The following is a 230,092-nucleotide window of genomic DNA, read 5'->3' as shown; positions in this document are numbered from 1 at the left end:
GGTCTTTGGTCAACATGATTTCTTGATGCGAAAGATCAGGATAATCGCGAAAATAAGTCTTGGGTGTCGAACCAGCGCCCAAATCGGTATTTTTGAGTGTAGGGGGTTGATCGCGGAAGGAAACTTGTTTTTTCGCATAGCTTGCGACGCGTTTTCCTAGGATGATTAACTCCAGCCCGCGTGCGGGCGTGGCCCCGGTATTCTGGATTTCCACAATCAACCGGGTTCCGGTGCTGTCAGGTATAGGCATAGCGATTAGCTGCCTCACGGAAACGTAGGCGCGGGTTTGCGCCTCTCCGATCGTTTGCGTAACGCCCACCGCTTCGCGGGCAGATGCATTGGCGTCCTGAGCTGTACGAACGGCCTTCCTTGTTTCGATCAAGGTCCCGAGGATTCCGATGGTACCCAGCACCGCAGTCACCAACATCCCGGCCGATACAATCAGCATCCAGAGTGTCCATTTCGACATGTCTCTCTGGACAAGCAAATTCTCGAACGAGAAGTCGCGGTGTTGCGAGGCTCTCATTGCTGTGATGATGCAGGCATCCCGAGCTGTTCCCTCCAATTGATTGCAACGGGCCAATTCACGTTCATTGACCTGCGCGTAGGGCGTGTGGAAACCAACCTCTTCGCGGCCAATATCCACCCCGTTGGTTAGGCCGATACCGTAGATGACAACGGTCGCGAGGAGCAGCACGACAATCATGCCAAAGGCAGACCCGAGCGTAGGGGAACCATTCTGATCTGGTGTTCGCATTCATATTCGAATGCCGCTTCGAAATTTCATTGTAGAAAAATTTCGGCGGCACCCGTTCCAAATAGCTGTTTTCAATGCCGGCAAGTCTTGCACCCAATTCTTCGCAAGTCATCCCCTTTGCTGCCATCAATGCGAAAAGGGGGCCAATGGCCCCCTTCCTCTCTCCCCGAACACACCTGCATCCCCTCGCACAATACGGCGAAGGGGCAGCCCCTCCGCCGCTGGTGTCATTCGAACTCGATCAGCAGATCCTTGGCGTCGATCTGGGCGCCGGGGGTGACGTGCACCGCCTTGATCACCGCGTCGCGTTCGGCGTGCAGGCCGGTTTCCATCTTCATCGCCTCGATGGTCAGCAGCAGGTCGCCCTCGGTCACCTTCTGGCCTGCGCTGACCCCGATGGAGGCGACGACGCCGGGCATCGGCGCGGCCAGGTGGTCGGGGTTGGTCGGGTCGGCCTTTACCCGTGCGGCGGCGCCGCCGGTGGCCTTGCGGTCGGGCACACGGATCGTGCGCGGCTGGCCGTTCAGCTCGAAGAACACCCGAACCTCGCCGTCATCCTGGGTTTCGCCCACCGTGACCAGACGGATCTCCAGCGTCTTGCCGGGGTCGATCTCGGCGGTGATCTCCTCTTCCGGCTCCATCCCGTAGAAGAACGTGCGCGTCGGCAGGGTGCGCACCGGGCCGTAGACCTCGTGCCGCTGGGCGTATTCGGTGAAAACCTTGGGATACATGAGGTAGGAGTTCAGATCCTCGTCGTCGATTTCAGCCCCGTTCAGGGCGGCGCTGATCTCGGCGCGCTTGGCCTCCAGATCCACGGGCGGCAGATGCGCGCCGGGCCGGTCGGTGTTGGGCGCCTCTCCCTTCAGGATCTTCTTTACCAGCGCGGGGGGGAACCCGCCCGGCGGCTGACCCAGGTTGCCGCGCATCATGTCGATCACCGAGTCGGGAAAGCTGACGTCCTTGCCCGGATCCTCCACATCGGCCCGGGTCAGGCCCTGGCTGACCATCATCAGCGCCATGTCGCCCACCACCTTGGAAGAGGGCGTGACCTTCACGATATCGCCGAACATCTGGTTCACATCGGCATACATCTTGGCGACCTCGTGCCAACGTTCGTCCAGCCCCATCGACTTGGCCTGCGCCTTGAGGTTGGTGAACTGCCCGCCCGGCATCTCGTGCAGATAGACCTCCGAAGCAGGCGCCTGAAGACCGCTTTCGAAGGCGCTGTATTGCGCGCGCACGGCCTCCCAGTAATCCGACAGGCGGCGCACGGTGGCCACGTCCAGCCCGGTGTCGCGGTCGGTGCGCGCCAGTGCTTCGACGATGGAGCCCATGGTCGGTTGCGAGGTATTGCCCGACAGCGCATCCATGGCGCAATCGGCGGCATCCACCCCGGCCTCGGCCGCGGCCAGGATCGTTGCCCCCGCGATGCCTGATGTATCATGCGTGTGGAAGTGGATCGGCAGGCCGACCTCTTCCTTCAGCGCCTTGACCAATACGCGCGCCGCCGCCGGTTTCAGCAGGCCCGCCATGTCCTTCAGTCCCAGCACATGGGCGCCGGCGTCGCGCAGCTCCCTGGCCATGGCAACGTAGTATTTCAGGTCATATTTGGCGCGGTCCGGGTCCAGGATATTGCCGGTGTAACAGACGGTGCCTTCGCAGATCTTGCCGGCCTCCACCACCGCATCCATGGCGACGCGCATGTTCTCCACCCAGTTCAGGCTGTCGAAGACGCGGAAGACATCGACGCCCGTTTCGGCCGCCTGGCGGACAAAGGACTGCACCACGTTGTCGGGATAGTTGGTATAGCCCACCCCGTTGGAGCCGCGCAGCAGCATCTGGGTCAGGATATTGGGCATGCCCGCGCGGATGTCGCGCAGCCGTTGCCAGGGATCTTCCTGCAAGAAACGGAAGGCCACGTCGAAGGTCGCGCCCCCCCAGCATTCGACGGAGAAGAGTTCCGGCAGGTGGGCGGCATAGGCGGGCGCGGCGCGCACCATGTCCAGCGAGCGCATCCGCGTTGCCAGCAGAGATTGGTGACCGTCGCGCATCGTGGTGTCGGTGATCAGCAACCGGTCCTGCGCCAGCATCCAGTCGGCCACGGCCTGCGGCCCCTTTTCGTCCAACATGTTGCGGGTGCCGGCCGGCGGCGTTCCGCTGGAGGCCGGGGCCTTGGGCGTGCCGACGCTGGCAGGCAGGTGCGGTGTGCCGGCCGTCTCGGGATGGCCGTTGACGGTGATGTCGGCGATATAGGTCAGAACCTTGGTGCCCCGATCGCGGCGGGTCTTGAAGTCGAACAACTCTGGCGTCGTGTCGATGAATTTGGTCGTGTATTGGTTGGCCAGGAATGTCGGGTGTTTCAACAGGTTGATGACGAAGTCGATATTGGTGCTGACGCCCCGGATGCGGAACTCGCGCAGCGCCCGGTCCATGCGGCGGATCGCCTGTTCGGGGGTGGGCGCCTTGGCCGTCACCTTGACCAGAAGGCTGTCGTAGAACCGGGTGATCACCCCGCCGGCATAGGCGGTGCCGCCGTCCAGCCGGATGCCCATCCCGGTGGCCGAGCGGTAGGCGGTGATGCGACCGTAATCGGGGATGAAATTGTTGGTCGGGTCTTCGGTGGTAATCCGGGTCTGCAAGGCGTGGCCGGTCAGGCGGACGTCATATTGGCTGGCCTTGCCGGTGGCCTCCGCCAGGGATTTGCCCTCGGCGATCAGGATCTGCGCCTGAACGATGTCGATGCCGGTGACTTCCTCCGTCACGGTATGTTCGACCTGCACGCGAGGGTTCACCTCGATGAAGTAGAACTTGCCCGTCTCCATATCCATCAGGAATTCGACGGTGCCGGCGCATTCATAGTTCACATGGGCGCAGATCTTGCGGCCCAACTCGCAGATTTCCTCGCGTTGCGCTTCGGACAGGTAGGGCGCCGGCGCACGCTCCACCACCTTCTGGTTGCGCCGCTGGACTGAGCAGTCGCGCTCGTACAGGTGGTAGATGTTGCCCTGCGTGTCGCCCAGGATCTGCACCTCGACGTGTCGGGCGCGGGTGATCATCTTCTCCAGGTAGCCCTCGCCATTGCCGAATGCGGCTTCGGCCTCCCGCCGGCCTTCCAGCACCTTTTCCTTCAGTTCCTCCGGCCCGACGATGGGGCGCATCCCGCGTCCGCCGCCGCCCCAGCTGGCCTTCAACATCAGCGGGTAGCCGACCGTTTCGGCCTCGCGGGCGATGGCCTCCATGTCGTCGCCCAGAACCTCGGTGGCAGGGATGACGGGCACGCCGGCCGCGATGGCGACCTTGCGGGCGCTGGCCTTGTCGCCCAGGGCGCGCATCGTTTCGGCCTTCGGCCCGATGAAGGTGATGCCGGCGGCGTCGCAGGCGTCGACGAAATCGGGGTTTTCCGACAGCAGGCCATAGCCGGGATGGATCGCATCGGCGCCCGACATCTGTGCCACGCGGATGATTTCCTCGATGCTCAGATAGGCGGCGACGGGGCCCAGCCCCTCCCCGATGCGATAGGCTTCGTCGGCCTTGAACCTGTGCAGGCCCAGCTTGTCCTCCTCCGCATAGACGGCGACGGTCTTCTTCCCCATTTCATTCGCGGCGCGCATGATGCGGATGGCGATTTCGCCGCGATTGGCGACCAGGATCTTGCTGAACTCGGGCATGGGGCTCCCCTTCTCCATAAATTTCCGCAGAGCAAACGCGATGCCGCGCCGCAGCGCAAGGATGATTTTGCAAATTGCAAAGCGTGCTCTCTGCGAACTGCAAAGCTGGCAAAGCGCATTGGACCGGCCAAGTCCGAGGGTTTGCAGCCGCTTCGTCCGTCGCGAAACGCGCCGCCATTGACGGAGCCGCACGGCGCGTCGGGGCAGGCGCCGCGCCCCCCTTTGCGGCCCGCCAGGGCCCGTCCCGCGCTCACTCCCCCCAGAGCAGTTCGCGTACCTCTTCGGGGCGGGTGATGGCCATCTGAACCATCGCGCTTTTCATGTCTTCGGCCAGAATATGGGCGACGTGATCGGCACCACGTTCGCCCAGGGCACCGGTGCCCCACAGCCAGCCCCGGCCCAGCATCACCATATCCGCCCCCAGGGCGATGGCGCGCAGGACGTCCAGACCGGAAGCCACGGCGCCATCATAGATCACCGGTACATCGGGGCCCAGAGCGGCGCGGATCGCAGGCAGGGCGGTGGCCGATCCCGGCGCGGCGTCGAACTGGCGGCCGCCGTGGTTCGACACCCAGATCGCGTCGATCCCCTTGTCGCGCAGCATCAGCGCCTCGTCCGGCAGCAACACGCCCTTGGCCACCATCGGCCCATCCCAGGCATCGCGGATCCGGGCCAGGAAATCGGGATCGGGGGCGCGGTGACGGCCCAGGCCGATCTGGCCCGCGCGGGTGCCTTCGTTGTACCGCTCCAGCGCGCGCACCCGCGGCATGCCGCCGCGCAGCGTCGCCAGCGACCACGCCGGGCGCAGCGCGCATTGCGCCGCGATGCGCGGGGTCAGGCGGGGCGGGGTTTGCAATCCCGACCGGCGCGAGCGTTCGCGCCGCGAATTGCCCGGCACGTCGACGGTCAGGATCAGGGTGTGAAACCCGGCTGCCTTGGCCCGGCGCAGCAGATCGTAATTCTGCTCCATGTCCTCGGGCGGATAAAGCTGGAACCAGCCCTGATCGCCCATGTGGGGGGCGACGTCCTCGGGCGCGGCGGCCGCGACGGTGGAAAGGCCAAAGGGCAGGTTCCGCCGCGCCGCCATCCGCGCCAGCATCTGTTCCGAGCCGGGCCAGAACAGTCCCGTCATCCCCACCGGCGAGACGCCGAAGGGCGCGTCATAGCTGCGCCCCATCAGCGGGGTCGTCAGGTCCGGCACGACCGCGCCACGCAGGGTACGTGGTTTCAACATCACGGCGTCCAGTGCGGCGCGCGACCGGCGCACTGCGGTCTCGGCCCCGGTGCCGCTGTCCAGGTATTCCCAGGCGAAATGCGGCAGGCGGCGGCGCGCGCGGGCACGCAGGTCCGAAAGGGTCGGGTAGCGGAAGTCGATGTTCATACCCGCAGATGAGGGCAGAACGCGGCAAATGGCAAGGCGCCGCGCAGCCGGGTGGGGTGTGGGGGAATGGGGTGAACAGGAGGGGAACACCTCTCTTTCCCTTCGGGGCCGAAATGGATAGATTGCGCCCATGAGCAGTTATTCCGAAGACGACGCCTTCGAGGCGGCAGTCCCGCTGAGCCGCCGCGCCATGGCTGCGCGGCCCGCGCCCTATCTTGACGATCTGAACCCGGCGCAACGCCAGGCGGTCGAGGCCCTGGAAGGGCCGGTGCTGATGCTGGCCGGCGCCGGTACCGGCAAGACCAAGGCGTTGACCGCGCGGATCGTACATCTGCTGACCACCGGTTCGGCCCGCCCGAACGAAGTCCTGGCCGTGACCTTCACCAACAAGGCCGCGCGGGAGATGAAAAACCGGGTGGGCCGGATGCTGGGCGAAACGGTGGAGGGCATGCCCTGGCTGGGGACGTTCCATGCCATCTGCGTGAAGCTGCTGCGCCGCCACGCCGAACTCGTGGGGCTGAAATCCAACTTCACCATCCTTGACACGGATGACCAGATCCGCCTGCTCAAGCAGTTGATTTCGGCTAGCAATATAGACGACAAACGTTGGCCCGCACGGATGCTCTCGGGGATCATCGACCAGTGGAAGAACCGTGCCTGGACCCCGGAGAAGGTGCCAGCGGCGGAAGCCTCGGCCTACAACAACCGCGGGACCGAGCTGTACGATCAGTACCAGCGCCGCCTGCGGGAACTGAACGCCGTCGATTTCGGCGACCTGCTGCTGCATATGGTCACGATCTTCCAGACCCATCCCGACGTGTTGGACCAGTACCAACGCTGGTTCCGCTATATCCTGGTGGACGAATACCAGGATACCAACGTGGCGCAGTACCTGTGGCTGCGCCTGCTGGCGGGCGGGCACAAGAACATCTGCTGCGTGGGCGACGACGACCAGTCGATCTATGGCTGGCGCGGCGCGGAGGTGGGCAACATCCTGCGGTTCGAAAAGGATTTTCCCGGTGCGACGGTGGTCCGGCTGGAGCAGAATTACCGATCGACCGCGCATATCCTGGCCGCCGCCGGCGGCGTCATTCGCGGCAATGAGGGGCGCCTGGGCAAGGAACTCTGGACCGAGGCGCAGGACGGCGAGAAAGTCCGCCTGATCGGCCATTGGGACGGAGAGGAAGAAGCCCGCTGGATCGGCGAGGAGATCGAGGCGATGCAGCGCGGCACCCGTGGCGGCCGCCCCGTCTCTCTGGACGAGATGGCGATTCTGGTTCGGGCCTCGCACCAGATGCGCGCGTTCGAGGATCGGTTTCTGACCATCGGCCTGCCGTACCGCGTCATCGGCGGCCCGCGCTTCTACGAGCGGTTGGAAATTCGCGATGCCATGGCCTATTTCCGGCTGGTGGTCAGCCCCAGCGATGACCTGGCCTTCGAGCGGATCGTGAACACGCCCAAGCGCGGCCTGGGCGACAAGGCCCAGCAGAAGATCCAGATGTGCGCCCGCGAACACGGCACCTCCCTGTTGGACGGCGCGCGAATTCTTTTGCAGGACAAAGGGTTGACCGGAAAGGGCGCAGCCCGGCTGGCGGCCTTTGTGGAACAGATTGACCGCTGGCACCCGATCGCCACCGCCCAGGCCGCCGCCCCGCAGCCAATGGACGAGGATGCGCTGATCATGGACGATTCGGCGCCCGCACGGCCTGCCGTCTCCCATATGGAGCTGGCTGAGGTGATGCTGGACGAATCGGGCTACACCGCAATGTGGCAGGCCGACAAGACGCCGGAGGCCCCCGGCCGGTTGGAAAACCTGAAGGAGCTGATCAAGGCGCTGGAAAGTTTCGACAATCTTCAGGGCTTTCTTGAGCATGTCTCCCTGATCATGGACAACGAGAGTGAACAGGAGGGGGCCAAGGTCTCCATCATGACGCTGCACGCGGCCAAGGGGTTGGAATTCCCCGCCGTTTTCCTGCCGGGCTGGGAAGACGGGCTGTTCCCGTCGCAACGGTCGATGGACGAATCGGGTCTGAAGGGTCTGGAGGAGGAGCGGCGGCTGGCCTATGTCGGCATCACCCGGGCAGAGGAGCTGTGCACCATCTCATTTGCCGGGAATCGCCGTGTCTTCGGGCAATGGCAATCGGCGCTGCCCTCGCGTTTCATCGATGAATTGCCGGAAGACCATGTCGATGTGCTGACGCCGCCGGGCCTGTATGGCGGTGGATATGGCGCGGCTGCGGCGCCGCAATCCAACCTGCACGACCGCGCGGCAGAGGCGAATGTCTACAATTCGCCCGGTTGGCGCCGAATGCAGGCCCGCGCCGGCCAGCGCCCCATCGCGCAGCCCCGCGAAAGCCGCGCGCCGGTGATCGATCTGGATGCGGTCAGCGCCTACACCGTGGGAGACCGGGTGTTCCACCAGAAATTCGGCTACGGCGCCATCGCCGCGATCGAGGGGGACAAGCTTTCGGTGGATTTCGAAAAGGCCGGAGTGAAGAAAGTCGTGGCGAAATTCATCATGGGCGCCGACGACGTGCCGTTCTGATTCCAATCCGGTGGCGCTTCTGCTGGACCGGGTCATGCAAATTCCACGGAAAGAGAAAGGGGGCCGCTGTGCCCCCTTTTTGCTGTCGCGCCAGTTTCGGCTGGATCTGTTCAGGAAAGGGCCCGGAAAAGAGAAACGGCGGCGCCAGGGAGGAGGAGAGGCGCCGCCGTTCTGCTTACGGCCACCGAGGGAGGAGGAGAGGCAGCCGATCCGAATTTTATGCCGACAGCGCCAGGGAGGAGGAGAGGCGCTGCCGGCTGATATCGCCGACCCAGGGAGGAGGAGAGGGCCGACAATTCTTGAAACCTTGACCCCGGTTCCGGGGGATTAGGTGCGACGGCGCCAGGGAGGAGGAGAGGCGCCGCCGCTGATATCATCGACCCAGGGAGGAGGAGAGGGCCGACAATTCTTGAAACCTTGACCCCGGTTCCGGGGGATTAGGTGCGACGGCGCCAGGGAGGAGGAGAGGCGCCGCCGCTGATATCATCGACACAGGGAGGAGGAGAGGGCCGACAATTCTTGAAACCTTGACCCCGGTTCCGGGGGATTAGGTGCGACGGCGCCAGGGAGGAGGAGAGGCGCCGCCGCTGATATCATCGACCCAGGGAGGAGGAGAGGGCCGACAATTCTTGAAACCTTGACCCCGGTTCCGGGGGATAGGAGCGACGGTGTCAGGGAGGAGGAGAGACACCGCCGCCAGTTACAGACGACCCAGGGAGGAGGAGAGGGCCGGCTGATCCGAATTACTTGGCTCCGTAGGCCTCTTCGTAGGCGATGGAGCGGATCATGGAACGATGCAGGCCCAGGTCGGCCAGTTCGCGGTTGCTGAGCGACGCCAGCTCGTCCATGCATTTGTTGAACACGGCGCGGCGCGCCAGGCGGTCTGCGATCGCGGCATAGGCACGGGAGAACAGGCCAGCCTGCGGGGCTGCGGCGCTGTGGGTGTCGGTCATCATCGTCATCGTCGTCTTCCTTTCGGTGACGTCCGGGGCAGCGTTTGCTGTCGTCTCCGTCCGTCTTGTTGATCCCAATTTAACCTCATGCTGCATCTGCACAATGGCCGATGCTTCAATGCTGCCATGCAGCGAATGCATAAGAGAGGCTGACCTAACGTTCGCTGAAAACAAACGACTATTTCTTGGGCGCCGGGGGGCGTACTTGCAGCAGAATAAAAAAAGGCGCAGGTGTGGGGCAGTTGATTGAAGGATGCAGAACATGGCTGTGACCCGCGACACCATCCTTGAGGCGCTGACCCGGCTAAGCCTGCCCGACGGCGGCAACCCGGTGTCCCGCGACATGATCCGCGCACTATCGGTGGACGGCGGCACCGTCCGCTTTGTGATCGAGGCGCCAAGCCCGGAACTGGCCCAGCAGATGACCCCGCTGCGCGAGGCGGCGCAGCAATTGGTGGCGCAATTGCCGGGGGTGGAGAATGTCAGTGTCGTTCTGACCGCCCATGGTCCGACCGGCGGTCAAGGTCAGGGGCCTGCCCAGGGTCGCGCAGCGGCGGGCGCGGCCGGGCAGGGGGCGGCGCCGTCGCTGAAGATCGGCGGCCATCCGAAACCGCAGACCGAACCGTTGAAACCCGCCGGCGTGAAAAGCGTGATCGCCATCGCCTCGGGCAAGGGCGGGGTGGGGAAATCCACCGTGTCCTCCAATCTGGCGGTGGCGCTGGCGCGGGCCGGGCGACGGGTCGGGCTGCTGGATGCCGATATCTATGGTCCCTCACAGCCGCGCATGATGGGCAACGCCAAGCGGGCCGCCAGCCCGGACGGCAAGATTATCGAACCGCTGACCGCCCATGGCGTCACCTTCATGTCCATCGGGTCGATGATGGAGGAGGGCAAGGCCGTCGTCTGGCGTGGGCCGATGCTGATGGGGGCGATGCAGCAGCTGCTGGGGCAGGTTGCCTGGGGCGAGCTGGACATCCTGTTGATCGACCTGCCGCCCGGCACCGGTGACGTTCAGTTGACACTGGGTCAGCGGTCGGCCCTGTCGGGTGCCATCGTGGTGTCCACGCCGCAGGACGTGGCGCTGCTGGATGCGCGCAAGGCGATCGACATGTTCCACACCCTGAAGGTGCCGGTGATGGGGCTGATCGAGAACATGTCCAGTTTCATCTGTCCGCATTGCGGCGGCGAATCCCATCCCTTTGGCCATGGCGGCGTTGCGGCGGAAGCCGAGCGGCTGGGCGCGCCGCTGTTGGCCTCGCTACCTCTGGATCTGGACACGCGCCTGGGCGGCGATGCCGGGCAGCCGATTGCCTCGGGGGACAGTCCCGCGGCCGACGCCTATGCCCAGCTGGCCGACCGGATGATCCAGGGCGGGGTCGCTTGACCCATGCATCTGCGCCGCCCTCAGGTTCACGAGGCGGCGGCGCTGACTGCGCTGTGCCTGCGGTCCAAGGCGCATTGGGGATATGATGCCAGCATGATGGCGCGGTTCCGGGAGGAACTGCGCGTCACACCTGACGACCTGGCCCGATGGCCCGCCCGGCTGGCAGAGGCGCAGGGCGTCCTGCTTGGGTTCGCGCAGATCAGCCTGTCCGGCGATATGGCCGAGCTTGAGCGTTGCTTCGTCGATCCCGACGCTATGGGGCGCGGTGTGGGGCGGGCATTGTTCGACTGGGCCTGCGCCCATGTCCGGGCTGGCGGGGCGCGGCGGTTGATCATCGTGGCCGATCCTGGCGCGGCGGGGTTCTACCGTCGGATGGGGGCGATGCTGGCTGGCGAAGTACCATCGGCCAGCGTGCCGGACCGCGTTCTGCCGCGCCTGCACATGGAGTTCCGGCCCTGACGCGCCGGGCGGACCCGGCGGTCCCATGACCTCCCACCCGGTTTTCGCCGATTTTCCGGGTACCAGGCGCCGCCGGGCCGAGCCAGAACCTGCATTCCGTCGCAACCGTCAGTGCAGGCAGCCCAAAGCCTTGGTCCGGGAAAGCATGGGACGTTTGGGAAATGATGGGACGGGTGCCGGTTTTTGCCGCCGCGCCGCCGATCTGCCGTCCGCGACGGGGCCAAGATTCCGGTGATTTTACCTGACGCGGCTGGAAACGGGCGGAATCGGGTCGTGATCCGAATCACGGCTGCGTGATTCCAGGCTCTCAGCGACGATTGGCTGGCGGTTTGCCCTTGTTTCACGCGTGCTGTGCCGCGCTGGATCGGGTCGGGCCGGAAAAAACGCCGCTCTCTTTGGGAAAAACTGCCCCCGAAATGGTGCACCACATCTAGTGGTGCGCGAGGCCTTCTCCGCTAGGTTGTCCGTATTTTTCGCCCGTTTCACACAATCTGTAGGTTTCGCGCGGCGGCTGATCCCACATCTAGGCAGGCTTTCCCATGATTTGCGCTTGCTTCCCATCCAGTCCCGTGGCAATCATTAGGCACAGATGAGGACGGGACAAAACGAGGCGACAGACCTCAAGACACCTCCCAAGGCAGTGATCATACAGGCAACCGCTTTCATCTGAACCAAGAGATCCGGCGCGCGAGCGAGCAGTACATCCCCCCAGGTGGCGCGCGCAGTCGGACACCCCGGAAACGGGACGAGGACGGCGGGTAGGGCAAAGGCAGCATGCCCCTACCCGCCGTTTTCCGTTTCAGGGTTGCGCGTGAGGCGAATCACGTCAAGGGGGGAGGGACAGGGACCAGCGGAACCTTGCGTGTCAGGCGTTTCAGAGGTGAAGAAGAGCTTAAGGTGGACAGCAAAGGTCGCGTGTCCGTTCCCAGCTCCATTCGCCGCGTCCTGGAAGAGCAGGATCCCGATTGGGTCGAAGGTCGCAACCCCACCATGGTGGTGGTCTACGGCGATCACCTCAAGGACAACCTCGAAGGATATTCGGTCGAGACGATGGCCGAAAAAGAGGCCAAGATCGACCGGATGCCCGGATCGCACGCCAAGACGCGCGCGCTGAAACGGTTCTTCCTGGGACAGTCGCAGGAATTGTCCGTCGATGACACCGGCCGCATCGTCCTGCCGGCCAAGCTGCGCCGCAAGATCGGGGTGGAGCCGGGCGGCACGGCCTATTTCATCGGCAACGGCAAGACCTTCGAAATCTGGCACCCCGAAACCTACCGCGCCCATTCCGAACGTATCGCCGCGCAATGGCTGGACGAAGAAGGTGCGGATTTCGACCCCGAAACCCTGTTCGACGAGATCGACCTGGGTGACAGAGAAGCGGAGTAGAGCATGGCAGGCGGAGCCCCCGACGCGGATGCCCCGCATATCCCGGTCCTTCTGACGCCCCTGCTGGCCGCGGCGGCGCCCATTTCGGGTGTCTGGGTGGACGGGACACTGGGCGCGGGCAGCTATGCGCGCGGCCTGCTGCAGGCCGGAGCCGACCAGGTGGTCGGACTGGATCACGATCCGTTGGCAATTTCCATGGCCGCCGAATGGGGCGCGACCCTTGGGGACCGGCTGAAGGTTCACCAGATCAATTTCGCCGACATGGACGAGGTCGTCGCCGATGTGGACGGCGTGGTGCTGGACCTTGGCGTCTCTTCCATGCAGCTGGACCTGGCCGAACGCGGCTTCTCCTTTCTGCGCGACGGGCCGCTGGACATGCGCATGGCGCAGGAGGGGCCGACCGCCGCAGATATCGTGAATTCCGCCGAAGAGGGGGAACTGGCCGATATCCTCTTTCGCTACGGGGAGGAACGCGCCTCGCGCCGGATCGCGCGGGCCATATTGCGGGCACGCGCCGAGGCGCCGATCGAGACGACCGCCCGGCTGGCGGAAATCGTCGCCTCCTGCCTGCCGCGTCCGAAACCGGGGCAGGCGCATTCCGCCACCCGGTCCTTCCAGGCGCTGCGCATTGCCGTCAACGATGAATTCGCCGCCCTGGCCCAGGGGCTTCTGGCGGCCGAGCGGGTCCTGAAACCCGGTGGCGTTCTGGCGGTGGTGTCGTTCCACTCGATCGAGGATCGGATGGTCAAACGGTTCTTTCAGATGCGCAGCGGCGGCGGCGGGCGGGCCAATCGCTATGCCCCCGAGGTCGCGGAAGACGCGCCGCGCTTTACCCAGAAAACCCGCAAGGGGATCGGGCCGGACGCGGATGAACTGGCCCGTAATCCGCGCTCCCGCTCGGCGCGGTTGCGGATGGGACAGCGGACAGAGGCGCCGACCGGGCCGTTGGACCGGGCCGCGCTTGGCATGCCGGATATCAGGGGGCACCGGAGATGAGAGGGTTTTTCTTTGTCGTGATCGGCTGTGTCGTGATGGCACTGGCCGCCTGGGCCTACCGGGAGAATTACCAGACCCAGGCCGCGCTGGCCCAGGCAGAGGAGTTGCAGCGTGACATCGGCGCCGCACGCTCGCGGCTGGCTGTGTTGCGTGCGGAATGGGCCTACCTGAACCGGCCCGACAGGCTGCGCGAACTGGCCGAGCTGAATTTCGACCGGCTGGGCCTGCTGCCGCTGCGGCCCGACCAGTTCGGCAAGGCCGATCAGGTGGAATTCCCGCCCGCGCCCGAACCGCAGCTGAGCTTTGAGCAGATGTTCACCGTTTCCTCGCAGGGGCAGGTGCCCGCGACTGCGGCGGAGCAGCAACCATGAGCCGCCGCACCCCCCTGCGCCCGCTGGCCAGCATCCTTGACGCGCGGTCGCGGGGTGAAAACCCCGATGCGATCGAACGGGAGAATCTGCGGCTGCGCCACGAGGAGATGCGCGACACCGCCCGCTACCGCGCCGAAAGCCGTATCCTGGTGCTGCTGTTCGTCTTCGCCTTTGCCTTTGCGCTGGTGGGGCTGCGTATGGGGGCGCTGGCCAGTTCCGAACCGGCAGAGCCGCGCGCCAGTGCCAGCGGTGCGCAGATCGCCCTGCAACGCGCCGACATTCTGGATCGGCGCGGGCATATCCTGGCCACGAACCTGGAAACTCACGCGCTTTATGCCCATCCGCACGAGATGGTCGATCCGGCCCATGCGGCGCGCGAATTGGCGCAGATTTTCCCCGACCTGGACGCCGCGACGATGGAACGGCGGTTTACCGGGCGGTCCAAGTTCTTGTGGATCAAGACGAATATCAGCCCCGAACAGATGCAGGCCGTGCACGAAATCGGCGAGCCGGGCCTCTACTTCGGCCGTCGCGAGATGCGGCTCTATCCCAACGGACCGCTGGCCGCGCATGTGCTGGGCGGCGCGGGTTTCGGCCAGCAGGCCGTCGACTGGGCCGAGGTCAAGGGACGCGCCGGGATCGAACAGCGCTACGACACCTACCTGACCGATCCGGCGAACGGCGCCCGCCCGCTGGAATTGTCGCTGGACCTGACCATTCAAGCCGGGGTGGAGCAGGTGCTGTATGGCGGGATGAAGCTGATGAACGCCAAGGGTGCGGCGGCCGTCCTGATGGATGTGAAAACCGGAGAGCTGATCGCGATCGCGTCCCTTCCCGATTTCGATCCCAACGACCGGCCCGCGCTGCCGACCTCGGGCCATCCCGATGACAGTCCGCTGTTCAACCGCGCGGTGCAGGGGGTGTACGAACTTGGCTCCACCTTCAAGATCTTTGCGGCGGCGCAGGCCATGGACCTGGGCCTGGTCGGCCCCCAGACGGAGATCGACACCCGTGGCCCGATCCGCTGGGGCCGTCATCGGATCAATGATTTCCACTTCTATGGCAACGAGTTGACCGTCGAGAAGATCATCGTGGAAAGTTCCAACATCGGCACCGCTCGGCTGGCCCAGATGATCGGGATCGACCGGCAGAAGGCCTTCCTTGAAAACCTCGGCCTGTTCTCGCCGACCCCGCTGGAGATCGTGGAGGCCAAGGGCGCCGCGCCGCTGATCCAGCAGAACTGGTCCGAGCTGACGACCATGACCGTCTCCTACGGGCACGGCATTTCGGTCAGCCCGCTGCACCTGGCCTCGGCCTATGCGACGATCGCCAATGGCGGCACCCGCGTCTATCCCACGCTGCTGAAACAGACGACCCCGCAAAAAGGCCCGCGCGTCATGTCCCGCGAGGCCGCCGATGCCGCCCGCGACATGCTGCGTCTGGTGGTGACGGAGGGCACTGCGTCAATGGGTGAGGTCAAGGGCTACGCCGTGGCGGGCAAGACCGGCACCGCCGACAAGCCGCGCCCGCAGGGGGGGTATTACAAGGAAAAGGTGATCGCCACCTTCGCCACGTTGTTCCCGGCCAATGATCCGCGCTACGTGCTGGTGGTGACCCTGGATGAACCGGTGGAGACTTCGGGCCCGAAGCCGCGCCGCACCGCCGGCTGGACCGCCGTGCCCGTCACCGCCGAGGTCATCCGCCGCGTCGCGCCCCTGCTGGGATTGCGTCCGCAGATTGAACCCGCCCCGTTGCTTGATATAACGCTGTCAACGCAATAGTCCGAAAAGGCGGCGTCATGTCGGATGGCAGCGGGACCGGCCGCAACGGTCTTCAGGAAAAATCGCTGGCCCAGCTGGGTCTGACCGCGCGTGGCGGACGGGAGGCCCGGATCACCGGGCTGGCCGTCGATAGCCGCGAGGTGCGGGAGGGATATCTGTTCGGCGCCATGCCCGGCAGCCGTGTGCATGGTGGCGAGTTCATCAAATATGCCCTGCGGATGGGGGCCAGCGCGATCCTGACCGATGCGGAGGGCGCGCGCCTTGCCGCAGCGGAACTGGCGGACAGCCCGGCGGCGCTGATCGTCGCGGCGGATCCGCGCCAGGCGCTGGCCTTTGCCGCCGCTCTCTGGTTCGGGGCGCAGCCGCGCGTCATGGCCGCGGTGACCGGCACCAATGGCAAGACCTCGGTCGCCTCTTTCCTGCGCCAGATCTGGGCGGAGCTGGGCCATGCCGCCGTCAACCTGGGCACCACCGGGGTGGAGGGCGCGGTGGACCTGCCGCTGCATCATACCACCCCCGAACCGATCACCCTGCACCGCACCCTGGCCCGTGTCGCCGCCGAAGGGGTGACTCATGCCGCGATGGAGGCCTCCTCCCACGGGCTGGCGCAGCGACGGTTGGACGGCGTGGTGCTGAGCGTCGGGGGCTTTACCAACCTCACCCAGGATCATCTGGATTACCACGCTGATTTCACAGAATATTTCAATGCCAAGGCTGGTCTTTTCACCCGTGTTCTGCCGCCCGAGGGCCACGCGGTCATCAACCTGGACGGCGAACGTGGCCCGGACATGGTGGCTGAGGCCGAATCGAGAGGTTTGGATGCCATGACCGTCGGCTGCGGCGAGGAGGCGGAGATCCGCGTGCTCGCCCGCCGCTATGAGCCGGAGGGGCAGATCCTGCGGGTGGCCTTTGACGGGACCGAATACCAGGTGCCGCTGCACCTGATCGGGGACTTCCAGGCGGAGAACGTGCTGGTTGCCGCCGGCATGGCGATCCTGTCTGGCGAGGAGGCCGCCGATGTCTTTGCCGCGCTGACCCGGCTGGGCGGTGTGCGCGGGCGGATGCAGTTGGCGGCCCGGCGTGGCAATGGCGCGGCGGTTTTTGTCGATTACGCTCATACGCCCGATGCCATCGCCACCGCCCTCCGGGCGCTGCGGCCGCATGTGATGGGCCGTGTGATCGCGGTGATCGGCGCCGGGGGCGATCGCGACCGGACCAAGCGCCCGTTGATGGGGCAGGCGGCGGCAGAGAATGCCGACCTGGTCTTTGTCACCGATGACAACCCGCGCAGCGAAGACCCGGCGGAGATCCGGCAAGCCGTGATGATGGGCTGCCCCGGTGGGATCGAAGTCGCCGACCGGGCAGAGGCGATCCTGCGTGCCGTAGATGCGCTTGGCCCCGGAGACGCGTTGCTGATCGCAGGCAAGGGGCACGAGACCGGGCAGATCGTGGGCGATACGATCTTTCCCTTCGACGACGTGGAACAGGCCTCCGTCGCGGTGGCGGCGCTGGACGGGGGCGGGATTTGACCCTCTGGACCGGGGCGCAGGCCGCGCAGGCCACGGGCGGGCGGGCCATCGGCAACTGGTCGGCGGCGGGCGTGTCCATCGACACCCGTACCCTGGCGCGTGGTGACCTTTTCATCGCGTTGAAGGCGGCGCGGGACGGCCATGATTTCGTCGCCCAGGCGCTGGCCAAGGGGGCCGCCGCCGCGCTGGTCACCCATGTCCCCGACGGCGTGGCCCCGGATGCGCCGTTGCTGATCGTGGCGGACGTACAGCGCGCGCTGGAGGATCTGGGCCGGGCAGGGCGCGCCCGGATGCAGGGTCGCGTGGTGGCGGTGACGGGATCGGCCGGCAAGACCTCGACCAAGGAGATGCTGCGCGACGTGCTTGGCGCGCAGCGCCGCACCCACGTGGCAGAGGCAAGTTACAACAACCATTGGGGCGTGCCCCTGACCCTGGCGCGGATGCCGCGCGACGCCGAACTGGCGGTGATCGAGATCGGGATGAACCATCCCGGAGAGATCGCGCCGCTGGCCCGCCTGGCCCGCCCGCATGTCGCGATGATCACCACCATCGCCCCCGCCCACCTGGAAGCGTTCGAGAATATCGACGCCATCGCCCGCGAAAAGGCCAGCATCTTCGATGGGCTGGAGCCGGGCGGCGTTGCGGTGATCAACGGCGATCTGCCCACCACTCCGATCCTGGTCGACGCGGCCAAGGCGCAGCAGGCCCGCATCCTGCGATTCGGAGAGGCGCGGCGAAATCATCACCGCCTTCTGGATGTCCGCGTGACCGAGGATTGCCTGGTCTGTCACGCCCGCGCCTGGCGCGTGCCCGTCACCTACAAGGCCGCGGCGGCGGGTCGGCATTTCGCGGTCAACGCTTTGGGGGTCCTTGCCGTGGCGCATGTGCTGGGGTTGGACCGGGCACTGGCGCTGGCCGATCTGGGCCGCTGGACCCCACCTGCCGGGCGCGGGCTGCGACAACGGCTTATCCTTGACCCGCTGGAAAAATCACTGTCCTTCGAACTGATCGACGACGCGTTCAACGCCAACCCGACCTCCATGGCCGCCGCGCTGGACGTGCTGGCAGCGGCGCGGGTGCGCAACGATGTCGGGCGTTTTGCCCAGGGGCGCCGTATCGCGGTGCTGGGGGAGATGCTGGAGCTTGGCCCTGAGGGCGAGGACATGCACCGCGCGCTGGCGGCGCATCCGGCGATGGAAAAACTCGACCTTGTGCATTGTGTCGGCCCCCGGATGCGGGTGCTATATGATGCGCTGCCGCACCATCTGCGCGGCCGGATGGAAGTGACCGCCGATCCGCTGATCGCCCAGGCCGGGCGGCTGGTGGATGCGGGCGATGTCCTGCTGGTCAAGGGCTCCAAGGGCTCAAGGGTGAGCGGCGTTGTTGACGCCCTCAGGAAATTGAGCCATCCCGCTGACGATTGAGTGGCAGGTTCAGGAAAGGACCGAAGATGTTGTATTGGCTGACAGCGCTCTCCGATGGGGGGGACGTGTTCAACCTGTTCCGCTACATCACGTTCCGCGCCGGCGGTGCGTTGATGACGGCGCTGGTCTTCGGCTTCCTGTTCGGGCCGCCGCTGATCAACGTGCTGCGCCGCAGCCAGGGCAAGGGCCAGCCGATCCGCGATGATGGCCCGGAAACCCACCTGGCCAAGGCCGGGACGCCGACCATGGGCGGGTTGCTGATCGTCGGCGCGCTGGTGACTTCCACCCTGCTCTGGGCGCGGCTGGACAATCCCTATGTCTGGATCGTCCTGTTCGTCACCCTGTCCTTCGGGTTGATCGGGTTTGCCGACGATTACGCCAAGGTGTCCAAGCAGAACACCGCCGGCATCCCTGCCAAAATGCGGCTGCTCATCGGCTTTGGTATCGCCGGGATCGCCGCCTACTGGGCCTCGGCCGTGCATCCGACCGAGTTGCAGTTCCAGTTGGCGCTGCCGGTCTTCAAGGATGTGCTGATCAACATGGGCTGGCTGTTCCTGCCCTTCGCGATGTTTGTCATCGTGGGTTCGGCCAATGCCGTGAACCTGACCGACGGGCTGGACGGGCTGGCGATCATGCCGGTGATGATCGCAGCCTCGGCCCTGGGCGTGATCGCCTATACCGTGGGGCGGGTCGATTTCTCGGAATACCTGGACGTGCATTACGTGCCCGGCACTGGCGAGATCCTGATCTTTGTCGCCGGGCTGGTGGGCGGGGGGCTGGGTTTCCTGTGGTACAACGCGCCGCCTGCCGCCGTCTTCATGGGCGACACAGGATCGCTGGCCCTGGGCGGGGCGATCGGTGCCATCGCCGTGGCCGCCAAGCACGAGATCGTGCTGGGCATTGTCGGCGGGCTGTTCGTGGTCGAAGCGCTGAGCGTGATCATCCAGGTGCTATACTTCAAGCGAACGGGCAAACGGGTGTTCCTGATGGCTCCGATCCATCATCATTACGAGAAGAAGGGCTGGGCGGAGCCGCAGATCGTCATCCGGTTCTGGATCATCTCCCTGATCCTGGCGATGATCGGCCTTGCCACGCTGAAACTGCGCTGAGCCTGCGGCGGACCTCGGCCCCGGACCTTGGCCACAGGTCCAGTACCAGGGGCCGCATCACGGGCAGTGGTCGGTCGAACAATACAGGGAAACCATCCAGATGATTCCGGTTCAGGGCCACCAGGGTGAAACGATTGCGGTGCTGGGCCTGGGACGGTCCGGCCTGACCACGGCGCGGGCGCTGCGCGCAGGCGGGGCCAGGCCGCTGTGCTGGGACGACAATCCCGCCACCCGAGAGGGTGCCGCCGCCGAAGGTTTCGTCATCGCCGATCTGGCCCGCCCCGGCGCGCTGGAGGGGGTGGCGCGTCTGGTGGTCAGCCCCGGCATTCCGCATCTCTATCCGGCGCCCAACCCGGTGATCGACCTGGCACTGGCGCACGGAATTCCGGTGGACAACGACATCGGCCTGTTCTTCCAGTCGCTGGCCGGGCAGGGCTGGGCCAGCCATGACCAGCCGCCCCGCGTCATCGCCGTCACCGGGTCCAACGGCAAATCCACCACCGCCGCGCTGATCCACCATGTGCTGACCGCCTGTGGCCGCGACAGCCAGTTGGCGGGCAATATCGGGCGCGGCGTGCTGGACATCGACCCGCCGGGCGATGGCGGTATCGTGGTTCTTGAGCTGTCGTCCTACCAGACCGACCTGGCCCGTGCGCTGACCCCGGATATCGCCGTCTTTACCAATTTCTCGCCCGACCATCTGGACCGTCACGGCGGGATCGGCGGCTATTTCGCGGCCAAGCGGCGCCTCTTTGCCGAGGGCGGGCCCGACCGCGCCATCATCGGCGTGGATGAGGCGGAGGGCCGGTACCTGGCCGGACAGCTGGCGGAAGCGCCGGGGGATGACCGGGTGATCCGCGTGTCCTCGGGGACGAAACTGGCCGGGGCGGGATGGTATGTCTTTGCCCGCAAGGGGTTCTTGACGGAATGGCGCAAGGGGCGGCAGGTCGGATCCATCGACCTGCGCCGGATTGCGGGGCTGCCCGGCGCCCATAACCATCAAAACGCCTGCTGCGCCTATGCGGCGGTGCGCGGGTTGGGGCTGGGCCCGCGCCAGATCGAGCAGGCGTTCCACGATTTCCAGGGCTTGCCACACCGCAGCCAGGTGATCGGCGAGCGCGGTGGCGTGCGCTTTGTCAACGACAGCAAGGCCACGAACCTGGACGCGGCCACCAAGGCATTGGGCGCCTTTGACAGCATCCGCTGGATCTGCGGCGGGCTGGAAAAGGACGGCGGGCTGGAGGCCTTGCTGCCGGCCACCGGATCGGTGGTGAAGGCCTATGTCATCGGACGCGAGGCGGCGAATTTCGCCATGCAGCTCAAAGGGGTGGAGGCCGAGGTTTGCACCGACATGGCCACCGCCGTGGCCCGCGCCGCCGCCGAGGCGCAGCCGGGAGATACCGTGCTGCTGGCCCCCGCCGCCGCCAGTTTCGACCAATATGACAGTTTCGAGAAACGCGGAGAGGACTTCGCCGCCCATGTCGCCGCGCTGGATTGATCCGAATTGGTCTGACCGGTGAAAGGGGCCGCGCGCTATGCCGCCGCGATGGCCGTTGCCGCCGCCATGGCGGAGGACCAGGCCCATTGAAAATTGTACCCGCCCAGCCAGCCGGTCACGTCGACGCATTCCCCTATGAAATACAGGCCGGGCTGGCGGCGCGATTCCATCGTCTTGGACGAAATCTCCGCCGTGTCGATACCGCCCAGGGTGACCTCGGCGGTGCGGTAGCCCTCGCTTCCCGAAGGGGTCAGGCGCCAATGGGTCAGCCGGTCGGCCAGCGTCTGCAACGCGCGGTCCGACTGGTCCGCCAGGTTGCCGGTCAGGACCCATTCGGTGCCCAGGTGATCGGCCAGCCGCGCCGGTATCAGGCCCAACCCGTCCAGCGACCGCACAAGAGACCGGCGCCCGACCTTGGTCCGGGCGGCGCGTAGCACGGCATAGGCATCGGCGCCGGGGCACAGGTTCACCACGATCTCCGCACCTTCGCGCCAATAGGAAGACGCTTGCAGGATCGCCGGACCGGACAGCCCGCGATGGGTGAACAGCAGCGCCTCGTCGAACGGCGGACCATCGGCGGCAACGCGGGCGGGCAAGGCGGTGCCGGCCAGCGGGCGAAACCTGTCGGCAGAGAAGGTCAACGGCACCAGCGCGGGCCGTGTCTGCGTGACCGAATGGCCGAATTGCGCCGCGACATCGTAGGCAAAGCCTGTCGCGCCCATCTTGGGGATCGACTTGCCACCGGTGGCCAGCACCAGTCGCCGCGCCCGGACCTGCCGCCTGCCCTCCGGCCCCGACAGCGTCAGGCCATAGCCCGTCGCGTCGTCGGCGTTGCCACTCCTGGTCAGTGGGGTGATCGCCGTGGCCGTGGTCTCCAGCGTGATCTCGGCCCCCGCCCGGGCGCACATCCGCAACAACATGTCGATGATCGCGGCAGAGCGTCCGTCGCAGAACAGCTGGCCCAGCGTCTTCTCGTGCCAGGTGATGCCGTGGCGGGCCAGCAGGTCGATGAAATCCCATTGCGTATAGCGCGCCAGGGCAGAGCGGGCGAAATGCGGATTGGCGCTGATGAATTTCTCGGGCGTGACGTCGAGATTGGTGAAATTGCAGCGCCCCCCGCCGGAAATGCGGATTTTCTCCGCCGGTTTGCGGGCGTGATCCACCACCAGCACCCGGCCGCCGCAATGCGCCGCGCACATCAGGCCCGCCGCGCCGGCGCCCAGGATGATGGTATCGTATTCCATGCCCTGCCTTGCGGCAGGACGGCGCGGGATGCAAGTGGCGGGCTGCTTTCCGGCGCCCTGGTCAGCCAGCGGCGGGCCGCGCGATCGCCCCCTTTGTGGGGTCAAGGTCCAGCGCGCGGATCAGCGCCTCTGCCAGGTCGTCCAGCGGGGCGGCCTGGCGGGTCAGCAGGTCGCGGGCGGCGGCGGCCATCGCATCGCGGGCCGCAGGGTCGCCCATCAGTCGCGGGATGGCCTGGGAAAGTGCCCTGGCATCCGCCACGGGCAGGGCCGCGCCGGCGGCGTCGAAATCGGCATAGACCTGGGCGAAATTGGCGGTGCGCGGTCCATGCAGCACAGGGGCGCCCAGCTGGGCGGGCTCGAACGGGGTGTGCCCCTCCGCCGGACCGAAGGAACCGCCGACCAGCGCCAGATCCGCCAGCGCGTACCACAGCCCCGTCTCGCCCATCGTGTCAGCCAGATAGACCGACGCCCCGGCGGGATCCTCGCCGCGACTGCGTTGCGCCAGCGACAGCCCCCTGGCACGGACCAGCGCGGCGACCTCCGCCGCCCGGACGGGATGGCGGGGGACCAGGATCAGTTGCAGATCGGGCAGAACGGCACGCGCGCCGAGATGGGCGGCCAGCGCGATCTCCTCTTCTCCGGAATGGGTGGACACGGCGGTCCAGACCGGGCCGGGGAGGGCGGGCCGCAGCCGCGACAGCTCGGCCTGATCGACGGGCAGGGGGGGCACCATCGCCTTGAGGTTTGGCCCTTCTGCCAGCCGGTCTGGATCGGCCCCCAGCCGCAACAGCGCGTCATGGGTCGTGCGGTCCTGACTGCGGATCATGCGGTACCGCCGCAGCAGGTCCCGCGCCGCGCCGCCGGCCCGCGCCCAGTTGCGCGCACTGCCCGCCGACATCCGCGCATTGACCAGCGCCAGCGGGATGCCCGCCGCATCGGCGCGGGTCAGCAGGCGCGGCCAGATCTCGCTTTCGACAAAGATGCCGGCGTCGGGGCGCCAATGGGCCAGAAACCGCGTCACCGCGCCCGGCGTGTCGAGCGGCGCGAATTGGTGAACGCAGCGCCCCGGCAATCGCCGTGCCAGCACCTGCGCCGAGGCCGAAGTGCCGGAGGTGATCAAGCCTGTCGCGCCAGGCTGCCGCGCCAGCATCCGGTCCGCCAGCGCCAGCACCGAGACGCTTTCCCCGACAGAGGCGGCGTGAAACCACAGCACCGGGCCATCGGGCCGTGCCAGCGTCGCCCGGCCCAGTCGTTCTGCGGCACGCGCGGTGGTGACCCCCTCGGCCAGCAGCTTGGCCCGGACCCGGCGCCACGCCAGCGGCCCGGCCACCGCCGTCACCAGGCGGTAGAGGACAAGGGCGGCAGGCGCCCGCGACGGGCTGGTCATCAGCCGCCTGTATGGCTCATGTGGCGGGACACCTGGCCATCGGCCCGCTGCCGGGAATAGTCGAAATCGTGGCCCCTGGGTTTGGCCCCGATGGCGGCGCGGATCGCCTGTTCCAGCGGCGCGTCGTCCTGTGGGAAATTGCGCAGGGCCGGGCGCAGATCGGCGCGGTCCTCCTGGCCCAGGCACATGTACAATTCGCCGGTGCAGGTCATGCGCACGCGGTTGCAGCTTTCGCAGAAATTATGGCTGAGCGGCGTGATGAAGCCGATGCGTTGCCCGGTTTCTTCCAGCCGGACATAGCGCGCCGGCCCGCCGGTGCGGTCGGACAGTTCGGCCAGGGTGTAACGTTGCGCCAGTTGGGCGCGCAGATCGGTCAGGGACCAATATTGCCCGATGCGGTCCTCGTTGCCCAGATCGCCCATCGGCATCACCTCGATCCAGGTCAGGTCGATGCCTCGGTCGTGGCAGAATTCGGTCAGCGTGAACAGCTCGTCCTCGTTGAAATCCTTCAGGGCGACGGCGTTCAGCTTGACCGCCAGCCCAGCCGCCTGCGCCGCGTCCAACCCGCGCAGCACCTGCGGCAGGCGCCCCCAGCGGGTGACACGGGCGAACTTTTCCTCGTCCAGCGTATCCAGGGAGATATTGATCCGGCGCACCCCGGCGGCGGCCAGGTCGGCGGCGAACCGCTCAAGCTGGGAGCCATTGGTCGTCAGCGTCAGCTCTTCCAGTGCGCCGCTATCCAGATGCCGGGACATGGCGCGGAAGAAGGTCATGATATCGCGCCGCACCAGCGGCTCCCCCCCGGTGATCCTCAATTTCTTCACCCCCAGACCGACAAAGGCGGAGCACATGCGGTCCAGCTCCTCCAGCGTCAGAAGCTCCTTCTTCGGCAGGAAGGTCATGTTCTCCGCCATGCAATAGACGCAGCGGAAATCGCAACGGTCCGTAACCGAAACGCGCAGGTAGGTGATGGCGCGGGCGAAGGGGTCGATGAGGGGTGCTGTCATGACATCCAAGGTAGGATGGCGGCGCCTTGCCGACAAGTCATGTTTGCGCAGGCATCCCGGCATTGAAGCGGCGCGGGAAAAGGATAGGTTGGTGGCTATGAAATACCTTGTCGGCCTTGCCCTGATCCCGGCCCTGACCGCCTGCGCCAGTGTGCCCTTCCTGAACCGCGACCGCGCGTCGGACGCTTCTGTCTCTGCGCCCGCCACCACGGCGGAGGGGCAGACCCGCCCCCGTGCCCGCCCCGGCGCCGAGGCGGATGCCGGCGCCGTGTCCGCCGCGCCGCGCACCGGCAACCTGGGGCGTAGCACCGCCTCTCTGGGTTCGCCCACGGAGCCGGGAATGTGGCTGAAAACGCCGCTGGTCACCGCGCGCCAACCCGGCCGCGTCGTGCTGCCCGCAAGTGGCGCCCAGCTGGAGGTCGAGCTGATCCCGATCCCCGGTGCCGCCACCGCCGGTTCGCGCCTGTCGCTGCCTGCGATGCAGGCCTTGGGCGTGCCCCTGACCAGCCTGCCCGAGGTCGAGGTTTACGGCGGTTAGCGCCGGTTCTGCGGTCCGTGCGGAGATCGGCAGCGAGCGCCCCGGGCGCCCTCGTCACAGCCGAAACCTAGCGAAGGTACTTGCCGGCCTCCTTGCGGGCAAAGGCTTTCATCCGGTCGCCATGCGCATCCAGGAACGCGCGGGCGCGGGGTTGATCGTGTTTCGACAGATCCCGCACCCACCAGGCGACGGATTTCTGGATGAACCATTCCGGGTCCTCCACATATCCTGCGGCCCAGCCCAGCACCCGGTCGCGCGCCGTGGCCTCCGCCGCAGTGGGGTGGTTGCCACGGGTCAGGCCCAGGGTGATCACCATAGCCGCCCGCCGTGTCCACATGTGGGGAGAGGTGGTCCAGCCCTCCACCTGCGCGACGCGCGACAGGTCCGCCATGATGCGCCGCTGACCGGCCATGCAAACGTGGTCGGCGATGGCCCAGGCGTCGAAATCGGGCACCCAATCGCAGATCATGCGCCAGGCGGCGGTGTCATCGGGGCGAATGCGCGCCTGGGTCAGCAGCTTGGCGGCGGCGATGCGGGCCTCGTGAATGTCGCTGGCCCACAGCGCCTGCGCCAGGGACAGCCGCTCCTCCAGGGGCAGGGCGCGGCGCCATTGCGTTGCCAGATCGTTGATCGCGGGGTTCGGCGTGCCCAGGTAGGGGCGCTCTGCCTTGTGGTAGGTCGCCACCCCTGCGGCGCGTTCCGGTTCGGCCCGGTCGCGCAAAGCGTCCAGCGCCGCCTGGGGCGTCATTCCACCGTCACCGATTTCGCCAGATTGCGCGGCTGATCCACATCCGTGCCCTTTGCGATGGCGGTGTGATAGGCCAGCAGCTGCGCCGGCAGGGCATAGAGGATCGGCGTCAGCACCGGGTCCACATAGGGCAGTTCGATCCCTTTCCAGACGCCATCACCCGCCGCGTGCAGCCCCTCCCTGTCAGAGATCAGAAGGATCTTGCCGCCGCGCGCCATCACCTCCTCCATGTTGGAGATCGATTTGTCGAACAGCGCGTCGCGAGGGGCCATGACGACCACGGGGACGCGCTTGTCGATCAGCGCGATAGGGCCGTGCTTGAGTTCGCCTGATGCATAAGCTTCGGCGTGTATGTAGCTGATCTCTTTGAGTTTCAGGGCGCCTTCAAGAGCGAGAGGATACATCAGTCCGCGCCCGAGAAACAGGATGTCGCGGGCCTCCGCCAGTTGCTGGGACAGGGTGGCGGCGATGCCGTCGCTGTCCAGCGCGCGGTTCAGTACAGCGGGCAGGCCGCGCAGGGCGGCGGTCAGGCGCTCCCGCTCGGGCTCCGCCAGGGTGGCGCGGTCCTGCGCCGCCTTGAGCGCCAGCAGCAGAAGGACCGTCAACTGGCAGGAGAACGCCTTGGTCGAGGCGACGCCGATCTCTGTTCCGGCCAGGATCGGCAGGGCCAGATCGCTTTCCCGCGCGATGGAGCTTTCGGCCACATTGACCACGGACAGGATCATGTCGGCCTTGCCCTGGCAGTAGCGCAGGGCGGCCAGGGTGTCCGCCGTCTCCCCCGATTGGGACACGAACAGCGCCACGGTGCCCGGCGTTACCGGCGGTTCACGGTAGCGGAATTCAGAGGCGATATCGACCTCCACCGGGATCCGCGCCAGTGTTTCCAGCCAGTATTTCGCCGTCAGGCAGGCATAGTAGGCGGTGCCGCAGGCAACCAGAATCATCCGCTCCACGCGGGTGAAATCGACGCCTTCACCGGGCAGGCTGATGTTGGTTCCCGCCTCGCCCAGGTAATGTTTGATCGCGTTGCCGACGACCTGCGGCTGCTCCATGATTTCCTTTGCCATGAAGTGCTTGTGGCCGCCCTTGTCGACGCGGGCGGTGTCCAGGGTGACCTGTTTCATCTCCCGGTTGGCCAGCTGACCCTCGCGATCGCGAATTTCGATCGACTGGCGGGTGACGACGGCCATGTCCCCTTCTTCGAGGTAGGTGATACGGTCGGTCAGCGGCGCCAGGGCGATGGCGTCCGAGCCGACGAAATTCTCCCCATCGCCATGGCCGATGGCCAGCGGCGATCCCTTGCGCGCGGCGATCAGCAGGTCGTCCTCCCCGGCAAAGAGGAACAGCAGTGCAAAGGCGCCTTCCAGCCGGGGCAGAACACGTTCCACCGCCGCGCGAGGGCTGTCGCCCTGGGCCAGGTAGTGGTTGGTCAGCAGGGCAACGGTTTCGGTGTCGGTTTCCGTCTCGAAGCCAATGCCGGCGGCGGCCAGCTCGGCCCGGAGTTCGCGAAAATTCTCGACGATGCCGTTGTGCACCACGGCGACGCGACTGGCCTGGTGGGGGTGAGCGTTGGTTTCGGTGGGCCCGCCATGGGTGGCCCAGCGGGTATGCCCGATGCCCGACCGGCCGCGCAGCGGGGTGTGGACCAGCAGATCAGCGAGGTTCACCAGTTTGCCAACCGCGCGGCGGCGGTCCAGCGCGCCATCGTTCACGGTGGCGATCCCGGCGCTGTCATAGCCGCGATATTCCAGCCGTTTCAGCGCCTCCACCAGGAAGGGTGACGCTTCGTGAGATCCAAGGTACCCGATAATTCCACACATTTCAGGATCCTTTCCCCGGCGTTTTGGCGCGGGATTTTAACATTTCGAACAATTTACGTGCCAGGCCCGGTTTGTTGACCTGCTGCGCCCGGCCCAGGGCCAGCGCGCCGGGTTCAACGTCCCGCGTGATCACCGATCCGCTGCCGGTCATCGCGTCATCGCCGATGGATACGGGTGCCACCAACATGGTATCCGACCCGATGAACGCCCGTGCCCCGATCCGGGTGACATGTTTGGACACGCCGTCGTAGTTGCAGGTCACCGTGCCGGCGCCGATATTCGTATCCTCGCCGATTTCCGCGTCGCCGATATAGCTCAGGTGGTTGATCTTGGATCCACGATCGACGCGGCTGGCCTTGATCTCCACGAAATTGCCGATGCGCACGTCCTCCGCCAGTTCCGCGCCGGGACGCAGGCGGGCATAGGGGCCGATCACGCCGCCTCGGCTGACATGGCAACCCTCCAAGTGGGAGAAGGCCCGGATGCGACTGCCGGATTCCACTGTAACCTCCGGCCCGAAAACGACATTCGGCTCTACCACACTGTCGCGGCCGATCACGGTGTCATGGGCCAGGAACACGGTTTCCGGTGCCATCAGGGTGACGCCGTTGTCCAGCGCTTCCGCCCGGGCGCGGGCCTGGAATGCGGCTTCAGCCTCGGCCAGCTGAGCGCGGGAATTGATGCCCATCGTCTCGGCCTCGTCACAGGTGACGGCGCCGGCGGACAGACCCTGAGCGCGGGCCAGGCCGACGATGTCGGTCAGGTAGTATTCCCCCGCGGCATTGTCGTTATCCACGGCGGCGACCAGATCGAACAGAACCTTGCGATCGGCGCAGATCACGCCTGAATTGCAAAGTGTTATGCGGCGTTCTTCATCTGAAGCGTCCTTGAATTCAACGATCCGATCCAACCGTGCACCATCCATCACCAAACGGCCGTAGCGGCCGGGATCGGCAGCTTCGAACCCCAGAACGACGACGTCGTGATCGGCGCGGGCGCGCTGCATCGCGTCCAGCGTCTCGGGCCGGATGAACGGCGTATCGCCATAAAGTACCAGCACGTTGCCCTCGAAATCCGACAGCCCCTCGCGCGCCTGAGCGACGGCATGGGCCGTGCCGTTCTGCTCCTCTTGCAGGACGATCTCGGCAAAGGGGAACCGGTCGCGCGCGGCCTGGCCCACCGCCTCGGCGCCATGTCCGGCAACGACGGTGACGCGCGAGGGCTCCAGCCGCAAACCAGAGGCGATGGCATGTGCCAGCATCGGCGCCCCGGCGATTTCGTGTAGCACCTTGGGCAGGTCGGATTGCATCCGTGTCCCCATGCCCGCGGCGAGTATGACCAAGGCCGTGTTCATTTCAATCCTGCCCGATGATTTGCGCTGTTATTCCCGTGGCGCCCGTTTTAAGCCAGTGTCTGCATGGTGCAAGGGCAGAACCCCGCACCGATGATCACAGCGGGTTTCTGTTCGTTTCGAAGGCGGCGGAACCCCGCCGGAGCGAGGGTGCAAAGCGCATGAAGGCGGTCGTATTCGATCTTGACGGGACATTGGCGGACACCAGCGGCGATCTGCTGGCGGCGGCGAACCATTGCTTTGCCGACATGGGCGCGGGCGAGGTTCTTACCCCTGCGGATGCCGGCACTGCGTTGCGCGGGGGGCGGGCGATGCTGCGGTTGGGCCTGACGCGGCTGGGCCGGGCGGGAGAGGATGCGCTGATCGACCGGTATTACCCCGTCCTGCTGGAGGCCTACGGCGCCAATATCGCGACGCAGACGCTGTTGTATCCCGGCGCGATGGAGGCGGTGACATTGCTGAAATCCCAGGGCCGGCGGGTGGCCATCTGCACGAACAAGCCCGAGGCGTTGGCCATCCGCCTGATGGCGGAGCTGGGCGTGGGCGGCGAATTCGACGCGCTGGTCGGCGCGGACACCCTGCCGGTGCGCAAACCCGATCCTGCCCCCTTGCGCGAGGCGGCGCGGCGCGTTGGCGTGGCCCCGGACCGGTGCTGCCTGGTAGGGGACAGCGACACGGACCGCAACACCGCGCGGGCGGCGGGCGTGCCGTCGATCCTGGTGACCTTCGGTCCCTCGGGCGCGGACATGGCGGCGCTAAAGCCGGAGGCGATGATTGCGCATTTCGACGAATTGCCCGAGGCCGTGGCCCGGTTCGACCGCTGAGCGGGGGCACGCCGCACAGGGGCCACCGGGGCCGGCGCTCCGGGAACCCGTGCGTCCGGAACGGACACGCCCAAAACAGACAGGTGTTTTAATGACCGAAATGTTCGAAGGCAGTTTCACCCAGCAGGAGCCGATCCCGGAGGCCGGGATCGCGGCGGCGGAGCGGGTTTTGCGCTCGGGCCGGTTGCATCGGTACAACACCGCCCCCGGAGAGACTTCGGAAGCGGAGCTGCTGGAGGCGGAATTCGCCCGCGCCATCGGCCTGGACCACGCGCTGGCCGTGGCCTCGGGCGGGCAGGCGATGATCATCGCCTTGCGGGCGGTGGGGGTGCAGCCGGGGGACCGGGTGCTGACCAACGCCTTTACCCTGGCGCCGGTGCCGGGGGCGATCGCAGCCGTTGGCGCCACGCCGGTCTACCTGGGCGTGACCGAGGGGCTGGCGCTGGACCTGGACGACCTTGCGGCCAAGGCGGATCGCGGGTCGGTGCTGTTGTTGTCGCATATGCGCGGCCATCTATGCGACATGGACCGGCTGATGGCGATCTGCGCGGCGGCGGGGATCATGGTGGTGGAGGATTGTGCCCACACCATGGGCGCGGCCTGGAACGGACGGGCCAGCGGGACGTTTGGCGCGGTGGCGTGCTTTTCCACACAGACCTACAAACATCTCAATTCGGGAGAAGGCGGATTCATCGCCACCGACGATGCGGCGCTGGCGGCGCGGGCGATCCTGATGTCGGGCAGCTACATGTTCCACCAGCGCCATGGCCAGGCGCCTGCGGTCGAGGTTTTCGACGAATTGACCTATGTCACCCCCAATCAATCCGCCCGCATGGACAACCTGCGCGCCGCGATCCTGCGCCCGCAGCTGGCGAATCTGCCCCGACAATGCGCCCGCTGGACCGAACGCTATCGGGCCGTGGAAGCCGAGATCGCTGGCACGCCGGGGCTACAGGTGATCGACCGGCCGGCGGCGGAGGATTTCGTCGGATCTTCCATCCAGTTCCTGCTGCCCGGATGGGACGCGCAGAAGATCGAGGCGGTGCTGGCGCGCTGTGCCGCGCGGGGGGTGGAATTGAAATGGTTCGGCGGGGCGCAGCCCACGGGATTTACCTCCCGCTATGACGATTGGCGCTATGCCCAGGCAGAGCCGCTGCCCGATACCGATCGCATCCTGCGCGGCCTGCTGGACATGCGGTTGCCGCTGACCTTCAGCCTGGCGGATTGCGCGCTGATCGGGCGGATCATCCGGGCCGAAGTCGCGGCGGTGTATCAGCAGGGCTAGCCGGCGGCGGTGACGCAGGTGATCGGGGACCTGCGCGCCGCGTCTGCGGCGCCACGTCGCGCCTGCGCCCCGTGACGTCATTCCGTGGCGGCATTGGTGCCGTATAGCGGCACGGTGGAAATCGCCACCTTGGCCGATCCGTCCGTCAGCTCGGCCGCGTGGGCGACATAGATCAGCGTCTGGTTGGTCGCGTCGTAGATCCGTTTGACCCGCAGCGATTTCAGGACGATGGAGCGGGAGGTGCGGAATACGTCCTCTCCGTCCTCGTCGCGGTCGATGTCGCCCAGGGTGATCGGCCCGGTCTGGCGACAGGCGATGGAAGCATTGGAGGGGTCTTCGAACCAGTTGCCCTTGCTCAGCCGGTCGATCATCGACCGGTCGAAATAGGCGATATGGCAGGTCACGCCCGCGACGTCGGGGTCCTGGATCGCCTCGATGACGATATCGTTGCCGACCCAGTCGACCCCGACTTCGCCGACCTGCTCTGCCGCCAGGGGGCTGGCGAGGCAGAGACAGGCGACGGCAGACAGCAGCTTTTTCATCAGAACGTGATCACTCCGTGTTCGCCGGCATGGGCGGTGTCATCGGTGATGTTGGCACGTGCCACCTGGTAGAGAAAGCCCGCAGCCCCGTCGGTCAGCCAGATTTCGGCGCGGTCGGGGGTGAATTTCAGCAACCGCACACTGTCGTCCTCGCGTCCGTCCTTGAACCAGGCGGCGGAGACGGGGGACCAGATCTCGTCCAGTTTGGCGCGGTCGTCGGATTGGGTCAGCCGGCCCTGCACGCGGGCATACAGCCCGGCGCCGGATTCGGCGATGACGTAGTGCAGAGCCTTGCCCTGTGCCGCCGCCTCGTGGGCATCGGTGTCCTGCGCGGTGATGAACCACAGGACCCCGGCCCCGGAATCACCGTGATGGGCCATCGGCACCACGCGATCGGCATCCGTGTGCAGCATCCCGGCGGTGACCTTGGACAGGCGTTTCCAGAATTCGGTGGTCAGGGTGTCGGTGAAATCCTTCATGATTTCCTCCTTTTAAACGTTCGGCGGTCAACGCGGACCCGGGGCACCGGGTTCCGGCGCTTGACCGATGGGCGGACCCGTGCCATCAATATGAACACTTGTTCATTTACCGGGGGAGGAGGGGCGATGTTTCAGGCATCCATGACGTTCGATCTGGGCGAGGACGTGAATGCGTTGCGCGAGACGGTGCATCGCTGGGCACAGGAACGGCTGAAGCCGATTGCCGCCGAAGTCGACAGCAGCAATGAGTTTCCGAACGCGCTGTGGAAGGAAATGGGCGATCTGGGCCTGTTGGGCATCACCGTCGACGAGGAGTATGGCGGTGCCGGCATGGGCTACCTGGCCCATACCGTGGCGGTGGAGGAAATCGCCCGTGCCTCCGCCTCCATCGCGCTGAGCTATGGCGCGCATTCGAACCTGTGCGTCAACCAGATGCGGCTGAACGGCAGCCCGGAGCAGAAGGCGAAATACCTGCCCGGCCTGGTCGCCGGCACCCATGTCGGTGCCCTGGCGATGAGCGAGCCGGGCGCCGGGTCCGACGTCGTGTCGATGAAACTGCGGGCCGAACGCCGCAACGATCATTACCGGCTGAACGGCAACAAGTACTGGATCACCAACGGCCCCGATGCCGACACGCTGATCGTCTATGCCAAGACCGACCCGGATGCGGGGTCCAGGGGAATCACCGCCTTCATCATCGAGAAATCCATGAAAGGTTTCACCACCTCCCCGCATTTCGACAAGCTTGGGATGCGCGGGTCGAACACGGCCGAACTGATCTTCGAGGATGTGGAGGTGCCGTTCGAGAACGTGCTGGGCGAGGAAGGCCAGGGTGTGCGCGTCCTGATGTCGGGACTGGATTACGAACGTGTCATCCTGTCCGGGCTGGGCACGGGTATCATGGCGGCGTGCCTGGACGAGGTCATGCCCTACATGAAGGAGCGCAAGCAGTTCGGTCAGCCGATCGGGAATTTCCAGCTGATGCAGGGCAAGATCGCGGACATGTATACCAAGATGAACTCCGCCCGTGCCTACCTGTACGAGGTCGCGCGCACCTGCGACCGGGGCCAGGTCACGCGTCAGGATGCGGCGGCCTGCGTTCTCTATGCCTCCGAAGAGGCGATGGTCGTGGCGCATCAGGCGGTGCAGGCCCTGGGCGGGGCCGGGTTCCTGGCGGATGCGCCGGTGGCCCGGATCTTCCGCGATGCCAAGCTGATGGAGATCGGGGCCGGCACCTCGGAAATCCGGCGGATGCTGGTCGGGCGGGAACTGATGGCGTCGATGGGGTAGGGGACTGCCCCGGCGCCCAACCGAAAGGAACCGACATGACCCATGACGATCTTCGCGCGCTGTTCATCAACTGCTCTCTCAAGCGGGGTGCGGGGGACAGCCATACGCAAATTCTTCTGAACGCTTCTGCCGGGATCATGGCGGAGGCAGGGGCGCAGGTCGAACATCTCTACCTGCTGGATCACCAGGTGCCGCCCGGCGTGCAGCCGGACATGACGGAACACGGCTGGGACCGCGACGACTGGCCCGCCCTGTGGGACAAGGTCCGCGCCGCCGATATCCTGGTGATCGGCACGCCGCTCTGGCTGGGGGAGGAAAGCTCTGTCTGCCGGGTGCTGATCGAGCGGCTGTATGCCATGTCCGGAGAGCTGAACGACAAGGGCCAATCCGTCTATTACGGCAAGGTCGGCGGCTGCGTGATCACCGGCAACGAGGACGGGATCAAGCATACGGCGATGACCCTGGCCTTTGCGCTGAACCATCTGGGCTACACCATTCCGCCACAGGCCGATTGCGGCTGGATCGGAGAGGCGGGGCCGGGCCCGTCTTTCGGCGATCATGCTGAAGGGCGGCGGGCCGGGTTCGACAATGACTTCACCGCCCGCAACACCACGATCATGACGTGGAACCTGCTGCACATGGCCCGGATGCTGAAGGATGCGGGCGGGCTGCCCAATCGCGGCAATGACCGCAACGCATTGGCCGATGGCCAGCGCTTCGGCTTTGCCCTGCCGGAGGAATGATGCTGACGCGCCGCCCCTATCACACCCTGCGTACCGATTTCGAATGGGCGCTGCCCACGCGGCTGAACATGGCCACGCAGGTCTGCGACGATTGGGCCGCGCGCGCGCCGCAGCGGACAGCGATCATCGACCTGACGGCGGACCATCCAGGCGGCGGACGGCGCGACATCTCTTATGCCAGCCTGCGGGAGATGGCCGAACGGTTGGCCCTTGCGCTGGAAGCGCGCGGCGTGGCGCCCGGCGATCGGGTCGGTGTGCTGCGCGCGCAGGACGGCTGGTGCGCCGCCGCCCATATCGCGATCTGGAAGATGGGCGCTGTTTCGGTCCCGCTGTTCAAGTTGTTTCGCCACGACGCCCTGCGCTCGCGCATCGGGGATGCCGGCGCGCTGCATGTCATCACCGATGACGAGGGCGCAAAAATGCTGGCCGGCTTTGAGGTGACGCCGCTGGTGCCCGAGAAGACAGAGCTGCCCGACGGGCTGTTCGCCACCCGCGACACCGGGGCCGACGATCCGGCGGTGCTGATCTATACCTCCGGGACGACGGGCAAGCCCAAGGGGGCGTTGCATGGTCACCGCGTCTTGACCGGTCACATGCCAGGGGTTGAACTCAGCCATGATCTGCTGGGCCAGGAGGGCGATTGCCTGTGGACCCCGGCGGACTGGGCCTGGATCGGCGGGCTGTTCGACGTGCTGATGCCGGGGCTGGCCCTGGGCGTGCCGGTGGTGGCCGCGCGGATGCCGCGTTTCGACGTCGAGGGCTGCCGCGCCATCATCCGTCAGGGCACGGTGCGCAACGTCTTTTTCCCGCCCACCGCGCTCAGGATGCTGCGGGCGGCGGGGGCGCGGATCCCCGGCCTGCGCTCGGTCGCCAGTGGCGGGGAACCTCTGGGCGCCGAAATGCTGGACTGGGGACGCAGCGCCCTGGGGGTGACGATCAACGAATTCTACGGCCAGACCGAATGCAACATGGTCGTCAGTTCCTGCGCGACGCTGTTCGATCCACGCCCCGGTTGCGCGGGTCGGCCCGTGCCGGGCCACGAGGTTGCGGTGATCGGGCCGGAGGGGCTGCCCTGCCTGGGAGAAGGCGACGTGGCCGTGCGGCGTGGATCCCCGGCGATGATGCTGGAATATTGGCGGAATCCTGCGGCCACGGCGGCCAAATTCCGTGGTGACTGGATGCTGACCGGCGATCGCGGCGTGATGGAGCAGGGCCACCTGCGGCTGGTCGGGCGGGAGGATGACGTGATCACCTCGGCCGGGTACCGCATCGGCCCCTCCGAGATCGAGGATTGCCTGCTGACCCATCCGGCGGTGGCTACCGTCGGCGTGGTGGGCAAGCCCGACAGCCTGCGTACCGAGATCGTCAAGGCCTATGTGGTGCTGAAACCGGACGCGCAAGTGACGGCAGAGACGTTGCAAACTCATGTGAAGGACCGGCTGGCCAGCTATTCCTATCCACGGGAAATCGCCTTTGTCCCCGACTTGCCCATGACCGTCACCGGCAAGGTCATCCGCAAGGAACTGAAAGCCCGCGCAGCGGCGGAGGAAAGCTGACATGAGATTGCAATCACAGGTTCTGACCGGCGGGGCCGATTTCGCCGCCAACCGCGACAACCACCTTGCCGCGCTGGAGATCGTGCGGGAGGCCGCAGAAGCCGCCGCCGCAGGGGGCGGGCAGAAGGCGCGGGACCGGCATCTGGGCCGGGGCAAGATGCTGCCGCGCGACCGGGTGGCGGGGCTGCTGGATCCGGGAAGCCCCTTTCTGGAGGTCGGGGCGACCGCAGGCCATGGCATGTACGATGGTGCCGCACCGGGGGGCGGGGTGATCGCGGGGGTGGGCCAGGTCCATGGTCAGGAGGTCATGGTGGTCTGCAACGATGCCACCGTGAAGGGCGGCACCTATTACCCGATCACCGTCAAGAAGCACCTGCGCGCCCAGGAGATCGCGGCCGAAAACAACCTGCCTTGTGTTTACCTGGTGGATAGCGGCGGGGCCAACCTGCCCAATCAGGACGAGGTCTTTCCCGATCGCGACCATTTCGGGCGCATCTTCTACAATCAGGCGAACATGTCCGCGCAGGGCATCCCCCAGATCGCGGTGGTCATGGGATCGTGCACCGCCGGCGGCGCCTATGTGCCGGCGATGTCCGATGTCACGATCATCGTGAAGGATCAGGGCACCATCTTCCTGGCCGGTCCCCCGCTGGTCAAGGCCGCCACGGGGGAGGTCGTCTCCGCCGAGGATCTGGGCGGCGGCGATGTGCACACCCGACTGTCCGGAGTGGCCGATTACCTGGCCGAGGACGACGCCCATGCCCTGGCCCTGGCCCGGCGCGCGGTGGCCGGGCTGAACCGGGTCAGGCCCGAAGGCGTCGCCTGGGCCAGCCCCGAGAACCCCGCCTATGACCCCGAAGAGATCATCGGCGTCGTCCCCGCCGATCTGCGCACCCCCTATGACATCCGCGAAGTCATCGCCCGCATCGTGGACGGATCTCGGTTCGACGAGTTCAAGTCGCGGTTCGGGGAAACGCTGGTTTGCGGTTTCGCCCATGTGATGGGCTGTCCGGTGGGCATCATCGCCAACAACGGCGTGCTGTTCTCGGAAGCGGCGCAGAAGGGCGCGCATTTCGTCGAATTGTGCAGCCAGCGGAAGATCCCGCTGGTCTTCCTGCAGAACATCACCGGCTTCATGGTGGGTCGGAAATACGAGAACGAGGGCATCGCCCGCCATGGGGCCAAGCTGGTGACGGCGGTGGCCACGACGCAGGTGCCCAAGATCACCATGGTGGTCGGCGGCTCCTTCGGGGCGGGGAATTACGGCATGGCCGGACGGGCCTACAGCCCGCGGCTCATGTGGTCCTGGCCGAATTCGCGGATTTCGGTCATGGGCGGGGAGCAGGCGGCAGGCGTGCTGGCCACGGTGCGGCGCGATGGGATCGAACGCGCCGGTGGCAGCTGGTCGGCTGCGGAGGAGGCGGAGTTCAAGCGCCCCACCATCGAGATGTTCGAACGCCAGTCCCATCCGCTTTATGCCTCGGCGCGGCTGTGGGATGACGGCATCGTCGATCCCCGCCGCTCGCGGGAGGTTCTGGCGCTCAGCCTGCGGGCCTGCCTGAACCGGCAGATCGAGGATACGCGCTTTGGCGTGTTCCGGATGTAGGGGGCAGGCATGATTGCAACGCGACTGACACGCGCCCTGGGGATCGACCATCCCATCCTGTCCGCCCCCATGGCGGGCGTAGCGGGAGGCGCGCTGGCGGCGGCGGTCAGCCATGGCGGCGGGCTGGGCCTGATCGGCGGCGGCTACGGCGATCCCGACTGGCTGGCCACCCAGCTTGAGGCGGCGGGCAATGCGCCCGTGGGCATCGGCTTCATCACCTGGAAACTGGCGGAACGCCCCCAGGTTCTGGAAGTCGCACTGGCCCGCACCCCGCGCGCCGTTTTCCTGTCCTTTGGCGATCCGATGCCTTTTGCGTCCGCGATCGCAGCAGCGGGGGCAGAGCTGATCTGCCAGGTGCAGACGCTGGACCATGCCCGCCGCGCGCTGGCGGCCGGGGCGGGGATCATCGTCGCCCAGGGGGGAGAGGCCGGCGGCCACGGCGCCCGGCGCGCCACACTGACCCTGGTGCCGGAACTGGCCGATCTGCTGGCGCGGGAGGCCCCGGAGACCCTGCTGGTCGCTGCCGGCGGCATCGCCGACGGGCGCGGGCTGGCGGCGGCGTTGATGCTGGGCGCGGATGGGGTGCTGTGCGGCACCCGGTTCTGGGCTGCGGCCGAGGCGCTGCGCCCGCCCGGCCATCTGGAGCAGGCGCTGGCCGCCACCGGGGATGCCACGATCCAGACCTCCGCCGTGGATGCCGCGCGGGGGCTGGACTGGCCCGCACCCTATCGTATCCGCGTGCTGGCCAATGAATTCACCGATCGCTGGCACGATCGTGTCGATGTCCTGCGCGAGGACGCCGCCGCCCGCGCCGATTGGCAGGCCGCCCTGGCGGAGGGCCGCACGGACACCGCGTCGGCCATCGTCGGAGAGGGGATCGGCCTGGTCCATGACGCGCCGCCCGCCCGCGCCATCCTGGACCAGATGGTGGCCCAGGCGCGGACGTTGCTGGATGGCGGGTGGCAACGATGAAATCTGTTGCCCATCTTCGCCATGGCACTGCCAACCGCCCCGCCACGCCCAGGACATTCCGGGTCACGACCCTGCCGCACACCAGCCCCGCAGCGCCCGACGGCGCAGGAGGAGGACAGCCAGATGTTTGATACGATCCTGATCGCAAATCGCGGCGAAATCGCCTGTCGTGTGATCGAAACCGCCCGCGCCATGGGTCTGCGCACCGTGGCGGTGCATTCCGACGTCGATGCCGGCGCGCGCCACGTCGCACTGGCCGATCTGGCGGTGCCCATTGGCGGTGCCGCCCCCGCCGACAGCTACCTGAAGGGCGATGCGATCATCGCCGCCGCCCGCCAGACCGGAGCGCAGGCGATCCATCCCGGCTATGGCTTCCTGTCCGAAAACCCCGATTTCGTGGAGGCGGTGGAACAGGCCGGGCTGACCTTTATCGGGCCCTCCGCCCGCGCCATCCGCGCCATGGGCCTGAAGGATGCCGCCAAGAAACTGATGGAGGAGGCGGGCGTGCCGGTGGTGCCGGGCTATCACGGTGCCGATCAATCCTCCGACCTGCTGGCGGCGGAGGCGGACAGGATCGGCTACCCGGTCCTGATCAAGGCCGTCGCCGGGGGCGGTGGCAAGGGAATGCGGCTGGTGGATCGGAAGGCGGATTTCGCCGACGCCCTGACCTCGGCCCGGGGGGAGGCGCAGACCGCCTTCGGCAATGCCGATGTGCTGATCGAGAAATTCGTGCAGCATCCCCGCCATATCGAGGTGCAGGTATTCGGCGACGGCAGCCGCGCGGTGCATCTGTTCGAACGCGACTGCTCGCTTCAGCGGCGCCACCAGAAGGTGATCGAGGAAGCCCCGGCCCCCGGCATGACCGAAGAGATGCGCGCCGCCATGGGCCGGGCCGCCACCCGCGCGGCGGAGGCGATCGGCTACAGCGGGGCGGGCACGGTGGAATTCATCGTCGACGGCTCGGACGGGCTGCGCGCTGACCGGTTCTGGTTCATGGAGATGAACACCCGCCTTCAGGTCGAACATCCGGTGACAGAGGCGATCACCGGCGTGGACCTGGTTGAATGGCAGATCCGCGTCGCAGCAGGCGATCCGCTGCCTGTCCGGCAGGAGGATCTGACCATCACCGGCCACGCCTTCGAGGCGCGCCTTTACGCCGAAGACGTGCCCAAGGGGTTCCTGCCCGCCACCGGCACGCTGACACACCTGGCCTTTCCATCCGGCCTGCGCGCCGATACCGGGGTGCGCAGCGGCGATACGATCTCTCCGCATTACGACCCGATGATCGCCAAGGTGATCACCCATGGCCCGACCCGCGCCATCGCGCTGAACCGTCTGGCCCGCGCCTTGCGCGAAACGCGGGTGGCGGGCACTACGACCAACCTCGCCTTCCTGGGGGCGCTGGCCGAACATGCGGGTTTTGCCGCCGGGCAGGTCGATACCGGCCTGATCGGACGGGAGGTCGAGACGCTGGCCACCCCGCCCACCGCAACACCTGTCACCCTTGCCGCCGCTGTGCTGGCGGCGCTTGGGCTGGATGGCACGCCGGCGCCGATGGCGGGGTTCACCCTCTGGGCGCCGCTGCGCCGGCAGATCACCCTGATGGTCGAGGAAACCCCGGCAGAGTTCGCGGTGACCTCTCATCCCGACGGGCGCCACCAGATCGACCTTGGCGCAGGCGTGGTAGTGACGGCCCGGCATGGGCCGGGGGGCTGGCGTCTGGATGGCGCGCCGCTGCCGCCGCTCCACCGCGCGGGGGACCGAATCACCGTCTTTGACGGCTATGGCCAGCGCTTCGAACTGGTCGACCCGCTGCAACGCGCCGCCGCGGCGGGCGCGGGCGGGGACGTGATCGACGCGCCGATGCCCGGGCTGGTGAAATCCGTCCTTGCCAGCGAGGGCCAGGTGGTCACGGCCGGCGATCGGCTTGCCGTCCTTGAAGCGATGAAGATGGAGCACGCCCTGACCGCCCCACGCGATGGCATCATCGCCGAATTGATGGTCGCGGAGGGCAGTCAGGTGGAGGCCGGAACCCCCCTGATCCGCCTTGAATCCGAGACCGCAGACACGCCGGAGGACCCCGCGTCATGACCCCGATTTTGCACCATGTTCCCGGCTCCCGCTCCTTGCGCATCCTGTGGCTGCTGGAGGAGATGGGCATCACCCCGGAGGTCCGCCCTTACCAGATCGCCGACGGCTCTCTTCGGGCGGCGGAATATCTGGAGCGTTCGCCCGCCGGCCGGGTGCCGGCGCTGGAGATCGACGGGCGGGTGATCTACGAATCCGGCGCGATCACCGAATACCTGTGCGAAACCCGGCCTGACCACGGGCTGGGCCGCGCGCCCGGTGATGTCGACCGCGTCCCGTTTCTGGAGGCGATGCATTACGCCGAGACGATGGCCCACATCATTGCCGGGCTGAACCTGCAATGGGTCTTTCTGCGCGACCCGGCGCAACGCTCGGATGTCGTGGCCAAGATCGACGCCCGCCGACTGGCCGGCACCATGGCTCCGCTGGAGGCGACTTTCGCCCGCCAGGATCACGTCCTGGCCTCGGGTTTTTCCGCCGCCGACACGATGCTGGGGTTCAATTTCGACGCGGCGGGCCATTTTGTCCGGCTGGAGGCGTTTCCCCATATTCGCAGCTGGATGGCCCGGATGGAGGAGCGTCCGGCCCTGCGCCGCGCCCGCGCGCTGGACGGGCCGCAGAAATTCTACGACCGCGATTTCTACGCGCCCTGACCGGGGCGGAAATCGCGCCGGAAACAATGGGCGTGTTCGACCAAGGGTGAAGCCCCGCCGGCGTCACCTTCCCTCGAATCCGCCGGTGGCCCAGGGCCGGTTTCGTGGCCCGAGAAGGAGACGAGATGCCCCAGAACGTGGAGATCTTCGAGGTCGGACCCCGCGACGGCTTGCAGAACGAGGCGCGCGACATCCCGGTGGCGGAAAAGATCGCGCTGGTCGATTGCCTGTCGGGCGCCGGTTTCCGGCGGATCGAATGCGCCAGTTTCGTCAGTCCGAAATGGGTGCCGCAGATGGCCGGATCGGGCGCGGTGCTGGGCGGGATCCGGCGGGCGCCGGGCGTGTCCTATGCGGCGCTGACGCCCAATCTGCGCGGCTTTGACGATGCCCGCGCGGCCGGGGCGGACGAGGTGGCGATCTTTGCCTCCGCCTCCGAGGGATTCTCGCGCGCGAATATCAACGCCACGATCGCAGAAAGCCTTGAGCGTTTTGGCCCGGTGGCCGATGCCGCGCGGGCTGCGGGGCTGCCGCTGCGGGGCTATGTCTCCTGCGTCAGTGATTGCCCCTTCGATGGAGAGGTGGCGCCGGAGGCGGTGGCTCGCGTGGTCGCCGCGCTGCGCGACATGGGCTGCTACGAGGTGTCGTTGGGCGATACGCTGGGTCGCGCCACGCCGGAGCGGATCGCGGCAATGTTGCGTGCCGTGCTGGAGGAGCTGCCGGCGGACCGTCTGGCCGGGCATTACCACGACACCGCCGGCCGCGCGCTGGAAAATATCGAAGCCTCCCTTGCCGCCGGGCTGCGCGTTTTCGATGCCGCTGTGGGGGGCTTGGGCGGATGCCCTTATGCGCCGGGCGCGGCGGGCAATGTCGCGACGGAGGCGGTGCATGACCGGCTGGCCGGGCTGGGCTATGAGACCGGGTTGGACCGCGCGGTGCTGACCCGCGCCGCCGCTATGGCCCGCGCCATGCGGCAGGGCGCGGGCGCGGTGTGATCGCCGGGCCCGGCATAAGAGAGCGAAACAGGGAGGATGAGCGCATGAGTTACGAGACTGTCAGCCTGGACCGGGACGGGCGCGGGGTTGCGACCCTGTGGCTGGACAGGGCAGGGAAACACAACGCCATGAACGCCCGGATGCTGTCCGACATCCACGCCGCCGCACAGGAGCTGAACACCGATGCGTCGGTGCGCGTCGTGGTCCTGGCCGCGCGGGGCCGCACCTTCTGCGCCGGTGGGGATCTGGATTGGATGCGCCAACAATTCGACGCCGCCCCGGCCGAACGCGGCGCGCAGGCGCGTGTGCTGGCAGAGATGTTGCAGGCGCTGAACACGCTGGACAAGCCGCTGATCGGGCGGGTGCATGGCAATTGCTTCGGTGGCGGGGTCGGAATGGTCTCTGTCTGCGATGTGGCAATCGCGGCGGAGCCGGTGCAGATGGCCCTGACGGAAACCCGGCTGGGTCTGATACCGGCCACCATCGGCCCCTATGTCCTTGCCCGCATGGGCGAGGGCAAGGCGCGGCGGGTCTTCATGTCGGGCCGTCGCTTCGGCGCGGCGGAAGCGCGGGAGATGGACCTGGTCGCCCGAGTCGTGCCGCTGGGTGATCTGGACGCCGCAGTCGAGGCCGAGATCGCCCCTTACCTTGAGACGGCGCCGGGCGCGGTGGCCCGCGCCAAGCGGTTGGCGCGCTACCTTGGGCCCGCCATCACCCCGGAGGTGATCGAGACCTCCATCGCGGAGTTGGTCGCCTGTTGGGAGGGGGAGGAGGCCCCGGCCGGTATCGGCGCCTTCTTCGACAAGCGGCGGCCGCCCTGGCAGGAATGACGGCCCCACCGGCGGGGCGGGGCCGCGCCTGCGGGTGATAAAGCTTCTGCCTGCGGGCGCCGGGCCGGGGTCGGGGGGTGCGGCAGGCCACCGATCCCGCCGCCGCCCTTCCCCTTGCGCCACGACGTGCGGACCACGGCACTTGCCTCTGCCTTCGTGGTTGGCCTTCCTTGCCCGTGATGTCCCGCCCTTGTCCTCGGGCGGATGTCCCGCCCGCCGGTGCCCCGAACTGGCGCCGGGCCGCCGAACCCGGCGGGCGCGGGGCAGCTGTTGCCGGGGCGCCAGGCGGCAATGACCGACGATTCCCCTCGGTCTTGCGGATGCGCTGTCCGGGCCGGGCCAAAGCCCGTTGCGTAACCCCTTGGCGGGCCTGTCCCGGCCGTGGCGCCCCGATGGAATGCTGCACCGCGGGAATCTTGTCGGGCTTGGTTGACCCGGCCGGGGGGCGGGAGTAAGACCGGGACCAGCCTGCGGAGCCCCAACATGCAGGGGTCCGAGCCGCCACGAAAGGAGCCATCCCTTGGACGAGATGCTTCGGGAATATCTTCCCATCCTCGTGTTTCTGGCCGTCGCCATCGCCCTGGGAGCCGTGCTGATCCTGGCCGCCGTGATCGTCGCCGTCAGAAATCCCGATCCCGAGAAACTTTCCGCATATGAATGCGGGTTCAACGCCTTTGACGATGCGCGGATGAAATTCGACGTCCGGTTCTATCTGGTGTCGATCCTGTTCATCATTTTCGATCTGGAAATCGCGATGCTGTTTCCCTGGGCCGTCGCGTTCAAGGATGTCAGCATGGTGGGCTTCTGGTCCATGATGGTGTTCCTGGGCGTTCTGACCATCGGCTTTGCCTATGAGTGGAAAAAAGGAGCGCTGGAATGGGAATGAGCACATCCGCCAACACCGCCGGTGCCGACCGGGAGGTGGCCACCCAGGCCCTGAACCGGGAATTGCAGGACAAGGGCTTCCTGGTCACCACCTCCGAAGATCTGGTGAACTGGGCCCGGACCGGGTCACTGCACTGGATGACCTTCGGCCTGGCCTGCTGTGCCGTGGAGATGATGCACACCTCCATGCCGCGCTACGATGCCGAACGGTTCGGGGTGGCGCCGCGCGCCTCTCCGCGGCAATCGGACGTGATGATCGTGGCCGGGACGCTGACCAACAAGATGGCCCCCGCGCTGCGCAAGGTCTATGACCAGATGCCGGAGCCGCGCTACGTGATCTCCATGGGGTCCTGTGCCAATGGCGGCGGCTATTATCACTACAGCTATTCCGTGGTGCGCGGCTGCGACCGGATCGTGCCCGTGGACATCTACGTGCCCGGTTGCCCGCCGACGGCGGAGGCGCTGCTGTACGGCATCCTGCAATTGCAGCGGAAGATCCGCCGCACCGGCACGATCGCGAGGTAACGATGACCGAAGCGTTGAACGAACTGGGCGCCCATATCGAAGCCAAGCGCCCCGATTGCGTGGCCGGCTGGGACGTCACCCATGACGAGCTGAACATTGATGTGGCCCCGGCCAATATCCTGGGGTTCGTGGAATTCCTGAAGACCGACAGCACCTGCCGGTTCTCCACCCTGGTGGACATCACGGCGGTGGATTATCCCGACCGGGCGAAACGGTTCGACGTGGTCTACCACTTCCTGTCGATGTACCAGAACCAGCGGATCCGCCTGCGGGTGTCCCTGCGCGAAGAGGAAATGCTGGCGTCTGTCGTGTCGATCCACCCCTCGGCCAATTGGTTCGAGCGGGAGGTGTTCGACATGTTCGGCATCATCTTCAGCGGCCATCCCGATCTGCGGCGTCTGCTGACCGATTACGGCTTTCGCGGTCACCCGCTGCGCAAGGATTTCCCGACCACCGGCTATACCGAGGTCCGGTATGACGAGGTGCAGAAGCGCGTCGTCTACGAACCCGTCAGCCTGGTGCAGGAATATCGCCAATTCGACTTCATGTCACCGTGGGAGGGTGCGGAATACATCCTTCCGGGTGACGAGAAACAGGACGCGGGATGATGGGCGGCCTGGCCTATATCGTCGTCACCGCGCCGACGGTCATACCGCTGTGGCGGTTGATGCCGAATTTCCGCTTGCCGGAATGGGCAGCCCTGTTGGGGCTGATCTCGTTCGGTGTGCGCGTATTGCTCTGGGTCATGGCCTTCCGTGACCGGGTCCGCATTCCGGGAGTAGACAAATGATGGACGGCTCCAAAGGGTTCGACGACGCCCTGACCGGCGAACAGCAGATCCGCAACTTCAACATCAACTTCGGTCCGCAACACCCTGCGGCCCACGGCGTTCTGCGTCTGGTGCTGGAGTTGGACGGGGAGATCGTGGAACGCTGCGATCCGCATATCGGACTGCTGCATCGTGGCACCGAAAAGCTGATGGAAAGCCGGACCTACCTTCAGAACCTGCCCTATTTCGACCGGCTGGATTACGTGGCCCCGATGAACCAGGAACATGCCTGGTGTCTGGCCATCGAAAAGCTGACCGGGGTGGAGGTGCCGCGCCGCGCCTCTCTGATCCGGGTGCTGTTCTCGGAACTGGGCCGGATCATGAACCACCTGATGAACGTCTGCACCCAGGCCATGGATGTTGGCGCGCTGACGCCGCCGCTCTGGGGGTTCGAGCATCGTGAAAACATCATGATCTTCTGCGAACGCGCCTGCGGGGCGCGTCTGCACGCTGCCTATTTCCGCCCCGGCGGCGTTCATCAGGATCTGCCCGATGCGCTGATCGACGATATCGAGGAATGGGCGATCACCTTCCCCGAATTCCTGGATGACCTGAGCGAACTGCTGACCGAGAATCGGATCTTCAAGCAGCGGAACGTCGATATCGGTGTGGTTACCGAAGAGGAGATCCTTGAATGGGGTTTCTCCGGCGTGATGGTGCGCGGTTCGGGGCTTGCCTGGGATCTGCGGCGCTCGCAGCCCTATGAATGCTATGATGAATTCGACTTCAAGGTGCCGGTTGGCAAGAACGGCGATTGCTATGATCGCTACCTTTGCCGCATGGCGGAGATGCGCGAAAGTACGTCGATCATCCGTCAGGCCATCGCCAAGATCCGGGAATGCCCCGGTGATGTGCTGGCCCGTGGCAAGGTGACGCCGCCCAGCCGTGGCGACATGAAGACCTCCATGGAAGCGCTGATCCACCACTTCAAGCTGTATACCGAAGGGTTCCACGTCCCCGCCGGCGAAGTCTATGCCGCGGTGGAGGCCCCGAAGGGCGAGTTCGGCGTTTACCTGGTCGCCGATGGCACCAACAAGCCCTACCGCGCCAAGCTGCGTGCGCCCGGCTTCCTGCACTTGCAGGCGATGGATCACGTCGCGGGGGGGCACCAACTGGCCGATGTGGCGGCGATTATCGGGACGATGGATATCGTGTTCGGCGAGGTCGACCGCTGATGGGCAGCCTGACGATCGACATCTGGACGCTGATCGTCGGCGCGCTGGCCGGGCTGGTCGCCGTGATCGGCGCACGGGGCGGCAACAGGATCGTCATCGGCGCGCTGCTGGGGGCGGTCACCGCCCTTGTTCTGCAAATTCTGAGGGGGTTCCTGTGACCTTGCGCAAGATTTTCTCGCTGGCCTTTTCGCCGGCCCTCTTTCTGACCGCTGGCTGTGCGATGCCGCCGCAGGGCGCACCGGCCAATGCCTCGGCCAATTTCAACGATGCCGTCGCCTCGGTCGGGTGCAACTTGCGGACGGAGCGGGATTACCTGCCGGTCGAGTTGCAGACCGGGATGACCCGTGAACAGGTCATCCAGATGGCCCAGTTCAAGATGGGCAACGGAGAGGCCGTCGCGCTGGAAGACGGCGGGGTCAAACTGGTTACCGGAGCCTGTGCCTGATGCTGCGTCGTCTTCACCCTGAACAACCCGACGGTTTCGCCTTCTCGCCCGCCAACCAGGCCTGGGCGGAGGCGCAGATGACCAAGTTCCCCGAAGGCCGACAGGCCAGCGCGATCATCCCGCTGCTGTGGCGCGCCCAGGAACAGGAGGGGTGGCTGTCGCGCCCCGCCATCGAACATATCGCCGACATGCTGGGCATGGCCTATATTCGGGCGCTCGAAGTCGCGACCTTCTACTTCATGTTCCAGCTGACCCCCACCGGGTCGGTGGCGCATATCCAGGTCTGCGGCACGACCTCCTGCATGATCTGCGGCGCCGAGGATCTGATCGGCATCTGCCGCGAGAAGATCGCCGACAAGCCGCATACCCTGTCCGCCGATGGCAAGTTCACCTGGGAAGAGGTCGAATGCTTGGGCGCTTGCGCGAATGCGCCGATGGCCCAGATCGGCAAGGATTACTACGAGGATCTGACTGGCGCGCGGTTCACCGAGATGCTGGAGGAGCTGGCCGCCGGCCAGGTTCCGGTGCCCGGTCCGCAGAACGGGCGCTATGCGGCGGAACCGTTGTCCGGCCTGACCTCGCTGACGGAATATGAAAGCGGCCGCACGCAATACAACGCCTCCGTGCAGCGCGCTGTGGATCTGGGTGACACCGTGAAGCGCATCGATGGCACCGAAGTGCCCCTGCGCACCCCGTGGAAGGAAGAGCCCGCCGTCGCCACGCCCGACAGCGAAACCATGAAGCAGCAAGAGCCGCGGCCCGCCGCAGGCAAACCCGCCGACGCCACCGGCACGACGGAACAGGAGGCCCGGGCGACCGAAACCGGCCATCCGCAGGCCGATGCCACCGGCAATGACGCGAATGCGGAGACCGGCCCGGTGGCCCAGCGGAACGCGGATGCGACCACGGATGGAGACGGCACCGGCGATCTGCGCGACGATGCCGCCAGCGCCGCCAGCGCCGCCGAGCGCGCGGCCAACCTGCCGCCCGAGGAAAAGTCCGTCTCGGACGCCGATGTCGAAGCGGCGGGGGAGGGCACGCGCCCTGAAGGTCTGTCCGCCGCCCGCGAGGGTGGCCCCGACGATCTGAAGATGATCAAGGGCGTCGGTCCCAAGCTTGAAACGCTGCTGCATGACCTTGGCTTCTACCATTTCGACCAGATTTCCCGTTGGGGCGCGGCCGAAGTGGCTTGGGTCAATCAGAACCTTGCCGGGTTCAAGGGGCGGGTCAGCCGGGACAATTGGGTCGATCAGGCGCGGGTTCTGGCGTCGGGCGGAGCGACCGAATTTTCTTCGCGGGTGAAAAAAGGTGATGTCTATTGAAGGTGTGATGACGGGCTGAACCGACAGGAGATCAGAGATGACGACGACAAACGGAACGGACAGATGCCGGCTGATGTGCTGGCTGGTGGGGGCTGTGGTGGCCTTGCTCGCCTATCTTCTGATGCGGCCGGGTGTGGTCGTCTTGCTGGCTCTTGTCGTCGCGCTGATCCTGGGCGGGGTCGTCGCCTGGCTTTTGGCGCGGCTTGTCTGTACCGGTTCCGCTGCGGGCACCGGCCCGGTCGAGGCCTCTGCCGATCAGTCGCGGGATGCCGTGGCCGCCCCGATGGCGGCGCCGCTGGCGACGGGCGCCGCCGAAAGCAGGACCGCGAACACGGTCGCAGCCGAGGAGCTGCCCGGCGAGACCCCTGAGGAGCTTCGCCAGGATCGAACCATGACGGAGGACATCCGCCCGGAGGTTCAACCGGAGGCTGAATCTTCTGTCGAAGATACTGCCGAGGACATCGCCGCGGATCAGCCGCCGGTTCCGGTGACCGAACGTCCCGAGACGTTGGACGCGCCGGGTTCCCCCGGGATGATCGCGTCCGAAGCCGAAGCCGAAGCCGAAGCCGAAGCCGAAGCCGAAGAAGTGGTGGGCGCAGAAGACGAAGGCCCTGTCCCGCTGGCGGCGGATTCCGCTCCGGTGATGGACGATCCCGCTCCGGCACCGGTTGAGACGCCGCAAGCCGATCCTGCGGCCCCCACCCAGCCCGAGGCGGCGGAGGGGCCGGGCTCGGCCCCGCAGGGAATGGCGGCAGCCCGTGCGGGCGGTGCCGACAACCTGAAGGAAATCAAAGGCGTCGGCCCCAAGCTGGAGATCATGCTGAACGAGATGGGGATCTACCATTTCGACCAGATCGCCGCCTGGGGACCGCAGGAAATCGCCTGGGTCGATCAGAACCTCAAGGGTTTTCGCGGACGGGTCAGCCGGGATGGCTGGGTCGGTCAGGCCCGGACCCTCGCCCAGGGCGGGGAAACGGAATTTTCGCAGCGCGTCGGCAAGGGCGACGTGTACTGAACGGAGTGTGAATGAGCGCGACCGAAAAGGACAAGGCCCTGGCCCGCAAGGGGCGGATGGTGTCCCTGGTGATCGCCGGGACGATCCTGGTCTGGATGGCCGCGCAATGGTTGGGAGGACAGATCGGCTTGCCCTTGCGGTATGCCTTTCTGTTCGACTTCGCCGCCATCGCCGCCCTGGTTTGGGCGCTTGTGGTGTCGGCACAAATCTGGCGCGCGCGCCGGGATGACAAAGGGTAGCTCGATGCTGAAGGACCAGGACCGGATCTTTACCAACCTCTACGGCATGCATGACCGCACGCTGAAGGGCGCGCAGGCGCGTGGCCACTGGGACGGCACGGCCGACCTGATCGGCAAGGGGCGCGACTGGGTGATCGAGACGATGAAGGCCTCCGGCCTGCGCGGCCGCGGCGGCGCTGGCTTTCCCACCGGGCTGAAATGGTCCTTCATGCCCAAGGAAAGCGATGGCCGTCCTGCCTATCTGGTGGTGAATGCCGACGAATCCGAGCCCGGCACCTGCAAGGACCGGGAAATCATGCGCCACGATCCGCATACGCTGATCGAGGGGTGCCTGATCGCCTCCTTCGCGATGAATGCCAACGCCTGCTACATCTATCTTCGCGGCGAATACATCCGCGAGCGGGAGGCCCTGCAAGCCGCCGTGGACGAGGCCTATGACGCCGGCCTGCTGGGGCGCAACGCCGCCGGTTCGGGCTGGGATTTCGACCTCTACCTGCATCACGGGGCAGGCGCCTATATCTGCGGCGAGGAAACCGCCCTGCTGGAAAGCCTGGAAGGCAAGAAGGGGATGCCCCGGATGAAACCGCCCTTCCCGGCCGGTGCGGGGCTTTACGGCTGCCCGACCACGGTGAACAACGTGGAATCCATCGCGGTTGTGCCGACGATCCTGCGGCGCGGGGCGGAATGGTTCTCTTCCTTCGGGCGGCCGAACAATGCGGGGACCAAGCTGTTCGCCATTTCCGGCCATGTGAACAACCCCTGTGTGGTGGAAGAATCGATGTCGATCTCCTTCGAGGAACTGATCGACACCCATTGCGGCGGCATTCGCGGCGGCTGGGACAATCTGCTGGCGGTGATCCCCGGGGGGTCCTCCGTTCCCTGCGTGCGCGGCGAAAACATGCGCGATGCGATCATGGATTTCGACTATCTGCGCAACGATCTGCAATCGGGCCTGGGCACGGCGGCGGTGATCGTGATGGACAAGTCCACCGATATCATCAAGGCGATCTGGCGCCTGTCCAAGTTCTACAAGCATGAAAGCTGCGGACAATGCACCCCCTGCCGCGAAGGTACGGGCTGGATGATGCGGGTCATGGACCGGCTGGTCACCGGCGATGCCAGCGTCGAGGAGATCGACATGCTGCTGGACGTGACCAAGCAGGTCGAAGGCCACACCATCTGCGCCCTGGGCGACGCGGCCGCCTGGCCGATCCAGGGCCTGATCCGCAACTTCCGGGACGAGATCGAGGACCGGATCAAGCACAAACGGACCGGTCGTGGCGCCACCGTGATGGCGGCGGAATGAGGGGGGCCGGAATGATGCGCGCACCGAACCTGACTCGTCTTGCCCTGTTGGGCGCCTGTGCCGGCCTGTTGGCATTGCCCGCCTGCGGTGGCGGCAAACGGGCGGGCGGCATGCTGTCCAGCAGCCGCCAGACCTTCGAGGGTGATTACTTCCGCACCCGCGTCCAGGCGGAAAAGACAACGCCGGAGGTCTTTGCCGTTTCAGTCAACGGCGCGACGAAGAATCTGGCTGGCGCACGGGAGGCCGGGCGCCACGCGGCGGTGAAGTATTGCATCAACCAGTTCGGCCAGAGCCGCATCACCTGGGTCAACGGCCCCGATGACGCCGACGGCGCGCTGGTTCTGGACGGTGACGACATGATCCTGAGCGGCAGCTGCGACGGTTGGGCCTGACGGGATGAGCAAGGGGGCACTCATATTGGCGGGGCAGGGCGCATGTTATTGCATGTCAGTCCGGTTTCGCCTGTCCTGCGGGGCTGCTGCCCGTCCGCTGACGGGTCGTAGCCACGCGACGAAAGGATACCAGACATGCGCCTGACCGCTTTTGCCTCCGCCAAGTTCCTTGCCCCCGCCCTTTGCCTGACACTGGCGCTGGCCCCGCTGGCCGCCGGGGCCAAGACCCCGCTGCGGGACGTGGCGGAGATCGACGACAACATGCTGTGGGTCGCCCTGGCGATCGAGATCAGCGACAAATGCGAGGCGATCCGTCCGCGCACCCTGAAGGGGTTTGCCTTTCTCGCCTCTCTCAAGGGGACGGCCGAGGATCTGGGCTACACCTCCGACGAGATCAACGCCTATGTGGACAGCGACGCCGAAAAGGCCCGCATCCGCGCCAAGGGCGAAGCCTATGTGAAATCCCAGGGGTTCGACCCCGAGAATACCGCGGACCTCTGTACGCTGGGACGGGCGGAGATCGACCGCTCCAGCCGGATCGGGTCCCTGTTGAAAGCAAAGTGAGAAGCCATGTCTGACCTTCGCAAGATCATCATCGACGACCGGGAGATCGAGGTCGATCCGCGGCTCACGCTTATTCAGGCCTGCGAAGAAGCCGGGATCGAGATCCCGCGCTTCTGCTATCATGAACGGCTGTCGATCGCGGGCAATTGCCGGATGTGTCTTGTGGAGGTCGTCGGCGGCCCGCCGAAACCGGCAGCCTCCTGCGCCATGCAGGTGCGCGATCTGCGCCCCGGCCCCGAGGGTGCGCCGCCGGTGATCAAGACGAATTCGCCGATGGTGAAGAAGGCCCGCGAAGGGGTCATGGAATTCCTGCTGATCAACCACCCGCTGGATTGTCCGATCTGCGATCAGGGCGGCGAATGCGATTTGCAGGACCAGGCGATGGCCTATGGCGTCGATTTCTCCCGCTATCGGGAACCGAAGCGCGCGGTGGACGATCTGGACCTTGGCCCGTTGGTGGAAACCCACATGACGCGCTGCATCTCCTGCACGCGCTGCGTCCGCTTCACCTCCGAGGTGGCGGGGATCACCCAGATGGGCCAGACCGGTCGGGGGGAGGATGCGGAAATCACCTCCTATCTGAACCAGACGCTGAATTCCGAATTGCAGGGCAACATCATCGACTTGTGCCCGGTGGGCGCACTGGTATCGAAGCCCTATGCCTTTACCGCCCGTCCCTGGGAACTGACCAAGACGGAGACGGTGGATGTGATGGACGCGCTTGGCGCCTCCATCCGGGTGGATACCAAGGGGCGCGAGGTCATGCGCATCCTGCCGCGCAACCATGACGGCGTGAACGAGGAATGGATTTCCGACAAGACCCGCTTTGTCTGGGACGGTCTGCGCCGTCAGCGGCTGGACCGGCCCTATGTGCGTGAGAATGGCCGTCTGCGTCCGGCCAGCTGGCCCGAGGCTCTGGGCCGCGTGGCGGAGGCGATGAAGGGCAAGACTGTCGCCGGTCTGGTTGGTGATCTGGTCTCGACCGAGGCGGCCTTTGCCCTGAAATCCCTGATCGAGGGGCAGGGCGGTCGTGTCGAATGTCGCACCGACGGCGCCAAGCTGCCGGCGGGCAACCGCGCCGGCTATGTCGGCACTGCCCGGATAGAGGATATCGACACTGCCCGCCACATCCAGCTGATCGGCACCAACCCCCGTGCCGAGGCGCCGGTGTTGAATGCCCGCATCCGCAAGGCCTGGATCGACGGTGCCAATGTCGGGCTGGTGGGCGAGGCGGTCGATCTGACCTATGACTATCACCACATCGGCACCGACCGCGCCGCGCTGTCGGGTCTGCTGGAGCATGATTTCGGCGCCGTTCTGGAAGAGCCGTCGCTGGTCATCGTCGGGCAGGGCGCCCTGGGGGAAGCCGATGGCGCCGCCGTTCTGGCCGCTGCCATGTCTCTGGCGGAGAAAACGAATTCCAAGCTGCTGGTCCTGCACACCGCCGCCGCGCGCGTCGGTGCTATGGATGTAGACGCCGTGACCGAAGGTGGCCTGCCCGCCGCGATCGAGGGCGCAGATGTCGTCTACAATCTGGGCGCTGACGAGGTCGAGATCGCGGATGGGCCGTTCGTCGTCTATCAGGGCAGCCATGGCGACCGGGGCGCACATCGCGCCGACGTGATTCTGCCGGGCGCCGCCTGGACCGAGGAAAACGGCCTGTTCGTGAACACCGAAGGCCGTCCGCAACTGGCCCTGCGTGCGGGGTTTGCCCCCGGCGAGGCCAAGGAAAACTGGGCCATCCTGCGCGCCCTGTCCGGAGAGCTGGACGCGACATTGCCGTTCGACAGCCTGGCGCAGCTGCGCCGTGCGCTGGTCAAGGCGGTTCCGCATCTGGCAGGTATCGACGCGGTGCCGGACAACGACTGGCAGATGCTTGAACAGGGAACGCTGGGCGATGCCAGCTTCCGCGCTGCGGTCAAGGATTTCTACCTGTCCAACCCGATCGCCCGCGCCTCCGAGGTGATGGCCGATCTTTCCGCACGGGCCGCAGCGCGCAACGCGGCGCCGCTGGCGGCGGAATGATCCGCCACGGCGTTCATATCTTCACTGCGCTTGCGGTGCTGACGGGCGGCTGTGCCCCGCTGCCGGAACGTGTCGCGCGCGACACGTCGGCGACGGGACAGGCCGCCCCGTTCGAACCGGTTTACCAGGGAATCGAAACCCGCCTGCTGGCGGGCGATCTGGTGAACTTTCACGTCCGTATGATTGGCGCTCGGGGCAACCTGGACGTGTCGGATTACGCGGAATGCGCTGCGGCGCAGTATACGCTGATCCGGGGATACGGATTTGCGCGTCATCTTCGTACAAATGTGGTCGAACAGGGTGGCCTCTGGCAGGCGGATGCTGTTTATACCATCTCGGCGGCTCTGCCCGATGGGCCGAAGACGATTGACGCCGAAGTAGTCGCCGCCGCCTGTGCGGAAAACGGAATACCGACGGTGTGAGGGAACATGCCTGAATTCTTTACCTCCAACCCGCTGGGCATCTTGCTTCTGACGGTGGGGCAGATCCTTCTGATCGTCGTGCCTCTGCTGGTCGCCCTGGCCTTTCTTCTATACGCGGATCGCAAGGTCTGGGCGGCAGTGCAATTGCGGCGCGGACCCAATGTGGTGGGCGTCTTTGGCCTGTTGCAAAGTTTCGCGGACTTTCTGAAATACATCACCAAGGAGGTCGTGCTGCCAGCCGGCGCCGACCGGGTCGTGTTCTTCCTTGCGCCGCTTCTCAGCTTCGTGCTGGCGATGGTCGCCTGGGCGGTGATCCCGTTCAACGATGGCTGGGTGCTGGCGGATATCAACGTTGCCATCCTCTATGTTTTCGCTGTCTCCTCGCTTGAGGTTTACGGCGTGATCATGGGCGGCTGGGCGTCGAACTCCAAGTACCCGTTCCTGGGCTCGCTCCGCTCTGCGGCGCAGATGATCTCCTATGAAGTCTCGCTGGGCTTGATCATCATCGGGGTCATCATCTCCACGGGATCGATGAACTTTGGCGATATCGTGATGGCGCAGGACGGCGATTACGGTCTGTTCTCCTGGTACTGGCTGCCGCATTTCCCGATGGTCTTCCTGTTCTTCATCTCTGCCCTGGCGGAGACGAACCGCCCGCCGTTCGACCTGCCGGAGGCCGAGTCGGAACTGGTCGCGGGCTACCAGGTCGAATACAGTTCCACCCCGTTCCTGCTGTTCATGATCGGCGAATACGTGGCGATCGTGTTGATGTGCGCGCTGATCTCCCTGCTGTTCTTCGGCGGTTGGCTGTCGCCGATCCCGGGGCTGCCCGACGGGTTCCTGTGGTTCTTCGGCAAGGTCATCCTGGTCTTCTTCCTCTTCGCGATGGTGAAGGCCGTCGTGCCACGCTACCGCTATGACCAGTTGATGCGCATCGGTTGGAAAGTCTTCCTGCCGCTGTCGCTGGCCTGGGTGGTCATCGTGGCATTCCTCGCAAAATTCGAAGCCTTCGGCGGCGCCTATGCCCGCTGGATGATTGGGGGCTGACAATGGCAAATGTCGACTACACCCGCGCCGCCAAGTATTTCCTGCTGATGGACATGCTGACCGGGCTGAAGATGGGGTTCAAATACTTCTTCAAGCCCAAGGCGACGCTGAACTACCCGCATGAAAAAGGCCCGCTGAGCCCCCGTTTCCGTGGGGAGCACGCGCTGCGCCGCTATCCCAACGGGGAGGAACGGTGCATTGCCTGCAAGCTTTGCGAGGCGATCTGCCCGGCGCAGGCCATCACCATCGACGCCGAACCGCGCGAAGACGGCTCCCGACGGACGACGCGCTACGACATCGACATGACGAAGTGCATCTACTGCGGTTTCTGCCAGGAGGCCTGCCCGGTGGATGCCATCGTCGAAGGTCCGAATTTCGAATTCGCCACGGAAACCCGCGAAGAGCTGTTCTACGACAAGCAGAAGTTGCTGGAGAACGGTGAACGCTGGGAGGCGGAGATCGCGCGGAACCTCGAACTGGATGCGCCATACCGATGATCGGATCTGCGGTTCATACCCACGGCACGGGGGGCAGACATGTCTGACGCCCGCAATCCGTTCGAAATGATGATGCAGCAGGCGCAGGACATGGCGAAATCCATGAACCCGGCGCTGGAGAATTTCGACCCCCGGTCCTTTGAAACGCTGTGGCCGACGATGCCCAAGGAATGGATGGAATTCGCCTTTGGCAAAGGGTTGAACAAGGACGGGCTGGACAGCAAGACACGGCTGTTCCTGACGCTTGCCGGGATGGTCATGCATGGCGCACAGGCCGAAAGCCAGCTGCGCATGACGGTGCGCCACCTGCTGGAAGCGGGTGCCACGAAACAGGAAATCGCGGAGGCCATCGCCCAGATGTCTGTCTTCGCCGGCATTCCCGCGACCACGCGGGCTGCCTCCCTGGCCAAACAGGTCACGGACGACATGGAGGACGACAAGGAATGACATTCGCCGATTTTGCCTTCTACCTCTTTGCCATGTCGGTTGTCGCGGGCGGTCTGTTCACCGTCATCGCGCGCAATCCGGTCCATTCGGTGCTGTGGCTTATCCTGACCTTCCTGTCCTCGGCCGGGTTGTTCGTGCTGATGGGCGCGGAATTCGTCGCCATGCTGCTGATCATCGTCTATGTCGGCGCCGTCGCGGTGCTGTTCCTGTTCGTCGTCATGATGCTGGACGTCGATTTCGCCGAGCTGAAGGCGGAGATGGCCAAATACATGCCGCTGGCGCTGCTGATCGGGGTCGTTCTGCTGATGCAATTCGGCCTGGCCTACGGCGCCTGGGAAAGCGCGGAAGGCGCGCAGGCGGCGCGCACGGCCATCGCCATGGACGGGGAAAACACCGTTCTGCTGGGGACGATGATCTATGACCGCTATTTCCTGATCTTCCAGCTGGCGGGGCTGATCCTGCTGGTGGCGATGATCGGGGCCATCGTGCTGACGCTGCGCCATCGCACCGACATCAAACGCCAGAACGTTCTGGCGCAGATGTGGCGTGATCCGGCCAAGTCGATGGAGCTGAAGGACGTGAAGCCGGGGCAGGGGCTGTAAGCTGCTCGAACGGTGGGTGGCCGCACGGCCGCTGCAAGTACGAAAGCCGGGCCGGACCCGGCAACGGGACGCAAAGGACCGAGGGACATGATTGGGATAGAACATTATCTGACGGTGGCGGCGGCCTTGTTCGTCATCGGGATTTTCGGGCTTTTCCTGAACCGCAAGAACGTCATCATCCTGCTGATGAGCATCGAATTGATGCTGTTGGCGGTGAACATCAACCTGGTGGCCTTTTCCTGGTACCACGGCGATCTGGCGGGGCAGGTGTTCACCCTGTTCGTGCTGACCGTCGCCGCGGCCGAGGCCGCGATCGGGCTGGCCATCCTTGTCTGTTTCTTCCGGAACCGCGGCACCATCGCCGTGGAAGACGTCAACGTGATGAAAGGCTGAGCGTATGCTGACGATCATCCTGTTCGCCCCGCTGGTGGGCGCGCTCATCGCCGGGTTCTTCTGGCGGGCCATCACGGTGAAGGGGGCCCAGTGGCTGACCACCGGCCTGCTGTTCCTGGCGGCCCTGCTGTCCTGGATCGTGTTCCTGACCCATGATCCGGCAGTCACCCAACACGTCGAGGTGCTGCGCTGGATCGAAAGCGGCACGCTGTCCACCTCCTGGGGGATCCGGCTGGACCGGCTGACCTCGCTGATGCTGATCGTTGTCACGACCGTTTCGGCGCTCGTTCATCTCTACAGCTTCGGCTACATGGCCCATGACGAGAACTTCAAGGAGGGCGAGGAATATCGCCCCCGCTTCTTTGCCTACCTGTCGTTCTTCACCTTCGCGATGCTGATGCTGGTGACCTCCGACAACCTGGTGCAGATGTTCTTCGGCTGGGAGGGCGTGGGCGTCGCCTCCTACCTGCTGATCGGGTTCTACTACAAGAAACCTTCTGCCGGCGCGGCGGCGATCAAGGCCTTCGTGGTCAACCGGGTCGGTGATTTCGGCTTTGCCCTGGGGATCTTTGCCATCTACTTCATGGTGGATTCCATCCAGTTCGACGACATCTTTGCGGCGGCCTCCTCGCTGTCGGGGCAGGATCTGACCTTCCTCGGCCTCAGCTTCGACGCGGCGGAAGTGATCGCCCTGCTGCTGTTCATCGGCGCGATGGGGAAATCGGCGCAGCTCTTGCTGCACACCTGGCTGCCCGACGCGATGGAAGGCCCGACCCCGGTTTCGGCGCTGATCCATGCGGCGACCATGGTGACGGCAGGGGTCTTCCTGGTCTGCCGCATGTCGCCGCTGATCGAATATGCCCCCGACACCAAGACGATCATCACCCTGATCGGCGCCACCACCGCGTTCTTCGCGGCGACAGTCGGTCTGGTGCAGAACGACATCAAGCGGGTCATCGCCTATTCCACCTGTTCGCAGCTGGGCTACATGTTCGTGGCGGCCGGCGTCGGGGTCTACCCGGTGGCGATGTTCCACCTGTTCACCCACGCGTTTTTCAAGGCGATGCTGTTCCTGGGCGCCGGGTCGGTGATCCACGGGATGCATCACGAACAGGACATGCGGAACTACGGCGGGCTGCGCAAGAAACTGCCCTATACCTTCTGGGCGATGCTGATCGGTACGCTGGCCATCACTGGCGTCGGCATTCCGTTGACCCATATCGGGTTCGCCGGGTTCCTGTCGAAGGACGCGGTGATCGAAAGCGCCTGGGCCGGCACGGCGGGGGGCTATGCCTTCTGGATGCTGGTGATCGCGGCGCTGTTCACCTCCTTCTATTCCTGGCGGTTGATGTTCCTGACCTTCTTCGGCGAGCCGCGCGGCGACAAGCACACCCATGATCACGCGCATGAAAGCCCGACGGTCATGCTGGTGCCGCTGGCAGTGCTGTCGCTGGGCGCGATCTTTGCAGGGATGCTGTGGTATGGCTCCTTCTTCGGCGATCATGACAAGGTGAACCGCTTCTTCGGCGCGCCCGCCCATCATGCGGCGGCAGACGAAGGCCATGGCGAGGGGGTCGTCGCGGCTGCCGATCAGGCGGCGGAGGGCGATGCCCATGCCGCCGCCGACGCGGTGACCGAGGATCCCGGCCATGCCGAGGCCGGAACGGCCCATGCGAGCGCCCATACCACGCCGGATCACGGCACGGGCATGGCACCGCAGGGCGCGATCTTCATGAGCCCCGACAACCACGTGATGGACGATGCGCACCATGCCCCCACCTGGGTCAAGGTCAGCCCCTTCATCGCGATGCTGCTGGGCCTGGGCACCGCATGGCTGTTCTACATCCGCGACACGTCCCTGCCGGGCCGCGTGGCGGAGGCAAACGCGCCGCTGTACCGCTTCCTCCTGAACAAGTGGTACTTCGACGAAATCTACAATTTCATCTTCATCCGTCCGGCTTTCTGGCTTGGCCGGCGGTTCTGGAAGGACGGTGACGGGCGCATTGTCGATGGCGGTCTGAACGGCCTGGCCATGGGGATCATCCCGTTCTTCACCCGTCTCGCCGGACGTGCGCAAAGCGGCTACATCTTCACCTATGCCTTTGCCATGGTGATCGGGATCGCCGTCTTCGTGACCTGGATGACGCTCTCCGGAGGGGCGGAATAATGAGCAATCTTCTCTCCATCACCACGTTCATCCCGGCGATCGCCGCTGTCATCCTGGCGATTTTCCTCCGCGGAGAAGACGCGGCTGCCAAGCGGAACGCGAAATGGGTGGCGCTGATTGCCACTGCGCTGACCTTTGTCGTGTCGCTGTTCATCCTGGCGGAATTCGACCCGTCCAACACCGATTTTCAGCTGGTGGAGGAGCGGTCCTGGCTGCTGGGCATGAAGTACAAGATGGGCGTGGACGGGATTTCGGTCCTGTTCGTGCTGCTGACGACCTTCGTGATGCCGCTGACCATCTGGGCCTCCTGGGGCGTGGACAAGCGGGTCAAGGAATACATGATCGCTTTCCTGCTGTTGGAAACGCTGATGCTGGGCGTGTTCTGCGCATTGGATCTGGTGCTGTTCTACCTCTTCTTCGAGGCCGGGCTGATCCCGATGTTCCTGATCATCGGGATCTGGGGCGGGGCGAACCGTATTTACGCTTCGTTCAAGTTCTTCCTCTACACCTTCCTCGGGTCGGTGCTGATGCTGGTGGCCATGGTCGCGATGTTCACCCAGGCCGGCACCACGGATATTCCGACGCTGATGGCGTATGAATTCGGGTCGGAAACCTTCTCCCTGCTGGGGGTGCAGATCGTGGGCGGGGCGCAGACCCTGATGTTCATCGCCTTCTTCGCCTCCTTCGCGGTGAAGATGCCGATGTGGCCGGTGCACACCTGGCTGCCCGATGCGCACGTTCAGGCGCCGACTGCGGGCTCGGTCGTGCTGGCGGCGATCCTGCTGAAGATGGGCGGCTACGGCTTCCTGCGGTTCTCCTTGCCGATGTTCCCGGTGGGCGCGGATGTGATGACGCCGCTGATCCTGTGGCTGTCGGCCATTGCCATCGTCTACACCTCCCTGGTCGCTCTGGTGCAGGAGGACATGAAGAAGCTGATCGCCTATTCGTCGGTGGCACACATGGGTTACGTGACCATGGGGATCTTCGCCGCCAACCAGCAGGGGATCGACGGTGCGATCTTCCAGATGCTGTCGCACGGCTTCATCTCCGGGGCGCTGTTCCTCTGTGTCGGTGTGATCTACGACCGGATGCACACCCGGGAGATCGACGCCTATGGCGGGCTGGTCAACCGGATGCCGGCCTATGCGCTGATCTTCATGTTCTTCACCATGGCCAATGTCGGCCTGCCGGGCACTTCGGGTTTTGTCGGGGAATTCCTGACGCTGATGGGGATCTTCCAGGTCAACACCTGGGTCGCGCTGGTGGCCACCTCGGGGGTCATCTTCTCGGCCGCCTATGCGCTGTGGTTGTATCGCCGCGTTGTAATGGGTGATCTGATCAAGGAAAGCCTGCGCACGATCAAGGACATGACCGCGCGGGAGAAATGGATCTTTGCCCCGCTGGTGGCAATGACCTTGTTGCTGGGGGTTTACCCCAGCCTCGTGACTGACGTGATCGGCCCCTCGGTGGCGGCGTTGATCGAAAACCATGAAACCGCGCTGGCGGCAGCGGATCGCCTGGGCGATGCCGACACTGCCGTCGCGGCGGCGCATTAAGCGGAGGCCCTGATGATCACGGCTGATCTTTCTGTAATCCTGCCGGAGCTGCTGCTTTCGGTCTTCGCGATGCTCTGCCTTGTCGGCGCGGTCTACACGACCAAGGACAAGGCGGCCTCCCTCCTTGTCTGGGGGACGGCGATCATCTTCGTGCTGGTCGGCCTCTGGGTCGCAACGCGGGAGACTGCGGATACCGCTTTCCACGGCATGTTCATGGCCGACGGTTTCGCCCGCTTCGCCAAGGTGATGATCCTGTGGTCCGCCGCTGCTGTGCTGGTCATGGGCCAGGAGTACATGGCCCGGCGCCAGATCTTGCGGTTCGAATATCCGGTGCTGGTGACGCTGGCCGTGGTCGGTATGATGGTCATGGTCTCCGCCGGGGATCTCATCGCGCTTTACATGGGGCTTGAGCTGCAGTCGCTGGCGCTTTACGTCGTGGCCTCCTTGCGTCGCGACAGCGTGAAATCGACAGAGGCGGGGCTGAAATACTTCGTGCTGGGCGCACTGTCCTCTGGCCTGCTGCTTTATGGCGCGTCGCTGGTCTATGGTTATTCCGGCACGACGCTGTTCTCCGGCATCATCACCTCCGCCGAGGCCGGGCAGGCGCCGTTGGGCTTGCTGCTGGGTCTGGTCTTCATCATTGCGGGCCTGGCGTTCAAGGTGTCGGCGGTGCCGTTCCACATGTGGACGCCGGATGTCTACGAAGGCGCGCCGACCCCGATCACCGCCTTTTTCGCCACTGCACCCAAGATCGCCGCCATGGGCCTGTTCGCGCGGGTCATGCACGATGCCTTTGGGCAGGTGGTGGGCGATTGGCAGCAGATCGTGGCGCTGATTTCGGTGCTGTCGATGTTCCTTGGCTCCATCGCGGCGATCGGCCAGACCAATATCAAGCGGCTGATGGCCTATTCCTCCATCGCGCACATGGGCTATGCCCTGATGGGGCTGGCGGCGGGCAGCGCCTTTGGTGTGCAGGCGATGCTGATCTACATGGCGATCTACGTGACCATGAACATCGGCGCCTTCGCCTTCATCCTGACGATGGAGCGTGACGGCCAGCCGGTGACCGACATCGCCGCGCTGAACATGTATTCCGCCGCCCATCCGGCGCGGTCGCTGGCGGTTCTGGTGCTGATGTTCTCCCTTGCCGGGGTGCCGCCACTGGTAGGCTTCTTCGGGAAGCTCTACGTGCTGCGCGCGGCCTATGACGGCGGGTTGGCCTGGTTGGCGGTTGCCGGTGTTGTCGCCTCGGTCATCGGGGCGTTCTATTACCTGCGCATCGTCTTCTACATGTATTTCGGCGAGGAGGCGGAGCCGTTGCAAACACCGCGCTCTCCGGTGCTGTGGTCCCTGCTGATGGTGTCCGCTGCGGTCATGGTGCTGGGCGTGGTCAACCTGTTCGGGATCGAGGGCGCGGCAGAGGCCGCGGCGGCAACGCTTGTCAACTGATCCTGATTGGTCGGGCTGGCCGGTCGGCTACGATCGGTTGATCCTGGCGGAAACGGATTCGACCTTGAACGAGGCAGAGCGTCGGTTCGACGCCCTGCCGGGCCCCTGCTGGATCCTGGCTCATCGTCAGACGGCAGGGCGCGCGCGGCGCGGTCGGGCCTGGGTGGCGCCGCAGGGGATGTTAGCGGCCACGTTGGTATTGCCGGTGGAGGACAGCCCCGACCGCGTGGCTCTGCGCAGCTTTGTCGCTGCGCTGGCCCTGCACGACGCATTTGTCGGTGTGACTGGCCGGGCCGAACCCTTTGCGCTGAAATGGCCGAACGACGTGCTGCTCAACGGCGGCAAGGTCGCCGGTATCCTTCTGGAGACGATCCAGCGGCAGGGGCGCGTGGCCGGGCTGTCCATCGGCATCGGCGTCAATCTCCAGCAGGCGCCCGCCGCTGCCGAGGTGGAGGCGAGTGCCCTGCCGCCTGTTTCACTGCTGTCGGAAACCGGTGCCAGTGTCACGCCCGAGGACCTGCTGGCGGCGCTTGCCCCGGCCTTTGCCGCGCACGAACACAGCCTTCAGACCTATGGTTTCGGCCCGGTGCGGCAGGCCTGGCTGGACCGTGCCGCGCGGCTGGGCCAGCAGATTACCGCGCGGCTGGGCGAGACCAGCCTGACCGGGCGGTTCGACACGGTGGACGAGGCGGGGCGCCTGATCCTGGCGGCGCCGGACCGGACCCATGCCATCGCCGCCGCCGATATATTCTTCTGATCCAAGGGGGCTGACATGCTTCTGGCCATTGATTGCGGCAACACCAACACCGTCTTTTCCATCTGGGACGGGGAGCAGTTCCTGTGCACCCTGCGCACCGCGACGGATCATCAACGGACGGCGGACCAGTATTTCGTCTGGCTGTCCGCGCTGCTGAACCATCACAAGATCCCGCTGGATATCCACGCGGTGATCATCTCTTCCACGGTGCCGCGCGTGGTGTTCAACCTGCGGGTGCTGGCGGACAGGTATTTCAATTCTCGTCCGCTGGTGGTCGGCAAGCCCGAATGCCTGTTGCCCTGCCAGCCCCGTGTGGACGAGGGCACGCAGGTCGGTCCCGACCGGCTGGTCAACACGGCGGGCGCCTTCGACAAGTATGGCGGCGACCTGATCGTGGTGGATTTCGGCACGGCGACGACCTTTGACGTGGTGGCGGAGGATGGCGCCTATGTCGGCGGGGTGATCGCGCCGGGGGTGAACCTGTCGCTTCAGGCGCTGCACGAGATGGCGGCGGCCTTGCCGCATGTCGATGTGACCAAACCGCAGAAAGTCATCGGCACCAACACCGTCGCTTGTATGCAATCGGGCGTTTTCTGGGGTTACGTCGGGCTGGTTCGCGGGATATGTGACCGGATCACCGGTGAATACGACCGTCCGATGAAGATCATCGCCACGGGCGGGCTGGCGCCGCTGTTCGGGCAGGGGGATACGCTGTTCGACGCTTTTGACGAATTCCTGACGATCCACGGCCTGCGGATCATTCATGAATACAACAAGGACCAGGGTAACATATGACGACGGAACGGCTGATCTATCTCCCTCTCGGCGGGGCCGGGGAAATCGGGATGAACGCCTATGTCTACGGCTACGGTGCGCCCGGTGCGGAGCGGTTGATCCTGGTCGATCTGGGCGTGACCTTTCCCGACATGGAAACCTCGCCGGGCGTCGACATCATCATGCCCGACATCACCTGGCTGGAAGAGCGCAAGGACCGGCTGGAGGCGATCTTTGTCACCCATGCCCACGAAGACCACGTCGGCGCCCTGGGTCACCTGTACGAACGCCTCGGTGCGCCAAAGATCTACGCACGGGCGTTTACCGCCAATATCGGCCGGGGCAAGCTGGGCGAATATGGCATCGGCGATCAGGCGATCACCACCGCCTCCGCATGGCCAGAGGTTGTGGAGGCCGGGCCGTTCAAGGTCGGCTTCCTGCCGATTTCCCATTCCATTCCCGAAAGCTCGGGCCTGGTGATCGACAGCCCCGAGGGTCGCGTGATCCACACCGGCGATTTCAAGCTGGACCTCGACCCGCTGGTGGGCGAGGCCTTTGACCCCGATCTGTGGCGCGACGTCGCCAAACCGGGGGTCAAGGCGCTCGTCTGCGACAGTACCAATGTCTTCAGCCATCACGAGGGCCGGTCCGAAATCACCGTCGGCCCCGAAATCGAGAAGCTGGTGTCGCAGGCCAAGGGCATGTTCGTCGCGACGACCTTTGCCTCCAACGTCGCGCGGGTGAAAACCCTGGCGGAGGCGGGCGAACGCGCGGGCCGGTCGATCTGCCTGATGGGCCGCGCCATGCGCCGCATGATCGAAGCGGCCATTGAAACCGGCGTGCTCAAGGATTTTCCCAAGGTGGTCAGCCCCGAGGATGCGCAAAGCATCCCGCGCGAGAACCTGATGCTGCTGGTCACCGGCAGCCAGGGTGAACGCCGGGCGGCTTCCGCCCAGCTGGCGCGGGGCAAGTACAACGGGATCAAGATGGCGGAGGGCGACACGTTCCTGTTCTCCTCCAAGACCATTCCGGGCAATGAAAAAGGCGTGATCGCGATCATCAATGCCTTTTCGGAACAGGGTGTCGACGTGATCGACGACAGTTCCGGGCTGTATCACGTCTCCGGCCACGCCAACCGCCCGGACCTGAAGCGGATGCACGAGGTCGTCGCCCCGCAAATGGTCATCCCGATGCATGGCGAACACCGCCATCTGCGCGAACACGCCAAACTGGCCGGAGAGGGGCGCTTGTCCTCCATCATCGCGGTCAACGGCATGATGCTGAACCTGTCGGGCAATGCGCCCGAGGTCGTCGAATATGTTGAGACCGGGCGTACCTACCTGGACGGTTCAGTGCAGATCGGCGCGCTGGACGGGATCGTGCGCGACCGGATCCGCATGGCACTGAACGGTCATGTGACCATCACCGCCATTCTGGACGAAGAGGACGAGCCGTTGGGTGAACCCTGGTGCGACGTCAAGGGCCTGCCCGAAACCGGCCGGTCGCGCGCGTCCCTGGTGGAGGTGCTGGAGGAAGATCTGGCGCAATTCCTGGGCCGGGCGGATTCCAGGACGCTGGGCAATGACGACAAGCTGGAAGAGGCGCTGCGCCGGGTTGTCCGCAATTCCGCCAACGAGGAGATCGGTCGCAAGCCCGAGGTCACCGTGGTGATCAGCCGCCTGTCAGCCTGACCAACGACCGGGCATCTCTCGGCGGGTCCGCCCGTTCCGGGCGGGCCTCCGGCGGCGGTATTTGGCGCCCGAAGGGGGCCGGGTCGCCGCAAGGGACTTCTGGCAGGATCTGGCGCTGATAGAGGGCAAGCGCCCGGGGCGCGCGGATCCGAGATGACGAAAACGCGCCGCAGGGAACCCGCGGCGCGTTTTTTCATGGCATGAAAGATGTAGCGGCTTCAGCCGGTCTGACGCTCCGCAAAGGACAGCGCGATAAACTGGGGCATGTGATCGCCCATGCCCACGACCTTGTTGTCCTTGCCGTTGTCACGGCCACGTCCGCCACGTCCACGGCGCTTGTCATTGCTGTCCTTGGCCGTGTCGGGGGTGGTGTCCGGGTGTGGCTGCTCCTCTGCCTGGCGCGGGGCCGGGCGGGATTGTTTGCGCGGCTCAGCCTGGGGGGCGGGTTCGGCCTCCGCCTCCGTCTTGGCGGCCGGGGCGGGCCGGGATTTGACCGGCTGCGGCGCTGCGGCCTCCTGCGGAGTGGGCGTCGCTTCGGCCTCGGCAGTGAGGGCGGCCTCGGTGCGGGGAGCGGCAGGTTTGCGGCCACGGCCACCCCGGGTCCGCGTGCGGCGCGGTTTTTCGGTGCTGTCAGCCGGGGCCTCTGCCTCGGCCTCCGCGCGCGCTTCGGCGGGGGCGGCAGCGGGCTTTCCGCCGGGGATGTCGAGGCGCGGAATGGTCTTTTCGACCAGCGCTTCGATATCGGCCAGGTTCTTCTCGTCGCGGGGGACGCAGATCATCACGGCCTTGCCGTCGCGACCGGCGCGGCCGGTGCGTCCGATGCGGTGCACGTAATCCTCCGCATGGCCGGGCACGTCGAAGTTGAACACGTGGCTGACGGAGGGTACATCCAGCCCGCGTGCCGCCACGTCCGAGGCGACGAGGATCTTCAACGTCCCTTCGCGGAAGCCGTCCAGTGTCCGGGTGCGGTGCGATTGCTCCAGATCGCCATGGATCGGCGCGGCGTCATAGCTGTATTTCTGCAAGCTCTTGGCGACGATATCCACGTCGGTCTTGCGGTTGCAGAAGATGATCGCGTTGGTCAGTCTGTCGCCTTCGGCGTCGATCAGGTCACGCAGAAGGCGGCGTTTCTCGCTGCCTTCGCGATCCTTGCGGGAGCCCTTGAACATCACCACGCCCTGTTCGATCGTCTCCGACGTGGTGGCCTGACGGGCGACTTCGACCCGCGCGGGGGCGGAGAGGAAGGTGTTTGTGATCCGCTCGATCTCCGGCGCCATGGTGGCGGAGAAGAACAGCGTTTGCCGGGTAAACGGAGTCAGGGAAAAGATTTTCTCGATATCGGGGATGAACCCCATGTCGAGCATCCTGTCAGCCTCGTCCACCACCATGATCTGCACGCCGGTCAGCAGCAGCTTCCCGCGTTCGAAATGGTCCAGCAGGCGGCCGGGGGTGGCAATCAGCACATCGACACCCTTGTCGATCAGCATATCCTGTTCCTTGAACGAGACACCGCCGATCAGCAGGGCCTTGGTCAGTTTGAGGTGCTTGGAATAGGTGTCGAAGTTTTCGGCCACCTGCGCGGCCAATTCCCGCGTGGGGCACAGCACCAGCGACCGGGGCATCCGCGCCCGCGCACGGCCACGGGCCAGCATGTGGATCATCGGAAGGGTGAAACTGGCGGTCTTGCCGGTGCCGGTCTGGGCGATGCCCAGGACATCCCGGCCTTCCAGCGCGGCGGGGATGGCCCCGGCCTGAATGGGGGTCGGCGTTTCGTAACCGGCTTCGGTGACGGCTTTCAGGACCTTGGGGCCCAGATTGAGATCTGCAAATGTGGTCATGTGTGTCCGTTTTTTGCGGACACGACTTGGCCCGCAGCGGCGTTTGATGGGGCGGCCCGGATGGCCGGCGTCCCTTTTTGCCGTTTAGCCCAAGCGCGGCCTTGCGTCAATGCAGCAGGGGACAGGGTGGGCCCGGCAGGGCGTTTACGGCACCAAAACCGGGGTTCGGTTCAGGATTGTTGCGGAAATTGACGTGCGGTTGCCCCCGCAAGGTCCAGCACGGCCTCCCGCAGCTGGCCCTGGGACAGCAGCCGGTCGCGCAGGTCGGGGGTGTCGGGGCAGACCTCGTCGTAGAACCGGCGCAGGCCGGCCTCACCCTCCTCGCGGGCGAGGCCGGCCAACAGGTCATGCAGGGTCATCGCGGCGGGGTCGTTGGGGCGAGCGGGTTGCAATTCGGCGCGGTAGGCGCCCCGGTTCAGCCGAAAATCCAACCGGGCGCGCCAGTCGGCCCAGTCGCGGTAATGCAGATGCGCCAGGCGCAGCTGGGGCACCTCTTGCTGACCGGGGTTGCGGCCCTGATCGGTCAGCAGGTTGTGAATACGGAATTCGGCCCCTGTCAGCCCCGGCCGAACAAAGAGTTTCCCCGCCACATGGGACAGGAACCCGCCGTTCAGCCAGCGGCCAAAGCTGGGGTAGATCGCCTCTGTCTGGGCATGGCGGGTCGGCGGGTCGAGGGCGAAGCTCTTGAATCGGTGCAAAGGTGCGATGGCGGGCGCGCCCTCGGGGCGGGGCAACCCCTCCATCGGGCGCAGGCGCGCGGCGTGACAGGTGGCGGGCAGATCGGCCAGGATGTCGGCGACGGGACGGTCGGGGACCAGGAATTCGTCGCCGTCGATATGGGCCAGCCAATCGACTTCCGCCGGGCGGTTGTAGATCCGTGTGGCATTGCGGGTCTGGCGGAGCTGGTGTTTCGCCGGACGACGTCCGGCCAGGCGTTGCCAATAGGCGACGTCGCAGCGCAGCGGGCGAAGGCGGGGATGGGCCTTCAGCAGGTCAAAGGCCGGGTCGTCGGGATCATCCAGATGCAGGTAGATCCGATGCGCCCCCAGCTCCAGGTGCCAGGCGGCGAAGGCCAGCGTATCCGCCAAACTTGCGCGGATCGTGGTGACGACGCCCCAGCGGATCATCCGCTGCCGCCGGGCAGGGGGCCGAAGATCGCGGCGACCTTGTCCCCCAGCTTCAGATCGTGGGTCACCAGCATGTCGTGGCGCGCCAGCCTGTCGCGCAGCGCGGCACTGTCTTCGCAAACCTCGGCAAAGAAGGCGCGCAGGCCGGCCTCCCCCTCGCTTTCGCGCAGGAAATCCAGCACGTCGGCCAGGCGGAAGCCGGCGTCGCGTTTGCGGTAGGACCCGCGTGTGAGGCGGAAATCAAGGCTGTCGCGGAAATGCTGCCAGCTTTCGACATGGGCATGTCCGATCCAGCCGTCGCGCAGCACCGCGCGATTGGTCGTGGCTTCCCCCCGGTAGAGCAGGGCATGCAGGCCCAGCCGGACCTCCGCGATACCTGTGCGGGCGATCACCTTGCCCTCCAGGTGGGAGATGTAGCCGCCGCGCAGATGGGCGCCGAAGGTCGGGTAGACTTCCGTCAGGACGGATTTGTGATGGCCGGCGAACCGCGCCGTCAGCTTGAAATGGCGCTGTGACCCTGCCAGCAATTCGGCCGGGTTCAGATGCACCACGGCGGCGGTAGCGGGGGCGCGGGCCAGCAACTCGGCCAGCGGCGCGGGAGAGAGGATGAATTCGTCGACATCGATATGGGCCAGCCAGTCCAGATCGCTGCGGCGATAGGCGTGGGTGGCATTGCGCATCTGGCGGCGCTGGTGAGTCTCAGGGCGTCCCTTCAGCCGGTCCCAATGGGCGGCGTCGCAGGCGATGACCTCCACCCGTGGGTCGCGGGAGATCCAGCTCGCGGTGGCCGGGTCGGGCGTGTCCAGATAGATCGTCACCCGCGCGGCGCCCGCGTCCAGGTGATGCGCGGCGAACCGGGCGATCCGGGGCAGGGGCGCGCGGATGGTCGAGACGGTGCCCCAACGGGGCGTGCCCCGGGGCGCGGCGGGCACTGGCGCGGGGTTGGTGTTGTCCTTGCGCCGTGGCAGGCGGAACGGGTCTTCGACGGGGGGCGGGCGCCGGGCCGCGCGGTCGGCGCGCATCAGGCGCAGGCGGCGAAACACCGTGGCGGGATCGGCCTCCAGCAGCTCCAGCAGGTGATGGGCGAGGGGACGGATCACCGGATCTTCCGCCGCGTCCTGCCAGATCCGGCCCAACAGGTTGACGTCCAGCCCGCCGGAGGAGATGGCAAAGGCATCCATCTGCATCGGTAGATCCGCCTTCTGCCGCCGCCCGTCATGGGGCCGGTCCGGCGGGGTGGGAGAGAACAGCCGCTCCGTTTCGTAAAGTTTCATCATGTTGAACAACACGTTGAGCGTATGGCCCACGCGGCGCTGCGCCTCCGTCTCACCGTGATCGGCGAAGGTGGTCACGGCCGAGACCAGCCAGCGCGCATCGAGATGATCCAGCAGAAAGTCGGCCTCTTCGGTCCAGAGGCGGCGAAACAGCACCGCCGTCTGCGCCGGTTGCGTCCGGCGGCGCAGATGCGCGATCAGCAGCCCGTGCAGCCACAGGATCTGCGGCCGCCCGGCGAATTCCTCGTGCAGTTCCCGCACCTTGTAGGCAAAGGTGGTGGGCGAAGCGGCACAGGCACCGGGATCGCCCGCCAGGGCGGTCTTCAGCGGGGCGACGTCCAGATCCGCAGGCGGCAGCCCCTCTCCGGGGCCCATCACGAAAGGATCGCGCCGCCCCTCCATCTGGGCGATGACCTTGGTGAACCCGCCATATGTTGTGGACCCGTCCTGCATGGCCGCAGGATGCCCGCGCGGAGCGTGCGGTGCAAGTGGGCAATAACGCCGAGCTACGTGTCGTACTGGGCCTTCAGATACTCCGCCTTTTTGGCCAACTCGGGATAAACCGTGCCGATGTTGATCCCGACGATCTCCAGCTGTTCCAGAATGCGCGGCTTGCTGTCATTTGGAATATTCAAGACCATTTCGCCCCTGATGTGGGGGGTGTCTACAGCAAGCTGATCGGCTGCGGATGTTGTGCTCGCCTTCCCCTGGGAATTGTCGTCGAGGCCAAGGATGGCAAAACATCCGCTTTGTGCGCTGATCCGGGGGTTGTTTCTTTTCGGTAGGAAAAAGCTGGGCTGAAAGATGTCGGCGGGGTCGATTCTGTTTTCGAAATAGGGTTTTTCAGTCTTGATGAAATGCACCAACCTTTGAAAATTCTCCCCCTGATTGGCGCGCCTCAGATAATCTTGAAACCCCGGATCGTAGCGGGTCGGCCATCTATCGATCTCAGGAAATATCTCGGCCTTTGCTTCGACGACTTCGTGCCAAAGAAAAACTTTTTCATTTGAGGAAAGGTAGGCCAGGTTTGCTTTGATCGAAACCCGATCACTATTCTGATAACCGATATTTGTTCTGTCAACTTCAAGGATACGAACTTGCCCATCATGATCGGTACCGTCGGAAGAAGGCTCGCAGGCAAAGAACAATGCCATCAGACCATTCGTGGTGAAATCCAAGACCCGTGTGGGTAGGCCGTAATGCTGCGCCCGAACCAGCCAGTCTATGGTGTGCGCATCAGCGGAAAATTCGTTCGGGCTGTCAGAAATCAAGCCAAGAAGGAGCTCTTTCTCGGCCTCCTGCCAACCTTCCTTTCTGAATAAACTTGGACTCAGCAGGTAGTTCTTGTTGGTGTGACCGCGAAACAGAAAAGTACTGGATTTTTTTGCAGGGAGTAAGGAGATCGCGCGCGCGAAATTTTCCAGGCGCAGAATTTCCATTGTGAAATTTTCCTTGAGCACTTAAAACGCCTCCCCGCTTGCAAGCCTAGACCATCATCTCCTTCGTCGCCGACAGGGTCACGTCAGGGTAGTCGCGTTGCACGCGGTCGATATCCCATTGCAGGCGGGTCAGGTAGACGATGTCGCCATCGTGGTCGTGGCTGATGTGCTGCTTGTTCGCGTTGACGAACTTGTCGACGGCCTGTTTGTCACCCGAGACCCAGCGGGCCGAGGTGAATTGCGACCCTTCGAAACGCACGGGCAGGCCGTATTCCAGTTCGATCCGGCTGGCGAGCACCTCGAATTGCAGCGCGCCGACCACGCCGACGATAAAGCCGGAGCCGATGGAGGGTTTGAACACCTTGGCCGCGCCTTCCTCGGCGAATTGCATCAACGCCTTTTCCAGATGCTTGGCCTTCATCGGGTCGCCCGCCCGGCAGCTTTGCAGCAGTTCCGGCGCGAAGGAGGGGATGCCCTTGGCGCGGATCGCCTCGCCCTCGGTCAGGGTGTCGCCGATGCGCAGCTGGCCGTGGTTGGGGATGCCGATGATGTCCCCGGCCCAGGCCTCTTCGGCCAGCTCCCGGTCGGAGGCCAGGAACAGCACGGGGGCCGAGACGGTCATCGGTTTCTTCGTGCGGACATGGGTCAGTTTCATCCCGCGCCGGAAATGGCCGGAGGCCAGCCGGACAAAGGCGACGCGGTCACGGTGCTTGGGATCCATGTTGGCCTGCACCTTGAAGACAAAGCCGCAGACCTTGGGTTCTTCCGGGGCGACCTGACGGGGGTTGGCGGCCTGGGGCTGCGGCTCGGGGCCATAGGTGCCGATACCGTCCATCAGTTCCTTCACGCCAAAGCTGTTGATGGCCGAGCCGAACCAGATCGGCGTCAGCGTCCCCTCCAGCAGCGCCTGGGGATCCAGCGGCGGCAGCAGCTCGCGCGCCATCTCGACCTCTTCGCGCAGCTTCTCCAGCAGGTCGGCGGGGATGTGATCGGCCATGCGCGGATCGTCCAGCCCCTTCAGTTCGATCGATTCCGCCACGCGGTTCCGGTCGGCGCGGTCCATCAGTTCCAGCCGGTCGCGCAGCATGTCATAGCAGCCCAGGAAGTCGCGACCCACGCCGATGGGCCAGCTGGCCGGCGTCACGTCGATGGCCAGATTCTCCTGAATCTCGTCGATGATCTCGAAGACATCGCGGCTTTCGCGGTCCATCTTGTTGCAGAAGGTCAGGATCGGCAGATCGCGCAGGCGGCAGACCTCGAACAGCTTTTGCGTCTGGCTTTCGACACCCTTGGCGCCATCGATCACCATCACCGCCGCATCCACCGCCGTCAGCGTGCGATAGGTGTCCTCGGAGAAGTCGGAGTGGCCGGGCGTGTCCACCAGATTGAACCGGAAGTGGCGGAAATCAAAGGACATGGCCGAGGCAGAGACGGAAATGCCCCGATCTTTCTCCATCTGCATGAAATCCGACCGCGTGCGCCGGGCCTCCCCCTTGGCGCGGACCTGTCCGGCCATCTGGATAGCCCCGCCGAACAGCAGGAACTTTTCGGTCAGCGTGGTTTTCCCGGCGTCGGGATGCGAGATGATCGCAAAGGTCCGGCGGCGGGCGATTTCGGGCGGAAGGTCGGGGCGGTTCGTGGCGTGGTCCAGCATGGCGCGGATATAACAGGGATCGGCGTGGGGGCAAGAATTCTTGGCACCTCGGCGTGGCGCCCGGTGCTGCGGGGGTTGGGCGCGTCGGGCCGGGGCAAGGGGCGGAACAGCTGCGGCCCCGGCGCGTTTTCGTGGCAGAGCCGAAAGGAGGCCGCGATGACCAAGAACCACGCCAACAGCATCAAGGATGACAAGCTGTACGAAGACCTGCGCGAGGACGGAATGTCCAAGGAGAAGGCCGCCCGGATTTCCAACGCGCGCGCCAACCCGGACATGCACCCCTCGCGCAAGGGCGGCAAACAGCCCCCCTACGAGGATTGGACCAAAGACGCGCTGTATGAGCGTGCGCAGGAGCTGGAGGTCGAGGGCCGGTCCGACATGACCAAGGATCAGCTGATCGACGCGCTGCGCGGCTGACGGTCAGCGGTGGATGGTGATCCGGCGAATGGATTCGCCGGTGGGGCAGCAGCGCGGCTCGCCGTCCAGCAATTCGTGGATCACCACGGTAATCACGTCGCCGTCCTTGGAAATGCGCTTGATCGCGCGCGCCAGGCCGATGTCGCGGGTGGCGCCGTAATCGGCATCTTCGCCATCAAAGAAGAAGGTGCGCACGAAAACCGCGTTGCCGCCGGGAAAGCCATAGGCGGCCTGTACCAGCCATTCCATCGTGCCGTCGCCGTCCAGATCCATCGGCCAGGCGCGGGCGCCGTCAAAGATGCCTTCGCTGCGGGGGACCGCCTGGGCGACACGTTCGGCCACCGGTGCGGGGGCGGGTTGTTCGGGAATATCTGCTGCCTGCGCGGGCAGCGCCGGGATGAGGGCGAAGGCGACGGCGCAATACCGGCGAATTGTCGAGTTCATGCAATCCTCCCCAGGATGATGCCGGGGCAGGGTAGGGGCCGCAGGCGGGGGCGGTCAACGCGCTCCGATTTGCCGGGGGCGGGTGTGTGGCCGAGAGGGCGCATGCGGCACGGGCCGAAACCGGGCGGCGCCGTTCGGCCGGGTGGGGCGTCAGCCCTGGCGCAGCCGCAGTGAGGCGCCGCGCAGCAGGTCCGCCGCATCGGGCCGGTCCAGCAGCGCGGGGGCGACCTCGTGGCGCAGCTGGGCGATGTCGCCCTGATGCGGCAGGTTGGCGGCCAGGGTCTGCTCCAGCTCGGGCGGAAGGGCGGCACGGGTGCGGTTGTCCACCAGAAGCGTTTCGGCCGCGATCCCCTCGGCGTAGATGATCTGATGGCTGTCGAACAGGATCTGGTAATATTCGACGAAGCCGCCGTCCTGCTGCACGATCGTGTCGCCGTTCAGCAGATGCCGGGCGCGGACCAGCACTTCCTTGTGGCCTGTACCCAGCCGGTCCTCGCGTTGGTAGACGAACAGCCGGTGATCGGGGCTGACCACCAGGTCGCCCAGGTTGTTCAGCGTGCCGGCCTTGATGACGATGGGGGCAAAGTCGCCCACGGCGCGGACGGTGGACTGGCCGATCCAGCGGATCTCCTGGGCGCCGTCGTCGCGGGTCAGGACGCGGTCTCCGGGGTTCAGCGCCTCGATCGGTTTCTGCGCGCCGGAGGCCATGGTGATCCGCGTGCCGCGCATGAAGGAAACGCAGGCGACCTCGGCAAAGCGGCGCTGCGCATTGTGGCTGTCGATGCCGACAAGGGTGTAATCCACCCCGTGCGACAGGGTGGCCAGCGGCAGCCCGTAGACCTGGTTCACGTCGCCCTGCGCATCGGTTTCGACCAGCACCAGAACCTCGGTCGTTCGGCCGTCGGGGGACATGAATGTCAGGCAGCTGTCCAGGTGCAGATCGGCGCCGGGCGCGCCGATGGTGGTGTCCGCACCGACCAGGATACGTTCACCGACGCTTTCCATCGACAGGCGGATCGGTTCGGCGCTTTTGGCGAACCAATAGACGTCATCGGGCACCAGCTCATGCGCAAAGGACAGCTCGTCCCCTTCATTGGCGCCGTGCATCACCAGGAAATCGCGGGCGCGATATACAGGGACGGAGGCGGCTGGTTTTGCGATTGCGCTGATCATGGTGCTGTTGGTCTTGTTGCCGGGACGTGGTTGCTGTCTAAGGATCTACGGATCGACTGTGGCTCTTTACGGGCAAGATACGGTTGATTTTCCGTCATAGTTTCCGCAATCGCGGCAGGAATGCGAAGCTGCCGTGTTGCCATCGGGGAGGTACATCATGGATTTGGGCATCGCAGGCAAGCGCGCATTGGTGACAGCATCGTCCAAGGGGCTGGGGCGCGGCTGCGCCGAGGCGCTGGCCGCAGCCGGGGTGAACCTGGTTTTGAACGCGCGCGGCGCCGAGGCGCTGGAGCGAACGGCCGAGGACATCCGCAGCACCCATGGCGTCGAGGTGACCGCCGTCGCCGCCGACATCGTGGACGAGGCCGGGCGCGCCCGTGTTCTGGAGGCGGCAGGCCAGGTCGATATCCTGGTGACCAACGCCGGCGGACCGCCGCCGGGCTTCTGGCAGGATTGGGAGCGGGAGGATTTCATCAAGGCGCTGGATGCCAACATGCTGGCCCCCATCGCCCTGATCAAGGCGCAGCTGCCCGGCATGATCGAGGCAGGTTGGGGCCGGGTGGTCAACATCACGTCGGCCTCCGTCCGTTCGCCGATCGCGCAGCTGGGCCTGTCGAATTCCGCCCGCGCCGGGCTGACCGGCTATGTCGCGGGAACCGCGCGGCAGGTGGCACGGCACGGCGTGACGATCAACAACCTGCTGCCCGGCAGCCACGACACTGACCGGATCAAGTCGCTGACCCAGGCGACGGCGGAGCGTGACGGCCTGTCCTTTGACGATGCCGCCCGCCAGCGCAACGCCGCCAATCCCACCGGCCGCATCGGCACGGCCGAGGAATTCGGCAACACCTGCGCTTTCATCTGCTCGCAACATGCGGGGTTCTTGGTGGGGCAGAACATCCTGCTGGATGGCGGGGCGTTCAACGCCACGACCTGACATCGGAGCGGGGCAGGGCCATGGCGGCGGGATATTCGCTGAAGGACGCGTTGTTCAATGCGCAATCGGTCGGCTACCTGGCCGGGCTGCTGCGTGAGGTCGATCCCGGATTTGATCCGCAGTTCGAGGCGCGGGTGCTGGCCCGCTTTCCGGTGCTGGAGTTGAAGGCCCGGATCGCCTGGATCGCCGAATGCCTGCTGACGGGCCTGCCCGAAGATTTCGCCGCCGCCGCCGACCTGGTGACGGCGGCTTTGCCACCGCCGTTGGACCCCACGCGACGGGATGACGATTTCGGGCAGTTCATCTTTGCGCCGCTGGGCGAATGGGCCGTGCTGCGCGGGCTGGAGGATCATCCGGACCGTCTGCTGGACCTGCTGGAGGCGCTGACGCAGCGGTTTTCCATGGAATTCGCCATCCGGCCCTGCCTGAATCGTCACCCGGACGCGGTGCTGACGCGGATGTCGCTTTGGGCGGCGCATCCGCATTACCACGTCCGCCGACTGGTCTCCGAGGGCACACGCCCCCGGCTGCCATGGGGGGCGGGGATCACGCTGGCACCGGCGCGCGCGTTGCCGTTGCTGGACCGGCTGCATGCCGATCCGACGCGGTTCGTGACCCGGTCGGTGGCCAACCACCTGAACGACATCGCCCGCAAGGATCCCGACACGGTGCTGGACCGGCTGGACAGGTGGGCGCGGCAGGGGCGGCAGGACGCGGCGGAACTGCGCTGGATGACTGCCCATGCCCTGCGCGGGCTGGTCAAGGCGGGCCATCCCGGCGCGTTGGAATTGCTGGGCTTTCGCGCCGATGCGCCGGTCACGGCGACGCTGCAAGCCACGCCGGACCGTCTGCCCATCGGGGGCAAGGTGACCCTGACCGCCACTCTGACCGCAGCCCCGGGGTCCGCGGGGATGGCGCCGGTCCCGGTTCTGGTGGACGTGATCTTTGCCCGCCGTCGCGCCGACGGAGGCACGGGTGCCAAGGTCTTCAAGCTGAAGCAATCGAAAGTGACGCCGGGCAAGCCCCTGACCCTGACCAAGGTGCTGCACATGCGCGGCGACGCCACCACCTATGCGCTGCATCCCGGTCCCCAGGCGCTGCGCCTGCAAGTCAACGGCCGGGTGCTGGCCGAGACGGCGATCCATCTCGACCCGGCGGGATAGGCGGCCGCGTCGCACCCGCATGGCATTGCGCGCCTCCGGGCGGGCTGTTACATCCCGCCTCCATGTCCGAGGCAAATGATCGGTAATTCCGCCCGTGCTTTCCCGCCCTGCGCAGACTTCCTCAGCCACAGGCTACGTGCCGCCGGTGCCGCGGCTTGAAATCCGTGACCTGACCCGCCAGTTCGACGGGGTGAATGTGGTCGATGGCGTGTCGCTGTCGGTAATGCCGGGGCAGGTGACCTGCCTGCTGGGCCCGTCGGGCTGCGGCAAATCCACCACCCTGCGCATGATCGCCGGGGTGGAGATGCAGGACAGTGGCGAAATCTACGTCGATGGCGGGCTGATCTGCGACACCGTCACCCGCGTACCGCCGGAACGGCGCCACATCGGGCTGATGTTCCAGGATTTCGCGCTGTTCCCGCATCTCAGCGTCTATGAAAACGTGGCCTTCGGCCTGTCCGGCCCGGCGGATCGGACCCGCGCGCGGGTGATGGAAATGCTGGACCGGGTGGACATGACGCGCTTTGCATCGGCCTATCCGCATGCGCTGTCGGGGGGCGAACAGCAGAGGATCGCCCTGGCCCGTGCGCTGGCGCCGCGCCCCCGCGTGATGTTGATGGACGAGCCGTTCTCGGGCCTGGACAACCGCCTGCGCGACGAGATCCGCGACGAGACTCTGGCTGTGCTGAAGGAAGAGGGCGCGGCCGTCCTGCTGGTCACCCACGAGCCTGAGGAGGCCATGCGCATGGCCGACGAAATCGCCCTGATGCGTGGCGGACGGATCGTGCAGCAGGGAGCGCCCTACAATATCTACAACGCCCCCCAGGACAGGGAGGCGGTTGCTTTCTTCAGCGATATCAACGTGATCCGGGGCAGGGTGCAGGGCGCGCTGACCGAAACGCCCTTTGGCCGTTTCCTGGCGCCGGGGGTGCCCGACGGAGCGGAGGTCGATATCGTGATCCGGCCCCAGCACCTGAAGATCGATTTCGACCGGAACGGGCGCGGCCCGCTGCCCACCGCCGTCGACGGCGTGCCGGCACGCGGTGTGGTGGAGCGGGCACGCTTCATGGGCAACGAATCCCTGGTGGAATTCCGCATGGATCACGACGGCTCCATCCTGAAGGCGACGGTGCCCAACGTCTTCCTGCCCCGTCCGGGCAAGCCATTGTGGCTGACCATCCGCCGCGACCGCTGTTTCGTCTTTCCCGCCCGCGACTGAGCGGCCGGACGACCTGCGTCCGGCCCGGCCGGGGCGGGCGAGCGCGCACAAACCGATCACATCTTTCAAAATCCTGCCATGACACCGCATTGCGCCTTTCACTCGGGCCTGCGAAGCATTAGATAGTCATGACATTTTCGCGTTGGCGGCCCCGCCCGCGCGCAAACGGGAGAGAGTAGAGAGATGCTGAACAATATCGGCCTGCCGGGCCTTCTGCTGATCGCCGTCGTCGTCCTGGTCCTGTTCGGCCGGGGCAAGATCTCCTCGCTGATGGGTGAGGTCGGCAAGGGCATCACCGCGTTCAAGCGTGGCGTGAGCGACGGCTCCAAGGAACTCGAAGACGACCAGGCCGATGCCGCGCGCGACGTGACACCGGAAGAGTCCCGCGACAAGGCCTGATCCCCGATGTTCGGGATGGGCTGGACAGAGCTGCTGTTGATCGGGATCGTGGCGCTGGTCGTCGTGGGCCCCAAGGAATTGCCGGGGCTCTTTCGCAATATCGGCCAGTTCGTGGGCAAGGCGCGCGGCATGGCCCGCGAATTCTCCCGCGCGATGGAGGAAGCTGCCGACGAGGCCGGCGTGAAAGAGGCCGGGGAGACCCTGCGCGGTCTTGCCAACCCCAAGCAATACGGGCTGGACAAGGTCAAGGACGCGACCGATTTCGCCCGCTGGGATCCCGATAGCGAGACCGGGAAACTGGCCTCCGAACGGGCGGAAGCGGCGAAGAAGATCCGCGAAGCCACCGCCGAACGCGCCGAAAAGCGCAAGGCGGAGGAAGCCAGCGCCACCGCTGCGGAAAACGACACGGGCGCGCCCTCTGTGACCCAGAGCCCTGCGGTGAAATCCGAAGGCGACACGCCAGAGATGGCAAAGGCCAAACCGGCCAAGCCCAAACCGGCCGCTGGCAGCACGACCAAGGCTGCCAAACCGGCCAAGGCCGACGCGACAGCGACCCCTGACAATACCAGAAAAGATACCACCGGATGAGCGTTGACACCGACGAGATGGAAGCCAGCTCCGCCCCGCTGATCGAGCATCTGGCCGAATTGCGCCATCGCCTGATCCATTCGGTCGTGGCCTTCATCATCGGGATGGTGATCTGCTTTACCGTCTGGAACCCGATCTTCAACTTCCTGACGCAGCCGTTATGCGAGGCGCGCGGCGCCATGGGCGATGATTGCGGCCTGATCCTGATCAAGCTTCAAGAAGGCTTCTTTGTCGCCATCTCGATCTCCTTGATGGGCGGGCTGATCCTCAGCTTTCCCTATATTTCCTACCAGATGTGGCGGTTCGTGGCGCCCGGGCTCTACAAGTCCGAACAGGGGGCGTTCCTGCCCTTCCTGATCGCCTCGCCGTTCATGTTCTTCCTGGGCGCGGCCTTTGCCTTCTACGTGGTGACGCCGCTGGCTTTCGACTTCTTCCTGGGCTTCCAGCAGGAGGGCACACTGACCGCCGAGGGCGAGGTGCAGAACGCGACCGCCGGCATTGCTTTCCAGGGCTCCGCGCAGGAATACCTGGCGCTGACGATCAAGTTCATCGTGGCCTTCGGCTTGTGTTTCCAGCTGCCCGTTCTGCTGACCCTGATGGGCAAGGCGGGCCTTGTCTCGGCCGAGGGGCTGGGCAACGTGCGCAAATACGCCGTGGTGGCAATTCTGGTGCTGGCCGCCGTGGTGACGCCGCCCGACGTGATCACCCAGGTGATCCTGTTCGTCGTGGTCTATGGCCTTTACGAGCTGTCGATCTGGCTGGTTCGCCGGGTGGAGCGCAAGCGCGAGGCGCAGCTGCGTGCCGAAGGCTATTACGATGACGAGGATGTGGCCGATCCTGACCTCGATGACGTGGCAGGGACCGACGCCGACAGCCCCGAGACCAAGGATTGATCCCGCATGACTGACCCGCTTGAGCGGATCGCGGCGGCGCTGGAGCGCATGTCTCCGACGCCGCCCGCAGCCCCCGATTTCGACGTTGCCGATGCCTTTCTCTGGCATACCGCGCCGAACCGTCTGGATGCCGTTGCGCAGGTCGCGCGGGTCGGGCTGGAACTGCTGGTCGGCGTGGATCGGTCGCGCGATACGCTGCTGGCCAACACCCTGCAATTCGCGCAGGGGCTGCCTGCCAACAACGCCCTTTTGTGGGGCGCGCGGGGGATGGGAAAATCCTCTCTGGTCAAGGCGGTGCACGCCGAAGTTCGCGCACGGGGGCTGGATCTGAAGATCGTCGAATTGCAGCGTGAGGATCTGCCCAGCGTCGCCCAGCTGCTGGACATGCTGCGCCCGGCGCCCTACCGGTTCCTGCTGTTTTGCGACGATCTCAGCTTCTCTCATGATGATCAGCATTACAAATCGCTGAAGGCGGTGCTGGATGGCGGCATTGCCGGCCGCCCGGAAAACGTGCTGTTCTATGCCACCTCCAATCGGCGCCACCTGATGCCCCGCGACATGATCGAGAATGAGCGAGGATCGGCGATCAACCCTTCGGAGGCGACGGAGGAGAAGGTCTCCCTGTCGGACCGGTTCGGGCTGTGGCTGGGCTTCCATCCCTGTAGCCAGGACGAATACCTGGCGATGATAGACGGCTATTGCGCCGCCCTGGGGATCGCGCTCCCGGCCGACACCCTGCGGGCGGAGGCCATCGAATGGCAGGCCACGCGCGGCGCGCGGTCGGGCCGGGTGGCCTGGCAATTCGTCACCGACCTTGCCGGGCGGCACGGCGTGGCCATAGCCTGACCTGCGCTAGGGGGGCGGCGCCGCCCCCCACCAGATTCATGATCCTGACACGCGAGGTTAACCTCGTTCCGGCATCTGATGGGAGGCGGGGCCTGTGGGTGACAGCCCTTTCCGGTCTATTGCCAGGACAAGGAGCAAGGCCATGACATCAGGAAAACAGTCGCTCTGTCGTGGGACGATTTCGACGAGCAGCGCGACCCACGCAGCGCGAAGAGCGGCTTTGACGCGGTGGTCGATCGCGCGTTTTATTCGCCGCGCCCAACGGGCCAGAGGTAACGGGCCTGATCTGGACGCCGGCTCGCAGGACGGTCTTTGCCGCGATCCAGCATGCGGGCGGTTCCTGGTCCGATGACGCGGGCAAGCCCCGGTCCTTGGTGATGGCTGTCTGGCGACAGGACGGCGCGGTGTTTGGCTGAGGTCCGCAGGGCGGGGCAACGCGCCCCCCTGCGGGCCGTGAAACGCGAACGGCGGACCGATGGGTCCGCCGTCTTGCGTTCTGGTCCTGGGCCGTGGCCTGTCGTGGACGGGGTTGGGCCGCGTCGGGTCGGGTCAGGTCGTTGGGCCAGGCCTGGCCACTCCGGACTTGGCGGGGAGGTCCGGGCGCCGTCAGTCCAGGAAATCGGCCGGGTCGACGGCGGTCATGCCCTGGCGGACCTCGAAATGCAGGTAGGGCGATCCGTCCGATGTCACCTTGGCCAGCGGGGCCCCGCGCGCGACGCTTTGCCCCTTGGTCACGGAGATGGAATCGAGGTTTGAATAGATCGTCACCAGATTGCCGTCATGGCGCACCACGATCACGTTGTCCGACGTGACGGCGGCCACGGTCCCGGCAGCGGCGCTGCTGACACCGGTGCCGGAGGCGGCGGCGATGTCGATGCCATCGCTCTTGCCGCGTTGGAAGGTGCGGATGATGTTGCCACGCACCGGGTAGGACATCCGTGCCTTGCTCGATGTCGGGGTCTGTTCAGAGGACAGGTCCGGCGCGATCTGCGGTTCGGCCGCGGCCTGCGCGCTGTTGCCCGAGGTACCGTCGCTGGATGCCTGCGGGCGCAGCGGCTGGGGCTGCTCGTCCGGTAGCGGTTTCGCGGCGGATGGCGGCACGGGCGTGGGCGATCCGGTGCCCGGCAGTTCCGTGGTCTGCACTTCGGCGGCTGCGGCCGAGCTGCGCGGCGCGGTGGCCGTGCTGGCCAGAGGGATCAGCAGGAATTGCCCTTCGCGGATGGTGAAGTTGCGGTCCAGCCCGTTCCAATCGGCCAGCGCCCGCACCGAAACGCCGTATAGTCGCGCGATGGTATATGCGGTTTCGCCCCGCGCGACCTTGTGCTGAATGGGTTCGCGGCCGACAAGGCGGTTCGGCTCTCCGGGGTTGGAGGGCGGCACGGTGGCCACGGCGACGCGGTTGTCCTCGGCCCGGTCGATGGCGGTGCCGGCCATGGAGGCGATGTCGACCCCTTCGGGGTTCAGGATCGGACCCATGCCGGCGGCCCCGGTCGCGGGGGACGGTTCGGCGACACGGCCGGGCAGGGCGATGATTTCCCCCGAGCGTAGCGCATCGTCTGGCCGCAGCCCGTTGTAGCGTGCCAGATCGGTCACGTCGGTGCCGATCCGCGCGGCCACGTCGGCCAGGCTGTCGCCCCGCCGCGCCACGGCGACCTGGTAGCTGGGATAGGAGATGATGCCGCGATCGTCGGGGCTGGGGCGCGCGGCGGTGGCGTTGCGCGCGGCATCCGATGTGTTGAACCCGCCAAAGGCACCGCGAATGTCGGTGTCCAGCGTCTGGTCGCCACAGGCGGCCAGCAGCGCCAGCGCCGAGGCGGCGGCGATCAGGCGGGCAGAGCGGTGGCGGTCACGGCCCGCAGGGGCGATGAGGGGCCTGGTCTGGGTCATCATCTGTTCGATCCTCGTATTCCCGCGCGCCGGTTTCGGGGCTGTCCGGCCCGGACGGGCGTCTTTCTCCTGCGGTGGCGCCGGTTGGCGCTGTCCCGTGATCTCAGCTTTCCTTGCCCATGCCTTCGACCAGAGGGACGAAACGCACGGGGCGCAATTCTTCGTAGTCGAATCCCGTCTCGTGACGGCGGACACGGATCAGGCTTTGAACCGTGTCGGATTGCCCGACGGGCAATACCATAATACCGCCTGTTTTCAACTGCGCCAAGAGCGGTCCAGGCGGGTCTTCGGCGGCGGCGGTGACGAGAATCCGCTCAAACGGCGCGTGATCGGGTAACCCGTGCGATCCGTCGGCGGCAAAGGTGGTGATGTTGACCAGGCCGATATCCTCGAACAGGGTCTTGGCCTCGCGGGCCAGACGGGGATGGCGGTCCACGGTGTAGACCCGCCGCGCCAGGTGGGACAGGACGGCGGCCTGATAGCCGGATCCGGTGCCGACCTCCAGCACCTTGTCGCGGGGCTGCACGTTCAACGCCTGGGTCATCAGCCCGACGACGGAGGGTTGGGAAATCGTCTGCCCGCAGGCGATCGGCAGGGGCATGTCCTCGTAGGCACGTTCGCTGAAGATCCCGCGTATGAACCGCCCGCGATCCACCTTTTCCATCGCGCCGAGCACACGGTTGTCCTTCACCCCGCGCGAGCGCAGAGTGAACAGGAACTGCATCTTGCGATCGGCGTCGAACCCTTCGGTCATTCGATGGCTTTCAATGGCTCCAGCATGTCGTGGGCCGTCAGGTCCGCGCGCATAGGTGTGACAGAGATGTAGCCGTCCAGGTTGGCCTGAGCATCCGTGTCGGCGCCGGTGCGGATGTTCTGATCCCCCCCGGTGATGTACAGGAACTTCTTCCCGGACGGCGACAGGTGCGACACGGTGGAAAAGCTGGAATCGCTGCGATAGCCCTGCCGGACGACGCGGCGGCCCTTGACCCCGGTGGCGGGGACCGGGGGGAAGTTGATGTTGTGGAACAGGCGGAACTGGCCGTTGTCCTCGGGCTGGGCCTTCAGCAGATCCCGAACCAGTGCGGCGCCGTGGCGGCGGGCGGCCTCGAACGGATCGTCCAGGTTGAACACGTCCGGGCCCAGGTATTGCGACAGCGCCATCGCCGGCAGACCTTGCAGCGCCGCTTCCATCGCGCCGCCCAGCGTCCCGGAATAGAGCGCGTTCTCGGCCGAGTTGTTGCCGCGGTTCACACCCGACAGCACCAGGTCGACCTTGCGCCCCTTGAGCACGTCATGCAGGCCGGCCATCACGCAATCGGCGGGCGACCCTTCGGCGGCAAAGCGGCGCTCCCCCAGCTGGGTGATCATCATCGGGTGGGTATAGGAGATCTTGTGCGCAACGCCCGATTGTTCGAAAGCCGGCGCGACGGTCCAAACCTCGCCGTCCGGGCCGGCAAGCTCGGTCGCGATTTCGGTCAGGGCCTCCAGCCCCGGTGCGCTGATCCCGTCGTCATTGGTAATGAGAATTCGCATCTGTGCCCTTTCATCCTGCCCGTCCCGTCAATAGGCGAGGGTCGCTTGCGGGGCAAGCGGAGACGCCCCAACGGGACATTTCTTCCCCAGAACGGGGACTTGGCGGCAAATCGGGAACAGTTCGACGGCGCTCAGCCCTGGGCGGACAGCTCCGCCAGCAGGCGCCGCGCTTCGGTCCACGGGTCGGTCAGCGCGGCGCGGTCCTCGCCGGGGTGGAACCGGGCACGGGTGGCGGTGGGCATCGGCCGGGGGGTCAGTATGCGCACCTGCGGGCCGGTCTTCACCGTCTCCGCCGCCCAGGAACGGGCCAGCGCGATCTGCGCCGCCTTGGTCGCACCGTAGGCGCCGTGGAACTTCGCGCCCTGCGTCGCCGGATCGTCCAGAAACAGCGCGGTGCCCCGTGTGCCCAGCAGCGGCGCGACATAGGGGATCAGGTGGCCCATGGCGGTGACGTTGCAGGCCAGGCTCTTGCCCAGGTCCTTGGCATCCATATGCGGCGTGGGCGCCAGTGGGGCGGCGTGGATCGCGGTATGGGCCCACAGGTCGATGGCGCCCCAACGGTCATGGATGGATCTGCACAGCTGCGCCATCGCATCGGGATTGGTCACGTCCATGGGGGCCAGGGTGGCCGATCCGCCCGCCGACTGGATGCGGTCGTCCAGTTCCTCAAGACCGCCGATGGTGCGGGCGACGGCGACCACGTGATGCGTGTCGGCCAGCGCCAGCGCCAACGCGGCGCCAAGGCCACGGGACGCGCCGGTGACAAGGGCGATCTTCTCTGCGGAGGGGGCGTGATCCTGATCCATGGGGCCGGGGTTTCGGCCCTTTTCCCGCCGCCGTCAAGGGGCCTGAATGTCGCGTGTCCGTTCCGGGGACCGGGCGCGCCGGGGCCTCCTTCGGGCGCGAAAATACCGCCGCCGGAGGCATCGCCGCCTGCGGCGGCGATCCATTTGGCGCCCGAGGGGCGCCAACGCTGCGCGGCCGGTATTTGCCGCCCGAAGGGGGCAGGGGCGCGCCCGGGTTGGGGGGGCAGGTGCCGGTGTCGCGTCGCAGGGGCCGGGCGGCGGCGGCGGTCAGCCGGGGATGTTCAGCCGCTGGGCCTGGCCACCACGGGCCAGCACCATGGTGCCGTCGCCAATTGCCACCACCTGGCCGCCGGAGACCTGATCGCCGACCTTGACCTTGAGCGTGCGGCCCCGGTTCACCCGCAACAGCGCGCCGCGCGCCCGGTCGGGGCCAAAGGTGCCCAGCAGCACCGGCTCTCCATCGGCGAGGCCCACGGTGGCGGTGGCCCGTGCGGCGGCATGGCCCTGGGCGGGTGCGGCCCGGGGGGCGGTGTCCAGGTCGGCGGGGCGGGTCTGCGGGCGAAGGGAACGGTCAACCATCGGGGGCTCCAGCTTGGGATCAGCCTGCCTGCTATGCGTTGCGGTGCCTGCGGGAAAGCGGATGTATCCGCAGCCCCGCGCCCTTGGCGGGGCGGCGCTGATCGGCCGTGCTGCGGTGCGGAAACCCGCCGATGGCAGGGCGAGGCGGAGGCAAAGGGAGCGTGGCAAACGAAACGGGGCGGCCCATGGACCGCCCCGATATCCGATTGTGCGTCTGTCCGATCCGGGGCGCCTATTCGGCGGCCTTCAGCTCGAACCCCTTGGCGATCATGTCCGAAGGCGCGACCGGGTATTCGCCCGAGAAACAGGCGTCGCAATATTGCGGGCAGGCGTTGTTCCGGCCTTCTTCGGCGCCGACAGCCCGGTAGAGCCCGTCGAGGGTGATGAACTTCAGGCTGTCGACATTGAGGTGATCGCGCATCTCCTCCTCCGACATGGTGGCGGCGAGCAGCTTTTCCCGTTGTGGGGTATCGACGCCGTAGAAACAGGGCCAGGCCGTGGGCGGGGAGGCGATGCGGAAATGCACCTCCGCCGCGCCGGCATCCAGGATCATCTCCTTGATCTTGCGGGAGGTGGTGCCGCGCACGACGCTGTCGTCGACCAGGATCACGCGTTTGCCCCTGATCAGGGCGCGGTTCACGTTCAGCTTCAGCCGGACACCCATGTTGCGGATCTGCTCTGTCGGTTCGATGAAGGTCCGGCCCATGTATTGGTTGCGGGTGATGCCCATGGCGTAGGGAATGCCCGATTCCTGGCTGAACCCGATCGCCGCCGGGGTGCCGCTGTCAGGCACGGGGCAGACCAGATCGGCCTCCACCGGGGCCTCCCGCGCGAGTTCGACGCCGATCTGGCGGCGACTTTCGTAGACAGAGCGCCCGCCGAGAATCGAATCGGGGCGGGAGAAATAAACATGTTCGAAGATGCAGAACTTCGAGGGCTTCTGCCGGAAGGGACGCAGGCTTTCGACGCCCTTGTCGGTGATCACGACCATCTCGCCCGGCTCGATCTCGCGGACGAATTCGGCGCCGATGATGTCCAGCGCGCAGGTCTCCGAACTCAGGCACCAGCCGTCTGCGACACGGCCCAGCACCAGCGGACGCACGCCCAGCGGGTCGCGCACGCCGATCAGCTTGGACCGGGTCATCGCGACGACGGAGAAGGCGCCTTCGACCCGGCGCAGGGCTTCCTCCATGCGTTCGGGGATCGAACGCTGCATGGACCGCGCCATCAGGTGGATGATGCATTCCGAATCGGAGGAGCTTTGAAAGATCGATCCGCGTTCGATCAGGTCGCGGCGCAGGGCCTCGGCATTGGTGATGTTGCCGTTATGGGCAATGGCCGCGCCGCCATGGGAAAATTCGCCGAAGAACGGCTGAACGTCCCGGATGGCGGTCTGGCCCTTGGATCCGGCGGTGGAATATCGGACGTGGCCGATGGCCAGCGGCCCGGGGAGGGTCTGCATCACGTCCTGCGACGTGAAATTGTCGCGGACATAGCCGAAGCGGCGGGCGGAATTGAACCCGTGCTCCTTGTCGTGACAGACAATTCCCCCCGCTTCCTGTCCGCGATGCTGAAGCGCGTGCAGGCCGAGGGCGACGAAATTGGAGGCATCTGTTACGCCGATGACGCCGAAAACACCGCATTCTTCATGCAATTTGTCGTCGTCGAAGGGGTGGGCGTAGAAATGCGGTTCGGTGGCGAGGGTGGGGGACAAGAGGGAGGGCTCCGAATCCATGGCTCGATACGGGTCACATAAGGGGTCCGGGGCCGAGTGTCACGGAACGATAACAATTGGCTGAGGACAAACGGCAAATCGTGATCGCCGTCGCGGTCGGGTTGGGCGGTTTGCCGGTGGCACGCGGAGACATGCGCGGCGCGACAGGGGGCGCTGCCCCCTGGCCCGGCAGGCCGGGCCATTCCCCCGCGGTATTTCGGCCCGAAGGGGGTGCGGTCGCCCAGAGAGGGAATGCGCGGCCAAGCGGGCAAGAACGGCAAAACGCCCGGCTGCGGGGCAGACGGGCGTTGGAAAACGGGTCGGGCGATGGCGGGTCAGCTGCCGGAGGGTGCCTCGCAGACGCCGACGAGGTCTTCGTATTGGGCGGTGATCCAGCCAAGTGCGCGTTCCGGGTCGTTGCTTTCGATCTTGGCCGTCATGGAGGCGAAGACGCGTGCGGAGCGGCTGTCCTCGACCATCGGGATCTGCTGGGTGGTGACGACGGTCTTGTAGACGAAGAAGGCGATCACCACGAGCAGCACGCCCCGCGCCACGCCGAAGAGAAAGCCCAGGGCCTGGTCGACGCCGCCGACGGCGGAGCGTTGCACGACCGAGGAGAACAGCGGGGTGAACAGCGAGGTCACCAGCAGCGCCAGCGCAAAGACCACGGCGAAGGACGTGATGATCGACAATTCGCAGCTGTCGGCGATGAAATCGCCGATCACGGGGATTTCCTTGACCAGCGGTTGCAGCTGGGGCGCGAAGACAAAACCCAGCACCGCCGCGACCACCCAGCCGAGGATGGCCAGCGTTTCGCGGACCAGGCCGCGGGAATAGGCCAGCAAGGCCGAGATCACGATGACCGCCGCAACGACGCCGTCGATAAGGGTGAAACCTTCCATGGGGCCCGCTTCCTGTTCTGATGCGCTCAGCCGGCGCCGAATGTCTCACCAACGAAGCCGGTCAGATCGCCCATCTGGGTCAACTTCAAATCGGCCACGCGCCCCGGCTTTCCGCCTTCCGGAGCGATTGCGCAGGAGAAACCAAGTTTTCGGGCTTCTTTCAACCTGTTTTCCGTCTGACTGACGGGACGAAGTGCTCCGGACAGGGAAATCTCGCCGAAAACAACTGTTTCCGGGGGCAGGGCGGCATCTTCGCGCGCGGAAAGAAGTGCGGCGGCCACGGCAAGATCCGCCGCCGGTTCTGAAATCTTCATGCCGCCGGCGACGTTCAGGTAGACATCCAGCCCGGCGAAGGGGATGCCGCAGCGGGATTCGAGCACCGCCAGGATCATCGCCAGCCGCCCACCGTCCCAACCCACGACCGAGCGCCGCGCCTGGCTGTGCGGGGTGGGCGACACCAGGGCCTGGACCTCCACCAGCACCGGGCGCGTGCCCTCGATCCCGGCGAAAACCACCGATCCCGGTGACGGCTTGCCCCGTTCGCCCAGGAACAGGGCCGAAGGGTTGCCGACCTCGCTCAGCCCCGCGCCGGTCATCTCGAACACGCCGATCTCGTCCGCGGGGCCGAACCGGTTCTTGACCGCGCGCAGGATGCGGAACTGGTGGCCGCGCTCGCCCTCGAAATAGAGGACGGTATCGACCATGTGTTCCACCACGCGGGGGCCTGCGATCTGGCCCTCCTTGGTCACATGGCCCACCAGGATCACCGCGCAGCCCGACCGTTTGGCAAAGGCCGTCAGCTCATGCGCCGCCGCGCGCACCTGCGAGACGGAGCCAGGGGCGCTGTCCACCCGGTCCGACCACATGGTCTGGATCGAATCGATGATCACCAGATCGGGCCGGTCGGCGTCCAACGTCGTCAGGATGTCGCGCAGAGAGGTTTCCGAGGCCAGTTGCACCGCGCTGTCCTGCAATCCCAGCCGGGTGGCGCGCATGCGGATCTGCGCCGCCGCCTCTTCGCCGGAGATATAGTAGGTCTTCAGCCCCGACCGGGCAAAGCTGGCGGCGGCCTGCAACAGCAGGGTGGATTTGCCGATGCCCGGATCGCCGCCAACCAGAATGGCGGAGGCCTCTACCAGCCCGCCGCCCAACACCCGGTCGAATTCCGCGATGCCGCTGGAATTGCGTGGCGGCGGGGCTTCCTGCCGGTCCAGCGTCGTCAGCGCCAGACGCCGGCCCTTGGCCGCGCCCAACCCGGTGGGGGTGGGAGAGAGGGGGGCCTCCTCGTGGATGGAGTTCCATTCGCCACAGGCCTCGCAGCGGCCGGACCATTTGGAGAAGCTGGCGCCGCAGGACGCGCAGACAAAGGTGGAGTTTTTCGCCATGACGCGGTTGTGCCCAATGCGCGCGGGCGGGTCAAAGCGTTTTGCCCGGAATGCCCATGGCCTCTGCGATCGGGGCGGCGCCATCCACCCCGGCGCGCGGTCAGGCCCGGCGCGCGGTCAGGCCAAACGACGCTTGGTCAGCAGTGACAGGGCCAGCGCCGCCAGCACGCAAAAGGTAAAGAGGTAGAGCCCCCAGGCGGTTTCCACCCGGCCCACGCCCAGCCCCTTGGCCAGGGTGACATAGACCGCGACCAGGAAGACATCGGCCATCGCCAGCCGCCCCAGCCCGGACAGCAGCCCCAGGTGGCGCGCCGGCAACCGGCCCAGATGCACCGCCGCCAGGGCCGCCGTCTTGGCCATCGGCGCGACCAATGCCAGCAGGGCGACCAGCGCCGCCAGGAACGGATCGTCGTCCCAGAGCGCGGCGATGCCAGACAGGACGGAGATCTCCGACAATCCGAACAGGGGCAGCAGCCCGGCGCGCATCAAGGGTGCTGCCCAGGACAGCGGAAACAGCAGCAAAAGCGCCAGGTTGGCCCAGATCAGCCAGCGCGGCACCGCGCCTGCCCCGGCGGCGGGGCGGGGGTCAGCGGACAGCGGCAATCGGCCCCTCGGCCCGGCCGTGGATGAATTGTTCCACATGGGCATCGCCCGAGGTATCCATCCGCGCCACCGGGCCGGTCCAGCGGATCTGCCCGTCATGCAGCATGGCAACGTGATCGGCGATGGCCCGGACCGAGGTCATGTCATGGGTGATGGTCAGGGCGGTGGCACCCATTTCGGTGACGATCTCGCGGATCAGCGCGTTGATGACGCCGGACATGATCGGGTCCAGCCCGGTGGTCGGCTCGTCAAAGAAGATGACTTCGGGATCGGCGCAGATGGCCCGCGCCAGGCCAACACGTTTCTGCATCCCGCCGGACAATTCCGCCGGCAGGCGATCGGCGACATCGGGTTTCAGACCGACGCGGCGCAGCTTTTCTATGGCGATCTCCCGCGCCTCGGGTTTGGGCCGTTTCAGGCGGCCCCGCAGCAGGCGAAAGGCGACATTCTGCCAGACCGGCAGGCTGTCGAACAGCGCGGCGCCCTGAAACAGCATCCCGAACCGCGCCAGGAATGCGTCGCGATCGCCCGCAAGCGCCGGTTTGCCGTCCACCAGGATCTGCCCCCGGTCCGGCGTCACCAGCCCCAACACGCATTTCAGCGCCACGGATTTCCCGGTGCCCGATCCGCCGATGATCACCATGGACGATCCGCGCGCAACCTCCAGGTTCACGCCGCGCAGCACCTGGTTGGCGCCAAAGGCCTTATGCACATCGTCAAAACGGATCATACCGAGAAGAACACCCCTGTCAGGATGAAGTTCGCCGCCAGAATCAGGATCGACGCGGCCTCGACCGAGGTCTTTGTCGCCCGGCCCACGCCCTGCGCGCCGCGACCCGAATTCATCCCGTGATGGCAGCCCATCAATGCCGCGATCACGCCGAACACCGCGCCCTTGGCGAGGGAGGAGATGATATCCAGCGGCTCCAGAAAATCGGCGGTGTTGCGGATATAGGTGGCCGGGTTGAAATCCAGCACCTGTGTCGAGACGACGTAACCGCCCAGGATGCCGATCACGTCCCCCACGCCGACCAGCAGCGGCACGGTCAGCAGGGCCGCCAGCACACGCGGCACAGTCAGGTATTTCATCGGATGGGTGGACAGGGTGACCAGCGCGTCGATCTGTTCCGTCACCTTCATCGTGGCGATTTCCGCCGCGATCGAAGAGGTGACGCGCGCCGCGATCATCAGCCCGGCCAGCACCGGCCCCAGCTCTCGGACGATGCCGATGGCGACGATCTGCGGCACGACGGCCTCGGCGTCGAAGCGCGCGCCGCCTGCGTAGATCTGCAGGGCCAGCGCCCCGCCGGTAAAGATCGCGGTCAGCCCGACGACGGGCAGCGACAGCCAGCCGATCTGGAAGATCTGCACCAGCAATTCACGGCCGTAGAACGGCGGGCGCAGCGCGTGGCCGGCGACCGATCCGCCATAGAGGCCCAGCCGCCCGATCCCGGCCAGCGCGTCCAGCACCATGCGCCCTAGCGCACCCAGAGCCCGCAGCGGCAGGGCCATCATCCGATCTGCCTGCGGGTAAAACGGTTGCCCAGGCTGGTCAGGATCTCGTAGCCGATGGTGCCCGCATTGTCGGCCAGCTGGTCGACGCCCTGCTGATGGCCCAGCAGGGTCAGGGTGTCGGGGATGTCCTCCAGGTGGGTGACGTCGACACCGATCAGATCCATGGAGATCCGGCCGCGCACGGGGCAAGGGATCTCGCCGGCGAAAAAGGCGGTTTTGGGGCCCATGATCCGGTGAATTCCATCGGCATAACCGCCCGACAGCGTGGCGATCGTGGCGGGATGCGGCGCGGTCCAGCTGTTGCCGTAGCCGACCGTCTCACCGGCGGCGATCTCGCGGGTCTGGATGACCGGCAAGTCCAGGTAGGCGACCGGCTGCGCCTCCTCGAACGGGAGGGCGCCGTAAAGGCCGATGCCCGGGCGCGTCACCTCAAAATGGAATTCCGGCCCCAGCAGGATGCCGCCCGTCGCCGACAGGGACCGGGGCACGTCCAACCCGTCGGTCATCTCCCGGAAGGTCTGCAACTGGTGGCGGTTCATCGGGTGGTCGGGATCGTCGGCACAGGCCAGATGCGACATCAGCAGCGTCGGGCCGAGGTCCAGCGCGATGTCGCGCAGCGCGGCCCATTCGCCCGGCTCCATCCCCAGCCGGTTCATGCCGGTGTCCAGCTGTACGCCAAAGGGGTGGCCGGGCAGAGTTTCGGCATGGACCAGCATCTGATCGATGGAATTGATCATGGGCACCAGATTCAACTGGCGCAGGATCTCGGTGTCGCCGGGCATGTGGCCGGAGAAGACGTTGATTTCCACGCCGTCGCCCAGGGCACGGCGCAGCATCTGGCCCTCTTCGGCGACAGCGACGAAGAACCGGCGCACGCCCTGGGCGGCCAGCTTGCGCGCCACGGGGCCGATGCCCAGCCCGTAGCCATTGGCCTTGACCACCGCGGCGGTTTCCACCGTCGGGGCCGAAACGGCATCAAGCGCGCGCCAATTGGCGGCCAGCGCATCTAGGTCGATGGTCAGACGTCCGGTGCTCATGATCCGCTTTTGTCGCGCGTCGCGCGGGGACGCAAGGGTGATTGTTTCTCCACCCCGTTCGCGGCGGTTCCGCCCTGGGTCACCCGGCCTGAAATCCGCGCTCAATACCCGCGCTGGTCCTGCTGATAGGCCTTGGCCAAGTTGCCAAAGCGCGTGAACTGCCCGTCAAAGCTGAGATCGACAGAGCCGATGGGACCGTGCCGCTGCTTGCCGATGATCACCTCGGCCTTGCCATGCAGGCGGTCCATCCGCTCCTGCCAGGCGGCAATCTCGTCCAGCCGGTCGTCGGAGGGTTTCTCCCGTTCCACGTAATATTCCTCGCGGAAGACGAACATCACCACGTCCGCGTCCTGTTCGATGGAACCCGATTCTCGCAGATCCGACAGCTGCGGTCGCTTGTCCTCCCGCGATTCGACCTGCCGCGACAGCTGCGACAGGGCGATCACCGGCACGTCCAGTTCCTTGGCGATGGCCTTCAGACCCTGAGTGATTTCCGAGACCTCGTTCACCCGGCTGTCCCTGGCCGTGGCGGGACGGACCAGTTGCAGGTAGTCGATGATCAAAAGGTCCAGCCCATGCGTCCGCTTCAACCGCCTGGCGCGCGCCGCCAGCTGGGAGATCGGCAGCGCCGGCGTGTCGTCGATATAGAGCGGGCAGCTTTCCAGCGCCTTGGCCGCCTCGACAAAGCGGCGGAACTCCGCTTCTGTCATGTCGCCCTTGCGGATCTGCTCCGAGGGGACTTCGGCGGCCTCCGACAGGACCCGCGCGGCCAGTTGTTCGGCGCTCATCTCCAGGGAGTAGAAGCCGACGACGCCCCCATTCACCGCCCCGTCCGTTCCATCGTGCAATTTGCCCCGGCGATAGGATTTCGCCACGTTGAAGGCGATGTTGGTCGCCAGCGAGGTCTTGCCCATCGACGGACGCCCGGCCAGGATCAGAAGGTCCGACCGGTGCAGCCCGCCCAGTTTCTTGTCCATGTCGTCCAGCCCGGTGGACAGTCCGGCCAGCCCGCCGTCGCGCTGATAGGCGGCATCGGCCACCTTCACCGCGTCGGTCACGGCCTTGAGGAAGGATTGAAAACCGCTTTCGGCCTTGCCCTGTTCGGACAGGGCATAGAGCTTCTGCTCCGCCTCGACGATCTGCGATTTCGGATCGCTTTCCACGTCGACCTTGGCGGCGCGGTCGGAGATATCGCGGCCCAGGCCGATCAGCTCTCGCCGAATGGCCAGGTCGTAGATCATCTGCGCGTATTCACGCACGGCAAAGGACGACACGGCGACACCCGCCAGCCGCGCCAGGTAGGCCGGACCGCCCAGGGCCTTCAGCCCCTCGTCATCTTCAAGAAAGGTCTTCAGCGTGACGGGGGAGGCCAGGTTGTTGCGCGCGATACGGGCGGCGGCGACCTCGTAGATGCGCTGGTGCACCGGGTCGTGAAAATGCTGCGGCTTGATGATGGAGGCGATGCGGTCGTAGACGTCGTTATTCGTCAGGATCGCGCCCAGCAATTGCTGTTCGGCCTCGATGGAATGGGGCAGCGTCTCGGGCTGCTGGATCTCCGTTCCGGTCGGGTTGAAAACCTGGTTCATGCCTGTCTCCGTCGCGCCACATGGGGCGCAGATGTCTGCGTGCCGCAGGCCGCGCGCCTGCCTGGTGCGCCAGATGGCGCGCGTCGCGGTTGTATCAGGGGTTTGCCGGACAGCGCGCCGGACGGCGGCAGGGCCGCAGTTCGGATCACCATCACCCGCGGCGCCGGTGTTTGTCCCGGCGACCGCTCCCTGCATCTGTCATAGGTCAGCGCGGCGGTCCAAGGCAAACTGTATAACCCTGTGGATAAGATGTTGATACAGTCGATCGGGTAAATGTTGGGCGATTGTGGCGGGGGCTGTCAATATCTGGGGGGCGCCCTGCGGTGCCTTGGCGTGGCTGCGGCATCATTCCGCCACAGGTGCCCGCCGCCCGCCGCGACCGGCGCCCGCAGCGGCCGGCGCCCGGCCCGCAGCGCCCCGCCCCGATGTGCGCGCGCAGTGGCCGGCAACCGGGACGTGCGGGCGGAACCTGCGGGCGGAACCTGCGGGCGAAAGGGGCAGGGAGGATGGGCGGGCGGAAAAAGTCGGGCGAACGGTCAGGTCGACCGGCAGGGGGGCGGATCAGCCCTGCTGCCGCGCCTCCTGCCAGGCGCGGGGCGCTTTGAGGAAGGTCTCGACCTCCTCCAGCGTCTCGGCGGCAAAGCTGTCGCGGCGCCGCGCCTCGGCCAGCACGTCCCACCAGGTGCACAGGTGATGCAGTTCGATCCCGTGTTCGGCCAGGTTTTTCCGCGTGTCAGGGAAGATGTCATAGAAGAAGATCACCGCCGTATGACCGCATTGGCCACCGGCCTCCCGGATCGCATCGACAAAGGACAGCTTGGACCCGCCGTCGGTGGTCAGATCCTCCACCAGCAGCACGTTCTCCCCCTCGTTCACCACGCCTTCGATCCGTGCGTTACGACCGTAGCCCTTGGGCTTCTTGCGGACATAGGCCATGGGCAGAGCCATCCGTTCGGCGACCAGCGCGGCAAAGGGGATGCCGGCGGTTTCGCCGCCCGCGATCACGTCGAATGCCTCCAGCCCCGCGTTGCGCATTACCGTGACGGCCATGAAATCCATCAGGGCAGAGCGGATGCGCGGATAGGAGATCAGCTTGCGGCAGTCGATATAGGTGGGCGAGGGCAGGCCGGAGGCCAGGGTAAACGGTTCCTCCGCATTGAAATGGACGGCGCCGATATCCAGCAGCATGGCGGCCGACAGGCGCGCGATTTCGTCTTGCGGAGGGAAGGATGCGGGGATCATGGGCGGACCTTTCGGGCAGGGTCGGGGCGGGCGAAATCAGATGGCGTCAGATGACGCGCCAATGCAGCGGGAAACCGGGGTCGAAGACGGTGACATCGCCGTCGTCGCAGGCGATCTTGGCGGGGTAACTCATCGGCTCTGCCTGCTTTTCCAGGTGAAGCGTGCCGGGGTTGACGGGCAGGCGGTAGAAATTCGGCCCGTTGAGGGAGGTGAATCCCTCCAACCGCTCCAGCGCGCCGTCTTCCTCGAACACATGGGCGAGGATCGACATGGTGTTGGTGGCGGTGAAGCAGCCCGCGCAGCCGCAGCCGGTTTCCTTGGCATGATCAGGGTGCGGCGCGCTGTCGGTGCCCAGAAAGAACCGCGGATCGCCGGACGTGGCGGCCCGGCGCAGCGCCAGGCGGTGGGTTTCGCGCTTGGCCACGGGCAGGCAGTAATAATGCGGCCGGATGCCCCCCACCAACAGGTGATTGCGGTTGATCACCAGATGGTGCGTCGTGATCGTGGCGGCCAGCCCCGCGCTGGCAGAGGACACATATTCCACCGCGTCGGAGGTGGTGATATGCTCCATCACCACGCGCAATTCCGGCACTGCGCGGCGCAACGGGTCCATCACACGGTCGATGAACACGGCCTCCCGGTCGAAGATGTCGATCTCCGGGTCGGTGACCTCGCCATGGGTGCACAGCGGCAGGCCGATCTCGGCCATCACCTCCAGCACCGGGCGGACCTTGTCGATGTCGCGCACGCCGGAGTCCGAATTGGTGGTGGCGCCTGCCGGGTACAGTTTCACTGCCTTCACAAGGCCCGAGGCATGGGCGGCGGCCACATCGGCGGGATCGGTCCCTTCGGTCAGGTAGAGGGTCATCAGCGGATCGAACTCCGCCCCCTCGGGCAGGGCGGCCAGGATACGGTCGCGATAGGCGCCGGCATCGGCCGAGGTGACGACAGGCGGCACCAGGTTCGGCATGATGATGGCGCGGCCGAAATGGCGCGCGGTTTCCGGCAGGACGGCCCGCAGCATCGCGCCATCGCGCAGGTGCAGGTGCCAGTCATCGGGGCGGTGGATCAGGAGGCTGTCGGTCATGCCAGCCGAGTAGCGCACCCTGCGCAGGCTTTCCAGTTCGAAGATGCGGCCCGGTTGGACGAACGTCCAAAACATCGGGATCGATCCGGCGCGGCGGAGGACCAGAATGCCCCGCGCCCGTCACGGTTCCGGCCGACCGCCAGCCAACCGGCCTATGCCGCGTCGTCGTCGCGGCTGGCCAGTTGCGACAGCAGGGCGGTTTCCAATTCCTTTTCCAACTCTTTCGCGCGGGCGATATATTCGACATTGCGCGACGTCGGGATTTCGGGATCCCACAATTCCGCCAGCTCCCGCACGGTCATCCGGTCATGGTGGAAGAAGGTCTTTTCCGCCTCCGAAGCCTCGTATTCCGTCAGCCCGATATTCTCCAGCACGTAGCGCCCCGCCCGCAGAGAGCTGTCGAAAGTCTCCCGTACGATGTCATCGGCCCCGGCCTGGTAAAGCTTGTAGACATGGGTGCGATCATAGGCGCGCGCGATGATGTGCAGGTCCGGGCGCTGGCTGCGGGCATAGGCCACCAGCCGCGTCACCGATTCGGGGCTGTCCATGGCCGCGACCAGCACGCGCGCCCGGTGCAGGCCCGCCGCATGCAGGATATCGGGGCGGGTGGGATCGCCGAAATACCCCTTGAAGCCGAAACGGCGCATCAGCTCCACCGTTTCCATGTCGTGATCCAGAACCACGGTGTGAAAGCCCACGGATTGCACCAGCCGGTTCACGATCTGCCCGAACCGTCCGATCCCGGCGATGATCACCGGGCCGGCATCGTCGATTTCGTCGGGTTCCTGCGCCTCGCCGCCGTCGGACATGCGGCTGGACAGCCAGTCGTACAGGATGAAGAACAACGGCGTCAGCAGCATGGTCAGGGCGACCACCAACAGCAGCCGTTCGGCCAGCACGGCCTCCAGCACGTTCTGCTGCCGGGAAAAGGAGATCAGCACGAAACCGAATTCGCCGGCCTGCGCCAGCGACAGGGTGAACAGCATCAGGTTGCGGTGCCGCAGCTGGAAGATCCGCCCGATGGCGAACAGGAACACGCCTTTCAGCACCATAAGTCCCAGGGCCAACCCCAGGATGGTCAGCGGATCGCCGAACAGCAGCGGAAAGTTGATGCCCGCGCCGACCGTGATGAAGAAGAGCCCCAGCAACAGCCCCTTGAACGGCTCGATATCGCTTTCCAGCTCGTGCCGGAATTCGCTGTTGGCCAGCAGCACCCCGGCGAGAAATGTGCCAAGAGCGGGCGACAGGCCCACCAGGTTCATCAGGAAGGCGATGCCGATCACGATGGCCAGCGCCAGAGCGGTGTACATCTCTCGCAGGCGCGCCTGGTGGATCCAGCGGAATACCGGGCGGATCAGGTACATCCCCGCCAGGATCACCATTGCCACCGCGCCCAGCGTCACCAGGGTGACGCCCCAGCCCGGCAGCCCATCCACCAGCGACATCGAATGATGCCCCGCCTCCTCCGCCGCATGTTGCGCCGCCGAGGTGACGGACCCGTCGGCATTCAGCGTCGGCAGGATCGGCAGCGCCAGCAGAGGCAGAAACGCCAGCATCGGGATCACCGCGATGTCCTGCGTCAGCAGCACCGAAAAGGCGGAGCGCCCGCCGGCGGTCTGCATCAACCCCTTTTCCGACAGGGTCTGCAACACGATCGCGGTGGAGGACAGGGCGAATATCATCCCCACCGCCAGCCCTTCGGACCATTGCAGCCCCATCGCCATCGCCGCCGCTGTGACGGCCGCCATGGTGCCCAGCACCTGCAACCCGCCCAGGCCCAGCAGACGGTGCCGCATCGCCCACAGCGCCTTTGGCTCCAGCTCCAGCCCGATCAGGAACAGCATCATCACCACGCCGAATTCCGCGAAATGCTGCAAATCCTGGGTCTCGCTGCCCACCAGGCCCAGTACCGGGCCGATCAGGATGCCCGCCGACAGGTAGCCCAGCACGGACCCCAGCCCCAGCCGGGCTGCGATGGGCACCGCGATCACCGCGGCGGCCAAGTAGATCGAGGCTTGGTAGAGGAAACCTTCCATTCGTGCTCCTGTCGTTTGTTGTCCCGTAACGGGAGATCGTCGTGCACCTTGCCGGATGGGGCGGCGGTGGATGGTGGGGCGACCGCAGGCGCGGTCAGGTCGGCAGCGGTGCGTCCTGTTTCATCTGATCCATGACGATCTGACTTTGCACCCGTGTGACGGAATGGTGCGGCAACAGAACTTCGTGGATCAGCCGGTTCAGCGCTGCCAGGTCGGTGCAGAACACGCGCAGCAGATAATCCGCCTCCCCCGTCAGGGTCCAGGCCGATGTGATCTCAGCCCGCGAGGCCACCAGCCGGGCGAATTCCCGTGCCTGGTCCGGCCCGTGGGTGCCCAGCTGCACCTGGACAAAGGCCTGGATCGACAGGCCCAGTCGCTCCGGGTTCAGCCGCGCGATATAGGCGTGAATATACCCCTCGCCCTCCAGCCGCTGGCGCCGCCGCCCCGCCTGCGAGGGCGAAAGGTTCAGCATCTCCCCCAGTTCCTGCGCGGTCAGATGCGCGTCTTTCTGGAGGGCGGCCAGCAATCGGATGTCTGTCACGTCAAGCATATGCGGAATCCTAGCATGATTCCACCGTTCCATACGCCGTTTCCGCATCGCCTGGCAGTAATATCCCCGAGAACGCGCAGTTCTCCGGCTGAATATGGCCTAGACTTGCATCAAATCCGCATCAAAGGAGGCAAAGATGGGCCCTTTCCCGCACGACGCGCCGAAATCGCAGATCACCCCGGACAATCCCGCCGGAACCGACGGGTTCGAATTCGTCGAATTCGCCCATCCCGAACCGCAGGAATTGCGCGATCTCTTTGCGCGCATGGGCTACGCGCTGGTGGGACGCCACAAATCCAAGGATATCGAGCTGTGGCAGCAGGGCGACATCACCTATATCGTCAACGCCGAACCGGGCACCCACGCGGCCGATTTCATCGACGAACACGGCCCCTGTGCCCCGTCGATGGGCTGGCGCGTGGTGGATGCGCAACACGCGTTCGACCACGCGGTGAAAAACGGCGCCGAACCCTATGACGGCCCCGGCAAGACGATGGATGTTCCCGCCATTCGCGGCATCGGCGGATCTCTCATCTATTTCATCGAAGCATATTACGATACCTCGCCCTACAACCATGAATTCGACTGGCTGGCCCAGTCCAAGCCACGCGGCGTCGGGTTTCATTATCTCGACCACCTGACGCATAACGTGCACAAGGGGAACATGGACACCTGGTTCCGGTTCTATGGCGACCTGTTCAATTTTCGCGAAATCCGGTTCTTCGATATCCAGGGGAAGCATTCCGGCCTGTTCTCCCGCGCGCTGACCTCGCCCTGCGGGCGCATCCGCATCCCGATCAACGAAGACCGGGGCGAAGAGGGCCAGATCGTCGCCTATCTGCGCAAGTACAATGGCGAGGGAATCCAGCACATCGCCGTTGGCGCCTATGACATCTACGACGCCACCGACCAGATCGCGGAAAAGGGCGTGAAATTCATGCCGGGCCCGCCCGACGCCTATTACGACATGTCCCACGACCGCGTCACCGGCCACGAAGAGCCGATCGAGCGGATGAAAACCCATGGCATCCTGATTGACGGCGAAGGGGTCGTGGATGGAGGAGAGACGCGCATTCTGCTGCAAATCTTCTCGAAAACCGTGATCGGGCCGATCTTCTTCGAATTCATCCAGCGCAAGGGCGATGACGGCTTTGGCGAGGGGAATTTCAAGGCGCTGTTCGAGAGCATCGAGCAGGAGCAGATCAACAACGGTGAACTCGCGGCAGAATGACCCCGGCGCCGTGGCCCGCTGGGGCGCGGCGAACAGGGGACGCCCCGCGATCCGCCAGGTCCGACAGGGAGGACCAGAAGACGCATCGGCCCCGGCCGGTGCGTCTTTCGCTATGCGGCCGTCATGCGATAGGGCGGAATGGAGGCCGGGCGGCGCGGCACCAAGCAGCGCGATGGGCGTGGAAATGGGGGCACCCGGTGCGTCAGATCAGGCGTGGTCCCGGAGGCCGGAGGCCGGCGGGCGGATCAGCCGCTGGGCATCTCCAGCACCATGTTCCGGCCGCTCTTCACATAGCGCAGCTCGCCATCGCCGATCGCCGCGATCCGCCCCCCATCCAACCGATCGCCGACCTTCACCTTCTTGTAGCGGCCGTTCGACAGGCGCACCAACGCGCGGCGGTTGCTGGGCTGGCCATAGACGCCGATCAGGTTGATCCGGTTCAGGTTGAGCGCGTTCTTCACCGTGGCCTGGCGCGCCACCGACGCCCGGGACGGGATGGCAGGCGCCACGGTGCGCGGCGCGACCTGGGCCACAGGCACCACGTCGGCCTCCCGCGCCTGTTCGACCAGCGATCCCATGTTGCCCGGACGCGGGCGCGGCCGGACGGAGGTCGCGATTGCCAGCGACGTGCCGCTGTCCAGGATCACGGCACCGGCTTCTTCCAGGGCGGATTCGATGATGTCGCTGTCTGCCTCGCTCTCCGTCTGGGGATCGGGCAGGGAAGGCCGTGCACGCGGGCGCAGCAGGGCCAATTCCGTCCGCGTACGCCCGCCCAGGGCAGAGCGTTCGGTTTCGCGCAGGCTTTCCTCCACCAGGTCACCAGGGCGCGGACGCGGGCGCAGCCGGGCCAGTTTCAGGTTCGCTTGCGCCGCCTGGGCGCTGCTTTCCTGCCGCGCGGCATCCTCGGCCTGGTCGCCGCGTGACGGCGGTGGCACAGCCGCAGGCCGCCCCGAAAAGACCCGGTGTCCCTGCGGCGTCACTGCGCCCTCCGCCGTTCCGGCGACCAACCCGCGATCGTCCAGCCGGAACCGCGCCTGCAAGGGCGGCGGATCGGCGGGGGCAAAGATCGACGCGTCCCGGGTGGTTTCCGGCGCCGGCAGGGCGACGGCGTCGAGGATCGGAACCTCCGGATCAAGAGAGGTCAGGTAGGGTTCTTCCATCACGGTGTCGTTGGGCGCGGCCGATTGCGTCGGCGCGCGCAGCCAGATCCCCGTCGCGGCATAGCGCGCCTGCACCTCCGCCGGGCTGGCCGGGGTGCCCAGGGGCGCTGGCGTGTCGGCGATCAAGGGCGAGGTCGCGGCAGGCGCGGCGGTCTGCGGCTCCGGTTCGGGCTGCACATCGGTTTCAACGGTGCGCGGGGCCTCGATCTCGGGTGCTGGATCCTGTTCCGGACGGTCCGGCGCCGGGAGGGCCGCAGGGGGCACGGCGCCGTCCAGATCCTGGGGCGCCACCAGCGTGACGTCCAGCGCCGGGGCGTCGGCCTCCGGTCCGGTGGGCGTGTCGGCGGAGGTGGCGACCGTGCTGGTCTCAACCTCGGGCGCCGGCAGGAACAGCCAGGCGATCCGGTCATCCCGAAACACCGAGGCCCAGGCCGCCACGGCGGCCATGAACAACAGCAGAACCACCGTCAGAACCAACCCCATGCCGCGGGATTGCCTCTCAGATTGCGCGGTGCCCCGGGCGCCGAAGACGGTCATCCGCTCCAGCTCGCTCTGCTCCTCGGGGCGGGGCGGCATCTGGTTGCGGTCGGCCTCCGGGGCGCGGCGCGAAGCGTCCACGGGGGCCTTCGCGCGGGCGGCACGCAGGTCCGGCACCTTGCCCGGCATCTTGCCGGAGGGGAGATCCCGTGCGGCCTTCAACCCGGTTTTCGGGGGCTTGGCCGTAGCTGTCGCGGAGGCGGTGGGCGAGGCGGCGATCTTGGGGCTTGGCGGCGTGGCCAGGGGGGCTTCGGCCGGGCGTTTGCCGAACCGCTTGCGCTGTTTCCGTTTCAAGGCCTTGGCCGCTTTTGCCACGGCGGGCGGCACGTCGGGCGCCGCGACCGGGGGTTTCGCGGCACCCTCTGGCGAAGCCGGGGCCGTCACTGCGGCTCGGGGCGCCTGGCGTGCCGTCTGCGAGGGCGCGGATTTCGGCGCGGCGGTGTCCGGGGCAGGGCGCACACGGCGGGTGAATATCCCGCCGAGCCGCGCCCCTAGGCCCGTACGCGGAGCCTTGGGGCTGTCCGGACCCTCGGGGCCACGGCGCAGACTTGCGATGCTGGCGGCCTGATCGGCGAGGGTCTTGTCCTCGGCCACCGGGATGGTGGCCCTGGGGCTTGGCGGCGCCAGCGGCGCCGGTTCGCCGGAAGGCTCCTTCACCCGGTAGGCAAAGCGGCGCATGGCTGAGGGTTCGATATCCAGCCCAGGATCGGTCACGCGCGCGGCGGCTTTGCCGGCCGTGGCCGCGTCCTTGGACGCGGAGGCGTCCTGTGGCGGATTGGCGTCCAGTGGCGGCGTGGCGTCCTGTGGCGGGGGTGCGGCAGCGCGGGTGGCGGCCATGGGCGGGGCGGTATCGCGCGCCTCTGTGGCGGCGCGCACGGAAGCGAAGGCGAACAGGCCCTCTTCGCTGTCGCCCTCGGCAGAGGTCCCGGCGGAGGTAAGGGCGCCCGTCTCCGGGTCTGCTGACGGGGCTGACGTTGGCCCCTTGTCCGGCGCTGTTTCCGAGGCGTCGGAGGCCGTGGCTGTCGGGGCCGGATCCACCTCGTCCGCATCGCGCGCCGGCGCGCGTTCGGATTGTTGATTGGTCAGATCGGGGGGGGCTGGGGGCGCCGTGGCAAGGTCGCGGGCCGAACGGAAGGCCGGGGCGCTGTCCAGCGTTTCATTTTCGCGATCCTCGGCACCGACGGGTTCACCACCTGGCGTGGGGGCGAGGGCGGCAGACGCCCCCGTCGATTGCGGCGGAGTGGGCAGGCGTGCGTCGCCCAGGATCCGGATCCAGACCGCGTCTTTTTCCAACTCCTCCCCGGCGGGGAGAAGGCGGGCGGCATGCCGCGACAGTCCCAGGAATGGCTCTCCCAGGAAGTCGCGCCCTTCGGGCAGGGCGACGAAGGACAGCGGCGCAAACCCGTGTGACAGGGCGAATTCCTCCGCCTCGTCCAGGGTGTCCAACGCGACAATGGCGACATGCGTGACCTCCCCGGAGATGGAGGTCGCATAGGAAAGCTCCTCCAGCTCGTAGGGGGTGACCCCATGGAGCGCCTGTTCCACGATTTCGCGCCGTTCCGCCTCACCGGCATGGCCGGTGGGCACGGTGAGATAGCGCAGTTGGTCATCCGGTATCACCAGTTTGCACAGGATCGGGTCGCCATCGGTAAACAGCTCGGCCTTTTGCCGCAGGTCTTCCAACTGAGCGGTGAAATCGTCGGCAGCCGGCTCGGCTGTACCGATCCGTTCCCACCCTGGAGAGGCGCGGTGGAGCAAGGCGATTCCGTCCGCTCCGAAATTCAGTGCAAAATCCGGTCGCATCTCGGCCGTCTGAAGTTTCCGATGTTTCTTTTCGTTCCGACCCCATCCGGGGCGGTCGCATTAAGACCGGCGCCCAAGCCCCGGTTTGTCGGGAAATTCTAGCCCAACTCGTCTTCGAGGGAAACCAAAACAAGGGACGGGGCCGCGCACGGCCCCGATCCCGCTTTCTCTGCCGCGATCAGGCGGTCGCGGCCTTCAAAGCCTGATCCAGATCGGCAATCAGGTCATCAGCATCCTCGATCCCGATGGACAAACGGACCACCTCCGGCGCGGCACCGGCGGCTTTCTGCTGATCGGGGCTGAGCTGACGGTGGGTGGTGGAGGCCGAATGGATGATCAACGACCGGGTGTCGCCCAGGTTGGCGACGTGGCTGAAGATCTCTACCGATTCGACCATTTTGACGCAGGCGTCGTAACCGCCTTTCAATGCGATGGTGAACAGCGCACTGGCCCCCTTGGGGCAGATGCGCGCGGCGCGCTCCGCATAGGGGGAGGACGGCAGCCCTGCATATGTGACGCTTTCGACGGCGTCGTGCTGCTCCAGCCAGGCGGCGACCTTCTGCGCGTTTTCCACGTGGCGCTGCATGCGCAGGCTCAGCGTTTCGATGCCCATCAGGGTGTAATGCGCCGCCTGGGGGTTCAGGGTCATGCCCAGGTCGCGCAGGCCGATGGCGATGCCGTGGAAGGTGAAGGCGAGGGGGCCGAAGGTCTCGTGAAAGGTGAGGCCGTGATAGGCCGGCTCCGGCGCGGAGAGGGAGGGGAACTTGTCGCTGGCGGACCAGTCGAATTTCCCCGAATCAACCACGACGCCGCCGGTGACCGTGCCGTTGCCGGTCAGATACTTGGTCATCGAATGCACGACCAAAGTCGCGCCATGTTCGATCGGCCGGCAGAGGTAGGGGGTGGCGGTGGTGTTGTCGACGATCAGCGGGAGGCCGGCGTCATCCGAGATCTTCGCGATGGCGTCCAGATCGGTCACATAGCCGCCGGGATTGGCGATGGATTCGCAGAAGATCGCGCGGGTATCGTCGTCGATCGCGGCGGCAACGGCGGCCTGGTCGTCGAAATCGACGAACTTGGCTTCCCAGCCGAAGCGCTTGATCGTCTGGCTGAACTGCGTGACCGTTCCACCGTATAGGCGCGTCGACACGACGACATTGCGTCCGGGCGCCATCAGCGGGAACAGCGCCATCAGTTGTGCCGCATGGCCGGAGGAGCAGCAAACCGCGCCGGCCCCGCCTTCCAGCGTCGCCACACGCTCCTGAAGGACCGCGACGGTCGGGTTGGTCAGACGGGAGTAGATGAATCCCACTTCCTGAAGGTTGAAAAGCGCAGCAGCATGATCGGCATCGCGGAAGACATAGGCGGTCGTCTGGTAGATCGGCGTCTGCCGGGCCCCGGTGGCCGGATCGGGCCTGGCGCCTGCGTGGATTTGCAGCGTGTCGAAACCATGTGTCATTTCTTGTCCTTCCCTTGGGCTGTTTGCCAAGGGGATTAGGCGATGTGGCGCCCATGCTCAATGTTTTCCGCCATGGTCGCAGCGGAGGTTCGGGGGCAAACCTCCGGCCAAAAGGTTGAAAAAGCGTTAAAACAAAAGCTTGAAGGACGAAATTGGCGCGATCTAGCGCATCCAGTAGCCTTCGCGTTTCAACTTGTTGCGGATCGCCTGCTCTTTCCGTGGCAGGTTGCCGCGATCGAACAGGGCGCGCGCCTTCTGACCACGTCCCTGAAAGATCATCCTTTTCAGCGGTTCATGCTTTTTCAACACTTTCTTGATCTTGTTGGGCGACGTCACCGTTTCCAGCACGTCGATGACACGATCGCTTTCGCGCGCATATAGCAGGGGTAGAAGACGATAGTGACAGGTGACGCGGCCGTCCAGCAGGCCGGAGGGCAGGGTGTCGCGGCCACCGCCCAGCGAATGGATGACCAGGGGCAGCGCGACCTGATCCAGCCAGGGGGTCAGGCTCTGGCATTCCAGCGCGCGGGGCGGATCGTCCCGGATCGCCACCGCATAGTCGAGAAACCGCTGCCCGAACACCTGCGGGCAATTGTAGAAAAAGAAACCAGCATTGAAATACAGGTACTTACGCCAGAATTCGTCTGGTTGGCCTGGATCCAGGGAGCTTTCGAATTCCAGTCCGAACTTGTCATAGAGGGATTTCCAGATCTCGGTGTAGCCGGGGCCATAGAGCTCGATTTGCGGCCAGGTCCCTTCCCGGCGCAAGGATGCGGTCGGTCTGTCGAAATCGAAGGGGACGGAAGCGAGATCACCGGTAATCAGGGTATCCGTGTCGAAAAATACGAAATTATCGCGTTCCGGCAGTGCAAGAAGCGCCTCGATCTTGTTGCCGTAAGGGTAGTCCTGGCCAAAATGATGCGAGGTGAAGGGAAGGATTTCCGCGCCCAGCTCCGCCAAAAGTTCGCGCGTCTCAGCGTGGCGGATGCGCGGATCCTCCGCCCACAACGGCCCTGGCTGTGGCTCCGCCACCAGAAGGCGGCCGGTGAAATCCGGGCTCATCGCGCGCAGGGAGGCGGCGAAGATCACCGCTTCGAACTCCAACCTCCCGCCCTGTGCCACGATCATGATATTGAACGCTTGGCTTTCGCGATCGCCTCTTGTCATACTTGCCCTGTCCGAACCGGATCTGAAACGTTCCTATTTTCCGGGTTGAGTATAGGGGGGCACGGACAGTTCGGGAACCACCCTCCGGTTCGCTCTGGGAAAGGTCGTTTCAAATGCTGCATTTAATCTTGTTCGCGTTGACATCCGCATTGGCGGTGACCGGTGGACGGGACAGGCTGGTCACCCCCGCTGACAATGTTCCGCGCTTGCCCGTTTTCGAGTCTGCGCCGGATTTCGTGGCCGAGGACCAGGCGCCCAGCGGCCGGTTCCTGACCGCGACGGAGGTCAAGCCGATCCTTGAGGCCACCCGCGCGAATTGGGTGGCTGTGCGCGATTACGGCGGGCAGGACCTGCTGTATGTTACGCATCTTTGGGCCTGGCGCTGCGGGATGCATCAGATCAGCTTGTCGGTCAACGGCAGCCCGGCCGAGGTCTGGCCGCTGCCGGACTGCCATCTGGAAACGAACGCGCCGTCGGCCATCACACCCGCAGACGGCGATCCGTACCGTGCGTTTCCGCCTGGCTTCGTGCAGCAGGTCAGGGTGGAGATTCTCTACGACGACCTGACGACGACCTTCGCGGATTTCGACCGGACGGCGATTTTGATGCCTTGATGCGAAGGATGAGGTATGGCGCGTAACCCACTGGCCTTTCTCAAAAAGAGGCATGGCCGGTTGCTGATTCAAGTGGGGGGGAATGGTGGGCGACCCTGGAATCGAACCAGGCGTGGGTCTCCCCGGCGGAGTTACAGTCCGCTGCCGCACCTTGCAGCCCGTCGCCCGTCCCGCACCCTCGGGCGCGTTTCGTGTGGGGTGAGTATCGCCGCGGATCGGGGGCGTCAACAGGAAAATCCCGCCGATGTCATCACCGCGGCCAGGCCATTCCCAAGCGGGCGCTTTCATGTCATGACCGCGCAGCTGCAGGCGGGAGCGTAGAGATGAAGAAACCGAAATGGGTGGTCGAGAAGGAACAGGCCAAGCGGGCGGCCGCGTCCGAGACCTTGTGGCTGTTCGGTCTGCACGCGGTACGCGATGCCCTTCGGAATCCGCGCCGCGAGAAGTTGCGCCTGATCGTGACCAAAAACGCGCTGGACAAGCTGGCGGAGGCGGTCGCCCAAGCGGAAATCGAGCCGGAGATGTCCGACCCGCGCCGGTTCGACGCGCCCCTGGATCCGCAATCGGTGCACCAGGGCGCCGCGCTGGAGGTCAAACCGCTGGATTGGGGGCCGGTCGAGGAGGTCTGTCTGGGCGACGGCATCCGCCCGCCCTGTGTGGTGCTTCTGGATCGGGTGACGGATCCGCATAATGTCGGGGCGATCCTGCGCTCGGCGGAGGTGTTCGGCGCGGCGGCGGTGATCGCGCCGCGTCACCATTCCGCCCCGGAAACCGGCGCCCTGGCGAAGACTGCCAGCGGCGCGTTGGAGCGTCAGCCCTATCTGCGGGTCACGAACCTGGCCCGCGCCATCGACCAATTGCGCAACATGGGCTACCAGGTGCTGGGCCTGGCCGGCGAGGCGGAGCAGGAGATCGGCGTCGCCCTTGCGGAGCGCGCGGGCAGGCCCGTCGCCCTTGTCCTGGGTGCCGAGGGGCCGGGCCTGCGGCAAAAGACCCGAGAGAGCTGCGATGCCCTGGTGCGGATTGATTTCGCGGGTGCTTTCGGGTCGCTGAACGTTTCAAACGCGGCTGCCGTGTCGCTTTATGCGGCGACGCGCCCCGGGGGGTGAGAGGCGGCAATCGAAGGGCGCGGATGAAGGAGCGTCGCGATCTGCGGCAGGCGGCCTGACGGCCGATCTTCGCCTCGTGATCCTGGATACCTGCACGGCAGCGCAAAAAACCTGTGGATGTTTCGCCGACGTCCACGCCATCTTCACATTCCTATTACCTACTCTTCCCGGTGGATCGCGGACCCCCATATTTTCAGCAGGACACCGGCACGGAACGCCGGTGCGTCCTTTCACTGTCCCTCGTTCCGAACTGCGCCCGGTCTTTCGGGGCCGGGCGCTTTTTCCACGATGCACCGGGTGCACCGCCATGCCGGCAGAGCGATTGCGCCCGGCCTTGGCACCGTGCAGGATCCCCGCATGACCATGACCGACCCAGACATCCATCGCATCCTGACCCGCACCCGTGTGATCGCGGTGGTCGGCGTCTCGGCCAATCCGGTGCGTCCCAGCAATTATGTCGCCCGCTATCTGTCGCTGAAAGGGTACCGTGTGGTTCCCGTCAATCCCGCCCTGGCCGGAGAGGAGTTGTTCGGCGAGACGGTGCACCCCTCCCTGACGGAGGCCGCGCGGCATGTGCCGGATATCGACATGGTGGATCTGTTCCGTCGATCCGAACATGTGCCGCCACTGGTCGACGAGGCGCTGGAAGTCTTTCCCGAACTGGCTACGATCTGGATGCAGATCGGGATTATCCATGACGGTGCCGCCGAAACAGCGCGGGCGCGCGGCGTAGAGGTGGTCATGGATCGTTGTCCGAAGATCGAATATCAGCGCCTGTTCGGCGAATTGCGCATGGGCGGGTTCGCGACGGGCGTGATTTCCTCGAAGCTCTAGGCAGGCCCAGGCGGTCGGGGCAGGGCGCCCGGGCGGATCAGCCTCGCCTGGCCTTCTCCACCAGACCCGAGGTGCCGTCGCGGCGGTCCAGCTCGGCCAGCACGTCGTCCAGGGAGACATCGCGCGCCGCCAGCATCACCAGCAGGTGGTAGAGGACATCGGCGGCCTCCGATGTCAGGCGGTCGCGGTCGCCCTTCACGGCCTCGATGATGGCTTCCACGGCCTCTTCGCCGAATTTCTCCGCGCATTTCTCAGGGCCGCGCGCCAACAGCTTCGCGGTCCAGGAGGTGTCGGGATCGGCGCCCTTGCGGGCCTCGATCGTTGCGGACAGGCGGGAGAGTGCGGTCATGTCAGTCTCATCGGTATGCCGGCGGCGGCCATGTGGTCCTTGGCCTCGCGGATGGTGTGGTCGCCGAAGTGAAAGATGGACGCGGCCAGCACGGCGGAGGCCCCGCCCCGTGTCACGCCTTCCACCAGATGGTCCAACGTGCCGACCCCGCCCGAGGCGATGACCGGCACCGCCACGGCATCGGAAATCGCGCGGGTCAACGGCAGGTTGAACCCGGCGCGCGTGCCGTCGCGGTCCATGGAGGTCAGAAGGATCTCTCCCGCGCCCTTGGCGGTGACGGTGCGGGCGAATTCCACCGCATCGATGCCGGTGGCACGGCGGCCGCCATGGGTGAAGATCTCCCACCGTCCCGGCGCCACCGTCTTGGCATCGAGGGCGCAGACGATGCATTGGCTGCCGAACCGGTCGGCGGCTTCGGCCACCACATCGGGATTGGCCACGGCGGCGGAATTGAAGCTGACCTTGTCTGCCCCGGCCAGCAGCAGCGCCCGCACGTCGTGATGGGTGCGGACCCCGCCGCCGACGGTCAGCGGAATGTAGCATTGTTCCGCCGTGCGGGTGACCACATCGAACATGGTTCCGCGATTCTCGTGGGTGGCGTGGATGTCCAGGAAGCACAGCTCATCCGCGCCTGCGGCATCATAGGCGCGCGCGGCGTCCACGGGGTCGCCCGCATCGCGGAGGTCGACGAAATTCACGCCTTTGACCACGCGGCCATCGGCGACATCAAGGCAGGGGATGATCCGGGTCTTCAACATGACCGCTTGATAGGCGCTGCGGCAGGCGGCGTCCAGCGGGTGGTTGGAACCTGCGGCCCAGCTGCGGGTTGGGCGGAAGATTCCCAAAGGAGGCCCCGATGTCGCATCCCATCTTCAAACCCGTCCTTGCCGCCACAGCGCTGGTCCTGACCTTGGTCACGCCCGCGTTGGCGGATTTCGAGCGTCACCGCGCCGATGGCAGTGTCAGCGCCGTGATGGACCGTCTGCAATCGCTGGTGGAGGAAAAGGGCGCCACGGTCTTTGCCCGTGTCGACCACGGCCAGGGCGCCCGCGACGCCGGGTTCGATCTGGCCCCGGCAGAGCTGCTGATTTTCGGAAACCCTCGGCTTGGCAGCCCTGTGATGCAGGAAGATGCGCTGGCCGGGCTGGTCCTGCCGTTGCGGATGCTGGCCTTTGAGGATGACGAAGGTCAGGTCTGGATCGCTTACGAGGAGGTCGAGGAAATGGTCGACGATCTTGATGTCGATGACGATCTGGAACAGCTGGAGAAGATGGAAGACGCGCTGGAGAACTTTGCACGGGGCGCCGCCAGTAGCGGCTGAAGGCAATTCGGCAAATCTGTGCCGCCTCCGGCCTCCCTCCGCCCCGATGGCCTCCCTTCGGGCCGAAATACCGCAGGGGTGAATTGAGCGCCGCGCGCTCAAGAGGGGGCAGCGCCCCCTCTGCTCCCGGTCCGTCTCGGCCCGGCCATCATGACGCCGGCGCCCGTGCCGCTTCCTTTTCAGGTTGCCCCGTGCTCTTTCAATGCCGCCAGCGCTGCGCCCAGGTCCAGCGCACCGTCATAGAGCGCGCGACCGGAGATCGCGCCGTTCAAGGCCGCGCCGCAATCGCGCAGGGCGATCAGGTCGGCCAGGGAAGACACCCCGCCAGAGGCGATGACCGGGACCGACACGGCCCGCGCCAGATCGGCGGTGGCGGGAATGTTCGGCCCCTGCATGGCGCCGTCGCGGTTGATGTCGGTGTAGATGATGGCGGCGACGCCTGCGTCTTCGAAGCTGCGGGCCAGGTCGGTGACCATAACGTCGGTTTCCGTCGCCCAGCCCTTGGTCGCGACCCGGCCATCGCGCGCGTCGATCCCCACGGCGACCTGGCCGGGAAAGGCGCGGGCGGCCTCGCGGACCAGATCGGGGTTTTCCACCGCGACGGTGCCCAGAATGACGCGGGCCAGCCCCTTGTCCAGCCAGGCCTCGATCGTGGCCATGTCGCGGATGCCGCCGCCCAGCTGGGCCGGCACCTTGGTGGCCTTCAGGATCGCCTCCACCGGCGCGGCGTTCACCGGGGTGCCGGCAAAGGCGCCGTTCAGATCCACCAGATGCAGCCATTCGCAGCCGGCGTTCACGAACTCCCTCGCCTGGGCTGCGGGATCGTCGTTGAAGACGGTGGCCTGGGCCATCTCTCCCTTGAAGAGGCGCACGGCCTGGCCGTCTTTCAGGTCGATGGCGGGGTAGAGGATCATGGCGTCGGTCCTTTCGCGGGCTGTCCGGGTCGGGCGCCTCTTTGCATGACGTTGCGCCATTTGCAACGCGGCCTGCGCGGCGGGCTTGATCGGATCGGGGGCGCGCGGCACCATCGCCGGACAAAAGGGAGGAATGAATGATGCGTGGATTTCTGACGGGCCTTGCGGTCCTGGCGCTGGGCGCGGGGGCGGCGCTGGCCGATCCGGTCGAAGGCGTCTGGCAGACCGAGGTCGACGATGGCGCCTATGCCCATGTTACCATAGCGCCCTGCGGCGCGAAGCTGTGCGGCGTGATGTCCCGCAGCTTCAACGCCGAGGGCGAATACAAGGCCGTGCACCTGGGGCGGAAGCTGGTCTGGGACATGGTGCCCGAGGGCGGTGGAAAGTACCGTGATGGCAAGATCTGGCAGCCGTCCACGGATAATGTCTACCGCTCGAAAATGGACATGACCGGCGACACGCTCAAGGTGGCGGGCTGTTTCGGGCCGATCTGCAAGAAGCAGAACTGGACGCGGGTGAAGTGAGCGGCGGCGCGGGGCGCCTCCCCGCGTCGCGCGCTGTTTTGGGGGCGTGGTTGCCCCCTCTCCGTGAACCGGTTGACCGGGTGCAGCCGAGGGGAGGGGGACGCTGTCCCCCTCTTGAGCCTGCGGCTCAATTCACCCCCTGCGGTATTTCGGCCCGAAGGGACCGGCGTGCCGCGTCGACCCGTGACTCGGTCGGCGGCGCGGGGCCAGGGGGTGGGTCAGGGCGTCCAGGTCAGGAAATTGGCGATCATGCGCAGGCCGGTGGCCTGGCTTTTTTCCGGATGGAACTGCATGCCCAGCATCGTGTCGCGCCCCACCAGCGCGGTGACTTCGGCTGCGCCGTAGTCGACATGGGCCAACCGCTGGGCGGCGCTGTTGATCTGCATGTGGTAGGAATGCACGAAATAGCAATGCTGGCCCGTTTCCACCCCGTCAAAGATCGGGTGGGGGCTGTCGATCACCAGGTCGTTCCAACCCATATGCGGCACTTTCAGCCCGGACGCACCCGGTTCGATCCGGGTGACCGCGCCGTCGATCCAGCCCAGTCCGGGCGTCTCGCTGTATTCATGGCCTGTCCGGGCCATCAGCTGCATGCCGACGCAGATGCCCAGGAAGGGGCGGCCGCGGGTTTCGACCGCCTCTGTCAGGGCTTCCAGAAGGGAGCCGCCGCGCACCGCGTCCAGCGCGTTGCGGCAGGCGGGAAAGGCACCGTCACCGGGCAACACGATCCGATCCGCGCGGGCGACGTCCTCGGGCCGGGCGGAGACGATGACCTGGCCGGCATCGACTTCGGTCGCCATGCGCTGGAACGCCTTCTCGGCGGAGTGGAGGTTGCCGCTTTCGTAGTCGATGAGAACTGTCAGCATGGTCACAGCGTGCCCTTGGTCGAGGGGATCACCCCGGCGCGGCGCGGATCGGGTTCGACCGCCATGCGCAGGGCGCGGGCGACGGATTTGAATGTCGCCTCCGCGACGTGGTGGGCGTTGAACCCGTGCAGGGCGTCGACATGCAGGGTGACGCCGCCATGGGTCGACAGCGCCTGGAAGAATTCGCGCACCAGTTCGGTATCGAAGCTGCCGATCTTGTGTGCCGACATCGCAACGTTCCACACCAGGTAGGGCCGTCCGGACAGGTCCAGCGCGGTGCGCACCAGCGCGTCGTCCATCGCCAGCAGGCAATCGCCGTAGCGGCGGATCCCGGCCTTGTCGCCCAAAGCGCGCGCCAGCGCCTGGCCCAGGGCGATGCCCGTGTCCTCCACCGAATGGTGGTCGTCGATATGGGTGTCGCCCTTGCAGGTGATGTCCATGTCGATCAGCGAGTGTCGGCACAGCTGATCCAGCATGTGATCGAAGAAACCGATGCCGGTGTCGATCCGCCCCGTTCCGGTGCCGTCAAGGTCGATCCGGACGGAAATCTCCGTCTCGGCGGTGGTGCGGGTGATCTCGGCCTGGCGCATGGCATCCCTTTCGTGGCGAGGCGTGGCAAGGGCCCCGGCGGGCCGGAGCTGTCGGGAAGAGCTATAGGCCGCTGGCGGCGGGAGGTCGAGAGCAGCGCCGCCGGGGATCAGCCGGTTTTGCCCAGCTCCCCGATGTCCAGCACGGGGGAGGCGTCCAGATCGCCCGCGTCGAGCATGTCCGCCACACGTTCCAGCGCCGCCACGATCATGGCCTGTTCCCAGCTGTCGAGGGTTTCGAACTTCTTGACATAGCGCTGTTGCAGGGGGTCGGGGGCCTCGTCGATGGCGGTCTGGCCGGCAAGGGTGATGTTGATGATGGTCTGGCGGCGGTCACGGTCTGACTTTCGCCGCTCCACCATGCCCTTGGTCGCCAGTTTGTCGATCAGCGCGGTCATGGTGGCCTGGGTCACCCCCATGCGCTGCGCGATTTCCGAGGGCGTGGCGTGGCCCTTTTCGTTGATCACCTGCATGACGCGGAACTGCACAGCGGTCAGCCCGGCTGCCTTGGCCAGGCGGCGACCATAGAGTTCGGTCGCGCGCAGGATGCGGCGCAACGCGATGAGGCTGATATCTGTGCGGTCCATGGCTCTCCCCGGCGGTGGGCCTCATCTGCGGCCTTGGCATCAAAGCAGCTTGAGCCGGGGGTGGCAAGTTCCCTGCTTGGCCCTATGAGTCGCGACATTTTGTCGGACTAAGCAAAACTCATGGCAATATCGAAGGAGTAAAACTCTCTTTAAACAGTATGTTGCGCAAAAATGTGCCGTTAGGGGAAGAAAATTGCTTAGCCTATTGAAACAATTTCCTCAGGCCGTATGTTTAGTAACAACAAAGGAAAGCAGAGGAGCATGACGCGTGAAAGATATCCTGAACGTCACCAAGGACGATCTGGCCCTGAGAAAACCCCGGGCCGAAGACGGCGCGGCCATCTGGGATCTTGTGCGCGAATGCAAGCCGCTGGATGAGAACTCCATGTACTGCAACCTGATCCAGTGCGATCATTTCGCGGATACCTGCGTGGTCGCCGAAACGTCGGGCGACCCGGTGGGCTGGATCTCGGGCTACCTGCGTCCCGATGACCCCGAAACGCTGTTTGTGTGGCAAGTCGCCGTGTCGGAACGCGCGCGCGGCCGTGGCCTGGGCAAGCGGATGCTGACGGAACTGGTCACGCGGCCGGAATGCGAGGACGTGACCCGCCTTCAGACCACGATCACCGCCGACAACGACGCCAGCTGGGCGCTGTTCTCAAAGTTCGCGAAAACCGTGAGCGGTGACCTGTCCAGCGAGGCGCATTTCAAGCGGGGCGACCATTTCGACGGCAAGCATGCCACCGAACATATGGTCACGATCGAATTCGAGGAGTTGGAACAGTTGCTCGGCCGCGCCGCCTGAGCCTGTTTCGCCAACCTGAACATTTTCCGAGATACGGAAGGATACCACATGACTGCCACGGCAGGACACAAGGACATTTTCGAACGCCGAGAGAGCGAGGCCCGCTCCTATTGCCGGGGGATGAGCGCTCTGTTCACCTCGGCCAGCGGCTCGGTGATGACGGACAAGGACGGCACGGAATATATCGATTTCCTGGCTGGCTGTTCGTCGTTGAACTACGGCCACAATGACCCGGACATGAAGACCGCGCTGGTGGAGCATATCACCAGCGACGGCATCGCCCATGGTCTGGACCTGCATACCGACACCAAGGGCAAGTTCCTGTCCGCCTTCGAGGATCACATCCTCAAACCGCGCGACATGGACCACCGGGTGATGTTCATGGGCCCGACCGGGGCCAATGCCGTCGAGGCGGCGATGAAGCTGGCGCGCAAGGTGACGGGCCGGACCAACGTGATCGCGTTCACCAACGGGTTCCATGGCGTGACCATGGGTGCGCTGGCTGCGACCGGTAACGCCTATCACCGTGGCGGCGCCGGCATGGCGCTCAACGGCGTGACGCGGATGCCCTATGACGGGTACATGGGCGGCAGTGTCGATACCGCCGATCTGCTGGACTCCATGCTGAACGACAAGTCGTCGGGCATGGACGCGCCTGCCGCGATCATCCTGGAGACGATCCAGGGCGAGGGCGGCCTGAACGCCGCATCGCAAGCCTGGGTGGAGCGTGTGGGCCGGCTGGCGAAAGAGCACGGCGCGCTGCTGATCATCGACGACATTCAGGCAGGCTGCGGCCGGTCGGGGCGGTTCTTCAGCTTTGAAGGCTGGGACGTGAAGCCCGATATCGTGACCATGGCGAAATCCCTGTCGGGCTTTGGCCTGCCGATGGCCATGATGCTGATCAAGCCGGAGCATGACATCTTTGGCCCGGCCGAGCACAACGGCACCTTCCGGGGCAACACCCATGCCTTTGTCACGGCCCGCGTCGCGATCGAGAAATTCTGGGCCGATGACAGCTTTGCCAAGGAGCTGGCGGAGAAAGCCACGCTGATCGAGACCAAGCTGGGCGAGTTGGCCGACATGGTCGATGGCTCCCGGATGAAGGGACGTGGCCTGATGCGCGGTGTCGATGTCGGCTCCGGCGAACTGGCCGAAGCGATCTGCGCCCGCGCCTTCGAGAAGGGCCTGATCATCGAGACTTCCGGTCCCGAGGACGAGGTGGTCAAGGTGCTTGCCCCGCTGACTACCCCGGTGGAAACCTTCGAGAAGGGCTTTGCCATCCTTCTGGAGGCCGCCACCGAGATCCTGCCCAAGACAAACAAGATTGCCGCGGAGTAACACCACATGATCGTACGTGATTTCAACGACCTGAAGACCACCGACAAGGCCGTCTCCGACGCGCGCTGGACCTCGGTCCGGATGCTGCTGGCCGGGGACGGGATGGGCTTCTCCTTCCACATCACCACGTTGGAAGCCGGGTCGGAACACACGTTCCACTACAAGAACCATTTCGAAAGCGTCTATTGCATGGCGGGCAAGGGGTCCATCACCGACCTTGCCACGGGCGAGACACACGAGATCAAGCCGGGCGTGATGTATGCGCTGAACCTGCACGACAAACACACCCTGCGCGCGGAAGAGGAGCTGGTGATGGCCTGCTGTTTCAATCCGCCGGTGACGGGGGAAGAGGTGCACCAGGCCGATGGCTCCTACGCCATTCCTGCCGACGCCTGAACAGAACCAAAGGAAGGGCCGCCGGAGAGACCCGGCGGTATCTCACATTTGACCGAAGCGAAACACACTGTCGAGAAGATTGGCGGCACGTCCATGTCGCGGCTGAATGATCTGGTGGACACCCTGTTCATCGGCAAGCGCAAGGATCCCTACAACCGGATCTTTGTCGTCTCTGCCTTCGGGGGGATCACCGATCTGCTGCTGGAGCACAAGAAATCCGGGGAACCGGGGGTCTATGCGCTGTTTTCCAGCGCGGAGGGCGACGCTGGCTGGACAGAGGCGCTGAACCGGGTGGCCGACGCGATGCGCAAGGCCCATGCCGACGTGCTGGATCACCCTGCCGATGTCGCCGTCGCCGACGGCTTTGTCCGCGAGCGGATCGAGGGCGCGCGCAACTGCCTGATCGACCTGCAACGCCTGTGCTCCTACGGGCATTTCCGGCTGAGCGAACACATGGCGCAGATCCGTGAATTGCTGTCCGGTCTGGGGGAATCCCATTCCGCACAGGTGACCGCGCTGCTGCTGCAACGTCACGGTCTGGACGCGCGGTTCGTCGACCTTTCCGGGTGGCGGGACGAGCGGGAACTGGATCTGGAAGACCGTATCGCCGCCGGTCTGGACGGGATCGACTTTTCCCGCGAAATGCCCATCGTCACCGGCTATGCCCAGTGCCGCGAGGGGCTGATGAAGGAGTTCGACCGCGGCTATTCCGAGGTCACATTCTCCCGGATCGCGGCGCGCACCCATGCGCGGGAAGCGATCATCCACAAGGAATTCCACCTGTCCAGCGCGGATCCCAAGCTGGTGGGCGATCACGTCCGCAAGCTGGGGCACACGAATTACGACGTGGCCGATCAACTGTCCAACATGGGGATGGAGGCGATCCACCCCAAGGCGGCCAAGACGCTGCGCCAGTCAGAGATCCCGCTGCGTGTCACCAATGCGTTCGAACCCGAGGATCCCGGCACGCTGATCGACGATCAGCCGGCCGAGGATCCGGCGGCGGAAATCGTCTGCGGGCTGAACGTCTATGCGCTGGAGCTGTTCGAACAGGACATGGTGGGGGTCAAGGGCTATGACGCCGCCACACTGGATATCCTGAAGCGGCACAAGGTGCGGATCGTGTCCAAGACCTCGAACGCGAACACGATCACCCATTACGTCGATGCGCCGCTGAAGGCGATCAAGCGGGTGGAGCGTGACCTGCTGGAGATCTATCCGGCGGCGGAACTTGACGTGCGCGCCCTGTCCATCGTGGCCATCATCGGCCGCGACATGTCCGGCCTGCGCCCGCTCAGCCGTGGTCTGGCCGCGCTGGAGGCCGCCGATATCGTGCCGCTGGCAGTACACCAGACGACGCGGTCGGTGGACGTGCAATTCGCCGTTGCCCGCGACGATCGCGATGCCACCGTGAAGGCGCTGCATGACGCGGTGATCGCCGCGCCCGAGGGGTCGAGCCTTTCGGCCGTGGAAAGGGCGGCCGCCTGAGCCGCGCCACCTGGCTGACCTGGCGTCCCGCGCCGGGCGGCACCGCAGGCCGCAATCGCCGGCCATCCCAGGTGGTCGATAAATAATTGTTTGACGGCAGTCGCTTGGGCGGCTGCCGTTTTTCGTTCGCCGGGCCGGGCGGGGTAGGGCGCGTTACAAAACCTTCACCGCGCCGATACATTTTCGTCTTCGCCGCCACGTAGATGCCCCTCAAGACCTTGGGGGGCATATCGCTTGCTACGTATCGAGAAACTCACGAAGACCTTCGGCGCCAACACGGCAGTCGATGCGGCGACCATCCACGTCGACAAGCCGATGATGATCGGCATCATCGGCCGGTCAGGCGCCGGGAAATCCACCCTGTTGCGGATGCTGAACCGCCTGACGGACCACAGCAGTGGGATGATCCGGTTCGGCGACCGCGACGTCACCGCCCTGCGCGGCGCGGCGAAACGCGCCTGGCAGGCCGAATGCGCGATGATCTTCCAGCAGTTCAACCTGGTGCCGCGCATGGACGTGGTGGCCAATGTGCTGCACGGAACGTTGAACCGCCGTTCGACCTTTTCGACCGTGTTCAACCTCTTCCCGACCGAAGATATCCACCGTGCCATCGACATCCTGGACCGTCTCGGCATCGCGGAACACGCGCCGAAACGGGCGGAGGCCCTGTCGGGCGGCCAGCAGCAGCGCGTCGCCATCGCCCGCGCCCTGATGCAGGATCCCAAGATCATTCTGGCGGATGAGCCGATTGCCTCTCTCGACCCGATGAACGCGCAGGTCGTGATGGAGGCGCTGCGCCGCATCCACGAGGAAGACGGCCGCATGGTCATCGCCAACCTGCACACGCTGGACACGGCGCGGCGCTATTGCGACCGGGTGATCGGCATGCGCGACGGGCGCATCGTCTTTGACGGGCTGCCCGAACAGCTGACCACCGGTGCCGCCCGCGACATCTACGGCGCCGATGCCGGGTTCTCCGAAGCTGCGACCTCCACCGAGATCGCGCGGCTGGACGATCCCCGCGGCGGGGAAGTGGAACCGATCCGCACCAGAGAGATCCGGGACGCGAAGGCCACGGTCTGAGCCACCCGGTACTGCACCGCCGGTGGAGGGGATCCACCGGCAAACATTCCAAGGGGAAAGTGACATGAAAAACCTTATCGCGGCCGTTCTGGCCACCACCGCACTGACCGGCGCCGCAGCTGCGCAGGACCAGATCGACGAGTTCCGCATCGGCATCCTGGGTGGCGAGAACGCGCAGGACCGTCTGAACAACCACGAATGCCTGAAGACCTACACCGAGGAAGCCCTGGGCGTCCCGACCAAGCTGTTCGCCCCCGCCGATTACGACGGTGTGATCCAGGGCCTGCTGGGCGGTACCATTGACATGGCCTGGCTGGGGGCATCCGCCTATGCCAAGACCTTCCTCTCCGACGCCGACGCGGTGGAGCCGGTGCTGGTCAAGATCAACCTGGACGGCTCCTTTGGTTATCATTCCGTCGGTTTCGCCCGCAAGGACAGCGGCGTGACCTCCCTGGCGGACATGAAGGGCAAGACGTTCGGCTTCGGCGATCCCAACTCCACCTCCGGCTACTTGATCCCCTCCATCGAGATCCCGACCGAGATCGGCGCCACGATGGAAAACGGTGACTACTTCGGCGAAGTCGTCTTTGTCGGTGGCCATGAGCAGACCATCGTCGCGGTCAACAACGGTGATGTCGACGCGGGCGTGACCTGGGCCGACGGTCAGGGTGAATGGGAAGACGGGTTCAATTCCGGCGCCCTGCGCAAGGCCGTTGACGCGGGCCTGATCGACATGAACGACCTGGTGGAAATCTGGCGCTCCAAGCCGATCCCCGAAGGCCCGATCGTGCTGCGCTCCTCCCTGCCGCAGGACGTCAAGGACAAGATGACCGCCCTGATCGACGGCATGTATGACGCCGACAAGGATTGCACCTACAACATCTCCGCCGGTGAATCCCTGGGCTTCAACCCGATCACCCATGACGCCTATGTCTCCATCGTCGAGGCGCGCAAGGCGAAATCCAACTGATCGCGGATCAGGTTCGGCGGGCTCCCGGTTTTCGGGAGCCCGCCTTCGTTCAAGGGGGTGCTTTCGAGATGACAGAGCTGACAGGCGATCCGCAGATGCGGCGCATACATGATGATTACCTTGCTCTGACACGTCGCAAGCGCCTGTATTCGGGCATGCTGCTGGCCGTGTTCGTGGCGCTGATGGCCTCCGGCTTCGTGCTGGCGGATGACCGCAACGCCGGCGGGTTCTGGGAGGGGCTGCACCGGGTCTTCGATTTCCCGGCCGATGTGCTGGGCGAGGCGGCGGACAAGGTGACCGAACTGCCCGGGCACATCATCACCTTCTTTCCCGCGTTGCTGGAGACGATCAATATCGCTGCCGTGGCTACCCTGGCCGGGGCGGTAATGGGCGCGCTTCTGTCGATGTTGTCAACGCGCGGGCTGGCCCGCTGGCCGCGTCTGACACCGTTGTTCCGGCGCATCATGGACGTGATGCGCGCCGTGCCCGAAATCGTGATCGCCCTGGTGCTGATCTTCGTGCTGGGCGGCGGGCCGGTGCCGGCGATGATCGCCATCGCCTTTCATACCACCGGCGCCTTGGGCAAACTGTTCTCGGAAGTGAACGAGAACGCCTCGCTGAAACCTGTGGAGGGGCTGGCCTCCGTCGGGGCGAACTGGTCGCAGCGCATGCTGCTGGGTGTGGTGCCGCAGGTCGCGCCCAACTACCTCAGCTATGCCTTGCTGCGGTTCGAGATCAACATCCGCGCCTCCGCCATCCTGGGGTTCGTCGGGGCCGGGGGCATCGGTTACGAGCTGAAGAACGCGATGTCCTGGGGTCAGGGCCAATATGACGAAAGCGCGGCGATCTTCCTGCTGCTGTTCCTTACCATCGTTGCCGTCGATCAGCTGTCGTCCTATGCCCGCGATCGCCTGACCCACGGCCGCCGCCGGGAGATGCTGGCATGACAATGACCGCCGATCACGCCGCCCTCAAACCCCAGGCCGAGGCGCTCTTCCGGCGCAAAAGGCGGGGGGCCATCGCGCTGCCGTTGCTGGTGCTGGCCTATCTGACCTACGCGCTCTTCGCCTTTGACGTGCCCGGCCTGATCGCCACGGCGACACCGGAGAACGGCAAGACCCTGATCCGCGACAGCTACAGCTACAAGACCCATGTCACCCGCGACAACCGCACCGCCCAGGTCACCATGGCCGTGGAAGGGGAGCGCAAGGGCGCCTATCCGGAGGGCCAGGCCCCCGACTGGGTCGACCTGGCCGGCCCTGAGGGCGTCACCCGGATCACGCTGCCGCGCGGCGGTGTCGTGACCTTCGGCCCGCAGGACGTCACCTTTGACATCCCCGATTACGGGCTGGTCACCGCGCGGCCCGGCAATGGCGGGGCCAACGCGACCTTCCCCCCGGGTGAGCTGCCGGACTGGATCAACGCTTCCAAGAACCGTGTGGCGATCACCCAGCCCGACGCCCGGCTGACCATCACCCGCCGCCGGTCCGAGGTGTTCCACTATTCCACCGGCTGGGAACTTTTCTTCTTTACCCTCGACAGCCCCTATCACGGGCTGGGCCCCGTCACCCTGGCCCAACGCGCCTTGGACGGTGAGGCCGGGGCGATCTGGCATGACTTCTGGTACAATCCCATGTGGATGCATGCCGCCGTGGTCTGGGCGCTGTTCGAGACGATCCTCATGGCCTTTCTCGGGACGTTCGGTGCGGCCCTCGTGGCGCTGCCCTTGGCCTTCCTGGCGGCACGCAACTTCACACCGCTGATGGTGGTGCGTCAGGTCGCGCGGCGGGTCTTCGACTTCTTCCGCGGGGTTGATGCGCTGATCTGGACCATCGTTCTGGCCCGCGCCTTCGGTCCCGGCCCGATGACCGGCGCATTGGCGATCCTGATCACCGATACCGGCAGTTTCGGCAAGATGTTCTCGGAGGCGCTGGAGAATGTCGACGGCAAGCAGATCGAGGGCCTGCAATCCACCGGTGCCCGCCCGATCCAGCGTTACCGCTTCGGCGTGATCCCGCAGGTGACGCCCGTGCTGCTCAGCCAGATCCTCTATTTCTTCGAAAGCAACACCCGCTCGGCCACCGTGATCGGTGCGATTACCGGCGGCGGCATCGGGCTGCTGCTGACCCAGGCGATGGTGACCCAGAAGGATTGGGAGGAGGTCAGCTATTACATCGTCCTGATCGTTTTGATGGTATTCGCCATGGACTGGTTCTCCGGCTGGCTGCGGCGCAAGCTGATTTCGGGCGACGACGGCGGTCACTGATCGCGCCGCGGCCCGGCGCACCCCATCCGCGCGCGCGCCGGTCCAGTACCGGGGCGCGCGTTTTCCGTTCCCCGAAAGGACCCGACATGCCCCGCCTCAGCGAAGACACCCCGTTCATCCATCCCGGCTGTGACATCACGGAAACCAGATTTGGGCGCTATGTCGAGATCGGGCAGGGCAGCCGTCTGGCGCATTCCGAGATCGGCGATTATTCATATTGTGATCGCTTCGCTGATATCGCCAATGCGACGGTGGGCAAGTTCTCCAACATCGCCAGCTATGTACGCATCGGCGCGACGGATCACCCGCTGGACCGCGCGGCGCTGCACCATTTCATGTACCGGTCCGAAGACTTGTGGGACGATGCGGAGAACGACGCGGCCTTCTTTGCGCGCCGCCGCGCCCGCCGTGCGGTGATCGGCCACGACACCTGGCTGGGCCATGCGGCGATGATCAAGCCCGAGGTCACGGTGGGGCATGGTGCCGTGGTCGCCGCCGGCGCTGTCGTCACCCGCGACGTGCCGCCCTATGTCATCGTCGCCGGCACCCCCGCCCGCATCCTGCGCCCCCGCCTTGCGGAGCCGCTGGCGGAACGGCTGATCGCCCTGGCCTGGTGGGACTGGCCCCACACCGCCTTGCGCACCGCCCTGGAAGATTTCCGCGCGCTGGACGTGCCGGCGTTTCTGGAAAAATACCGGGGGTAGGGGGCTAGCCGGGAGCGTTGGCCCGCGCATCATCCAGCATGCTCTCCACCCAGCCATCGAACCCCCGAAGGTAGTTCTCCAATTTTGCGATCTTCCCGGAAAACGACCCTATGTGAATATGGGTGATCTCCTCGTTCAACGCGGCAGATTGGTCCTTTTGAGGTTCCTTTTCTGCCTATTGGTAACAGGTGGGTCGAGAAGTGCGCTATGGCCGAGGATATCCCTAAGCGCGAGCTGAAAATAAAGCCTTCGAAGACAAATAGATCGCAAACCTCCCCCAACGAAAAAGGGCCCCCGCAGCGGGAGCCCTCTATCTTCAATATTCACCAAATACAGGCCGGGGATATGTGAGGAGGCCAAAGGCCTCCTCTTGCCGGTCCTTGATCAGAGGCCCATGCAATTGGCGTAATGCGTGACGGTCGCGGGCCAGTCGGAGAAGACGCCTTCGACGCCCACGTCCTGCGCCAGCACGTCCAGAACCACCAGGTAGTCGCTGTCGTTGTCCACGGCGGGGGTGATGGACTGGTAGTACCAGCCGCCGCCGGTGGCCAGCGGGCCGGAGCGTTCCAGGGTCCAGGCGATCAGCTTCAGGTCGGCATCCTTGGCGGCCTTGGCATAGGCGGAGGCCATGATCTCACCGTTCTCTTCGGTCACCATCATGTTGATGGAGGGGGCCAGATAGTTCACGCCCTGCTCTTTCAGCGCGGCGAAATCTTCGTTCCAGGTCTCGGCGTTCTGCTCGTCGAAGCCTTCGGACCATTCCACCAGATAGACGGCCTGTTTGCCGAACTCCGGCTCTGCCTTGATCCAGTACAGCACGTCATCCAGGTTGAAGCTCTGCGGGAACACGTCGGAGGCGGGAATGCCCGCGTCCTTGTATTCGTCGATCATCTTCTGGGCGTAATCTTCCTGAGTGAAGCCGTCAAAGGGCATCTCCACGGACGGGAATTTCAGCTCAGGGGTGAACTTGGCGCCCAGCGATTTGAACAGCTCGATCGATTCGGCATGGGTCATCAATGTGCCGGTGGTGGCATAAAGGTCGGTGCGCCAGTTGGCCGTGCCGTCCATGTATTCCTCGACCGTGGTGCCGGCGCGGTTGGCGGCGTCCATCTTGCCGTTCAGGGTCTTGAACTCGGCCAGGGTGATGTCCGAAGTGCGGCACTCGGCGGCGGCCTTCTGATCGCCGGAGGCGGCGGCGAAGGGGGTGGTGCACTTGTCACCCAGCTCGGTCGCCAGGATGTTGGTCGTGGTGTGCAGATCGTTCTGCGCGTGGCGGCAGACCAGTTCCTTGTCGGCGGTAAAGGCCACGTCGCATTCCAGGATGCCGGCACCCATGCGGGCCGCGGCAACATTGGATTGAACGGTATGTTCAGGGAACATCAGCGGCGCACCACGGTGACCGATGGAGAATTCGGAAGCCTCGAACGGGCCGGTGCAGGATGCCAGCTTGTCCTTCAGATCCCCTTCGGGCAGGGCGTCGATCAGGTAGAAGGGACGGGCGCCGATATTGACGGCGGTGTCAGCCAGAACGGCAGGCGCCGTAGCGGCAAGCATCGCCAGGGCGAGCGGGAATTTGGCAAAGGTCATGAGAGCCTCCAGAGGAAATTGCAGGTGCTCCGTGTCCCGCGTTCGCGCAACAGGAAGATGATGGTTTTCCAACAGTTTCTTGACGATCTGCCTGCAAGCCCATGCCGGGTGCGCGCGGGAGGGGGCGTCACGATCACTCGGCGGCAAGCGCGGTCGGCCCGGCCTGGGCGGCGAACCTGTTGGCGGCCTCTCCGCCCAGGTAGGCGATGCGCCCGCCGGCGATCGTGGCCTCAACCGCGCGGGTGGTGGCGTTGATCACGGTCAGATCGGCGCGCAGCCCCGGTGCGATCCGACCCCGGTCGGCCAGGCGTAGCACTTCCGCCGGGGCGGAGGAGATCATCGCCCAGGCGCGTGGCAAATCGGCCAGCCCGTCATCCACCAGCGCAAAGGCCGCTTGCGACAGCGCGGGGTAATAATAGTCGGACACCAGCACATCGCAGAGATTGGCGCGCACCAGGTCGGCGGCGGCGATATTGCCTGATTGCGAGCCGCCCCGCACCACGTTGGGCGCGCCCATCAGGATCGGATCGCCCACGGCACGGGCCAGGGCGGCGGCGGAGCGTGCGGTGGGGAACTCGCAAATCTTGGCGCCGATCATCGAATAGGTTTCGCGGGTCTCGCCATCGGGATCATCATGCGAGCCGTAGCTGATCCCAAGCTCGTCGAACCGCTCCGCCAGGCGGCAGAGATAGCGCGGTACCTCGCTGCGCCGGGCCCGGACGGCGCGCACCAGTTCCAGATGTTCCTGCGGTGTGCGCCCGGCGCGCCGTGCCCAGTCGCGCAGCAGGTCGGGCCGGGTCTCGGCCAGCGACAGGGCCTCGTCCAGGTGGTTGTTGAAGATCACGTAATCCACCCCGTGGCGGCGCACCGCCGCCAGCAGACGGGTTTCGGTGTCAATGGTATGTGTCTCGCAACGGATCTGGGCGCGCAGGTCCAGCACCGCCTCGGCCCGCCGGTAGCTGTCCAGCGCCTCCAGGAATTCCTCGGCCGCGTCGGGGCCACGGGTGCCACCCTCCCAGCTCCAGCTTTGGGCCAGCCAGGCGGTGGTCACCCCATGGGCGGCCGCATCGCGTTCGGTGGCACGCAACCCGGTGCGCAACGGGAACGGCGCGGTGGGGCGCGGCGCGACGTGGCGTTCAAAGGCATCGCCATGCAGGTCGATGATGCCGGGCAGCACGTAATAGCCGGTCAGGTCGACTTCGGGCAGGGGGCCGCGGGTGATCCGCCCATTGGAAAAGGCAACGGAGCGCCGTTTCAGCATTCCGTCCCGCAATATGACTGCCCCGGTCAGGCGCAGGGATGGCATCGTGTGGGTCATGGGGTTGCCCTGGTTGAAACCTGCTCTCTTTTGAGAATTGGGCTGTGGATAACGGCGGTTTGTATCGCTCGAATGACAGGTTTGCCCGAAAAAGCAGCTTTTTGCCGAGTGCGTGCAAAGGGGGGATGTGGTTGGGCGCAACGGCGATGCGATGTCGCGGAGGTTGGAGATGTGGAGGAGGGGCGCTGCCCCTCTGCCGCGCGGGGCGCGTCATTCACCCTGCGGTATTTTCGCCCGAAGGGGGTGCGGAATCGTCCTCGGCCAGGGTCAGGGTGACGCGGTCGGCGGCGAACCAGGCGCGTCCGAATTCCACCGCCCGGCCCTGGGCATCGGCATTGACCGAGGTGGTGCGTAACAGCGGATCTCCCTCGCGCAGGCGCAGCTGTGCCGCTTGGGTGGCGTTGGCCGGGCGGGCGGTGATGCGTGTCCAGGCGCGGGTGTAGTCGGCCACGCCCGCCTCGGCCAGCGCGGTGGTGACAGAGCCCTGCCGGGCGAGAGAGGCCGGCAGTTCGGGGAAACGCGCGGCCGGAAAGATCGAGCGGAACAGCGCGATGGCCTGGCCGTCAGCCAGTGATTCGCCATCCACGCAATGTACGGAGGTGCCGGGCGCGAGGGCCAGCGCCTCCGCCTCACGCCGATCGGCTGCCCGGGTTTCGGTGGCCAGAACCCGGCGCGCGGGCAGGCGCCCGGCGGCGCGCAGGCTTTGGTGAAAGCGCACGCGCCGGCCCAGCGGGTAGTCCGTGGGTCGCTGCGCCACGAAGACCCCCGCGCCGCGCCGCGCATGGGTCAGTCCGGCCTGCGCCAGATCGGCCAGCCCGCGCCGCACGGTGTGCCGGTTCACGCCGAACCGGGCGGACAGTTCTGCCTCGGTCGGAAGGCGGTCACCGGGGGCGTAGCGGCCCTTGGAGATGTCGTCGTGCAGCGCCTGGGCGATGCTTTGCCAAAGGGGGGTTCGGGGGGGCGGGGGGGTCATGTCATGAAATCTTCATCTGCTCGGGCTTGCCACCGGTTCGGGCGGGGCGTAAGGATTTGTCTAGTTGTATAGTTATCTAGACAAATACGCAAGGTGTCTGAATGGCAGCGCAAGAACTGAACGAAGCTCAATTGGCCCGGAGGGACTGGATGAGCCTGCTGGCCAAGGCCCCGGCCGCGGCGCTGGCCCGGCGTTGGGGCGGGCTGGGACTGGCCCCCGAATTCGACTGGCTGCGCGCGCCCGAGATCGGCGCCGTCATGGTGCGGGGTCGGGCCGGAGGTACGGGCGCGGCTTTCAACCTGGGGGAGATGACAGTGACGCGCTGCGCCCTGCGATTGGCAGGCGGCGATGTCGGCCATGCGGTGGTGCAGGGACGTGACCGGGACAAGGCGCGGGTGGCTGCGCTGGTCGATGCGCTGATGCAGGGCGCGCATGCGGCGGCGGTGCGCCGTGACCTGCTGGAGCCGCTGCGCGCAGAGATCCGGACACAGGCCGAAGCTCGCGCCGCCCGCGCCGCCGCCACGAAAGTGGAGTTCTTTACCATGGTAAGGGGAGAGGATTGATGACCGACACCACCACCCTGAGCGCCGACGCCCTGCGCGGCGGATTCAGTGATGCTCCTGCTCAATCCGCCCGCGCCTTTCGCGCCGCGCTTGAGGGCCTGGCCCGGCCCGGCACCGTTCAGGTCTTGGCTGATCTTGCCTCCGCCCCTGCGCCAACCAGCCCGGCCGCCGCGACGTTGTTGCTGACGCTTTGCGATCAGACGACGCCACTGCATCTGGCGGGGGATCACGACTGCGCGCCGCTGCGCGACTGGGTCACCTTTCACACCGGCGCCCCGCTGACCGGCGCGGCGGATGCGGTGTTTGCCCTGGGGGCATGGGACGCGCTGACGCCACTGGACCGGTTTGCCATCGGAACTGCTGAATACCCCGACAGGTCCGCAACCCTGATCGTCGACGGCTGGCCGGCTTTGCGGAATGTGACCCTGCGCGGACCGGGGCTGAAAGGCGACGGCCCGGCCCGCCTGCCGGAGGTCACGGCGTTCCGTGACAACCGGGCGTTGTTCCCCTTGGGGCAGGATTTCTATTTCACCGAAGGCGCCAGGCTTTGGGCGCTGCCCCGGTCCACGGAGGTACACTGATGTATGTCGCAGTTAAGGGCGGCGAGGCCGCGATCGACAACGCCCATGCCTGGCTGGCCGAGGAACGGCGTGGCGATCCGGGCGTGGCGGAGATGTCCGTGGCACAGATCCGCGAGCAGCTGGCTTTGGCGGTGAACCGGGTCATGGCGGAGGGGTCTCTGCATGATCCCGACCTTGCCGCCCTGGCGATCAAACAGGCGCGTGGCGACCTGATCGAGGCGATTTTCCTGATCCGCGCCTATCGTACCACGCTGCCCCGCTTCGGCAGTTCCACCCCTGTGGATACTGGCGCGATGACCTGTGACCGGCGCATCTCCGCGACATTCAAGGATGCGCCAGGCGGGCAGGTTCTGGGGCCGACTTTCGACTACACGCATCGTCTGCTGGACTTTGCACTGGCTGCCGAAGAGCTTGAACCGGCGCCCGCTCCGCAGGCCACGCCCCGCCGGGCGGCGACGCCGAGAATTTCAGATTTTTTGGGACAGGAGGGCCTGTTACAGGCTGAAGTTCAACCAGAACCTCAAGACGATATCCCTCCCGATCTGACACGCGAACCGCTGGAGCTGCCAGCCGGGCGGGCGTTACGTTTGCAGGCGCTGACGCGTGGCGACGAGGGGTTCGTTCTGGGCATGGCCTATTCGACGCAGCGTGGATATGGCCGGAATCACCCCTTTGTCGGGGAGCTGCGCATCGGCGCTGTCCCGGTGGAAATGCATCTCCCCGAGCTCGGCTTTGCCGTGGAGATCGGGGAGATCACGCTGACCGAATGCGAGACCGTGAACCAGTTCACCGGCTCCAAAACGGAGCCGCCGCAATTCACTCGCGGCTATGGGCTGGTTTTTGGCCAGACGGAGCGCAAGGCGATCTCCATGGCGTTGGTCGACCGTGCGCTCCGGTGGGAGGAATTGGGCGAAGACAATGCCGGCGCACCGGCGCAGGACGAGGAATTCGTGCTCTATCATTCCGACAATATCCAGGCGACGGGCTTTCTGGAACATATCAAGTTGCCTCACTACGTCGACTTCCAGAGCGAGTTGGAACTCGTCCGCAGGTTGCGGCGCGAGGCCGAGTCCCGCAACGCCCTGAAGCAGGATGCTGCGAAATGAGCGGCCTAATCCTCTCCGCCACCGTGGATGTCGTCGTAGTGGCGCGGGCGCCCGCCCTTCATCCCGCGGCCCGGTTTGCCCCGTCGGGCGCGAATTGCGGCCAGCGCGATCATGGCGGCGGCCAGACAAAGAAACAGGAGAAGGGCGTCGGACATGGCGTGGCCTCCCTTGCCGATCGGGTGCTCTGATGGATGCATATAACTTTGCCTATCTCGATGAACAGACCAAGCGGATGATCCGCCGCGCGATCCTGAAAGGGATCGCAGTGCCCGGCTACCAGGTGCCCTTTGCCAGCCGGGAAATGCCGATGCCCTATGGCTGGGGCACCGGCGGTGTGCAGGTGTCGGCCGCGACCCTGGTGCCCGAGGACACGTTCAAGGTGATCGACCAGGGCGCGGACGACACCACGAATGCCGTCTCCATCAGGCGGTTTTTCGAGAAGGTCGCAGGCGTCGCCACCACCGAGGAAACCGCCCACGCCACGATCATCCAGACCCGCCACCGCATCCCGGAGGAACCCTTGGGTGAGGGGCAGATCCTGGTCTATCAGGTCCCTATCCCCGAACCGCTGCGGTTCCTCGAACCTTCCGAGGTGGAGACGCGCAAGATGCATGCGTTGGAGGAATACGGGCTGATGCATGTCAAATTGTATGAAGATATCGCCCGTCACGGCGAAATCTCCACCTCCTACGCCTATCCGGTCAAGGTCGAGGGGCGCTATGTCATGGACCCCTCGCCGATTCCGAAATTTGACAACCCCAAGTTGTCCATGGGGGCAATTCAACTTTTCGGCGCAGGGCGGGAGCAACGCATCTACGCCCTGCCGCCTCATTGTGAGGTCGTCAGCCTGGATTTCGCGGATTACCCATTCCAACCCGGCAAGGCAGAGGCCGACTGCGCCCTGTGCGGCGCCGGCGACAGTTACCTCGACGAGGTCATCGTGGATGACGCGGGCGGACGGATGTTCGTCTGTTCCGACACCGATTATTGCCGTACCAGGCGCGCCGCCGGCCACCAGGGCCGCCAACCGCAGATCGAAGGGGCACGGCCATGATAGACATGATGCCAACCAGCACGGATCCGCTGCTGCGGGTCACGGATCTGGCCCGCTTCTACGGTGATCGGGTCGGCTGCGAGAACGTGAACTTTGATCTCTATCCCGGTGAGGTCATGGGGATTGTCGGGGAAAGCGGGTCCGGCAAGACGACCTTGTTGAATTGTCTTGCCGGTCATCTGGCGCCGGATCGCGGTGAAGTTCTGTTCGATATGGAGGGCCGGTTGACCGATACGGTCACCATGGCAGAGGCCGCCCGTCGTCATCTGGCGCGAACCGATTGGGCTTTTGTTCACCAGCATGCCCATGACGGCCTGCGTATGAACGTCTCCGCCGGTGGGAACGTTGGTGAACGGCTGATGGCCGTCGGCGCGCGCCATTACGGCCGCATACGGGACGAAGCGCAGGATTGGCTGGGCCGGGTGGAAATCGCCGGTGACCGGATTGACGACCGGCCCACCGCCTTTTCCGGTGGGATGCGTCAACGGTTGCAGATCGCGCGCAACCTGGTGACCGGGCCGCGGCTGGTGTTCATGGATGAACCTACCGGCGGGCTGGATGTCAGTGTCCAGGCGCGGCTGCTGGATCTGTTGCGCGGTCTGGTACGCGAAATGGGCCTGTCGGCGATCGTCGTGACCCATGATCTGGCTGTCGTGCGACTGCTGGCCGACCGGTTGATGGTGATGAAGGGCGGACAGGTGGTGGAGGCCGGCCTGACCGATCAGGTGCTGGACGACCCCCAGCACGGCTATACGCAATTGCTGGTCTCCAGCGTGTTGCAGGTCTGACGGGGCAATGCGTGGCAAAGGGGATGATGGGATGATTTCTGTTGAAAACGTGAGCAAGAGGTTCGTTCTGCACAATCAGGGCGGGGCCGAGATCCCGGTGATGCGGGACGCTGTGCTGTCGGTCGCCGCCGGGGAATGCGTCGGGTTGACGGGCGCTTCGGGGGCCGGGAAATCGACGCTGATGCGGATGATCTACGGCAATTACCTGACCGACAGCGGCGCGATCCGAGTAGGCGGTGTCGATGTGGCCTGCGCCGCCCCGCGGGAGATCCTGGCCCTGCGGCGGGAGACGCTGGGCTATGTCAGTCAGTTTCTGCGCGTTGTGCCGCGCGTGCCGACGCTGGACGTGGTGGCCGAGCCGCTGCGCGCCGTCGGCGTGGCAGAGGGCCCCGCGCGGGACCGTGCCCGGGAATTGCTGACGCGGCTGAACATCCCGCAGGGCCTGTGGGGCTTGTCGCCGACGACATTCTCGGGCGGTGAGCAGCAGCGGGTGAACATCGCGCGCGGCTTTGCCCATGCCTATCCGGCACTTCTGCTGGACGAGCCGACAGCCAGCCTGGACGCTGCGAACCGGGCAGTGGTCCTGGCCCTGATCGACGAGGCAAAGGCGCGCGGGGCCGCCATCCTGGGGATTTTCCACGATACGGAGGCCCGCGACCGGGTTTGCGACCGCGTGGTCGATGTGACCGGGTTTTCGCCACAGGTGGCGGCGTGACCCAGGGCCGCCTGATAGCGGTGGTCGGTCCGTCGGGTGTGGGCAAGGACAGCGTGATGACGGCCCTGGCGCAGGCGCGACCGGGCATCCGGTTGGCCCGCCGTGTCATCACCCGCCCCGCCACGGCGGGGGGGGAGGCGTTCGACAGCGTCACGTTCGACGACTTCGCCACCCGAGCGGCGGCAGGAGAATTCGTGCTGCATTGGCGCGCGCATGGCCTGCGATATGGCATCCCCCGTTCGGTCGAGGTGGATCTTGAGGCGGGGCACGACGTGGTGGCCAATCTGTCGCGCGCGGTCCTGGGCACGGCGCGGGCGCGGATCTCCCGGGTGGTTGTGATCCAGTTGAGCGCCCCGGCGGAGGTTCTGGCAGAACGGCTGGCCGCGCGTGGTCGGGAAAGTGCCGAGGACATCGCCGCGCGGCTGCGACGGGCGGATTTTGCGCTGCCGGCGGGCATCGCGGCGTGGGCTGTGGACAATTCCGGCCCGCTTGACCAGACGGTGGCGCGACTTCTTGCGCTGCTGGACCAGGACGACAGCCCGCGCACGGGCACCAGGAAAGATAGGGCAGAGACATGAACATCCAGGGATCCGACACGGGCGAAACCGTCCTGGCCAATGCGCAGGTGATCACCGCGACCGAGGTTCTGCCAAGGGCCCACCTGGTGCTGCGCGGCGGCACCATCGTGGATCTGGGCACCGGCCCGGCGCCGCGTGGCGCGCTGGATTGCGGCGGCGATTTCGTATCTCCCGGACTGGTGGAACTGCACACCGACAACCTGGAACGGCACATTCAGCCGCGGCCCGGTGTCATGTGGCCGCATCATGCCGCGATCGTGGGGCACGATGCCGAATTGGCGGGCTGCGGTATCACGACCGTGTTCGACGCGATCCGTGTGGGATCGATCACCGATGGCGGGCGCAAGGATTACAAGCGCTACGCCCGTCCCATGGCGAACGAGATCCTGGCGATGCGCGAGGCGGGGGCTCTCAAGATCAGCCACCATTTGCACCTTCGGGCAGAGACTTGTTCCGAAACCCTGCTGGAGGAACTGGCGGAATTCGGTCCCGCTGATCGGGTCGGTATCGTCTCGCTGATGGATCACACGCCTGGGCAGCGGCAGTTCCGCGACATCACGAAGTTCGAGGATTACGTCTGCGGGAAGCATGGTCTCTCCCGCGAGGGGTTCGAGGATTACGTGGGATATCTTTATGCCCTGCATGAGCGGCTGGGGGCCACGCACGAGGCTGCGGCCGTGGCGGCGGCGGGGCGCTTTGGCGCGGTTTTGGCCAGCCATGACGACACCACCGCCGAACAGGTCGCGACCTCGGCCGGGCACGGGATCCGGCTGGCGGAATTCCCCACCACCGTGGAGGCGGCGCAGGCCTGTCGCGACGCCGGCATCGCGGTGATCATGGGCGCGCCCAACCTGGTGCGGGGCGGATCGCATTCCGGCAATGTCTCGGCCCGTGCGTTGGCCGATCAGGGGCTGCTGGACATCCTCAGCTCGGATTATGTGCCGGCGGCGTTGTTGCAGGGTGCGGTGCAACTGGGCGCCCTGTGGGACGACATGGCGCGTGGCCTGGCCTGCGTGACGCGCGCGCCTGCCCGGGCCTCCGGGCTGGAGGATCGGGGAGAGATTGCGCCGGGCCAACGGGCCGACCTGATCCGGTTCGACCTGCGCGGCGGGATACCCGTCCTGCGTGGCGTCTGGGTGCAGGGCAATCGCATCGGTTAGACGCAGCCGCCCCGCGCCGGCTGCGGCCCAAGGCAAGGGGCACAGTTATCCGGGCGCCCGCAGATCGCCCTTTGGTTCTTTCTGTTTCCGGATCCTTTCCCAAAGGTTGCAATTCCCGTCCCGGTCGCGCCGGGGCGGGCGCTGTTTTGGCGGGGCGGGCGCTGTCATGGTGGCCATGGCCCCGGGCCGACCTGCCGCATCGGCCTCCTCACGCGGCCACCATGCGCGCGAGAGCCTTACGAAACGTTAATCTTCCCAAATTTTTTCACCGCGCCGCATGGTTTTGATGGTGTCACGCGTCCGCGCCACGGGGTGGCAGCGTCCGAGTACCGAAAATTGCGTAGGGAATTTGTCTTGTTTCTTGCAAGGGCGCCGTTACGCTACATGCGCAATCGACCCTTCAGGTCGAAACTGGGAGGATAACCATGAAGAAATTTCTGCAAGGTGCCGCTGTCGCCGCGATCAGTGTCTCCATCGCTGCCCCGGCCTTTGCCGTGGAGTGGAGCGTGTCTGTCTGGGGCAAGCGCCGCGCCTTCACCGAGCACGTGGAGAAGATGGCCGAACTCGTCTCCGAGAAGACGAATGGCGACTTCACCATGAATATCTCCTATGGTGGCCTGTCGAAAAATACCGAAAATCTGGACGGTATTTCCATCGGGGCCTTCGAGATGGCGCAGTTCTGCGCCGGCTACCACGAGGACAAGAACCCGACGATCACCGTGCTGGAACTGCCGTTCCTGGGCGTGCGCAACCTGGACGAGGAAGTCGCCGTCAGCCATGCCGTCTATGCCCATCCCGCGGTTCAGGAAGACCTGGCGCGCTGGAACGCCAAGTTGCTGATGACTTCCCCCATGCCGCAATACAACCTGGTCGGAACCGGCGATCCGCGCGACACTCTGGCGGCCTTCGACGGCATGCGCGTGCGCGCCACCGGCGGTCTGGGCGAAGCGTTCAAGACCGTGGGCGCGGTCCCGACCTCCGTCCCGTCGAACGAGGCTTATAACGCCATGGATGCCGGCGTCGTCGATACCGTGGCCTTTGCCCAGCACGCGCATCTGTCGTTCCGCACCATCGATCAGGCGGCCTGGTGGACCGAGAACCTGAACCCCGGCACGGTGAATTGCCCGATCGTGGTGAATATCGACGCCTACGAGGCGCTTAGCCCCGAACATCGCGAGGCGCTGGACGGCTCCGTCGATGCGGCGATTGCGTATTACGTCGAAAATTACGAGGGCAACGTGCTGGCGCAATGGGACAAGATCCTGGACGAGAAAAGCGTGCAGAAAGTGCAGTTCTCCGACGAGGAGCTGGCCAAGTTCCGCGACGCCACCGCCGGAATCGCGCAATCCTGGATCGAAGAGAAATCCGCGCAGGGCATCCCCGCTCAGGAGCTCTATGACCTCGTGACCGCCAAGCTGGCGGAACTGCACGCCGAATGATCGGCGCGGACAGGTGAAACAGGTGAGGCCCGGCGATTGTCCGGGCCTCGTGTCTTCCGGCCCTGCCGGTTGTTGTGAAAAAGGGGAAACGCATGGCGCAATCGGCCGCAGTATTGACCGATGACACGCTGCTGAGCCGGCTGGACCGGGGGCTGTACAGGATCGAACGGGTCTTTGCCCTGATCGCGGGGTTCGCGGTGCTGATGCTGATGGTCCTGGCCGTGGTCTCGGTGGGGGGGCGCAACCTGTTCAACGCCCCGCTGCCCGGCTATGTCGACTGGATTCAGCAGGCGATGCCCCTGATCGCCTTCCTGGGCGTCGCCTTCACGCAGCGGGACGGCGGGCATATCCGCATGGATATCGTCATCGGCAAGCTGAAGGGCAGGGCACTTTGGGGCGCAGAATTCGTCACCACGCTGGCGACCTTCATCCTGATGGTGCTGCTGGTCTGGGGCAGCTGGGCGCATTTCGACCGGTCCTTCGATTTCGCCGCCCCGATGTGGAGCCGTGACAGCTCCATCGATATCCGATTGCCGCTGTGGCCTGCCAAGCTGTTGGTACCGCTGGCCTTTTCCATCCTGGCCATGCGGTTGGCGCTTCAGCTCTGGGGATATCTGCGGGCCATCGGAACGGGGGGGACGGCACCCGTCGCGGTGCCGCTGGTGAAATCCGCCGCCCAGTTGGCGGCCGAAGAAGCCGAGCATGTCTCGGGCATGGAGCGCTGAGCATGAACAGTCTCGATATCGGTATCTGGGTCACCGGCGGGTTGCTGGTTCTGGTCATCCTGGGCATGCGCGTCGCCTTTGCCGCCGGCATCGCCGGGTTGGTCGGGCTGGTGTGGATCTTCTGGAACAAGTTCGGCTACGCCCCCGATCAGTTCGGCAAGGCCGTGACAATCGCGGTCAAGACGGCGGGCCAGGTGCCCCATTCCAAGATCGCCAGTCAGGAGTTGTCGCTGATTCCGACCTTCATCCTGATCGGCTACCTTGCCTATTACGCCGGGCTGACCCAGGCGCTGTTCGACGCGGCCAAGAAATGGGTGGGCTGGCTACCGGGCGGCATGGCCGTTTCCACCGTCTTTGCCACGGCGGGGTTCTCTGCCGTTTCCGGCGCCTCGGTTGCGACCTCGGCCGTCTTTGCCCGAATCGCCATCCCCGAGATGCTGAAACTGGGCTATGACAAGCGCTTCGCCGCCGGGGTAGTGGCTGCAGGTGGCACGCTGGCCTCCCTGATCCCGCCCTCGGCCATCCTGGTGATCTACGCCATCATCGTGGAGCAGGACGTGGGCAAACTGCTGTTGGCGGGGTTCATCCCCGGCGCCTTCTCGGCGGTGATTTATGGCGGGCTGATCGTGACCATGGCGTTGGTGCTGCCGAATTTCGGCCCGGCGGTGCGCGGCTTTACCTGGAAGGAGCGGTTGAAATCCCTGCCGCCCGCCTTTCCGATTTTCTTTGTCGTCTTCATCATCATCTTCTTCATCTACAACCCCTTTGGCGGCGATCCCTGGGGCACGCCGACCGAGGGCGGCGCCCTGGGCGCGGCTGTGGTTTTCATCATGGCGCTGGTGCGCGGGATGCGTTGGTCCCAGCTGAAGGACGCGCTGCTGGAAACGGCCAAGCTGGCGACGATGATCTTTACCATCATCTGGGGAGTGCTGGTCTTTGTCCGGTTTCTGGGTTTTGCAGACCTGCCGGGCGCCTTCTCCGACTTCCTGCAGGGGCTGGAGCAATCTCCGATGATCACCCTTGTGATGATCCTGCTGGCCTATGCGGTGCTGGGCATGTTCATGGATGCGATCGGGATGCTGCTGCTGACCCTGCCGGTGGTCTACCCGGCGGTCATGGCATTGAACGGCGGCGAATTCGTCAGCGCGGCGGACAGCGCCTTTGGCATGTCCGGGCCGATGTGCGCGATCTGGTTCGGCATTCTGGTGGTCAAGATGGCAGAGTTCTGCCTGATCACCCCGCCGATCGGGCTGAACTGCTTTGTCGTGGCGGGCGTCCGGCCGGAGGTTTCGGTGCAGGATGTGTTCCGCGGCGTGATGCCCTTCTTCGTGGCCGATGCGCTGACCATCGCGGGGCTGGTGGCCTTTCCGCAGATCGTGCTGTGGCTGCCGTCGCTGGCGTAGGACCGCGTTGCACCAGATTGAAAAGGCCCGCCATTGTGGCGGGCCTTTTTGCTGTGGGGGGTCCAGTTTCCGGTCAGCCGGGCCCGGGTTTCGGGGCGTCGCGCCAATTGCCGGGGGTCAGCCCGTCCAACCGCCATGGCCCGATGGCAGCGCGGATCAGGCGCAGGGTGGGGTGGCCGACATGGGCGGTCATGCGGCGCACCTGGCGGTTGCGGCCTTCGGTGATCTGCAGTTCGATCCAGCAATCGGGCACGGATTTGCGCTGGCGGATGGGCGGGTTGCGGTCCCACAATCCCGGTGGCGCATCGATCCGGCGCAGGCGGGCCGGGCGGGTCGGGCCGTCCTTCAGGGTGACGCCCTGGCGCAGCGCGTCCAGCGCGGCCGCGTCGGGCAGCCCTTCGACCTGGACCCAATAGGTCTTGGGCCATTTGTGCCTGGGATGGGTGATCCGGGCCTGAAGCCGGCCGTCGTCGGTCAGGATCATCAGCCCCTCGCTGTCACGGTCCAGGCGTCCGGCGGGGTAGACGCCGGGCAGGGCGATGAAATCCGACAGGGTGCGGCGGGGTGTGCCTTCGGTGCCGCGATCGGTGAATTGCGGCAGCACGTCGAAGGGCTTGTTGAACAGGATGGTGCGGGGCATTACGGCTCCTTCTCTGGTTCCGCCGTAGCAGAGCACGCGGTGCGGCGGAAGCGAATGCGCCCGATCGCGACCTGCCTCTCCGCCTGCGGTGTCACGAAATTGACAAGTCGCGCGGCTATCGCAGGGGGACAACACCTTTTCGTTCGGGGGGCGACATGGCCCAGATTTCACCTTTGATGTTCGTACTGGATTGTCTTTTTGCGCCGCGCCGGGGCGGTGCCATCGACCGTGTGGTGCGGCGGCTGACACGCGGCTGACACAGGTCTGATGGCCGTCGGTGCCCAGGGGGCTGTGGCCGGAAAGACTCAGGTTGCCGCGATAAATGTCAGGTCTGATTGACGATTTTTCGATCTTGTGGATAACTCGAACAAAAAAAATCAATTTCGAGTGGTAATTCACATGCCCTATTCTACGTATACCCCGCGGCCGGGCAGCGCCGCTGGTTCCGTCGTGGTCAGCCGTCTTTCCGGTGGAGAGATCGGATGAGCCCGATGGCCTTTCTGCGACAGATGCCCCTGTTTCGTCCGTTCTGGCCGCTGCGCCGGGCTTCGATCGAGGGATTGCGCTTCACCCTCCCCGAGACGGATCGCGGTGATCTTCAGGACCTCGCCCTGACGGATCGCGTGCGCAATGCCTTCGAGACCGACCCCCCCAATCCGACAGAAATACAGGTGTTGCGGGCCCTGCTGGAAAACCCCGGCGCCACCGCGCTGGAGCTGAGCCGCGCTTGCGGCTGGATCGGCACCACCTGGCAGGTCTACCTGGCTACCATGTGCCGCCGCCGCCGAGACCTGTTCTGGCCAGGCGAGGCGGCAGCGGCGGAAACCGGGATCGAGATCACGGCAATTGCGGAATACGATGCCGTGTCTTCCAGGTTCCGGCTGCATGACGACCTTGACGATTTCTTTCGTCGGATGGTGGCCTGACGGCGGGCCGTTCCCGCCGTCGTTCTTTGCTGAATTGCGGGCGCGGATCGGGTGACGCGGCTCAGGCCGCGTGCCCATCGGCGGGTGCCGGGTCTGCGCCTGCCAACAGCACCGCATTGCCGCCTGACGCGGTCGTGTCGATGCAGACATGGCGTTCCAGCACACAGCGCGGGCCGATGTCGGCCTCGTCCAGCAGTGGCAACAGCGCGCCTGTGCCAGCCGCCAGCGCCTGCCGCCAGGGGCGCAGGCTGTCTGCCGTTCCGGCCAGCGCCACGGCGTCGAAACCGGTCAGATCTTTCAGTACCTCGGGCGACAAACGTCTATCCAGGCAGCCCGCGCCGGTCGCGCCCGGACACAGGGTCAATGTCGCGCAGCCGCGCGCCTGTGCCGCCTGCGCCTGCCGCGTCGCATTGTCCAGATCCGGCCCCAGGCACAGCACCACGCCGCGCGGGAACAGCGACAGGCGGTTCGATTCGCCTGTCGGGCCGGGCAGGTCCGTCACCTCCAGCGGCGCGGTGCAGGGGCGTGGCAGGGCGTCCAGCGCCTGCTGCACCGCCGTGGCATCCAGTTCGGCAACATCGCCGCCGTCGCCCGCATCCTCCGCATCTGCGCGGGGCAGCGCGGTAAAGCGCGGCACGTAGTTTGGCCCGCCCGCCTTGGGCCCGGTACCGGAAAGACCCTCGCCGCCAAAGGGTTGCGATCCGACAATGGCGCCGATCTGGTTACGGTTCACGTAAAGGTTGCCAACCCGCACCCGGTTGGCCACATGTTCCACGCGGTCGTCAATCCGGGTGTGCAGTCCGAAAGTCAGCCCGTAGCCAGAGGTGTTTACCGCGTCGATCACCTGATCGAGCTGGCTGGCCCGGAAGGTCGCCACATGCAGAACGGGGCCGAAGATCTCCCGCTCCAGATCCGCCATGCCCGCGACGCGGATCACGGTGGGGGCGATGAAATGGCCGGTGTCCGGGGCAGCGACCGTTTTCATCACGCGGCCCTCGGCCTGGGCCTGAGCGACATGTTCGGCAATGCCGGCCTGGGCGCGGGCATCGATGACGGGGCCGATATCGGTGGCCAGATCCCATGGGTCGCCCAAGGCCAGCTCCTCCATCGCGCCGTAGAGCATTTCAAGGAAGGCGGGCGCGATATCCTCTTGCAGGTAGAGCAGCCGCAGCGCCGAACACCGCTGGCCTGCCGATTGGAAGGAGGAGATCACGATATCGCGGATCGCCTGTTCGGGCAGGGCGGTGCTGTCCACGATCATCGCGTTCAACCCGCCGGTTTCCGCGATCAACGGGGCGGTGGGGGCGCTGGTGGCCAGGGCGCGGTTGATCCCCTGTGCCGTGGCGGTTGAGCCGGTGAAGCAGACGCCCGCCAGGTCAGGCGTTTCCACCAGCGGCGCGCCGACCTGCGCGCCGGTGCCGGGAAGCAATTGCAGCACCGCCCGTGGCACGCCGGCCTCATGCAGCAGCGACACGGCGCGATGCGCGATCAGAGGCGTGGCGTCGGCGGGTTTGGCCAGTACGCCGTTCCCGGCCGCCAAGGCCGCGGCGATCTGCCCGGTAAAGATGGCCAGCGGGAAATTCCACGGCGAGATGCAGGTAAAGACGCCACGCGCATCATGCTGCAAGCCGCCGATGCGGGTGGCATAGTAGCGCAGGAAATCCACCGCTTCGCGCAGCTCTGCAATGGCGTCGCGCGGGGTTTTTCCGGCCTCCCGCGTGAGAATGGCGAAGATCTCGCCGAAATGCGCCTCGTAAAGATCGGCGGCGCGGGACAGGGTTCGCGCCCGCTCTGCCCCCGTGGCAATCGACCAATCGGTGGCGGCGGCCTGGGCGGAGGCGATCTCTTCGGCGGTGGTTTCCGCGACATGTCCCACGATATCGGACGGATCGGCAGGGTTGATCAGCGGTTGCGGCGCGCCGCCCGTCGCCTCCACCGCCAGGAGCGGCGTGGCGGTCCATTGGTGGCGGGCAAAGGGGGCGCGGGCGGTCTCGATCTCGGCCAGGTCGGTGGTGTCGTGCAGATCCCAGCCCCGGGAATTGGTCCGTTCCGGGGCGAACAGGGCCTCGGGTGCGGTGATATGCGGTTGCGGCTGGTCCTTTTCCGCCTCCCAGGCGGCAAAGGGGTCGGCGGCGACAACGGCGGGGGGCACGTCCTCGTCCACGATCTGGTTCACGAAGGAGGAGTTGGCCCCGTTCTCCAGCAGCCGCCGCACGAGATAGGCCAGCAGATCGCGATGCGCGCCAACGGGGGCGTAGATGCGGCAGCGCGTGCCCTCCGCCTTTTTCACGCGGCGATGCAGAACCTCCCCCATGCCGTGCAATCGCTGAAATTCAAAGCAATCGGTGTCAGGCGCCATGGCGCGGATGGCGGCGACGGTATGGGCGTTGTGGGTGGCGAATTGCGGGTAGATCCGGTCGGTCATCGCGAACAGCCGCGCGGCACAGCAGATATAGGACACGTCGGTCGCCGTCTTGCGCGTGAAGACAGGGAAGCCGGGCAGCCCCTCCACCTGCGACCGCTTGATCTCCGTATCCCAATAGGCGCCCTTGACCAGCCGGACCATGATCCGGCGGTCATGTTTGCTGGCGACGGCGTGCAGCCAGTCCAGCACCGGCGCGGCCCGTTTTCCGTAGGCCTGCACCACCACGCCGAACCCGTCCCAGCCGGCCAGCCGGTCGTCGGACAGCACGGCCTCGATCACGTCCAGCGACAGGTCCAGGCGGTCGGCCTCTTCTGCGTCGATGTTCAGACCCATGTTGTGTTCCTTGGCCAGCAGGGCCAGATCCAGGGCGCTGTCTACCAGTTCTGCCATCACGCGATCCCGTTGGCCGACCTCGTAGCGGGGATGAAGTGCGGACAGTTTGATCGAAATGCCGGGGTTATCGCGGATATCGGCGGAGGTGGCGCGCGCGCCCAGGGTGCGGATCGCATGGGCATAGGAGGCGTGGAACTTGGCGGCGTCACGGGCGGTCAGCGCGGCCTCTCCCAGCATGTCGTAGGAATAGGTGTAGCCGTTGGCCTCCATCCCGCGCCCGCGTTTGATTGCGCTTTCAATGGTTTCGCCCAGAACGAACTGGTTGCCCATTTCGCGCATGGCGGCGCGGACTGCGGTGCGGATCACCGGCTCTCCCAGGCGCTTGACGGCGGAATGCAGGATATGCGCCATGCCGCGCGACCGGTCGTCATCCAGGACCTTGCCCGTCAGCATCAGCGCCCAGGTGGAGGCATTGACAAGGGAAGAAGACGATTTCCCGAGATGCTCCCCCCAGGACGAAGGCGCGATCTTGTCGTCGATCAGCTCGTCGATGGTTTCGGCATCGGGCACGCGCAACAGCGCCTCTGCCAGACACATCAGGGCGATTCCCTCGGAGGTGGACAGGCCATATTCAGTCAGGAAAACTTCCATCAGGCCGGGCCGGTCGTCGCCTCGGATCTCCTGCACGAGATCGCGGGCGCGGGCGGTGATTTCCTCGCGCAGGGCGGGGGAGGGTGCGCTTTGCGCCCGAAGGGCGTCGATCACCTGCGCTTCGGGGGCGCGGGTCAGGTCACGGATCTGGCGGCGAAGGGTGGAAAGATCGGTCATGGCGGGCCTCGGCAACAGGGGTTTAACCCAGTGTCGCAGAAGTGACGCGGGCGTGTTGCCTTGATCTCCGAAAATTTCAGGTGATATGACTTCTCTGGGGTGGATATTCAGACCTATAGGTGTGCGATATGTCCGAAAGCAGGCAGCTTGACCGGTTTGATCGGAAGATTCTTGATATTCTATCGAACGAAGGGCGGCTGCCCGCCACGGATCTGGCCCGGCGCATCGGCATGTCCAAAAGCCCCTGCCAGGCCCGTCTGAAGCGGTTGCAGGACGATGGTGTCATCCTGGGATTCCGGGCCGTGCTGGACCCGGCCGCCCTGCGCCGCGCGCATGTCGCCTTTGTGGAGGTGACATTGTCCGACACGCGGGAGGCGGCACTGCGCGCCTTCAACGCGGCTGTGCGTATAGTGCCCGAAATAGAGCAATGTCACATGATCGCCGGATCCTTCGATTACCTTCTGAAGGTCCGAACGGAGGATATCGACAGCTACAGGCGCGTTCTGGGAGAGGTCGTCTCGGCCCTGCCGCATGTGGAGAGCACATCGACCCACGTCACCATGGAGGCGGTCAAGGATTTGGCGTTCTGAGCGGAAAATTTTTTTTTCGTACTGGACGCGACGGGGGTTTGGGGGGAAAAGGCATGCCTTTCCCGGGGCTTCCAAACGTGTATGCCATCACCGGGCTACTTTCCTCCGGAACTCCATATATTGACACTCCCCTGGCATTGGCGTCTATATGATGTTGTCTTGGTGCCCGGAAATCGTTTCGGGTGAAAATGGGAAGCCGGTGAAATGCCGGCGCTGCCCCCGCAACTGTGAGCGGCAAGCCCGAACCCGTTGATCCACTGGCGGATGTGCCGTCGGGAAGGGGGGGACGGGTGTTCGAGCCGCAAGCCAGGAGACCTGCCGGGACACAAATTTCGAGACCGGACGGAGGGTCCGGGGACATCGCATCAGCCGGGGCCTGGACAGGGCCGCGGCGGTCGGCGTCTCTGCCCCGAAACCCGGAAAATGCTGCTACGACCGGAGACCCCGATGACCATCACCGTCTATTCCAAACCCGCCTGCGTGCAATGCACCGCCACCACCCGCGCGCTGGCCGCGAAGGGGCTAGATTACGACCTGGTCGACCTGACCGAGGACGCCGAGGCGCTGGCGCGCGTGACCGAATTGGGGTATCGTCAGGCACCTGTCGTGATGGCAGGCGACGATCACTGGGCCGGTTTCCGCCCCGACAAGATCAACGCGCTGGGCTGAGGCCGGCCTTGGGCGGGCTGGTCTACTTCTCCTCCCGATCGGGGAACACGCATCGTTTCGTCGCCCGCCTGGGGGTGCCGGCCCAGCGAATCCCGATCACCCCGGGGGAGCATATGCCCGCCCCCCGCGCGCCCTTTGTGCTGATCACGCCCACCTTTGCGGATGGGCAGGGGCGGGGCGCGGTTCCCAAACAGGTGATCCGGTTCCTGAACGACCCGGGCACACGGCAGCATCTCCGCGGCGTCATTGCCGCGGGCAACCGCAATTTTGGGGCAACCTTTGCCCTGGCGGGGGATGTGGTGGCACGCAAATGCGGCGTGCCGGTCCTTTACCGGTTCGAACTGGCCGGAACGGACACCGACATCACCCGCGTCACCGAAGGACTGGACAGGTTTTGGAAGACGCAATTCTCGACCGCGATCTGAGCGACGCCGCACCGGCCAAGGCCGTTCCCACCGAATGGCAGGGGTTGGATTACCACGCGTTGAACGCGATGCTGAACCTCTATGACGAACAGGGCAAGATCCGGTTCGATGCCGACCGGCTGGCCGCGCGGCAATATTTCTTGCAGCACGTCAACCAGAACACCGTTTTCTTTCACTCGCTGGAGGAAAAGCTGCGCTATCTGGTGGAGGAAGGCTATTACGAGGCAGAGGTTCTGGACCAGTACGACAGCGCCTTTATCGCGCGGATCTGGGATGCCGCGTTCAAGGCCAAGTTCCGGTTCCCGACTTTCCTGGGCGCCTTCAAGTATTACACCAGCTACACGCTGAAGACGCGGGACGGCAAACGCTATCTCGAGCGGTTCGAGGATCGCGTCGTCATGGTCGCCCTTGCCCTGGCACGCGGGGACGAGGCGCTGGCGATGGGGCTGATGCAGGAAATCCTGGCCGGCCGGTTTCAGCCGGCCACGCCCACCTTCCTGAACGCCGGCAAGGCGCAGCGGGGGGAGCTGATCTCCTGTTTTCTGCTGCGGCTGGAAGACAACATGGAAAGCATCGGGCGCGGTATCAATTCCGCCCTGCAATTGTCCAAGCGCGGCGGCGGCGTGGCGCTGATGCTGACCAACATCCGCGAATACGGAGCCCCGATCAAAGGCATCGAGAACCAGTCCTCCGGCGTGATCCCGGTGATGAAGCTGCTGGAAGACAGCTTTTCCTACGCCAACCAGCTTGGCGCACGGCAGGGCGCGGGCGCGGTCTATCTGAACGCGCATCACCCTGATATTCTTAGGTTCCTGGATACCAAGCGGGAGAATGCGGACGAAAAGATCCGGATCAAGACCCTGTCTCTGGGCGTGGTGATCCCCGATGTGACCTTCGAGCTGGCCAAGAAGAACGAGGATATGTACCTCTTTTCCCCGCATGACGTGGAAAAGGTCTATGGCTGCGCCTTCTCCGACATTTCGGTCAGCGAGAAATACGCCGAAATGGTCGCCAACCCCAAGATCCGCAAGAAGAAGATCAACGCGCGCGCGTTCTTCCAGACCCTTGCCGAGATCCAGTTCGAAAGCGGCTATCCCTACATCATGTTCGAGGACACGGTGAACCGCGCCAACCCCGTGAAGGGGCGGATCGCCATGTCGAACCTGTGTTCCGAGATCCTGCAGGTGAACGAAGCGTCCGAATTCAACGACGATCTGGGGTACAAACATCTGGGCACGGATATCTCCTGCAACCTCGGCTCGCTCAATATCGCGCGGGCCATGGATGGCGGCGATCTGGGCGCGACCGTGGATACTGCTGTGCGGGCACTGAATGCCGTGTCGGAAATGTCGTCGATCGATTCCGTGCCCTCCGTGCGGCGCGGCAATGATGAAAGCCATGCCATCGGCCTGGGTCAGATGAACCTGCACGGGTTCCTCGCGCGGGAGCGGATCCATTACGGATCGCCCGAAGGGATCGATTTTACCAACATCTACTTCGCCACGGTTCTTTATCATTGTCTGCGTGCCTCTAGCACCTTGGCGCGGGAAAAAGGGCGCAGTTTCGCGGGCTTCGCCGACAGCAGCTATGCGGACGGCAGTTTCTTCGACAAATATGTGGCCCGCGACTGGCTGCCGGAAACCGCGGCGGGTGCGGAGCTGTTCACCCGTTTCGGCATCACCGTTCCAAGCCGCGCCGACTGGACCGAACTGCGCGAGACAGTGATGCGCGACGGCCTTTACAACCGAAACCTGCAAGCGGTGCCGCCGACCGGGTCGATCAGCTACATCAACAATGCGACCTCCTCCATCCATCCGATCACCGCCAAGGTCGAGATCCGCAAGGAGGGCAAGATCGGCCGCGTCTATTATCCGGCGCCCTACATGACCAATGACAACCTGGAATATTACCGGGATGCCTATGAAATCGGTCCCGAGGCGATCATCGACACCTATGCCGCTGCGACACAGCACGTGGACCAGGGGCTGTCCCTGACCCTGTTCTTCAAGGACACGGCCACCACGCGCGACATCAACAAGGCGCAGATCCACGCATGGAAGAAGGGGATCAAGACGATTTACTACATCCGCCTGCGCCAGATGGCCCTTGAAGGGACAGAAGTGCAGGGCTGCGTGTCCTGTTCTCTCTGATCTCGAACGTTGGGCTGGCGGGGCGCCTTGGGGGTATTCCCAAGTGCCGCGCCGGCTGTACCTGAAAATGCCGCAGGCCTGACCTTTCTATACCCATCTTCACGCGCCTGCGACCGACCCCATTACACCGCCCGCCAAGGATCGTCCCGATGACCGACACTGCCCGCCCCGTCCCCCGCGCGATCAACTGGAACCGGATGCAGGACGACAAGGACCTGGAAATCTGGAACCGGCTGACCGCCAACTTCTGGTTGCCGGAGAAGGTGCCACTGTCCAACGACATCCAAAGCTGGTCCCAGCTGACCGAAGAAGAGCAGCGCCTGACCATCCGCGTCTTCACCGGACTGACCCTGCTGGATACGGTGCAGAACACCGTTGGCGCCCCCGCCTTGATGCCCGATGCTGCAACCCCGCATGAAGAAGCCGTGCTGACCAATATCGCCTTCATGGAGGCGGTGCATGCGCGTAGCTATTCCTCTATCTTTTCCACCCTGTGTTCGACGGCAGAAGTCGACGAAGCCTTCCGCTGGTCGGAAGAAAATGCCCAGTTGCAACGCAAGTCGCGGTTGATCCTGGATGAATATGACGCGACGGCCAATCCGCTGCGGAAAAAGATCGCGTCGGTCTTTCTTGAGAGTTTCCTTTTCTATTCAGGGTTTTACCTGCCGATGCACTGGTCGTCGCGGGCGCGGTTGACCAACACGGCCGATCTGATCCGCCTGATCATCCGCGACGAGGCGGTGCATGGCTATTATATCGGATACAAATTCCAACGCGGCCAGGAACGGTTGACCGAAGCCGAACGGGCGGAGCTGAAAGATTTTGCCTTCTCCCTCATGTTTGAACTCTACGAGATAGAAACACGCTATACCGAGAGTCTTTACGATCCGTTGAATTTGACCGAGGATGTGAAGAACTTTCTGCATTACAATGCCAACAAGGCCTTGCAGAACCTCGGCTACGAAGGGTTGTTCCCGGATGAGTTGTGCAGTGTGAACCCCGCTATCATGGCTGCGCTGTCGCCGAACGCGGATGAAAACCACGATTTCTTCTCTGGCTCCGGCTCGTCCTATGTCATTGGAAAAACCGTCGCCACGGAAGATGACGACTGGGATTTCTGATGATTGACAACACGTTGGAGATGGTCCGCGCCTGGCACCATGCGTTCGGCGTGCCGATTGCGGACGACGCCGCGATACCCGCAGAACGGGCAGAGATGCGATTGGCCATTTTGGAAGAAGAAGTTGCCGAATTGCGCGCCGCCGTCTCTGCCGGGAACATGGTCGAGGTTCTGGATGCCCTGTGCGATATTCAGTACGTATTGGATGGAACCTTTCTCGAATTTGGGTTGCACCCGGTCAAAGCAGCAGGAATGGCCGAAGTTCACGCGTCGAATATGTCGAAATTGGGAGCAGACGGGCGCCCCCTGTTGCGTGCGGATGGAAAGGTACTGAAAGGCCCGAACTTTCGTCCCCCGGACCTGACGCGCGTTTTGCGCGGGGCCAAGTAGGGGATTGGCGAAAGAGTTTTCCCGCCTCCACCAAGGTGTCGCGAGGATATTGCGCCGCTTCGCGATGCAAAGGCGCAGTTGCAATATGTGATTGCGTCGGGAATGCCGGATAGACGACGCGCTACGGATGCATTCTACTGCGCAGCCCGATGGCTGATTTCTTACATGCCTTTGAATTTTATCCAGAAATTTTTATACTTTCAGATGATGTCTGGAATTTTGGGCAGAGTGTCAGATAAAAATCTCTGTCAATTTTTGACACCAAAACCGTTACTACCACCAGAATTTGGCGCGCTAATTCCGAAATCGCCCTCACGCCTGATGTCGACCTCGGGGAGGTTGTATACATTCTTCTGGACATGTAATTTTCACTGTGCATTCCTGTTCATGCAAGGACGGTGCGACACTTTCGAAAAGCGGAAAAATCCGCGGTGAAAGACGCATATAACGATGAAATTTGGATAGGACGAATTCGCAATTTTGCATTGTGAATTCCGTGAGCCTTCGCCATTGACGGCGCGTGGGTTTTCCAGCGCAGCCTCAGGCGTCCGCCATGTAACGCATTTTTGCCTGTTCAGATTGGTGACGAGGGAGTGCGTGTTATATGTTTGATATCAGGATCGGTGGGACTGCGCGACTGCCGCGGGTTTGCTATCTTTTGTCGACGGAGGAGGGGGACCGCTGTGCCGGGCTGGCCTTTCAGCAGGCTCTCGGATTGGCTGGTGTTCCGCTGGTCAATCATCCGGCTGAAGCCGATGCGGTGATCATCCACGACGCCCCGTTCCGAATTCCCGACCACGTCGCGATGTATCCCGATCTGGCGCATCGATACATCATCATCATGTCCGATTGGCAGGCCACGACCCTGCCCGAAGACCGCGCCAGACATCTGGAGATGGCGGACGAGATTTGGACCTGTTCCAAATTCTGCCAGGCCATATTCTCCCAGATCCACCCGCGGGTGATGCTTGTTCCGCATATCCTGCCCCGGCCGGAAGATGCCGGCTTTCCCGCCAGGCACCTTTTGCAGGAGAAGCTGGCCCTCGACGATGATACCTTTGTTTTCTATGCCTTCTCCAACGGGGAGGACGCCGACGGGATTACCGATACGATTGCAGCCTTTTCCGCATTGGAGGGGGAGGCGCATCTTGTGATCCGCTCCGAAGCGCCATTGGGTCAGGCGTTGCCCGCGCGGGTGACAAGCCTGCCGGGCCCTCTTGCGTCGGATCTGCTGGCTACTCTGCATGAGCGGGCGCAATGCCTGGTTTCCGCCCATCGGGGCGCAGGCTGGAATATGGCCCTGGCCGGCGCCTTGTCGCGCGGGAATGCGGTGGTGGCCACGGGCTTCGGCGGATGCCTGGAGGTGCTGAGCCCGCGCAATGCCCGGCTGGTGGATCACGATCTTGCGCCGGTGCCGGCACATGTCAGGCGTCGAATGGGATTCGGAACGGCCGATCCTGTACCGCTTTGGGCGGTGCCACGGCCCGCATCCTTGCACGCCCAGATGGCGGAGGCGCTGCGCGAGCGCCATCTGATCACCGATCGGCAGACCCGCGCCGTCTGCGATTCTCGGCGCTACTCCGCAGCCCGCATCGGGGAGACAATGGCCCGGCGCCTCGTCACCATCGGTATGGCTTCGGGTCTGGGACCCGAAACTGTGTAACCCAGGGGGCGCAGAGCTGCGGCCTGTTATCACGGCGAGATCCGCACCTGGAACGTCACCGCCCCCAGATCGCCGGGCGGGTAGGATCCAGTGCAATCCCATTGCAGGTCCCCGGCATAGCCTGCGCTGTTGCTGGCCGGTTTGGTCAGGGTACAGGTCACACCGCTGCCAACGCTGGCCGGGCTGGGAACGGGGCTGTCCAGAACCGTATAGGCGGGCGTGCGGTCGAAGATGCGGATGCTGGCGGCGGGGAGGGTACCCATGTTTTGCAACTGAATGCGGTATTCCAGCACATCCCCCGCCGCAGCACCGTTGCTGACCCCTTCGGGCGTGCCCTGGGTCACGTTGCGAACCGTTTTGGTCAGTTTCAGCGTGCCCTGTCCGGATTCGGCGCGCAACACGTCGGTGTTCCTGTCCTCCTCCACCAGGGCGGTGGCGCCATAGGTCGTCGTCGCAATCACGTCGAAGCGGTAGCTGGCCCCCTGCGCCGCCCCGGCGGAAGCCGAGACCCGGGCCACCAGACAGATCAAAACGCCGGGCTGCGCAGGCAGGGCAGCAGTGATCGCCGTGTCCGGCGATCCGTCGCAGCCATCATCGAGGTAGAGCGCGGCAGTAAAGGTTCCGGGGCTGGAACTGGCCAGGACGTCGATGTCAAATACCACGTCGCCGGGCGCCTGCGGCAAGTATTCATGGCGGAGCGCCTTGACCTGTCCTGGGCGCAGGGCCGCCTGTTGGCTTTCGTTCAGGCGCGCCGGGCCGATCAGCCCCATGTCCAGCCCGCCATAGGTCGTGCCGGGCACAGGGGTGAAGGTCAGTGTACCGTCGCGGGGATCGGGATTGACCAGGCCGGGAAGGGTGGCGCCGGTTTCCGAGACCAATCGCAGGTCGGGGCCGGGCAGGGTGGTGATCGTGACCGCGTCGGCATAGCCCGCCGGCAGGGTCAGGGTCCATCCCCCGTCGGCGTTGACGATGGGGCTGGCGATCAGGGTGCCGCCGCCGTCCAGGACCCGAACCAGTGCGCGGTCGGTGCCGGCCTCGTCACCTGATTGCTGACCGTCGTAGGCGGTGGCGTTGATCCCATTGTCGAAGAAGATAAGCCCGGACAGCGTGGCACCGCCATCCGTGAGGGTCACACTGGCGGATGCCTCGTCATCGTCGGCGATCCCGTCCCCCAGGTCGTCGACCAAGGCACCGCTGGCGGGGTCGCTGTCAGGATCGGGGACGGAGCTGGCGACGATCTCGGCCTGGTTGGTATGCACGCCGGTCGCAAGCATGGTGACGCGGATCGTCAGACTGTGGCTGGTGCTGGCCAGCACATCGCCCAGATCCCAGATGCCCGTGCCGGGGTCGTAGCTATCCCCCATGGCAGCGGCATCGTCGGAGACATAGGTGAACCCACTGGGCAGCAGGTCACGCACCTGCACGCCGGTGGCGATACCCAGCTCCGCGTTGGAGAGGGTCAGCACGAAATCAAGCGCTTCTCCCACGGCGGCAGTGCCGGTTTCCTGCGCATCGGAGGCCCGGCGCACGATCTTTGTGAGGGACAGGTCGGCGGAAGAGGAGTTTGGCGCAAATCCGAAATCCAGCCCGCCCCTCGTGCTGCCTGCCGTCACCTCGATCCCTTCGTAGGGGTTGGGCGTGCTGAGCGCGCGGCCCGGCGGAAGGTTGGCATCGGTGGTCGAGACCTCAACCCGGTAGGTCAGCGCGGCATCCAGATCGGCAAAGAGATAGCTGCCGTCGCCCGCGCTGTCCTGGGCGGAGAGGAAGACGTCGTCTGACGTGTCGCCGATGGTGCCCCGGTCATCGAAAAGGGAGACGAGGATATCGGGCAGGCCGGTGTCGCCGGTATCATAACTCGCGGAGGTGTTCGCGTCATCGAAAACGGTCCCGGCCAGCGCGCCCTGGGGGGGCAACGGCCCGAGGGCGGATGCACAGGCCGCGCCGTCGTTGAACCCTTCCTCACTTTGGGACAGGGTATCAACGAAGCTTTGCGCGCCGGTGCCGGATCCCTGAATGCCGACATCGGCGGTAAAGATCTCTCCGCTGCCATCGCGGTTGACATACATCCGCCCGTAGAAGTCGAACCAGACAGCCCCGAAATTGCCGTTCCAGATCGCGGGCCCGAAATCGACAGGGGTGCGGCTGCCCAGCGTACCGGAAAGCGGGTCGAATTAGAACAGGCGCCCGGTGTTGCGGTTGATGCCGTAGATCATCTGGTCATTGGGGTTATAGGCGACATCGACGATATCTACCGAAGCGCTCAGGTTGATCTGGCCCTGGTCGACCGGGTTTGCTGGATCGCTCAGGTCCAGCAGCTGGAAATCGCTGGTGCCCTGAATCCGATAGATCAGGGTTCCGTCCGGCAGGAAATCCCCACCCAGGCCGCCCAGCCCGACAGAGCCGGGAAGCGGACCTAGATCCGTGAAATTGCCTTGGGAATCCAGTTGGACGAGGTCCCGCGTGCCGGTCGCCACCGCATACATCAGCCCGTCCTGCGGATTGTAGCCCCAGCCACCATCGTAATCCGAACCTGCCGCCGTACCGACATTGCTGACGTTTACGGAATAGAATCCGCTGGTTTCGACGAATTCGAGACGTTGCAATTGCGAGTTGAAGCGCGAGATCCGGTAGAGCGATCCGTCACAGCTGAAAGGGACGGCCCCGGCTGACAGGGCGACGCGGTAATCCTCGACCTCACCATCGAAGTTCAACCCGTCAAAAGGATCCTGTGTCACCGCGCTGGACGTCGACCAGCGCAGCCGGGCATAGGTATAGCCGCTGGCGATGGTCGCGGGCACCGGGATGTTCAGGGTGATCTGGTTGTTGAACACCCCGTCCAGGTCACCAGCCCCGCCATCGCGGTAATTGGTTGCGACCTGTTCGGCCGGGTCGAAGACACCGTTACGGTCGAAATCGATCCAGAGCTGCAAATTGGTCACCCCGGAGGCGACGAAAAAACCAAGATCATATTGCAGGCTGAGCGTTTCATGCGTCTGCACTGTCAATTGCACATTGGTGCCCGCCTCCAGCACCGGGAAAACCGCGATGCTGTCCTCGTCATCGGCGCCGCTCAGGTCATCGGCATCAGCAAGGACACTGTTCTGCGGCTGCACTTCCGTATCGGGCAGGCCGCTGCCCAGGTAAATCTCCGGTACGACCGCGTGGCGCGGATCCCCGTAGGAGGCCGGAGCATCACCGCGGTCGACCAGGTCGGCGGCGGCGATCAGCAGGCTGTAGTCCTCCACCTCGCCATCGACGGCCACGTCGGATGTGTTCAGTCCCGCTTCGCTGGAGTAGCGAAAGCGCGCAAAGGTCGTGGAAGTCGTCGCATCCGTCGGCACGGCCACGTCCACCTGGATCACGCCGTCACCCGCAACATTGTCATAGACGGAACCGTCGTCACGCAGGTCGGTGGCGATGCGTTCGCCCAGGCTTTCCTCGAACAGGCCGTCGCCGTTGAAATCGATCCAGGCCTGCAAATTGCCCGTGCCGACCACGACAACATCCAGGGTGCTGATCGCGCCCTGCGTCAGCACGGGAAAGACCACGCCATCCTCGTCATCGGTGTCCAGCAGGTCATCGGCGGTTGCGGTACTGTCGGTCTGCGCCAGCAATTCGATATCGGGGGGCACCGTGCCCAGGAACACGGTCGGCACCAGGGGGACGCCATGGCTGGGAGTCAGGTAACTGATTGGCGCGTCGCCGAAATCCAGCCCGTCCCCGGCGTAGACCGCGATGGTCACCCGCGCACGGTCGCAATCGGTTGTGTTGACGGCGTCGCACAGGCGGTAGTCGATCGTGTAGACCCCCGCAGGAACACCGGCGGGCACCGTCACCCGACCCGCGCCGGGGCCCGAAACTTCGAGGATGGGAACCAGATCGCCTGGGGATTGCGGTTGCGCCGGGGTCAGCACGTCCAGCGTCACGGTGGGGAACGCGGCGGGCAACCCGTTTACCGTGTCATTCACCAGAACCTCGCCGGTTGTGCCGCCAAACACCGTGTTGATCGGGGTGGCGGTGTAATCGTCGTCCCGCGCGATGATTTCCGCCGAGGTGGCCGCGATCGCGCAGAGCAGGATGCCCGATCCGCGCGTGGCGCGATTGCTGGATTGTCCGGTATAGCCGTGCAGGAATTCCGCCTCCACGAAGGTGGAATATTCATAGGTGGTGAAATTGTCGAAGCTGCTTTCGTTGGGCTCATCCACCCAGTTCAGAGGGTTACCGTTCTTGGCCGGATCCATCCCGATGGGCGTCCCGCCGCCGGGGTAGCTGACCAGGGGCGCCGTGTTGAAATGGGAAATCGTGTCCGGCGCGGTCAACGGGCCGACCACGTCGGTGGAATCGTCCCCCGTGCCGCGGCTGTCGACATCGGTCTGCTGCACGATCACGCCGTTGATCCGGCTTTGGTCCACCGGGGTGCCCAGAGGGGTCGCGGCGGTGGCGCTGCCGTCTTCGACCATGCGCAGACGGTAGCTGATGCGGGCGTCGTCGCGCGGGGTCATCCGTGCCTCCAGCGTGGGGCCCAGTTCCAGCTGCGAGGCACGCGCGATGGAGGTGACCTGGAATACCACGTCGATGTCATTGCCGGAGCTGTCGCTGGTCACGTTGTCATAGACGAAAATGTCCGAGGTGGTCAGGTTTCCGGGGCTGCCGCTGCCGGCCAGCTGGGTGCGCGGCTGACGAAAGACGGAAACCGGTGTACAAGTCAGCGCGCCCGGGCCGCCGCCCGTCACTACGCTGGTGACCAGAGACAGCGATCGCGGATCGCTTTGCAGGCGCGCGACAAAGGGCTGGCCGATCCGACCGATTCCCGCGGTGGCGCTGCTGTCGACCGATCCGGTCAGCACGTCGGTCGCTGTGACGGTGTAGGGCGCGCTACAGGTGACGCTGCCACCGGGGGCGATCGGTGTGGAAATGGCCGGGCAGGTAACGGTTCCCAGCAGGTCATCCTCGATCAGGATGTCCTGCCCGGTGTTGAAAGGCAGGGCACCGGTGTTGGTGACCACGTAGGTGTAGGTGACGGATTCCCCCTGCACCCCGGTGGAGGGGGTGACCGAACGGTCCAGCGTGATGGTCTGCCCGACCGTGAACCGCCCCTCGCCCAGCACGCCGATGCCACGCGCGACCGGATTGTAGCCGAGGCTGGGCCGGACGTTGCCGATGGATTCGTCATAGGTGACTGTCGCGCTGGAAGTGGCATCGGGATAGCTGGCACGAATGGTACCGCGCGTATCGTTGGGGGAGGTCGGCGAAGGTGTCGGCCCGTCGAAGAAGACACATTGCGCCTGATTGGCGGCCAGCGCACCTGTCGCGCCGGAACCGAAGCCGGGGCCGACGATCACGGTCGGGTCAAGGTCAAGCGCGGCCAGCGCGGGATTGCCGTTGTCCCCTGTCAGGGTCACGAAGTCGCAGCGGTCGTCGGCATTGTTGTTGTCGGAGGCATCGATATCCAGCACGTCCAGCGACAGCCCGTCAACGGGGAAGGCGATGCCGCCGGAGGTGAAGGCCAACGTGGCCGTGGTCGAGGCATCACCGACCTGCCCCTGGTTGAACGGGGCGTCGGCGACGAAGATCAGGCTTTCGACATTGCCGCCAAAGAAATTCCCGTCATCGGGAAAGGGGTTCGAGCCGATCGGGGCGAAATCGCCCGACACGCTGATAGTGGCGTCGATCTCGAACCCGTATTGGTCGCGCAGCGGCGTTGTCAGCGGCGTGGTCGACCCGGCCGGCCAGTTGATCACGCTCCAGTCCAAAGTGAACTCTCCGGCACGGACCTGGGGGGCAAGGCTTGCGGACAGCCCGACGAGCGCGGTTGCCAGGCAAAGAAGACGTATCGTCACGGAGATGAACACTCTGGCCACCTTTCCTTCTGAGAGGCGCGGATGATCCGCGAAGCCGCGCAATCCGCAGCGGCGGATGGGCGCCCGTTCAATCTGGCAGGTTCGCCCTCGCACCGCGAAGGCGCAGAGGGGCAGTCCCACCACCCGCCGTGCATAGGGGCCTATTCTTCCGCATAGGAGGGGGGTCAGGGCCGGCCACAGGTGCCCTCTGTCTGGCGCGGGCCCGGCGGGTTTCCGGGCGAAAGGCGATGGGCCGGCTGCCGCCGGGCGGGTAGGGCATGGCCCTGTGCCGCAGGGCAGGGCGGCGGCGGTTCAGGGCTTATTGAAGGATGCGCTGGCGCCAGGCATGTTGCGTGCGTTCCCACAGCTGGGGCAGCAGGGATGTAAGGCCCATGGCCCGGTCCAGAGCGCCCGATTTGCAGGCGGCTTCGATCTGTTCAAGGTTCTGGTGCAACCGCTTGGCGCCGAACATTCCGCACATCCCGGCCATGGCATGGGCGCGCGACTGCAACTCCGCCAGCTCCTGGGCCCGGATCAGTCCGGGCAGCTCATCTTGCATGCGCTGGACCAGGGCGGAAATCCGCTCCGACAACTTGTCCCGGCCGAGAAGGTCCAACAGTTGGAGTAGCTGGGCCTCATCCAATAGGGGGGTCTCGTCTTCGTCAGCTTGCTCCAGGAGGGGGGCAGTTGGCTTTTTCTTGCTTTCAGAGGGCGGAGCGGCCGCGGCGGTCAGACCTTCGCCACCCGGCCCGGTCAAGGACGTGCGGGACTGTTGCGTGGAAACGGCGGACCCGGGGACATCCGGCGTCCTGTCCGCCGCGGCGGAGGCGGGGGAGGCATCGACCGCGGCGCCGCCGGAGGTAACGCTTTGTGTCAGCGCGGATTTCAACATGCTCATGTCTACCGGTTTCTGGACGCAGCCGATCATCCCGGCGGCGGTGAATTCGGCGCGCTCCTCCGGCAGGGCGTGGGCCGTGACCGCCAGGATCGGGGTCTGGCAATTCGGTCCCGGCGCAGACAGAATCGCGCGGGTTGCCTGGATACCGTTCACGCCAGGCATTGAAATATCCATAAGAATGGCGTCGAATCTGCGTTTTCCCGCGACATCGATCGCCTCCTGGCCTCCGGGAGCAAGGGCGACATCGTGGCCCATCCGCTCCAGCATGGCCTTCAGAAGATCGCGATTGATCTGGTTGTCATCGGCCACCAGCAGCGACAGCGCGGGATGGCAGACAGGTGTTTCCATGGGGTCGCGGCGCGGCCGCGGCACGGAGACGGGCGCGCGGCGGACAGGCAGGTCGACGATGAATTGTGCGCCTTCTCCGGGGGTGGACAAACAGTGGATCGTCCCACCCAGCCGCCGGACCAGCCGGCGGGCAATGCCCAACCCCAGCCCGGTGCCGCCGGTGCGCCGCTCGTACCTGCTGTCGAGAGAGACGAAATCCTCGAAGATGCGATCCAGGTCGGCGGCAGCGATGCCCGGTCCGGTATCTTCCACTCGCAGGTGCAGCACCTGTTGATCGGCGCCGGTGCCGGGACGATAGGTGGCGGCCAGGGTCACGTCCCCGTTGGGGGAAAACTTGATCGCGTTGCTCAGCAGGTTGACAAGGATCTGCTGCAACGCGCGCGGGTCCGTCAGGATCTGTCGATCGTCCAGGCCGGATTGATTCAGGTGCAGTCGCGTGGCGGAGGTCTGGGCGAGGGGCGTCATCATCCCGACCAGCCCGGAGGTCAGTGCCGTGGCGTCGCAGGGATGCAGTGTTTCGTCGCCGGTTTCCGTTTCGCTCCGCTCGATCGCCAGCACATCGTCGATGTGGCCCAACAGGATGTCGCCCGAGGTCATCGCCGCGTAGAGAAATTCGCGCTGCTCGCCATCCAGCGCGCTGTCGCGCAGCAATTGCAGCGCCGACAGGACTCCGTTCAGGGGGGTGCGCATCTCGTGGCTCATCATCGCGAAGAACCGCGATTTTTCGCGGTAGGCCTCCAGCGCCTCATCGCGGGCGCGGGTGATTTCGGCTTCCTTGTGTTTCTTGTCGGTAATGTCGCGAATGTAGGAAACAAATATCGGCCCGGTATCGGAATTCGCCAGTGATATGGACAGGTCCGCCGGAAAACAGCGGCTGTCGCGATCCATCAATTCGTATTCGAACCGCCCCTGGTCGGCGAGCAGCGGCACCCCGGTGCGGCGAAACCGATCCAGATTGTCGCGTTGCGCCTGTCGCAGGTGGGGTGGCACGATGAGATCGATGAAATCGCGGCCCACAGCATCCTGACGCGACAAACCGAACACCGCCTCGGCGGAGCCGTTGAAGTCACGGATCACCCCCCTGTCATCGGTCACCACCACCGCGTCGAGCGAGGCCCGGAGCGTGGTTTCCAGCCGCGTCTGATGTTCCCTCGCCTGGTGGGACGCCTGATCGAGAGACCGGGCCTGGCCGGAAAGTCGAAGGATCGCACCAAGCAGTGCAAGCGCCACGGCGATGGCGACCACGAACAGCACTTCGATCAGGCGGATGATGCGCTGCCGTTCGGTTTCCTCCGCCGATGCGGACAATGCGACGGAGGCCAACGCGATCTCCCGCGGGACATTCTCCACCTCGTGCAGGGCGGATTGAAGGTCATCAAGCCCGGCTCGCAATGCGGTATCTCCGGCGTCGATCAGAGGTATCTGGCCATCCAGCATCCGACGCAGTCGCGCAATGTCCGGCACGATCGCGGCATCATGTTGCATTTTTTCGGCGATATCGACCCGGCTGTAGAAAATATCGAAACGTTTCCGCAGGTTGCGAAGACCCTCCGGAGTACTGGACCGGGCCTGAGCCAAGGCCCGATCCAGCTTCAGATATTCGATCTCCAGTTGGGAATAGACCCACTCGGTATGATCCGACCGCGCGGTATTCAGGGTTCGAATTCCGTTCCACACGTTGAAGGCAAGTGCGCCGGCCAATGCAAGGCAGAGCATCACCGTCAACGTCAGGAAACATCCCAGCCAGGGACGTCGTCCTGCAAACAACCGGGGGCGTTCGGGCCATTTCATTTCACGGACGCCGCGCCAGGGCGGAACCGCCTGCCCGGCTGGGCGGCTGGTCCGGGCAAAAGGGCGTGGCCGGGGCGGCGGGACATCACAAAGTTCCTTGCATTCTCCATATATACTCTAGGGGACAGCGGCATTGCGGCAGAATGGGCAAGTGAACAGTTTGCCTATCCCTATGGATAGCTACGCTACGGAGGAGCGATTGTTCTATCACGACGCGGCCCGGACTATGCATCATCCGGGTCTTTCTGTACCAATGGCAGTACATCCCCCAGGAGTCCCGCTGATGACGCTGAACATTCTGATCGCCGACGATCACGACATGGTGCGCGAGACGATCGCGATGTTTCTTGACGCCGATGGTGGCAGCACCACGGTTGCGGCCAGCGATCTTCAGGAGGCGCTGGACCTGATCAACGGGCAGGGGCCCTTCGACCTGGTGCTGCTGGACTATACCATGCCCGGCATGAAGGGGCTGGAGGGGTTGCAAGCCGCTCTGGACGCCAATGACGGCAAGCCTGTCGGCCTGATCTCGGGCACTGCGACGCGGCTGGTGGCGGAACAGGCGTTGGAAATGGGGGCCATCGGTTTCCTGCCCAAGACGTTGCCGGCGAAATCGCTGGTCAATGCGGTGCGCTTCATGGCCGCGGGGGAAATCTATGCCCCCGTCAGTTTCATGTCCGGCAAGGATGGACCCGAGGAAACCGATTTCGAAAAGGCCTTGTCGGATCGGGAGAAGCAGGTTCTGCGCGGTCTGATCGGTGCCAAGTCCAACAAGGAGATCGCGCGGGAGCTGGATCTTCAGGAGGTCACGATCAAGTTGCACGTCAAGACGCTGTGTAGAAAGCTGGACGCCAAGAACCGCACCGACGCCGCCATGATCGCCCGGGACGCCGGCTTCATGTAAGCGCGCGCGAATTGCCAAATTAATGGCATTTCTTCGAAATTTGTAATGGAAGTGGACGTCTCTTTTTGTGGCGCCATTTTTGGTATTCGGCGGTGAGTCCTGCGGGCGGGGTTTCCGTCGCCAATGCCGATCGGTCCTCGATTCACGTTTCGGATTTTTCGGGGCGAATCCGCAAGAGCTGACCATTCTTTGCCGTGGGCTTTGTTCTCCGTAAAATGTCGCCAACCGGATCGCGGGACCATTCGTTCTGATCGGCCGGTGTTCTGGACGTGGGGCCGAGAGGGCCGGCCGCAGGAAAGTGCAGCTTGGTTGCACCACGGGCCTGGGCCTGCGTTGCAGGCGCTTGGCGCGGGTTGCACCATGATCGCGTCGAACAATCAGTCAAATCACGGGAATATTCCAGGAATTGGCGGCCAGAATGCGCCGTAATTCAATCGCGTCTGCCGCCGCGTCTTCCGCCGAACGAAGTGCAAGGCATTCCAGTCCGATAGGCGTCCCTATCCTTTCGCATAGGGGGCTGCCTGCACGCTCGGGCTTTTAACCCTATGGGCAAATGCATTTGAGGGCCGACCGGGAAAGGATGGGTCAAGGCAGTTCGAAACCCGAACGGCCCTGATTCAATCGCCGGTCCGTGGTCCGGCCTCAAAGGGAAGGCATACATGTTCAATTACTCCCCCAGATCGACCCGTGCCGCGCTTGCCGGGATCCTCCTCTCCTGTGCCGCAATGCCAGCGGCGGCGGAGGCTCTGTCCAGCGACTTCTCCTTCCGCGTGGTGGAAACCGGCGCGGACGGTGCGGAACGCCTCGTGGAACGTGGCAGCGTGCGCCCGGGCGAGGTGATTCATTACCAGCTGCGCCACGAAAACATGACCGACGCGGACCTGTCCGGCCTGGTCATCGCAGCCCCGGTGCCCAACGGCGTCTCGCTCACCATCGGTGGGGAGACGACCTCCGTACCCGCCCTGTTCGAAGTTCAGGCCGACCTGGACCCCGACCGTGCCGGCCGCGAATGGTCGACGTACCCCGCAATGCGCAAGGTTTACGACGCGGCGGGCAACCTCGTGGAGGAACCCCTCCCCGAAGCGGCAATCGCCGCCGTGCGCTGGACCCTGCTTGAACCGCTCGAAGCCGGAGACGTGGCCCTGAACACCTACCGCGTCCGGATCGACTGACGACCGTCCGACCCGGTGGGCCGGGTCAATTGACCGGCCCGGCCGGCCCGCACGCGGGCCACCCCGGGCATCCATTCAAACCCTATCCTGGAACAGAGGGATCATATCAGTGTCTTATCATAATTTCTTCATGCGCTCGGCCAGCGCGGGGGCGGTCTGTGCCGTCATCGGCGCCGCGGCCTACGCAAATACGCCCGAGGCGGGATCGGTGATCGGCAACCAGGCCGTCGCGACCTATCTCAACGCTTCGGGTGACACGATCACCGTGACCTCCAACACCGTCGAGACGATCGTGCAGCAGGTCGCAGGGGTCACCCTGACCTCCGACAATGACGAGACGATCGCCCCGGGCGGCAAGGCCTTCCTGCCACACATCATCACCAACGATGGCAACGGTCCCGACAGCTTTGACCTGACGGCGACCGAGAACGGCTCCGGCACGCTGGATACCACGCAGCTGGTGTTCTACCCGGATGCGGATATGGATGGCGTCGCCGACAGCGCCACTGCCATCACGACCACGCCGACCCTGGCGCCCGGCGAACAATTCGGCGTCGTGATCGAGGCGGCGGTCGCCTCCAATGCCACCGGAGACGAGACGATCGCGGTGGTCGCAACCTCCGCACTGACCAACACGGTGACGGCGGCCAATACCGATACGCTGACGATTTCCAACGATGCCATCGTCGAACTGGTCAAGTCGATGAATGTCGATGCCAGTTCCGGCGGGGATCCCTCCATCGTCGATGCGGGCGATACGGTCACCATCACCCTGACCTATTCCAGCACCGGCCTGACCGCCGCCAACAACTATGTGGTCGAGGACGTCCTGGACGCCAACCTGCTCTATGTCGAGGACAGTGCCAGGTGGTCCGATGCTCCGGGCGTTCTGGACGATGACAATGCAACCACGGCCGTCGATGGCACCAACGGGTCGGGAGAGACGATCGCCTGGGATTACGACGACACCCAGACGGTCAACTTCACCCTGTCCTCTGTCGGCTCCGGCCGGTCGGGCAGCGTGACCTTCGAGGCGGTGATCGCAAGTACCGCCAATGCGGGGATCATTCCCAACACCGCCACCCAGGAAGTCGATGGCGTCATCTTCCCGCCGTCGAACACGGCATCGGTCACGGTGGACAATGAATATTCCGTCGCCATCGCGGATACCGCGATCAATTCCGACGGATCGCCCAACCTCGCCACCACCTCGGCCACCGATGACGATACGTTCAACAACGATATCGTGACCGAAACCACCGACGTCTACCAAGGCGGCACGATCCGTCAGGAATTCGTCCTGACCAACCTGTCAAACGAAGCCGACAGCCTGTCTGTCGCCGTGGACAATGTCGATTTCCCGGCGGGCACCACCTTCCGCTTTGTCGGGGCGGACGGCGTGACGCCCGTCATCGGCTCCGTCGGGCCGCTTGCCATCGGGGAGAGCGCCAAGGTGACGCTGCTGGCCACACTGCCGAGCGATGTCACCCCGACCGCTGCGGCGGCCTACACCGCGACACTGACCACCACCTCCGACGGCTCCGGCGTATCAGACACCTCGACCGCGGAATTCACCGGTGCGGTTCTGGCGGCAGCCGTGGATCTGGAAAACACGGATCCGACCGCGCGGGGCGACGGGGCCTTCCCCACCAATGGCGCCAACCCCTGGATCAGCACGTCGACGGATCCCGGTGTCCCGGTGACCTTCGACATGCTGGTGGAAAATGAAGGACCGAATTCCGAAAGCTACAACATCTCTCTCGCCCAGGCCCTGCCGACCGGCTGGACGGCTGAATTCCGACTGACCGACGGCACCCTGGTGTCCAACACCGGCACCATTCCCGCCGGGGACAGCAAGACCTTCCAGGTGATCATCACACCCGATGAAAATGCCGCGCCGGGCAATACGCCCATCGATATCGCCATCGTTTCCGCCGTGTCGGGGCAGGGCGACCGGATCGTCAACCAGGTGGCGGTCAACGCGGTGCATGACGTCCAGATCATCGACGACCAGAACGCCCAGGCAGCGCCCGGCGGGATCGTCGACATGCTGCACACGATCACCAACAACGGGAACGTGACGGTCACCGAAGGGTCCATCACCGAAACCGGACTGACCAACTTCTCCGGGGCCATTTTCCTGGATGCCGATGGCGATGGCGTAGTCGATCCGGCGGAAACCGTCATCGACAACTTCTCCGATATTGCCGGCGGCCTCGCCCCGGGAGAGAGCGTTTCGGTGATCTACCGGGTACAGACGCCCTCCACCTCCACCAGCGGCGTGTCCGAGATCGGCACCCTTGCCCTGGGCAGCAGCCTGAACGGCGGCACCGCCACAGACGGGGATACCACCAACAACGCGGTGGAAGATCGGGTGGTGATCGTCTCGGGTGACGTGACCCTGACGAAGTACCAATATGTCGACCCCACCTGCACCGGCGCCGCGGGGGTCTTAACCAAGACCCGCCAGGACGTGGAGCAGGGCCAGTGTATCCGCTACCGCGTCGAGGCGGAGAATACCGGAACCGCCGATGCCTCCAACGTCACGATTTCAGACGCGGCACCGGCCTACACCACCATCACCGATTGCGGTGGAGCCTGCGCAAGGACCGTCTTCCCCGGTGGAAGCACCTCCAGCGCCTCCTCGACCAGCGTGTCGAGCAGCCATGGCACCATCCTTCCCGGTGGGTTCGCACGGTTGGAATTCACGGTGAAAGTGAACGAGTAAGCGAACCCGGCGCCCCCGACCCCCTCTTTCGGGGGCGCCACCCACCTGCCTCTCCCCTCTCATTCCACGGAGCAAGCTGATGCGCAGCCTTCTTCAAACAGTCGTCCTGTGCGCGGAAAATTTCGTCCATCTCGTTGTTCTGGTGCTTGTTCTGTTTCCCCGCCCGCTGATGGCCGATCCGGTCCCGGCGGGTACGCTCATCCGCAACATCGCGGAAATCACCTATTTCAACGCCGCTCTGGGCATCATCGAGACGATCCGTTCCAACCCGGTGGAGGCGGAGGTGGGATCGGTGCCCGCGCTGGATGTCGCCGGCGGCTCCGAACTGCTGCTGACCCGTGGCGCCATGGCCGAATACCATTTCGAGGTCACGAATACCGGCAACGTCCCGCTGGAAACCCTGCTGGAGGTCCGTGACCTCGCCGGGTCCGGGCTACTGGCAGACGGGTCGCTGGTGCATGATCTGAACCGGAACGGCGTTGTCGATGCCAGCGACCCTGCCATCGGCCCCGATACCTTCGTGACGATGGTCCCCGGTGAAACGCTGCGCCTGATCTATGCCTTCCGGGTGTCCGCCGCCGCGACGGCCGGCGTCAACATGCGCTCTGTCCTGGTGGCCAATGCCAGGGCGGTGACTGGCCAGGGCAACCTGCAACTCACAGGGCAGGCGTCGGGTCTGTCGCGCATCGTCTCCGGCACCCTGACCCTGGAAAAACAGCAAATGCTGCGCCGTGATGGGGATACGACCTACCTGCGCTACGACCTGCGGCTGCGCAACAATTCCGATGTTTCGATCGCCGCCTACGACAACCTGGATGGCGCGCCGTTGCGGGTGAACGGCCTGTCGGTCAGCGGCGTGCTGCTGCGCGACCCGCTGCCGGGCGAGGTGACTTTTCACACTCTCGACGCGGCGGGCGGACTGCGCGTGCTCTATCATCTCGCGGGGGAGGCGCCACAGGATTACACCGATCAGCTGCCCGCCCGGCTTGCGGATGTCGATGCCATCGCCTTCCTGCACGAGGGGGCCTTTCCCGTGGGCCGGTCCAGCGACGTGGCCTTCACCGTCCGGTTGCCGGACAATGACGCAGCCCTGATCATCCGCAACACGGCAGAGACCTACCTGGCCCAGGAGGGGACGACGCTCACCCTGTCCTCCAACACCACGCTGCATGAACGCGACGGCACGATCCCGGGCGAGCTGCAATACGTGAATTCCACCACCGGCGAGGAGGAGGAAACCAACGCGCCCGGCTTTGACACCCGCCTGCGGCTGAGCTTTGACCGCTGCGATGTGACCGAACAGGTCGACAGCGCGATGATCACCATCCTGGGCAATCTGACCGGCGATATCGAGCGGGTGACGGCAGTGGAAACCGGCCCGACCACAGGGGTCTTCCTGACCCCGGCGGTGCCCCTGGCCAGGATGGATCGCGCGGCGGAGGGCGACAATGTCGTGGCGACCGACAATGGCGACATGCTCTATGCCGAAAGCGTCTGTGACGGGCTGCGCGTCGATGACCAGCTGTTCATCACGCCGGGCAATTTCGTGTTCAACGCGCTGACCAACCAGGCCGTCGAAGGTGGTGCCGTGGCGCTGATGGACGCCACGACCGGGCGCGAAATCGACCGGCGGGTTACCGACGAACGAGGCTTTTTCTCGTTCGAGGATGTTGCCCCCGGGACTTACCGCTATGACGTGGTGGGCAGCGATGCGTGGAACTTCCCCACTGTGCGGGGCGATTTCGCGGGCTATGGCCGGCGGGTGGCAGATGCCGGGTTCGGGCAGCCGTTCCGCCATGGGGGCGGGGCGATCTTTGTCTCCGACATCCCGGTGGATCCGCATTACGGCGCCGCCCTCTCCCTTGCGAAGACGGCAGATCGCGAGCAGGTCGGCCATGGTGAGTTCGTCACCTACACCCTGACCCTGACCAACAACATGAACCAGGCGTTGATGGCTGCGGAATTGCTGGACCGGCCGCCGTTTGGCGCGCGGCTGGTGCCGGGGTCCGTCGCCCTGGATGCGCAGGGGATGCCGGATCCAATCCGGGATGGCAGCGGTGATCTGGTGTTCCAACTGGACAGGCTGGCGCCACTGGCTCAGCACGAGTTGCGCTATGTCATGCAATATACCGCCGCAGCACGCGAGGGGCGGAACGAGAATACGGCGATCCTCAGCGGTCGCCAGGCGGGCACCGGCACGCTGCGCCAATCGCAGACGGCGCGCTCTGTTCTGCGGCTGGACAACAGCGGTGGGGTCTTTTCCCGGCAGGGCGGCGTGATCGGATCTGTCTTCATGGATTGCGACGCCGATGGCATCCGCGGCCCCCAAGACGAACCCGGCATCCCCGGCATCCGCATCGTCACGCAAGAGGGATTGTCCGTCGTTACGGACAAGGATGGCAAATATTCTCTTTACGGTCTGCGCCCGGTCACCCATGCCTTTCTCCTGCAGGAGGAAACCCTGCCGCGCGGCACCGAGGTCACCGTGACCCGGACAAATGACCTGGGGCGCGGCGGCTCCCGCCTGGTGCCCTTGCGCCGGGGCGAGCTGCGGGCAGAGCATTTTGCCGTGACGGCCTGTACCCCCGCCGCCATGGCCGAGGTCGCTGCCCGCCAGGTTCAGATGGTCGCGCAGGACGGGCCCGACAGCCTGACCGCCGCCGACCTTCCGATCGAAGCGCGGCGCGCCCCGCAACGCTCCGCCCGCAACGAGGCGGGGATTGCCACCACGCGCCAGATGACGCCGGACATGTTCGCCGAGACCCTGGATGATACGCCCCCTGCCGCGGAGGGGACGCCCGGAGACAATGCCGCCGACGCGGAAACCCGCGCGGAGGGGCTGACCCGCAAGGCTCGGGAGGCCCAGCGCCGGCAACCGCTGGAGGCGCTTGTGCGCGGCATGGACACGACACCCGGCTTCGTCGACCTGGCGGACGGAGAGACCGTGATGCGCCGCAGCCAGAACATTCGGGTCAAGGGGAAGGCCGATCTGACGCTGTCGCTGTTGGTGAATGGGCGGGCGCTGGACGCCGATCGCATCGGCGAGCGCACCAGCTGGGAGGCAGGCAATCTACAGGCGCTGGATTTCGTCGCGGTGAAACTTGACGCCGGTACGAACCGACTGACCCTGGTCGGGCGCGACGGCTTCGGGATCGAACGTCTGCGCCACGAGATCCGCGTGATCGCCCCGGGCCAGCCCGCCCGGTTCGACATTATCCTGCCGGAAACCGCCTCAGCCAACCCCGCCAGCATCGTGCCGGTCGTGGTGCGGGCGCTGGATGCGCGCGGCCTGCCGGTTCCGGCCTCTGGTACCGTCACGCTGGATGCGACCCGCGCGTTGTGGGACGTGGTGGATATCCGCCCCGGTACCCCCGGCATTCAAGCCTATCTCGATAACGGGGAGGCGACGTTCGATCTGATCCCGCCGCAGACTTCAGGCCCCGACCTGATCACCGTGACCGGCACCATGGGAGAGAGCGAGGCGGCAATCACCTTTACCCCCGACCTTGATGAACGCATCCTGATCGGTGTCATTGAAGGCGCCGTGGCGCTGGGCGGATCGGGCGATGCCTTGCTGGAACAGGGACGCTTTTCCTCCTTCGAGGACACGACCACCGGCCTGCGCGGAGAGTTGTACCTCAAGGGGGTGATCCGGGGGGAGGCGCTGCTGACCCTGCGCTATTCCTCCGACCGCGATACCGAGGACCGATTGTTCCGTGATATCCAGGGCGATGAATATTACCCCGTCTATGGCGACACCTCCGAACGCGGCGCCGATGCGCAATCATCGGGCAATCTTTACGTGAAGGTGGAGAAGGGGCGTTCCCACATCCTGTATGGCGATATTGCCATCGAACCTGAAAGTTCCGCCTTCCGGCTGGGCGGGCTGCGTCGCGTGGCCACCGGGGCCAAGGCGCATTGGGAAAACGACCGCGTATCGGTCACCTTGTTCGGTGCGCGCACCGCGCAGGAACAGGCGAGCACCGAATTCGCCGGGCGCGGGATCTCCGGACCCTACGATCTGGACCTGGGCGGCTATGTCCAGGGCACGGAACGGGTGGAGCTGCTGGTGCGCGACGAGGACGGTGGCGACATACTGGAAACCCGTGCCCTCCGCCGGGGCACCGACTACCTGTTGGATTACTTCCGCAACACCATCACTTTCGACGCGCCGGTGCGCCAGTTCGATGCGGAGGGCAACCCGGTTTCGATCCGCATCACCTACGAGGTCGAGGGCGCCGATGCCGACCGCTACTGGCTTTACGGTGGCGAGGTGAACCAGGCGCTGGGCGATCGCACCCGCATCGGCCTGCGCGCTGTTCATGCCGATGCCCCCCGTGACAATCCGGCGCGGGAGCGGCTGCAATCGGCCTATATCCGACATGATCGCGGCACCGGCGGCGCCTGGGAGGCCGAGGTCGCCCGCTCCGAAAACGCGGCAGGCGTGGTCGATACCGCAGGCAGGCTGTCCTACCATCTCAAGACCGAGACACGGCGCTTCAGCGTTGAGGCGATCCATAGCGGCCGCAACTTCAGCGCCCGTGGTGGGCTGGCCCGTGCCGGGACAAGCCAGCTGCGCCTGCGCTATGGACAGGAGATCAATCGCCGGGACGAGCTGACATTCGCCGCCGAATTCACCCGCGACCGGATCAACGCCAGCGAACGCCTGTCCGTGGAGGCCGACTACACCCGGCAGTTCAGCAACCGCCTGCGCGGCAGCCTGGGGCTGGAATACCGCCGCGATCTGCGCGCCGATGACCGCACGGCCAGCACCAATCTGATCCTCGGCGCCAACTGGACCCCGCGCAACCGGCCCGGCACGGTAATGGAGGCCCGGCTGCGCCTGCCGGTGGCGGGCGAGAAAACGGCGACCCGGCTGACCTTGAACATGAACCGGGAGACACGCAATGGCTGGCGCGCCTTCAACGAGGTCGAACTGACCTTCGGGGAGGATCGGATCGCCAGTCACTCCCGCCTCGGGTTTTCCTATGATCTGAACGAATGGCTTTCCGGCCAGACTGAACTTAGCCGTGGCGCGGCCGACCTGGACGCCACTCTGAACCAGCAGCTGGCGGCCCGTTGGGCGCCCTCCGATCTGCTGAGCGTTACCGCCGGGATCGAACATTCCCGCCGGATGGAGGCGAATGAACACACCCTCACCAGCGTCGCGTTGGGGGCGAAATGGGAATCCGCCAACAGCCGCTGGGTCGGGGATGCCGATCTGGAAACCACCTACGAGGAAACCGGGCGGACGCATTACGCCAATCTCGGCCTGGCCGGGCGCGTCTCTCCCGATCTGACGGTGCTGGGCCGCACGCGGCTGGCCGTGGACGACCGCAATGATCAGGACCGCACCCGCCTTCGGGTCCGGGCTGGCGTTTCCTATCGCCCGGTCGAGGACCCCCGGCTGGAGGTCCTGGGCTGGTATGAGCGCCGGCTGGAGAAACGCGCCGGCCGCAATTCGGCGCATTTGTGGTCGGTCGATGCCACCTACGAGGTCAGTGCCGACCTGCGTCTGAATGGCAAATATGCCGGTCAGGTCCAGGGGACCGCGATCGATACCGGGGCGGAAGTCGCGTCGACCACCCAGTTAATTCAGGCAGGGGTGAATTATGAGTTCGGCGACGACCGGTTCCAGTTCGGCGTGAATGCCGCGCGCCTGTGGGACGATGCAGGGAATTCCACCGGCGGGGTCGGGGCGGAGCTGGGTTTCTCACCGCGCCGCAACACGATGCTGGCGGTCGGCTACAACCACGCATCGGGCCGTGTCGCGGGTCAGGAGGAACTTTATCAGGATGGGTTTTACCTGCGCCTGAACCTGCTCTTTGACAATTCGCTTTGGGATCAGCTGGACGGGTTCCTGGGGAACTGAACGGCTGATCCCGATGCAGGCGCCGCGCCGGAACCTCCCGTCCGGCGCGGCCCGACCGTGTTCTGCGCAACCCCTGGCCGGGCGCGACCGGGAGGGGGCGCAGGTCGGCGCGCGACGTCGGCCCGGCGGGGCAAGGGCGTGGCGCAACGGGCGCGAACCCTATGCCTTCGCCGGATCGCCTATACTTTCGCCGCGCCAACTGACCGGCTGCACGAGTGAGATCGGCACCGCTGACAGGCAGACTTCCCCAATGATCTTTTTCATTCATGGAGTTCGCAGAATGCCCTTCAATAGGACCGCTCTACTTCTTTCCCTCGTCGGCATCCTGGTGGCCCCCCTTGCCCGGGCGGAGGAATTTTCCATCCTCAATTCGGCGGCATTCGGCGGCGGTGATGTCAGTTTCTCCCTGCTGCCGGACAGCGCGACAAGCAAGATCAAGCTGCATGTCCCGGAACGGGCCGGTGACCCGCGCCGGGCGATCGACGACCTGCCGCTGGCATCCGGCCCGACGGCCGGACTGCGCCATCTGATCGGTATCACGGAGGCGCGGCGCGACGGCTATGACGCGGTGCAGCACGGCGCGACGCGGCTACCGCACCTGGCGCCGACGCAGCTGACCATCGGTGAGATCTACGCCTGGATCGAAGAGACGCCCGGCCAGCCCCATGCCATCGGTCGCTACCAGTTCATCCCCGCGACCCTGCGCCGGCTGGTGGATGAGGCGGGGCTGGACCGGGCCACGATGTTCACCCGTGTCGTGCAGGACCGGCTGGCGGATATCCTGCTGGAGGACGCGGGTTACAGCGCCTTCCTGGCCGGGCGGATCACCCGTCACAGCTTCATGGAAAACCTGGCCCGGATCTGGGCTGGGCTGCCGACAGTGACGGGGCTGTCGCATTACCATGGCGTGGCTGGCAACCGGGCGCTGATCTCCTGGGCAGAGTTCGACAGCAAGATGCTCCGCATCTTCCCGGCCCACCAGGGGTGACGGGGCGGGGCGCGCTGTCCGCGACATGGCAAAAGCCACCATGACACTGGCCGATGCCATTGCTCTGCGGGGAGGAATCCGCTTTACCCATCGCGGTCTCAACAGCGGCGGGAGCGGCCGGAATGAACGCAACACCACCTCCGGTCGCGCAGGGGCGCCCCGGCGAAGTTTTCGGCGCCTTTCTGAAGCTGGGCCTGACCAGTTTCGGCGGTCCCGTCGCCCATCTGGGTTATTTTCGGGAAGAATTGGTCACCCGTCGCGGCTGGCTTTCCGACGCGGCTTATGCGGATCTGGTGGCGCTTTGCCAGTTTCTGCCGGGCCCGGCCTCCAGCCAGGTCGGGTTTGCCCTGGGTATGATGCGGGCGGGCTGGTGCGGGGCAATCGCCGCCTTTGTCGCCTTTACCCTGCCGTCGGCCCTGATCCTGATGGTTTTCGCCATGGGGGCGGCGGCGCTGGACGGCCCGGTCGGGCAGGGCGCGTTGCATGGGTTGAAACTGGTGGCCGTGGCCATCGTCGCGCAGGCGGTGCTGGGCATGGCGCGGCAGCTCTGCCCTGATCGGGCGCGCGCCTTGATCGCCGTGATGGCCATTGCGCTGCTGGCGCTGGTGCCGGCACCCTGGGGCATGGTGGCGGCGATCGTGACCGGCGGGCTGGCCGGGCTGCTCCTGGGCAAAGGCCGGGACAGCGTGGCCCTGGCGGCGGGGCGCGTGGCGATGCCGGTCACGCGGGGCCAGGCAGGGCTGGCGGCGGCGCTGTTCGGCGGGTTGCTGCTGGGCCTGCCCGTCGTGGCGGGCCTGTCGCAAGGGCTGGCCCCTGGCTGGACGGCGGGATGGAACCTGGCCGACAGCTTCTACCGGGCGGGGGCGCTGGTCTTTGGCGGCGGCCACGTGGTCCTGCCGCTTCTGGAGGCGGAGTTGGTGCAGACCGGGCGCGTCGGCGCCGATGCATTCCTTGCGGGCTACGGTGCCGCGCAGGCGGTACCGGGGCCGCTGTTCACCTTCGCGGCCTACCTTGGGGTTGTGACGGTGACGGGGCCTGACGGCATGATCGGGGCGGCCATCGCGTTGCTGGCACTGTTTCTGCCGGGCTTTCTGATCCTGACGGCGGCGCTGCCGGCCTGGGAGCGGATGCGCGGCATGACGGGGGCGCAATCGGCGATGCAGGGCGCCAATGCGGCAGTGGTGGGGATCCTGGCGGCCGCGCTTTATTCGCCGGTATTCACTTCTTCCGTGGCGGGTATGACGGATCTGGCGCTGGCCGCGTTGTGCTTTGTGCTGCTGGTGGCCTGGAAGGCGCCGCCCTGGGCGGTGGTCCTGCTGGCCGCGCTGAGTGGTATCGCGATGGCGCTGGTTTGAGGGCGCGCCGTGGGCGGGGCGGCGAAACGGGGCGGCAAAAAATAATGTCGGCACCGTCTTGACCCTCCAGCAACTGGAACCTCCATATGGGGTGTCAGTTGACCGTGACGGAGCCTGACATGACCACGACCCTCCAGCTGTCCATCGACGGCATGAACTGCGCGTCCTGCGTGGGGCGCGCCGATCGCGCCTTGCAGCAGGTCGCTGGCGTGACGCAGGTCTCCGTCAACCTGGCCTCTGAAACCGCGCGCATCGCGGTGGAGAGCGCGGATGCGGCGCGCGCCGCGATGGCCGCGCTGGATCAGGTGGGCTACCCGGCGCGATCCGAAACGCGGATCCTGCGGATCGAGACGATGTCCTGCGCTTCCTGCGTGGGGCGGGTGCAAGGGGCGCTGAACGCGGTTCCCGGCGTGATCGAGGCGCAGGTGAACCTGGCGTCGGAGACGGCGCAGGTCACCTTTGCGCAGGGTGCGCTGACCGGCGCCGACCTGGCGCGGGCCAGCGCCGCCGCGGGCTATCCCGCGCAATTGGCAGAGGGGTCTGCCGCCGCTGCCGAGGCGCCGGACCGCAAGGTGCGGGAGGCCAGCGCCCTGTTGCGCCGACTGTGGATCGCGCTGGCCCTGACCCTGCCGGTCTTCGTGATGGAGATGGGCGGCCACCTCGCGCCTGCCCTGCACCATTGGATCGATGCGACCATCGGGCGGCAGATGTCCTGGGGCCTGCAATTCCTGTTGACCACCGCCGTGCTGGCCGGGCCGGGGCGGATGTTCTACACCCGTGGGCTGCCGGCGCTATGGCGCGGGGCGCCGGACATGAACAGCCTGGTCGCGGTGGGGACGGGCGCGGCCTACCTCTATTCCGTGGTCGCAACCTTTCTGCCCGGCCTTCTGCCCGAGGCGGTGCGCGCCGTCTATTTCGAGGCCGCCGCCGTGATCGTCGTGCTGATCCTGCTGGGCCGCGCGCTGGAGGCCCGCGCCAAGGGCCGCACCGGAGCGGCAATCCGTGGGTTGATGGACCTTCAGGCACCCACCGCCCGGCGGCTGGCCAGCGACGGCAGCACACAGGAAATCGCGCTGGAGGATGTGCGACCCGGCGACCTGGTTCTGGCCCATCCGGGAGAACGGATCGCCGTGGACGGGGAGGTCGCGGAGGGCCGCAGCCACGTCGACGAAAGCTTGTTGACGGGGGAGGCTGCGCCGATCGTGAAATCTCCCGGCGATGCGGTCACCGGGGGTACAATGAACGGCACCGGCAGCTTGCAAATCCGCGTCACCCGCACCGGCGCCGACACGACCCTGGCCCATATCGTCCGCATGGTGGCGGACGCCCAGGGCGCGCGCCTTCCGATCCAGGGGCTGGTTGACCGCATCACCCTGTGGTTCGTGCCCGCCGTGATGGCGGTGGCGGTGCTGACCGGGCTGGCATGGCTGGTCTTCGGCCCGGATCCGGTGCTGACCCATGCGCTGGTGGCCGGGGTGTCGGTGCTGATCATCGCCTGTCCCTGTGCCATGGGGCTGGCCACGCCGACCTCCATCATGGTGGGCACCGGGCGCGCCGCCCAGATGGGCGTGCTGTTTCGCAAGGGCGATGCATTGCAGCACCTGGCGGGGGCGGAGATCGTCGCGCTGGACAAGACCGGCACCCTCACCCAGGGCCGTCCCGCCCTGACAGAGCTGAAGCTGGCTCCGGGTTTCGCGCGGGCCGACACGCTGGCCCGCATCGCGGCGGTGGAGGCGCGGTCCGAACACCCGCTGGCCCAGGCCGTACTGCGCGCCGCCCGGATCGAAGGGCTGGACCTGCCCGAAATTCGCGATTTCGACAGCGTGACCGGACAGGGCGTTCAGGCGCAGGTGGACGGCATGTCCGTGCGTGTCGGATCGGAGCGGTTCCTGGCCGACGCCGGGATCGACCTGTCCGCGCTGACCGGCCAAGCGGCAGAGCTGGCGGCGCAGGGGCGTGGTGTGGTTTTCGCGGCGGTGGGGGACCGGGTGGCGGCGCTGATGGGCGTGGCCGATCCTGTGAAACCCGCCAGTCGCAGTGCCATTGCCGCCCTGCGCGCCCGCGGGCTTGAGGTTGCGATGATCACCGGCGACCGGGCGGAAACCGCCTGGGCCATCGCCCGCGAAACCGGGATCGACCGGGTCATCGCCGATGTCCTGCCTCAGGGCAAGGTCGACGCGCTGGACCAGTTGCGGGCGGAGGGACGGCGCGTGGCCTTTGTCGGCGACGGGATCAACGACGCGCCGGCGCTGGCCCATGCCGACATCGGGATCGCCATCGGCACCGGCACCGATGTGGCCATCGAATCCGCCGACGTGGTGCTGATGTCGGGCGATCTGCGCGGGGTGGTCAACGCGGTTGAGGTCTCTGCCCGAACGCTGCGCAACATCCGGCAGAACCTGTTCTGGGCCTTTGCCTACAACGGTGCGCTGATCCCGGTGGCGGCAGGGGCGCTCTATCCCGCATGGGGGGTGCTGCTGTCGCCCGCGCTGGCGGCGGGAGCGATGGCGCTGTCCTCGGTCTTCGTGCTGAGCAACGCGCTGCGCCTGCGCCGCATCGCGCCCGCAATGGCGGAGGACGGGGCCGACCTTGGCACTCCCGCCGCCGCCGTGCCCGCGCCCGCGCGCGCATAATGACTGCGCCGGGGCCAAGAAGATTACGCGAAAAGGAGCCTGCCATGAATATCGGCGATGTTGCCCAACGGTCCGGCCTGCCGGCCAAGACCATCCGCTATTACGAGGATATCGGCCTGATCACACCGGGGCGCAGCGCCAATGGCTACCGCGCCTTCGCGGAGCCGGATCTGCACAAGCTGGCGTTCCTGGGGCGCGCACGGGCCTTGGGCTTTACCATCGAGGAATGTCGCCACCTTCTGGCGCTATACGAGGATGGAGGCCGCGAAAGCGCGCAGGTCAAGCAGCTGGCGCAGGGCCATCTGGACCGTATCGACGAAAAGATCGCGCAGCTGCAATCCATGCGCGCCACACTGGCCGCGCTGGTGCAGTCCTGCGCCGGGGACCACCGGCCGGATTGCCCGATTCTGGATGACCTGGCGGAGGCGCCGGTGGGGACGCCGTAGCGTCCCCCAGCGTCCTGCCCAAGGCCGATCACAGCCCCGCCGCCCCATGCGGTGCTGGTCGGTGCCGGGTCACGACGCCTGGCTGAACCGGCCCCCCGCGGCGATATGCCGGTCCAGGCGGCTGGCGATGATCCGGGTCAGCACCCGGCCGCCGGGCGCGATGCGCAGCCCCTCGGGCGTGGCGCGGACCAGGTCGCCGAATTCCGCTGCGATCTGGGCGATATCGGGCAACAGCCGGGCGCTGCTCGGGCCGAAAACGCGGCGCAGCGCCGCCAGGTCCAGGTGGAAATCGCACATCAGCATTTCGATCGCGCGGGCGCGCAACGCGTCTTCGCCGCTCATCAGGTGTCCGCGCGCGCCCGCCAGCTGCCCTGCTGCGATGCGCTGCGCATAGGCGGGCGTGGCGCTGGCATTCTGCACATAGCCCCCCGGCAGCCGCGAGATCGAGGACGCCCCCAGCCCCAGCAGCGTCGGGCAGCTGTCATCGGTGTAACCCTGGAAATTGCGCCGCACCCGCCCGGCTTGCGCGGCCCGCGCCAACCCGTCGGAGGGGCGGGCGAAATGGTCGATGCCGATGGGCTGTAGTCCGGCGTGGCGAAACCGGCGGGCGGCCTGCTGGGCCAGCTGGTGGCGTGTTTCCTCGCCTGGCAGGGTTTCGGCGTCGATCAGGGCCTGCCGCCGCGCCATCCACGGCACATGCGCATAGCCGAACAGCGCCACCCGGTCGGGCGCCAGCGACAGCACCTGGTCCAACGTGCGTTCCAGCCGGGCACTGTCCTGGTGCGGCAGCCCATAGACCAGGTCGGCATTGAGCGAGGCAATCCCTGCCGCGCGCAGCTCGGTCACGCAATCGCGCGTGATATCAAAGGGTTGGCTTCGACCTATCGCCGCCTGCACCTGCGGGTCGAAATCCTGCACCCCGATGCTGGCGCGGGTCATTCCGGCCTGCGCCAGGGCGGCGATCTTGTCGGCATCGACCAGGGTCGGGTCGATTTCGACCGAGAATTCGGCCTCGGGCGTCGGGGGCAGCACTGCCTGCACCGCATGGGCCAGCCGCCGGATCAGCGCCGGGCGCAGGATCGTGGGCGTGCCCCCGCCCCAATGCATCCGTCCCATGCGCAGCCCGGCGGGCAGCAGGTCGCGCAACAGCGTCAGCTCGGCCTCCAACGTGTCGATGTAGCGGTCCACCGGCGCCAGGCTGCGGGTGCCCTGGGTGCGGCAGGCGCAGAACCAGCACAGCCGCTCGCAGAACGGGATATGCAGATAGACCGAAACCGGCACGTCGGGGTCCAGCGCGGCCAGCCCCTGCGCCTGTTGCGTGGCACCGACGGTATCGGTGAATACCGGGGCTGTGGGGTAGGAGGTGTAGCGGGGCACCCGCGCCGAAAACAGGCCAAGGGTTCTGAGGCGATCAATCCGTGTCATGCCCCTGCCATGCCGAACTGCGCGGCGCCGCACCTTGCGCAGGATCAAGTCGCCGCGATTTTTTCACCTGACCCGCTGACCCGCTGACCCGCTGACCGCAACGCCGGCGGCTCGGCACCGGCGTTGCAAACGGGCGCTGATCATCCAGAGGCTGCGCCCCAGCCCGCCGGTCTGTCACGGCGCGCCAAGGTCCAGCAGGGCGCGGCGGAAACCTTCGCCGCTCAGCACCACTTCATGGGCGCCCAGATCGCGGGCATCGGCCAGCGCCATGCCAGTCAGATCCTGCGCCCGGCATACGGCCCGCGCCAGCGACAGGCCGCGTGCCTGGCCCGCCACGACCAGCCCGGCGAAGAGATCCCCGGTACCGGGCAGCGCGACGGGCAGATGCGGCGTCGGGTGTCGGGAGATGCCATCGGGGCCCAGGATGACGCTTTCGATCCGGCCCTGGGGAGTGTCCTCCAGCGCGCAGCCGGTGGCGATCAGATGGGCGCCGGGGGCCAGGGTCAGATCCCGTGCGGCGTCTGCCAGATCCGCGACCGTGTCGATGCTGCGTCCGGTCAGCCAACCCAGTTCCCAGGGATTGGGCGTGGCGATATCGGCCATCGGCAACAGCCGGTCGCGCATCACGTCGGCGATGGTTTCGGGCACATAGAGGCCGGGCGCCGCATCGCCCATCACCGGGTCGCAAAGATAGCGCAGCGCGGGGTTGGCCTGCTTGGCCTCGGCCACGAAATCGGCGATCAGCGCGGCGACCTCCGGCGAACCGATATAGCCGGTCAGCAGCACTTCTGCCCGCTGTGCCAGTCCGCGTTCCCGCGCGCCCAGCAGCAGGTCGGCGAAGAAATCCGGCGGGATCGGGCGGCCGCGCAGCGTCGGGTGATGGGGTGTGTTGGAGAACACGACCGTTGGAAGCGCCGCGACCTCCAGCCCGGCGGCCTGCATGGGAAACAGCGCAGCCGAGTTGCCGACATGGCCGAACACGACCTGGCTCTGGATGGCGATGACCAAGGGCGGGCGCGTCATTCCGACCCCTCCAGCCGCGGGGTCCAATCCTCCACCCGGCCGCTGTCCAGCCGGCGCCGGGCATATTTGCGCCAGCTCTCCGCCAGCAGGTCCAGCGCGGCTATGCCGCGCAGCTCTTCCCGGTTCATCCGGTCTATGTAAAGCGCATGCCACAGCCGGTGCAGCGTCCAGTCCGGAGCAAGGCGGTCCACCAGGGTCAGAAGGCTGTCCGGGCTCACGCGGCCCGGTTCCAGCACGCGGTAATACCAGCCCGTGCGACCGGTGGTCTGAACCCGGCGCGCCATGTCCGGGACGCCGAACCTGTGGTTGAGCTTCCAGCAGGGTTGCCGTCCCTGCGAAACCTGCACCAGCGCCGCGCCCAGCCGAAAGATATCGCCAATCGCGACGCTTTGTTCATCAAGCCCGGTGGTGGCGATGTTCTCTCCGAAGGCACCGGGCGATTGCAGCAGGGGCAGGGCGCCCAGGTCGGCTTGCCAGGCGGCGTAATGCTCGCGCGGGTAATGGTGCACCGCCTTCTCCACCCCGCCATGGACGCGGCGGTCGGCTTGCTCGTCGCCCTCGAACCCCTCGGGGCCAAGGGTCAGCGGCTGGGTCACCGGCGTTTTGGCGATGCCGCTGCAAACCGCGCTGTCGGCCAGCGGGGCCGCGCGCCCGGTCAGCAGGGTCAACGCCAACGGGAAGGGATGGGGGCGGACGGCGGGCTGGGTCATCGAAACCTCCGGCTGGGGTGAGGGGCGCAGGCGGATGCCTGCCCCCGGTGAATAGGCCGGGCGCCGCCCCGGCGCGAGGGGGGAAGCAACTGATTTGCGCACGGGCGGAGCGAAATCCTGTGGATACCTTCCCGAGTTGCGCATCCCGCGCCAAGGTGCCACGCGGGGCCGCGCTGGCGGGAACTGCCCTTCAGCTTGCCGCGCGCAGCCGGAGCCCTCGCCTGCGCCCGCAGTGGGGCGGTCAGTCGCCGGGGGGGACGACGGCCTCCCCTTCGAGGTTCAGCTGACGGTAGATCCGCTGGGTGTAGTCGCCGAATTCAGGCGTCGCCTTCTGGGTCAGGCGGCGCGGATAGGGCAGGTCGATTGAGAAATTGTCCGCCATCCGCGCCGGGCCCGCCGTCAGCACCGCGCAACGGGAGCCGAGAAAGACCGCCTCCTGGATCGAGTGGGTGACAAACAGGATCGTCTTGTTCGAGGCCTCCCAGATACGCAGGATCTCCAGGTTCATCTTCTCCCGCGTCAGCGCGTCCAGCGCGCCGAACGGTTCATCCATGAGCACCAGTTTCGGGTCGTGGATCAGGGCGCGGGCGATGGCGGCGCGTTGCTGCATCCCGCCCGACAGCTCGTAGGGGTGGCGGTCCTCGAACCCCGACAGCCCGACCATGTTCAGCAGGTCGCGGGCGCGTTCACGGGTCTCGCGCATCGGCAGGCCGATGATCTCGGCGGGCAGCATCACATTGTCGATGATGCGGCGCCATTTCAGCAGCAGCGCCTGCTGGAACACCATGCCGATGTCGCGGCTGGGATCGAAGGGGGCGGTGGGCGATCCGACCTCGACCGTGCCGCCGTCGTGGGGATGCAGATCGGCCAGGACCTTGAGAACCGTGGATTTTCCGCAGCCCGACGGCCCGACGAGAGAGACGAAATCGCCCTCGTTCACATCCATCGTCACGTCCGAGACAGCCAGGATGTCGGCCTCCCGCGTCTTGTAGACCTTGCGCATGTTTTCCATGCGGATGATGCGATTGGGGGTCATGCCAGCCAGCGCTCCAGGTTGTCGGCGACAAAGGCGTCGTCGGTCAGGTGGGAATGTTGCCGCGTGACGCGGGTGATCTCCTGCGCCTGTCCGGGGCCCAGGGTTTCGTGATCGCTCAGGCAGCGGGTGTGGGTCAACAGGCCCTGCCGGCGCAGTACTTCGTGGCAGCCGGCAATGGCGCCCTGAAACCCGTTCGCCACGTCAAAGAGCGCGGCGTTGCAATCCGTCACCTCGGCGTCCAGCGCCAGCAGTTCGGCGGGGATGGTCCCGGCCTCGGCCGCGGCGCGGCAGCGGGCGTGCAATTCGACCGCGCTGCGGGTCCAGACCGACCAATGGCCCAGCAGGCCGCCGCGAATGGGCAGGGTCACTCTCTCGTCGTCACGCAGGATGGTAAAAGGGGTCAGCAGGTCGGCCACGATGTGATCGTCGTTGCCGGTATAGAGCGCGATCCGGTCCTCTGCCCGTGCCGCCGCCACGCCGCGCAGCACGTTCAGCGTGTCGTAGCGGTTGAACGGTGCCATCTTGACGCCGATCACATTGTCGATCGCGGCAAAGCGTTTCCAGAACTCGAACGGCAGTGGCACGCCGCCGACCGCAGGTTGCAGGTAGAACCCGAACAGAGGGATTTCCTGGGCCACCGCCGCGCAATGGGCGATCATTTCGTCCAGCGAGGCGCCTTTCAACGCGGCGAGACTCATCAATCCGGCGTGGTAGCCCAGGTCGCGCGCGATACGGGCCTCGGTCACGGCCTGTTCGGTGCGCCCGACCAGCCCCGCGATCATCACGCGCGGGCGGTCCGACCAATCGGCGGCAGCGCGGGCGCAGGCGTCCAGCACCGGAGCATATAGCCCGTGATCGCGGATTTCGAACTGGGTGGTATGCACCCCCACGGCCAGCCCGCCGGCGCCCGCGTCCAGGTAGTAGCGGGTCAGGGCGCGTTGGCGGACCTGGTCGATCTGCGCGCCTTCGCCCAGGGCCAGCGGATGGGCCGGGATCACGGTGCCGGTCTTCAGCAGCTCCAGCACCGGCGCGGGTATGTCTGTCCAATGTCGTATCATCTCACCTATCCCAATTCAGGACCGGCCGCCGCGAAATAGCGGGCCGGATCGCCGATCGGCCCCGTCCCCCCGCGCGCCATGCGCAGAAAAGGGCGTTGCCGGCAAAAGCCGCGTTCGGTCAGCCAGCCTTCCAGCGGGCCGTCGCGGGTCACGTCGATCAGCACCGGCCCCGAGACGCGGGACAGCGCGGATTCCAGCAGGGCGCAGGCCGAAGCGATATCCGGCGCGACCAGCGGGCCGATCTGCGTGGCGTCCCGGCCCGCGCGCGACAGCACGAAGCCGTCATGCGCCAGCCGGCAGAGGGCCAGGGCGCCGGGGCGCGTCATCAGGTCATGCAGTACCGGCCCGCGTTCTGCGCCCAGCACCTGGCGGTCCAGCGGGATCATCCACGCCAGGTCGCTGCCCCGCAGCGGACGGATCCCGGCGCCCCGGGGCGCGGCGGCCCGGTGCAGGGCCAGGCCGGTACCGGCCATCCGCGACAGCGCGCCTATCTCGCGAAACCCCAGTCGGCGGTACAGCGGCTCTCCTGCCGGGGTGGCATCCAACACGGGAATGCGGCCGGTGTCCTCCAGCGTGGCGATGGCGGCCAGCATCAGCCGCTTGGCATGGCCGTGGCCGCGCAGCGCCTGGGTTACCAGCACCATGGAAATCCAGCCCATGGCCTCGCCCAGCGGCAACGCCAGCGCGGTGGCGCGGGGGATGCCGCCGCCGTCGCGCAGCGCCAGCCCGGTGCCCAGCGTCAGCATCATCCGCCAATCCGCGGCGCGCTGGTTCCAGCAGGCTTCCTCTGACAGGGCCATGCAGGCGGGGACATCGGCGGTGCCCAGGAGGGTGGGCGGATCAGTAGCGTCCATCACGGGTCTCGAACTTGGTGGGCTTGCCCAGGGTGGGCATGTCCCGCGCGGTCCAGTCCGCCACCCAGTCCAGCATCCGGCCCAGAGGCACCTCCGGGTAGCCGAAGAGGCGGAAGGCTTCGGCGGAATTGTTCAGCCAGGCGGTGGGGCCGGGGGTGCCGGTAAAGCTGACGTCGATCCCCATGCGGGCGGCCAGCTGTTCGGCCAGCCATCGCACCGGCAGGGTCTCCGGTCCCGAGACGTTCAGCGGCGCGGCGGGCACGGTACCATGGGCCAGCGCGCGCAGGGCGAACCGGTTGGCATCGCCCTGCCAGATCACGTTGACATGGCCGGTCTCCAGGTCGATCGGCTGCCCGGCCCGGATCCGCATGGCAATATCGCCCAAAACGCCGTAGCGCATGTCGATCGCGTAGTTCAGTCGGATCAGCCGCCCCGGCGCGTCATGCTGGCGGGAGAAATGTTCGAACATCCGTTCCCGCCCGATGCAGGATTGCGCGTATTCGCCGGGCGGTTCGGGGATGACCCCCTCGTCCGCGCCGATCTGCTCCAGCGGGACAAAGGGATAGACGCAACCCGTTGAAAAGACGGAGAACCGGGCCTCGGTAAAGGTTTCCGCGACAAGGCCTGGCAAATAGGTGTTCATCGCCCAGGTCAGCCCCTGATTGCCCGAGGATCCGAATTTGTGCCCGGCCATGAACACGATGTTGCGCGCGCGCGGCAGGCGGGACAGCGCATCGCGGTCCATCATGTCGCATTGGATCGTCTCCACCCCCCAGCTGTCCAGATCGCGGCGTATCTGCGGATCCGAGAACCGGGCCACGCCAATCACCCGGCGGTCGGGCAGGGCGCGGGCGGCCATGTGAGCCAGCGACGGCCCGACCTTTCCGGAGACCCCCAGCACCATGATGTCGCCGTCCAGCGTTTCCAGGTCCGCGACGGTGGCGGCATCGGGGCGGGACAACAGCTCTTCGAGCGTGGCGATATCGTCGATCCGGTCGGGCAGAGCCGAGGCGGGAGGCAGCGGGGTCGGCTGGGCCGCGGGCTGGGAGGTCATGAATGTGTCCTTCACTTGGTCGTTCATTGGGGCCTGTCCTGGGCGCAGAGGGGCGGCGGCCCGGACCAGGGCTGCGCCGCCTCGAAGGCGCGGGCGGCCTGCAATACGCGCAGGTCGGCGCCATAGGGGCCGACGATCTGCAAACCTACGGGCCTTCCGTCCCGCGTCATTCCACAGGGGATGGAGGCGGCGGGCTGGCGCGTCAGGTTGAAGGCGATGCACAGCCGGGTCCAGGAATAGCGGCTTTCGCCGTCTGGCCGCTCCACCTCCGCCGAGAAGGGCGGCAGGGTCAGGGTCGGGGTGATCAGCAGGTCATGGCGGGTGTGGAATTCCGCCATGTGGCGCATCAGCGCCAGCCGGTCCATTTCGGCATCGAGGTGCTGCATCAGATCAGCGCTGCGGCTGGTCTCGATCTCCGCCACGATATCGGGGTCCATGATGGCGAAATCGGCCGGACCCATGTGGCGAAAGGCATGGGCGGTATAACCCCGACGCAGCCGGGTCATCAGCGGCTCGGGATCGTCCATGACCTGCTCCACCTGTTCGACCCGTGCGCCCAGATCGGCAAAGACCGCCGCCGCGCGGGCGGCCAGTGTTGCGACCTCCGGGTCGACACGCGCGATGCCCATGTCGGGCGAAAACGCGATGCGCCATCCGGCCGGGTCGGCGTCCAGCCGTTGGTGATAGGCGGTGCTTTCGGGCGGCAGCGCAGTGACGTCGCGCAGGTCGGGACGGGCCAGCAGGGTCAGCATACGTGCGGCATCGTCCACGCAGCGCGTCATCGGCCCGAAGCTGACGAGAGAGGCCAGCGGCGTCGGCGGCCAGGTCGGCACCCGCCCGCCGCTGGGTTTCAACCCGAAGACCCCGCAGAAGGACGACGGGATGCGGATCGACCCGCCCGCATCGGTGCCCAGAGCCAGAGTGCCCGCCCCCACGGCGACCGAAGCGCCGGCCCCGCCGCTGGACCCGCCGGGGGTCAGCGCGGGGTTCCACGGGTTGCGGGTGATCCCGGTCAGGGGCGAGGTGGTGATCGGCTTGAAGGCGAATTCCGGCGTCGTCGTCTTGCCCAGCAGGACGGCGCCGCCCTCCCGCAGGCGGGCGGTGGCGGGGCCGTCCTGATCCCAGGGCCCGGCCTCGGGGATGGTGCGCGATCCGCGTCGGGTGGGCCAGCTCCGTGTCAGGACCAGATCCTTCAGCGTGGTGGGCACACCGTCCACCGGCGACAGCGGCGCGCCCTGGGCATAGCGCTGCTCTGCGGCGCGGGCATCGGCCAGCGCCGCGTCCGGGTCCAGCACGCAAAAGGCGTTCAGCACCGGTTGCGCGGCCTCCGCGCGGTTCAGCGCGGCCTGTGCGACTTCTACCGGGGACAGGCGGCGGGCGGCATAGGCGGCGACCAGCTCGGCTGCGGGCAGGAGGGCGGGATCGTCGGTCATTGCGGCGCCTGGTCAAGGCGCGCGTCCTTGACCACCAACAGGCGCTCCAGCACCAGCACGACGGCAAACAGCGCCACGCCCAGCAACGACAGCAGCAGCACCGCCATGAACATCGCGGCGGTATCCAGCGTCGATTGCACCTGGATCATCAGGTAGCCCAACCCCTCGGAAGAGGCGACGAATTCCCCCACGATGGCCCCGGCCACGGCCAGGATCGCTCCCACCTTCATGGCGGAGAAGATATAGGGCAGGGCGCCGGGCAGCTGGATCTTGCGAAAGATCTGCCAGCGCGTGCCCTTCAACGCACGGACGAGGTCCAGCAGATCGGGCTCCACCTCTCGCAGGCCACGGGCGGTGGTGATCAGGATCGGGAAGAAGGTGATGACGAAGGCGAAGAAGATGTTGGTGCTGACGCCGTAGCCGAACCAGACGATCAGCAGCGGACCCAATGCAACCTTCGGCACCATGGAGATGGTCACGAACAGCGGGAACAGCGAGGCCCGCAGAGTGCGGAACCAGGTGAACAGCATCGCCAGCGCGACCCCGATCACGATCGCCAGGCCGTAGCCCACGAAGATCTCCGTTGCGGTGATGAAGGTATTGTAACCCCATTTGTAATTGGGGTCGAACAACGTGGCCAGCGTCTCTGCCGGGGAGGGCAGGATGAAGGAGGGCATGTTGCCCCATGCGGTCACCGCCCACCACAACAACAGCAGCGCCAGATGCGCGCCGACGGCCAGGGCGGTGCTGGACCAGTTCTCCGGCAGGGCGGGCCGCCGGGTCGGGGCGGCACGGGTCTGGGTGGGGTCCGGCATCGGCGGCTCCTGCTGATCGAATCAAACGAATGGTTGATGATTTCCTGTCGGGTACCTTCGTGTCAACAAATTTCATATGGAGTAGTGGGAGAAAAATCTGGGTGACCGGGTAATTCATCAACTGAATGGTTGAAGTTTGTTGACAGAACGACCGCCCTTTGCCTAGCGTCAGAGTCACAAGGGCCCTTCCGCCGGTCCGGGCGGCCCATCTAACCGGGAGATAACCATGACTATCACAACACGTCGCGCCGCGCTGGCGGTCCTGGTGGCCGCCGCGCCCCTGTTCACCCCGCTGGCTGCGCAGGCGCAGCAGGATGTCGGCCTGATCCTCAACTGGACGCCGGGCGCCGACCATGCGCCCCTGTTCTATGCCAAGGCGCAGGGCTGGTACGACGCGGCGGGCATCGATCTTGATATCCAGTCCGGCAAAGGCTCCGGCCTGGCGGCGCAGAACGTCGGCGTCGGCGCGGTGGAGATGGGCATCGCAGAACTGGGCACCGCATTTCTCGCCCGTTCCAAGGGGGCGGAGCTGACGGCGGTCATGGCGCTTTACGCCAACTCGCCCTTTACCCTTTACTGGAAGAAATCCAGCGGCATCAACGGCCCGGAGGATTTTCCCGGCCACACGCTGGGCAATCCTTCGGGCGACGCGGCGCGCGTGATGTGGCCCGCTTTTGCCAAGGCGGTCGGCATCGCAGAGGACGCCGTGTCCTTTGTCAACGTGGCCCCGGCCGCCAAGATGCCGACGCTGGCCGCCGGCCGGGTCGATATCATCAGCGATTTCTACAACGGCCATGACCAGAAGGTGAAAGAGTTCGGCGAGGACCTGGGCCACCTGCGCTGGTCCGAAGTCGGCCTGAACCCCTATGGCAACTCCTTCATTGTCAACAATGACTTCCTGGCAGAAAACGGCGAACTGGTCGCCGCCTTTGTCGAGGTCACGCAGCGCGCTTACCGCGCCTGCGTGGACAATGCCGCGCCCTGTGTCGATGCGCTTCTGGACAATGCCAGCGGCCTGAACCGCGAGGCGATGGAGGATCAATGGTCTCGCGTGATGGAGTTGATGGCCACCGACGATACCGTCGAAACCGGCCTGGGCTGGTTCGGCGCGGACCGAATTCAGGCCACCTATGACCTGGTGGACACCTATTTCGAGCTGGAAACGGAATTCGATCCAGCCACGGCCTTTACCAACGATTACATGAGCCAGGACATCAAGATGACCCGGCCCTGAATGGTCTCTTCCCGTTCGGGCGACGGTCTTGCGACCAGCTCGACGCACCTTGCCGCCCGGTTCCCGCACCGGGCGGCATTTTTATGCGAGGGCCGCCGGAATTATCCGGAGGCCGCCGGGCCGGGTCAGGCGCGCGCGGCGACCACGATGACTTCGACGGTGTAGTCCGGGGTCGCCAGCTTGGCCTCGCCACAGGCGCGGGTGGGGGCATTGCCCTCGGGCACCCATGCGTCCCAGACGGCATTCATCTCGGCGAAATCGGCCATGTCGGCCAGCCAGATGGTGGCTTGCAGGATGCGGGTGTTGTCGCTGCCGGCCTCCGCCAGCAGGGCGTCGACCTTGGCCAGGCAATCCTGGGTCTGCTGGGTGACGCTGGCGCCGGGGGTGCCGATCTGGCCGGCAAGGTAGATGGTGTCGCCATGGGTGACGATCTGGCTCATCCGGGCGTTGGTGTTGTGGCGGGTGATCTCGGTCATGATATGTCCTTTGTTCCTGAAGTCTCGAACCGGCGCGGGTCCAGCGCCGCGATGACGTCCTCCGATAGCGCGGGAACGGTGCCGGTGACCAGTGCTTCGGTGAGGGCGGCCAGAGCGGGAGCGGTCTGCACGCCATATCCGCCCTGTCCGGCCAGCCAGAACAGCCCTTCGGCGCGGGGATCGAACCCCACCACCGGCGTCCGGTCGGGGGCAAAGGTGCGCAGCCCGGCCCAGCTGCGTTCGACGCGGGCCACCGGTTCGGTGACCGCCTGTTCATAGCGGTCCAGCCCTTCGGCCAGCACCATGTCATCGGGCCAGACGTCATGCGGGGGCACGGGATCCTCGTCGGCGGGGCTGACCATCAGCTTGCCGGCATCGGGCTTGGCATACCAGGTCTCGCTGACCGATCCGAATAGCGGCCAGCGCGACAGATCCCGTCCCCCCGGCGCCGGCAACAGCGCGGCAGAGCGGCGCAGCGGAGACAGATCGACCGGCAGCGCGCCGGCCTGCGCCGCCACCTGGCCCGCCCAGGCGCCTGCGGCATTCACCACCAGCGGCGCGACATGGATGCGCCCGCCCGCCGTCACCTGCCATAATCCGTCGCGTCGGGTCATCGCCGTGACCGGCGCGCCGGTTTCCACCGTGCCGCCACGATGGCGCAGCAGGCGCAGGTAGCCGGACAACAGGCGATCGACGTCGATATCCTGCGCGTCCCATTCGATGATCGCGGCCGCGATCCGCTCGGGGCGCAGGATCGGCACCAGTTCGACGGCTTCGCGCGCGTCCAGATGTTCCAGCCCATGGGCGCCGGTGGCGTAATCCTCAAGGGCGGTCAGTTCGGCCTCGCTTGCCAGCAGCATCTCCCCCCGGGGGGAGAGGACGGGACCGTCGAACCCCTCGCCGGGGGCGTCCATCACCGGGGCGGCGGCGGCGTTCAGGGCGCGCAGGGTCGCGTTGCCGTAATTGCGGATGAAGATCGCAGCCGACCGCGCGGTGGCCTGGGTGCCGGGATGGCCCTCCGCCTCCAGTACGCGGACAGACATGTGCCGCGCCAGATGGGCAGCCGCGCTGATCCCCGCGATTCCGCCGCCGATGACCAGCATGTCGGGGAGGGTTCCGGCCGGGGCGGGGGGGGACGAGGAGCCGGGGGCCGACTCAGGGCCGGAAGAGGTCATCAGGCCCCCTCCTTGAAGCCGGTGAGGGTACGGGTCAGGTTGGTGCCCAGCGTCTCCGACAGGTAGCCGCCCTCCTGCACGAAAAGAACGGGCAGACCGGTCGCCGCCATCGCCGCGCCGATCCGGGCAAAGCCGCCCTGCGTGATCGCCAGCCCCTGAAACGGATCGTCGATGGAGGCATCCAGCCCCAAAGCCACCACCAGCACATCGGTGCCGAAGCTACGCACCCGTTGCAGCGCAAGATCCAGCGTCTGAAGATAGGCATCATCGCCGGTGCCGCGCGGCAGCGGCAGGTTCAGATTGCTGCCCAGCCCGCGCCCGGTGCCGCGTTCCTGCGCATGGCCCCAGAAGAACGGGTAAAACCGTTCGGGATCGGCATGGATCGACAGGGTCAGCACCGTGTCGCTGTCGTAGAAGATCCCCTGGGTGCCGTTGCCGTGATGCACATCCACGTCCAGGATGGCGGGGCGCAGGCCGCGATCGGCCAGGCGCTGCGCCGCGATGGCGGAATTGTTCAGGAAACAGAAACCTCCCGCCATGTCGGCAAAGGCATGGTGCCCCGGCGGCCGCGACAGCACGTAAGCGGCGCGTTCCCCCCCGTCAGCGATCAGGTCGGCACCGGTCAGCGCGCTTTGGGCGGACCAATAGGCGGCCTCCCAGGTGCCTTCGGCGATGGGGCACGCGGTGTCGGCCTGGTGATATCCGGCCTGCCCGACGGCAGAGCGGGGGTAGCTGTCGCTGCGGTTGCCGGGGTGGATGTTCGGGATCACCTCGGGGCCGGCGCCGTCGATCCGGCGCCAGCGCGGGTGGATCGTTTCCAGAAAGGTCAGGTATTCGGCGGTATGCACGGCCGCGATCGGCCCGCGCCCGGCATCCTGCGGCGGCTGGAACCGGCACCCGGCGGCCTGTGCGGCGGCGTGCAGCACCTCGATCCGGCGGGGTTGTTCGGGGTTGGGGGATATCGTGCCGTTGGCCATGAAATGCTGCGGATCGTGCCGCCATTGCCGTTCGTCGAAGATCGCTTTCATGTCGCTCCTTCCAGGGCCGCGCAGGCGGCCGCGTCCAAGATCAGTTCGCTGAACCCGCCGACGGGGACAAAGCCCAGCCTGTCGTAGAACCGTCGGGCGCGCGGTGTGTGGTCATAGACCTGCAACTTCAGGAATCGCATCGGGGCGCCGCTCTGTGCCGCCGCATCCGCCAGCGCCGCGTGCAGCAGCCGACGGCCCAGCCCGCAGGAGCGTCCGCCGGCTGCGACCCAGAGGTCGGACACGTAGATCCCCCGTCCGCCGCGCGCGGTCGAAAACGCAGGGCAGTACAGCACCAGCCCACGGAGATCCGGCGCGCAGGTCATCGCTGCCATGTCCTGTTGGAGCGTTCCGGCCGGCGACCGGGCCGCCGCGTCGGGGGGCGGTGTCGGCGTTGCCTGCGGGGCACCGGGAGCGGTCGGGCTTGCGCCCTCCGCCAGCAGGGCGCGGAAAGCGGGGGCGGGCCCCCAGCCGGCGGCTTTCAACCCGGCCAGGTCGGCGCGGTGCACATCGCCCAGATCCGAGGACAGCGCCATCAGCCCGGCTTGCAGCCGCACGGCATCGGCGGGCCCTGCGGGGCGGAGGGTCACGGGTGCTCTTGCCGTCACGCCATGGCCCGCGCAGTCGGCAGTTCGGCGGCAAAGACGGACAGCGCATGGTCCAGACCTTCGATGATTTCCTCCAGCTGGGGTTCTGTCACGGTCAGCGGCGGACAGATTAGCAGGTGATCGCCCGCCACCCCGTCGCGGGTACGGCGGGAATAAATGATCAGCCCGGCGTCATAGGCCAGATCGACCAGCCGCTGATGGGCGTTCATCGCGGCGGGCAACGGCGTTTTTGCCTGCGGGTCGGCCATCAGCTCCACCGCCGTCAACAGGCCCTTGCCGCGCACGTCGCCGATCAGTGGATGCCGCGCGGTCAGCGCGTGCAGCCGGGCCAGCAGGGCATTGCCCATCGCGGTGGCATTGGCACACAGGGTCTCGTCCTCGATCACGTCGAGAACGGCCAGACCGGCGGCACAGGCCAGCGGATTGCCGGCATAGGTGAAGCCATGGGCAAACCCGCCCGCATCCAGCACCGGCCCGACCAGCGCATCATCGGCCACCATTGCCCCCAGTGGCATGTAGCCCGCGCCCAGCCCCTTGGACATCACAACGATGTCGGGACGGCAATCCCAATGCGCGCAGCCGATAAAGGCACCGGTGCGGCCCGCGCCGGTCATCACCTCATCCATGATCAGCAGCACGCCGTGGCGGGTGCAGATCTCCCGCACCGCCTCCATATAGCCGCGCGGGGGGACCAGCGCGCCGGTGGAGGCACCGCCGACCGGCTCCAGTATGAAGGCCAGCACCGTCTCCGGCCCCTCTGCCTGGATCTGTGCCTCCAGCATGGCGGCGTAATGGTGCCCGGTGGCGGGATCGTCCGGGTCCAGCCCGTCGAGATAGGCACGCGGCGCGGGCACTTTGGGCATGGCCTGCATCATCGGGACAAAGGGGGCGGTGAGCGGCGCGTAGGAGGTCAGTGCCAGCGCGCCCAGCGTGCAGCCGTGATAGGAGGGCGCGCGGCTGATCACCTTCCACCGTTTGTCCTGCCCGGTGGCCAGCGCGTGCTGGCGGGCGAGTTTCAGGCCGCTTTCAACCGCTTCCGACCCGCCAGAGACGAAAAAGACCCGGTCCAGCCCGGCAGGCATCAGTCCGGCCAGCCGGGCGGCCAGACGTTCGGCAGGTTCCGTCTCGAAATGCAGGCGGTAGCCAAAGGTGGATTTCTCCATCTGGCGGCGCATCGCGTCCAGAACGGCGGGGTGGGAATGGCCGATGTTGCAGACCATCGCCCCCGATGACCCGTCAAGATAACGCTTGCCGTCCGTGTCCCACATGTAGACGCCGCGCGCCTGGTCCAGTGTGGGTTTGCGGCCGCGCCCCTGGTAGAACAGATTGCTCATGACGTTGCCTCCTGTGTCATCACGCGGCCGGGTCCGGGGGAAGGGCGGCACAGTCGCGGGGGCGGAAGGTCGCGGTGACGGACGCGCCTTCGGCAAAGGGGCGGTCGTCGATCAAGTTGATCGCCTGCAATTGCGTGTCGCCGACGCGCAGAAAATAGCGCACCGTCTGGCCCTGGTAATCCACCGTCTCCACGGTGGCATCGGCCTGAACGCTGCCCTCGGGTGCCGCACCGCGCGGCACCAGCAACAATTTCTCCGCCCGCAGGACCATCTGCGCCGCGCCGGGGCTGACGCCCGCCGCCCGCGCCGCCGGGACGGAAAAGGCGCCAAACAGCGGCATGTCCAGCGCGACCTCCGCCGCGTCGTGGCCCAGACAGCGCCCGCCCAGAATGTTGGAGGCGCCAAGGAAATTGGCGACAAAGCGGCTGGCGGGGGTGTTGTAGACCTCCTCGGGCGTGCCGACCTGCTCCACGCGGCCCGCGCTCATCACCACGATACGATCGGACATGGCCAGCGCCTCCGACTGGTCATGCGTGACAAAGACGGTGGTGACGCCGATCTGATCCTGAATGCGCTTCAGCTCGACCCGCATGTCCTCGCGCAGGTTGGCATCCAGCGCCGACAGCGGTTCGTCCAGCAGCAGAACGTCGGGTTCGGTAACGATGGCGCGGGCCAGCGCGATGCGCTGTTGCTGGCCGCCTGACAGTGCCTTGGGATAGCGCTCCCCCACGTCGGGCAGCTGCACCAGATCCAGCGCGGCGCGGACGCGGGCGGGGATGTCGGATTTCGGCACGTCGCGGTATTTCAGGCCAAAGGCCACGTTCTGCGCCACGGTGCGATGGGGAAACAGGGCGTAGTTCTGGAACACCACGCCCAGGTTGCGCTTGTGGATGGGGACGTCGTTCATGCGTTTTCCGCCGATGCGGATTTCGCCGTCTGACGGGTCCAGCAGCCCGGCGATCATGCGCAGGTTCGTGGTCTTCCCGCAGCCCGACGGACCCAGCAGCGTGACAAAGGCGCCCTCGGGGATCTCCAGACTGGTGGGATGCACGGCGGTAAAACTGCCAAAACGCTTGGCGATATTGTCCAATGTGACGGAGCTCATGGCCTGTCCTTGCGCGGTTTGGTGGGGGCCGGGAGGGCCGGTGGGTCCCCGCCCGCCGCAATTCATGCGGGGGCGGGGAACCGGGAGGTGCCGGAACGTCCGGGGCTCAGTACCCTTTCTGCACCCGGCCAAACGTCTTGGACCAGTCCTGTTCGTGACCGTTCCAATAGGTCGGATCGGCGAAGGTCAGCCCCGACAACGTACCCGTGGGGTCAAAGGCGGGCAGGGTGGGGATCTTGTCGCCCAGATCGACCTTCTGCGGGTCCAGCGCGGGCGGATAATTCTGCCCTTCGGCCACCGCGATGGAGGTCTCCGGCGCCAGCATGAAGTTCAGCAGCGCCTCGCAGGCCTCCAGCGGCGAGCCCTTGATCACGAACATGCATTCCTGCCAGCCGAACCCGTTGGGCGGGTCCATGTAGCCGATGTCGTGGCCCTGTTCCTGCAAGGCGTAGATGCGCCCGGACCAGCCTTCGGTGACGTGGATTTCCTCCTCCGCCAGCAGGCTCATCAATTCGGCGCCCGATCCCCAGTATTTCAGGCTGAGATCACGGTGCTGGCGCACGGCGTCCCAGCAGGCTTCGACATCGGTGGCGCCATTGGGGTTCTGATCGGTTTGCAGGGCGGCGTACCACATCCGCGTGCGCCAGTCGGACCAGCCGGCGATCTTGCCCTCGTGGGCGGCGTCGATCAGGATCCTGGCGCCCTTTTCCTGCATCTCCTCGTCCGAGATGTACTTGCGGTTATAGGCGATGCCGGTGGTGCCGTAATCGTAGGGCACGCAGGACAGTTTGCCGTCGGTCACGGCGCGAAACACGTCGTTCAGCTTGGGGATGACATATTCGAGGTTGGGGATATTCGCCTCGTTCAGCTCGGCCGTCAGGCCCAGATTGTGGTAGCGGGCATAGTCGAACACGCCCGACAGATGGGCGATGTTGAATTCGCCCGGCTGGCTGGCCTTCACGCGGCTGAGGTATTCGTCCCCGCCGCCGAAGGTACCATCGACCACCTCGATCCCGGTGTCGGCGGTGAACGGGTCAAAGGCGTTCTTGCGCAATGCCTCGGACACCACGCCGCCCCAGCCGTCGAACCGCACCTGGCTGACCTCGGCGGCCAGCGCGCGATAGGGCGTCACCAGCCCGTAGGCCGCGCCCGCCGCCCCCAGCAGGCCAAGGAAGCTGCGGCGATCCAGATCGCCGTTCCTGTAGCGGTCCCGCAGGCGTTCATAGCGGCGGGTCTCGTCCATCTTGGTCATGTCATATCTCCTTGTCGGTCGAAGGTCTGTTGGTGGCTTTAGCGGTTCATGCGCCGCTTTTTCTGGAAAGACTGCGCGCCATTGCGGCGCCGAGAAGGGGCAGGCCCACGGTCATCACGATCATCACCGTGCCCAGGGCGTTGATCTCGGGGGAAATCGAATTGCGCAGCATGGCAAAGATCTGCGTCGGCACTGTCTCCACCCCGCCGGGTTTCCAGAACAGCGTGCCGGTGATGTCGTCGAAACTGATGGTGAACGCGAACAGCGCACCGGCCAGGACCGCCGGCATCATCAGCGGCAGCGTCACCTGAAAAAAGGTCTGAAGCGGGGAGGCGCCAAGGCTCATCGCGGCCTCCTCCACGTCGCGGCGGATGGAGACAAGGCGCGCCTGCACCACCAGGATGACAAAGGGCAGGGTAAAGATCACATGTCCGAACAGCAGCAGGGCAAAGCTTTTGTTCACGCCGAGGAAATTCAGGAACAACAGCAGCGCCACGGCCAATACCACCTCCGGCACCAGAATGGGTGCGATCAGCAGGGTGGAGATCATGTTGGCACCCGGCAGCCGGTAGCGCACCAGCGCCAGACTGGCCAGAACCCCCAACGTGGTGGAAATCGCCGCTGTCATCAGCCCCAGCACGACAGAGGTGCGAAAGGCCCGCAGGATCGCATCGTTCTGCGCCAGTTCCACGAACCAGCGCAGCGACAGACCGGTCATCGGGAAGCTGCCGAATTGCGAGGCGTTGAAGCTGAGCAGGACAACCACCGCGACCGGCAGGAACATGAAGAGGTAAACGAGGATCGCGTAGCCCCGGATCATCTGCCAGCCCCAGTTCATGCCCGTGCTCCCCTTGCCCGTGTCGCGCTTGCCCGTGCGCGACACGGTGCCGTGCGTTCCGTCCCGGTCATCAACCCAACCCCTTCATCAGCTGGGCCATGCCCAGATAGCGGTTGTAGATCACCACCAGAGTGCCCAGCACCGCCAGCAGCATCAGCGACAGCGCCGATCCCAATGGCCAGTTCAGCTGCGTGATGATCGCTTCGAATACCAGATTGGCGAACATGGCGTCGGTCGGCCCGCCCAGCACCAGCGGCGTGATATAGGTGCCCGCGCCCAGCACGAAACACAGCAGCCCCCCGGCGGCGAGGCCCGGCAGCGACAATGGCAATGTCACCTGCACAAAGGCCTGCCAGCGTGTCGCGCCCAGCGAATTGGCGGCGTCCTCCAGCGTGGTGTCGATGCCGTCGAGACTGACAAAGATGTTCAGCACCATGAAGGGCAGCAGGAAATGCACCAGCCCCAGGATCACGGTGACCTCGTTGTAAAGCATCTGGATCGGTTCCTGGATCAGCCCCGCCCACAGCAGCATCCCGTTCAGCGCGCCGGACACGCCCAGAATGTTGATCCAGCTCATCGTGCGGATAATGTAGCTGATCCAGAACGGCAGCATCAACAACAGCAGCAACAATGCCTTGTTCCCTTGCGAACGGGCGATGAAATAGGCCGCCGGATAGCCCATCAGCGCACAGACCGCCGTGGTGATCGCGGCGATTTTCAGCGTGTTCAGCAGGATGTCGCGGTAGAAGGCATCGGTCAGCGCCTCTGCCCAATTGTCGAGGTGAAACCCCGCCACGTCCGCCCCTGTCGCTGTGCGCAGCCAGAAGCTGTAGACCACGATGAACATCAGCGGCACGAACAGCAGCAGTCCCACCGCCGTAAGGGCAGGGGACAGCAGGATCCACGGTTGGCGGGCTTCGCGTGCTTCGACGGACATGCGGGAACTCTGTTGACGTTGGGTTGACGTCAGCTTGCGAAAGCCGAAAGCATAGATCAAATAGATACGTTCAATCTTCGATATAGGTGCTATCTATGGCGCAGCGCGGCGGCCGCTTTGATCCCGACCGGATTTCACGAGAACTGGACTGGAACCTGCTGCGCACCTTCGTTGTGCTGGCCGACAGCCATTCGATCACCGATGCCGCCGCGCGGCTGCGGCTGAAACAGCCTTCGGTCTCGGCCGCATTGAAGAAGCTGGAGGACACCGTCGGGCGCAAACTGATCGACCGCTCGCCCGGACGCTATGATCTGACGGAGGCGGGGACGCTGCTCTATCACGAAGCGGTGGAAATCCACGGTTCGGTCTTGCGCCTGTCAACACTGTTGCGTGATCTGACCGATGACGTACAGGGCCATGTCAGCATCGCGGTGGCCAGTCACGTCGTCTGCCCGCTGTTCGATCAGGCGTTGGAACGGTTCCACGCCGCCCATCCCCGCGCCAGCGTCGCGGTGGAGGTTCGCCCCAGTGCCGACGCGGTGGAGGAGGTGGCGGCGAAACGCGCCTCCTTTGCGCTGTGCCTGGTCAAGGCCCACGACCCCAAACTGGAATACCGTCGCCTGTATCGCGAATTCTTCGGCCTGTTCTGCGGCCCGCCGCATCCGCTGTTCGGCCGCCCGGACCTGAAGATCACCGACCTGGCTGGCCATGGCTCCGTCAGTTTCGAAACAGATCGTCTTCACGATGTTCTCAAACCCGTGACGCTGCTGCGGGCCCAGGCGCAGATGGGCCCGGACATCACCGGAATTTCCAGCCATCTGGAGGAGGTCCGGCGCATGATCATCGCCGGCCTCGGCATCGGCCCGCTGCCCGTTCACGTCGCCGCTCGCGACGTCGCCGAAGGCGTGCTGTGGCAAGTGCCCCCCTACACCGATCTGCCCGCCATCGACGTTCATGTCGTCTGGAACCCGCGCACGATCCGCAACCGCGCCGAAGAGATGCTGTTGGCAGAGCTGCACCAAGCCATCGAATCCACCCCGATCGAGCAGCGCACCTACCGCTGATCGCCCCCCTTGCGTCCCGCCACAGATCCGCGCAGCCACGGTGCAGGCTGCGGGGCAGGGGGCGCGGGATCGGCTGCGCGAACCTTGGATGGGGTTTGGCACCGGAAATTGATGAAACGTAATTGTAAACAATCAATTACCAAGGACAATGACTAAATCGGGAAAGATATCACACCCCATGCCTGTTGTTGATTTTCGGTGTTTTCGGCGGGCTTCTGGTGGGGATCTTCACTCCGACAGAGGCGGGGGCCGCCGGCTCCGCCCTGTCGATCCTGATCGCGGCCGTTGAACTTCGAGGCGTAGCCGCGGATTCCGCGTGCGGCTGCCCGCCTGTCCCCTGTGCATCGGGCGCCGCCGGGGCGCGCGGATGGCGGGCGCTGATTGCGCCGGTCAGATCTGTCGACTAGCCTCGGGCTGGTAATTGATGGTCGAAGTCATGCGCAGCGCCCGGCGACCCCGGCTCACCGCTGCGGCACCAGAGGGAAGCGGCGCCCCATGCCCGACAGGATGCGCGAGAATCAGGCGTGGCACCGGCTTGGCCTTGCGCGGCCGGGGGCGTTGGGGCTGTTGCTGGGCAGTTGCCTTGCCACAGCCATCACCGGGCAGGAGCAGACGGCGGAGCCGCCGTTTGCCCCTCCGGGCGTCGCCTATGTGAATACCGCCGTCCTCGCCACTCCCGATGCGCGCGAGATCTTTGTCGATATTCCCAGTGCGCTGGCCTGGGCGCGGTACCAGCGTGGGACATTGGGGCGCTGGAGCTACGTGTTCTACCCCGACGGGACGGCCAAGCTGATGGATGACGCCGACCGCGCCCGGGTGCGGGCCCGGCTGACCTGCGTGGCGGGGGCGGCCTGTCGGGTGGCAACGGCAGAGGGCCGCGTGATGGAAGTGCCGGTGGGGACCGGGGCGCGCCCCGACCTGCCCGAGGATGGCGCATTGGACAGCGCGGCGCGCTTCCTGGCGCAGTGGCTGCTGGCCGGCACCGCCCCGCCGCCTCCGCCACCTGCGCCAGCGCCGCCTTCGTTACCCGAACGCCCGGCTGCGCCCCTGGTGGAAAGCGTCTCTCCGCCGCCGCAATCCCCGGACGCCCCGGGCCCGCCCGCGACCGCGCCGATCGGGCCGGCGGCGGTGGGTCTCCGCGCGCCGCAGGCGGTGGCGGATCCTGTCTGTTCCGAGACGGCGCCGTTCCTGCCCTCCGCCTGCGCGCAACCGACCGAGCCACTGGCCCTGCCGCCCGTCCGGCCCGCACCTGCCGCGAGGCCCGGCGCCCCGGCCTCGCGGGTTGCCGCCGCTCCCCCGGCACCGACGGCGGAGGCGGTGGCCGTCAATACCCCGGAGGAGGCAGAGACCCTGTTTGACCGGTACAAGGTCAATTGCTCGCTGACCGGGACCACCAGCCTGGCATTCCTGCACCCCGATGCGGCGGAGCGCGGACCGGCCAAGCCGCGCGTCAGCCTGGGGTGCAGCGCCCGATTTTCCGAACGGCTGTCGATGCGCCTGTCGCTTATCGGCTACCTGACACCAGAGGATCAGGCGGCCTCTGATCCGGATTACAGCTATGCTTTCACCTACCGGATCAGTGACCGGTTGAGCCTGGGCTACAGCAATTACACCGCGCGGTTTTCCGGCGTGGATGGCGGGGTAAACGGCCTGCTGGATGGCGACCTGCGCGCCAGCTACAAGCTGCCGCCTCTGCGATTGCCAAATGACACGAACGTGGTTTGCAACGCCAGCATCGGGCTGCCTTTGCCGGCGGAGAACAGCATGAACCTGTCCTGCGGCTATGCCGTGACCAAGAGGTTCCGCATCGGGGGCACGACCTATTTCTACATGCCCGGCCAACAGGATACCTACCAGCCCGATTTCAGCTACACCGCCAGCTACCGGTTCAACGACGATTGGCTGCTGTCTTACAACAACTACAGCAACAACCGCTGGCCTTGGAACAGGGGCAAGGATCCGGGGCGTGGGTTCACCGATGGCAGCCTGTCGCTGACCTACAAGCTTACCTTCTGACCATCCGTTCCTGGCTACGCGGGCGGTAGCACCGCTTGCAATTCCCGTAGCCGAGCCTGGAAGCGCCGCGCGGTTTCGGCGACGCTGGCATTGTGGCGCTGGGTTTCCTGGTGTTCGATCTGCCGCGCCCAATCGGCCATCTCGTCAAAGCCCAGGGTGATGGAGGCACCTTTCAACGAGTGGGCCTGCTGGCTGACCTCGTAGGTGTCACCGGCCGCATCCGCCGCCAGCAGCAGCTCGATCCGCTCGTTGGAGTCGCTGACGAACTTGGAAGCAAGATCGGCCAGCCCCTCTGCGCCGAAAATGCCAAAGAGCTTTCCGTGCGCTTCTTCGGACATGAGCGTGGCGAGGGTGGGACGGTCCGGGATTCGCTGCGCTGTGGCGGCGGCAGGGTGCTCCGCCGTCTTGGCGGAGGGGGCTTCCCGGTGAGGGGGAACCTGGCCGGTTTCGGGGGAAAGGGCGGTTTCGATCGCCTGCTTCAGCTCTTCGAAGGGGATGGGTTTCGACACGATCTGGTGGATGCCGACCTGCCTTGCCTCATCCTCGATCGCGTCCATGACATGGGCGGTCAGGGCAAGGATCGGCGGGATCTGCCCTGCGGCCCATTTGTCGCGGATGCGGCGCGTCGCCTCCAGCCCGTCCATCTCGGGCATGGCGACGTCCATGAGCAGTACATCATACTTGCCCGGCGCGAATTTCTCCAGCGCGATACGCCCGTTTTCGGCCAGGTCTGCTTTCAATCCCATGCGATCGGCATAGGTCAGAAGCAACTTCTGGTTGATCAGGTTGTCCTCTGCGATCAGCACCCGGCGCCCGGTGATGCCGCCGGGGGGCAGGGCGCGTGCAGTGGTGCTGCCGTCCAGCCCCTGGGCATCGGGATGGGTGACGACCTCCACCGGCAGTTCGAACCAGAAGGTGGAGCCTTCGCCCAGGGTGCTGTCCACGGAGATGGTGCCGCCGACGCCGTTCATGATCCGTTTGCAGATGGCCAGCCCCAGCCCGGTGCCCTGTGCGGCCGCGGTGAGCGGGTTGGCAATCTGGGTGAAATCCTTGAACAAGTTTCCGATTTCGGATTCCGCAATGCCGACGCCGAAATCCTCGACCTCGACCCTCAGCAGCAGGCTGCCGGCGTGATCGCGGGCGCTGGCGCGGACGATGACGGGGCCGTCGTTGGAATAGCGCAGGGCATTGTTGACCAGGTTGGAAATGATCTGACGAATCCGCGTCGCATCACCCAGAAACAGCTTGGGTACGTTGTCGGCGATCCGGGTGATGACCTTGCGATCGGCGCCATGCTCCTGGGAGGCGACGAATATCCGGATACTCTCGATCAGGGCGCGAAGATCGACGTTTTCCTCCTCGAACAGAAAAACCCCGGCCTCCATCTTGGAAAAATCGAGCACGTCATTGACGATACGGCTCAGGCCTACTCCGGCGGATTTCGCGTAATTCAGCAATTCCAGTTTCTGGGGATCCTGTTCGTCCATGGACAACAGGTCGATCATGCCCAGAAGCCCGCCCAGCGGGGTGCGGATCTCGTGGCTCATGGTCGCAAGAAACCGGCTGCGGGCGGTCGATGCCGCCTCTGCCCGCTCCAGCGCGAGGCGCATTTCGGCGGTCCGTTCCAGCACCACCTGTTCCAGTGTCGCGGTATGCTGCGCCAATTTCTGATTGGCCAGGTACAATTCGCGGCTCTTCTCCTCCAGAAGCGCTTCGGCCTCCGCGCGGGCCTGAAGTTCGCGTTCGTGGCGGGAGCGGGATACGCGGTCGTCAGAAGCGTCTGTCATTGGGGAATGATGGTCACCTTGTCAGGGTAATGTCAAAGGTTGTCGTGTTTTCCAGCCTGGGATGCGCTGTGCGGGTGATCTGGCCGGGAGCGCCGAAATGCTCAAGGCAGGCCTCGATCATGCCGTGGCAGAAGGGATCCAGAGGTCGGGGAGAAGAATACAACATTTCCAGATGGTTACTGGCGGGGCGCCGGGTGTCGAATCGCGGCAGCTCGGCATCGGGGTATAGTTTCCGCACCTCCACGTGGATTTCCTGATCCACGGATTCGAGCAGCGCAAAGGCATCCGGCTTGTCGACGAAGAATTCCGGGTAATGGGTGACGAAGACCTGCATCATCCAATGGCCGAACTTCGTTTGCAGGGCATCGGCGCTGATCCCCGAATGGGCACTGAAGGCCATCACGATCTTCACCAGTTCGGCGCAAGGATAATTTCCGACCCGCGTATAGGCCCCCCCATTGGCAAGATCGGCCGTTTCCAGAACACTATCGACGGTCTTTTCACCAAATGTCGCTTCTGCCATCTTGATCAGTTCGACAAAGATCACGCCTTTCATGTACCGGTTCCTTCCTGTTCAGTGCTGGCCGATCCGTTCCCAAGCTGGGGTGCTCAAAATTTCTGCCGGTTCGGAAAAAAATCTTAGCCGTTGCCACGTCCATGCCATGATATCGTGAAACGATGACCAGAGAACCCATTGATCAAGCCGGAGGAGAAGGGCATTCGCATAAGAGACCTATCCACTTGCATAGGCAGTGGGCCAAGGGCAGGCATGTGGCAGCATGACAACCGGAATCGCGATTGAATGGACATCAACACCGTACATCGCGCCGCTCAGGCCCAGCCGTCGGACCCCGCCCCCCACGACGAGGCCCGGCGCCGCCGGGAAGCCGGCCGTGCGGCGGAGCCCCGCGTGAGGCCGCCGCTCGAAATCGTCGTGGCCGAAGACAACCTGATCCAGCGCACCTATCTGGTCGCGCTGATCGAAAGCCTGGGCTACCGGACCCTGGCGGCCGAAAATGGCCAGGAGGCGTTGGACCTGGTCAAGCGGACAGGCGCGCAGATCGTGATCAGCGACTACCAGATGCCGCTGGTCAACGGGATCGAGCTGACGCGAAAGCTGCGCGATCTGGACCTTGATCACTACGTGCACATCATCCTGATCACCGGCTCGGAGCAAGACGATGTCCGGCTAGAGGCCCTGGAAGCCGGCGCCGACGATTTCCTGAGCAAGGGGCGCGACCCCGCCGCCCTGCAGGTGCGCATCCGCGCCGCGACGCGGCTGATCCACCATGCCCGCGAACTGGCCGAACAGCACCGAGTCCTGAGGGAGGCCAACGACCGTATCAACAAGGATCTGAAGGCCGCCGCCACTGCACAACGGCAATTGCTGCCCGAGATCAAGAAGGCGCTGCTGGGCACGCGCATCGCCTCGGCCTTCGTGCCCTCGGCGGTGGTGTCGGGGGACATGTTCGGGTGCTTTGCGCTGAATGGGACGAAGCTTGGCTTCTACGCGGTGGACGTGTCAGGGCACGGCATTCATGCTTCCCTGTTGTCGGTGGCGATTGGCCACCTGATCACCCCGGAATACTTCGCCAACACCGCGCTGCGCGCCGGGCCATCGGCTGATCCGGCCGCCTTGGTCGATGATTTGAACAAACGCTTCAGCCTGTCGGAAAATGACGATTATTTCACGATGTTCTGCGGAATCCTGGACAGCGAAACCGGCCAGCTGGACTATTGCCAGGCAGGCTATCCCTCGCCGTTCTATCTGTCGCCCGACGGGACCAGCACGGTGGTCGGCGATGGCGGATTTCCGGTCGGCATGTTCGCGGATGTGACCTATGAAAACGACGCGATGCAATTTGAATGCGGCGGATCTCTGGTGATCTGCTCGGACGCCGCGCCAGAGGCGGAGAACCCGGATCAGGGCCCCTTCGGCAGCGTGCGGCTTCAACAATTGGTGGACGCCTGCCACGGTGCGGACACCGACAACATTCCCGAACGCATCGTCAGGGCCCTGTCTGATTGGCGCGGCGGCGACGCGTTGGAAGACGACTTGACGGTCGTGGCATTGAAAAGGAACGAAAGATGATCCATTCCACTTCGCATGAGCAGGATATCACCGTGGTCCGTCCGGGCGTGGAACGGCTGACCGCCGTCAATGCCAAGACATTCAAGGACGAGGTCGGCGCTCTGATCGATTCTGGTGCGGGGCGGTTGGTCATCGACTTCTCGGCAACCAGTTTCCTCGATTCTTCCGGGCTTGGTGCTCTTACCGGGGTGCTCAAGAAGATTGGACATCGCGGTGAGTTGGCGGTGTGCAGCTTGCAGCCGGACGTTGACCAGATGTTTCGGATCTGCCGGATGGATCGCGTCTTTACCATCTATCGGGACGAGGCCGCCGCATTGCAGGCGCTGAGCGAGAAATCTTGAAAAACAGCACCTTCCAGATGATCAACCGCCTCGATGCGGTCGATCCGATGGTTCTTGCTCTCAAGGATCAGGTCGCAGGACCGCTGGAAGGGGAGGCCCTGTTGCGGTTCGACATCTCCGTGACAGAGGCGCTGACCAACCTGGTGCTGCACGCGCGAACGCCCCTGCCGGAAGCGGAGATCACCATCACGCTGCATCTAGAAGATGACGAAGTGCGGATCGACATTTTCGATCCAATCGGCGCGGCCCCCTTTGATCTGCGGCAAAGCGCGCGCGCCTTGTCGGACGTAGATGCCATGGCAGAGGGCGGTCGCGGGCTGGGGCTGATCGTGGAATGTGCGGATGGCGTCGATTATGGCGCAATCAGGCAACGCAACCGGCTGTGCCTGACGTTCCGGGGAAGAGTTTGAATGACGAATTGCCTAAAGTGGACGTGACGCGTGATCGGAGTACGGAAATGATGACGACGACCCTGAAAAAAATGCTGACCGCCGGTGCCGCCCTTTGCCTGTCCTTGACTGCCCCCGCCATCGGGCTCTCACAGGACGACCCGTCGCCGACCCCGGGTACGATGACAATCGACAATGTCACGGTGAACGGCACCAGGTACAACAGCGTAACGATCAGGTCGGAAACGCCATTGTTCATTGATTTCGAGGGCACAGGGCAAAACCCGGAATGCAGCCGTGGCAAGGCGCGCATGTCCAGCGCACATTTCGGGCGCAGCGGCCCGTTGACCGCGCGCGAATACCAGATGGCTCGCATCGCCTGGTCCTATTTCGAAAAGCGTTACCAGCCCGAAACCGGCCTGGTCAATGCCGTGGGTTCCTATCCGTCCACTACACTATGGGACACCGCCTCCTATATCTCCGCCATGGTGGCCGCCTACGAGCTGTGCGTGATCGACAAACGCGATTTCGATACGCGGGCGACGAAGCTGATCAATACCTTGCGCAATCTAGATCTGTATCGCGGTGAAGCGCCGAACAAGGTCTACAATACCAAGACCGGCGGCAAGGTGAATTACGCGAACGAGGCCGGCGAAGTTGGGATGTCCGCGCTGGATATCGGCAGGATGCTGGTCTGGTTGAAAATCCTCAGGGAACGCTATCCGCATCTCGCCAATAGCGTGGACAACGTGCCATTGCGCTGGAACTTTTGTAACCTTGTCAACGAAGACGGGCGCATGTTCGGGTCCTTTACCCGAGGCGATGGCACAACGCGTTACGTACAGGAAGGCCGATTGGGATACGAGGAATACGCGGCCAAGGGATTTGCGCTTTGGGGGTTCGATGTTTCACGCGCCCTGTCGCCGGAGCCGCTGTCCTATACAACGATCTATGATGTCAAAGTGCCCTATGACGGGCGCGATCCGCGAATTTTCAAGAATCAGAATTATGTCCTGACTGAGGGCTACATTCTTGATGGCCTTGAGCTGGGTTGGGATTTGCCAGATGATCGTTCCAATGACGGGTTGATAGCCACGCAGGGATGGCGCGCCGAATTCGCCAACCGTATCTATCTGGTGCAACAGCGCAGATATGAACAGACTGGTATCATTACTGCCAGGTCGGAACATCAGGTGAACGGAAAGCCCTATTTCGTCTATGATTCCATTTTCGCGGACGGCTACGCCTGGAATACACTCGATCCGACCGGAGAATATCAGCCCGATCGTGCCGCGGTTGCGGCCAAAGCGGCCATCGGCCTCTGGGCCCTGTGGGAAACGGATTACACCGACCTTCTGTTCGAAACGGTCGCTGATCTCTATGAGCCTGACGTCGGTTTTTATGAAGGTCTTTATGAGAATGGCAACGGGTTCATTCCGCTTCAGACGGCGAATAACAACGGTATCATTCTCGCCTCCTTGCTTTACAAGGTGCAGGGACCGATACTTCAACAGGTGAGCACCAATGCGCAATATTGGCACACCGCTTATGCAGGTACGGATCTGCGCGACAACAAGTGCCATCCTCGCATGATGGAGGAAGTGGTGAATTGCTGTGCCTGTGCGCAGGACCAGATTCCACCTGTGATCCCATTGGAAGAATTCCGCTATTGCCGCGCCGTACCGACTGAAGGCGAAACAGCCGCCCAGGATTGCCAGCCGCAGAAACACAACCTTGCCCCGCCGAAACCGCGCAAAGTCTTGCCTCGGTCTTGCGTCAGCCCGGCCGTTTCGCAACCATGAGCGCCGGAAAGCCACGCCTGGTCTGGTTCGATGCCAACCGCGTTTTTGCGGCCATTGGCGTCGTTCTGATCCATTCCACCACTGATTTCGGCGGCAAGCCATTTGCTGACGCTTCACCGGACGAACGTCTGATCCCGGTTTTTCTCCGCTCCATCGGGGAATTCTCCGGATCGGAAATGTTTTTTTTCTTCTCATTATTTCTTATGGCTATGCGGGTCGACAAGAAGATGCCCGGCTATGGTGAGGCAATTGGCACCCAGGCGAAACGCCTGCTGATCCCCTTTGTCTTCTGGGTGATCTTCTATGCCTTCTTCCGTTTGCTGAAAGCAGAGGCATTCAACTACACCGACTACATCTGGTCGCAGCTTGGCCAAGTGGAGAGTTGGTTTGGCTATGTCCTTCTGGGCAAAGTGCAATATCACATGCACTTTCTCCCCACCTTGTTTGCGCTATTTCTGTTCTACCCTTTGATGCGGGGTGCGACCCGCTATCCCGTTCTTGGAATCGCCTTGTTCCTGACGCTTGGAATCATGAACAATACTCAAGCCTTCGTCTGGGGGTTGGGATTGGATCCCGGACTGCGCGACTATATCCTGCGGGCGCTAAAGATCTTTGGCTATGTCGGATACGGGTTTGCGGCCTTCGCCCTGTATGGCTTGTGGAAAGATGGTATCCCTCGTGGCGAAAGCAGATTGCTGCGGCGGGGTGGGTTCTATTTTGCTGCGCTGGCCTATGTCGCGACTGTTCCGTTTTTCGCTGTCGCTTGGAAAAGTGGGGATTGGGGGATACGTGAAGGGTGGGATTTCTACGGACATTTTCTGATGCCGATCTGTATCTTCCTGATTTTTCTTGGTGGCCAATTCCGAGAGTGGTCGCCGCGTTGGTCGGAATTGGCAAAGTACACCTTTGGTGTCTACCTTGTTCATCCGGCAATCATCGATCTGTATGACATCGGTCTTTTCACCTCTGGCCTTTCCGATGGCATGTCGCCCACGGCCATTGTCGTTCTGCGGTATGCCTTTGCGCTTCCGGGATCGTTTCTCTTGGCTTTGGGATTGTCCCGTGTCAGAGGTCTCGCCTGGACCATTGGTTTGGGCCCGACGCCGTGGGAGGCGCGAAAGGGGAAGGCGGCGGGCGCATGATTGAAGATGACTATTTCCTTCAATTCGAAGATCGTACACCACCCCCGCCATTGCCTTACAATGCATGGCGGGAATCCATCTGGCAATTTCTTGCGATTGTCGCACTTGTCGTCGGTGGATGGTATATCTGGTGGCGGTGGGCGCATTCGCTGAATCCGGATGCGATGTGGTTTGCCGTACCTTTGGCATTGGCAGAAACCTGTGCGTTTTTCGGGATGGTTCTCTTTGTCTTCAATCTGTGGAAGGACGAGCCTGTCAAGATGGAGGAGCCACCCGCCGTTCTGGGCGACGTGACGGAGGGGCATCCCGAGAAGGATCGCAACATCAGTGTTGATGTGATGTTTGCGACCTACAATGAGGATCCGGAGCTGGTTCGGATTGGTATTCAGGATGCCAAGCGCATGACCTATCCGCATCCGATCGACATCCGTATTCATATCCTCGACGATGGCAGGCGCGCTGAAATGCGTACGGTAACAGAGGAAGAGGGTGCGAATTACATCACCCGGCAAACCAACGAAGGGTTCAAGGCCGGGAACCTGCGCAATGCGATGGAGGAAACCCACGGTGATTTCCTTGTGATTTGCGATGCGGATACCCGTCCATTTCCCACCATGCTGGAACATACGCTTGGGTATTTCCGCGATCCGAGGATGGCCTGGGTCCAGACACCGCAATGGTTTTATGATCTTCCTGCGGGCATCCGGCTGCCGCACCGGTTGGGTCGATATCTGGGCGCACCGGGGCGTCTTGTCGGGCATGGCATTGAAGCGGTGATCGGACCTGTGGTTCACGGTCAGGATCCCTTTGTCAACGATCCCAAGATGTTCTACGATATTATCCAGAGGCGCAGGAATTGGGTGAATGCGTCGTTCTGCTGTGGGGCAGGGTCCATTCATCGCCGCGAAGCGGTAATGGAGGCCGCATTGCGCAGCTTTGGTAAAAAAGTGGAGGAACGCACCTGGGCGGTCGAGGAGATTGTCACCGTCTCCTCCAAAGAGCGCGAAGTCGCGCCGGAATTGATGGAGGCCATTCGAACGGAAGCCGCCACGGAGGAGGTGTTGACCCCCTATCGGTTTCATGTTTCCGAGGATATCTATACTTCCATCGTTTTGCATTCAGATCGTGAACGCGGTTGGAAATCAAAGATGCACCCGATCGTGGAAAGCAAGATGCTGTCGCCGCAGGATCTTGTGACCTGGACGATGCAGCGGTTCAAATATGCCGGGGGCAGCCTGGATATTCTGGTGAATGACAACCCGCTGTTTCGCAAGGGGCTGACCCTTGGTCAGAGATTGATGTACGGAACGACCTTTTATTCCTATCTCGCGCCATTGTGGAACGTGGTTTTTCTGCTTGCGCCGGCGATATACCTGTTTACCGGCATCTCGCCGGTATCGGCCTATTCGGCGGCGTTCTTCATGCATTTGATCCCGTTCCTGGTAACCCTGGAATTGGCCATCATGGCAGGCACCTGGGGGATCGCGGGCTATGCGTCCAAGGCGAATTACCTGGCGTTCTTTCCTCTTGGCCTTCAGGCTCTGCTGACCGTGGCGCGGGGGGAGAAGATCGCCTTCAAGGTGACGCCCAAGGTCCGGCAATCGGGGAATTTCCTGGGGTTGGTGCGACCGCAGATCGCCGTCATCGTTCTGACTCTTGCAGGGGCAGCCTGGGGGGCGGGCGCTCTGGCCCTGGGGGGCACTGGTCACTCGCTCAGCGGGGTTGTGGCCAACATCCTGTGGGGATTGAACAATTGCTTTGCCATGGCCGGCATTATCGGCGCCGCAATGTGGCAACCACCCGAGATCGAAGAGGCACAACCGGCATGAGCTTTCGCGACAATCTGATCAATGCGCGCAGCAATATCGTCTTTATCGTGGCCTTGCTGTGTGGTTTGGCTTTGGTGATCTCGTTGGAGGACCACATGCCCGCCACGCCGCATGAGGCGATGCAGATCGCGCCCACCGCCGGGCCGGTCGAAATGTCCGCGCCCATCGTCGCGCCGCCCCTGGCACGTTTCGATGCAGTGGAACCGCTGCCGCTGGCCGTGACGGGCGCCGGCCGTCCCGAGGATCTGGATCACGCCCGCATCGCCTGGCGGTATTTCGAGAACAATACCAACAGGGACACAGGGTTGGTCAATTCCGCCGATCAATATCCGTCAACCACGATGTGGGAAACGGGCTCCTACGTGCTGGCGGTGATCTCTGCCGATCTGCTGGACCTGATCGCGCCGGAGGAGGCGGAGGCGCGGCTGGCGCAGGCCTTTGACAGCCTGGCCACGATGCGCCTTTTCGATGATATCCTGCCGAACAAGGCCTATAACGTGCAGACGGCAGAGTTGGTCGATTACAGCAACAAACCTGTGGAGCGGGGGCTGGGCTGGTCAGCGTTGGACATCGCGCGGATGGTCGGGGCGCTCAGCCATGCCGAGCACCATTACCCCCAGTTGGCGGGCAAGGTCGCATCGGTTCTGGCGCATTGGGATCTGGACCAGATGGTCGAGGCAGGACAACTGATCGGCGGAAACATGACCCCGGATGGACTGCGCCGGGACCAGGAGGGGCGCGTGGGCTATGGCCAGTACGCGGCCAAGGCGATGATGTTGAACGGGTTCGACATGGTGCGTGCCTATCGTGCCGAAGACCACCTGATGGTCCAGGACGTGGCGGGCCAACCCATTCCCGTCGATACGCGGCTGCACCGCAATGTCACGCCTGCCTTTACGGTGTCCGAACCCTATGTGTTCGACGGGCTGGAATTCGGGTTCGACGCGCGATCGCACCGGTTCGCCACCGCGATTTATCTGGCGCAGGAGGCGCGCTGGCGCGAAACGGGGCAGCTGACGGCGGTCAGTGAATCGCATCTCGATGAGGCACCCTATTTCATCTATTCCACGATCTGGGGCGGCGGCGCACCCTGGGCGGTGATGACTTTCCGGGGGGAGCGGCTGGACAGCAAACGGACCGTGACGGTCAAGACCGCCTTTGCCTGGGACGCGCTGTTCGCCACGGACTACACAAGGGAGCTGGTGCGCGAACTTGCCCCGCTGGGAGATCCGGACCGGGGTTGGCCCGAAGGGATCTACGAGGCCGACGGCACGACCAATGCCTCCTTTACCGCCAATACCAACGCCGTGGTATTGGCGGCCCTGGCGTTTCGTGTGCATGGCCCGTTGGCGCGGGCCGCACGATGACCGGTCCGGCCTTTCCTGCGCTGACGCTTGCGGCCGGTCTGCTGATCGGCGTTCAGGCCCAGGCCGCCCCTTGTGTCGGCGCCAATTTCCAACGCCCCTTGCCCGGCGCCACGGGGGTGGAGACGCGCTTTGTCGATGTGCCCTCGCCACGCTTTCCGGGGCTGTGGCAGGAGGGGCGGATCGAAGGGCATCCTTACGTGATCTACGCCAACGGGGAGGCCAGCCTTCAGGAGGGCAGGGCAGAGCCGCGCTGGTCGATCTTCGTGCTTTGCGACCTTGACGCGGGCAGTTGCACCCAGACGGCGGAGGGCAGTCCGCCCGCCCCGGCGGTGACGATCGCCACGATGCTGGGCCAGTGCTTTGTCGCGCCTGAGCAGGTGGTGGCCGCCCCGGTCCGCGCCCCCGATCGCGTGGTCATTGCCCCGCCTTCCGATGGCTGGGCGCTGACCCCGCCACCGGACCCGGTCTTCGCGCCGCAGGATCCCGGGGCCTTGGCTGAAGCGGCAGGGTCACTCGGCGCGGCGAACGCCGCCGCGGTGGAACCGACCGCCCCCTGCGGCCTGCAAACCGTCCCGGAAGGTGAGCCGGGGATCACGCTGCAATTGCTGCTGGTGGAGGCCGGGGTCGACCCCGGTCCGATTGACGGCTTTCCCGGACGGCGCACCCGCGCGGCGCTGGCAGAGGTTCTGGGGGCGGAGGCCGCCAGGATGGAGATCGCGGCTGCGACCACCGCCCTGAGCGAGCATTTGTGCGCCATGGCGAAGGGCAGGGCCCCTGGCGCCGAGGAGTGACCCGCCAACCGCAAGGCCGAAATCGTCGGTCAAAGGCCCGGACAGCGGAAACGCCCGAAGCGAAGTTTGGGCCATTGGTCGCAACGGCCACTTACACCTGTACGCCGTTGGATCCCTGCGCAAGCCTAATCGACGGTGCTGTCACCTCGCTGATCAGCCCGCCAGTGTTCACGGAGCGATAGAGCGGCCGGGGCGGGCGGGCGGCGCCGTCGATGCTGCGCTGCACCCAGTTTCTGGCTTCCATGGCTTTCAACGATTGCGACAGGGCGCGATCCGATATCGTGTGCAAGCTGCGCTTGATCCCGGTGAAATGGCGGGGTGCCTGTAGCGCGGTCAGAACCGGCAGCGTCCAGGACCGGCGCAGCAGGTCCAGGTCGGCCGTCTTGACAACATCGTAGATCCTGCCGGCAATCTCGGCAGCGACCACCCCTTTGGGGGTAAGTCGGAATTCCGGGCGTAGCGGATGGCCATGGCCGGGGTTTCGCTCCAGCAGCCCAAGGATGATGAGGTGTTCGACGCTTTGCGCGAAGGCGCTTCTGCCCGCGCCGGTCGCGGCCAACAGTGGCGCTTGCCGTCCCGGTACGCCGGCGTGCAGCTTTGAGAGAATAGGCAGCCCCCAAGCCCTTGACGTCAGGTTGACAAAAATCGTTATGTCCATAAAGTATAGTTACTTTATTTTTGATACTCAGGAAAGCCCATGCCGGTCATTTCAGTCGATCAGACGATTACCCTCGCCCTGTCCGTCAAGGACCGCCACGCAAGCGCGCAATGGTATGAAAACCTGTTGGGTTTTGCCGTGCTTTACCACGCCGACGACGCCGGTTGGTCGGAATTGCGGACCAACACGCCTGGCGTTTCCCTCGGATTGGGAGAGCATACGCAGCCCGCCCCCGGCAATTGCGTGCCGGTCTTCGGCATCGCCGATCTGGACAGCGCGCGGCGGCTTCTGGAACATCACGGCGTCACATTCGACGGGCCGACCGATGTCGTCGAGGGGATGGTCAAGACGGCGACGTTCTATGACCCGGATGGCAACGCCCTGATGCTTGCGCAGGATCTGACCGAAGGCGGCGCATAGCCTGCCGCTTCCCCCGCTTGCCGCTCCGGCGTCCTTGGCGCGCTGTCATCGTTGCAGATATGTCCCGTCCGACAGCAGGACTTCGTTCATCGGCACATCCCAGGGCATCGGAAAGATTGTCGGCAGACGGCAGCCGGCGAAGCCTGCGCCGATGATACGGGGCGACGGCTCCAGCCGCGCCAGCGTACGGTCATAATACCCCCCGCCATTGCCCAGGCGGTAAAGCGCGTCATCGACGCCGACCAGCGGTGCGATGACAATGTCAGGCTCGTGGTGCGCGCCCGTTGCCGGGACCGGGATGTTCCAGAAACCGCGAGTCATGCGGCAGCCCGGCGCCCAGGCGCGAAATTCGATGGGCTGGTGTTTCTCGACGACGACGGGCAGCAGGATCCGCGCGCCGGCGGCATGGGCGCGCTCCATCCAGGCGCGAAGATCCGGCTCCCCCCGGATCGGCCAATAGGCGGAGATGGTGACGCCGGGCGCGGCGACGATGATCCGGTCAAGCCCTGCTATCAGCCTGGCAGTTGCTCGCGCGCGCGCCTTCGAAGGTAGCGCGCGCGCCGCGACCAGTCGCGCCCGCTCCGCACGTCTGAATCGTGCCACGTCCCGCGCGGTCTCAGGGTCGACCGGTTGCCCGTCGATCAGAAGATGGGCGAAACAGGGGCTGGTGCCTCCGTCGGTTTCGTCACCCGCCATGGGGATCCTCGTGCGTGTTGCAGTGGAAAGAGGGTACCGCAGTGCCGGGCAAAAACGAAGGCGTGCGCCGCCGAAACTTGCGGCGATCTCGGCGGATGTCTCAATATCCTTCGCGCAGGCTCTGTCTCGTTCAAGCCCCGGTATCGGGTCAACCTGCCCCCTGGGGCAACGGTTCACGGGGTCTCCGGCTCTTCGAAGGCTTTTGGAGGGCCGACATGCATCACGGTCAGCATTCTGCGCTGGCCGTCCCTGGTCTCCCGGGGCAGCGAAGCGCCTTCGGCCAGACCGATCAGGGCCACCCCGATAGGCGTCAGGATGGAAATTTGGCCCTGCGCGATGTCGGCGTCTTCGGGAAAGACGGGCGTGACCGTCTTTTCCTGTCCGGTCGCCTCGTCGCGGTAGGTGACCGCCTGTCCGGTTGCCACGACGTCCGGCGGAAGTTTCGCCGCCGGAACGATACGCGCCCGACCAATCTCGCCGACCAACCGATCGGCAAGATCCGGGTTTCGCTGGATTGCACCTTCCGCAAGGGCTTCGAGCCTGTCCAGGCTATCGGCGCCGATGACGACCTTGGGCCGCCGCCCCCTGCCGCGTGAGTTGGAGCGTTGCACGTTCATCCGATTTTCCTTTCCGCCCGCTGGTGGCGTGGATCTTGGGGTTGTGGTCAACGTCGCGAACCCGGCCAGGTGGCATCAGGCCGCCTCGTGCTCCGGAGATGGGCGCAGGTCCAGCACGAGCACCGTCTCGATTTGCCCATCGTCCCGCAGCAGCGGCATTTTTTGCAATTTTCGCATCCCGATCAGGGTCGCCCCCAGCAGGGAAGTCACGAGAACATGCCCCGGGATCGGCGTGGGGCCCATGGACAGCACGCCGGTACGCGCGCCCTCGTCGCTGATCATGGAGGTGACTTGGCATCCCGCCATGACAAGCCCGGGAGGGGCAGGTCGCGTCAGCGGGCGCGACACGAAGGTTCACGAGGCCGATTTCGACCGCAAGGGCTACCGCCGCCCTGCGTCGACAGAGGCGCCGCACTACGAAATCGAAAGCGACGAGACCGAACCTATCGCCGAACACAAGGAAGACAGGTTGACTGCGCTTGACGAGTGAGAGCGGTGCCAGGACCGCGACCAAATGCAGAGCGGGGTTCGGGGACTGTTTGTCGAAATGGGCTCAGACTTCCCAGGTTCGGCGAAAGTGTCCGGAAGGACCATCCGCCACGCCTATCCGTTGCAACGGTGAAGGCCCGTTCCAAGTCTGAAGGATGGCGCCTGATCCGTCAGATCCCACGCGCGGGGGGGAGCACCTGACATCTGCCGAGCATTACTGATGCTGGGAGCGAGTGGCGGAGAGACAGGGATACGATCTCGTCACAGGGATGTCCAGTAATATCAGTACGTTATGTGGCTCTTGTGGTACATCTTTATCCGGATATCGAGGTGTACCACATCTACCGCAGCCGTTTTGATAGTGTATTAAGCTCAAAGTCGAAAGGGAAGGGCATTAGCTTGGGCTTCAATGAATACGCAGAAGAATGCACATAGCCCATGCAGTAGCACCCAACGGAACTAAGCCGTGCCACACATAGACAAACAGCCCTCCAACTAGCCTTAACCGGGATATACCTCGCTTGATCTCACTTAGTTGCTCCACGGCTCCCTTCAGATCGTCCACGGCCTCACTTTGCGCTTTGCCTGCTTTGATATCTGTTTCAACCTCCTTAGCCGTGCTTGATAGGCTCCATATGAGATTGGCGAGTTTTGTTTGCAAAGCTTCAGCTTTACCGCCTCCCCAAACAGATTGCTTCTGGACACGCTCCCCACTGTTCCATCCGACATATGACAACACGTCGGTGAACCAGTTCACAGCGTAGCTCAAGAGAAGCAAACCGATGCCCCATGCCAACGGCCCGTTTAGCTTCTCTGCAGGTATGGGAACCCCCAGAAGCTCCAACCCTGAAAGGTCCAGCCCGTAAGCGTCAATGATGATGACTATCGCCACTGTCGACAGGAGCGTTCGGCCAGCGACCAAGGTCGGTCTAGAGAAGACTGTTTGTCCGTCTATGAGCATAGGAGTCCCCATTTTTGCAGTCGTTCACATACGACCTTCTTGCCCTACGAAGGAACGGGCGATCACTTCTATCGCCATCGGTCCACAGCGGCGTGTGCAGCCACAGGGTCAGCCTTTATTCTCAGTACCGTCTGCCGGGTCAAGCCCGTGGCACTTGCGATCCAACTTGGCCTCTGGCCCTCGGATAGCATGGATTGGACCTGCAAGAGCGTCTCTCGGTTGTAGCTGGGCTTCTTGCCTCGGTACTTCGCAGGATTGGCCTTGCTGGCCTCTATGCCGGCCTTCTGGGCTTCTTTGATGGCTTCCGCTTGGGCCTGTGCCGTCGCGGCCATGAACCCTATGAGAGCGTCTCTTACGGCCATCTGCGTGGGGTCTGAGGTGGCTCCGTCAAAGGTCATGTTGTTAATCACAGTTCGGATTACGACGCCCCGCCGCATGAAGTCCCGGATGGTATCCGTCACGTCTTGGTAGTTCCGCCCCAACCGATCTACCCAGCGGACGACCAAAACGTCACCCCTTCGCAACTTGTCGTAGAGACGTTTGCCTTCCGGACGGCCACATAAATGAGTGGTGATGCCAGAGATACCATGGTCCGCCACGACCTCATCGACTTTATGGCCTGCGGCCTCCGCTTGCGTAAGCTGGTGGTCGAGGTTCTGATCTTTGGTGCTGACGCGGGCGTACAGAATGGTTTGAGACATGATGGCTCCGTAGTGTCCGATTGAGTAGTGTCCTTTTATATCAATGTCCGTTGACTCAAGGCAACCCTTAAGGACGCCTTTATGGAGCCTGTTGCGCGTGTACGTTAGCCCATACCCTTGCGGACAAAGGGGAGCGACACCCTAGACTGAGTCAGGATGCCGCAGAGTCCTCAATTGGAAGGTGCGCTACTCCCTGACCTCTCAACCACGCAACAATCCAACCAGACAGAAAGGCTCATCAATGCGCTGCTACACGCTTCCCTTCTTCCTGTTCCATGTCACGTTCGTTGTCCGACCGGCCTGCCGCTGGTTCCCTGTCGCCCGCATCGAGAGTTTGGGTGATGGAGAGCTTGGATGGTGTGCTGGTCGGGTGCAGGTTTTCGTCACCAAGGGGCGAGTGCTGGGAACGTCCTGACAGCTGGTCCGTGGCTTCGGACATGCCATCGCTTCCCCCCTGTGGCCCCTCATCACCAAAGGGGGGAAAAGCGCTTCGCGGCCATGTATAGTAAGCCGTTCAGATTTTCGGGGCATCAAGAAGCCGGTTCTCAGAATGGCGTCTCGAAGTCGTCCTCCTCGTTCCTGAACCGTAGCTCGTCCAGTACGTAGCCCAGCACTTGAGAACTCAGACGGCGCTCAAGGACGATTGCCAGCGCTTCCCATTGCCGCTCCGCCATGTAGCCAATCTCTTTGCCTGCCGCGTCGTCCAGCTGCCTTGCCCTTGCTTCGATCATCTGTTCCTTCATGTCGTCATCCCACTCCGGTCTTTCCGTTCCCTTCAAGACCCGCATTGCCTCCCACCATGTTTCAGGCAGGGGAGTGTCCTGTTCATCAAGGCGGCGCCGGGTCTTGCGCATCTTCGCCACGGTGCCATCGCTCACGCCTGTAGCGCTGACGGTCTCCGCCTTCGACAGTTCGTGGTCGGAGCAGACAAGCCGCCACGCTGCGTTGGTGCGCTCCGTCTTCGTCATGGGCAGCTTGGTCTTGCTGTTCTCGCGTAAGGCTAGAAGCATCGCATCGCGTTCGCTGCATTCGTGAACCACGACGGGGACCGGCTTGGTATGTCCGCTGGCGCAGTACGCCGCATGTCTATGGTGACCGTCCACCACGACAAAGTCGTCATCGTCTCGCTTCCACACGGTCAGCGGATCAAGCTCGGCACCGGACTTCAGGGCATCTTCCAGGCTGCGTACGTGGTCTTCCGTTACCTCGAACTCGCGGAACTGGAAGTCGTCCGGTTCGGTTTTCAACGCTTTTAGAGGCAAGCGCATACGTCTTGGGCGCGTAACGCCCTGTTTTATTTCAGTCATTTCTGGGTTCTCTTCGGTTGCGTGGGTCCAAATCGCTGGTCCAAGCCTATGCAATCTGCATGGCCAGAGGTTGCATACCCAAGGGAGCACCTCAGCCCTCCCTCAGGCCCCGCACAAGGTGTCATCACCTCGTGGCAAGAGACCCAAGGAAGGAGCCATAGGACCAGCCGAAGAAACCACCGCGCGTGAAAAGGCGTCTCGATATTTGAGACCCCTCGTCCTGTGGGAGCGTCGTCCCACCACAGACGCCGTGGCTATCTTCAATGGTGGCACCTAGAAAGCCTCAAGATACCCGGCGTCCTTCAGGGCCTTCCACACCTTGCCCTGCTCCTCACGAAGAAGCTCGTTGCCCAGACCGTGATCGTAGTCCTTGGAGGTGTTCTTCTGCTCGTCGCTCCATCCACCAAGCTCGTGGATGCGATCCTCAGCAACACCGGCCCGACGCGCCATAGTCCGCCAAGTGTGCCTGAAGGAGTGCATCGCCAACCTGCCGTCGGTCTCAGCGCCCAGCGCCTGCCGCCTGTACCGGGTGAACCACTGGGATGCTGAGTTCACCTTCTGCGTCGAAGGCTTCAGCGGCCACTCAGGAAAAAGCCGTAGCTGCTCCTCGGGCGTCCCTTCTTGCATGTCCTTCACCATCTCGACCCTCTGAGCCAAGAGGCGCTGGGCCTTCTCCACAACCGGAATGTACCGCTTCGCGTTGTCAGTCTTTCCCTTCACGATATCGAAGCCTGAGCCATCACTGGAGACGTGTTCCAGCTTCAGCGCCCCGATCTCGTCCACCCGGCATCCGGTCGCCAGTGCCAGCCGTAGAAGGTCGCCTTGCCTGTTGCCCCAAGCGGGAAAGCCTTCGAACAGCTTGGTCACCTGATCAGGCGTGAATGCATCGCGTTTCTCATCAGGTTTCTTCTTCGTCGCCAGCTTCTTCGATGTCCTTTGCTCCTGCACGATCCACGGGTTTCTAATCGGCTTGCCGCTTCTCGATTTCAGGAGCCGCTTGTCCGTGATGGCCCAAGCCCACAGCCCTCGAAGGAGCGTTGTGTGCTTCGCCACAGTCTTCACGCTTACCTTCGCCGCCAAGGGTAGGTATTCGTTCCTGAATCTGAAGACCCTGTCAGGGGTGACGTCGTGCAAGGTCGGGTTTTCTCCGCCAAGGAACGCGACAAGGTGTTTCATCGAAGACCTGACGTTCATCGCTGTGGTGATCGCCAAGGGATCGTAGCCGTAGGGGTTCCCTTCTCTGCGCTCCTCTAGGTACATCTCCAGTGCCTTGCCCAAGGGAATCGCACCCCTGAAGACCATCTTGCCGAACGTCTCAGCCTGCCGACCTCTCCCGGCCCTCTCAGCCCGCTCCAGTTCGTCGGTGAGGACAAGGTCAATGGCGTCGGGGTCATCGGCCTCCTCGCGCATCTGTCGCCACTCAGCGGCGCTCTCAGGCGTCAGGTCGATGATCTTGCCGACGTTCTTCCTTCCGGCATTCGCCAGCGCCTCCGCCTCAAGCTGCCTGACCTGTCCGATGCGCACGTCACGAAGTCGGACCGCCTCTGCATGGCTGCGGGTGTTGAGACCCAACTTGATCTCTCTTCCGAACGGCTTTCCCGTCCAAGGGTTCTTGGTGCCTATCAGGACATCTGGGGTGACCATGCGCAGCGAATACCCCCGCCCTCGGGGCTTGGTGAGATACTGCATGTCAGGCTCTTGTCTGCCTGAGGCGCTGGGATGCCGTGTCCTGTGGTCCATCATGTACCACGCAGAGAGGTGTACCACACCCGATTCTGCTCTTACAAATCAATGACTTAGGCGTGCTGGCGGAGAGACAGGGATTCGAACCCTGGGACCCCGTGAAGGGTCAACGGTTTTCGAGACCGCCCCGTTCGACCACTCCGGCACCTCTCCGCGGGGGTCTGGAGGGCTGACATAAAGGTGAACGGCAGGGGGTGCAAGGGAGTTTTGCATTGTTCTTCGGTCGGAAGCACCTAGGTTGTGCTGCAATGCCAGAAACCACCCGGACAGGCCAGACATGAGCAACGCAATCGCCCTTTCGCGCAAGACAAATCGCAACGCCTCAGGGGGGCTTGGCCGCATGGTCCTGTGGCTCTGCCTGGGGATGACGGCGCTGATGCTCAGCCTGGCGCCACCAGCGCGTGCCGCAAATCGGGACCGGCTGGAGGCATTCCTGAACGTCACAGGATTTGACGTGGCGCTGGAATCGATCAAGCTGTCGGCGGAGGACGGGCCCGCCATGCTTGGGCTGGAGGCGTCGGATTTCGGGGTGGCCTGGTCCTTCATGGCGGACGAGGTTTTCGACGTCGCCCGGATGCAGGACATGGCGCTGGACATCCTTGCGGCGACCCTGGACGACCGGGTGCTGACCCACGCGGCGGATTTCTATGCCTCCGACCTGGGGCAGAAGCTGGTGACGGCTGAAAATGCGTCCCACATGGCGGATCGCGCGGAAAAACGCGAGGACGGCAGCGACCGACTGGCCCGGCTGATGGAAGATGACGGCCCCCGGCTTGAGGCGCTGCAACGGCTGGTCACCGCGGTGGACACTGCCGAACATTCCGTCCGCGCCATGCAGGAGATCGAGTTGCGGTTCCTGCTGGCCGCCCGCGACGCCGGCCTGGTGGAGCTGAAGCTGGACGAAGAGGGGCTGCGCGCCGCACAGGCCGAACAGGCGGAGGTGTTGCAGGAGGCGGCGAAACTGTCGGCGATGACCAGTTCCGCCCATACCTACCGGGAGTTTTCCGATGACGAACTGCTGACCTATGCCAAGGCGTTGGAAACGCCGGCGATGCAGGAACTCTACGAGCTGATGAACGCCGTGCAATACGAGATCATGGCCAATCGATTCGAGGCCCTGGCCGCCCGTATCGCCGATCTGCAACCGGGGCAGGAGCTGTGATCTTGCCTGCTGTTCACATGCCCCGAATGCGCCCCGGCGCGGCGGTGCTGACGTTGTGCTTGCTCGCTGCGCCGCTACGTGCGGCGACGGTGGACAGCGTCTACGCGGCGCTGCGCTTGCCGGAGCTGTTGACCGTCATGCAGGAGGAGGGTGGCCAGATGTCCCAGACCCTTGCCCGCGAATATCTGGAAGGCGACGGCGGCACCGGCTGGGCGGCCATGGTGGACAAGATCTACGATGCAGACCGCATGAACGCGCTGATGCGCAGCGGCTTCCGGGAGGAACTGTCTGACTTGCCGCCCGAGGCGCTGACCCGGCTTGAGGTCTTCTTTACCGAGGGGGCGGGCCAGGAAATTGTTGCGCTGGAGATCGAGGGCCGCCGCGCCTTTCTCGACCCGGAGGTGGAAGACACCGCCGAGGCCCGCGCCGAAACGCTGGAGGTCGACGCCCCTGAACGGCATGCCGCGATCAACGATTACATCGCGGCCAACGACCTGGTGGAAATGAACGTATCCGGTGCGCTGAATGCCAATCTGCATTTCTATCAGGGCCTGGTCGACGGTGGTGCCTTTGCCATGGCGGAGGAGGAGATGCTGCGCGAGGTCTGGTCGCAGGAAGCCGCAACGCGGGAGGAATCGCAAGTTTGGCTAATGGCTTACCTGACCTTTGCCTATGCGCCGTTGGACCTGGCCGATATCCATGCCTATGCCGATTTGTCGAAGACCGCGGCAGGGCAGGCGATGAACAGGGCGTTGTTTGCCGGGTTCGAGACGCTGTATAACGAGATCTACCATGACCTGGGGCTGGCCGTGTCCTTCCAGATGACGGGCGAGGATCTGTAGCTGTCCGTCCATCGCGCATGCAGGGCTTCGGGGCCTTGACATTCGGGGGGAACTTCCCGATAAGCCGCCCATCCCGGCAGGCCCAGCTTTGCCGGGTTCGTCAATTTTTCACCCGCGAGAGGGTGCGCAGTTCGAAGGTGGGGCAACCCGAAACTTCCGCAGCGGCCGAAAGGCCGAACCGGGGACCGCAGGACGCGACAGAAGAAGGAAGTCAAGATGTTCGCAGTCATGAAGACTGGCGGCAAGCAGTACAAGGTCCAGTCGGGCGATCTGCTGCGTGTCGAGAAACTGGCCGCCGATGCCGGTGAAAAGATCCAGTTCAACGAAATTCTGATGCTGGGCGGGGATGATACCGTTCTGGGCAGCCCCTTCGTCGAAGGCGCGGCCGTTCAGGCGGAGGTCGTCGACCAGGTCAAGGGTGACAAGGTCATCAACTTCGTCAAGCGTCGCCGGAAGCATTCGTCCAAGCGGACGAAGGGCCACCGCCAGCAGCTGACCCTGCTGAAGGTCACGGATATCCTGGCCTCCGGTGGCGATGCCACGGGCGTCAAGGCCGCGATCGGTGCCGGCTCCGTCTCCGGTGCCGCCGTTGCTGCCGCAGCCCCCGCACCGGCCAAGAAAGCCGCCGCGCCCAAAGCTGCCAAGAAGGCCGAAGCCGCTGGCGCCGACGATCTGAAGGAACTGTCCGGCGTGGGCCCCGCGCTGGAGAAGAAACTGCATGAGGCTGGCGTGACCAGCTTTGCCCAGATCGCCGGGTGGAGCGACGCCGACATCGCGGAGATGGACGACAAGCTGTCGTTCAAGGGCCGCATCGAACGCGAAGGCTGGGTCGATCAGGCCAAAGCCAAAGTGAACGGCTGAGAAAAGGAGTAACGACAGATGGCACACAAGAAAGCTGGCGGTTCATCCCGCAACGGTCGCGACTCTGCTGGTCGCCGCCTTGGTATCAAGAAATACGGTGGCGAAAACGTCATCCCCGGCAACATCATCGCACGTCAGCGCGGCACCAAGTGGTGGCCGGGTAATGGCGTGGGCCTGGGCAAGGACCACACCATTTTCGCGACCGTCGAAGGCAATGTGAAGTTTCACAAGGGCCTTAAGGGCCGCACCTTCATCTCGGTCATGCCACTGGCCGAGGCCGCAGAATAAGCCGACCTTCGGATCAAGACTTTCTCAGGGGATCGGCGCAGGCCGGTCCCCTTTGCGTTTCGGGGATCAGCCGGTTCACGGTACGTCGTTCAGGGCAACCGCCCCGCGCAAAGGATACGCGGATGCAGGATTTCACGGAAACGGATCAGCTGATCCTGCCGGGCGAGGCGCTGGACCTGCGCCCGCTGCGCGGGTCGGATGCGGGTCTGATCGACCTTTACGGCGGTGATGAACGGGTGGCCCGCATGACCACCTCCATCCCGCATCCGCTCCCGCCCGGCTCGACGGAGGCCTTTCTGCGCCGCGCGCAGACGCAGGACCGCACCGAACATGTCTGGGCAATGGATGCCAGCCGCCAGGGCGGGGCCGAGCTGAAGGGCCTGATCAGCCTCACGGCGCTGGATGATGGGCAGTCCGAAATCGGCTACTGGGTGGCGCCCGCCTGGTGGAACACAGGCGTCGCCTCGGTCGCCGTTCAGGCACTGATCGCGGCGAACCCACTGGACAATCGCAGCATTTTCGCCAGCGTGTTCCAGGACAATCCCGCCTCTGCGCGGGTGCTGACGAATGCCGGTTTCGCCTATGTGGGCGATGCCGAAAGCTTCTCGGTCGCGCGCAATGCGACGGTCCCCACCTGGACCTACCTGCGCAAGCTCGACGGGCAGAACATCTAACACGCCGCCGGCACCGGAACGGGTCTGCGGCAGGAGAGTGACATGAAGTTTCTCGATCTCGCCAAGGTCTATATCCGGTCCGGTTCGGGCGGCAACGGATGCATTTCCTTTCGGCGGGAAAAGTTCGTCGAATATGGCGGACCGGATGGTGGCAATGGCGGCGGCGGCGGTGACGTCTGGGCGGAGGCCGTGGATGGGCTGAACACTCTGATCGACTTCCGCTATCAACAGCATTTCTTTGCGAAAAACGGTCAGAACGGCATGGGGCGCCTGCGCTCCGGTGCGGATAGCGACGATGTGGTGCTGCGCGTTCCCGTCGGGACCGAGATCCTGGACGAGGACGAGGAAACCGTACTGGCCGACCTGACGGAGGTGGGCCAGCGCGTTCAGCTGGCGCGCGGCGGCAACGGCGGGTTCGGCAATGCGCATTTCACGACCTCGACCAACCAGGCGCCGCGCCGTGCGAACCCGGGGCAGGAGGGGGTTGAGCGCACCATCTGGCTGCGGCTGAAGCTGATCGCCGATGTCGGTCTGCTGGGCCTGCCCAATGCGGGCAAGTCGACCTTCCTGTCGGCCACGTCCAACGCGCGGCCCAAGGTCGCGGATTATCCGTTCACCACGCTGCATCCCAACCTTGGGGTCGTCGGTGTGGACGGGGTGGAATTCGTCGTCGCCGATATCCCCGGCCTGATCGAAGGCGCCTCCGAAGGGAAGGGGCTGGGCGATCTTTTCCTGGGCCATGTGGAACGCTGCGCGGTGCTGCTGCATCTGGTGGACGGCACCGCCGATGACGTGGCGGGGGATTACCGCACCATCATCAATGAACTTGAGGCCTATGGCGGCGTGATGGCGGAAAAGCCGCGCATCACCGTGTTGAACAAGGTTGACGCTCTGGATGACGAGCTGCGGGATATGCAGCGCGAATTCCTTGAGGAAGCCGTCGGAGGGCCGGTGCTGATGATCTCCGGCGCGTCGGGCGAAGGGCTGACCGATACGCTGCGCGCTCTGCGCACCCGGATTGACGAGGACCGCCTGCGCCGGCGCGGCGGGACCGAGGAGGAGGACGCCCCGTGGCAGCCCTGAGCGGTGCCCGGCGCATCGTCGTCAAGATCGGATCGGCCCTTCTGGTCGATCGTGCGACGGGGCGGTTGAACGCGCGCTGGTTGGCCTCGCTGGCCGATGACGTCGCTATGCTGCGCGCGCGGGGGGCGGATGTGGTGCTGGTCTCTTCCGGCTCCATCGCGCTTGGCCGGGCAGAGCTGGGCCTGGGCACCGGCGCGCTGGCGCTGGAACAATCGCAGGCCGCCGCCGCTGTCGGGCAGATCGTGCTGGCGGCAGCCTATGGCAAGGTGCTGGGCGATCATGGGATCACGGTGGCGCAGGTTCTGGTGACCCTCGAAGACAGCGCCGACCGCCGCCGCTACCTGAATTCCCGCGCCACGCTGGAACAGCTGCTGTCGCTGGGCGTGGTGCCGATCGTGAACGAGAACGACACCGTCGCCACGGACGAAATCCGCTATGGCGACAACGATCGGCTGGCGGCACAAGTCGCGGTCACGGTGGGCGCGGACCGTCTGGTCCTGCTGTCCGATGTCGATGGCCTCTATACCGCCAACCCGCAGCAGGACCCCGCCGCGCGCCGGTTCGACCGCGTGGCTCGTATCACGCCCGAGATCGAGGCGATGGCCGGCGATGCCGGCTCTGGCCTGTCCAAGGGTGGAATGAAGACCAAGATCCTGGCCGCCAAAACCGCGACAGCTGCCGGTTGCGCCATGGTGATCACGTTAGGATCGCCGCTGAACCCTTTGAAGACATTGGAAGACGGCGCGCCCGCCACTATGTTCGACGCGATCGGCGATCCGCGCACGGCGCGCAAGGGCTGGATCGGGGCGATGAAACCGCAGGGTCGTTTGGTGCTGGATGCGGGTGCGGCCACGGCGCTTGGCCAGGGGAAATCCCTGTTGCCGGCCGGCGTGGCCCAGGTGCTGGGTGCCTTTGGCCGGGGGGAGCCGGTCGAGCTGGTCGCCCCCGACGGCCGCGTGCTGGGCCACGGGCTGACGCGCTATACCGCCGCGGAGGCGCGGGCCATTGCCGGCCATCGCAGTACCGAGATCGAGGAGATCCTGGGCTACCCTGGTCGCGCCGCGTTGGTGCATCGGGACGACATGGCGATGCTGACGCTGATTGAAGAGGGAAAGGTCGAGATATGAAAGACTTGGACAACATTCCTGAAGTGATGCGCGAACTTGGTGGCCGCGCCCGTGCCGCCGCGGCGGAGCTGGCCTTTGCCGATCCGGCGCGCAAGCATGCCGCGCTGATCGGGGCCGCCGAAGCGGTCTGGTCGCGTCGCGAGGCGATCATCGACGCCAATATCGAAGACCTCGCTCACGGAGAGGCCAAGGGCCTGACGCCGGCGATGATGGACCGGCTGCGCCTGGACGAAGGGCGCATTCGCGGCATCGTCGACGGGCTGCGCAGCGTGGCCGATCAGCGCGATCCGGTGGGCGCGGTGATCGCCGAATGGGACATGCCCTCGGGGCTGAACATCCGCCGGGTGCGTACGCCGCTGGGCGTGGTCGGGGTGATCTACGAAAGCCGCCCCAACGTGACCGCCGATGCCGGGGCGTTGTGTCTGAAATCCGGCAATGCGGTGATCCTGCGCGGCGGGTCGGAAAGTTTCCACAGCTCTACCGCGATCCATGATTGCCTGATCACCGGCCTGAAACAGGCCGGCCTGCCGGAAACGGCGATCCAGCTGGTGCCGACCCGCGACCGCGCCGCCGTCAGCGAGATGCTGACCATGACGGATCATATCGACGTCATCGTGCCGCGCGGCGGCAAGGGGCTGGTCGGGCTGGTCCAGCGGGAGGCGCGGGTGCCGGTCTTTGCCCATCTTGAGGGGATCTGCCATATCTATGTCGGGGCCACCGCCGATCCTGCGATGGCGGTCGAGATCGTGCTGAATGCCAAGACCCGGCGCACCGGTATCTGCGGGGCGATGGAATGCCTGCTGATCGACTGGCGGTTCTACACCCAGCACGGGCCGATCCTGACCGATGCGCTGGCCCGCGCCGGGGTGGAGGTGCGCGGTGCCGGTGAACTCACCAAGCTGGACGGTGTGACCCAGGCCGGGCCGGAGGATTTCGGCAAGGAATTCCTCGATATGGTCTGCGCGGCCAAGCTGGTGGACGGGGTGGATGCGGCCATCGACCATATCCGCACCTATGGTTCCAACCACACCGATGCCATCGTGACCGAGGACGACCAGGCCGCCGCGCATTTCTTTGAACGGCTGGACAGCGCGATCCTGATGCGCAACGCCTCCACCCAATTTGCAGATGGCGGTGAATTCGGCATGGGCGCGGAGATCGGGATTGCCACCGGCAAGATGCATGCACGTGGCCCGGTGGGAGCCGAGCAGCTGACCAGTTTCAAATACCTGGTCGAGGGCAAGGGCGCCGTGCGAAGCTGACCGGCGGTCCGCGCCAGGCGGGCGCGGGCATCGGGCAGGCGTTCGTCGCCGGCGCCTGCGCTTGGGCCGGGCCGCCTCGGGGCCAGGCAGGGCCGCTGCCGGGGCGTCGTTGCGGCGGCCTGCCTCCGGGGGGCGCGTTACGGTCGCCGTGGAACGTCCGGCGCGTCACGGCGCGTCAGTGGAAATCCCGACTTGGGAACAGCTGCCTGGCCTGGTCGCGCGGATGCATGGCGCGGGTGGCCGGGCGCGGACGGGGCGCATCATCGGCCTGGGGGTGGGTGATGCCGACCGCGTCGTCCATCGGATGGCCCAGGCGCCGGATATGGCCAGACAGATCCTCGATCTGTTCGGCGATCAGGTGCACGACGATGCCTTCGCGCTGCAACTGGCCGGTGACGCGCAGCAGCCGCCCGCCCATCACGCTGCGGCGGAACCGCTCGTAGACTTGTTTCCAGACCACGATATTGGCCACGCCGGTCTCGTCCTCCAGCGTCAGGAAGATCACGCCCGAGGCCGTTCCGGGGCGCTGGCGGGTGATCACCAGCCCGCACACGCTGGTGCGGCGCAGCGGCGTGGTGGGCAGCTGGTCATGAGCGGTCAGCCCCGGGATCATGGGGCGCAGCAGCTCCATCGGATGGGCGCGCAGGGACAGGCGCATGGCGACGTAATCCTCCACCACCTCCTCGCCCAGGTGCATGGCGGGCAAGGTCACGGCGGGTTCGCGCATTCCCTCGCCATCCACGGTGTCGGAGAACAATGGCATGGGTCGGGGCGCCGAAATCGCCCGCACCGCCCAAAGCGCATCGCGCCTGCCCAGACCCATCCCGCCAAAGGCATCCGCCTCCGCCAGCCGTTCCAGCACCGCGGGCGCGATCCCGGCGCGCAGCCACAGGCTTTCGGGATCGGGATAGCCGTTGCCACGCGCGGCGACGATCCAGCCGGCGTCTTCCTCGCGAAAGCCCTTGATCTGGCGGAACCCCAGCCGCAGGGCCAGGGCGCCGTCCGCCCGCCGCTCCAGCAGGTTGTCCCAGGTGCTGCTGTTGACGCAGATCGGCCGCACCTCCACCCCGTGTTCCCGGGCGTCGCGCACGAGCTGGGCCGGCGCGTAAAAGCCCATGGGCTGGGAATTCAGCAGCGCGCAGGTGAAGATCGCCGGGTGATGGCATTTCAGCCAGGAGGACACGTAGGTCAGCATCGCGAAGGCGGCGGCGTGACTTTCCGGGAAGCCGTAATCGGCGAACCCCTCGATCTGGGCAAAGCAGGCCTCGGCGATGTCCAGGCCATAGCCATTGGCCCGCATCCCCGAGATGAACCGGTCGCGATGCGCGCCGATTGTACCCATGCGCCGAAAGGAGGCGAGGGACCGGCGCAGGTGGTCGGCCTCCTCCGCCGAGTAGCCGGCGCCGACCACGGCGATCTGCATCGCCTGTTCCTGGAACAACGGCACGCCCAGCGTCTTGCGCGTGACCTCCGCCAGGGCGGGGCCAAAGGGTTCGGGCCGTTCCAGCCCCTGACGGCGCCGGATATAGGGTTGCACCATGCCGCCCTGGATGGGCCCGGGGCGGACGATGGCAACCTCGATCACCAGGTCATAGAATTCGCGCGGTTTCATCCGGGGCAGGAAATTCATCTGCGCGCGGCTTTCGACCTGGAACACGCCCACCGCATCGGCTCGGCACAGCATGTCATAAGTGGCGGCGTCGTGCTGCGGCACGGTGTCGAGGGTCAGGGGCGTGTTCTCGAATTGTGCCAGCAGGGCAAAGCTTTTGCGCAGGCAGGTCAGCATGCCCAGGCTCAGGATGTCGACCTTGAGGATGCCGAGCGCGTCGATATCGTCCTTGTCCCATTCGATCACCGTACGGCCTTCCATGGCGGCATTTTCGATCGGACACAGCTCGTCCAGGCGGCCACGGGTGATCACGAAGCCGCCGACATGCTGGCTGAGATGGCGGGGAAAGCCGATGACCTCGCCGATCAGGTGGATGGTCTGGGCCAGGCGGCGGTCCTCCGGGTCCAGGCCCAGCTCGCGGATCCGCACCGGATCGGCGCCGCCGTTGGACATGCCCCAGATCTGGCCGGACAGGCTGGCGGTCATGTCCTGGCTGAGGCCCATCACCTTGCCGACCTCCCGGATCGCGGCGCGGGTGCGGAAATGGATCACCGTGGCGCAAAGCCCGGCGCGGTGGCGGCCGTATCTTTCGTAGATCCACTGGATGATCTCCTCGCGGGATTCGTGTTCGAAATCCACGTCGATATCCGGCGGTTCCCCCCGGTGGCGGGAGATGAAGCGTTCGAAGACCATGCCGATGATGTCGGGGGACACGTCGGTGACACCCAGCAGGTAGCAGATGACCGAATTGGCGGCGGAGCCGCGCCCCTGGCACAGGATGCCGCGCGACCGGGCTTCTGCCACGATGTCGTGCACGGTCAGGAAATAGGCGGCATAGCCCAGCTCTCCCACGAGGGAGAGTTCCTTGGCCAGCAGGTCGTGGACGCGCCGATCCGCGCCCTGCGGGTAGCGCCGGGCCAGCCCCTCCCGCGCCAGCCGTTCCAGCCGTTGCTGCGGCGCCTCGATGCCGGAGGCCTCGTCGGGGTATTCGTAGCTGAGCTCCGACAGGTCAAAGCTGCACCGGCTGGCGATCTCCGTGCTGCGGCGCAGCGCGGCCGGGTGGTTGCGGAACAATCGGGCCATGTCGGCAAAGCCTTTCAGCCGCCGCTCCGCATTGGGCAGGGCGCGGGTGCCGATGCGGTCGATGGTCAGCCCGTGGCGCAGGCAGGTCAGCACATCGGCCAGCTGCTTGCGCGCGGCGCGGTGCATCAGCACGTCGCCCACCGCCACCATCGGGGCCGAACTGCGCCGCGCCATCTCGGCGCAGGCGTCGAACCAGGCCTGGTCCGACCCGTCGTAGCGCGGCGGCGCCCCCAGGAAGACATGGCCGGGAAAGCGCCGCACCAGTCGCTGGATCGGGGCGCGCGCGGGCGCCAGGTCGGTCAGGCCGGGGGGCGGCAGGGCGATCAGGATCATGCCCTGGCCGCCCTCGGCAAGGTCACGCAGGTCCAGGTGACAGGCGCCTTTCTCCGCCCGCCGCTTGCCCAGGGTCAGCAGCCGGGACAATCGCTGGTAGGCGGCGCGGTCGGTGGGCAGGGCGATCCAGTGGACCGGGCAATCGCGCAGCACCAGCCGGGCGCCGGTGATCAGCCGGGGCAGGGCGGGCGCCTCGGGCCGGGCCGGATCGCGCGGCAGGTCGCGGGCCAGATCCCGGGGCGTGCCCACGGGCTGGCGCGAGGAGGCATCCGCCTGCACGCTGGAGCGGATGCGCAGCGCCGCCCCGGTCGCGATCTCGCGTTCCGCGCGCAGGGACTTGAGCGCGGAATAGGCGCGCACCACCCCGGCCAGCGAATTGCGATCGGTGATGGCCAGGGCGGGCAGCCCCAGTTCGGCGGCGCGCAACACCAGTTCTTCCGGGTGGGAGGCGCCGGTGAGAAAGGTGAAGTTCGAGGTGATGCACAATTCGGCGTAGCTCATGCGAATTCTCCCTGGACGAACCAGCCGGGATCCTGCGGGGTGTGAAACAGCCACAGGCGGCGGCCCTGCCGGGTCTCGACCTTCCAGTAATCGCGCAGGCCCCGACGCCAGTTTTCGTCCTCCAGCCACCATTCGGGGACGATCCGTTCCGGCCCGGTGGCGCGCCCGGTGGCCAGCGACATGTTGCGCCAGCGGAACCTGTCGGGCGGGCGGGGGCCGCTGCCGGCGATCGCCTCGGGCGGGAACAGGCACAGCGGACGCGGGCGCGGACAGGACCAGCCGTCCTGCGGCCGGGTATAGGCGGCGGGCGCGACGATGAAGCTGCGCTCGGGGACATGGCTGTCGGCGGGCAGCAGGCGCTGCACGTTCTCCAGCCCGATGCGGGTGCCGATCCGGGTGATCAGGTCGTTCAGCCGGTCGGGGCCGGTGCGGGCGGTGGTGGCGTTGATCTGCTGGATGGGCAGGGGTTCGACCAATGTCGCCTCCAGCCGGACCTGGTCGATGCCGAACCCCGCGTCGATCGTGCCGATCCCGCGTTCGAACAATGGCAGGATACGGGCCGGGTCGCGCATCGCGGCGGCCAGCCGCAGGTCGACCTGCTGGCTGCCCTGGTCGACGCGGCGCAGGGTCAGCCGCAGGCGCCGGGCGCCGCTTTCGTGGGTTTTCAGCTTCTCGCAGAGCGGCGTCAGAAGGCGGGCAGTGGCCGCGATGACGTCGTCGAACAGCCCGATCGGTTCGGGCAGGCTGAGGCGGGCGGCGTAGCGGGGCGGCTCTGTCCGGGGGGTGATCGCCTCGGCCTGGTCGCCCCGCGCCTGGTCCAGCCGCAACAGAACCTCCGGCCCGAAGCGGCGGGCAAGGGGGGCGCGGGCGGTGGCGGCCAGATCGCCGATGGTGCGCAGGCCCAGCCGCTCCAGCCCGGTGACGGTCTTGTCCTCCAGCCGCAGGGCGGCGACGGGCAGGGCGTCCAGAGGGCGCTGCCCCTCGCCATGGCGGGCAAAGGCCCAGGCCGCGCCACGGGTCGCTGCACAGCCCAGCCGCAGGGTCAGCCCGGCCCGGTCCGCCCGCGCCCGCATGTCCTGCATCATCGCGTCCTCGCCGCCGAACAGATGCGCCGATCCGGTGATGTCCAGCACCAGCCCGTCCTCCCCTTCGAAGCCGACCCAGGGGCAGTAGCGCGTCGCCCAGCGTCGCAGGCTGGCCAGGAACGTCGCATCCAGGTCCGGCCGCGCCGGTTGACTGACCAGCGCAGGGCAGAAGGCGCGGGCATCGGCAAGGCTCATGCCGCGATGCAGGCCCCGGCGTTCCGCCTGCGGGTTCAGGCAATGGATCCGGTCGGTGTTCTTGCGGGTCAGGGTCAGCGCAAAGGGCGCATCGACGGGACGGCGGCGCAAGACCCGCTCGCTTGGCAGGCGGGGGAACCACATGGACAGGATGCGTTTCCGGGTCCGATCGGACATTCCAGGCCTCTATCGTTCACTATTTGTTCTCTTACATCTCTGCCTGTCGGGAGTCGAGTCCCCGCCCGTGGCGCCTGACCCTCGGGCAACGCGGGCGGAGCATGGGCGGAAAGGAACGGGTAAAAGGACAATGACGAGCGACCGCACCCCTTCGCCGTCCTTTCAGGCCGGGTGAAGGCGGCAGACCGGCGCCGGCAGGCGATGCGGCCCGAACGGGTGGCCCGGCGAGGCGCGGGGTCACTCCGCGGGGCGGCTCAGCGGCAGCATGTCGGCGGGTTGCATCCGGGTTGGCAACAGCGCGGCCAGGCCCTGCCGGAACGCCGGCTCGGAAAACCGGCGGGCGTGGTTGACCAGATGCGCGGGGTCCAGATCGTGCAGGCGCTCGGTCTCGAACCGCTCGATCGCGGCGATAAGGCCCTCCGCGCTTTGCTGATGGAACAGCAGGCCGGTGCGGCCGTCGGCCACGCTGTCCAGCGCACCACCACGCCCGTAGGCGATCACCGGCCGGCCGGCGGCCATGGCCTCCACCGGGACGATGCCGAAATCCTCTTCGCCGGGGAAGATCAAGGCGCGGCAGCGGGCCAGATGATGGCGGAACATCTCCGGGGACACCCGCCCGGCAAAGGCGATGTTCTCCCGCGCGGAGCGGGCCAGCCGGGCACGCGCCTTCTCGGGGCCGCCGATCACCAGAAGCGGCAGGCCCAGCCTGCTGAACGCCTCGATCGCCAGGTCGGGCCGCTTGTAGGGGGCCAGCTCTCCGGCCCAGAGGTAGTAATCCCCGATCTCGTTCCGGGGCGCGGGGGCGAAATCCTGGGTCGCGACAGGGGGGTGCACCACGGCGGCGTCACGACGCCAGTACTTGTGAATGCGCGCGGCCACATGGTTGGAATTGGCGGCAAAGCCATCCACCCGCGCGGCGCTGGTCACGTCCCAGCTGCGCAGCCGATGCGCCACATGCGGCATCACCCGGCGCGCCAGCGGGCCAGCCGTATCGCGATAGGTGTGGTACTGGTCCCAGACATAGCGCATGGGCGAATGGCAATAGCACAGGTGATAGGCATCGGGCGGCGCGATCACGCCCTTGGCCGGCCCTGCCTCCGACGACAGGACCAGATCATAGCCGGTCAGGTCCAGTTCCTCCAGCGCGCGGGGCATGAAGGGCAGGTAGCTTTGATACATCCGCGTGGCAAAGGGCAGGCGAGCCACGCCGGTGGTGGTGATGCGCTGCGCGTTGATCTGGTCGCTGACGCGCTCGGGATCATGCACATGGGTAAAGATATCGGCCTGCGGGAACAGGCGCACCAGGCTTTCCAGCACCTTTTCGCCGCCACGCATCCCCACCAGCCAGTAGTGGATGATGGCGACGCGCGGTTGCGA

207 protein-coding genes, 2 tRNA genes and 1 riboswitch (2 of these 210 cut by a window edge) are annotated in these 230,092 nt (G+C 65.4%); of the genes, 121 read left to right on the top strand and 88 right to left on the bottom strand.

Annotated elements, in window-relative coordinates:
• The 3 genes from G5A46_RS16355 to G5A46_RS16345 form a co-directional block, all read right to left on the bottom strand.
• Positions 1-706: the 5' portion of a hypothetical protein gene (locus G5A46_RS16355; RefSeq protein ID WP_163851114.1), read on the bottom strand. Its footprint begins 173 nt before the window's first position; 706 of the gene's 879 nt are visible here — the first part of the coding sequence; it begins with the start codon at positions 704-706; its stop codon lies beyond the left edge, outside the window.
• A gap of 278 nt (positions 707-984) precedes the next feature.
• Complete coding sequence (locus G5A46_RS16350) at positions 985-4,425, bottom strand: pyruvate carboxylase (RefSeq protein ID WP_163851112.1); 3,441 nt, start codon at positions 4,423-4,425, stop codon at positions 985-987.
• Positions 4,426-4,675: 250 nt separating this feature from the next.
• A complete protein-coding gene (locus tag G5A46_RS16345) occupies positions 4,676-5,806 on the bottom strand; it encodes an alpha-hydroxy acid oxidase (protein WP_163851110.1) in 1,131 nt (376 codons plus the stop codon).
• Between the two features lie 130 nt (positions 5,807-5,936).
• Between G5A46_RS16345 and G5A46_RS16340 the strand changes: the two genes are divergently transcribed.
• Positions 5,937-8,351, top strand: coding sequence for an ATP-dependent helicase (locus tag G5A46_RS16340; protein ID WP_163851108.1), 2,415 nt, complete (start codon positions 5,937-5,939; stop codon positions 8,349-8,351).
• Between the two features lie 743 nt (positions 8,352-9,094).
• On the opposite strand, the gene G5A46_RS16335 is transcribed toward G5A46_RS16340, so the two are convergent.
• Positions 9,095-9,313 (bottom strand): DUF1127 domain-containing protein, encoded by a 219-nt coding sequence (locus tag G5A46_RS16335; RefSeq protein ID WP_163851106.1) that lies wholly within the window; start codon positions 9,311-9,313, stop codon positions 9,095-9,097.
• Positions 9,314-9,566: 253 nt separating this feature from the next.
• On the opposite strand from G5A46_RS16335, the gene G5A46_RS16330 reads away from it, so the two are divergent.
• The 10 genes from G5A46_RS16330 to murD all read left to right on the top strand — a co-directional run bounded on the left by G5A46_RS16330 (position 9,567) and on the right by murD (position 21,241).
• A complete protein-coding gene (locus tag G5A46_RS16330; RefSeq protein ID WP_163851104.1) occupies positions 9,567-10,688 on the top strand; it encodes an Mrp/NBP35 family ATP-binding protein in 1,122 nt (373 codons plus the stop codon).
• 3 nt (positions 10,689-10,691) lie between these two features.
• Positions 10,692-11,147 (top strand): GNAT family N-acetyltransferase, encoded by a 456-nt coding sequence (locus G5A46_RS16325; RefSeq protein WP_163851102.1) that lies wholly within the window; start codon positions 10,692-10,694, stop codon positions 11,145-11,147.
• A gap of 897 nt (positions 11,148-12,044) precedes the next feature.
• Positions 12,045-12,533, top strand: coding sequence for a division/cell wall cluster transcriptional repressor MraZ (locus G5A46_RS16320; RefSeq protein WP_239521024.1), 489 nt, complete (start codon positions 12,045-12,047; stop codon positions 12,531-12,533).
• A gap of 3 nt (positions 12,534-12,536) precedes the next feature.
• On the top strand, positions 12,537-13,529 hold the full coding sequence (gene rsmH, locus G5A46_RS16315) for a 16S rRNA (cytosine(1402)-N(4))-methyltransferase RsmH (RefSeq protein WP_163851098.1): 993 nt from the start codon (positions 12,537-12,539) through the stop codon (positions 13,527-13,529).
• Positions 13,526-13,900, top strand: coding sequence for a cell division protein FtsL (gene ftsL / locus G5A46_RS16310; RefSeq protein ID WP_239521023.1), 375 nt, complete (start codon positions 13,526-13,528; stop codon positions 13,898-13,900). Before rsmH ends, ftsL begins: the two co-directional genes overlap by 4 nt.
• Positions 13,897-15,681: a peptidoglycan D,D-transpeptidase FtsI family protein gene (locus tag G5A46_RS16305; protein WP_163851096.1), complete on the top strand. Its 1,785-nt coding sequence runs from the start codon at positions 13,897-13,899 to the stop codon at positions 15,679-15,681. The genes ftsL and G5A46_RS16305 overlap by 4 nt, the downstream gene beginning before the upstream one ends.
• A 17-nt stretch (positions 15,682-15,698) precedes the next feature.
• A complete protein-coding gene (locus G5A46_RS16300) occupies positions 15,699-17,210 on the top strand; it encodes a UDP-N-acetylmuramoyl-L-alanyl-D-glutamate--2,6-diaminopimelate ligase (RefSeq protein WP_163851094.1) in 1,512 nt (503 codons plus the stop codon).
• Positions 17,207-18,634, top strand: coding sequence for a UDP-N-acetylmuramoyl-tripeptide--D-alanyl-D-alanine ligase (locus G5A46_RS16295; RefSeq protein ID WP_163851092.1), 1,428 nt, complete (start codon positions 17,207-17,209; stop codon positions 18,632-18,634). Before G5A46_RS16300 ends, G5A46_RS16295 begins: the two co-directional genes overlap by 4 nt.
• Positions 18,635-18,660: 26 nt before the next feature.
• Positions 18,661-19,743, top strand: coding sequence for a phospho-N-acetylmuramoyl-pentapeptide-transferase (gene mraY, locus G5A46_RS16290; protein WP_163851090.1), 1,083 nt, complete (start codon positions 18,661-18,663; stop codon positions 19,741-19,743).
• A gap of 100 nt (positions 19,744-19,843) precedes the next feature.
• Positions 19,844-21,241, top strand: coding sequence for a UDP-N-acetylmuramoyl-L-alanine--D-glutamate ligase (murD, locus tag G5A46_RS16285; protein WP_163851088.1), 1,398 nt, complete (start codon positions 19,844-19,846; stop codon positions 21,239-21,241).
• A 35-nt stretch (positions 21,242-21,276) separates the two neighbouring features.
• Here the strand turns inward: murD and G5A46_RS16280 are convergent, their stop codons facing one another.
• The 3 genes from G5A46_RS16280 to moaA all read right to left on the bottom strand — a co-directional run bounded on the left by G5A46_RS16280 (position 21,277) and on the right by moaA (position 24,879).
• On the bottom strand, positions 21,277-22,485 hold the full coding sequence (locus tag G5A46_RS16280; RefSeq protein ID WP_163851086.1) for a BaiN/RdsA family NAD(P)/FAD-dependent oxidoreductase: 1,209 nt from the start codon (positions 22,483-22,485) through the stop codon (positions 21,277-21,279).
• Positions 22,486-22,546: 61 nt separating this feature from the next.
• Positions 22,547-23,872, bottom strand: coding sequence for a 3-deoxy-D-manno-octulosonic acid transferase (locus G5A46_RS16275; RefSeq protein WP_163851084.1), 1,326 nt, complete (start codon positions 23,870-23,872; stop codon positions 22,547-22,549).
• Positions 23,872-24,879, bottom strand: a complete 1,008-nt coding sequence (moaA, locus tag G5A46_RS16270) for a GTP 3',8-cyclase MoaA (protein ID WP_163851082.1) — start codon at positions 24,877-24,879, stop codon at positions 23,872-23,874. Before moaA ends, G5A46_RS16275 begins: the two co-directional genes overlap by 1 nt.
• A gap of 97 nt (positions 24,880-24,976) precedes the next feature.
• On the opposite strand from moaA, the gene G5A46_RS16265 reads away from it, so the two are divergent.
• The gene (locus G5A46_RS16265) at positions 24,977-25,417 is read left to right on the top strand and encodes a hypothetical protein (RefSeq protein WP_239521018.1); all 441 of its coding nucleotides are present in this window, start codon (positions 24,977-24,979) and stop codon (positions 25,415-25,417) included.
• 67 nt (positions 25,418-25,484) lie between these two features.
• Here the strand turns inward: G5A46_RS16265 and G5A46_RS16260 are convergent, their stop codons facing one another.
• The 3 genes from G5A46_RS16260 to glmU are packed head-to-tail and all read right to left on the bottom strand — an operon-like array spanning position 25,485 to position 29,339.
• On the bottom strand, positions 25,485-26,165 hold the full coding sequence (locus G5A46_RS16260; RefSeq protein ID WP_163851080.1) for a DNA alkylation repair protein: 681 nt from the start codon (positions 26,163-26,165) through the stop codon (positions 25,485-25,487).
• Entirely contained in the window at positions 26,162-27,985 is a 1,824-nt protein-coding gene (gene glmS / locus G5A46_RS16255; RefSeq protein WP_163851079.1) for a glutamine--fructose-6-phosphate transaminase (isomerizing), read from the bottom strand. Before glmS ends, G5A46_RS16260 begins: the two co-directional genes overlap by 4 nt.
• A gap of 1 nt (position 27,986) precedes the next feature.
• On the bottom strand, positions 27,987-29,339 hold the full coding sequence (gene glmU / locus G5A46_RS16250) for a bifunctional UDP-N-acetylglucosamine diphosphorylase/glucosamine-1-phosphate N-acetyltransferase GlmU (protein ID WP_163851077.1): 1,353 nt from the start codon (positions 29,337-29,339) through the stop codon (positions 27,987-27,989).
• 158 nt (positions 29,340-29,497) lie between these two features.
• Between glmU and G5A46_RS16245 the strand changes: the two genes are divergently transcribed.
• Complete coding sequence (locus G5A46_RS16245) at positions 29,498-30,160, top strand: HAD-IA family hydrolase (protein WP_163851075.1); 663 nt, start codon at positions 29,498-29,500, stop codon at positions 30,158-30,160.
• A gap of 91 nt (positions 30,161-30,251) precedes the next feature.
• Positions 30,252-31,445 carry a DegT/DnrJ/EryC1/StrS family aminotransferase gene (locus G5A46_RS16240; RefSeq protein WP_163851073.1) on the top strand — a complete coding sequence of 398 codons (1,194 nt, stop codon included), beginning with the start codon at positions 30,252-30,254 and terminating at the stop codon, positions 31,443-31,445.
• 77 nt (positions 31,446-31,522) lie between these two features.
• Here G5A46_RS16240 and G5A46_RS16235 read toward each other — a convergent pair whose 3' ends face one another.
• Both G5A46_RS16235 and G5A46_RS16230 read right to left on the bottom strand, forming a co-directional pair.
• Positions 31,523-31,987, bottom strand: a complete 465-nt coding sequence (locus G5A46_RS16235; protein ID WP_163851071.1) for a CreA family protein — start codon at positions 31,985-31,987, stop codon at positions 31,523-31,525.
• Complete coding sequence (locus G5A46_RS16230; RefSeq protein ID WP_163851070.1) at positions 31,987-32,466, bottom strand: pyridoxamine 5'-phosphate oxidase family protein; 480 nt, start codon at positions 32,464-32,466, stop codon at positions 31,987-31,989. The genes G5A46_RS16235 and G5A46_RS16230 overlap by 1 nt, the downstream gene beginning before the upstream one ends.
• 126 nt (positions 32,467-32,592) lie before the next feature.
• Here G5A46_RS16230 and G5A46_RS16225 point away from each other — a divergent pair, with 126 nt between their 5' ends.
• The 35 genes from G5A46_RS16225 to G5A46_RS16055 all read left to right on the top strand — a co-directional run bounded on the left by G5A46_RS16225 (position 32,593) and on the right by G5A46_RS16055 (position 65,720).
• Entirely contained in the window at positions 32,593-33,756 is a 1,164-nt protein-coding gene (locus G5A46_RS16225; RefSeq protein ID WP_163851068.1) for an isovaleryl-CoA dehydrogenase, read from the top strand.
• Between the two features lie 35 nt (positions 33,757-33,791).
• Entirely contained in the window at positions 33,792-34,499 is a 708-nt protein-coding gene (locus tag G5A46_RS16220) for a flavodoxin family protein (RefSeq protein WP_163851066.1), read from the top strand.
• A complete protein-coding gene (locus G5A46_RS16215) occupies positions 34,499-36,055 on the top strand; it encodes an AMP-binding protein (RefSeq protein ID WP_163851064.1) in 1,557 nt (518 codons plus the stop codon). The genes G5A46_RS16220 and G5A46_RS16215 overlap by 1 nt, the downstream gene beginning before the upstream one ends.
• A 1-nt stretch (position 36,056) precedes the next feature.
• Positions 36,057-37,661, top strand: a complete 1,605-nt coding sequence (locus tag G5A46_RS16210) for a carboxyl transferase domain-containing protein (protein WP_163851062.1) — start codon at positions 36,057-36,059, stop codon at positions 37,659-37,661.
• 9 nt (positions 37,662-37,670) lie between these two features.
• Positions 37,671-38,633 carry an NAD(P)H-dependent flavin oxidoreductase gene (locus tag G5A46_RS16205; RefSeq protein WP_163851060.1) on the top strand — a complete coding sequence of 321 codons (963 nt, stop codon included), beginning with the start codon at positions 37,671-37,673 and terminating at the stop codon, positions 38,631-38,633.
• Positions 38,634-38,756: 123 nt separating this feature from the next.
• Complete coding sequence (locus G5A46_RS16200) at positions 38,757-40,724, top strand: acetyl-CoA carboxylase biotin carboxylase subunit (protein WP_163851058.1); 1,968 nt, start codon at positions 38,757-38,759, stop codon at positions 40,722-40,724.
• Positions 40,721-41,374: a glutathione S-transferase family protein gene (locus G5A46_RS16195; RefSeq protein ID WP_163851056.1), complete on the top strand. Its 654-nt coding sequence runs from the start codon at positions 40,721-40,723 to the stop codon at positions 41,372-41,374. The genes G5A46_RS16200 and G5A46_RS16195 overlap by 4 nt, the downstream gene beginning before the upstream one ends.
• A gap of 125 nt (positions 41,375-41,499) precedes the next feature.
• A complete protein-coding gene (locus tag G5A46_RS16190) occupies positions 41,500-42,366 on the top strand; it encodes a hydroxymethylglutaryl-CoA lyase (RefSeq protein ID WP_163851054.1) in 867 nt (288 codons plus the stop codon).
• 44 nt (positions 42,367-42,410) lie between these two features.
• The gene (locus tag G5A46_RS16185; RefSeq protein ID WP_163851051.1) at positions 42,411-43,196 is read left to right on the top strand and encodes a crotonase/enoyl-CoA hydratase family protein; all 786 of its coding nucleotides are present in this window, start codon (positions 42,411-42,413) and stop codon (positions 43,194-43,196) included.
• Positions 43,197-43,716: 520 nt separating this feature from the next.
• Positions 43,717-44,082: an NADH-quinone oxidoreductase subunit A gene (locus tag G5A46_RS16180; protein WP_163851049.1), complete on the top strand. Its 366-nt coding sequence runs from the start codon at positions 43,717-43,719 to the stop codon at positions 44,080-44,082.
• Entirely contained in the window at positions 44,073-44,606 is a 534-nt protein-coding gene (locus G5A46_RS16175) for a NuoB/complex I 20 kDa subunit family protein (RefSeq protein WP_163851046.1), read from the top strand. Before G5A46_RS16180 ends, G5A46_RS16175 begins: the two co-directional genes overlap by 10 nt.
• A gap of 2 nt (positions 44,607-44,608) precedes the next feature.
• Positions 44,609-45,214, top strand: a complete 606-nt coding sequence (locus G5A46_RS16170; protein ID WP_163851044.1) for an NADH-quinone oxidoreductase subunit C — start codon at positions 44,609-44,611, stop codon at positions 45,212-45,214.
• On the top strand, positions 45,214-45,396 hold the full coding sequence (locus G5A46_RS16165; protein WP_163851230.1) for a hypothetical protein: 183 nt from the start codon (positions 45,214-45,216) through the stop codon (positions 45,394-45,396). The genes G5A46_RS16170 and G5A46_RS16165 overlap by 1 nt, the downstream gene beginning before the upstream one ends.
• Positions 45,396-46,610: an NADH-quinone oxidoreductase subunit D gene (locus tag G5A46_RS16160; protein WP_163851228.1), complete on the top strand. Its 1,215-nt coding sequence runs from the start codon at positions 45,396-45,398 to the stop codon at positions 46,608-46,610. The genes G5A46_RS16165 and G5A46_RS16160 overlap by 1 nt, the downstream gene beginning before the upstream one ends.
• Positions 46,610-46,768, top strand: coding sequence for a hypothetical protein (locus G5A46_RS16155; protein ID WP_163851042.1), 159 nt, complete (start codon positions 46,610-46,612; stop codon positions 46,766-46,768). Before G5A46_RS16160 ends, G5A46_RS16155 begins: the two co-directional genes overlap by 1 nt.
• The gene (locus tag G5A46_RS16150; protein ID WP_239521014.1) at positions 46,765-47,055 is read left to right on the top strand and encodes a hypothetical protein; all 291 of its coding nucleotides are present in this window, start codon (positions 46,765-46,767) and stop codon (positions 47,053-47,055) included. The genes G5A46_RS16155 and G5A46_RS16150 overlap by 4 nt, the downstream gene beginning before the upstream one ends.
• Positions 47,055-48,377 carry an NADH-quinone oxidoreductase subunit E gene (locus tag G5A46_RS16145; RefSeq protein WP_163851041.1) on the top strand — a complete coding sequence of 441 codons (1,323 nt, stop codon included), beginning with the start codon at positions 47,055-47,057 and terminating at the stop codon, positions 48,375-48,377. Before G5A46_RS16150 ends, G5A46_RS16145 begins: the two co-directional genes overlap by 1 nt.
• Before the next feature lie 37 nt (positions 48,378-48,414).
• Positions 48,415-49,392 (top strand): hypothetical protein, encoded by a 978-nt coding sequence (locus tag G5A46_RS19670; RefSeq protein WP_204318771.1) that lies wholly within the window; start codon positions 48,415-48,417, stop codon positions 49,390-49,392.
• A gap of 11 nt (positions 49,393-49,403) precedes the next feature.
• A complete protein-coding gene (locus G5A46_RS16135) occupies positions 49,404-49,631 on the top strand; it encodes a DUF5337 domain-containing protein (RefSeq protein ID WP_163851039.1) in 228 nt (75 codons plus the stop codon).
• A 4-nt stretch (positions 49,632-49,635) separates the two neighbouring features.
• Positions 49,636-50,937 carry an NADH-quinone oxidoreductase subunit NuoF gene (nuoF, locus tag G5A46_RS16130; RefSeq protein WP_163851037.1) on the top strand — a complete coding sequence of 434 codons (1,302 nt, stop codon included), beginning with the start codon at positions 49,636-49,638 and terminating at the stop codon, positions 50,935-50,937.
• A gap of 11 nt (positions 50,938-50,948) precedes the next feature.
• Positions 50,949-51,329, top strand: a complete 381-nt coding sequence (locus G5A46_RS16125) for a hypothetical protein (RefSeq protein WP_163851035.1) — start codon at positions 50,949-50,951, stop codon at positions 51,327-51,329.
• Positions 51,330-51,464: 135 nt separating this feature from the next.
• Positions 51,465-51,893, top strand: a complete 429-nt coding sequence (locus G5A46_RS16120; protein WP_163851033.1) for a DUF5333 domain-containing protein — start codon at positions 51,465-51,467, stop codon at positions 51,891-51,893.
• Positions 51,894-51,899: 6 nt separating this feature from the next.
• Positions 51,900-53,918, top strand: a complete 2,019-nt coding sequence (gene nuoG / locus G5A46_RS16115; RefSeq protein WP_163851031.1) for an NADH-quinone oxidoreductase subunit NuoG — start codon at positions 51,900-51,902, stop codon at positions 53,916-53,918.
• Positions 53,915-54,340 (top strand): hypothetical protein, encoded by a 426-nt coding sequence (locus tag G5A46_RS16110; RefSeq protein WP_420821366.1) that lies wholly within the window; start codon positions 53,915-53,917, stop codon positions 54,338-54,340. Before nuoG ends, G5A46_RS16110 begins: the two co-directional genes overlap by 4 nt.
• A gap of 6 nt (positions 54,341-54,346) precedes the next feature.
• A complete protein-coding gene (gene nuoH / locus G5A46_RS16105) occupies positions 54,347-55,387 on the top strand; it encodes an NADH-quinone oxidoreductase subunit NuoH (protein WP_163851029.1) in 1,041 nt (346 codons plus the stop codon).
• Positions 55,388-55,389: 2 nt separating this feature from the next.
• A complete protein-coding gene (nuoI, locus tag G5A46_RS16100) occupies positions 55,390-55,884 on the top strand; it encodes an NADH-quinone oxidoreductase subunit NuoI (protein WP_163851026.1) in 495 nt (164 codons plus the stop codon).
• Positions 55,885-55,923: 39 nt separating this feature from the next.
• Complete coding sequence (locus tag G5A46_RS16095) at positions 55,924-56,331, top strand: carboxymuconolactone decarboxylase family protein (RefSeq protein ID WP_163851025.1); 408 nt, start codon at positions 55,924-55,926, stop codon at positions 56,329-56,331.
• Positions 56,328-56,933, top strand: a complete 606-nt coding sequence (locus G5A46_RS16090) for an NADH-quinone oxidoreductase subunit J (RefSeq protein WP_163851023.1) — start codon at positions 56,328-56,330, stop codon at positions 56,931-56,933. The genes G5A46_RS16095 and G5A46_RS16090 overlap by 4 nt, the downstream gene beginning before the upstream one ends.
• An 87-nt stretch (positions 56,934-57,020) precedes the next feature.
• Positions 57,021-57,326 (top strand): NADH-quinone oxidoreductase subunit NuoK, encoded by a 306-nt coding sequence (nuoK, locus tag G5A46_RS16085; RefSeq protein WP_163851021.1) that lies wholly within the window; start codon positions 57,021-57,023, stop codon positions 57,324-57,326.
• Between the two features lie 4 nt (positions 57,327-57,330).
• Complete coding sequence (gene nuoL / locus G5A46_RS16080; protein WP_163851019.1) at positions 57,331-59,493, top strand: NADH-quinone oxidoreductase subunit L; 2,163 nt, start codon at positions 57,331-57,333, stop codon at positions 59,491-59,493.
• On the top strand, positions 59,493-61,049 hold the full coding sequence (locus tag G5A46_RS16075; protein WP_163851017.1) for an NADH-quinone oxidoreductase subunit M: 1,557 nt from the start codon (positions 59,493-59,495) through the stop codon (positions 61,047-61,049). Before nuoL ends, G5A46_RS16075 begins: the two co-directional genes overlap by 1 nt.
• Positions 61,050-61,061: 12 nt before the next feature.
• Complete coding sequence (nuoN, locus tag G5A46_RS16070; protein ID WP_163851014.1) at positions 61,062-62,498, top strand: NADH-quinone oxidoreductase subunit NuoN; 1,437 nt, start codon at positions 61,062-61,064, stop codon at positions 62,496-62,498.
• Positions 62,488-63,255 carry a biotin--[acetyl-CoA-carboxylase] ligase gene (locus tag G5A46_RS16065; RefSeq protein ID WP_163851012.1) on the top strand — a complete coding sequence of 256 codons (768 nt, stop codon included), beginning with the start codon at positions 62,488-62,490 and terminating at the stop codon, positions 63,253-63,255. Before nuoN ends, G5A46_RS16065 begins: the two co-directional genes overlap by 11 nt.
• A gap of 15 nt (positions 63,256-63,270) precedes the next feature.
• Complete coding sequence (locus G5A46_RS16060; protein ID WP_163851010.1) at positions 63,271-64,050, top strand: type III pantothenate kinase; 780 nt, start codon at positions 63,271-63,273, stop codon at positions 64,048-64,050.
• Positions 64,047-65,720: a ribonuclease J gene (locus G5A46_RS16055; RefSeq protein WP_163851008.1), complete on the top strand. Its 1,674-nt coding sequence runs from the start codon at positions 64,047-64,049 to the stop codon at positions 65,718-65,720. The genes G5A46_RS16060 and G5A46_RS16055 overlap by 4 nt, the downstream gene beginning before the upstream one ends.
• Before the next feature lie 218 nt (positions 65,721-65,938).
• On the opposite strand, the gene G5A46_RS16050 is transcribed toward G5A46_RS16055, so the two are convergent.
• The 5 genes from G5A46_RS16050 to G5A46_RS16030 form a co-directional block, all read right to left on the bottom strand.
• Positions 65,939-67,558 (bottom strand): DEAD/DEAH box helicase, encoded by a 1,620-nt coding sequence (locus G5A46_RS16050; RefSeq protein ID WP_163851007.1) that lies wholly within the window; start codon positions 67,556-67,558, stop codon positions 65,939-65,941.
• A gap of 170 nt (positions 67,559-67,728) precedes the next feature.
• Complete coding sequence (locus G5A46_RS16045; RefSeq protein WP_163851005.1) at positions 67,729-68,685, bottom strand: glycosyltransferase family 2 protein; 957 nt, start codon at positions 68,683-68,685, stop codon at positions 67,729-67,731.
• Positions 68,682-70,412, bottom strand: a complete 1,731-nt coding sequence (locus tag G5A46_RS16040) for a glycosyltransferase family 2 protein (protein ID WP_163851003.1) — start codon at positions 70,410-70,412, stop codon at positions 68,682-68,684. The genes G5A46_RS16045 and G5A46_RS16040 overlap by 4 nt, the downstream gene beginning before the upstream one ends.
• Before the next feature lie 53 nt (positions 70,413-70,465).
• A complete protein-coding gene (locus G5A46_RS16035) occupies positions 70,466-71,398 on the bottom strand; it encodes an FRG domain-containing protein (RefSeq protein ID WP_163851001.1) in 933 nt (310 codons plus the stop codon).
• Positions 71,399-71,444: 46 nt separating this feature from the next.
• The gene (locus G5A46_RS16030) at positions 71,445-73,052 is read right to left on the bottom strand and encodes a peptide chain release factor 3 (RefSeq protein ID WP_163850999.1); all 1,608 of its coding nucleotides are present in this window, start codon (positions 73,050-73,052) and stop codon (positions 71,445-71,447) included.
• A gap of 156 nt (positions 73,053-73,208) precedes the next feature.
• Here G5A46_RS16030 and G5A46_RS16025 point away from each other — a divergent pair, with 156 nt between their 5' ends.
• Entirely contained in the window at positions 73,209-73,469 is a 261-nt protein-coding gene (locus G5A46_RS16025; protein WP_163850997.1) for a DUF7218 family protein, read from the top strand.
• Between the two features lie 3 nt (positions 73,470-73,472).
• On the opposite strand, the gene G5A46_RS16020 is transcribed toward G5A46_RS16025, so the two are convergent.
• On the bottom strand, positions 73,473-73,913 hold the full coding sequence (locus tag G5A46_RS16020) for a hypothetical protein (protein ID WP_163850995.1): 441 nt from the start codon (positions 73,911-73,913) through the stop codon (positions 73,473-73,475).
• A 150-nt stretch (positions 73,914-74,063) separates the two neighbouring features.
• Positions 74,064-75,086, bottom strand: a complete 1,023-nt coding sequence (locus G5A46_RS16015) for a Hint domain-containing protein (protein ID WP_163850993.1) — start codon at positions 75,084-75,086, stop codon at positions 74,064-74,066.
• Positions 75,087-75,243: 157 nt separating this feature from the next.
• Here G5A46_RS16015 and G5A46_RS16010 point away from each other — a divergent pair, with 157 nt between their 5' ends.
• From G5A46_RS16010 to G5A46_RS15980, 7 genes are all read left to right on the top strand, one after another.
• A complete protein-coding gene (locus G5A46_RS16010; protein ID WP_163850991.1) occupies positions 75,244-76,023 on the top strand; it encodes an SDR family oxidoreductase in 780 nt (259 codons plus the stop codon).
• A 20-nt stretch (positions 76,024-76,043) separates the two neighbouring features.
• Complete coding sequence (locus G5A46_RS16005; protein WP_163850989.1) at positions 76,044-77,186, top strand: hypothetical protein; 1,143 nt, start codon at positions 76,044-76,046, stop codon at positions 77,184-77,186.
• 136 nt (positions 77,187-77,322) lie between these two features.
• Entirely contained in the window at positions 77,323-78,405 is a 1,083-nt protein-coding gene (locus G5A46_RS16000; RefSeq protein WP_163851223.1) for an ABC transporter ATP-binding protein, read from the top strand.
• A gap of 183 nt (positions 78,406-78,588) precedes the next feature.
• Entirely contained in the window at positions 78,589-78,804 is a 216-nt protein-coding gene (locus G5A46_RS15995; protein ID WP_163850987.1) for a twin-arginine translocase TatA/TatE family subunit, read from the top strand.
• A gap of 15 nt (positions 78,805-78,819) precedes the next feature.
• Complete coding sequence (gene tatB, locus G5A46_RS15990) at positions 78,820-79,392, top strand: Sec-independent protein translocase protein TatB (RefSeq protein WP_338050038.1); 573 nt, start codon at positions 78,820-78,822, stop codon at positions 79,390-79,392.
• Entirely contained in the window at positions 79,389-80,285 is an 897-nt protein-coding gene (gene tatC / locus G5A46_RS15985; protein WP_163850983.1) for a twin-arginine translocase subunit TatC, read from the top strand. The genes tatB and tatC overlap by 4 nt, the downstream gene beginning before the upstream one ends.
• Before the next feature lie 6 nt (positions 80,286-80,291).
• Positions 80,292-81,131 carry an ATP-binding protein gene (locus G5A46_RS15980; RefSeq protein ID WP_163850981.1) on the top strand — a complete coding sequence of 280 codons (840 nt, stop codon included), beginning with the start codon at positions 80,292-80,294 and terminating at the stop codon, positions 81,129-81,131.
• 606 nt (positions 81,132-81,737) lie between these two features.
• Here G5A46_RS15980 and G5A46_RS15975 read toward each other — a convergent pair.
• The 17 genes from G5A46_RS15975 to G5A46_RS15895 all read right to left on the bottom strand — a co-directional run bounded on the left by G5A46_RS15975 (position 81,738) and on the right by G5A46_RS15895 (position 99,593).
• Complete coding sequence (locus G5A46_RS15975; RefSeq protein WP_338050037.1) at positions 81,738-83,018, bottom strand: peptidoglycan DD-metalloendopeptidase family protein; 1,281 nt, start codon at positions 83,016-83,018, stop codon at positions 81,738-81,740.
• A 103-nt stretch (positions 83,019-83,121) separates the two neighbouring features.
• Positions 83,122-83,772, bottom strand: a complete 651-nt coding sequence (locus G5A46_RS15970; RefSeq protein WP_163850978.1) for a protein-L-isoaspartate(D-aspartate) O-methyltransferase — start codon at positions 83,770-83,772, stop codon at positions 83,122-83,124.
• Positions 83,769-84,551: a 5'/3'-nucleotidase SurE gene (gene surE / locus G5A46_RS15965; RefSeq protein WP_163850977.1), complete on the bottom strand. Its 783-nt coding sequence runs from the start codon at positions 84,549-84,551 to the stop codon at positions 83,769-83,771. The genes G5A46_RS15970 and surE overlap by 4 nt, the downstream gene beginning before the upstream one ends.
• A gap of 131 nt (positions 84,552-84,682) precedes the next feature.
• The gene (locus G5A46_RS15960; protein WP_163850975.1) at positions 84,683-85,357 is read right to left on the bottom strand and encodes an SDR family NAD(P)-dependent oxidoreductase; all 675 of its coding nucleotides are present in this window, start codon (positions 85,355-85,357) and stop codon (positions 84,683-84,685) included.
• 267 nt (positions 85,358-85,624) lie between these two features.
• On the bottom strand, positions 85,625-85,936 hold the full coding sequence (locus G5A46_RS15955) for an amidophosphoribosyltransferase (protein WP_163850974.1): 312 nt from the start codon (positions 85,934-85,936) through the stop codon (positions 85,625-85,627).
• Positions 85,937-86,168: 232 nt separating this feature from the next.
• Positions 86,169-87,650 (bottom strand): amidophosphoribosyltransferase, encoded by a 1,482-nt coding sequence (gene purF / locus G5A46_RS15950; protein WP_420821365.1) that lies wholly within the window; start codon positions 87,648-87,650, stop codon positions 86,169-86,171.
• Positions 87,651-87,985: 335 nt separating this feature from the next.
• Positions 87,986-88,552 (bottom strand): CvpA family protein, encoded by a 567-nt coding sequence (locus G5A46_RS15945; protein ID WP_163850970.1) that lies wholly within the window; start codon positions 88,550-88,552, stop codon positions 87,986-87,988.
• Between the two features lie 26 nt (positions 88,553-88,578).
• Positions 88,579-89,937 (bottom strand): DNA repair protein RadA, encoded by a 1,359-nt coding sequence (gene radA, locus G5A46_RS15940; protein WP_163850968.1) that lies wholly within the window; start codon positions 89,935-89,937, stop codon positions 88,579-88,581.
• Between the two features lie 117 nt (positions 89,938-90,054).
• Positions 90,055-90,495 (bottom strand): paraquat-inducible protein A, encoded by a 441-nt coding sequence (locus G5A46_RS15935; protein ID WP_239521044.1) that lies wholly within the window; start codon positions 90,493-90,495, stop codon positions 90,055-90,057.
• Positions 90,496-90,523: 28 nt separating this feature from the next.
• Entirely contained in the window at positions 90,524-91,270 is a 747-nt protein-coding gene (locus G5A46_RS15930; RefSeq protein WP_163850964.1) for an ABC transporter ATP-binding protein, read from the bottom strand.
• Entirely contained in the window at positions 91,267-92,052 is a 786-nt protein-coding gene (locus tag G5A46_RS15925; RefSeq protein ID WP_163850962.1) for an MlaE family ABC transporter permease, read from the bottom strand. The genes G5A46_RS15930 and G5A46_RS15925 overlap by 4 nt, the downstream gene beginning before the upstream one ends.
• Positions 92,052-93,092 carry an alanine racemase gene (gene alr, locus G5A46_RS15920; RefSeq protein ID WP_163850960.1) on the bottom strand — a complete coding sequence of 347 codons (1,041 nt, stop codon included), beginning with the start codon at positions 93,090-93,092 and terminating at the stop codon, positions 92,052-92,054. The genes G5A46_RS15925 and alr overlap by 1 nt, the downstream gene beginning before the upstream one ends.
• Before the next feature lie 101 nt (positions 93,093-93,193).
• Positions 93,194-94,678 (bottom strand): replicative DNA helicase, encoded by a 1,485-nt coding sequence (locus tag G5A46_RS15915; RefSeq protein WP_163850958.1) that lies wholly within the window; start codon positions 94,676-94,678, stop codon positions 93,194-93,196.
• Between the two features lie 561 nt (positions 94,679-95,239).
• Positions 95,240-95,920 (bottom strand): orotate phosphoribosyltransferase, encoded by a 681-nt coding sequence (locus tag G5A46_RS15910; protein ID WP_163850956.1) that lies wholly within the window; start codon positions 95,918-95,920, stop codon positions 95,240-95,242.
• A 46-nt stretch (positions 95,921-95,966) separates the two neighbouring features.
• Positions 95,967-97,007, bottom strand: a complete 1,041-nt coding sequence (pyrC, locus tag G5A46_RS15905; RefSeq protein ID WP_163851221.1) for a dihydroorotase — start codon at positions 97,005-97,007, stop codon at positions 95,967-95,969.
• Positions 97,008-97,159: 152 nt separating this feature from the next.
• The gene (locus tag G5A46_RS15900) at positions 97,160-99,043 is read right to left on the bottom strand and encodes a monovalent cation:proton antiporter-2 (CPA2) family protein (RefSeq protein ID WP_163850954.1); all 1,884 of its coding nucleotides are present in this window, start codon (positions 99,041-99,043) and stop codon (positions 97,160-97,162) included.
• A gap of 94 nt (positions 99,044-99,137) precedes the next feature.
• Positions 99,138-99,593, bottom strand: coding sequence for an Lrp/AsnC family transcriptional regulator (locus tag G5A46_RS15895; protein WP_163850952.1), 456 nt, complete (start codon positions 99,591-99,593; stop codon positions 99,138-99,140).
• Positions 99,594-99,729: 136 nt separating this feature from the next.
• Here G5A46_RS15895 and hppD point away from each other — a divergent pair, with 136 nt between their 5' ends.
• Entirely contained in the window at positions 99,730-100,824 is a 1,095-nt protein-coding gene (gene hppD, locus G5A46_RS15890; RefSeq protein WP_163850949.1) for a 4-hydroxyphenylpyruvate dioxygenase, read from the top strand.
• 245 nt (positions 100,825-101,069) lie between these two features.
• Here hppD and G5A46_RS15885 read toward each other — a convergent pair whose 3' ends face one another.
• The 3 genes from G5A46_RS15885 to G5A46_RS15875 form a co-directional block, all read right to left on the bottom strand.
• Complete coding sequence (locus tag G5A46_RS15885) at positions 101,070-104,324, bottom strand: hypothetical protein (RefSeq protein WP_163850947.1); 3,255 nt, start codon at positions 104,322-104,324, stop codon at positions 101,070-101,072.
• Between the two features lie 178 nt (positions 104,325-104,502).
• A complete protein-coding gene (locus G5A46_RS15880) occupies positions 104,503-105,783 on the bottom strand; it encodes an O-acetylhomoserine aminocarboxypropyltransferase/cysteine synthase family protein (RefSeq protein ID WP_163850945.1) in 1,281 nt (426 codons plus the stop codon).
• Between the two features lie 162 nt (positions 105,784-105,945).
• The gene (locus tag G5A46_RS15875) at positions 105,946-106,950 is read right to left on the bottom strand and encodes a hypothetical protein (RefSeq protein ID WP_163850943.1); all 1,005 of its coding nucleotides are present in this window, start codon (positions 106,948-106,950) and stop codon (positions 105,946-105,948) included.
• A 236-nt stretch (positions 106,951-107,186) separates the two neighbouring features.
• On the opposite strand from G5A46_RS15875, the gene G5A46_RS15870 reads away from it, so the two are divergent.
• The gene (locus G5A46_RS15870) at positions 107,187-107,564 is read left to right on the top strand and encodes a hypothetical protein (RefSeq protein WP_163850942.1); all 378 of its coding nucleotides are present in this window, start codon (positions 107,187-107,189) and stop codon (positions 107,562-107,564) included.
• An 83-nt stretch (positions 107,565-107,647) separates the two neighbouring features.
• On the opposite strand, the gene G5A46_RS15865 is transcribed toward G5A46_RS15870, so the two are convergent.
• A tRNA-Tyr gene (locus G5A46_RS15865) sits at positions 107,648-107,731 on the bottom strand.
• Between the two features lie 156 nt (positions 107,732-107,887).
• Here G5A46_RS15865 and rlmB point away from each other — a divergent pair.
• The gene (gene rlmB / locus G5A46_RS15860; RefSeq protein ID WP_163850940.1) at positions 107,888-108,673 is read left to right on the top strand and encodes a 23S rRNA (guanosine(2251)-2'-O)-methyltransferase RlmB; all 786 of its coding nucleotides are present in this window, start codon (positions 107,888-107,890) and stop codon (positions 108,671-108,673) included.
• Positions 108,674-109,030: 357 nt separating this feature from the next.
• Entirely contained in the window at positions 109,031-109,507 is a 477-nt protein-coding gene (locus G5A46_RS15855; RefSeq protein WP_163850938.1) for a CoA-binding protein, read from the top strand.
• Positions 109,508-109,544: 37 nt separating this feature from the next.
• Here the strand turns inward: G5A46_RS15855 and G5A46_RS15850 are convergent, their stop codons facing one another.
• Positions 109,545-109,856 (bottom strand): phosphoribosyl-ATP diphosphatase, encoded by a 312-nt coding sequence (locus G5A46_RS15850; RefSeq protein WP_163850936.1) that lies wholly within the window; start codon positions 109,854-109,856, stop codon positions 109,545-109,547.
• Complete coding sequence (gene hisF, locus G5A46_RS15845) at positions 109,853-110,614, bottom strand: imidazole glycerol phosphate synthase subunit HisF (protein ID WP_163850934.1); 762 nt, start codon at positions 110,612-110,614, stop codon at positions 109,853-109,855. The genes G5A46_RS15850 and hisF overlap by 4 nt, the downstream gene beginning before the upstream one ends.
• A 98-nt stretch (positions 110,615-110,712) precedes the next feature.
• Between hisF and G5A46_RS15840 the strand changes: the two genes are divergently transcribed.
• A complete protein-coding gene (locus G5A46_RS15840; protein ID WP_163850932.1) occupies positions 110,713-111,177 on the top strand; it encodes a DUF302 domain-containing protein in 465 nt (154 codons plus the stop codon).
• Between the two features lie 179 nt (positions 111,178-111,356).
• Here G5A46_RS15840 and hisA read toward each other — a convergent pair whose 3' ends face one another.
• Complete coding sequence (gene hisA, locus G5A46_RS15835) at positions 111,357-112,091, bottom strand: 1-(5-phosphoribosyl)-5-[(5-phosphoribosylamino)methylideneamino]imidazole-4-carboxamide isomerase (protein ID WP_163850930.1); 735 nt, start codon at positions 112,089-112,091, stop codon at positions 111,357-111,359.
• Positions 112,092-112,228: 137 nt separating this feature from the next.
• Here hisA and G5A46_RS15830 point away from each other — a divergent pair, with 137 nt between their 5' ends.
• The gene (locus G5A46_RS15830) at positions 112,229-112,615 is read left to right on the top strand and encodes a DUF2147 domain-containing protein (RefSeq protein WP_420821364.1); all 387 of its coding nucleotides are present in this window, start codon (positions 112,229-112,231) and stop codon (positions 112,613-112,615) included.
• A 218-nt stretch (positions 112,616-112,833) separates the two neighbouring features.
• Here the strand turns inward: G5A46_RS15830 and hisH are convergent, their stop codons facing one another.
• The 3 genes from hisH to G5A46_RS15815 all read right to left on the bottom strand — a co-directional run bounded on the left by hisH (position 112,834) and on the right by G5A46_RS15815 (position 114,655).
• Complete coding sequence (hisH, locus tag G5A46_RS15825) at positions 112,834-113,481, bottom strand: imidazole glycerol phosphate synthase subunit HisH (protein WP_163850928.1); 648 nt, start codon at positions 113,479-113,481, stop codon at positions 112,834-112,836.
• A gap of 2 nt (positions 113,482-113,483) precedes the next feature.
• Positions 113,484-114,071 carry an imidazoleglycerol-phosphate dehydratase HisB gene (hisB, locus tag G5A46_RS15820; RefSeq protein ID WP_163850926.1) on the bottom strand — a complete coding sequence of 196 codons (588 nt, stop codon included), beginning with the start codon at positions 114,069-114,071 and terminating at the stop codon, positions 113,484-113,486.
• A 107-nt stretch (positions 114,072-114,178) separates the two neighbouring features.
• Entirely contained in the window at positions 114,179-114,655 is a 477-nt protein-coding gene (locus G5A46_RS15815) for a MarR family winged helix-turn-helix transcriptional regulator (RefSeq protein WP_163850924.1), read from the bottom strand.
• 268 nt (positions 114,656-114,923) lie between these two features.
• Between G5A46_RS15815 and ectA the strand changes: the two genes are divergently transcribed.
• From ectA to G5A46_RS15770, 9 genes are all read left to right on the top strand, one after another.
• Positions 114,924-115,460 (top strand): diaminobutyrate acetyltransferase, encoded by a 537-nt coding sequence (gene ectA / locus G5A46_RS15810; protein WP_239521009.1) that lies wholly within the window; start codon positions 114,924-114,926, stop codon positions 115,458-115,460.
• A 48-nt stretch (positions 115,461-115,508) separates the two neighbouring features.
• The gene (gene ectB, locus G5A46_RS15805; protein ID WP_163850922.1) at positions 115,509-116,798 is read left to right on the top strand and encodes a diaminobutyrate--2-oxoglutarate transaminase; all 1,290 of its coding nucleotides are present in this window, start codon (positions 115,509-115,511) and stop codon (positions 116,796-116,798) included.
• A gap of 6 nt (positions 116,799-116,804) precedes the next feature.
• Positions 116,805-117,194 carry an ectoine synthase gene (locus tag G5A46_RS15800; protein ID WP_163850920.1) on the top strand — a complete coding sequence of 130 codons (390 nt, stop codon included), beginning with the start codon at positions 116,805-116,807 and terminating at the stop codon, positions 117,192-117,194.
• A gap of 48 nt (positions 117,195-117,242) precedes the next feature.
• Positions 117,243-118,682 carry an aspartate kinase gene (locus G5A46_RS15795; RefSeq protein ID WP_163850918.1) on the top strand — a complete coding sequence of 480 codons (1,440 nt, stop codon included), beginning with the start codon at positions 117,243-117,245 and terminating at the stop codon, positions 118,680-118,682.
• A gap of 234 nt (positions 118,683-118,916) precedes the next feature.
• Entirely contained in the window at positions 118,917-119,765 is an 849-nt protein-coding gene (gene phnC, locus G5A46_RS15790) for a phosphonate ABC transporter ATP-binding protein (RefSeq protein WP_163850917.1), read from the top strand.
• A gap of 64 nt (positions 119,766-119,829) precedes the next feature.
• Positions 119,830-120,735, top strand: a complete 906-nt coding sequence (phnD, locus tag G5A46_RS15785; protein ID WP_163850915.1) for a phosphonate ABC transporter substrate-binding protein — start codon at positions 119,830-119,832, stop codon at positions 120,733-120,735.
• A gap of 68 nt (positions 120,736-120,803) precedes the next feature.
• On the top strand, positions 120,804-121,682 hold the full coding sequence (gene phnE, locus G5A46_RS15780; RefSeq protein ID WP_163850913.1) for a phosphonate ABC transporter, permease protein PhnE: 879 nt from the start codon (positions 120,804-120,806) through the stop codon (positions 121,680-121,682).
• Between the two features lie 2 nt (positions 121,683-121,684).
• Complete coding sequence (gene phnE / locus G5A46_RS15775) at positions 121,685-123,001, top strand: phosphonate ABC transporter, permease protein PhnE (RefSeq protein ID WP_163851214.1); 1,317 nt, start codon at positions 121,685-121,687, stop codon at positions 122,999-123,001.
• An 86-nt stretch (positions 123,002-123,087) separates the two neighbouring features.
• Entirely contained in the window at positions 123,088-123,705 is a 618-nt protein-coding gene (locus tag G5A46_RS15770; protein ID WP_163850911.1) for an LbetaH domain-containing protein, read from the top strand.
• A 384-nt stretch (positions 123,706-124,089) separates the two neighbouring features.
• Here G5A46_RS15770 and G5A46_RS15765 read toward each other — a convergent pair whose 3' ends face one another.
• From G5A46_RS15765 to phnF, 3 genes are all read right to left on the bottom strand, one after another.
• Positions 124,090-125,292: a glycerophosphodiester phosphodiesterase family protein gene (locus G5A46_RS15765; protein WP_163850909.1), complete on the bottom strand. Its 1,203-nt coding sequence runs from the start codon at positions 125,290-125,292 to the stop codon at positions 124,090-124,092.
• 133 nt (positions 125,293-125,425) lie between these two features.
• Complete coding sequence (locus tag G5A46_RS15760; RefSeq protein WP_163850908.1) at positions 125,426-126,610, bottom strand: alpha-D-ribose 1-methylphosphonate 5-triphosphate diphosphatase; 1,185 nt, start codon at positions 126,608-126,610, stop codon at positions 125,426-125,428.
• A gap of 214 nt (positions 126,611-126,824) precedes the next feature.
• Positions 126,825-127,583, bottom strand: a complete 759-nt coding sequence (phnF, locus tag G5A46_RS15755; protein ID WP_163850905.1) for a phosphonate metabolism transcriptional regulator PhnF — start codon at positions 127,581-127,583, stop codon at positions 126,825-126,827.
• Positions 127,584-127,684: 101 nt separating this feature from the next.
• Between phnF and phnG the strand changes: the two genes are divergently transcribed.
• The 3 genes from phnG to G5A46_RS15740 are packed head-to-tail and all read left to right on the top strand — an operon-like array spanning position 127,685 to position 129,833.
• Positions 127,685-128,146, top strand: a complete 462-nt coding sequence (gene phnG, locus G5A46_RS15750) for a phosphonate C-P lyase system protein PhnG (RefSeq protein WP_239521000.1) — start codon at positions 127,685-127,687, stop codon at positions 128,144-128,146.
• A 17-nt stretch (positions 128,147-128,163) separates the two neighbouring features.
• Positions 128,164-128,727, top strand: a complete 564-nt coding sequence (gene phnH / locus G5A46_RS15745; RefSeq protein ID WP_163851210.1) for a phosphonate C-P lyase system protein PhnH — start codon at positions 128,164-128,166, stop codon at positions 128,725-128,727.
• Complete coding sequence (locus G5A46_RS15740) at positions 128,727-129,833, top strand: carbon-phosphorus lyase complex subunit (RefSeq protein ID WP_163850903.1); 1,107 nt, start codon at positions 128,727-128,729, stop codon at positions 129,831-129,833. Before phnH ends, G5A46_RS15740 begins: the two co-directional genes overlap by 1 nt.
• A gap of 5 nt (positions 129,834-129,838) precedes the next feature.
• Here G5A46_RS15740 and G5A46_RS15735 read toward each other — a convergent pair whose 3' ends face one another.
• On the bottom strand, positions 129,839-129,988 hold the full coding sequence (locus G5A46_RS15735) for a hypothetical protein (protein WP_163850901.1): 150 nt from the start codon (positions 129,986-129,988) through the stop codon (positions 129,839-129,841).
• Positions 129,989-130,020: 32 nt separating this feature from the next.
• Between G5A46_RS15735 and G5A46_RS15730 the strand changes: the two genes are divergently transcribed.
• The 8 genes from G5A46_RS15730 (at position 130,021) to G5A46_RS15695 (ending at position 137,695) form a co-directional block, all read left to right on the top strand.
• Positions 130,021-130,887 carry an alpha-D-ribose 1-methylphosphonate 5-phosphate C-P-lyase PhnJ gene (locus G5A46_RS15730; RefSeq protein ID WP_163850899.1) on the top strand — a complete coding sequence of 289 codons (867 nt, stop codon included), beginning with the start codon at positions 130,021-130,023 and terminating at the stop codon, positions 130,885-130,887.
• A gap of 8 nt (positions 130,888-130,895) precedes the next feature.
• A complete protein-coding gene (phnK, locus tag G5A46_RS15725; RefSeq protein WP_163850897.1) occupies positions 130,896-131,675 on the top strand; it encodes a phosphonate C-P lyase system protein PhnK in 780 nt (259 codons plus the stop codon).
• Between the two features lie 31 nt (positions 131,676-131,706).
• Entirely contained in the window at positions 131,707-132,390 is a 684-nt protein-coding gene (gene phnL, locus G5A46_RS15720) for a phosphonate C-P lyase system protein PhnL (protein ID WP_163850894.1), read from the top strand.
• Positions 132,387-132,968 carry a phosphonate metabolism protein/1,5-bisphosphokinase (PRPP-forming) PhnN gene (phnN, locus tag G5A46_RS15715; RefSeq protein ID WP_163850892.1) on the top strand — a complete coding sequence of 194 codons (582 nt, stop codon included), beginning with the start codon at positions 132,387-132,389 and terminating at the stop codon, positions 132,966-132,968. Before phnL ends, phnN begins: the two co-directional genes overlap by 4 nt.
• Positions 132,965-134,128, top strand: coding sequence for an alpha-D-ribose 1-methylphosphonate 5-triphosphate diphosphatase (locus G5A46_RS15710; protein WP_163850890.1), 1,164 nt, complete (start codon positions 132,965-132,967; stop codon positions 134,126-134,128). Before phnN ends, G5A46_RS15710 begins: the two co-directional genes overlap by 4 nt.
• A gap of 425 nt (positions 134,129-134,553) precedes the next feature.
• On the top strand, positions 134,554-135,567 hold the full coding sequence (locus G5A46_RS15705; protein WP_163850888.1) for a C4-dicarboxylate TRAP transporter substrate-binding protein: 1,014 nt from the start codon (positions 134,554-134,556) through the stop codon (positions 135,565-135,567).
• Between the two features lie 92 nt (positions 135,568-135,659).
• Positions 135,660-136,292: a TRAP transporter small permease subunit gene (locus G5A46_RS15700; RefSeq protein WP_163850886.1), complete on the top strand. Its 633-nt coding sequence runs from the start codon at positions 135,660-135,662 to the stop codon at positions 136,290-136,292.
• Between the two features lie 2 nt (positions 136,293-136,294).
• Positions 136,295-137,695 (top strand): TRAP transporter large permease, encoded by a 1,401-nt coding sequence (locus G5A46_RS15695; RefSeq protein ID WP_163850885.1) that lies wholly within the window; start codon positions 136,295-136,297, stop codon positions 137,693-137,695.
• Between the two features lie 73 nt (positions 137,696-137,768).
• On the opposite strand, the gene G5A46_RS15690 is transcribed toward G5A46_RS15695, so the two are convergent.
• A complete protein-coding gene (locus tag G5A46_RS15690; RefSeq protein WP_163850882.1) occupies positions 137,769-138,335 on the bottom strand; it encodes a pseudouridine synthase in 567 nt (188 codons plus the stop codon).
• 491 nt (positions 138,336-138,826) lie between these two features.
• Here G5A46_RS15690 and G5A46_RS15685 point away from each other — a divergent pair, with 491 nt between their 5' ends.
• A complete protein-coding gene (locus G5A46_RS15685) occupies positions 138,827-139,261 on the top strand; it encodes a hypothetical protein (RefSeq protein ID WP_163850881.1) in 435 nt (144 codons plus the stop codon).
• A gap of 61 nt (positions 139,262-139,322) precedes the next feature.
• Here the strand turns inward: G5A46_RS15685 and putA are convergent, their stop codons facing one another.
• Positions 139,323-142,847 carry a bifunctional proline dehydrogenase/L-glutamate gamma-semialdehyde dehydrogenase PutA gene (gene putA, locus G5A46_RS15680; RefSeq protein ID WP_163850879.1) on the bottom strand — a complete coding sequence of 1,175 codons (3,525 nt, stop codon included), beginning with the start codon at positions 142,845-142,847 and terminating at the stop codon, positions 139,323-139,325.
• Between the two features lie 128 nt (positions 142,848-142,975).
• Between putA and G5A46_RS15675 the strand changes: the two genes are divergently transcribed.
• The 7 genes from G5A46_RS15675 to G5A46_RS15645 all read left to right on the top strand — a co-directional run bounded on the left by G5A46_RS15675 (position 142,976) and on the right by G5A46_RS15645 (position 149,854).
• A complete protein-coding gene (locus G5A46_RS15675) occupies positions 142,976-143,437 on the top strand; it encodes an Lrp/AsnC family transcriptional regulator (RefSeq protein WP_163850878.1) in 462 nt (153 codons plus the stop codon).
• 143 nt (positions 143,438-143,580) lie between these two features.
• Positions 143,581-143,774, top strand: a riboswitch (cobalamin riboswitch).
• A 110-nt stretch (positions 143,775-143,884) separates the two neighbouring features.
• On the top strand, positions 143,885-144,106 hold the full coding sequence (gene nrdH, locus G5A46_RS15670; protein ID WP_163850876.1) for a glutaredoxin-like protein NrdH: 222 nt from the start codon (positions 143,885-143,887) through the stop codon (positions 144,104-144,106).
• An 8-nt stretch (positions 144,107-144,114) separates the two neighbouring features.
• Entirely contained in the window at positions 144,115-144,531 is a 417-nt protein-coding gene (gene nrdI, locus G5A46_RS15665; RefSeq protein WP_163850874.1) for a class Ib ribonucleoside-diphosphate reductase assembly flavoprotein NrdI, read from the top strand.
• 68 nt (positions 144,532-144,599) lie between these two features.
• Complete coding sequence (nrdE, locus tag G5A46_RS15660; RefSeq protein WP_239521040.1) at positions 144,600-146,681, top strand: class 1b ribonucleoside-diphosphate reductase subunit alpha; 2,082 nt, start codon at positions 144,600-144,602, stop codon at positions 146,679-146,681.
• Between the two features lie 149 nt (positions 146,682-146,830).
• On the top strand, positions 146,831-147,802 hold the full coding sequence (nrdF, locus tag G5A46_RS15655; protein WP_163850870.1) for a class 1b ribonucleoside-diphosphate reductase subunit beta: 972 nt from the start codon (positions 146,831-146,833) through the stop codon (positions 147,800-147,802).
• Positions 147,802-148,191, top strand: a complete 390-nt coding sequence (locus G5A46_RS15650) for a pyrophosphohydrolase domain-containing protein (protein ID WP_163850868.1) — start codon at positions 147,802-147,804, stop codon at positions 148,189-148,191. Before nrdF ends, G5A46_RS15650 begins: the two co-directional genes overlap by 1 nt.
• A gap of 604 nt (positions 148,192-148,795) precedes the next feature.
• A complete protein-coding gene (locus G5A46_RS15645; protein ID WP_163850866.1) occupies positions 148,796-149,854 on the top strand; it encodes a glycosyltransferase family protein in 1,059 nt (352 codons plus the stop codon).
• A 29-nt stretch (positions 149,855-149,883) separates the two neighbouring features.
• Here the strand turns inward: G5A46_RS15645 and G5A46_RS19785 are convergent, their stop codons facing one another.
• The 3 genes from G5A46_RS19785 to G5A46_RS15635 all read right to left on the bottom strand — a co-directional run bounded on the left by G5A46_RS19785 (position 149,884) and on the right by G5A46_RS15635 (position 158,731).
• A complete protein-coding gene (locus tag G5A46_RS19785; RefSeq protein WP_239520997.1) occupies positions 149,884-151,920 on the bottom strand; it encodes a DUF11 domain-containing protein in 2,037 nt (678 codons plus the stop codon).
• 105 nt (positions 151,921-152,025) lie between these two features.
• A complete protein-coding gene (locus G5A46_RS19780) occupies positions 152,026-155,715 on the bottom strand; it encodes a GEVED domain-containing protein (protein ID WP_239520992.1) in 3,690 nt (1,229 codons plus the stop codon).
• Between the two features lie 298 nt (positions 155,716-156,013).
• Positions 156,014-158,731 (bottom strand): hybrid sensor histidine kinase/response regulator, encoded by a 2,718-nt coding sequence (locus G5A46_RS15635; RefSeq protein WP_163850864.1) that lies wholly within the window; start codon positions 158,729-158,731, stop codon positions 156,014-156,016.
• 283 nt (positions 158,732-159,014) lie between these two features.
• Here G5A46_RS15635 and G5A46_RS15630 point away from each other — a divergent pair, with 283 nt between their 5' ends.
• The 8 genes from G5A46_RS15630 to cueR all read left to right on the top strand — a co-directional run bounded on the left by G5A46_RS15630 (position 159,015) and on the right by cueR (position 174,829).
• Positions 159,015-159,635, top strand: coding sequence for a response regulator transcription factor (locus G5A46_RS15630; RefSeq protein ID WP_163850862.1), 621 nt, complete (start codon positions 159,015-159,017; stop codon positions 159,633-159,635).
• Between the two features lie 659 nt (positions 159,636-160,294).
• Positions 160,295-160,807, top strand: a complete 513-nt coding sequence (locus G5A46_RS15625; RefSeq protein WP_163850860.1) for a hypothetical protein — start codon at positions 160,295-160,297, stop codon at positions 160,805-160,807.
• Positions 160,808-160,916: 109 nt separating this feature from the next.
• Positions 160,917-163,535 carry a beta strand repeat-containing protein gene (locus G5A46_RS15620; protein WP_239520985.1) on the top strand — a complete coding sequence of 873 codons (2,619 nt, stop codon included), beginning with the start codon at positions 160,917-160,919 and terminating at the stop codon, positions 163,533-163,535.
• Positions 163,536-163,614: 79 nt separating this feature from the next.
• Positions 163,615-169,407 carry a DUF11 domain-containing protein gene (locus tag G5A46_RS15615; RefSeq protein WP_163850858.1) on the top strand — a complete coding sequence of 1,931 codons (5,793 nt, stop codon included), beginning with the start codon at positions 163,615-163,617 and terminating at the stop codon, positions 169,405-169,407.
• A 280-nt stretch (positions 169,408-169,687) separates the two neighbouring features.
• Positions 169,688-170,395 (top strand): lysozyme family protein, encoded by a 708-nt coding sequence (locus tag G5A46_RS15610; RefSeq protein ID WP_163850856.1) that lies wholly within the window; start codon positions 169,688-169,690, stop codon positions 170,393-170,395.
• A 122-nt stretch (positions 170,396-170,517) separates the two neighbouring features.
• Complete coding sequence (gene chrA, locus G5A46_RS15605) at positions 170,518-171,750, top strand: chromate efflux transporter (protein WP_163850854.1); 1,233 nt, start codon at positions 170,518-170,520, stop codon at positions 171,748-171,750.
• A 119-nt stretch (positions 171,751-171,869) separates the two neighbouring features.
• Positions 171,870-174,383, top strand: a complete 2,514-nt coding sequence (locus G5A46_RS15600) for a heavy metal translocating P-type ATPase (RefSeq protein ID WP_163850852.1) — start codon at positions 171,870-171,872, stop codon at positions 174,381-174,383.
• Between the two features lie 44 nt (positions 174,384-174,427).
• Positions 174,428-174,829, top strand: a complete 402-nt coding sequence (gene cueR / locus G5A46_RS15595; RefSeq protein WP_163850850.1) for a Cu(I)-responsive transcriptional regulator — start codon at positions 174,428-174,430, stop codon at positions 174,827-174,829.
• A 69-nt stretch (positions 174,830-174,898) separates the two neighbouring features.
• Here the strand turns inward: cueR and hemN are convergent, their stop codons facing one another.
• The 9 genes from hemN to G5A46_RS15550 form a co-directional block, all read right to left on the bottom strand.
• Positions 174,899-176,254, bottom strand: coding sequence for an oxygen-independent coproporphyrinogen III oxidase (gene hemN / locus G5A46_RS15590; protein ID WP_163850848.1), 1,356 nt, complete (start codon positions 176,252-176,254; stop codon positions 174,899-174,901).
• 174 nt (positions 176,255-176,428) lie between these two features.
• Positions 176,429-177,277, bottom strand: a complete 849-nt coding sequence (pdxY, locus tag G5A46_RS15585; RefSeq protein ID WP_163850846.1) for a pyridoxal kinase — start codon at positions 177,275-177,277, stop codon at positions 176,429-176,431.
• Complete coding sequence (locus G5A46_RS15580; RefSeq protein ID WP_163850844.1) at positions 177,274-177,987, bottom strand: MOSC domain-containing protein; 714 nt, start codon at positions 177,985-177,987, stop codon at positions 177,274-177,276. The genes pdxY and G5A46_RS15580 overlap by 4 nt, the downstream gene beginning before the upstream one ends.
• A gap of 241 nt (positions 177,988-178,228) precedes the next feature.
• The gene (locus G5A46_RS15575) at positions 178,229-179,023 is read right to left on the bottom strand and encodes an ABC transporter ATP-binding protein (protein WP_204318770.1); all 795 of its coding nucleotides are present in this window, start codon (positions 179,021-179,023) and stop codon (positions 178,229-178,231) included.
• Complete coding sequence (locus G5A46_RS15570) at positions 179,020-180,081, bottom strand: dihydrodipicolinate synthase family protein (RefSeq protein WP_163850842.1); 1,062 nt, start codon at positions 180,079-180,081, stop codon at positions 179,020-179,022. Before G5A46_RS15570 ends, G5A46_RS15575 begins: the two co-directional genes overlap by 4 nt.
• 5 nt (positions 180,082-180,086) lie before the next feature.
• Positions 180,087-180,935 carry a GNAT family N-acetyltransferase gene (locus G5A46_RS15565; protein WP_163850840.1) on the bottom strand — a complete coding sequence of 283 codons (849 nt, stop codon included), beginning with the start codon at positions 180,933-180,935 and terminating at the stop codon, positions 180,087-180,089.
• Positions 180,922-181,989, bottom strand: coding sequence for an NAD-dependent epimerase/dehydratase family protein (locus G5A46_RS15560; RefSeq protein ID WP_163850838.1), 1,068 nt, complete (start codon positions 181,987-181,989; stop codon positions 180,922-180,924). Before G5A46_RS15560 ends, G5A46_RS15565 begins: the two co-directional genes overlap by 14 nt.
• 23 nt (positions 181,990-182,012) lie before the next feature.
• Positions 182,013-183,422, bottom strand: coding sequence for an amidase (locus G5A46_RS15555; protein ID WP_163850837.1), 1,410 nt, complete (start codon positions 183,420-183,422; stop codon positions 182,013-182,015).
• Positions 183,419-184,237 carry an ABC transporter permease gene (locus G5A46_RS15550; RefSeq protein WP_163850836.1) on the bottom strand — a complete coding sequence of 273 codons (819 nt, stop codon included), beginning with the start codon at positions 184,235-184,237 and terminating at the stop codon, positions 183,419-183,421. Before G5A46_RS15550 ends, G5A46_RS15555 begins: the two co-directional genes overlap by 4 nt.
• A gap of 226 nt (positions 184,238-184,463) precedes the next feature.
• On the opposite strand from G5A46_RS15550, the gene G5A46_RS15545 reads away from it, so the two are divergent.
• Complete coding sequence (locus tag G5A46_RS15545) at positions 184,464-185,471, top strand: ABC transporter substrate-binding protein (RefSeq protein WP_204318769.1); 1,008 nt, start codon at positions 184,464-184,466, stop codon at positions 185,469-185,471.
• Between the two features lie 125 nt (positions 185,472-185,596).
• Here the strand turns inward: G5A46_RS15545 and G5A46_RS15540 are convergent, their stop codons facing one another.
• The 9 genes from G5A46_RS15540 to G5A46_RS15500 form a co-directional block, all read right to left on the bottom strand.
• On the bottom strand, positions 185,597-185,947 hold the full coding sequence (locus G5A46_RS15540) for a RidA family protein (RefSeq protein ID WP_163850835.1): 351 nt from the start codon (positions 185,945-185,947) through the stop codon (positions 185,597-185,599).
• The gene (locus G5A46_RS15535; RefSeq protein WP_239521038.1) at positions 185,944-187,050 is read right to left on the bottom strand and encodes an NAD(P)/FAD-dependent oxidoreductase; all 1,107 of its coding nucleotides are present in this window, start codon (positions 187,048-187,050) and stop codon (positions 185,944-185,946) included. Before G5A46_RS15535 ends, G5A46_RS15540 begins: the two co-directional genes overlap by 4 nt.
• Positions 187,051-187,121: 71 nt before the next feature.
• Complete coding sequence (locus G5A46_RS15530) at positions 187,122-188,150, bottom strand: histone deacetylase family protein (RefSeq protein WP_163850831.1); 1,029 nt, start codon at positions 188,148-188,150, stop codon at positions 187,122-187,124.
• Positions 188,147-188,737: a GNAT family N-acetyltransferase gene (locus G5A46_RS19775; RefSeq protein ID WP_239520983.1), complete on the bottom strand. Its 591-nt coding sequence runs from the start codon at positions 188,735-188,737 to the stop codon at positions 188,147-188,149. Before G5A46_RS19775 ends, G5A46_RS15530 begins: the two co-directional genes overlap by 4 nt.
• Positions 188,738-188,751: 14 nt before the next feature.
• The gene (locus G5A46_RS15520; RefSeq protein ID WP_163850829.1) at positions 188,752-190,089 is read right to left on the bottom strand and encodes an aminotransferase family protein; all 1,338 of its coding nucleotides are present in this window, start codon (positions 190,087-190,089) and stop codon (positions 188,752-188,754) included.
• 19 nt (positions 190,090-190,108) lie between these two features.
• On the bottom strand, positions 190,109-191,194 hold the full coding sequence (locus tag G5A46_RS15515; protein ID WP_163850827.1) for an ABC transporter ATP-binding protein: 1,086 nt from the start codon (positions 191,192-191,194) through the stop codon (positions 190,109-190,111).
• Positions 191,195-191,300: 106 nt separating this feature from the next.
• A complete protein-coding gene (locus G5A46_RS15510; protein WP_163851200.1) occupies positions 191,301-192,437 on the bottom strand; it encodes an extracellular solute-binding protein in 1,137 nt (378 codons plus the stop codon).
• A gap of 55 nt (positions 192,438-192,492) precedes the next feature.
• Positions 192,493-193,284, bottom strand: a complete 792-nt coding sequence (locus tag G5A46_RS15505; protein ID WP_163850825.1) for an ABC transporter permease — start codon at positions 193,282-193,284, stop codon at positions 192,493-192,495.
• 70 nt (positions 193,285-193,354) lie between these two features.
• Positions 193,355-194,221: an ABC transporter permease gene (locus G5A46_RS15500; protein WP_163850823.1), complete on the bottom strand. Its 867-nt coding sequence runs from the start codon at positions 194,219-194,221 to the stop codon at positions 193,355-193,357.
• A gap of 95 nt (positions 194,222-194,316) precedes the next feature.
• On the opposite strand from G5A46_RS15500, the gene G5A46_RS15495 reads away from it, so the two are divergent.
• The 3 genes from G5A46_RS15495 to G5A46_RS15485 all read left to right on the top strand — a co-directional run bounded on the left by G5A46_RS15495 (position 194,317) and on the right by G5A46_RS15485 (position 197,301).
• Entirely contained in the window at positions 194,317-195,285 is a 969-nt protein-coding gene (locus G5A46_RS15495; RefSeq protein WP_163850821.1) for a LysR family transcriptional regulator, read from the top strand.
• A 185-nt stretch (positions 195,286-195,470) separates the two neighbouring features.
• Positions 195,471-195,692 (top strand): TRAP transporter large permease subunit, encoded by a 222-nt coding sequence (locus G5A46_RS19870; RefSeq protein WP_275585270.1) that lies wholly within the window; start codon positions 195,471-195,473, stop codon positions 195,690-195,692.
• 88 nt (positions 195,693-195,780) lie between these two features.
• Positions 195,781-197,301, top strand: a complete 1,521-nt coding sequence (locus G5A46_RS15485; RefSeq protein WP_163850819.1) for a hypothetical protein — start codon at positions 195,781-195,783, stop codon at positions 197,299-197,301.
• Between the two features lie 14 nt (positions 197,302-197,315).
• Here G5A46_RS15485 and G5A46_RS15480 read toward each other — a convergent pair whose 3' ends face one another.
• Together G5A46_RS15480 and G5A46_RS15475 are read right to left on the bottom strand one after the other, a co-directional pair.
• Positions 197,316-199,088 carry an ATP-binding protein gene (locus tag G5A46_RS15480; RefSeq protein ID WP_163850817.1) on the bottom strand — a complete coding sequence of 591 codons (1,773 nt, stop codon included), beginning with the start codon at positions 199,086-199,088 and terminating at the stop codon, positions 197,316-197,318.
• 13 nt (positions 199,089-199,101) lie between these two features.
• Positions 199,102-199,644, bottom strand: a complete 543-nt coding sequence (locus G5A46_RS15475) for a heme NO-binding domain-containing protein (protein WP_163850815.1) — start codon at positions 199,642-199,644, stop codon at positions 199,102-199,104.
• 246 nt (positions 199,645-199,890) lie between these two features.
• Between G5A46_RS15475 and G5A46_RS15470 the strand changes: the two genes are divergently transcribed.
• From G5A46_RS15470 to G5A46_RS15435, 8 genes are read left to right on the top strand one after another with little or no spacing between them, the layout of a single operon-like run.
• Positions 199,891-201,180 carry a PP2C family protein-serine/threonine phosphatase gene (locus G5A46_RS15470; protein WP_163850813.1) on the top strand — a complete coding sequence of 430 codons (1,290 nt, stop codon included), beginning with the start codon at positions 199,891-199,893 and terminating at the stop codon, positions 201,178-201,180.
• The gene (locus tag G5A46_RS15465) at positions 201,177-201,521 is read left to right on the top strand and encodes an STAS domain-containing protein (RefSeq protein ID WP_163850811.1); all 345 of its coding nucleotides are present in this window, start codon (positions 201,177-201,179) and stop codon (positions 201,519-201,521) included. Before G5A46_RS15470 ends, G5A46_RS15465 begins: the two co-directional genes overlap by 4 nt.
• Complete coding sequence (locus tag G5A46_RS15460; protein ID WP_163850809.1) at positions 201,518-201,931, top strand: ATP-binding protein; 414 nt, start codon at positions 201,518-201,520, stop codon at positions 201,929-201,931. Before G5A46_RS15465 ends, G5A46_RS15460 begins: the two co-directional genes overlap by 4 nt.
• A 47-nt stretch (positions 201,932-201,978) precedes the next feature.
• Positions 201,979-203,712, top strand: a complete 1,734-nt coding sequence (locus tag G5A46_RS15455) for a DUF3131 domain-containing protein (protein ID WP_239520977.1) — start codon at positions 201,979-201,981, stop codon at positions 203,710-203,712.
• Positions 203,709-204,854 (top strand): acyltransferase, encoded by a 1,146-nt coding sequence (locus G5A46_RS15450; protein WP_163850807.1) that lies wholly within the window; start codon positions 203,709-203,711, stop codon positions 204,852-204,854. Before G5A46_RS15455 ends, G5A46_RS15450 begins: the two co-directional genes overlap by 4 nt.
• On the top strand, positions 204,851-206,683 hold the full coding sequence (locus tag G5A46_RS15445) for a glycosyltransferase (RefSeq protein ID WP_163850805.1): 1,833 nt from the start codon (positions 204,851-204,853) through the stop codon (positions 206,681-206,683). Before G5A46_RS15450 ends, G5A46_RS15445 begins: the two co-directional genes overlap by 4 nt.
• Complete coding sequence (locus tag G5A46_RS15440; protein ID WP_163850803.1) at positions 206,680-208,050, top strand: DUF3131 domain-containing protein; 1,371 nt, start codon at positions 206,680-206,682, stop codon at positions 208,048-208,050. Before G5A46_RS15445 ends, G5A46_RS15440 begins: the two co-directional genes overlap by 4 nt.
• The gene (locus G5A46_RS15435) at positions 208,047-208,841 is read left to right on the top strand and encodes a peptidoglycan-binding domain-containing protein (protein WP_163850800.1); all 795 of its coding nucleotides are present in this window, start codon (positions 208,047-208,049) and stop codon (positions 208,839-208,841) included. Before G5A46_RS15440 ends, G5A46_RS15435 begins: the two co-directional genes overlap by 4 nt.
• 91 nt (positions 208,842-208,932) lie before the next feature.
• On the opposite strand, the gene G5A46_RS15430 is transcribed toward G5A46_RS15435, so the two are convergent.
• On the bottom strand, positions 208,933-209,499 hold the full coding sequence (locus tag G5A46_RS15430; RefSeq protein WP_163850798.1) for a winged helix-turn-helix transcriptional regulator: 567 nt from the start codon (positions 209,497-209,499) through the stop codon (positions 208,933-208,935).
• Positions 209,500-209,538: 39 nt separating this feature from the next.
• On the opposite strand from G5A46_RS15430, the gene G5A46_RS15425 reads away from it, so the two are divergent.
• Positions 209,539-209,919 (top strand): VOC family protein, encoded by a 381-nt coding sequence (locus G5A46_RS15425; RefSeq protein ID WP_163850796.1) that lies wholly within the window; start codon positions 209,539-209,541, stop codon positions 209,917-209,919.
• 45 nt (positions 209,920-209,964) lie between these two features.
• On the opposite strand, the gene G5A46_RS15420 is transcribed toward G5A46_RS15425, so the two are convergent.
• The 3 genes from G5A46_RS15420 to G5A46_RS15410 all read right to left on the bottom strand — a co-directional run bounded on the left by G5A46_RS15420 (position 209,965) and on the right by G5A46_RS15410 (position 211,514).
• On the bottom strand, positions 209,965-210,615 hold the full coding sequence (locus G5A46_RS15420; protein ID WP_163850794.1) for a 5-formyltetrahydrofolate cyclo-ligase: 651 nt from the start codon (positions 210,613-210,615) through the stop codon (positions 209,965-209,967).
• A gap of 173 nt (positions 210,616-210,788) precedes the next feature.
• Positions 210,789-211,232 carry a nucleoside diphosphate kinase regulator gene (rnk, locus tag G5A46_RS15415; RefSeq protein WP_163850792.1) on the bottom strand — a complete coding sequence of 148 codons (444 nt, stop codon included), beginning with the start codon at positions 211,230-211,232 and terminating at the stop codon, positions 210,789-210,791.
• A gap of 75 nt (positions 211,233-211,307) precedes the next feature.
• Positions 211,308-211,514: a hypothetical protein gene (locus tag G5A46_RS15410; protein ID WP_204318768.1), complete on the bottom strand. Its 207-nt coding sequence runs from the start codon at positions 211,512-211,514 to the stop codon at positions 211,308-211,310.
• Positions 211,515-211,536: 22 nt separating this feature from the next.
• On the opposite strand from G5A46_RS15410, the gene G5A46_RS15405 reads away from it, so the two are divergent.
• Complete coding sequence (locus tag G5A46_RS15405; RefSeq protein WP_239520974.1) at positions 211,537-211,722, top strand: hypervirulence associated TUDOR domain-containing protein; 186 nt, start codon at positions 211,537-211,539, stop codon at positions 211,720-211,722.
• A gap of 405 nt (positions 211,723-212,127) precedes the next feature.
• On the opposite strand, the gene G5A46_RS15400 is transcribed toward G5A46_RS15405, so the two are convergent.
• From G5A46_RS15400 to G5A46_RS15375, 6 genes are all read right to left on the bottom strand, one after another.
• Complete coding sequence (locus tag G5A46_RS15400; protein ID WP_163850789.1) at positions 212,128-212,682, bottom strand: hypothetical protein; 555 nt, start codon at positions 212,680-212,682, stop codon at positions 212,128-212,130.
• A 68-nt stretch (positions 212,683-212,750) separates the two neighbouring features.
• Positions 212,751-213,383: a recombinase family protein gene (locus G5A46_RS15395; protein WP_163850787.1), complete on the bottom strand. Its 633-nt coding sequence runs from the start codon at positions 213,381-213,383 to the stop codon at positions 212,751-212,753.
• A 238-nt stretch (positions 213,384-213,621) separates the two neighbouring features.
• The gene (locus tag G5A46_RS15390) at positions 213,622-213,822 is read right to left on the bottom strand and encodes a hypothetical protein (protein WP_163850785.1); all 201 of its coding nucleotides are present in this window, start codon (positions 213,820-213,822) and stop codon (positions 213,622-213,624) included.
• 106 nt (positions 213,823-213,928) lie between these two features.
• Positions 213,929-214,690: a ParB N-terminal domain-containing protein gene (locus G5A46_RS15385; RefSeq protein WP_163850783.1), complete on the bottom strand. Its 762-nt coding sequence runs from the start codon at positions 214,688-214,690 to the stop codon at positions 213,929-213,931.
• Between the two features lie 273 nt (positions 214,691-214,963).
• Positions 214,964-216,379 (bottom strand): tyrosine-type recombinase/integrase, encoded by a 1,416-nt coding sequence (locus G5A46_RS15380; protein ID WP_163850780.1) that lies wholly within the window; start codon positions 216,377-216,379, stop codon positions 214,964-214,966.
• 117 nt (positions 216,380-216,496) lie between these two features.
• Positions 216,497-216,586 (bottom strand) — tRNA-Ser (locus G5A46_RS15375).
• Between the two features lie 124 nt (positions 216,587-216,710).
• Here G5A46_RS15375 and G5A46_RS15370 point away from each other — a divergent pair.
• The 8 genes from G5A46_RS15370 to G5A46_RS15335 all read left to right on the top strand — a co-directional run bounded on the left by G5A46_RS15370 (position 216,711) and on the right by G5A46_RS15335 (position 223,732).
• Positions 216,711-217,595, top strand: coding sequence for a DUF2059 domain-containing protein (locus tag G5A46_RS15370; RefSeq protein ID WP_239520971.1), 885 nt, complete (start codon positions 216,711-216,713; stop codon positions 217,593-217,595).
• Positions 217,596-217,597: 2 nt separating this feature from the next.
• Positions 217,598-218,437, top strand: a complete 840-nt coding sequence (locus G5A46_RS15365) for a hypothetical protein (protein WP_163850778.1) — start codon at positions 217,598-217,600, stop codon at positions 218,435-218,437.
• Positions 218,438-218,653: 216 nt separating this feature from the next.
• Positions 218,654-219,298, top strand: a complete 645-nt coding sequence (locus tag G5A46_RS15360; protein ID WP_163850776.1) for a 50S ribosomal protein L21 — start codon at positions 218,654-218,656, stop codon at positions 219,296-219,298.
• A gap of 18 nt (positions 219,299-219,316) precedes the next feature.
• On the top strand, positions 219,317-219,586 hold the full coding sequence (gene rpmA, locus G5A46_RS15355) for a 50S ribosomal protein L27 (RefSeq protein WP_163850774.1): 270 nt from the start codon (positions 219,317-219,319) through the stop codon (positions 219,584-219,586).
• 122 nt (positions 219,587-219,708) lie between these two features.
• Positions 219,709-220,260: a GNAT family N-acetyltransferase gene (locus G5A46_RS15350; RefSeq protein WP_163850772.1), complete on the top strand. Its 552-nt coding sequence runs from the start codon at positions 219,709-219,711 to the stop codon at positions 220,258-220,260.
• A 42-nt stretch (positions 220,261-220,302) separates the two neighbouring features.
• Positions 220,303-221,343 (top strand): GTPase ObgE, encoded by a 1,041-nt coding sequence (obgE, locus tag G5A46_RS15345; protein WP_163850771.1) that lies wholly within the window; start codon positions 220,303-220,305, stop codon positions 221,341-221,343.
• The gene (gene proB, locus G5A46_RS15340; RefSeq protein ID WP_163850769.1) at positions 221,331-222,470 is read left to right on the top strand and encodes a glutamate 5-kinase; all 1,140 of its coding nucleotides are present in this window, start codon (positions 221,331-221,333) and stop codon (positions 222,468-222,470) included. The genes obgE and proB overlap by 13 nt, the downstream gene beginning before the upstream one ends.
• Complete coding sequence (locus tag G5A46_RS15335; protein WP_163850767.1) at positions 222,467-223,732, top strand: glutamate-5-semialdehyde dehydrogenase; 1,266 nt, start codon at positions 222,467-222,469, stop codon at positions 223,730-223,732. Before proB ends, G5A46_RS15335 begins: the two co-directional genes overlap by 4 nt.
• Before the next feature lie 175 nt (positions 223,733-223,907).
• On the opposite strand, the gene G5A46_RS15330 is transcribed toward G5A46_RS15335, so the two are convergent.
• The 3 genes from G5A46_RS15330 to G5A46_RS15320 form a co-directional block, all read right to left on the bottom strand.
• Positions 223,908-227,258 (bottom strand): error-prone DNA polymerase, encoded by a 3,351-nt coding sequence (locus tag G5A46_RS15330; RefSeq protein ID WP_163850764.1) that lies wholly within the window; start codon positions 227,256-227,258, stop codon positions 223,908-223,910.
• Positions 227,255-228,715 (bottom strand): Y-family DNA polymerase, encoded by a 1,461-nt coding sequence (locus G5A46_RS15325; RefSeq protein WP_163850762.1) that lies wholly within the window; start codon positions 228,713-228,715, stop codon positions 227,255-227,257. The genes G5A46_RS15330 and G5A46_RS15325 overlap by 4 nt, the downstream gene beginning before the upstream one ends.
• 237 nt (positions 228,716-228,952) lie before the next feature.
• Positions 228,953-230,092, bottom strand: partial view of a glycosyltransferase gene (locus G5A46_RS15320; RefSeq protein WP_163850760.1) — the 3' portion only. 18 nt of this gene lie beyond the right edge of the window; 1,140 of the gene's 1,158 nt are visible here — the last part of the coding sequence; its start codon lies off the right edge, out of view — the gene reads right to left on this strand; the stop codon is at positions 228,953-228,955.

Origin of the sequence: Pseudooceanicola aestuarii (genome assembly GCF_010614805.1) — a bacterium.
In the GTDB taxonomy this organism is placed as follows: Bacteria; Pseudomonadota; Alphaproteobacteria; order Rhodobacterales; family Rhodobacteraceae; genus Pseudooceanicola; species Pseudooceanicola aestuarii.
This window is presented reverse-complemented; position numbering and strand designations above follow the sequence as displayed.

Coding starts and splice junctions, on each gene's coding strand:
- G5A46_RS16350 (WP_163851112.1), bottom strand. CDS start 4,425: ATGCCCGAGTTCAGCAAGATCCTGGTCGCCAATCGCGGCGAAATCGCC.
- G5A46_RS16345 (WP_163851110.1), bottom strand. CDS start 5,806: ATGAACATCGACTTCCGCTACCCGACCCTTTCGGACCTGCGTGCCCGC.
- G5A46_RS16340 (WP_163851108.1), top strand. CDS start 5,937: ATGAGCAGTTATTCCGAAGACGACGCCTTCGAGGCGGCAGTCCCGCTG.
- G5A46_RS16335 (WP_163851106.1), bottom strand. CDS start 9,313: ATGACGATGATGACCGACACCCACAGCGCCGCAGCCCCGCAGGCTGGC.
- G5A46_RS16330 (WP_163851104.1), top strand. CDS start 9,567: ATGGCTGTGACCCGCGACACCATCCTTGAGGCGCTGACCCGGCTAAGC.
- G5A46_RS16325 (WP_163851102.1), top strand. CDS start 10,692: ATGCATCTGCGCCGCCCTCAGGTTCACGAGGCGGCGGCGCTGACTGCG.
- rsmH (WP_163851098.1), top strand. CDS start 12,537: ATGGCAGGCGGAGCCCCCGACGCGGATGCCCCGCATATCCCGGTCCTT.
- ftsL (WP_239521023.1), top strand. CDS start 13,526: ATGAGAGGGTTTTTCTTTGTCGTGATCGGCTGTGTCGTGATGGCACTG.
- G5A46_RS16305 (WP_163851096.1), top strand. CDS start 13,897: ATGAGCCGCCGCACCCCCCTGCGCCCGCTGGCCAGCATCCTTGACGCG.
- G5A46_RS16300 (WP_163851094.1), top strand. CDS start 15,699: ATGTCGGATGGCAGCGGGACCGGCCGCAACGGTCTTCAGGAAAAATCG.
- mraY (WP_163851090.1), top strand. CDS start 18,661: ATGTTGTATTGGCTGACAGCGCTCTCCGATGGGGGGGACGTGTTCAAC.
- murD (WP_163851088.1), top strand. CDS start 19,844: ATGATTCCGGTTCAGGGCCACCAGGGTGAAACGATTGCGGTGCTGGGC.
- G5A46_RS16280 (WP_163851086.1), bottom strand. CDS start 22,485: ATGGAATACGATACCATCATCCTGGGCGCCGGCGCGGCGGGCCTGATG.
- G5A46_RS16275 (WP_163851084.1), bottom strand. CDS start 23,872: ATGACCAGCCCGTCGCGGGCGCCTGCCGCCCTTGTCCTCTACCGCCTG.
- moaA (WP_163851082.1), bottom strand. CDS start 24,879: ATGACAGCACCCCTCATCGACCCCTTCGCCCGCGCCATCACCTACCTG.
- G5A46_RS16265 (WP_239521018.1), top strand. CDS start 24,977: ATGAAATACCTTGTCGGCCTTGCCCTGATCCCGGCCCTGACCGCCTGC.
- G5A46_RS16260 (WP_163851080.1), bottom strand. CDS start 26,165: ATGACGCCCCAGGCGGCGCTGGACGCTTTGCGCGACCGGGCCGAACCG.
- glmS (WP_163851079.1), bottom strand. CDS start 27,985: ATGTGTGGAATTATCGGGTACCTTGGATCTCACGAAGCGTCACCCTTC.
- glmU (WP_163851077.1), bottom strand. CDS start 29,339: ATGAACACGGCCTTGGTCATACTCGCCGCGGGCATGGGGACACGGATG.
- G5A46_RS16245 (WP_163851075.1), top strand. CDS start 29,498: ATGAAGGCGGTCGTATTCGATCTTGACGGGACATTGGCGGACACCAGC.
- G5A46_RS16240 (WP_163851073.1), top strand. CDS start 30,252: ATGACCGAAATGTTCGAAGGCAGTTTCACCCAGCAGGAGCCGATCCCG.
- G5A46_RS16235 (WP_163851071.1), bottom strand. CDS start 31,987: ATGAAAAAGCTGCTGTCTGCCGTCGCCTGTCTCTGCCTCGCCAGCCCC.
- G5A46_RS16230 (WP_163851070.1), bottom strand. CDS start 32,466: ATGAAGGATTTCACCGACACCCTGACCACCGAATTCTGGAAACGCCTG.
- G5A46_RS16225 (WP_163851068.1), top strand. CDS start 32,593: ATGTTTCAGGCATCCATGACGTTCGATCTGGGCGAGGACGTGAATGCG.
- G5A46_RS16220 (WP_163851066.1), top strand. CDS start 33,792: ATGACCCATGACGATCTTCGCGCGCTGTTCATCAACTGCTCTCTCAAG.
- G5A46_RS16215 (WP_163851064.1), top strand. CDS start 34,499: ATGCTGACGCGCCGCCCCTATCACACCCTGCGTACCGATTTCGAATGG.
- G5A46_RS16210 (WP_163851062.1), top strand. CDS start 36,057: ATGAGATTGCAATCACAGGTTCTGACCGGCGGGGCCGATTTCGCCGCC.
- G5A46_RS16205 (WP_163851060.1), top strand. CDS start 37,671: ATGATTGCAACGCGACTGACACGCGCCCTGGGGATCGACCATCCCATC.
- G5A46_RS16200 (WP_163851058.1), top strand. CDS start 38,757: ATGTTTGATACGATCCTGATCGCAAATCGCGGCGAAATCGCCTGTCGT.
- G5A46_RS16195 (WP_163851056.1), top strand. CDS start 40,721: ATGACCCCGATTTTGCACCATGTTCCCGGCTCCCGCTCCTTGCGCATC.
- G5A46_RS16190 (WP_163851054.1), top strand. CDS start 41,500: ATGCCCCAGAACGTGGAGATCTTCGAGGTCGGACCCCGCGACGGCTTG.
- G5A46_RS16185 (WP_163851051.1), top strand. CDS start 42,411: ATGAGTTACGAGACTGTCAGCCTGGACCGGGACGGGCGCGGGGTTGCG.
- G5A46_RS16175 (WP_163851046.1), top strand. CDS start 44,073: ATGGGAATGAGCACATCCGCCAACACCGCCGGTGCCGACCGGGAGGTG.
- G5A46_RS16170 (WP_163851044.1), top strand. CDS start 44,609: ATGACCGAAGCGTTGAACGAACTGGGCGCCCATATCGAAGCCAAGCGC.
- G5A46_RS16165 (WP_163851230.1), top strand. CDS start 45,214: ATGGGCGGCCTGGCCTATATCGTCGTCACCGCGCCGACGGTCATACCG.
- G5A46_RS16160 (WP_163851228.1), top strand. CDS start 45,396: ATGGACGGCTCCAAAGGGTTCGACGACGCCCTGACCGGCGAACAGCAG.
- G5A46_RS16155 (WP_163851042.1), top strand. CDS start 46,610: ATGGGCAGCCTGACGATCGACATCTGGACGCTGATCGTCGGCGCGCTG.
- G5A46_RS16145 (WP_163851041.1), top strand. CDS start 47,055: ATGCTGCGTCGTCTTCACCCTGAACAACCCGACGGTTTCGCCTTCTCG.
- G5A46_RS19670 (WP_204318771.1), top strand. CDS start 48,415: ATGACGACGACAAACGGAACGGACAGATGCCGGCTGATGTGCTGGCTG.
- G5A46_RS16135 (WP_163851039.1), top strand. CDS start 49,404: ATGAGCGCGACCGAAAAGGACAAGGCCCTGGCCCGCAAGGGGCGGATG.
- nuoF (WP_163851037.1), top strand. CDS start 49,636: ATGCTGAAGGACCAGGACCGGATCTTTACCAACCTCTACGGCATGCAT.
- G5A46_RS16125 (WP_163851035.1), top strand. CDS start 50,949: ATGATGCGCGCACCGAACCTGACTCGTCTTGCCCTGTTGGGCGCCTGT.
- G5A46_RS16120 (WP_163851033.1), top strand. CDS start 51,465: ATGCGCCTGACCGCTTTTGCCTCCGCCAAGTTCCTTGCCCCCGCCCTT.
- nuoG (WP_163851031.1), top strand. CDS start 51,900: ATGTCTGACCTTCGCAAGATCATCATCGACGACCGGGAGATCGAGGTC.
- G5A46_RS16110 (WP_420821366.1), top strand. CDS start 53,915: ATGATCCGCCACGGCGTTCATATCTTCACTGCGCTTGCGGTGCTGACG.
- nuoH (WP_163851029.1), top strand. CDS start 54,347: ATGCCTGAATTCTTTACCTCCAACCCGCTGGGCATCTTGCTTCTGACG.
- nuoI (WP_163851026.1), top strand. CDS start 55,390: ATGGCAAATGTCGACTACACCCGCGCCGCCAAGTATTTCCTGCTGATG.
- G5A46_RS16095 (WP_163851025.1), top strand. CDS start 55,924: ATGTCTGACGCCCGCAATCCGTTCGAAATGATGATGCAGCAGGCGCAG.
- G5A46_RS16090 (WP_163851023.1), top strand. CDS start 56,328: ATGACATTCGCCGATTTTGCCTTCTACCTCTTTGCCATGTCGGTTGTC.
- nuoK (WP_163851021.1), top strand. CDS start 57,021: ATGATTGGGATAGAACATTATCTGACGGTGGCGGCGGCCTTGTTCGTC.
- nuoL (WP_163851019.1), top strand. CDS start 57,331: ATGCTGACGATCATCCTGTTCGCCCCGCTGGTGGGCGCGCTCATCGCC.
- G5A46_RS16075 (WP_163851017.1), top strand. CDS start 59,493: ATGAGCAATCTTCTCTCCATCACCACGTTCATCCCGGCGATCGCCGCT.
- nuoN (WP_163851014.1), top strand. CDS start 61,062: ATGATCACGGCTGATCTTTCTGTAATCCTGCCGGAGCTGCTGCTTTCG.
- G5A46_RS16060 (WP_163851010.1), top strand. CDS start 63,271: ATGCTTCTGGCCATTGATTGCGGCAACACCAACACCGTCTTTTCCATC.
- G5A46_RS16055 (WP_163851008.1), top strand. CDS start 64,047: ATGACGACGGAACGGCTGATCTATCTCCCTCTCGGCGGGGCCGGGGAA.
- G5A46_RS16050 (WP_163851007.1), bottom strand. CDS start 67,558: ATGACCACATTTGCAGATCTCAATCTGGGCCCCAAGGTCCTGAAAGCC.
- G5A46_RS16045 (WP_163851005.1), bottom strand. CDS start 68,685: ATGATCCGCTGGGGCGTCGTCACCACGATCCGCGCAAGTTTGGCGGAT.
- G5A46_RS16040 (WP_163851003.1), bottom strand. CDS start 70,412: ATGCAGGACGGGTCCACAACATATGGCGGGTTCACCAAGGTCATCGCC.
- G5A46_RS16035 (WP_163851001.1), bottom strand. CDS start 71,398: ATGGAAATTCTGCGCCTGGAAAATTTCGCGCGCGCGATCTCCTTACTC.
- G5A46_RS16030 (WP_163850999.1), bottom strand. CDS start 73,052: ATGCTGGACCACGCCACGAACCGCCCCGACCTTCCGCCCGAAATCGCC.
- G5A46_RS16025 (WP_163850997.1), top strand. CDS start 73,209: ATGACCAAGAACCACGCCAACAGCATCAAGGATGACAAGCTGTACGAA.
- G5A46_RS16020 (WP_163850995.1), bottom strand. CDS start 73,913: ATGAACTCGACAATTCGCCGGTATTGCGCCGTCGCCTTCGCCCTCATC.
- G5A46_RS16015 (WP_163850993.1), bottom strand. CDS start 75,086: ATGATCAGCGCAATCGCAAAACCAGCCGCCTCCGTCCCTGTATATCGC.
- G5A46_RS16010 (WP_163850991.1), top strand. CDS start 75,244: ATGGATTTGGGCATCGCAGGCAAGCGCGCATTGGTGACAGCATCGTCC.
- G5A46_RS16005 (WP_163850989.1), top strand. CDS start 76,044: ATGGCGGCGGGATATTCGCTGAAGGACGCGTTGTTCAATGCGCAATCG.
- G5A46_RS15995 (WP_163850987.1), top strand. CDS start 78,589: ATGCTGAACAATATCGGCCTGCCGGGCCTTCTGCTGATCGCCGTCGTC.
- tatB (WP_338050038.1), top strand. CDS start 78,820: ATGGGCTGGACAGAGCTGCTGTTGATCGGGATCGTGGCGCTGGTCGTC.
- tatC (WP_163850983.1), top strand. CDS start 79,389: ATGAGCGTTGACACCGACGAGATGGAAGCCAGCTCCGCCCCGCTGATC.
- G5A46_RS15980 (WP_163850981.1), top strand. CDS start 80,292: ATGACTGACCCGCTTGAGCGGATCGCGGCGGCGCTGGAGCGCATGTCT.
- G5A46_RS15975 (WP_338050037.1), bottom strand. CDS start 83,018: ATGACCCAGACCAGGCCCCTCATCGCCCCTGCGGGCCGTGACCGCCAC.
- G5A46_RS15970 (WP_163850978.1), bottom strand. CDS start 83,772: ATGACCGAAGGGTTCGACGCCGATCGCAAGATGCAGTTCCTGTTCACT.
- surE (WP_163850977.1), bottom strand. CDS start 84,551: ATGCGAATTCTCATTACCAATGACGACGGGATCAGCGCACCGGGGCTG.
- G5A46_RS15960 (WP_163850975.1), bottom strand. CDS start 85,357: ATGGATCAGGATCACGCCCCCTCCGCAGAGAAGATCGCCCTTGTCACC.
- G5A46_RS15955 (WP_163850974.1), bottom strand. CDS start 85,936: ATGGTTGACCGTTCCCTTCGCCCGCAGACCCGCCCCGCCGACCTGGAC.
- G5A46_RS15945 (WP_163850970.1), bottom strand. CDS start 88,552: ATGGAAGGTTTCACCCTTATCGACGGCGTCGTTGCGGCGGTCATCGTG.
- radA (WP_163850968.1), bottom strand. CDS start 89,937: ATGGCGAAAAACTCCACCTTTGTCTGCGCGTCCTGCGGCGCCAGCTTC.
- G5A46_RS15930 (WP_163850964.1), bottom strand. CDS start 91,270: ATGATCCGTTTTGACGATGTGCATAAGGCCTTTGGCGCCAACCAGGTG.
- G5A46_RS15925 (WP_163850962.1), bottom strand. CDS start 92,052: ATGGCCCTGCCGCTGCGGGCTCTGGGTGCGCTAGGGCGCATGGTGCTG.
- alr (WP_163850960.1), bottom strand. CDS start 93,092: ATGAGCACCGGACGTCTGACCATCGACCTAGATGCGCTGGCCGCCAAT.
- G5A46_RS15915 (WP_163850958.1), bottom strand. CDS start 94,678: ATGAACCAGGTTTTCAACCCGACCGGAACGGAGATCCAGCAGCCCGAG.
- G5A46_RS15910 (WP_163850956.1), bottom strand. CDS start 95,920: ATGATCCCCGCATCCTTCCCTCCGCAAGACGAAATCGCGCGCCTGTCG.
- pyrC (WP_163851221.1), bottom strand. CDS start 97,007: ATGACCGACAGCCTCCTGATCCACCGCCCCGATGACTGGCACCTGCAC.
- G5A46_RS15900 (WP_163850954.1), bottom strand. CDS start 99,043: ATGGAAGGTTTCCTCTACCAAGCCTCGATCTACTTGGCCGCCGCGGTG.
- G5A46_RS15895 (WP_163850952.1), bottom strand. CDS start 99,593: ATGCTTGACGTGACAGACATCCGATTGCTGGCCGCCCTCCAGAAAGAC.
- hppD (WP_163850949.1), top strand. CDS start 99,730: ATGGGCCCTTTCCCGCACGACGCGCCGAAATCGCAGATCACCCCGGAC.
- G5A46_RS15885 (WP_163850947.1), bottom strand. CDS start 104,324: ATGCGACCGGATTTTGCACTGAATTTCGGAGCGGACGGAATCGCCTTG.
- G5A46_RS15880 (WP_163850945.1), bottom strand. CDS start 105,783: ATGACACATGGTTTCGACACGCTGCAAATCCACGCAGGCGCCAGGCCC.
- G5A46_RS15875 (WP_163850943.1), bottom strand. CDS start 106,950: ATGACAAGAGGCGATCGCGAAAGCCAAGCGTTCAATATCATGATCGTG.
- rlmB (WP_163850940.1), top strand. CDS start 107,888: ATGAAGAAACCGAAATGGGTGGTCGAGAAGGAACAGGCCAAGCGGGCG.
- G5A46_RS15855 (WP_163850938.1), top strand. CDS start 109,031: ATGACCATGACCGACCCAGACATCCATCGCATCCTGACCCGCACCCGT.
- G5A46_RS15850 (WP_163850936.1), bottom strand. CDS start 109,856: ATGACCGCACTCTCCCGCCTGTCCGCAACGATCGAGGCCCGCAAGGGC.
- hisF (WP_163850934.1), bottom strand. CDS start 110,614: ATGTTGAAGACCCGGATCATCCCCTGCCTTGATGTCGCCGATGGCCGC.
- G5A46_RS15840 (WP_163850932.1), top strand. CDS start 110,713: ATGTCGCATCCCATCTTCAAACCCGTCCTTGCCGCCACAGCGCTGGTC.
- hisA (WP_163850930.1), bottom strand. CDS start 112,091: ATGATCCTCTACCCCGCCATCGACCTGAAAGACGGCCAGGCCGTGCGC.
- G5A46_RS15830 (WP_420821364.1), top strand. CDS start 112,229: ATGATGCGTGGATTTCTGACGGGCCTTGCGGTCCTGGCGCTGGGCGCG.
- hisH (WP_163850928.1), bottom strand. CDS start 113,481: ATGCTGACAGTTCTCATCGACTACGAAAGCGGCAACCTCCACTCCGCC.
- hisB (WP_163850926.1), bottom strand. CDS start 114,071: ATGCGCCAGGCCGAGATCACCCGCACCACCGCCGAGACGGAGATTTCC.
- G5A46_RS15815 (WP_163850924.1), bottom strand. CDS start 114,655: ATGGACCGCACAGATATCAGCCTCATCGCGTTGCGCCGCATCCTGCGC.
- ectB (WP_163850922.1), top strand. CDS start 115,509: ATGACTGCCACGGCAGGACACAAGGACATTTTCGAACGCCGAGAGAGC.
- G5A46_RS15800 (WP_163850920.1), top strand. CDS start 116,805: ATGATCGTACGTGATTTCAACGACCTGAAGACCACCGACAAGGCCGTC.
- phnD (WP_163850915.1), top strand. CDS start 119,830: ATGAAAAACCTTATCGCGGCCGTTCTGGCCACCACCGCACTGACCGGC.
- phnE (WP_163850913.1), top strand. CDS start 120,804: ATGACAGAGCTGACAGGCGATCCGCAGATGCGGCGCATACATGATGAT.
- phnE (WP_163851214.1), top strand. CDS start 121,685: ATGACCGCCGATCACGCCGCCCTCAAACCCCAGGCCGAGGCGCTCTTC.
- G5A46_RS15770 (WP_163850911.1), top strand. CDS start 123,088: ATGCCCCGCCTCAGCGAAGACACCCCGTTCATCCATCCCGGCTGTGAC.
- G5A46_RS15765 (WP_163850909.1), bottom strand. CDS start 125,292: ATGACCTTTGCCAAATTCCCGCTCGCCCTGGCGATGCTTGCCGCTACG.
- G5A46_RS15760 (WP_163850908.1), bottom strand. CDS start 126,610: ATGACCCACACGATGCCATCCCTGCGCCTGACCGGGGCAGTCATATTG.
- phnF (WP_163850905.1), bottom strand. CDS start 127,583: ATGACCCCCCCGCCCCCCCGAACCCCCCTTTGGCAAAGCATCGCCCAG.
- phnG (WP_239521000.1), top strand. CDS start 127,685: ATGGCAGCGCAAGAACTGAACGAAGCTCAATTGGCCCGGAGGGACTGG.
- G5A46_RS15740 (WP_163850903.1), top strand. CDS start 128,727: ATGTATGTCGCAGTTAAGGGCGGCGAGGCCGCGATCGACAACGCCCAT.
- G5A46_RS15735 (WP_163850901.1), bottom strand. CDS start 129,988: ATGTCCGACGCCCTTCTCCTGTTTCTTTGTCTGGCCGCCGCCATGATC.
- G5A46_RS15730 (WP_163850899.1), top strand. CDS start 130,021: ATGGATGCATATAACTTTGCCTATCTCGATGAACAGACCAAGCGGATG.
- phnK (WP_163850897.1), top strand. CDS start 130,896: ATGCCAACCAGCACGGATCCGCTGCTGCGGGTCACGGATCTGGCCCGC.
- phnL (WP_163850894.1), top strand. CDS start 131,707: ATGATTTCTGTTGAAAACGTGAGCAAGAGGTTCGTTCTGCACAATCAG.
- G5A46_RS15710 (WP_163850890.1), top strand. CDS start 132,965: ATGAACATCCAGGGATCCGACACGGGCGAAACCGTCCTGGCCAATGCG.
- G5A46_RS15705 (WP_163850888.1), top strand. CDS start 134,554: ATGAAGAAATTTCTGCAAGGTGCCGCTGTCGCCGCGATCAGTGTCTCC.
- G5A46_RS15700 (WP_163850886.1), top strand. CDS start 135,660: ATGGCGCAATCGGCCGCAGTATTGACCGATGACACGCTGCTGAGCCGG.
- G5A46_RS15695 (WP_163850885.1), top strand. CDS start 136,295: ATGAACAGTCTCGATATCGGTATCTGGGTCACCGGCGGGTTGCTGGTT.
- G5A46_RS15690 (WP_163850882.1), bottom strand. CDS start 138,335: ATGCCCCGCACCATCCTGTTCAACAAGCCCTTCGACGTGCTGCCGCAA.
- G5A46_RS15685 (WP_163850881.1), top strand. CDS start 138,827: ATGGCCTTTCTGCGACAGATGCCCCTGTTTCGTCCGTTCTGGCCGCTG.
- putA (WP_163850879.1), bottom strand. CDS start 142,847: ATGACCGATCTTTCCACCCTTCGCCGCCAGATCCGTGACCTGACCCGC.
- G5A46_RS15675 (WP_163850878.1), top strand. CDS start 142,976: ATGTCCGAAAGCAGGCAGCTTGACCGGTTTGATCGGAAGATTCTTGAT.
- nrdH (WP_163850876.1), top strand. CDS start 143,885: ATGACCATCACCGTCTATTCCAAACCCGCCTGCGTGCAATGCACCGCC.
- nrdE (WP_239521040.1), top strand. CDS start 144,600: ATGCTGAACCTCTATGACGAACAGGGCAAGATCCGGTTCGATGCCGAC.
- nrdF (WP_163850870.1), top strand. CDS start 146,831: ATGACCGACACTGCCCGCCCCGTCCCCCGCGCGATCAACTGGAACCGG.
- G5A46_RS15650 (WP_163850868.1), top strand. CDS start 147,802: ATGATTGACAACACGTTGGAGATGGTCCGCGCCTGGCACCATGCGTTC.
- G5A46_RS15645 (WP_163850866.1), top strand. CDS start 148,796: ATGTTTGATATCAGGATCGGTGGGACTGCGCGACTGCCGCGGGTTTGC.
- G5A46_RS19785 (WP_239520997.1), bottom strand. CDS start 151,920: ATGTATGTCAACCGCGATGGCAGCGGAGAGATCTTTACCGCCGATGTC.
- G5A46_RS15635 (WP_163850864.1), bottom strand. CDS start 158,731: ATGAAATGGCCCGAACGCCCCCGGTTGTTTGCAGGACGACGTCCCTGG.
- G5A46_RS15630 (WP_163850862.1), top strand. CDS start 159,015: ATGACGCTGAACATTCTGATCGCCGACGATCACGACATGGTGCGCGAG.
- G5A46_RS15625 (WP_163850860.1), top strand. CDS start 160,295: ATGTTCAATTACTCCCCCAGATCGACCCGTGCCGCGCTTGCCGGGATC.
- G5A46_RS15615 (WP_163850858.1), top strand. CDS start 163,615: ATGCGCAGCCTTCTTCAAACAGTCGTCCTGTGCGCGGAAAATTTCGTC.
- G5A46_RS15610 (WP_163850856.1), top strand. CDS start 169,688: ATGCCCTTCAATAGGACCGCTCTACTTCTTTCCCTCGTCGGCATCCTG.
- chrA (WP_163850854.1), top strand. CDS start 170,518: ATGAACGCAACACCACCTCCGGTCGCGCAGGGGCGCCCCGGCGAAGTT.
- G5A46_RS15600 (WP_163850852.1), top strand. CDS start 171,870: ATGACCACGACCCTCCAGCTGTCCATCGACGGCATGAACTGCGCGTCC.
- cueR (WP_163850850.1), top strand. CDS start 174,428: ATGAATATCGGCGATGTTGCCCAACGGTCCGGCCTGCCGGCCAAGACC.
- hemN (WP_163850848.1), bottom strand. CDS start 176,254: ATGACACGGATTGATCGCCTCAGAACCCTTGGCCTGTTTTCGGCGCGG.
- pdxY (WP_163850846.1), bottom strand. CDS start 177,277: ATGACGCGCCCGCCCTTGGTCATCGCCATCCAGAGCCAGGTCGTGTTC.
- G5A46_RS15580 (WP_163850844.1), bottom strand. CDS start 177,987: ATGACCCAGCCCGCCGTCCGCCCCCATCCCTTCCCGTTGGCGTTGACC.
- G5A46_RS15575 (WP_204318770.1), bottom strand. CDS start 179,023: ATGACCCCCAATCGCATCATCCGCATGGAAAACATGCGCAAGGTCTAC.
- G5A46_RS15570 (WP_163850842.1), bottom strand. CDS start 180,081: ATGATACGACATTGGACAGACATACCCGCGCCGGTGCTGGAGCTGCTG.
- G5A46_RS15565 (WP_163850840.1), bottom strand. CDS start 180,935: ATGGACGCTACTGATCCGCCCACCCTCCTGGGCACCGCCGATGTCCCC.
- G5A46_RS15560 (WP_163850838.1), bottom strand. CDS start 181,989: ATGACCTCCCAGCCCGCGGCCCAGCCGACCCCGCTGCCTCCCGCCTCG.
- G5A46_RS15555 (WP_163850837.1), bottom strand. CDS start 183,422: ATGACCGACGATCCCGCCCTCCTGCCCGCAGCCGAGCTGGTCGCCGCC.
- G5A46_RS15550 (WP_163850836.1), bottom strand. CDS start 184,237: ATGCCGGACCCCACCCAGACCCGTGCCGCCCCGACCCGGCGGCCCGCC.
- G5A46_RS15545 (WP_204318769.1), top strand. CDS start 184,464: ATGACTATCACAACACGTCGCGCCGCGCTGGCGGTCCTGGTGGCCGCC.
- G5A46_RS15540 (WP_163850835.1), bottom strand. CDS start 185,947: ATGACCGAGATCACCCGCCACAACACCAACGCCCGGATGAGCCAGATC.
- G5A46_RS15535 (WP_239521038.1), bottom strand. CDS start 187,050: ATGCTGGTCATCGGCGGCGGAATCGCGGGGATCAGCGCGGCTGCCCAT.
- G5A46_RS15530 (WP_163850831.1), bottom strand. CDS start 188,150: ATGAAAGCGATCTTCGACGAACGGCAATGGCGGCACGATCCGCAGCAT.
- G5A46_RS15520 (WP_163850829.1), bottom strand. CDS start 190,089: ATGAGCAATCTGTTCTACCAGGGGCGCGGCCGCAAACCCACACTGGAC.
- G5A46_RS15515 (WP_163850827.1), bottom strand. CDS start 191,194: ATGAGCTCCGTCACATTGGACAATATCGCCAAGCGTTTTGGCAGTTTT.
- G5A46_RS15510 (WP_163851200.1), bottom strand. CDS start 192,437: ATGGACGAGACCCGCCGCTATGAACGCCTGCGGGACCGCTACAGGAAC.
- G5A46_RS15505 (WP_163850825.1), bottom strand. CDS start 193,284: ATGAACTGGGGCTGGCAGATGATCCGGGGCTACGCGATCCTCGTTTAC.
- G5A46_RS15500 (WP_163850823.1), bottom strand. CDS start 194,221: ATGTCCGTCGAAGCACGCGAAGCCCGCCAACCGTGGATCCTGCTGTCC.
- G5A46_RS15495 (WP_163850821.1), top strand. CDS start 194,317: ATGGCGCAGCGCGGCGGCCGCTTTGATCCCGACCGGATTTCACGAGAA.
- G5A46_RS15485 (WP_163850819.1), top strand. CDS start 195,781: ATGCCCGACAGGATGCGCGAGAATCAGGCGTGGCACCGGCTTGGCCTT.
- G5A46_RS15480 (WP_163850817.1), bottom strand. CDS start 199,088: ATGACAGACGCTTCTGACGACCGCGTATCCCGCTCCCGCCACGAACGC.
- G5A46_RS15475 (WP_163850815.1), bottom strand. CDS start 199,644: ATGAAAGGCGTGATCTTTGTCGAACTGATCAAGATGGCAGAAGCGACA.
- G5A46_RS15470 (WP_163850813.1), top strand. CDS start 199,891: ATGGACATCAACACCGTACATCGCGCCGCTCAGGCCCAGCCGTCGGAC.
- G5A46_RS15465 (WP_163850811.1), top strand. CDS start 201,177: ATGATCCATTCCACTTCGCATGAGCAGGATATCACCGTGGTCCGTCCG.
- G5A46_RS15455 (WP_239520977.1), top strand. CDS start 201,979: ATGATGACGACGACCCTGAAAAAAATGCTGACCGCCGGTGCCGCCCTT.
- G5A46_RS15450 (WP_163850807.1), top strand. CDS start 203,709: ATGAGCGCCGGAAAGCCACGCCTGGTCTGGTTCGATGCCAACCGCGTT.
- G5A46_RS15445 (WP_163850805.1), top strand. CDS start 204,851: ATGATTGAAGATGACTATTTCCTTCAATTCGAAGATCGTACACCACCC.
- G5A46_RS15440 (WP_163850803.1), top strand. CDS start 206,680: ATGAGCTTTCGCGACAATCTGATCAATGCGCGCAGCAATATCGTCTTT.
- G5A46_RS15435 (WP_163850800.1), top strand. CDS start 208,047: ATGACCGGTCCGGCCTTTCCTGCGCTGACGCTTGCGGCCGGTCTGCTG.
- G5A46_RS15430 (WP_163850798.1), bottom strand. CDS start 209,499: ATGGACATAACGATTTTTGTCAACCTGACGTCAAGGGCTTGGGGGCTG.
- G5A46_RS15425 (WP_163850796.1), top strand. CDS start 209,539: ATGCCGGTCATTTCAGTCGATCAGACGATTACCCTCGCCCTGTCCGTC.
- G5A46_RS15420 (WP_163850794.1), bottom strand. CDS start 210,615: ATGGCGGGTGACGAAACCGACGGAGGCACCAGCCCCTGTTTCGCCCAT.
- rnk (WP_163850792.1), bottom strand. CDS start 211,232: ATGAACGTGCAACGCTCCAACTCACGCGGCAGGGGGCGGCGGCCCAAG.
- G5A46_RS15410 (WP_204318768.1), bottom strand. CDS start 211,514: ATGATCAGCGACGAGGGCGCGCGTACCGGCGTGCTGTCCATGGGCCCC.
- G5A46_RS15405 (WP_239520974.1), top strand. CDS start 211,537: ATGACAAGCCCGGGAGGGGCAGGTCGCGTCAGCGGGCGCGACACGAAG.
- G5A46_RS15400 (WP_163850789.1), bottom strand. CDS start 212,682: ATGCTCATAGACGGACAAACAGTCTTCTCTAGACCGACCTTGGTCGCT.
- G5A46_RS15395 (WP_163850787.1), bottom strand. CDS start 213,383: ATGTCTCAAACCATTCTGTACGCCCGCGTCAGCACCAAAGATCAGAAC.
- G5A46_RS15390 (WP_163850785.1), bottom strand. CDS start 213,822: ATGTCCGAAGCCACGGACCAGCTGTCAGGACGTTCCCAGCACTCGCCC.
- G5A46_RS15385 (WP_163850783.1), bottom strand. CDS start 214,690: ATGACTGAAATAAAACAGGGCGTTACGCGCCCAAGACGTATGCGCTTG.
- G5A46_RS15380 (WP_163850780.1), bottom strand. CDS start 216,379: ATGCAGTATCTCACCAAGCCCCGAGGGCGGGGGTATTCGCTGCGCATG.
- G5A46_RS15370 (WP_239520971.1), top strand. CDS start 216,711: ATGAGCAACGCAATCGCCCTTTCGCGCAAGACAAATCGCAACGCCTCA.
- G5A46_RS15360 (WP_163850776.1), top strand. CDS start 218,654: ATGTTCGCAGTCATGAAGACTGGCGGCAAGCAGTACAAGGTCCAGTCG.
- rpmA (WP_163850774.1), top strand. CDS start 219,317: ATGGCACACAAGAAAGCTGGCGGTTCATCCCGCAACGGTCGCGACTCT.
- G5A46_RS15350 (WP_163850772.1), top strand. CDS start 219,709: ATGCAGGATTTCACGGAAACGGATCAGCTGATCCTGCCGGGCGAGGCG.
- obgE (WP_163850771.1), top strand. CDS start 220,303: ATGAAGTTTCTCGATCTCGCCAAGGTCTATATCCGGTCCGGTTCGGGC.
- G5A46_RS15335 (WP_163850767.1), top strand. CDS start 222,467: ATGAAAGACTTGGACAACATTCCTGAAGTGATGCGCGAACTTGGTGGC.
- G5A46_RS15330 (WP_163850764.1), bottom strand. CDS start 227,258: ATGAGCTACGCCGAATTGTGCATCACCTCGAACTTCACCTTTCTCACC.
- G5A46_RS15325 (WP_163850762.1), bottom strand. CDS start 228,715: ATGTCCGATCGGACCCGGAAACGCATCCTGTCCATGTGGTTCCCCCGC.